Raw genomic sequence first — 230,686 nt, 5'->3', positions numbered from 1 at the left:
ACTCTTCATCTATTGAATATAAACCATCACCAGTTTTATAAGTATCTCCTCCAAAACCACTCCAGTTATATTCTAAAATTTCATTTCCATCTACATCAAACTTTACTCTATCAACTCTAATAGATAAATCAACTAAAGTTTTATTTGAAGGTTTAAAACTCTCTTGAAAATATACTCCATATAAAGTAGCTTTTGAATCTTCAACATTTGCTAAATCTCCTTTTTCTTCAGATAGAGTTTTAGAAATACTATTGTTACCCATTCCAACAATTGTATAATCTTTATATGTATACTTCTTAGAATCCTTACTTACATCTTGTTTTGCAGTAATTCCTGCAACTAAAGTAGCATCATTTGAAAAAAGTTTATGTTTATAGTTTAATTCTAAATCAGTACCATAGATATTATTATCAGTACTGTCATTTATCATTGCAGTTACAGGATGATAATGATCCCATGTGTTAAAATAAACTCTTGGTTTATAAGTGATGTCTCCAACTGTTTTCTCATATCTTGCATTTAAAAATAGTATTTCAGAGTTTCTTGCACTATTTTGCCAAGGTGAACTTGTATCTTTTTGTTCCCCTGTTTGTTTAAACACTTCAAACTCACTTTGGGTCATAGAAGCAGGTAATTGCATATTTGATTTAGTATAAGCTACTTCACTTTCAAATACAGAGTCATCATCAAATAAATATCCATACTTCAAACTTAATTGTTGTGAATCAATATCATTGTTATCTCTCCAACTATTATCATTTTTAGTTGTACTTGCATTTACTGAAATGTAGTTTTTATCATCAAGTGCAGTTGAATATCTAAAGTTTGACTGACTAGCCCCATAAGTTCCAAATCCAAACTTCAATCTATTTTCATCTTCATCAAAAACAGATTTTGTAATAAGTTGTATTACTCCTCCGGTTGCATTAGCTGCTTGAATAGAGCCAGGTCCTTTTTGAACCTCTATTGATTTTACATCTTGCATATCTATAAAATCAAATCTTGTAAAAGCATCAGGGTCAGTCATTGGAACCCCATCTTTTATAATCATGATTTCTCTAACCCCATATCGAGCTTTAAGTCCAGCTCCTCTTATGATAAGCCTAGGACTTGAACTATTTGTTGAGCTTTCTACATTTACCCCTGGAACTGTGTTTATTGCATCTGAAATGTTGATGATATTTTTATCATCTATTTCTTCTTTACTAACAACTGATATACTTTGAGTCACTTCTTTTGTAGCTCTTTGAACTTTTGTTGCTGTAACTGAAATAGAATCAAGCGTGATTGTGTCGTTTGAATATGCAAATGAGCTTAGATAAGCTATTGCAAAAAGTGAGTGTTTGATTTTCATATTATCCCCTAAATAAAGTCAAAGGGGATAATAAAATTGTTGTGTTAAAAAAAAATTAATTTTTTGTTAACTAAATGTTAAGTTTATAAAGTTTAACTTTTAAGGACTTGTATAATAAAGAAAAAAGCCAAAACCAACAAAACTAACTATAACTCCAAATCCTGAAATAACTGCAGAATCTGAAAATATCATTCCTGGATCATCTACTTCATCTTGCAAAAAGCCACTTAATGAAGGATATTTACCTAAAGTTATAATTTTTAAAATAATAAACCCTACAAAATAAAAAAATAAATGTGTTAATTTACTTCCCATTGTTTTTTTTCCTAATCTTCGCAAAATTCTTATATGTAGTAATTACTAAAATTTTTTCACCCTCTTCAAACTCTTTTTCATCAATATCACTATCGATTTCCCAGTATGTTCCTTTGAAGAAGACTTTTTGATTTTTGATTTGTCCTATTCCGCCTTCTTGTAAATAGTTATCATTTACTTTCTCAGTAGAATCTAAAAACTTTTCTAACACTTTTTTTCTAAGTACTAGTATAAATAAAAGTGAGATTATTGATACACTTGCAAGTTGCCAAACTCCATCATTGAAGTCATATGCCATACTTATAAATGCTGTGATTAAAAAGCCTAAACCAAACCAAATTAGTATAAATGAAGCTATTACAGCTTCTAAACCTATTAGAACAACCCCTATTCCTAAAAGAATATAAGGGTTAATTACATCAAGAAGCATTATTGTTTGTGTTTCCATTACTTACACCTTTGAAAAAAGCATCTCCTAAAACCGAAGTACTTCCTATCATTTGAGTTACATCATAAGGCAATATCATTTTGTCATTTGAAGGACTCTCAGCTAAAGCTTTAAATGCTTGAATTCTATCTTTTGCTAGTAAGAACTCTGCTGCTTTTTCATTTTGACTCATTGCTTCATTGATAAGTCTCATAGCCTCTTGTTGACCAGCAGCTATTCTTTCTTGCTCATATTTTTTTGCATCTGCCATTCTCTCTATTGCTTCTGCTTTTAAAACCTCTTCTTGCTTGAAAGCTTCAGCACTTCTAATAACAGCTTCTTTATCAGCTCTTGCTTTTGTTTCAATTGCTCTTTTTTCTCTCTCCGCTTCCATTTGCATATTCATTGCTCTTTGAATATCAGAAGGAACTTCAATATCTGAGATTTCAACTCTTGTAACTTTTATTCCCCAGTTAGCAGCGGCACTTCCTAATTCTGTTTGAAGTTTTGCATTTAGTGTTTCTCTATTTGATAAAGTATCATCTAAATCCATACCACCAATTTCAGCTCTTAAAGTTGTCATCGCAAGATTTGCAATTGCATTTTTAAAATCTACTACATTATAAGTAGCTTCTTTTGCATCATCAACCTTACAAAATACAATACCATCAATTGAAATATTAACATTATCTTTAGTAATAACTGATTGTTTTGCAATATCTACTAACTGTTCTCTTGAAGTAAGTTTTGCTCTTACTTGATCAACGATTGGAATAATTACATGAAATCCTCCATGTAAAATCTTATTAAACTTTCCTAATCTTTCAACAACATATAAATCTGATTGAGGAACAATTCTTACACCTTTTGCAATAATAATTAAAACAAAAACAATAATAGCAAGGGGAAACACTAGAGTTTCATCTATCATAACGAATCCTTTAAATAAATTTTATCTATAATATAATAATTTATTTAAAGAAGTGGTGAATCTATGAAAAAGATTATAAATATTAGTTATTTAAAAGATTTTTTAGATTTAGATTAAATCTATTTCCATCCTCTAAAGTATCGATAGTAATAGTAATTCTATTCTTATCACAAAACTCTTTTACTATATTTAGTCCTAAACCAAATCCATCATTTGATTTATTCTCTTGAAAGTATTTATCAAAAATGATAAATAAGTTTTTTGTGTCTATCTTATCTCCTGTATTAAATACAGATAAAACATCATCTTTAAAATCTATTTTTACTATAGGATTATCTACTCTATTATATTTAATAGCATTTGAGATTAGATTATCAAGTATTTTTTCAAACCCATTAATATCACTATTAATTTTTATATTTGGTATTGACACCTTTATAGTAGTCTGTTTTTTTATATCATCAAATTTACATACACTTTTATTTACAATCTCATCTAAATAAAACTCTTGCTTTTCAATTTTATCAATCTGTTTTTTTATATCATATTCCATATTTTCATATAACTTCAACAAATCATCACTTGCTTGCTTTATTCGGCCTAATCTTTTTAGACTCTTTTCATCTTCTATTTTTCTTTGAAGCATTTGCGTATTCATCTGAATAGTTGAAACTGGAATATTCAGTTCATGAATTGTCTCTTTTAAACTTTGTTGTAAAGCTTCATCACTTTTAAAAAGTGGTTTTAAAATATTATTTGCAAAACTTAAAAATATTATTAGCCCTAAAAGGACTAAAGGAATAATAATAAAAATAAAATTGTCCTGATTTAAACCAAAGATAGATACTAACATAAAATTAAAATACAAAATTAGCGTAATCGTAATAGTAAAAACAATAGATATAGATATTAAAAAGTCTCTTTTTTTAGAATTCAATTTTATACCCTACACCTTTGATATTTGATAAAGACTCTTTACCTAAAAGCTTTTTAACAGAATTAATATAAACCCTAATCGAGCCTTCACTATACTCTTCTTCTACACTCCAAAGCTTCGAAATAATCATTTGTTTTGTAACAATCTCTCCTCGATGCTCTATAAACAACTCTAATAGTTCAAGAACTTTAATAGGAAGATTTAAATCAACTCCATTTTCGTAAACTCTTTTTGAAATAGAATCAAACTCCAAAGTTTCAGTAAGTTTTATAGCATCAAAACTTTTTTTGTTTCTTTTAAACAAAGCCTTTATTCTAAGTATCAACTCATCTAAGTCAACAGGCTTTTTAAGGTAATCATCGCAACCTTTTAAAAATCCTTCATGAAGGGTTTCTTTATCTTTGTATGAAGTTAGAAAAATAGATGGAGTTTCATCACCTGCTTGTCTTAGTTGTTGCAATAAATCAAGGCCATTGATTTTAGGTACATTTATATCAAAAATATATAAATCATATTTATTTTCATAATTTAAATCAAGACACTCTTCACCATCATAAGCAATATCAATCTCAAAACCTTCATCTTCTAAAAAATCTTCTAATGTAGAAGCAAATAGCTTATCATCTTCCAATAATAATATTTTATACAATATCTTTCCTTATCAAAAAAATAATATTATATTCAACAATAGTTAATTTTTAGTTAAACTACATAATTTATACACTTTTGTACTAATTGTTAACCAAAATAAGATATAATAAAAATTAATGATAACTAACAATATAACACAAAGGATTTTATTATGGGTGCTAATATTTCCATAAAGTTAAAACTAATAGTTTTAGCTATCGTAATAACACTAAGTTTTATATTTATTTTAGTAAGTGAAAGAAGTGCTATGAATGAACTTCAAACTTTAGGAAAAATGGATCATCATACTGAACAATTAAATGTAAAACTTTTAGAACTAAGAAAACATGAAAAAGACTTTCTTGCAAGAAAAGACTTTAAATACATAGACAGTTTCAAAAAAACTTTAAATGATGTTTATGAAATAAAGAACCTTTTAAAATATGATTTAACATATTTTGATTTAGATACATCTTCTCTTGATGAATATGAAGTAACATTAAAAACTTATGCAAGAAAATTTTTAGAATTAGCCGAAGTTCAAAAAACTATTGGACTTACGCCAACTGATGGATTATATGGAGACTTAAGAGCTAAAGTACATCAAGTACAAGATTATGCAAAAAAACAAAATGATACATATCTTTTATCTACTGTCTATGATTTAAGAAAACAAGAAAAAGATTTTATGCTTAGATATAAACAAAAGTATATTGATAAGTTTAATAAAATCATTGACAAACTTCTTAATGATAATAGATATACGCAAATGCACTCTCTTTTACAACAATACCAAAAAAGCTTTTTATCTTTAACTAAACTTGAAGAACAAAAAGGTTTTGATCATAAAAGTGGTATTTTAGGTGAATTAAGAGCTACAGTTCATCAAACAGATATGCAACTTGATAAATTAACTAAAATAATTGGTGATGCATTTATTCAGAAGAAAGCTGACATAAGTCTATACTCACTTATCATAACATCTGCAATTGCAATATTTATTATTTTTGCACTAATTGTATTTAATAGACAAATTTCAAAATCTTTAAAAGAGTTTGAAAAAGGATTAAATAATTTCTTTGCATTCATAAATCACGAAACAAGCGATGTAAAACCTTTAAACGATAAAAACAATGATGAAATTGGAAACATGGCTAAAATCATCAATAGAAACATTGAAAATGCAAAAATAAACATACAAAAAGATAGAGAACTTATAGATGATGCTACAAGTGTAGCAAACAAGATTAAAGAAGGATATTTAACAAGTAGAATATCTCATAGTTCAAACTCAAAAGAATTAAATGAACTTAAAAATGTTATCAATGAAATGTTAGATACTTTAAATTTAAATATTGAAAACATAAACTCTGTGTTAAATGAATTTGCTAAATATGATTATACAAAAGAAGTAAATACATCAAATATAAATGGTGAGATATTACAACTTTGTACAAACATAAACACTGTTTCAAAGAGTATAAATGAGATGCTAAAAGAGAGTAAATCAATAGGACTTGGTTTACAGACAAGTGCAAATAGTTTAGTTTCAAATGTTGAAAACCTTACATCAAATGCAAACTCAACAGCAGCTTCACTTGAAGAAACAGCTGCAGCAATTGAAGAAATCACTTCAACTATTGTAAAAAATAATGAGAGTGTTCAACAAATGTCAACAAACTCTGAAAAAGTTAAAACAGCTGCGACAAATGGTGAAATGTTAGCAAATCAAACAACTAAAGCTATGGATGATATAAACGAACAAGTTTTAGCAATAAATGAATCTATTGGATTAATTGACCAAATTGCATTCCAGACAAATATCTTATCTTTAAATGCCGCTGTTGAAGCTGCTACTGCTGGTGAAGCTGGTAAAGGTTTTGCTGTTGTTGCGCAAGAAGTTAGAAACTTAGCTTCTAGAAGTGCAGAAGTTGCAAAAGAGATTAAACATCTTGTAGAGATTGCTACTTCAAAAGCAAACGATGGTAAAGAAATCTCAGATAAAATGATTCATGGATATAGTGATTTAAATGAGAATATTCATAGTACTATAAATCTAATAGCTGATATTTCTACTGCATCAAAAGAGCAGCAAATTGGTATGGAACAAATCAATGATTCAATCAATCAATTAGATAAACAAACTCAAGAGATTGCAAATATTTCTTCAAATACTCAACATATTTCAGAAGAAACAAACAAAATGGCTGTAGAGTTAGTAAAAAATAGTGATGAAAAAGAGTTTATAGGAAAAAATGAAGTAAAAGCAAAAAGTGTTGATTTTAAAACAACGGAAATAAATACTTCAATAATAACTTCTTCAAAACCTGTAAAAAAAGAAACTCCAACAGCTTCTAAAAAACAAACGACTGAAATAAAAGAAAATTTATCAAATGATGATGAATGGGAAAGTTTTTAAAAAAAGAAAGAAAGCTTCAAAGATTATTTAAAATCTTTGAAGTTTTGTCTTAATGCTTCATAAGCTACAATCGACACAGAGTTTGCAATATTTAAACTTCTTGCCTCATTTGTCATAGGAATAGTAATACATCCCTCTTTATGTTTATCCATAATTGATTCAGGTAAGCCAGCATCTTCTCTACCAAAGTAAAAAAAGTCACCAGTTTTAAATTGTGCATCAAAATAGATTTTATCAGTTTTAGTTGTAGCAAAAAAGTGTCTGTCATTTAAAGGATTCTTTTCCCAGAACTCTTCAATATTTTCATACTCATAAACTTCTAAGTCGTACCAGTAGTCAAGTCCAGCACGTCTTACTTCTTTTTCTGTAATCTCACCAAAGCCATAAGGTTTAATAAGATGAAGTTTACAGTTCATAGCAAAAGCTAATCTACCGATAGTTCCAACATTTCCTGGAATTCTTGGTTCATGTAATACTAAATTAAACATTATAAGATTACCGTTTTATTTCCGTATACAAATACTCTATCTTCTAGTAATAACTGGAAAGCATTTGATAATACGATTTTTTCTACATTTCTTCCTGCTTTTCTCATATCTTGCCAAGAGAAAGTATGGTCAACTGTTACTACATCTTGAGAGATAATAGGACCTTCATCTAAATCATCAGTAACATAGTGAGCCGTAGCTCCAATAATCTTAACACCTCTTTCATGAGCTTGTTTATATGGATTTGCTCCAATAAATGCTGGTAAGAATGAGTGGTGAATGTTTAACACTTTTTGTGGGTATGCTTGTACAAACTTAGGAGTTAAAATTCTCATATATTTTGCAAGAACAATTACTTCAGGCTCATATTTGTTAATCTCTTGAATCATTAAATCTTCATGAGCTTCTCTATCCATACCTTCTGCACTAATACAAGTAAATGGAATATCAAACTTTTCAACTAAATCTCTTAAATCTTCATGGTTAGCAATTACAGCTTTAATATTTGCATTTAGCTCACCATCAATATATCTAATAAGTAAATCACCTAATACATGAGACTCTTTAGTAGCTAAGATAACAACATCTTTTTTAGCTTTTTTGTTAAGTCTAATTCTTGAGCCTTGAGGTAAAACTTCTTTTAACTCTTTAAGTAAAATGTCTCTTGAGATATTTCCTGAGATTCTAGTTCTCATGAAAAATTTGTTAGTGTCTGGATCAACATATTCAGCATTTCGCTCTATGTTTAAGTTGTTTGCAAAAAGTACTTTTGAGATATTGTAAACTAAACCTTTTGCATCTTCAGTATCAATTAAAAGTATATACTCTTCCATTATCGTCCTATAATATTATTCTCATTTTAAATTAAATGAGAATAATACCTTTTTCTTAATTAATAGATAATTTAACCTATACCATATGAGAAAGTTTTTCTCTATATGCCTCTAAATCAAACTCTTTTACTCTTGCAACACCAGTTTCAACTGCTGCGTTTGCTACTGCTGCACTTACTTCAACCATAAGTCTTTTATCAAATGGTGTTGGGATAATATACTCAGGACCATAAGATAAGTCACCAAACATAACTTTTAGTTCAGGGTATAATGGCTCTTTAGCTAAATCTGCAATTGCATGAGCTGCTGCCATTTTCATAGTCATATTAATTTTTCTAGTTTGTACATCTAATGCACCTCTAAAAATAAATGGGAATCCAAGTACATTATTTACTTGATTTGGGAAGTCACTTCTTCCTGTTCCGATAATTGCATTTGGTCTTACTTCTCTAACTTCTTCAGGGAATAACTCTGGAGTTGGATTTGCAAGTGTAAATACAATTGGACTTTCACTCATAAGTGCAATATGCTCTTTTGTAAAAGTTCCTGGTCTTGATAAACCTAATACCATATCAGCATCTGTAAATGCTTCTTCCATAGTAAGTGCATCATCAATCATAAAATCTTTTTTGTATTTATTTAAATCAGTTCTACCTTTATGAATAACACCTTTTGAATCACACATAATTAAGTTTTTAACACCTAATTCTTTATACATGTTTGAACAAGAAATAGCTGAAGCTCCTGCACCCACAACTACTACTTTCATATCTTCTGGTTTTTTATTCATCATAGAAGAAGCGTTGATTAATCCTGCAGTTGTAATAATAGCCGTACCATGCTGGTCATCATGCATAACTGGAATATTTAACTCTTCAACTAATCTTTTTTCAATCTCAAAACACTCAGGTGCTTTAATATCTTCTAAATTAATTCCACCAAATGTTGGTGAAATTGCTTTTACTGTTTCACAAAATTTATCAATATCTTTCTCATCAACTTCAATATCAAAAGAATCTACCGCTGCAAATTTTTTGAATAATACAGCCTTCCCTTCCATAACTGGTTTTGAAGCTAACGCGCCAATATCTCCAAGACCAAGTACAGCTGTACCATTTGAAATAACTGCAACTAAATTTCTTTTTGAAGTATAAGTATATGCAGCTTCTGGGTTATCTTTGATTTCTTCACAAGGATATGCAACTCCTGGAGAGTATGCAAGAGATAAATCTCTTTGTGATTCTAATCTTGTAGTTGTAGCAATAGCAACCTTTCCAGGGTTTGGAACTTTATGATAATCTAATGCTTCGCTTTTTGTTACTTTAGTACTCATTCTAATCCTTAATATTTTCTACTTTCTTTAAAATGTGGTAGAATAGTAACAGAAGAAACCTTAAAAAAGATAAATTTTGAAACTAATTTAATTTCCAAGGTTCAATTAAGGTAATTATGTAAAAGTTATGTAAAAAAGAATATATAATTAATTTTTTTAATACAACTTTAATAATTAATTTATTTCTAATTTACATTTAAACATCTATTTTATGGTACTTTTTATATTATTTCATTTTTAAAACTTAAGGTTAAGATATCACAAAAAATAAATTTTTACACCTTAAGTTTTTTTAAGTTTAGAGCTATTTTTGAGTAATTTCGTAAAGATTGAATTTAAAGTTTTATAACACCTGCAAATCTACCGGTTTTTGGGTCTTTTCTATAGGAATAGTGTTCAGTTTTTGAACATTTTGTACAAATTTTTGAAATTTCTATATTTTTTACTTGATTTTGTTCTAAAATTGCACGGTTTATTCCTTGAAGATCTATATTTTTTTCAAATATAAACTCTTTTCCAAAGCTTTTTTCAACTATATTTAAAAGCTCCTCATTTACTTCATAACAGCACTTTTGAATACTAGGTCCCATCAAAGCTTCAATATTTTCACCTTTACATCCAAAATTGTCTTTCATAATATCAAGTGCAACTTGTACTATCTTTAGAAAAGTAGAGTTTCTTCCTGCATGAAGTGCTGCAATAACACCCTCTTTTTTATCATGTAAAAGGATAGGTATACAATCTGCAACCATCACCATCAAAGGTAAATTCTTTTCATTTGTAATTAACCCATCACAGTTATCTATACACCTTGGAGAGTTGTGATTTACAACAACTACATTATTTCCATGAACTTGATTCATATATCTTAAATCACTAAATCTATATCCATATTTTTTAGCTAAAGCTTTTTGATTTTTATCTACATTTTGTTTTAAGTCACCTACATGATAAGCTAAGTTTCCATCATTTTTATCTGTAAAAACTGCCAATATTTCATTCATAAAGTTTTGCCTTTTTACTGTTTTTCTTATTGTACTGAAAAAAGTTTGATTTTGATATAATGTTATTTTTAGATTAAAGGATAAAAATGAATAGATTTGATGAAGCAGCAAAAACATGGGATCAAAAACAATCAAGTATAGACAGTTCAAATGCCTGTGTAAACAACCTTTTAGAAAAAATAAAACTTAAAGATAATGCAAATATTTTAGACTATGGTTGTGGTACTGGTTTTATCGCTTTTGCTTTAAGTAATGAAACAAATAATATTTTAGGAATGGACTATTCTGATGGAATGGTTTCAAGATTCAATGAAAAAGCACAAGAGTTAAATTTTGATAATATCAAAGCAATTAAACATAATATGAATGAAGAAGAACTACCAAAAGAAGAGTTTGATTTAGTAATATCTTCTATGACAATGCACCATATAAAAGATACAAATATGTTTGCAAGAAAATGTTTTGAGGCTTTGAGAAAAGACGGTGTTGTTTGTATAAATGACCTTGAAAAAGAGGATGGAACTTTCCATAAAAAGCACAACAATGATGGTGTTGAACACTTTGGATATGAAAAAGAAGATGTATGCAAAATATTTGAAAACCAAGGTTTTGAAATAATCTCTTGTGATACAGTTTTCAAACACGAAAGAAATGATAAAGAGTATCCACTTTTTAATCTAATCGCTAAAAAAAGGTAATCCTACCTTTTTTTAATGCATTGCACTACAAGGACTCATTCCTGTTTTGAAAAAATTTGCAGTAACTGTATCCATAGTTTGAATATGATTTATAAGCCAATTTAGTAAATCCACTTCAAGATAAGCTAAAACTACTTCTATATCATTATCTGATTGAAAATTTTTAAGAATGTAATCCATATACTCCAAACATCTATCATGCTCACCTTTGTGCATCATATAAGGTGGAAATCTAAGCTGTAACATTATAGCCTCTTCACCTTTGAAATGCTTTACTGTATGATCAAACCATTTTTCATAGCAGGCTATAAGTTCTTGTTTGTTTTCTTCTGTTGTATTTTCTTTAAATATTACCGCTTTTGTATGTAACTCATTTATAATATCAACATCTTCATAATGTACATCATTCATAAAATCTTCTGCTACAAGAGGTAAGTTGTTTTTATCTATTAGCATATTTATTGCCTTTGAAATTTTTATTGAATTTTTACATAATTTACTTAAAAAAGCATTGATTATAATCAAGTATTATATTTTCAATAAGATTTTGATAAAATCACACTTTTAAACTAAGGGAATATATATGTCACAAACAAAAGAAAAATTCGTAATATTTGGAAATCCAGTAGCTCACTCAAAATCACCACAAATGCAAAATGCAGGTTTTGAAGCACTAAACTATGATGGAGTTTATGAAAAACACCATTTAGAAGATGGAGCAACTATAAAAACTGCTTTTTTAGAAAATTCATATGAAGGAGCAAACATCACAGTTCCTCATAAAGAGTTTGCGTACAAAAACGCCGATGAAGTAAGAGGATTAGCAAACAAAATCCAAGCAGTAAACACATATATAAATGAAAATGGAAAAATCATAGCATACAATACAGATGCACCAGGCTTTCTAAAAGCAATAGAGTCTTTTGGAGAGGTAAAAAATGTACTGCTTTTAGGAGCAGGAGGAACAGCAAAAGCAATCGCCCTAGCCTTACAAGAAAAAGGTATCAAAGTAACAGTACTAAACAGAAGTGCAGGAAAACTAGAGTTTTTTAAAAATGAAGGTATCATTTCATACTCATGGGATGATTTCAAAGCAGAAGAGTACGACCTAGTAGTAAACTCAACAAGTGCAGGACTAAAAGATGAATATCTTCCATGCGACAAAGAAATCCTAGAGCCAATTTTAGAAAAAGCCTCATTTGCTTTTGACTGTGTATATGGGAAAATCACACCATTTTTAGCACTAGCAAAAGAGAATGACTGTGAGATAAAAGATGGAGAAGACATGCTTCTTTTCCAAGGTGTTTTAGCTTTTGAATACTTTACAAAACAAAAAGTTGATGATGATGTGGTTGAAGCTATGAGAAAGGGTTTAAAAGGAGAGTAAAACTACTCTTCTTTTTCTAGTTCTTTTATTCTTTCTAATATTTTTTTTCGTGTTTCTTCAGGAAGTTTTGGAATTCTTCTTCACTTATTTTATGTACATGTTTAATTTCTTTTCTCATATTTTTTAAAAAAACTGATTCAAGTTTAGTATCAGTAATATAACAAATTCCATTATCAAAAGCAAATTGATAAAAATCATTTTTATTTATACCAATTAAAAATGAAGCGTTACATCTTGATGTAATTTTAGATATTTTATCTTCAACTTCTATATACAGTACACTTAAATAGTCTAAATAATCATCTCTTATAGAAATAGAAAATCTACCATCAACATCATCTGTATTTATAACATTTCCTTCAATTCCAACAAAACTATAGTTTGATTTATCATCTTTGTCAATTTTTATATCTGATATGACTTTTATATTATGCATATGAGACATACTACTAGTTCTAAATAAAATATTTCGCTTTTCTTTTATTTGGTTTTTTTATTAAATTCTTCTTTCTCTAAAATTTCAATATCTTTTTGTTCTTCAACTTTAGTTTTCTCTTCAATTTTTTCTTGAGGAACATAAACAAAAACCTCTTTAACTTTCTCAACTGTTACAGGAACTTCTTCTTTAACGATTTTGACTTTATATTTTTCTTATTGAAAGAATAAAAAATAAATATAAGAACAAATTATTATAAATAATAATAGTATTATTGTTTGTATTTTTTTATCACTTAGATCAATGTTATCCATAAAAAACTTCACTTTTAGAACTATTTACATAACTGTTATAAAAAGATAAGATATTCTCATATACTTTTGAGTATTTTGAAGCTTGCTCTATTCCTACAGTTTTTGATAATGACTCATGAGAATTTTTTAAAGTTGAAAATAGATATTTGAACTCTTCTAAGCTTATATTCTTATTAAAAACTGTAGATTATAAGAACTTACTTCAAGAGCCTTTGGGGTAATCTGATTTTTGTTTTAAACTTTAATTAAAAATATAATATATTATCCAAAACAAAATCAAAAAGGATTATAGATGTCTTTCTGTACAAACTCAAATACTATTGAAAAAAATGATATTCCAAAAACTCAAAAAGCACAAATTGCTGTATTAACTCCAAATGAAGATAAAGACTTCATTGTTAGAAAAATCAAACTAAGTTCGGGTGGTTCTATGCCAAATCACACAAACAAAATTCAACACCAACAGTATGTTTTAAAAGGTGAAGCAAAAGTTGTGATAGGAGAAGAAGAGTATCATGCAAAAGAAGGTGATTTTTTATATATTCCAGCTGGCATAAATCACTATTATGAAGCTTGCTATGGAAGTGATTATGAGTTCTTATGTATGATTACTACAAAAGAAGATGAAATCACTATGCTTTAAAATATTATAAAAAGATAGGAAACTCCTACCTTTTTATATCTAAACTAAACCTTGTTCTATCATTGCATCAGCTACTTTTTTAAACCCTGCTATATTTGCACCTAATACTAGATTTGTAGGCTCTCCAAATTCAGAAGCAGCCTTCGTTGCAGTATCAAAAATATCTTTCATAATCGTTGAAAGTTTTGCATCTACTTCTTCAAATGTCCAGTTAACCATTGAAGCATTTTGTGCCATTTCAAGTTGACTTGTAGCAACACCTCCAGCATTTGCTGCTTTTCCTGGCCCATAAGCAATTTTCTTTTCCACAAAAAGATTTACTGCATCTTTTGTTGAAGGCATATTTGCCCCTTCACTAACACAAACACAACCATTTTCTAAAAGATTTTTTGCATCATTTAAATTTAATTCATTTTGTGTAGCACTTGGGAATGCTGCATAACATGGCACTGAATATACAGCATTTGTATTCTCTTTATACTCTTCAACTGGAATATATTTAGCGTTTGGTCTTTGTTTTATATATTCAGTAAGTCTTTCTCTTCTTACTTCTTTTAGCTCTTTTAGAAGTTCTAAATCAATACCCTCTTCATCAAGAATCATTCCTTTTGAATCACTACATGTAACAGGAATCGCTCCTAAATGGTAAAGTTTTTCTATTGTATAAGTTGCTACATTTCCACTTCCAGAAACAACACATCTTTTACCTTCCAAAGACTCACCTCTTGCTTCAAGCATATATTTTGCAAAATATACAGAACCATATCCCGTTGCTTGTGTTCTTCCTAAAGAACCACCCCAGTTTAAAGACTTACCAGTAAATACACCTTCATATCTATTTACAAGTTTTTTATACATACCAAACATATATCCTATTTCTCTAGCACCTACTCCAATATCTCCTGCAGGTACATCTGTATTTGGTCCTATATGTCTATAAAGTTCTGTCATAAAAGCTTGACAGAATCTCATTATTTCATTGTCTGATTTTCCTTTAGGGTCAAAATCACTTCCACCTTTTCCACCACCAATTTGTAATCCAGTAAGCGCATTTTTAAAAATCTGCTCAAATCCTAAAAACTTAATAACACCTGCATTTACACTTGGATGAAACCTAATCCCACCTTTATATGGTCCTAAAGCAGAGTTAAATTCAACTCTAAAACCTTTGTTTACTTGTATTTCACCATTATCATCAACCCAGTTAATTCTAAAGAAGATTTGTCTTTCTGGTTCGACAATTCTTTCAATAATTTTATGATTTTTGTACTTTGGATCTTTTTGAATTAAAGGTCTAAGTGATTCAAGTACTTCCTCCGCAGCTTGATAAAACTCTGTTTGAGAGGGACTTGTTCTTTTTAAATAATTGAATACTTCTTTTACGTAAGGCATATTATTCCTTTGATTAAAATTCCAATAAAATTAACATACAAACAAATATTTAACATAATTTAATAATATTTTTAAAATGTTATTTGAAAATTGTAGTTAATAATATTTAACTCTTTCTGCATATCAATACTTTTCTATATATGAATTCTTAGTTTATCGTATGAGGTTTATTATGAGTGTGATTGCACATTATCAGATTCTTTTAAATTAAAACTAAATTTTGTAATCTAATATATTAATTTTTAATATTTTGATAATAAAAGTTACATTTATTTATGTTTTTAGAAAATATAACACATAATATAATAACAATATTAAACTAGTATTAAAGATATATTTGAAGTTTTAAATTTATTTGACATGAAAAATTTGATACACTTGCACTTAAATTTAAAACAAAAGAGAAACATTGAAAAAAACATTTAAACTTGAAGATGGTAGAAGACATCCAGATAGAATCATTGATGCTATTAAATATGAAGTAAGAAAATACATCAAAAGAGAAAAAAAGAAAAAGCTACCTGAAAATGTAGATTTTTGGAAGTTTGAGTGTAAAAGTTCTATAAATGGTGAAGAACCACAACACCTAGACTTTTTAGATATTACAAAAGCAATAGACAATGCAGCTTCATCTAAAGCTGAAACTTTATACTTAGAGATTCTAGCAACTCCTGGAATTAAAGAAAAAAAGAGTGAACAAGAAGACTCAGAATAAATATACATGAGTACTTTAGCACTTTATATAATAGGAACACTTTCAGTACTTTTACATGGTATTGGCACTGCTCAAACAAGTCCTGTTTTATCTAAGCTTTTTATAGGAAGTGCTGTTGTACTTATCATTCCTGATTTATATTATAGTGGTGGTTTACATGGTGCATACCAATCTATAATCATTGCTATTTTATTTTTTTTAGGGGCTTTACAACTTGAAAAAGTTGAAAAGCTTGTAAAACTATTTTTACCTTTTTTTACCCTTTTTTTATTATATAAACTTCAAGAACCAATAGGAATACTTTTAGTATTAGCAGGTATAACAACTACTTTAGCAACAATCGCTAAAGACAATATAAAAGTTAAAAAATTTCTTTTTATCTCCCTTTCATGCTGGGGAACTTATGCTTTTTTCAATCAAGCTTGGTTTACACTAGCCTTTGATATATTAGGAATATTAGGAATATTTTACTCATTAAATAAAGAAAGAAAAAAAGCTTTAATCAACTAAAACTTCACATTTTTAAATAAAAGTGCTAAAATATAACATATAGTATAACTTTTATAAAGTGAGGTTTTACAATGAAATATTTTTTTATAATTCTTACTTTACTTTTTACAATAAATCTATACTCTTCTAGTATCAAATTAGATATTATAATTGAAGAAAATGTACTAAAAGACTATAAAAAATTTATGCAAAACAAATCTCCTTTGGATATTCAAGAGTTTAAATATCACACTTCAAGAAGAAGTGTAGTGGAACTTGTTCTATTTCAACAAGCTTTATTTTTAGGTGGAGATTACAAAGTTGAGCTAAACTTCATCATCTCCCCCACATATTTAAGAGAACTTCAACAATTAAAACAAGCAAAAGGTATTAGTACAGGAACTTCTTTATGGTTATACGACCTAGAAAAATTAAAAGATTTTGTCTATATTAGTGATCCACTAATCAGAAATAATGAATTTGAAGCAGGTTTTTATACAATAGAATCAAATAAAAAAGCTTTAAATGCAAAATCACTTGAAGATATCCAACAATTAATAGCTATATCAAATAAATACTGGGTTCCTGATTGGAAAACTCTAGAAAGAATAAAACCTAAAAAGCTTATTCATGAAATAAAATGGAAATATATGACTAGAATGGTTAGTATAAAAAGAGGTGATTTTTTATTAGCTCCTTTTCAAGTAACTAATGACTTATCTTTTAAAACAGAGGATATAAAATTTATTCCAATAAATGGTTTAAAAGTTGGTCTTGAAGGCTCAAGACACTTTGCTATAGCTAAAAACTATCCTAATTCAAAAGAGATTTTTAAAGCCTTAAATAGAGGTATAAAAATACTTAGAAAAAGTGGTATAATTGAAAAGGCATATAAACAATCAGGCTTTTTCAATGAAAAAGTAAAAGATTGGAGAAAATTATGAAAAAGATATTTTTAATTTTATGTTTTTTTATTTCAATGCTTTTTTCAAATGCAAATGAACTAAAAGTAATTATTGAAAAAGATGTACTTGATGACTATTTAAAATTTATAGAAAATAAAGACCCTTTAAAAATGACAGACTTTAGAGGGGAACACTCAAGAAGAAGTACTGTAGAGTTAGTTCTTTTACAACAAGCCTTAGAAAGAGGTGGTTATAAAGTGCCTTCTTTAAAATTTATCTTAACTCCTTCATACACAAGAAAAATTGTACAACTAAAAAATGGTTCTGGTTTTTCAAGTGGAACATCATTATGGTTCTATGACTTAGACAAACTCAGAGATTTTGTATATATTACTGAACCTCTTATACTAAAAGCAGAGTATGAAGCTGGATTTTATACAGTTGAATCAAACAAAAAAGCTTTAAGTGCAAAATCACTAGAAGATATTCAACAACTAACAGCAATCTCAAATAAGTATTGGGTTCCTGATTGGAGAACATTAGAGTCTTTAAATTTAAAAAAACTTATCAACACAACAAAATGGAAATTTATAGTAAGAATGGTTAGTATTAATAGAGGTGATTTTTTACTAGCATCTTTTCAACCAACACCAGATTTATCATTTTTAACAGAAGGTGTAAAACTTGTGCCTATACAAGGTTTAAAAATAGGATTAAATGATAGTCGACATTTTGCCATTTCAAAAAAATATCCAAACTCTAAAGAACTTTTTGAAGCTCTAAATAAAGGTATTAAAATACTTCGAAAAGAAGGTGTTATCACTAAGGCATATAAACAATCAGGCTTTTTTAATGAAAAAGTACAACACTGGAAAAAACTAAACTAAGAATATCTACTTCATCTTTTTTATAGCAACAATTAAGTATTATATCCCAAAAATTTATTATTGAATAAAAGTATAAAAGGATTATTAGTTTGAAGAAAAGAAATCATATTAAAAAAATATCAGATTATGCTATGGTTGGTGGTCTTGGTGCCATCTTAGTTACAGGTCTAGTTGGATGTAGTGATAGTGGAAATAACAATCAACAACAGCAAGGTCAAAGTGATGCATTTTCTCAAGCTTCACAAAAGCAAGGTGCTTTTGTAATTATTGAAGAGTCAGCAGAAGGGAAATATGCAATTGCTGATGAATTCCCGGCTTCAAAAACAACTATTGTTTTAAGAAAACCTGATGGAACAGAAAGAATCTTAACACAAGAAGAGATTGATAAATTAGTAAAAGAAGAAGAAGCAAAAATTGATGCAGGGACATCTGCTCTTACAAACCCAGAGATGTCAAATGGTGGAATGGGACTTGCAGGAGTTTTATTATCTTCAATTGCTGGTGCGATGATTGGTTCATGGTTAGGGAACAAACTATTTAACAATCAAAACTACCAAAACCAAAGAAAAGCTCAATACAAATCTCCTCAAACATATAGTAGATCGCAAAGTTCATTTAGTAAAAGTCCTACTTCTTCTAGTACATCGAGTTCTAGTAAAAAAAGTGGATTCTTTGGAAGTAAATCTTCAACGTCTTCAACTTCAAGTTCAAAAAGTTCATTTAGTTCTTCTAAATCTTATGGTGGGTGATAAATGAAATTACAAAAATTACAACCTTTAACAGACGAATATTTAGAATCAATTGGTTTTGTTTGGCATACAGATGAAGATAATTCTTCATATGTAGCAGATGAAATAGTAGAGATTACTCCTGAAGAAGCTGATGCATACTATGAAGCAACAAATGAACTTTATGATATGTTCTGTGAAGCTGGAGAGTATGTAGTAGAGAATGATTTATTCCACGAATTAAATATACCTTTTAATCTTGTAGAAATCATCAAAGAATCATGGGAAAATGATGTACATTGGCATTTATATTCAAGATTTGATTTAGCAGGTGGAATTGATGGTAAGCCTATTAAACTTATAGAGTTTAACGCCGACACACCAACTTCACTATTTGAAACAGCTATTATTCAATGGGCAATGCTAAAGAAAAATGGACTTGATGAAGCAAGCCAATTTAACAACTTATATGATGCACTAAAAGATAATTTCAAAAGAATCATTACACTTGATAGTGATTTAGAAAAGTTTGATGAATACTATTCAAAACTTGGTTGGAAAATACTATTTACATCTATTTCAGGACTTCCTGAAGATGAAAATACAACTAAACTTTTACAACATATAGCAACTGAAGCTGGATTTAACACAGACTTTGAATATATTGACCAAGTTGGATTTAATGATGAAGGAATTTTCAAAGAAGATGAACTATTTGAATTTTGGTTTAAACTGATTCCTTGGGAAGATATTGCTATTGACGAAGGTGAGTTAGCACTTATTTTAACTGAAATTATAAAAGATAAAAAAGCAATCATTTTCAACCCAGCATATACTTTAATGTTCCAATCAAAAGGATTTATGAAAATTCTTTGGGATTTATATCCAAATCACCCACTTCTACTTGAAACTTCTTTTGAGCCACTAGAAGGTAAAAAACAAGTTGAGAAAAGATGTTTTGGTAGAGAAGGTGCTAATACAAAAATCATAAATGAAGATGGAAGTATTGATGTAGAAACACAAGGTGAATATGAAGGTCATAAAGCTATCTACCAAGAGTATGTTGAACTTCCAACTGATAGTGAAGGAAACTCTTATCAAGCAGGTGTATTCTATGCATATGAAGCATCTGGATTAGGATTTAGAAGAGGTGGAAAAATCCTAAATAATATGTCAAAATTTGTAGGACATGTTATCAACTAAATCAAAAAATAACTAAGGCAAAACCTTAGTTATTTTACTATTCCTCATAAAACTCAAGCTCTCCATAAGCATCAAAAATATTTCTTGAATTTAACTCATCATATAAAGCTTTATCTTTAAACTCTTCAAGTTTTACAACACTATTTACATTAGCTGCACCTATATCTTCTTCAACTGCTTCTAAAACTCTTTGCTTTAATAATGTAAAGTATTCTAAAGTTTCATCTATTGCTGTTTTTGAAGTATCAAATCCATGACCAGGAATTAAAGTATCCCATTTTTTACTCTGAATCATCTCTAAAGCTTTTAATGAACCAATAACAGAACCATCTCTATTTGAAGTAACTCTACCGTTCATAACTAAATCACCTGTAAATAATATTTTATCTTGAGGTACATATACAAATAAATCTTCAGATGTGTGAGCTTTTACTCCTACAGGTATCATCATAAACTCTTTTTGCCCTACTTTAATATTTGTAGCTTCTGTGATAACTTTATCAAGTTTAATCAATTTTGTATTTTTTATTTGTTCTTTTGATAAAACATTAAAAACTCTAGTTTTATATCCTAGTTCTACTTGCTCATTAATTGAACTAGTTCCTATAATTTCACTGTTAAAACTTTCTTTAAAAAAACTATTCCCTAACCAATGATCATCATGACCGTGAGTATTTAAAACTTTTACAACTGGTAGTTTTTCTATTTTTGCCATTCTTTCATATGATTGTTTTGCTAAATTGTAGTTTGAACCACTATCAATAACAACATAACCTTTTGTAGTTTTTACATAACAAAAATTTGACATAAATGCGCCATTTTCTTTTTTTGGCATATCTAAATTACCTAAAAAACACCATGTTTCTTCTGCAACTTTTTTTGGTTTTAGATTATAATCAAATGCAAGAGATAAACTAGCTGTAGCTATTAAAAGTAAAAAAAACTTTTTCATCCTCTATTTTCCTTAATAAAAATTTATAAATCTATTATAATAAATTTTTATATAAAAAAAGCTCAAATAACTACTTCTATAAAAATCATCAAAATTAAGATATAATGTAAAATAATTTTAATTAAGCTAGAAAAATGGAGTTTATATGAATAGTATCTTAGCTTTAGAAGAGTTGATAAAAGAAGAAGAAAAAAGAGTTGCTTTACTTCAAAAACAGTTATCAAATCATGAATCAGGAGAGAATAAACTATCACGACTAGCACTAGCCTCTACAGAATCTACACTTGAAGAAAATCAAGAAAAGCTTACAAAACATAAAGCAATGTATGAAGAACTTTTAAAACAAGATTTAAAAGAGCTTGAAGAAAAAGAGAAACTTGAAGAAGCAATAAGAAGAAAAAAATATTTTGAAAATCAGAATATTAGAATTAAAAATAATAATGAAAGAGCAGATGATCAAAAACTTGAAGCCATGATGATATTAGACGAACTTCCAGATGAAGTTCAATTTGAAGATGATGAACTATTTGAAATAGCAGAAAAATCCCTTGAATTAAATCTTAAAGATCATAAAGAGTTAAAAGACGAATTAGCAACAATCAGAAAAGATTTTGAATCTCATTTAAAAAACTGTAAAGATGAAAAACTATCAAAAATAGAACTCCTAAATTTTAGAATACCTATTTTAGTTCTTCATTTTAGTGTATTATTTAACAATATTCAAAATAATTTTGTTCCTAAAGAAGGTGAAGAAGAGAAAAAAGAAGAGACTAAGAAATTTACTGGCTTTCCAAGATATGAAGATTGGTGGATACAAGAACTATGGAGCAGCCATCAAGCATATTTTGCATTATTTAAATTCAAAGCAATTATCATGAATCTATGTAAAACAGGAGAACAAAAAAGATCATGGTCTAAAATATTTGATAGTTGGGTATTTGTAAAAAAGATTCTCACTGATAAAGGTGCCTTGGCATATGATTATCATTTTGCTTTAGATGCCTTGCTTCATAAATATGCAAGATTAGATGAAGAGCTTGAAAGTAAAAACTTAGAGTCAATGGAAACTATTATTAAAAGAATCACTAAAAAAGAAGACTTTACAAAAATATCAAGAAACCATAGATTAGTTACACCTTATCTAAAATTCAAAAAGGATAAATTAAATAGTATTAAGTAAAACCTTAAAACTATTTTCTATTCTTTTTAAATCCCTTAAAAGTAAAATTGGATTATGATTTAAATAACTATTTTTTTTCTTAAAATCTTTAATTCTAATATCAATTTTTCCATCTATTAATACAATACTATAAAATACTTTTCCATCACTAAAACTTATAGATAAAGGTAAATAATACTCTTCTTGGTCATCAGCTAAATACCACATTGATTCATTATTTATATCAATATATGGTAAAGATGATTCTATCTTGATTTGGGAAAAACCTTTTTTATTAAAAAGAATCTTCTTAATATTTTTAATATTTAAAATCTCTTTATTAACATTTTTTTGAACTCTTTTATACATTGTTCTCCACATAAAAGAGTTCAGTCTTCTTGTGCTATCTAAATGCTCTAAAGGCTCATCATTTACATAATGTATACTATTCATATGATTTTATATACTCATCCATAATGTTAAAGTCTAAATTCTCATCAAACTTAATATCTAAGTCCATTAAATATAAATCTTTTATATTAAACTTACTTAATTTTACTAAATCTTTACCTGTTGTTATAAAACTATAACCCTCATATTCTCTAAATACTGTTTCAATATCTTCTTTAGTAAAGTTATGGTGGTCAGGGAAACTAACTATTTTAGTATCTTTTGGTAAAAACTCTAGTAACCGTTTTGGTTTTGAGATTGCTGTAATTAACAAAAGTTTTGAAGGTAATTCAATCTCTTTCCCATTTTTCTTAAAAGTAATAACTCTGTCAAAGTCTTTACCCTCTTTTAGTTCAATATCAGCATTAAAATAAAAGCCTTTAGGTTCTCTGTAACAACCACTAGGTAAACAGAAGATATTTGTAGGCTCTTTTTTAGGTCTTAATAAAATATTGAATTTCTTGATATGGTATTTTGAAAAACCATCATCTAAAAAAACTATTTTACAACCTAGCTCTTTTGCTTTTTGTATAGCTTTAACTCTATTTTCACTAACAATAACAGTAGCTTTGGGTAAAGAATTAGCTAAAAGCATAGCTTCATCACCTGATGTTTTTACATCTTCTAAAACTTTTCCATTATGTGAAACTACATACAAACCTTTTGACTCTCTACCATAACCTCTTAAAACCACACAAGCTTTTTCATATCTTGAAGCAAGTTTTATAGCAACAGGTGTTTTACCACTTCCACCAACAATAATATTTCCAATAGAAATTACAGGTATTCCTAGATGTATCTCTTTTGCCATAGCTCTTTTTAGAAGAATAATAAGCATATAAATAAAAGTTAAAGGTAATAATAAAAAGGAAATTAGTTTTTGAAAAGCATTTGGATAGAAGAGATACTCTTCTACCCAAGTATATAGTTTTTGTTTCAAGTTATTTTATATCCACTCAGATGCAACTTCAATTACTTGGTCACATACATAGTTTACTTCCTCATCTGTAAGACCTGCATACATAGGAAGAGAAAGTATTTGTTGATAATTATTTAAAGCATTAGAGTATGCTGTAATTTTAATTGAATACTTTGTTTTATAGTAAGATAAAAGATGTAAAGGAATATAGTTAAGTCCTGTAGCAACACCTCTATCTTTTAAAGCTCTTGCAAAAGCATCTCTGTTTCTAGAAACTCTTACAATAAATTGTGTAAATATGTGTTCATCTTTATGAGGAGGAATAGAGATATGTTTTACCCCTGTTAATCTCTTCTCATATAAAGCTGCAATCTCTTTTCTTCTTTTGATAAAACTTTTTGTTTTATTTAACTGAGCTAGAGCATAAGCTGCATCTAATTCTGATAAATCATACTTGTGACCAATGTCTACAACATCATAAACATAGTCTAAGTTTCCGTAGTTATCATAAGTTGTCGTTAAGGCATGAGTTCTTAGTAATTTTGCTCTATTTGCAATCTCTTCATTATTTGTTACAATAATTCCTGATCTTGAAATAGCATATTTAGAGTTTGATGGGTTTGTAGAGAAGATAGTCATATCAGCTCTTAAATTTCCAACTGTTTTACCTTTGTATGTAGCACCTAAAGAAGATCTACAATCTTCAATTAAAATGATTCCATATTTTTGTGCAATATCATAAATTCTATCTAAATCAGGAGTTTGACCACCAACAAAAGTAATAATCGCACCTCTTAATTTCTTAGAATTATTCTCTTCTAATGCTTTCTCAAATTTATCAACATCAATATTCATATCTTCCATATTAATATCAATAAATACAGGTTCAGCATCAAAGTGTCTAACACATTCAGGTAAGTTAACAAAAGAGTTTACAGACATTAAAATCTTGTCACCTCTTTTTAGTTTTATTGCACTTAAAGCAAGGTGAATTGCTGCTGTAGAAGTAGCTGTTGCCACTGCATGTTTTGCTCCAATAAACTCTTTTATACTCTCTTCAAATTCAAGTACTTTAGATAAGTCATCCTTTGACTCTAAAACACTTCTAATTTGATTTAATTCCTCATTATCTAAAGATGCCTTATAGATTGCAACTTCTCTTTTCATAAATTTAACTCCACTTAATTTTTGCTATTGTAGGTAGTTTACCTTTAAAAGCATTTGCTTTTATTCTATAATCTAACATATCGATTAATTTCTCTTCAAAACCTAAAGCTAATAGTTCATCTTTTGATTTACCTTCATCAACCATAGGTTTTAATACATCATCCATCTGCTTATATGAATAACCTAACTCATTCTCATCACTTTGACCTTCCCAAAGATCTGCACTTGGAGCTTTATTTATGATTGCATCAGTAACACCTAAAATTCTTGCAAACTCAAATTCATCACTTTTATATATCTCACCAATTGGATTTATAGCACAAGCAATATCTCCAAAAATAGTTCCATATCCTAAAAGCAACTCACTTTTATTAGATGTACCAACAACTATTGATTTTTCTCTTGACGAAATATCATAAAGTACTGACATTCTCATTCTAGCACTAAAGTTTCCTATTCTTAAACTATCCTCATCCATTTTATCAATGAATGCTTCAACCATAGGAGCAATAGAAACTATTTCATATTTGATATCAAACTTTTCACAAAGTTCAACAGCATGATCAGTAGAACTCTGACTTGAAAACTGTGATGGCATTAAAACACAATTTAATTTATCACCAAAAGCCTCTTTACAAAGTACTGCTACAACAGCTGAATCTAATCCACCTGATAAACCAACAGTAACATTTTGTAAACCTGTCTTTTTTACTTCTTCTTTTAAAAAAGTAATAAGTTGTTCTTTTATTTCTTTCCAATTAATCAATTAATATCCTTTTGACGAAGATATATTATAGCTCATCTTTTTTTGTTTTTTCATAAAGCTCATCAAGATAACCATTGCTAAGCACATCTAAATTATTCTTTTTTTCAATAAGCTGATTTTTGATATCTTCTAATTCTTCTTCTTGAAAATATTCTAAATAGTTTGGATTGATTTCAATAGTATCTTCTTTTGAAGTTTTAATCAGCTCTTTTATCTCTTTTATTAACTCTTCTTTCATTCTACTTCTTTGTAAACTTGTCTAAAATTTCTACTAAGTAAAGTTCCATCTTTTCAGCACCGATATCATCAGCTGAACTTTTACATGATTTACAACAAGTACCAGCATCTGTAAATTCACCAATCTCTTCTAGTGTTGATGCTCCTCTTTCTTTAATAGAGTGTATAACCTCTCCTAATGTCACATGTTTACATTTACATACTTCATAAGAGTGAGGAAAATTTCTAGCCATATGTTTAATCCTTTTTTAACTCATTTAAAATTTGTTTACAATAAATCTTCTTTTTAACTTTTCCAAAGTCACCCTCTTCAAAAATACAATGCCTACACTCTGTTCCAGCTGTAGTTATGTCTTGTATATCTCTTAAGGTTTTAGCATTTTTATTATTTACTGCATTTTTAATGTCATTAATTGTAACATTTTTACAATTACATACTTCATAAGAGTCTTCAAATCCTAACATTTAAATACCTCTATTTTTTTTGATTATTTCATATGCTTCATTTATTTCTTGAAGTTTAGCTGTTGCTTCATCTATTATAGTTTGAGAAGCCCCTTGCCCAGCAATAATATCAGGGTGATGTTTTTTTACTAGTTTTCTATAATTCTTTTTGATAGTAGAATCATCATCATTAACATTAGATTCTAAAAGTTCATATGCCTTTTCTAAACTCAAAGCATCATTTTTAGCAGCATTTGCATAAAATGCTTTAAAATTACTAACTAAATTTTCAAAATCAATTGCTTTGATTTTTAAAGCATTTGCTATATCTTCTGTAATCATTTTTTCTGTATCTGAAAAATCTTTATCAATAAAGGCAAGATTTAACAAATACTCCATTATTTTAACACGCTTTGTATAATCAAACTTTGTTAGATTGTATAATTTTTCACAAACTTCTATAGTATTATCAAAACTCTTTTTCTGTTCAGTATAAAGTTCTTTAAGTCTATCTCTCATCTCTTCTTGATTTTCAAAATGTCTTGAGATATCATTTAATGTGTGCTTTAAAAGTTCTGCTTCAAGCTCACAAACCTTTCCATCAGCTTTTGCTACTTTAGCCATTAAAGCTACTAAAAGTCCTGCTTCATGTGTTAACAAATCTCCATCAAACTTTTCTTTTACTTTTAAATTAATATTTTTAAACTTTTCAGTTTTATAATTTCTTGCTATTAAAAACAGAATAAAACCAATCACTAGTAAAACTATTATTTTCATCATTATCCTTTTAATTAAATACGACTATTTTGCTAGATTTTATCAAATTTTAGTTAAAATCTTAACCTTTAAATATACACTGGAGTTATATTATGTTTGGAATGGGTTTTATGGAGATCATGCTTATTGCAGTAGTTGCAATTATAGCATTAGGGCCTGATAAGCTACCAACTGCGATGGTAGAAATAGCAAAATTTATTAAGAAGTTCAAGTCAGGTGTAGAAGAAGCAAAAACAACACTTGATAGTGAATTGAACCTTAAAGAAATGAAAGAAGAAGCGCAAATGTTCAAAGCGCAAATTGAAAATACAAAATCTTCTGTAAACTTAAACAATCATGTTGATTTAGGATTAAATAGTATTATTAATGATGATTTATCATCTACACCTAAAATAGATGAACAGAATCAAGACTCTTCAAAAGAAGAAAAAGTATCTTTCAAAAAAAAGAAGAAAAAGAACAAAGAGGAAGATGAGACGATAAGTCAAGAAAAATCTATTGAAGAATCAAATGAACAAATTATGCAAAATGCAGCAAATAAATTTAAAGTAAATTTTGAAGATAGTTCTTTCAAAAATGAAAAAAAAGAGGATAATGCTTAATGCTAGATGATTTAAAACCGCATATTGCGGATCTTAGAAAAAGATTAATGGTATCTGGGGCATGCTTAATTGCAATGTTCTTTATTTGTTTTTTCTTTTATGAGCCAATTCTTGGTTGGATGATGGTTCCAGTTGAGGCTGTATTACCACCTAATTCTCAAATGGTAGCAGTTGAAATTCAAGAGACTTTCTTTACAGCATTAAAAGTTGCATTCTTTTCAGGTTTCTTATTATCATTACCAGTAATATTTTGGCAAATGTGGTTATTTTTAGCTCCAGGTTTATATGACCATGAGAAAAAACTAGTAGTACCATTTGTATTTTTTGCCACTTTAATGTTCCTTGTTGGTGCATCATTTGCTTACTATGTAGTAGTACCATATGGATTTGAGTTCTTAGTTAACTTCGGTTCTGCTGTTGTTACAGTACTTCCTAGTATTGGTAAGTATGTAGGTTTCTTTACAAAACTACTATTTGGATTTGGTGTTGCATTTGAATTACCTGTAATTACATTCTTCCTAGCGAAAATTGGTCTTGTTGATGATAAGATGTTAAAAGACTTCTTTAAATATGCAGTTGTACTTATTTTTATTTTAGCATCATTATTAACACCACCTGATGTATTAACACAATTCTTAATGGCTGGACCATTAATTTTATTATATGGGGTATCAATTTATATTGCAAAAATATTTAACCCTGCACCAAAAGAAGAAGAGGAGGAAGAGTAAAATCTATGCTTGATCCATTAAAAACTTCAAGCTATGACTATAACCTACCAAATGAACTCATAGCAACAAAACCAGTAAGCCCAGCAGACTCTGCTAGGCTTTTAGTTTATAATAGAAAAACTGACACTATTACTCACACAACTTTTAAAAATCTCATGGACTTTTTACCTGATGATATTTCTGTATTTTTAAATGATACAAAAGTTATAAAAGCAAGAATATATGGGAAAAAAGAGTCTGGTGGAAAAATAGAATTACTTTTAAATAAACCTTTATTTATGGATAGATACCTTGTAATGACAAGAGGTAGAGTAAAAGTTGGAACAGAAATATTTTTTGACAAAGATTTACAAGCAAAAGTAATTGAATTAAATGAAGATGGAAGCAGAGTGGTACAATTTACTAAGAATGGTGAAAAGATTGACTTTTTAGAGTTAGTTGAAATACTTAATGAAATTGGCCATCTGCCTTTACCACCTTATATGAACAGAGATGATAATGAAGAAGATGAAAAAGATTATCAAACTCTATTTGCTAAAAATTATGGAGCAGTAGCAGCTCCTACAGCTTCACTTCACTTTACAGAAGAATTATTGGAAAAAATCAATAACAAATTTCCTGTAAACTATCTTACTTTACATGTAGGAGCAGGAACATTTAAACCTGTTGATGCTGATGATATTTTAGAACATCCTATGCACAGTGAATATTTTGAGATAGGAAGTGATGCTAAAAAAGCTTTAGATGAAGCAAAAAATGTTTTAGCAGTTGGAACTACTGTTACTAGAACTGTTGAGTATTATGCTAGAACAAATAAAATTCAAGGTGAATGTGATTTATTCTTAAATCCTGCAAATGAACCAATCAAAGTTAATCACTTACTTACAAATTTTCATCTACCTAAATCTACTCTTATAATGCTAATAGCATCTTTTTTAGGTTTAGAAAAAACACTTGAAATATATAATACAGCCATAAAAGAAAAATATAGATTTTACTCTTATGGTGATGGTATGTTAATCATATAACAAATAACTGTAGGCTCTTAAAGCCTACTCTTTAAAATACAAATCTATTTAAATACTATAAATTAAAGGAATAAAATTATGCCACACTATGTACTATTTGATACAGAAACTACAGGAAACCAAGAAGAAGATAGAGTAATTCAATTTGGAGCTATGATTGTTGACCAAACAGGAAAGATTGAAGCTTATGATGAGTTTTGTCATAGTGATGTAGAAATAAAACTTGAAGCAATGGAAGTTCATAATATTACTCCTAACCTAATAGTAGGTAAACCAAAAGCAACACAAACAACTTTTTATAAAAGACTAGAAGAGTTAAACTCTCACGAAAACTACCTAATTGCACATAATATTGCTTTTGATATGGGTATGATTGAAAAAGAAGGATTTGTAAATCAATATAAAATAATAGATACTTTAAGATGTGCAAAGCATTTATTCCCACAAATGCCATACCATAGATTACAATATTTAAGATATGCATTAGAACTTTATAAAACAGAAGAAGCAGAAGCAGCTAAACATAATATAACTATTAAAGCTCATGATGCAATTGGTGATGTATTAGTAATGAAGCTTTTCTTAACTAAGTTAGTTGGTAAATGTAGAGAAGTTTATCCTGATTACAACCCAATGGAAAAATTAGTAGAACTTACAAAAACACCTGTGTTTATCAAAACTTTTAAATTTGGAAAACATAAGGGTAAAGATATTGCAGAAGTAGCAAAAGAAGATGCTGGTTACCTAAACTGGATGAGAACAAATATGGATCTTGATGAAGATTTAAAATATACACTAGACAAAGTTTTAGGAAGTAATGAAACATACTAAAACTCCATAAAACCTAGATTTTTTATATATTTTGTGTTAATTTCATTTAAGTTTCATTTAATTTCACTATAATTACGGAAAATTTTTTTAAAGGTTTAGCTTGAACAAATTTTCTAGAATAGGATTTATTCTAGCAGCTGCGGGTTCAGCTGTTGGTCTTGGAAATATTTGGAAATTTCCATATGTAACAGGAGAGTATGGAGGTGGTGCTTTTGTACTAGTATACCTTCTAGCAATTCTTTTTATTGGTTTAACTGTATTCTTAGCAGAAGCAGTTATAGGACAAAATGCACAATCAGATGTAGCAACTTCTTTCGTAAAGACTTCTAAGTCAAAAAATGAAAATTGGAAATTTGCTGGATTTATGATTATCAGTGGTCTTTTAATCTTATCTTTTTACTCTGTTGTATTAGGATGGATTTTAGATTATGTATTCACATCTTTCTCTACCCTACCTACTGAAGCTAGTGTAGCTGGTGCAGCTTTTGAAAAGCTAATTAGTGATGATATTGGTAACCTTATAGTTTATCATACTTTAATTGCAGCAAGTGTAATTTTCATTGTATTAAAAGGTGTAAAAGCGGGAATTGAAAGAATCAATTTAATTTTAATGCCTCTTTTAGGATTAATCTTAGCTGGTTTATTAATCTATGCATTAACACTTGATTCATTTTCACAAGCAGTATCATTTATGTTTACTCCAGATTTTAGTAAAATCAATTCAGATGCACTGTTAGCAGCATTAGGACAAGCTTTCTTTACATTGTCACTTGGTGTTGGTACGATTATGACTTATTCTGCATCTTTACCTAAAGAAGCAAACTTTGTAAAATCTTCATTTTATGTTGCTGTTGTTGATACTACTATTGCAATTGTTGCAGGACTTATTATCTTCTCTTTCCTTTTTGAAGCTGGTGCTCCAAGTGCTGCTGGACCAGGACTTGTATTTATTTCATTACCAGTGATTTTCTCAGGATGGGGACTATTAGGTCAAGTTATTGCTATTTCTTTCTTTATTGCATTAATATTTGCAGGTATTACTTCTGCTGTATCAATGATAGAACCATCACTTAAATTCTTTATTGAAAGATTTGGTTACTCAAGAAAAAAAGCAACAATAATTTGTGGTTCAATTTTTTATGGATTAGGAATCGTTGCATTACTTTCTATGTCTAAAGCTTATGGTGCAGAACTTACATTCTTTGGTAAAAATGCCTTTGATTGGATGGACTTTATGACTTCATCTATTATGATGCCATTAGCAGCAATTATGACTTGTATTTTCTTAGGTTACTTTGTTGATAAACAAATGTTAAAAGAGAAGTTTACAAGACATACAAATGAGACTGTATTTAATATATGGTTCATCTTAATTAGATACATTGTACCTATTGCAATTATCATTCTTTTCCTAAACAAATTAGGAATACTTGCTTAAAAATTAAAGGCAGTTCTCTGCCTTTAATTAATTCATTTTTAAAACTTTTGCTATATTATAAGCTGTTTGTTCTAAATTATATTTGGCCTCTTTTTTAATAGTTTCAAAATCCATTGAAATTGGTGTTACATCAAAAACAGCATCTATTCCATACTCATATACAAGCTCATAGCCTTTTGAAGTACAGCCTGCTATTGCAATAACTTTTTTATCATATTTTTTTGCAAGTTTTGCCACACCAATAGGTGTTTTACCATAAATTGTTTGACTATCTATTTTGCCCTCACCTGTTATAACGAAAGTAGCATCTTTAATCTCTTTTTCTAGACCAACATTTTCAATAACAATATCGATTCCACTTTTTAACTTGGCATTAAAAAAAGTAACCAAAGCAAATCCTAAACCACCTGCGGCACCTGTTCCTTCTATCTCTTTTGTTTTAATACCAAATTTTAATTCACATAAATCTGCAAACTTTTCTAAACTTTTATCAAGAAATTTAATTGTTTCATCATCTGCACCTTTTTGTTTACCAAAAACAAAAGATGCACCATTTTGACCACATAAAGGGTTTTTTACATCACAAGCAACTTCGATACTTATATTCTTATACTTTTCTAAAGCTTTTATATCAAAAGAAACAATTTTATCTATATATTTTGCTTTAATTATTGGTAACTCTCGATTATCTTTATCAAAAAACTTTACACCTAAAGCTTGAAGCATTCCTATTCCACAATCATTTGTAGCACTTCCACCTAAACCTAAAATAAATTTTGATATACCATTTTCAAAAGCATCTTTGATTAATTGTCCTACTCCATAAGTAGTAGTTTCTAAAGGATTTTTCTCATCTTGTGATAATAGTTCTAATCCACTTGCTTTTGCCATTTCAATTACAGCAATATTACTATTTCCTAATTTCACATACGAAGTTTTTATCTTTCTTTCTAAAGGATCTAAAACCTCACATTTAAACTCTTGTCCATCTGTAGCATCTTTTAAAGCTTCTGCTGTTCCTTCTCCACCATCAGCCAATGGGACTTTGCAAAAACTTGCGTCTTTAAAAACCTTTTTAAAGCCACTTTCTATTATATCTGCAACTTCACTAGCCTTTAATGTTTCTTTATAAGAATCAGGTGCTATAACTATCTTCATTCTCTTCCTTTTGCTTATATACTACAACTTTATTTCTACCTTTTCTTTTTGCTTCATATAAGGCACAATCTGCTCTTTTTAAAACCGAACTTAGTTTCTTATCTTCATATTTATCAAAAATTGTAAGTCCAACACTTATAGTAAAGTTTATTGTAATATCTGCGATTTTAAACTCAGTATTATCTACTTTTTCCCTTAAAGCTTCACTTATTTTATATGCTGAATCAAGTTTTGTTTTAGGAAATAAGATTACAAACTCTTCACCACCTATTCTTGCAATAATGTCACTTTTTCTAAATTGAGAAACTAAAATATTTGATAATTGAACTAAAACTTCATCTCCAATATCATGTCCATATGTATCATTGATATTTTTAAATTTATCTATATCAATCAATATTAAACAAAAAGGTTCATTGTTTCTTATTGAAAGTTGCATTAAAGTCTCATAGGCAGAATTTAAATATCTTCTATTAAATAAATTAGTTAAAAAATCTTTTTGTGCCATTTGTTTTAATACTTCTTGTGAATCTTCTAGCTCTTTAGTTCTTTTTTTTACTTTTATTTCTAAGTTCTCATTTAAAAATTTTAAACTGTTTTTATATTTTTGAATTATGCTATTAGCTCTATTAATTAAAAAATATAAAATAGTTACCACTAGAAAAGTAATCGCAGCTGAAAAGATGATTACTTTATCAATCATCTCTTCTAACTCTTTTTCTAGTTCTTTTTGTTTTATTTCTATCTTCTTATCAATATAACTTGTATAAACACCTGTACCAATTGCCCAATCAAACTTATCAAAGCTTTTTACAAAAGATATTTTAGAAGCAGGATTATTTGTCATAGGATTGAAAGAAGCCACATATTCAATAAAAGAACCTTCATCATTTTTTGCAGCATTAACAATATCTTGAATTACATACTTCCCATCTAAGTTTAAATGCCATCTATTTTTTCCTAACAAACTTTTTTGTGCATGTGAAATAGTAACTCCTGTATAATCAAAAGCAAAAATATAACCTTGATTATCAAAGCTTATAATATTAAGCAGTTCCTGTAACTTTTTCATTGTTGAGAAGTATATATCCTCTTCGTATTTTGCACTACCAACAAAAACATCTAAAGGCTTAAATTTTTTAAGGTAACCGATTTTTTCTTTAGTTATTGATTCATTTGGTTTAAACCATTTCCATGATAAAAACCCTTCATCTTTATGTTTTAAAAAAGTTAAAAAACGATGTATTGTATCTTGAGCAGCTAAATCATCAAGAATTAAGAAGTTCTTACCTTCATATTTTCCATTATGAGGGTGCATAAGTGAAGTACCATTATAGTCAAACAAAAAATAGTAGCCAACTTTGTTTTTATAAAAAGTTATATATTCTAAATCCTCTTTTATTTTTTCTATTATTTTAGATTTCGATAAACCTTTATTTTCTAAATATACCTTTTCAATAATTTTATATGCTATATCAACAGTACTTTTAATCTCTTTTTTTTCATTTAAATTGATTTGTTCATAGGATTTTTCTAATAAATTAATTGTATTTAAAACTCTTGATTTTATTTGATTCTTTAGTTTAATCTTCTCTTCTTGAATTAACTTATTCTTCTCTTTTTCAAAATAGGTTTCAAGCTGATTAATTGATATGTTAGTTAAAAAAAAGGCTGTTAAAATAACACCAAAAATAGGAATAGATATTATTAATTTCTTGATATTATTTTCATTCATTATAAGAAACCTTTTTTATTTATAATCAATTATAACAGATTATAATTATATTATATGTCAAAAAGGTATCAAATTAAAATAGTTTTTGCATAAAAAAAGGGAAAAGAGTTCGCGAACCTCTTTTCCCTTTTTAAGTATCAAGTTTAAGAATAAACAGTCTTTGTTTATCTTAATCACTGTGTAGTGAATTTTTATTATTTTAAGTTTGTTACAACAATACTAAGAATGATAATCCTTCGTCATTAGCACCTCCATATTGCTTTGGATAAAGTAATTATAACATCTTTTTAACTTAAAAGTAACTTAAAAGTGGTTAGTTATTTTAAAGCATTTAATGTTTTATACTCATCTAGTGCAAAGTCATCTGTCATTCCAGAAATATAATCTATAAGCAGTCTAGCCCGTAAATACCACTCTTCTAGCTTATATTTAGTACTATTTTTATCACTTTTTATAGCATCTAAACTATTTTTATAGGCAACTATATGTTTTGATGATAACCGTTTTACTAACCGCTGTGAAATAAAACATGAAATATTTTTATCTGAAATCAACTCATAAAACTCTTCGCTTGATAGTTTAAGTATAGGTGTATATATATCAAGTAAGGAGCTTAGTATCTTATGTCCTTTTAGCTCTAAAGTTTGTTTATCTTTGTTACTATAAATATATTTGATTGATATTTCTTGTAAAATATTTATAGCTTTTGTATATTTACTATCTTTGTCAAACTCCAATAAAGCGTCATTAAACTCCCCATTAAATATCTTTTCATGGTTTTGCACATAAATATCTGATACATGCTCAACAAGTGCATGTGTTAATTTTGCTCTTGTTAGTGTTAAGAAAAGATTGAATTGATAAGGTTCATCTTCATTCTCTTTTGCTTTTTTATAAAAGCCTTCAACTAAATCATGTAAATATGTCTCCCCTATTTTCTCACAATGCTCTTTTATAAGTCTATAAATATCTTCAAATTTTAATATACCTTTATCAACTGCATCTTCCATATCTGCGTTTAAATAAGAAATATCGTCAGCTGCTTCCATGATATATGTTATAGGAAACCTACAACCTTTTTTAATATCTAAAGTATCACATATTTCACTTACAATATCTTTTTCAGAATAATAATATCCAGGCTTTTTCATAAGATAACTGTATTTGTGCTCTTTTACTGGTCTTTTTTCATAAGCTGCTCTTGAATATTTTAAAATTGCTGCTATTTGTGTATATGATAAGTTTAGTCTTTGAAGTTTTGTTACAACTCTAATAGCTTGGGCATTACCATCAAAATTACAGATATCTTCAACTAGCATCTCTTTAAACTCTTGGTCTTCCTCTACTGTATCTATTATCGTATCAAGGATTTTAACACCTTTATTTCTCATCCAATCATTTATAGCAACTTCTGCAAAATGTCCAAAAGGAGGATTTCCTATATCATGTAGAAGACTTGTCATTTCAGCAGTTGATACAAAAGCATCTCCAAGTTCATCTAAACCATGTTTTTTATCAAGTTTTTTGATAATAGTTTTTGCTATATATCTTGCTGTTTGAGAAACTTCAAGGGAGTGTGTAAGTCTACTTCTAACTGCTGCGTTTAACTCCAATGGAAAAACTTGTGTCTTTTTTTGAAGCCTTCTTAAAGCAGGTGCAGATAAAATTCTACCCCTATCACTTTCATATGAATTATTTATATCAGAGATTGGATACATTTGTCTATGAGTTGTAATTTTTTTATTATAATCAATCATTTTCTTCTCTTTGTTTTTTATATTTTTTTAATTTTTTTTCATTTATTTTTTCTAATAAAGCAGAAGTGAAAATACTGCCAGGAATTGCATAAAAAGCAATACCTAAAAAACTAACTATTGTAGTTAAAATTCTTCCCATAACTGTAATGGGATACATATCACCATAACCAACTGTTGTAAAAGTAATAACTGCCCACCACATGGTAGTAATCATACTAGTGAAAACCTCAGGCTGGGCATCTTTTTCAAAGTAATAAACTAAAGGAGTAATAGTTAAAAGAAGTACAAAAAGTACCACAGTAATAAATAAAAACTCTTCTTTTTTCTCTTTTATAATAGAGCTTATTAAATTATCAAATTCACCAAACTTAGCTAATCTAAAAAGTTTAAAAATTCTTAGTATTCTTAAAGCTCTTAAAAACCCAAAGTCAAGATTAAATAAAGATAAATAAAATGGCAAAATAGCGATTAAATCAATAATCATAAAAGGTCGTAAAACATACTTTATTCTTGTTAGTCGAGGCTTATAAGTAATACTGTAAACCCTTAATATATACTCAAGGGTAAATAGTAAAACATTAACTAAATTTATAGTGCTAAATATAGAAAAATAGTCTGATAAACTCTTTTCTGTTTGTAAGAATAAGACTGCAATACTGATGAAAATATTTAAAAATATGGCTACTTGTATAATTGTCCCATATTTATGTTTTCGAGGGTTTTCAAAAATAATATATAGTTCTTGTTTTAAATTCATTAAACTCTTTAATATTTTAAATTTTTAGTAATTATTTATCTTATCAACTTCCAACTTACACTTTGGTTTATTATTTTTTAAAAAAACTAATATATAATTGGATTTTTAAAGGATATTAAATGTTTGAAAAGATTAAAGAGTTTTTTAAAGAAGAAGAAAAATTTCCTTGTATAGTTTGGGATGGAAAAATGATGAAATATTTAGATTTAACTCAAAAAGAGATAGATGAAATAAACAATGACCCAAAATATGAGGGTTGGACAGCTACAAAAAAGGATGAGTGCTAAAATATATGGAATTACTTGATAGACATTATGGAATATACTTATTAGATTTAGATAACTACGAGTTTCCAACACTAAGTATGATGAAAGATGATTTGGTAGCTGTTGGAGGAGATTTTCATCCGCAAAGACTGATAAATGCTTACTCAAATGGAATTTTTCCTTGGTTTATAGATGAGTATAATCATATTCATTGGTATAGTCCAAATCAAAGAATGATACTTTATCCAAATGAAATGAAGGTATCAAAGAGTTTAAAAAAATCTATAAAAAACAGAGGCTTTGTTGTAAAAACAAATGAAAATTTTGAAGAGGTTATGAGAAACTGTGCCCAAGTTAAAAGAAAACATGAAAATGATACTTGGATAAATGATGACTTTATACAAGCCTATACAAATCTATATAAACTAGGTTATGCTTATTCTATTGAAACATATTTAGATGATGAACTCGTTGGTGGTTTATATGGTGTTTTAATAGATGATGTTTTTTGTGGAGAGAGTATGTTCGCTAAAGTTAGTGATGCTTCAAAAGTAGCATTTTATCACCTTTGTAAACAAGCTCAAGAAAATGACATAAGACTAATTGATTGTCAAGTACATAATGACCATCTAGCAAGTCTTGGTGCATATGAAATACCAAGAGAAGAGTACTTTAAGCTTTTAAAAGCTTAAAGTATTATACATCTTTAAAACTCTCTCTTATTTTATAAATCTCATCTAAATTATCAAAGAAAATATCTACTAATTTAGGATCAAAGTGTTCGCCCTTTTCTTCTCTAAAAAGATTAAATATTCGCTCATCATCCCAAGCTTTTTTATAAACTCTGTCACTTCCTAGGGCATCAAATACATCCGCAATTGCTGTGATTCTTCCATAAATATGAATATTTTCACCTTTTAATCCTCTTGGATAGCCTTTTCCATTATATTTTTCATGGTGATAATAAGCCACAATTGAAGCTGCTTTTAAAATAGGTTTTGAGGAGTACTTTAACATATCATACCCCAAAGTAGCATGGGTTTTCATAATCTCAAACTCATCAGCAGTTAATTTCCCTGGTTTATTTAAAATATTATCAGGAATACCAACTTTTCCTATATCATGCATTGGGGAAGCTAGTTTTAAAAGTTCTGCTTCTTGATTACTTAATCCATATTTTAAAGCAAGAAGTTTAGAGTATTCTGCAACTCTTTTTACATGGTTTCCTGTCTCTTTACTTCTAGTCTCTGCTATCTCACCCATTGTATATATAACTTCTTTTTGAGTATTAGTAATCTCATCATTTAAAGACTCAATTTGATTAATACCATTTTTAATAGAAGTTGACATATCTTTTATTGCATGTGAAATTTCTCCTAATTCATCTGGTCTGTTAATAATCTTAGTATTTGTATAACTTCCTTCTTGAACAGACTTTATATTATTTATAATAATATTTGTATCTTCTTTTAAAACTTTACCAAATACAATAGCTAAGATAACAGCCGATACTAACATCAAAGAACCTATATAAAATACTTCCAAAGTCACATGGTTGTCGACTACACCATCTAAATTAAATCTTCTTACAACTAATAAAAGAGTCAAAATAGGAGCAATTGTAAAGATTAAAAATGTCTCAATAATTCTTCTTGATAATTTTTCATTGAAGATTGTATACTCTACATCTTTACATATATTTTTATATCTTTTTTCAAAAATTATATACTCCAACTGAGCTAAAATAGCAGCACCTAAAGTAATATAACTAGATAAAATCTTCAAATGACTTGACATTGGAAAATCAGGATAAAGTATATTGTGCAAAGTAAAGGCTGTTATTCCTGCAAAAATCCATGAAATAACACTTAAATAATAAGCTTGTCTTGGTAAAGAAATATTTTTTCTTACATCTTTAAACTTGTAATATAAAAATTCTCTATAAACAATATGTAAAAGAAAGATAATAAATAAATTTCTAAATAGTTTTTCTGGTTGTAAACCATCAATAAAAGGACAAACACTTGTACAAAATGTTTGTAAAAAAACTAAAGAAGACAAAGAAAACAAGTATAAGATTATCCTTGTTTTCTTATCTAATAAGTCTTGAACTGTAAGCTTTGAAAGTGACAAAAAAGTACCTTTGTAAAGAAATATTTACAAATTATAATAAAACTTTGTTTATATTTAGTGTACTGTGTTTTATTGTTTAATCCCTTTTGTCCTTTTACAGTTCAATAATATTCTCAAACATCTCTTTTATCTCTATTTCATGACTTATTAAAAAGATTTGTCTATACTGTTCTTTTATAGTATGAAATGCTTCAAGTATTTCTATTCTTCTATTTTCATCTTGACTTCCAAATACCTCATCAAAGGCTAAAAATCCAATAGAAGTGTTTCCACTTAGTTCCGTTAGAGTTTTTGAAATAGCTATTCTTAAAACCAAGTTTGCTAAATCAACTTCCCCACCACTAAATCTCTCAATAGGATACTTTTTACCTTCATCATAAATATAAAAATCAAAATCATTTGACACTTCTATATGCTGATACTTTCCTTTTGTGATTTGAGAATACATTGTTGAAGCAATATCAGAGATTCTAGGTGCTACTTTTGCATTTAGTTTTGTTTTAAAACCTGCTAGACTTATTTTGATTTTGTCATAATCTCTTAAATCATCTTGTTTCGTTCCTAATTTTTCCAACTGTTTTTCATTATTATTTAGGGTTTGGTTTATTGTTTTTATTTGCCCTTGGATAGTTGCTACTTGAACTTTTATATCATTTAATTCATTTGAGATTTCATCTTTTGATTTTAGTATCTGCTCATACTCTTTTTTCTTCTCTTCATGCTCTTTTACATCATAAGCTACACTTTTGTATTCTAACTCTTTTTCATTGTATTCAAGTTCATATTTTTCTATGTTCTCATTTGTTTTATCCAAGTCTACTTTTACACTATCAACTCTTTTAAGCATAGCTTCTAAACTTAATACATACTCATACTTTTGTTTTAGCTGTTTTTGTTTTTCAAGTAAAGAGTTATGTTCTTCTTCTACATAGTTTATATTTTCTAGTTTTTCTAGTTGAGCTTTGTTTTTTAATCCCTGCTCTTTTACTTTCTCAAAATGCTCTTTTTCACTTAATAAATCTCTTTTTTGATTTTCCATAAGATTTATCTTTTTTGAAAGTTCTAAATTTTCCTCACTTAAACTTTTGTATGTTTCATCAAGCTCTTTTGACTCAACCTCTAATAACTCTTTTTTCTCTTTTAAAGAATCAATTTTTTCTTTTTCAGTTTTATTTACTATTTGCTCCAATGAATTTAAAACTAAATCATACTCCTCAAGTAAAGGTCTAGTACAAGTAGGACAAGCTGAGTCTTTTCCTAAAAGCTGAATATTTTCAATCTTTTTATTTATATCTTCTATTAGCTTTTGCTCACCTGCTATTTGTGAGCTTAACTTATTTGTTTCTAGTTGATTTTTCTTTATGTTTTGAGATAACTGTTCTAAAGTTGTTTCCATACTTTTTTGTTTCTCAACGGCTTGCTCATATGAAGATGTTTCATGCTCTAACCTTGAGATAGTATCTCTTGATTTTTTATAGTGCTCTCTTAAATTCTCTTGTTCTTGTAGTAAAGACTGTTTTTTAATGTTTGCAGATTTTAACTCTTCTTGTATTTTAATAGCCTCATGAAGTTGTGTATACTCTTGTTTTACAGACTCTAAACCTTTTAGTTCTTTTTGTTTTAAAGCCAAGTTTTCTAACTCTTGCTTTAGTTTATCGCTGTTTTGAATATGTGAGTTTATAGTTGATTTCAAAAGCTCACATTTAGAGAATAAATCTTGTTTTTTATCTTTTGTTTCTTGCAGTACTTCTAAAGCTTTTTTAATATCAAGGCTTTTTAAAGTTGTCTCATCAAGATTTTTTATTTTTATATCTTCCTTTTGTTTTAACTCTTTTTCTAAAAGCTCATACTCTTCTTTTTGCTTTTTCTTTTGCTCAATCTCATCTTGTGGCATCAAAACCTCAGCAAAAGCACTTATTTCTCTTTTTAACTCTCGGCTTTTCTCGATTAGTTCTTTTTCTACAAAATCTATCTTTTCTAAACCAAGAAGTTTTCTAATCATCTTTTTTCTATCTTCGTTTTTTAAACTACTTAAACTAGTAAGCTCTTTTTGCGAAGCAAATAGTGTATGTAAAAAAGCATCTTTACTCATCTTGATTAGATTTACTATAGAGGTAGTTACTTCTTTTGCTCCAGAAGTTATAAGCTCATCAGCTTTAAAAAACTTAGCATTAGCACTTAAGGTCTTTCCTCTAAACTCTCTTCTTACACTATAATCAACACTTTCATACTCAAACTCTAACTCAACTACAACTGGGTCTTTTGAAGTTGCGTTTGCATTTCTTACTACTTCTTTATAACCTTTTGTTTTAAGCTCTCCATATAAAGCAAAGAAGATAGCTTCAAAGATAGTAGATTTTCCACTACCATTTTTTCCTATTATTCCAACTAAACCTTGGTTAAACTCTAAAGTAAACTGCTCATATCTTTTAAAATTTTCTAGTTTTAGTTTAGTTAATATCATCACTTACCTCTTCTTCATACTTAGCAAATAACTCTTTTACTTTTAGTTTAAGTCTATCACTCTCAATCTCATCTAAACTATCCTCTTTTATATGCTCTATAAAAAAGTCTTCAAGGCTTATGGCTTCTATCTCTTCTAAATCTTGTGTATTTGTATCTTTTTTGAACTCTCTTTTTATAGTTACACTCATAGCTTCACTAAATAGCTCTTTTATTTCTTTATTTGATATATCAATAGATTGCATTGGTGTCAAATCTTTTAGTATTACTTCTACAATGGCGTCTTTTATATCACTTGTATCAAGCTCTTCTATACTTTGTTCATAGTTTGTACAATCTATTTGTTTTGATAAAATTGGTCTTATATTTATCTCTTTATACTCTACTTCAAGTTTCTCTTCTAAAGTAACTACTACAAAACCTTTTGAGTTTCTTTTGTCATTTAGACTGGTTCTTTCAGTACTTCCACTATAATATACATTTTCATGTTTTCCAACATTTCCAAAACCATGCCAATGACCAAGGGCAACATAATCCATCTTTTCAAAGATGTACTCTTTTGAAGTTGGATATACCCACTCTCCGAACTCTTGCATAAGATACCAAGCTCCCACACTACAGTGTAACATCATGATATTTTTTCTATTTTCATCTATGTTTTGCTCACATAGTTCTATTTGGTTTTCGGCTATTGTCTCATCGTTCATATGTGGCAAGGTATGAAATACAATATCATCAAACTCTATTTTCTTATACTTTTGATTATATGAAACATAGATGTTTTTATAGTTTTCAAATATCTTTAAAATAGGACTACTTAGATTTGTTCTAGGTGTTGAGTGATTTCCTGCTATTAAAACAAAAGGTATATCTAAAGAGCTTATCTCTCTTATCTTCTCTAATGCAAAAGTAATAGCTCTATTGCTAGGGCTTGCTCTATGAAACAAATCTCCTGTATGGATTATATAATCAGGTTTTATTTCTTTTATCTGCTCTACTACTTGTGTAAATGCATCATAAAAATCTGCTTCTCTTTGGTTTACATTGTTTTCATCTAATATATCTAAATCATTGTAACCTAAGTGAGTATCTGAGAAATGAACTATCTTCAAAGTTTCGCCTTTTTTTGATTTGTAAAATTATATCTTAGATATATAAATACACAGTAAAAGCAAATAATAAAATATTTAACAAATAAAAAGCCTTTTTACTAAATATAGAGTAAAAAGAAAAAAACATAAATAATACAAGAAACCAAAGGCTTGTAATCTTATCAAAGGGTTTAAACTCATAAGATAAAAACATCAAAATATACTCATCTAAAACCCCACCAAAAGAAAAGATGTGAGCAAAAAGTTCTAAAGGATAAAATAAAGTAAAAGCCATAGTTATAAAAGGTGAAAGTATTTGCTCATAAGTAGTCAAAGGAAAAAAATAATGAACCAAAGGATTCATAGCTAAATAAATCCAAAAGTTAAAAAGAAGCAGATGTAAAAGTTTGTTTTTTATGTCTTTGAAATACTGTATATATAAAAAGATATAAAAAACTCCAAAAATAGAAAACCATAAAGAAAGTGAAAATATATACTTAGGAAATAGTGAGAGAACAAAGGCTAAAACTACAAATAAAGTAGTAAAAGAAAAAAGCTTGATATTACATCGTAGAAGATAAATACCTAAAGACATCATCACAAAAGCTCTTGTCAAAGAAGCCACAAAACCTGTAAAGATGAGGTAAAAAAATAGTAAAACTAAAGTGATAAGCAGTATATCAAACTTTTTATTTCTATAAGGGAAATATCTTAGATGAAAAAAAGCATAAGGATAGTAAATAATACCATAGATTATGAAGCTTAAAACTGCAAGGTGGAAACCACTTAGGGCGATGAGATGACTAATGCCATAGTTGGTACAAACCTCTCTTAACTCTTTTGAAATTGGCTTTGCAAAAAACAAAGCAGAAAATAGCTCAGCTATCATTTCGTTATGATGTTGTGAAGCACTATACTTTATAAGCTTTGAGGAAAAGTTCTCTTGTTTTTCTAGATTATCAAAATAAATACTCTTTACATAAAAGCCTTTTAGAAAATCAAAAAAAGTAATATTTGTAGTAATAAAGGCTAAATTTAAAATATCATATTTTGAAACTTGTGTAGTTTTGTCAAAATTTGTAAAAATTGTAAAATTTACATTTTTCAATTTTAGTACATTGTAATTTTCTTTTTCATAGATATTTTGAACTTCAACTTTTGCTTCATAAATCTCTTCATCAATTAACTCTTGGTATTTTGAATACTCTATTGAAAGATTTATCAAAAAAACCAATAGTACAAAAGTTGTCAATACTATGTAATTATAGTGTTTATTTAAAGTATTTATAACCATAAATATTATTATACAAAAACAAACTTATATGTTATAATCTTAATCCTAGCTTTAACAAAACACAAAAAAGGAGCCCATATGAGTGAAAAACTAGTTTTAGGTCCTTTATTATCCCTAGAAAATGATAATAAATATGTTGTGTGTTTTTTAAGTAAAACAAACCAAGAATACTCTGTTTTTTTTGATGAAAAACAAGTAGAAGCCAAAAGACTTGGAAATCTAAAGTTTGGCTATTTGTACAGAGCAGAAATCACTATACCATTAAGTGAAGAAGCAAAAAATATCACTTACATCATAAAAACAAAAAAAGGTTTACTAAGTGATAACCATGAAAGAAAATGTTGGTCTTTTTATATACCCTCTTCGAAGAAAAAAGCAAGACTTGGATATGAGTCTTATGAAAACTTTCTAAATACAAATCTTTTAGAAGAGAAAGATATACCGTACTCAATGCTTATTTTAAATGAGTTTAACCTAATAGATGATGAGGTTTTATCTCAAATAAAAGAGATAAAAAACTGGTCAAAAGATAATCTTGATGACTTTTTTGAAAAACTATATATTGAAAAACTTGGTGATGAAAAAATGTCTTTAGCATTAGCAAGTATTCCTACTATGATAATGTGGCATGAAATACATAACGATGAGCTAAACGATAAAATACTTCATGAGTCAACTAAAAAATATTATGAAATATTTCAGCTTCGAACACTCAAAAACAATACCCTACTTACAAAAGATAGAAGTCACTTCTCTTTTGCCTTAGAGTTTGGAGGGAATGAAATACTAGCAATTGATAATAAAAATGAAAAAAACTCACAACTATTAAATAGTTACTTACAAAGTAAAAAAGATCATTCAAATTTAATGATTATTTATAATAACTAAAAAAAGGAAGAGAAATCTTCCTTTTTTATATACTACTAAACTTTCAAATGATAATATAATAAATAATTAATTCCAAGGATTATATTTTGCAAATAAATTTTGATAATAATAAAAATATTTCATATGACTCTACAGGTAGAGAAGTAGTCGAAGAGAAAAACCCTACAAACTCTGTCTTTGCAAATGATTTAGATGAAGCACAAAAATCAAGTGAACAAAAAAACAGTAATGAAGATGACAATCAACTATCAAAAAAAGAGAAACAAGAAATTACAGACAATCTTGTAAAAGATGTTATGTCTTTATTTAAAACAGGTCTTACTGTTGAAGAGTTAGAAATGATTCAAAAACTTCTTGATGCAATAAAAAAGAAAGTTTCAGAGTCTAAACCTCCACTTAGTTCTGATGAAATAAAAGAGATTGATTCTATGATCACAAGATTAGAACTTATGATAAAAGAGCTTCAAAAAAGAGCAAAAGGTGAAGCTGTAATAGACATGGAAGACTCTCATGTAAATAATATTTCAAAAGAGAACAAATCAGACACAAGAAAAAGTGTATCTTTAGATATATTAGGTTTCCAAAAAAGAATAGAAAAAGCCCAAAGTAACATCGATGAACTTAGTAAAACTATAAATGAAACACAAGTTAATGAGCTTAGAAAAAATCATGAAGAGCTTGAACTTTTACAAGCTTTGAAGCAGTAGAGTAAAAATAAACACTAATTTTTATGTCATATATTATAAAAAGACAGGAAAACTTCCTATCTTTTTTTCCAGATACTCATCTGAGATACTGTGTGTTGGTATTTTCTATTTGTTTCTTTTATCACAAAAGGAACATCTATAGTATCAAGTAGTTCGAACCTATCTTCTAAGTTTTCTTTTAGTGTATCAAGAGTTTTTACTTCTTTGTTGTCTTTGATATATCCACCTAGCCAGTTTTTCTTTGGTGTGTACTCTTCTAGCCATGTATATGGTGAAAGTAGTACTAAAAGTCCATTGTCATTTACTCTATTTGGTACATCATCTAAGAACTTTTGAGGATAGTATAATCTATCTATTAAGTTTGAACAGAAGATTAAATCATACCCTGTATATAAGTCTTTTAGATTACAAGCATCACCTTGCATAAATGTAACTCTTTCTTTTGTATCTTCTAAATCAAACTCTTTTAAAGATACGCTTTTTTCATCAAAAAGCTCACCCTCTGTTTTTACTTTAAATACAAGTGAATCATACTTTTTAAGCTTTACACCTACATTGATAAAGTTTGCACTAAAGTCAATACCTAAAACTTCATCAAAAGTTTTTGCTAATTCAAAAGTACTTCTACCTACACTACAACCTAAGTCCATAGCTCTTTTTGTATCTACACCATCTAAATAAGGCTTGATTAAGTCCACAGAGTTTTTAGGGAAGTTTTTAACTCCAAAGTTCTCACCACCATAGTGGAACTCACAATACTGAGAGATTAAATCATCTGTTTCATATACATTATCATTTAGTTTTGTTCTGTATTCATTGTCAGATTGTACATATCTAAATCCTGCATGTTGGAAGAAGTGCTTTCTAAAAGCATATCTTGCACTCTTTAAAGTTTCATTTCCTAAAGAGATAAAAGACCCACCTTTCATAAGTGCATGTCTATCATCAAAAGTAGGAGTAGTAAAGTCATCATAAATAGGATGTGTTTGGAAATCATCAAATGGATATGTAGGAGTTATGCTCCACTGCCAAACATTTCCTCTCACGTCATAAAACTCATCAAACTTATACTTATCTACAGGAGATTGATTAAACTGTTTAAGTCCGATATTTGCTTCTTTTTGTCCTGCATTTGTGTAGTCATAAAGTCTGTAGTATTCATCTTCACTTGGAAGTCTTACTTCATATCCAAGTTTAATACTTAGGTATTTACAGAAGGCTTCTGCTTCATAAACATTTACATCAACTGGATAGTTTAAAGGTAAAGGTATAACCCTATTTATTTCTCTAAGATAGTATCTACCCTCTTTTTTTACCCAAAAAGTAGGATGTTTAGCTTGAGAGAAGTCTAACCACTCTTTTCCTTCTTCACTAAATAGTTCAGGTTTATTATATCCACCCTCTTTTACAAACTCTAAAAACTCCCCATTTGATACTAAGTATTTTGAAGCTTTGAAGTCTTTGATGTTTGCTTTATGATATGAAAACTCATTGTCCCAACCATAATAAACAGGGTTTTGTCTATCTTTTTCAAGAACTACTTCCCCACCTTTTACTTCAACTAACTCATTTGTTGGATAGTCATGGCTTTCTTCATTTTTGTACTCAAAAAGTTCATCATCACTCATATGTTTGATTTTGAGTTCTCTTAAAAGTACAGATGAAGTTTCAATATGAATATTTTCATGTTCAATCCCCATCATAATAATCCACATAGGAGATTCCCAGTTGATAGGCATAGTAAACTCGATAGTATCTATTAAGTCTAAAACGATTTGTTTTACTTTATCTCTGTAAGCTTTTGTTTCTTCGAAAGTTGGCCATGTGTAGTGTTTTGATTCCAAGTCATCCCATGACATCTCATCAACACCAATAGCAAAGATAGATTCATACTCTTTGTTTACTCTATTAGGTAAGATATTTGCAAGAACTAGTTTGTTTACAAAAAATGTAGCAGTGTGTCCATAATAGAAAATCAGTGGATGTCTAAGTCTATTTGGTTGTTCATAAATACTTTTATCATCTTTTAGTAAGTCAAACAACTTCTCATCTAATTCATATGTTTGAAGAAAATAGTTTTTAATCTCTTCTCTTTTTTCTTCCACAGAACCCTGGGTTAAATCAATAGTATTCCTTATATAATCCATTCTTTTCCTTTGTTTTAATTATGTGTTATCTAAAAAATCAATTTTTGCTATTTTATTGGTTTTAATAAACTCTTTGTATAGATTTTGTATCTGTTTGGACTCATTTTCATCAACTAATAAATAGTGTTCTTTTAATCTTTGAAGATTTAAACTATTGTCTAAACCTAAAAGTTGTTTTGAAATAATATTTTCAATTAAAAGCATCCCTAATCTTTTTATTGATTTAGTCCTATCTAAAATATTTATAGCATCATCTGTAATAAATACAATCTCCTCTAAAGCTTTTTCATCAATTTGGCTGTAAATCATTTTATATAATACATTTAAAGCTTGATTATGAAGAACAACAGGCATTTCATCCCTATCTCCAACTGACTCTTTAAGCAGTACTCCAAGTTTTCCAAGTTCAATAGACTTATCTATATTATCAAATTTTTGTTTATCATTTGTTAGATACATAAACCTATATGCAATAGCCATATTTACAAATGTTGCTCCATATTCAAAAGCTCCTAATGCAGGTATTGATAAACATTTTTTATAGTTACTAATAGCACCTTCATAATCTTCATTCCACTCATCATAATTTGCTTTGATATTATAATAATGCCATAACCATAAAGGCTCATTATCGTCATTATGTGAGAAAATCAGCTCATGTAATGATGACAATGAGTCTAAACCTTCTTGTTTAATATCATTTTTTCTTTGACTTACAACTATCCAAGCTTTTCTTTGGAAATATCGCACTTCAATGTCACTTGGCTTTTTATTTTTTCCTACATTTAAGCTTTTAGGTAGTGAGTTATATGCTTTTTCAAATTGCCCTGTTCTTTCATATAATGAACAAATCGAAACAGAGTATTTATTTGGATTTATTTCATATAAATATTTTGCTAAAAGTAAGGCTTGTTCAAAATGACCATTTCTTTCAAATAAGAAAATAAGCTTATCTAAAGAATCAATTGAAAGTTTTCTATAATAAGAATTGCTTGACATTTCAAAAGAGTTTATATCCAAAGGATTAAACATCTGCCCTGCAATTTGAAACCAAAACTCATCGATTAACTCATACTGTTGTTTTTTATAAATAGATAAAATAAACTTCTCTAAAATAGCAATAGTTCTTTTCTCATCTAAAACCACATCTCTTACATAATAATATAAAATAAGTAGAGAAATTGGATTATCAAAATACTCAACACACTCTTCTATATGGTTTCTTAGATAATAAGAAAGTCTTCTTTGCTCATCATCAAGCTCTTTTATATTGGCATGATTTGTAAAATAAATCTGCATAGATTTTTCTTGGGCTAAAAATCTAAAATCATCAAAACTTCTATTTACAAAGTTCTGAAAACCAGAAATAAGTTGAGAAGTAGAACTCTTTTCATTTTCAAAAAAGTTTCTACCACAATACTCAAAAAGTTCTAAAGATACAAAAACTTTGCTATCTTTTCTTTTTATAATATTAGTTGAGCTTAACTGCATAAGTGAGTAAAGTTTTTGCTCTTTAGATGATAATAAAAACTCAATATCACAATTGTTATTTAGTCTTTTATCTTTAATAATCTCTAAATTTAAAATACCTAAACTTTTAACTCTTTTTTCAATTGATTTAATCTGGTCATTTCTAACATAAAGGTTTAAATTTGAAAATCTTTTAGCAAGTGTTTTTAATAAAATCCTAAAAACCCAATGATTTTTATCTACTAAATCTAAGTTATAGATATGAATAGGCATTTTCTTATCAAACTGAGAAAATGCTAATCTTACTCTTTTTAGTTTTTTAATATCTTTATTAAACCAAGAGGCTAAAATACTTTTAAATTCACTTCCCTCACCATCTAGAATAGATGGCATCATCATTAATCCAAGAAAGAAAATCACAACAAAAACAAAAGATATAGTATCTGCTATTTCCCAATCAAAAGGAAGTTCAAATATTACCTTTTTTAAAAGGTCTTCATAAATTGAAGCAGAGATTAAAGCAAACATAATAACAATAACAGAAACGATAGAAATAAGAGTATTAGAAACTCTTTTTTTTAAAAAGTAAATAAAAGAGTTTCCAGTAAGATTGTTTAAATCCTCTTCAAACTTCTCTAAAGTATCACCCTCACAGAAAGTTACATGAAGTTCATTACTATGTTCAATGATTATTTTATCTTCAATACTTTGTCTTTTTGTATCACAAAGCTTTGAAGTATAAATACTACAACAGTTTTGAGCCATCTATTTTTTCATTCCTTGTTTTGCAAATTTTTGCTGAATAGGATCACTAAAACTGTAAGTTCCTTCTTTTAAGTCAAAAGGTAAATCCTCTAAACATTTTTTATACTCTTGAACAAACTCATCATCATAGTGTTCAAATGCATTAGTTAATATATCAATATATTTTGCAGGAATAAAGCAATTCTCATCTCCTGCTTTTGCAATTTTTTCTTCATTTGTAGTCATAAAAGCAATTGCATCTTCATCAATATCCACGCCACTAATATCAGATGCTTTAATAATTACTTGAGAATAGTTTTTTTCTCTTAACTTTAAGATCTCAAACTCTTCATCTGTGATTTTTACAACTACTCCATTTGTTGATGCAGTTTCATCTTTTTGAAGATTTAAAAAAACACCATTTACATCTACACCATCAAACTCTATATGCTCAATACTATTCCAAACTTTTTTAAAACCCTTAATAGTTACAGGAATCAAATCATCATAGCTAAGCTCTCTTTTAAAAGATTTTTGAGCACTGTTTAAATTAATAAGTGAACCAAAACCAAAAAGATACATTAAACTAAACTCTCTTTTGAAACTACTATCCCATCATGGTCAGCATAAATATAATCACCTTCATTTATAGTAACACCATCAATTGTAACAGCTACATTCATTTGTGCATCTTGAGCTGGAATATATTTTCTTGGACAAGTTCCTTTTGCAAAAAGTCCTGTTTGGAAATCTTTAGTTGTAACAGTATCTCTTACATAACCGTTTACAATAATTCCTTCAAATTTATTGTCATTTGCAAATCTCATCAAGTTGTCTCCAACCACTGCAAAGTACTTCTCTTCAACATCTACAACAACAACTTTTCCTAAACCATCATTTTCTTTTAAAAACTGTGCTAAATCTTTATTATTTTTATCTAATTTAAAAGTAATTGCTGTACCTCTGAATTTTTTACTTCCCCCATATGATTTAAAGTTTGGTCCTAAAACCTCTGTTTTCTCACTATGCTCATCACATAAATCTGCTGTAAAAAATCCCATATTTCATCCTTATTTCTAAAATCAATTAATTAAGGCTTATATTATCTCATTTTACTATTAATTTATTCTTATTTATCACTTTTTTTACACTTTTAACTTATAATATAATTTTTTAAAAGGCTGTATCATGAATAAAATCTATAAAATAATCATCTTAGGATTATCTGTTTTAATATTTACTGGTTGTTCTACAAAAATTACTGTCAAGTCTTTACATCCATCGAAAATAGAAGATGAAAAGATTCATACTGTATTTGTTGATAGATTTTATAATGATAGAGTAAATCAAACTGCACTTATAGAATCTGAACTATCTTCTGCTTTTTTTAAGAGTAAAAAACTCTTTAAACTTAAAACAAATAGTTTTAATACAGATGCAATAATCGCAGGAGAAGTTTTAGAATCATCTTTGAACTATGAGATTTATTACAAAGAAGATTTTAATAAAAAAAGATGTTTAACTTATGAAGTTGATAAACAAACAAAAAAAAGAACTTGCATAAAGTATATAAAAAGAGTTACACCTTGTGAAAAAAGAGAGTATAAAGTTCAAACTAAAATCGATGTATTAAAAACAGACTCAAATGAACTGCTTTTTTCAAAAGTTTATTCAAAAACAAAACATGAAGATGAGTGTTTTGAAAATACAACTTATATAAGTTCAGGTTTCCATAGAAATAAAAAAACTATTAACACTAATCTTGCAAGACAAATTGCAAATGAGTTTTTATATGATATTTCTCCACACTATGAGTACCATACTATTGAAATAGTTGATGAGATCAAATCAATTGAGCTTTCAAAAGAGCAAGAAGAAGAGTTTGAAAAGAGTGTTGAGCTAATTGATGATGGGTATATTACACAAGCAAGAAAAAAACTCCAATCTTTAAATGAGACTCTTGATTTTAAAAGTTGGGAAATCTTATATAACTTAGCTTTAATAGAAGAGAAATTTGAAAACCTGAAAAATGCTCAAACTTTATATGAAGAAGCAGAACAAAATGCTGTTGAGAATGAAGATTTACAACTTATTCAAACAGCATTAAATAGAGTAAATAGAAATTTAAGTGAAAAAATTAAAGCAATTTCACAATTACCATAGATTTTTTCTTGCTTTATTTTTTGTTAACCCTACTTTGTTATGATTCGCACAAAGTAAAAAAAAGGTAAAAAATGCAAAATAAAAAAGTTGTACTTATTTTAGTTGTTGCACTACTAGCAATATTTTTTGTTTCTGGCTATGTTTATAAAAACATGCAAGAAAAAGAAGAACTTCAAAAAGTTCAAAACAATAACACATCTTTAGTTAGACCGTATTCATACATAGATGGTAAAAAAGATGCAAAAGTTGAGTTGGTTGAATTCTTTGACCCAGCTTGTGGTACTTGTGCGTTATTTCACCCTTATGTAAAAGAAATAATGAAACAAAATAAAGATGATATTAAGATTGTTTACAGATACGCACCTTTCCATAAAGGTTCTGATAAAGTTGTAAAACTACTTGAAGCAGCAAGAGAACAAGGAAAGTTTAAAGAGTTACTAGAACTACTATTTGTAACACAACAATACTGGGTTAAACATCATGTTGTTCAATACGACATAGTTGAGAAAATAGCAGAAAAATCAAACTTACTTGATATGAATAAAGCAAATGAGTTTATGAAAAATCCTAAACTTGATGAAATAATAAATCAAGACTTAGCAGATGCAAAAGCTTTAGGAGCGAATAAAACTCCATCATTTTTTGTAAATTCTAAACCATTAAAAGAGTTTGGATTAGAGCAACTAATTGAGCTAATTAACTCAGAACTATAATAATTTTATAAACAAAGGGCAAAGCAATTGCTCTTTGTTATATTAATACATAAAAAAATAAGTTTTATTAACTTGATTATAATCAAGTTTAGTATAAACTATCTCATGTTTGAATTTCTAAAAAACCTTAATTATAAAACTATATATCTTACTAGATTTTTTTCAGTCGTTTTTTTGATAGTAATATCAATAATAAACATATCACTAATAACTACAAAAAGTTACGACTACAACACCTTTATACAAGACAATTATAAACAATCAATTTTAATAGAAAAAACTATAAATCATTTCTATAAAAATGAAGAAAAAGAGTTATTGCAAAACTTAAAAGAAATTTCATTAAATAATACAAAACTAATAAGTAGTCCACTTTTTCAAAAAGTAGAAAATAATTATGTAGAAGAATTAAATAATTTTATAAACCTAAGTAAAGAAACGAATAAGGAAGAGTTTATAAAACTTTTAGATTCAAAACAAAAACTTCTTTACTTAATAAATGAAAATATCTCAATCATAGATAAAGAGAGTGCCGAGTTTATATCTTTTATCAAAACTTTAACTATTATTGTGCTTTTAGTAATCATCTCTTATTTAGTAATTGAGTCAAGGCTTATAATAACACCTCTTTTTGAAAGAGTAAAAACTGCACAATTAAGACAAATAAGATTTAAAAGAAAACTAAGTAAATCATTTAGAATAAAAACAAGAAGAATAAAAGAGTCTTTAGAGATTATAAATCATTATGTATATACAAGTCAAACTGATGCAAATGGTGTAATCACTTATGTATCTGATGCATTTTGTGAACTATCAGGATATAAAAAAGAAGAGCTTTTAGGAAAAACACACAATATAATAAAGCACCCCGATACAAAAGAAGAAGTATTTAAAGAGCTATGGAAAACAATAAAAAATGGCAATATTTATGTGGGAGAGCTTAAGAATCTAACTAAAAACAAAAAAGAGTTTTGGGTGAAGTCTTATATTAGGCCACAATTTGACCAAAAAGGAAATATTTGTGGATATATCGCGTATAGAAAAGATATAAGCCATGAAAAAGTATTAGAAAAAGTTAATAGTGAGTTAGAAGAAAAAATTGCTGAAAAAACAAAGATTTTACAAGAGCAAAATGAACTTTTAACTAAATTATCTATTACAGACCCTTTAACAAAACTTTATAATAGAAATAAACTAAAAGAAGAAATGAATATCTTTATTCAAAGAGCAAAAAGATATGATGAGATATTTAGTATTATTATTTTAGATATTGACCACTTTAAAAAAGTAAATGATGAGCATGGACATCTAAAAGGAGATAAAGTATTAATTGCTATTTCAAATATCCTAAAAGATAATCTAAGAAATGTTGACTTGGTTGCTAGATGGGGTGGTGAAGAGTTTATTATTTTAGTTGATAAACAAAAACTTGAAGAAGCAATATTTATAGCTCAAAAACTAAGAAAAGTTATAGAAAAACAGTTAGTTGAAGACTTGAGAGTTACTGCAAGTTTAGGTGTCTCACAATTTAATAAAGATGACACTAGTGAAACACTTTTTAAAAGAGCTGATGAAGCTTTATATGAAGCAAAACAAACAGGTAGAAACCGTGTTTGTTTTAAAAATTAATTATTATTTATCTTAAATTGTAATATCAATGTTGCAAGCATTGATATTATAATAGCTACAATAACAGGGAAAGATATTACCACAGCATCTACAAAATAAACAAATACTGCAATTACTGCTGGTGTTAAATATATATAAGACATAACACTTTTTGGTCCTAAAATTATTGTTGCTTTTTGATATAAATAAAGTGTAATTAATGTTGTTGCTACTACTAAATATGACATATATAAAAACATTTCATCTTTTATTAAATACCAGTTTAAAGGTTCAGCCATAAAAAGTAAAATCACAGCCATCCATAAAGCACCTCCAACTAAAGTACAAAAAACCAATAAAATTGGATCATCATCTTTATATAAAACTTTCATTGATATTGAATATAAAGCCATAAATAAAATACCAACTAGATAAATCAAATCTCCATTATTTAAACTAAATGATAAAAAAAGTGATAGATTTGCTTTAAAAACAACTCCTAAAGTTCCAATAATACCAATAAGATAAACAAACCACTGCGTAAAAGTAATCTTATCTTTGAATATGAAAATACATAAAATTGCAGTAACTAAAGGAACTAAAGTATATAAAGCACCCGTATTAAGTGCTGTTGTTGTTTCCAAAGCTAGAAACATCAAAACAAAATAACCTGCGTAAAAGAAGCTTATAGTTAAAGCCCTAGGCATTGTTTCAACAATTTTAGTTCTATATTTTCTTCTTATTAAAATTAAAGGAGATAAAATAACAGCTGCAGCTAAAAATCTTAAAAGAATTAATGAAAAAGGGCTTATTAGTCCAGCTAATTTTTGTGTTGCTATAAATGAGCCTGCAACTAATATTGTTGCAATTATTACTAAAATATGTGCTCTTAAATGTAAACTATTCAAAATATAACCTCTTTATTATTTTCAGAATAATAGTGAAAAAAACTACAAATAAGATTAATTTAAAAATAATTTTTACAACTTTACTGAAACTAATAAGAAATAAAAATGAAACTTATTAAATATATTCATTCAATAATTATTAAAAAGCACTTCCTAATGGAAATATAACAACTTTTTGGATAAAATATTTGCCTTTTTAAAGAGACAAAACTATAAAAAATTTAGGTACGAAAATATGAAAGTAGTAACTGGCGTAGTTGGAAATGACATCCACGTAGTAGCAAACAGACTAATTGACCTTTCACTTCAAGCAAGAGGCTTTGAAGTATTTAACCTTGGTGTTAATACTTACTTAGAAGAGTTTATTGATGCAGTAATTGAAACAAATGCAGATATATTATTAATCTCATCATTAAATGGTGAAGCTGAAGGTTGGTGTAGAGAAGTAAAAATTCTAAAATCAAAATATGGAAATCTATTAGATGATGTAGTATTTATGATTGGTGGTAACTTAGTAGTTGGAACAGGAAGTGCAGATGATATTGTTCCAAGATTCAAAAACTATGGTTTTGATTTAGTATTCCACCAAGTAGACTTAAATACTGGTTTAGATGAATTAGAAAAATTCATGGAAGGTAGAAAAAAGTAATGAGTTTATTGCAAGAAGAAAGAAACATTATATTAAGTAATGAGCATGTAGATAACTTTGATTTTGCAGAAGTTGAAGAGTTTGTAAAAAATGCTTCAAAAGATCTTTTTATCTCACATAATTTTAAAACAAAAAATAAAATGCTTGTTCAACCAAGAGGTGGTTTCCCTACTTATGACAAGATGTTTGCATTGTATGAATTCTTTGATAAAGCAAATGTAGATGTTCTTCCATGTACAATTGACTCAAATACGAGATTAAATGATTATGCAACAGCAAAAAAGATGCTAAGACTTTCTGAAGAGAATGAAGTTGATATGTTAAATGGTTATCCATTAGTAACACATGGATATAGAACATCAAGAAAAATGATGACACATTTTAATAAACCTATTTCTTTAAGACATGGAACTCCTGATGCAAGACTTCTTATTGAGACAGCAATTGCATCTGGTATTTTTGAAATTGAGGGAGGTCCTATTACTTATCTTCTTCCTTATTCTAAAAACTTCCCATTAGATAAAGCATTTTTATACTGGAAATATGTAGAGAGAGTTTGTGCTAAGTATTCTGTTTTAAATGAACCTATCAATAGAGAATCATTTGGACCATTAACAGCAACACTTGTACCTCCATGTATTACAATTGTAATTCAATTATTAGAGATGCTATTATCACTTGAAGAAGGAGTAAAATCTTTCTCAGTTTCATTCTCTCAAACTGGTTCTATGAATCAAGATATAGTTATGGGTGCAGTTATTAAGAAACTTGCTAAATACTATGCAAATGAGATTGGATGCGCTGATGCAGATATTCATTTAGTTTATCACCAGTGGATGGGAGCTTTCCCAATGGATCAAAACTATGCTTCAGAACTTATTTCTATGAGTACTGTTGTTGCTGCTATGGTTGGAGCTAATAAGATTATTACAAAAACAAATCAAGAAGCTTCAGGTATTCCAACAAAAGAAGCAAATGCTGAAACAGTTGCAAATACACAATACTTACTTAGAATCCTAAATGGTTTACCAAAGGTTGTTGACCAAGAAGAGGAAGAGAACTTAACAGCAGAAGTTATGGCTATTATGGAAGCTGTATTTAATGACCCTGCTGATACATTATGGAGAAAAGTATTTAACTCTATTAAAAACGGAACTATTGATGTTCCATTCTCTCCTCATATTATCAATAACAATGAAATGATTACAGTAAGAGATAAAAATAAAAATATTAGAATTATAAAAAGAGGAAAAGTTCCAATTCCAGATAAATGTTATGAGTATGAAAAAGCTCAATGTGACTTAAGTAAAGACACAACATCAATAGTAAATGATATTATCCATGATATAGGAATTATGCAATGAGTAAAATAAATGACAAACTATTAATCGATGTGGGAAGTACTTACTTTAAAGTAAGTACAGTTCACGGGGTAGAACAACACTTTAGAGATTTCAATAAAGATATTTTTGATGACTTAACATACAAATGTGGTGATACTATTCATAACTACAAAAAAGAAGATGTATATATTTGTTCTTCTGCAAATGGAGGTTTAAGTACATTAATTATCGGTGTTACTAACTCTTTTTCATTAAAATATGCTACAAATATTGCATTTAATTCAGGTATTAATATCATTGATACTGTTTTATATAAAGATATTGAAAATACATCTATTCCAAGTGAATTAATTGATGTTGTTATAGTTGTTGGTGGAATTGATTCTGTAAGTGGAATGTTTGATGAAAAACTATTTAAATTTTTAAATGATGTAAACTACTCAAATATTGTTTATGTTGGAAGTAGTAAAGATGCACCATATTTAAGTAAAAACATCGAAAACTTAGTTGTTTTACCAAATATTATTACTGATAAACTTCATGTTGAAGAAGAGAATTTAAAAGAGTATTTAACGAACCTTTATCAAGCAGATATTATGGGGAAAGAAGATATCAAACACCTATATGATATTACTTCAAACCAAATCTACTCAACACCTTATATTGTAAATAAAACTCTTCCACAAATTGGTAGTAAGTTTACAGTTGCTGATCCATATATCTTAATTGATATTGGTGGTGCTACAACTGATATTCACTACTCAAAAGATTTAGTGGATGAAAATATGGTTACCCAAAATGAGTATGACAGACTTGTATTTAAAAAACTTGGTGTTTACAAATCAAAAGAGTCTTTAATTTATGCAGCTAAGAACAATGAGTTCGTTTATGAATTACTTGCTCACTTAAAAGTTACAGAAAACATTTTTGAAGAGTCTTCTCCAAAAGCAACAGTTATTTTAATGCAACTAGCTATATTCTTAGTATTATGTAAAGTTTCAACTTATGTAAACTCTTATGTAAATATAAAACTTTTAGTTTTAAACTCTATTGTATTTACAGGTGGTATTACAAAAGTTTTAAAGCCAGAAGAAATTGAAGATATAGTATCATTTTTCTATAAAAAAATATTAAACTCTGAGCATAAACCAAATATTGTAATGGATTCAAACTATGATATTTGGACACTTGGTGTAAAATCGTAAAAGGAACATTATGTCAATTAATTGTATAAGAACTTTACTTGAAGACGCAGCAGTATCTCATCCAAGTAAAACAGCTGTAGTATTCAATGAAAAAAGTATTACATACGAAGATTTATTAAAAAAAGCAAATCAAGTTGCTTTTTATTTAAAAGAATTAGACTTACCTAAGGGAAGTAGAATTGGTCTTTACTCAAATAAAGGGATTGATCAAGTTATTGCAATCTTAGCTATTTTATCTACTGATTATGTTTTAGTTCCTTTAACAAAACTATTAAAATCAGAGCAAGTTGAATATATAATTCAAGATTGTGATATTAAATGTATTATTACAGATAAATTAAAACTTGAAAGTATAGAAGAGATTAAATTTAATGGGCATATTTTATCTTATGAAACTGCACATAAAGATATTCCTTCTTTTGAAGAAATTTACAAATACTATAATAAACCTTTTAGCAATAACGTAAATGGTCATGACAATGCAGTTATTACTTACTCATTTGGTCTTACAGGTAAACCAAAAGGTATTGTAATTTCTCATAGAAATTTAATTGATAGTGCAAGAGTTGTATCTCAATACTTAGATTTAAGAGAAGATGATGTAATTTCTGGTACTTTAATTTTCAACCTTGATTATGGTTTAAATCAGATTTTCTGCTCACTATATAAAAGAGCAACTTTAGCATTACATAGATTTATATTAGCAGGTGATTTCTTCAATCACTTGATAAATGACAATGTAACTGTTTTACCTTTAATGCCTGTAAATATAGCAAATATGTTTGATGAAGATGAACATAGACTTCCAAGTGTAGAGCTTTTATCTAAAGTTAGAGTTATTACATCTTCAGGTGGTAATGTAACAAATAAAATGCTTAAAGATTTAGATAAATACTTCCCTGATGCAAAGTTTTATTCTATGCATGGATTAACAGAAGCATTTAGATCAACATATTTAGAGCCTTCACAAATTTGGATTAGACCTGATTCTATTGGAAAAGCTATTCCGGATGTAGAACTTTATGTAATAAATGAAGAAGGTAAAGAGTGTAAACCAAGAGAAGTTGGTGAACTAATTCATAGAGGTGGATACATCTATAAAGGTTTCTGGAATGCACCTGTTGAAACAGCAGAAAGATTTAAATCTATTCAAATTCTAAAAGATGTAATTGATTTAGATGGACAATTAACTGATGAAATAGTTGTAGCTACAGGTGATTATGTATATAAAGATGAAGAAGGTTACTTCTACTTTGTATCAAGACATGATAATATGATTAAAACAAGAGGATTTAGAGTAAGTCCATATGAAATAGAATCAGTAGTAGAAAATAACTTACCTCAGATTGACCAATGTGCAATATTCTCAATTCCAAATGATGAAATTGAAGAAGAGATAGTTATGGTTTACTCAAGTAGAAGTGAAATAGCTCCAAAAGAGATTACTTTTGAGTTAAAAAAACACCTTGCATCTTATATGATTCCTTCAAAAATAATCTACAAAAAATCTTTACCACTAGTTCCTAGTGATAGAAATAAAATCAATAAAGAAGAATTAAAAAACGAACTTCTAGAAAAATAATAAAAATGTAGCCTTTAGGCTGCATTTTGCACTTTTTTTCCACAATCCTTAACTAATATCAATTACTTCTAATATAAAATCTATTAGAATATCATTTCATAAAAATTGTAGAAGGATTTAAATATGAAAAAATTAGTAGTAGCAGCAACATTATTAACTGCATGTGTAGCATTTGCTAACCCTTATGCTAAGTGTGTTGGTTGTCATGGTGCAAACGGGGAAAAAGCAGCAATGGGAAAATCTAAGATTATCAAAGATATGTCTAAAGCAGATTTCATTGCAGCAATGAAAGGTTACAAAGATGGTTCATACGGTGGACCTATGAAAGGTTTAATGAAAGGTCAAGTTTCTTCTTTATCTGACGCAGATATCGAAGCAATTGCTAATCAAATCGCTAAGTAATCTAAAAAAACTAGAGTTTTTTAAAACTCTAGTTTAAGCAAATACAATAGTATCCCTACCCTTATCTTTTGCCTTATAAACGGCTTCATCAGCTTTTTGAAGTAAAACTTCTTTATTTTTATACTCAGCATAAAAAGCAATACCAATACTAACTGTTAATGATATATCTTTATTTCTATGATAAACACTTTGAGATTTTATATCTACTCTTAAATCTTCAACTTTCTTTTGAATTTGTTCCTTTTGTAAAAAACAAAGTATTACAAACTCTTCACCACCATATCTATAAACCTCTCCATTCAAATAATTAGCATGAGTTTGAAGCTTAGAACCTAAATATTCTAAAACTCTATCACCTGCATCATGTCCAAAGTTATCATTTATACCTTTAAATTTATCAGCGTCAATAAAAACAGCACATAAAAGATTTGAATTATTTTGATTTACAAAATGCTCTAAATCTTCTTGCATTTTTTTTCTGTTGTAAACTTGAGTTAAATGGTCTCTATTCATTTTATCTTCAAGAAGCTCTTTTTCTTTTAAAAGCTGTTCTATTAAAGTATCTTTATAATCTTCTTGAACTTCTGTGTTTTTTTGTTCAATCACTTTTCCTAAAGAAAATTCAAACCTATCAAAAGAGCTTGAATAATCTACTTTTTTACATTCAAGTACAAGCTGTGGCTTATCCTCACCAAGGCCATTTGTAATAAGAAGTTTATCAAACTGTTTTATTGAATATACGATTTTATCATCTTGTATTTTAGGTTCTAAGAGCTCTTTTTTCCAGTATTTAGAACTTTCCTTTGTAAGTATAGAAGTTTTTTTTAACAGTATATCTTCAAATAAATCTTTAGAAACAGAAATTTTATACATAGCCTACCCTATTTTGATTAGGAAACTATATCAAGTATAGCCTTAGTATGCCATATTATCAGTATAATAAGTTTTACTTATATATTATTTATAAAAGTTTAATATAATATTTACTAATATTACAAACAATTTTATTATAAGGAAAACAAATGAAACTAAGAGAAAAATTCACACCAATGTGTTTTTTATCTGCACTAGGAGCAGGAGGATTATCTGTATCATTTTTTATGTATTTAATGTTTCTAGTACCCCATGAAGGTGTACCTATGGCAACTTTTGATTTTATCATGCCAAAGTTACTTGAAGGAACTTGGCTATCTTTTGTGATAGCTTTATCACTTATATTTATACTTGTTTTTGCATATTTTCACTTCAAACTTCTTATATGGAATACAAAGCAATTTAATCTTTTTAAGAAAAGTGATAAATATAAAGAGCTTGTAAACTCAAATGCTGAGATTACACTTATGACGATGCCCCTTACATACGCAATGACTATTAATGTATGTTTTGTTTTAGGAGCTGTTTTTGTTCCAAACTTATGGAGTATTGTTGAGTATATGTTTCCATTTGCCCTAATTGGATTTGCAGCAGCTGGGTATTTTGGTCTTAAAATATTTATGAACTATTTTTCAAGACTTCTAATCAAAGGTGATTTTGACTTTACAAAAAACAATAATCTTTCACAAATGATTTCAATCTTTGCCTTTGCTATGATAGCTGTAGGTTTTGCAGCACCAGGTGCAATGAGTCACAATATCACGGTAAATGCAATAGGTATTTTTGCAGCTATATTTTTTGCTTCTGTTAGTATCTTATTACTTATTATTAAACTTACTATGGGATTTAAAAATATGTTTGAACATGGTGTTTCACTAGAAGCTAGCCCATCTTTATGGATTATCTTACCTATTTTAACACTTTTAGGAATAACTGCTATTAGAGTTACTTTTGGACTACATCATAGTTTTGAAGCAACACTTGCTAAATCATCTTTATTTACTCTAACAGCTACAATAGTATCACTTCAAGTAATCTTTGGGCTATTAGGATATAAAGTTATGAAACAACTTGGATACTTTGAAAAGTACGTAAATGGAACTGATAAATCACCTGTATCTTTTGCACTTATTTGTCCGGGTGTTGCATTTTTTGTATTTGGAATGTTCTTTATTAATTTTGGACTTACATTTAACACAGTTATTGCAAAATACTCACTTGCATACTTTTTATTAATGATTCCATTTATTTATATTCAAATAAAAACAATCATCTATTTCTTCAAACTAAAAACAAAATTTGAATTCTAAAAAAGAAGACCTTTAAAATTTAAAGGTCTCTTGCATAGTTGCAATAGTTCCTGTATAAAAAAACTCTCCTAGACCAATAGTAAAAAGCATACAACCATACAAAGAGTGAGCTACAAAAAGCACAGCTAAAGAGTGTGTTTTATCATATAGTCTTGCAAATAAATACCCACCACCAATAGTTAGTATAACTGCTATATAATTGTGAAAGATTATATGCATATATCCAAATAAAAAAGCATTTATCAAAATCATATTGGCTTTACTTGAAAATAGTTTCTTATATCTATGAAAAAAATATGCCCTATAAACAACTTCTTGAGGATATACAGAAAGTAAAGGATATAAAATAATAACTGCTAACCAAAGATAAGGATTTTGTTTAAATAAAGAAAAAAATAGCTCTGGAAGAAAATAAAACATAAAAGAAACAATAAATAAAGAGATAATAAAAAACTCTAATATTAATGCTTTTATATTTTTACTAAGTAACTTTTGTCTAAAAAAATTCTCTTTATTAAACTTCTTATCTTTCAGAAGAATGAAGGTACAAAATCCTGCTATTATCCATAAATATGGCAAGATTGGAGTTGGCGTATACATAAAAAGTATAAAAGGAATTAGTAAAAACAAAACTGTGAACTCAAAAAGTAAATACTCTTTATTTTTTTTAAGTCTTATTAAAAGCATTTTTATCCTAGTAAATCAAATTTTTTGATATTATAATTTAAGTTATTTACAATTTAATTTCAATACAATCTGATTTTAAAATATAATAAAAGGATTATTAGTTGAGAACAACTATATTAAATATACTTTCTACTGTTTTAATAGCTACACTCTTTACAGCATGTGCAAGTAAAGACATAGAAAAAATAGAACTTACAGATATAAAAATAGAAGAAAAACTAGCAAATGATAATTTTATGAATCAAAATGAAGAGGCTTATAAACTTCTAAAAAACCATTTTTCACCTTGGAGTCAAGAACAAGTGTCTTACTCGCAAATTGAGGCAATGTGGGGATTAAACTATAAACTTAGAGAAATTTATTTAGAAAACTATAAAAAGGCTTCTTTATCTTGGTTTGAAAGGCAAGAAGAAAATGCAAACTTTGAGAAATACAATACTCTAAAGAAAAAAGCTATTACCCTTAAAAACACAAATGTAAGGGTTTTACCTACAAATCAACCTATGTTTTTTAAACCAACAAAACCAGGGGAAGGATTTCCTTTTGACTATAATCAAAATTCACTTCTTAAAATAAACTCACCTATTATAGTATCACACTTATCAAAAGATAAAGCATGGGCTTATGCTCAGGCTTCTAGCTTTGGAGGATGGATAAACATAAGTGATATTGCTTTTGTAGATGAAAAGTTTATAAGTGAATTTAAAACAAATGACTATTTTATAGCAACAAAAGAGAAGTTTCCTTTATATGAAAATGGTTTTAGAGAGTATATAAAAGTAGGTACAATTTTTCCAAAAAAAGATGATAAATATATTGTAGCTAAGAAAGTTCAAAACCAAGAAGCAAATATTTCACTAATTGATATAAAAGATGAAGAAGTATCAGCCTTCCCTATAAAATACAATGTAAAAAATAGAATCAAAATAGCAAAACAACTTCTAAATGAACCTTATGGATGGGGTGGATTACTAAACAACAGAGATTGCTCTTCTTTTACAAAAGATTTCTTTGCACCTTTTGGAAAGTATTTACAAAGAAACTCTAAAGGTCAAACAAAAAATGGTCTTTACAAAGATATGTCAAAACTTTCAAATAAACAAAAAAAGCTATTTCTTATGAAATATGGTGTACCTTTTTCAACTTTAGTATACCTAAAAGGACATATAATGCTTTATGTTGGTATCAAAGACAATGAACCACTTGTAATGCACAATGTATGGAGCGTAAAACTAAAAGATTCAAATGGCGATGAATACAGACACATCATCGGAAAAGCCACTATTACACCCCTTGATATGGGAAGAGAACTGAAAGATTTTGATGAGGATAAAAGTATCTTAAAAAAGATTCAAGGCTTAGTTATTTTATAATCTTAAAAAAACTTGTCACACTTTTAACTCCTATTTCGTCTTACATATACAAACCAACAAAAGGAATAGATATGTTAGACGAAAAAAAATCACTTAAAATGCTTGAAGGTTTTCAAGCACACTATAACTACAATACAACTTATATGAAAGATATGTTAAAAGCCAACCCAAATGCTTTTGAAACATTTCAAAACTTTTTGCCTATGGCTAGTTTTTGTGAGAAAACTCCAAAAGATGTTATGTATACAGTAAAGCTTACCACTATGAAAAATGAAGATTGTGGAGAATGTCTACAACTAAATGTAAATATGGCTTTAGAAGCAGGAGTTGATAAACAAATCATTAAAGAAATAGTTTTTAATGAGGGCAAAAACTTACCCCAATCATTAAAAGATATATATGATTTTACACTTGCTGTTTTAAATGAACAAACTATTGATGAAAATTTATATGATAAAATATATTTTAAATATAGTAAAGATATTATTACAGAAATTGCATTAGCAACTGCATCAGCAAAAGTATTTCCAACTATAAAAAAAGTACTAGACAACTTCCATAGTTGCTCTGTAATAAAACTAGAGGTATAAATATATCATGAATGAATTAGTAGCACAAACACAAGAGTATAGAAACTCTCTTATTTCATATGTATACAAAATAATAGGCTCACAAGAGGAGGCTAAAGATATTGTTCAAGAAACGATTATTCGCTTTATTGGTAAAAAACATGATGAAATAGAAAACACAAAAGCTTGGTTGTTTAAAGTTGCTACTAATTTAGCCTTGGATTTTTTAAGAAGTGCTAAAAGTAAAAGAGAAGTATATATAGGAACTTGGCTTCCAGAACCATTTATAGAAGAAAAAGCTCATCAAAACAATGAAATAGAACTTGATGAAAGCCTATCAATGGCACTTTTAGTTTTGATGGAAAAGCTATCTATAAAAGAGAGAATTGCCTATATTTTACATGATCTATTTGAATTCAAACATAAAGAAATAGCTGATATTCTAGATACTTCTATTCAAAATAGTAGACAGTTAAACTCAAGAGCAAATAAAAAACTACAAACTAAAAAGAAGAAGTATACTCCTACAAAACAAGAACATATAAAACTTACAAATTCATTTTTAAAAGCTTTGAAAGAAGGAGATTTTGAAGAGCTGAGAAATATGTTTAAAGAAGAAGTTAGCTTATATTCTGATGGTGGAGGAAAAGCAATAGCAGCAAGAAAAGTTTTATATGGTGATAATGACTATATTAGTAAGTTCTTAGTAAAAGTTACAAAACATCTATTTGAGGCTTCAAATAAAAATGATGTAGAAATTAGCACTATTTGGTTCAATGGTTCTTTAGGCGTAATTCTAAAAGAAAATGGAAAAGTTATTACATCTTACAGTTTTGAAATAAAAGATAATATGATTTTAAATATCTTCGCACTTAGAAATCCTGATAAATTAAAGTACTTTGATAGTATCAAATAACTTCCAATGAATACTAAAAGAGTTTTCAAACTCTTTTAGTCTCTTTTCAAGAAAACTTGCTACTTCATCGCAACTACATAAAAAGAAAAATACCCTTGGAGAGTACGGTTTATGTTTTATAGCAAACACTTTTTTATACTCTTTTTCAAATTTTGATTTTAAAATCTCTATTTGTTTATCATGACTCATGGTTCTGTTTAAATGATGGTATATTATTAAACACTTGCAGTTTTTGTATAAGTGTTTAATCTCTTCATCAAAGATATATTTTCCAGCTTTACTTTTTGTTTTAAAATCTTCAAAGCTTTGAATTTTTATATCTTTTGTTTCATCTTTTTTGATGAGTTTTGTAGCTACTCCATTATCTGGATCAACTGCAATAAAATCACTGTTTTCACTAAACTTTAAAGCTTTTTGAAACCAAGCTTTTCTATAAACTAAATCATCTTTTGCATTTTCATTTACATATAAAGAAAAGTATTTTGTATTTTTTACAAGCTTTGATTCTTCCAAAGCTTTTACACATCTATTTGTTTGAGTGATTTCTAAAAGTTTTTCTTCAAGTTCATAATCAAACTTTTTTACTTTTTCAAAATAGTTGATATATAAACCATCATTATTATGGGTTTCATCTGGATACATATACCAAATCTGCGATAGATTATACTCTTGATTATTTAGTAAAAATCTAAGTAGGTGAAATTTTCCAAAATCACCTACATCACCGCTATATCTATCTTGCATTTCTTAGATATATAAGCCTATAAAGCATAGGTACATAATAAAGATTAAGAACAGTAGCCCATAAAATACCAAAACCTAAAGCAACTGCCATTGGCTGAAGGATTAAAGCTTGTCCAGAAGCAAAGAAAATAAGACTACTTAATCCCAAGATTGTAGTAACAGAAGTTAATAAAATAGGTCTTAATCTCATTTTTGCATACTCTTCTAATTCAGGTAGAGTTTTAGCTTTTTTAATAAAGTCCATCATAATAATCCCATCATTTACTATAACCCCTGCAAGCCCTACCATACCAATCATACTTGGCATAGTAAGATTTATATCCATTACTACATGCCCTATTAAAACACCAAGCATTGATAAAGGAATAGTACTTATAATAATAAAAGGTTTTATAATTGAATCAAACATCCAAACTAAGGCTATAAAGATTAAAATCAAAGCTATTAAAGCAGCTTGCCCCATCTCTTTTTGAACCTTTTCATTTTCTTGCTGTTCACCTTTTATTTCAAGCTTTACGCTTTGAGATAAAAGTTTGATTTCGTCTTTTAGTTTTTCAAAAACTTCTGCTGATGTTATTTCATCTAAAGAGGCTGTTACGCTTATAATTTGAGCATTGTTTTCTTTAAAGATTTGAGAATATGCAGGTATTTTTATAAACTCTACAACTTCCTTTAAAAGTACTTTTTGATTACTTGAAGTTGTAACTGTAAAGCTATCTAAACTATTTAAAATATCTTTTGAATTGCTTTGAAATACAATCTCTACTATTCCCTTATCATCAAACATTTTTGAGTAACTACCTTTAAAGTAAAAAGGTCTTAACTCATTTAAAATAGTCTGTTCTGTAATTCCTAATTCATTTCCATAAGAGTTTACTTTTAGTTTTAGCTCATAGTTACCAGTAAGGGCATCATCAGCTATATTTGATACTCCTTTAATCTGTCCTAAACTCTTCTTTAGTGAAGCTACAGCTTCTAAAACCTTATCATTATCTCCAGAAAGTGCAATTTCTACATCATTTTTTACAATTCCAGCTTGAGGTACAAACACTTTTAATTCATCAAATCTATTTGAACTAATATCATCTTTTAAGACCTCTTTTAACTGCTTTACAACAGTTTGGGCATCAATAGTTCTAATCATATTAGTATCATCATATTTAGGTGAAAGATAAGGGTTTATATATGTTTCAAATACGTTTACAGGTGCTCTTTCATTTAAGTTTACAAATATATGAAAATAAAACTCTTCATTGTGAGGTTGGTTTTTCCCATCTAGTTTCATTCCCGTAACTGAAGTTACAGAACTCAAAGTTTTATCCATATCCATACTTTCAAGTATTTTTCTTTCTATTTTATAAACTTCTTCTTCTGTTTGCTCAACTTTTTTACCAACACCAACGGAACCTGTTATATAAACTTGTGTTGAATCAAAGGCTGGCATAAACTCAAACTTTTGTGTTTTAAAAACAAAAATTGTTCCAAAGATAATAGAGCCTACTAAAACAAATAAAGCTAAAAATCTCCCTTTTAATAAAAAGTCCAAGATATTTCCATAAAGTCTATAGTTAAAATCCCAAACCTTGTGAGATTTTCTTTCATCTTTACTTACTTTTAAAATCTCTTTTGCATGAAGTGGTAAAAAGAAAAAGGCTTCAACAAGGGAGCTTATAAGTAAAATAGTAATCATAATTGGAAGTATTTGCATAAACTTCCCTACTTCACCTGTCATTAGAAGTATTGGTAAAAATGCAAATACTGTAGTTGCTGTTGCTGTTAAAACAGCAGGATACATCTCAATAGCACCTTCTTTTGCTGCTGTAAACCTATCTTTACCCATTTCTAAGTGTCTGTAAATATTCTCACCAACTACAATAGCCTCATCCACAAGCATACCAAGGGCTATTAAAGCACCTAAAAGTGAAAGCATATTTAAACTATATCCTAAATAGTCAGCTGAGATAAGCCCTATCATAAATGAAGTTGGAATACCAATAGCAATAACCAAAGCAATTCTTACATTTATAAAAATAAACAGAGCAATAAACAGTAAACATAAACCAAATAAGATATTTGAAACAACAGTATTAAGTCTGTTTTTAATCCAAATAGAAGTATCAATGTAAGTGTCAAAATCAAGATTTTCATATCTTTGCTCGTAAGCTTTTGTAATCTCTTTGATTTGTTTTACTAGCTCTATTGAATCACCTTCAAAACCTTTGTTAATACTAATAGCAATATTTTCATTTGCATTAAAGTGAGAGATATTTGCAACATCTGCTAAAGTAAACTTAACAGTTGCAATATCTTTTAAATATAATCTTTTCCCATCAATTTTTAAAATGGTATTTCTAATGTTTTCAATATTTTTTGAACCATTAAAAGTTGATAAGTAGTAGTGCCTACTACTATCTTTGATGATACCTACGGGAAAAATTGTACTTATATTTTGAACGGCATTTATAACAGATAGTTTATTTAAACCATAAGCTTCTATTTTTTCATCATTAAAAGTAATCAAAAGCTCTTTATCACTTTTACCTAAGACATTTACCTCAGATAAATCTTTAAGCTTCATAATTTCAGATTTTACATCCTCAGCTACTTCTATTAGATACTCTTTTGAGGCTTTTTTATCTTTTGAATAAACAGCAACTGTAATCAATGGAAAAGCGTGTTCCATAGTTTTAACAGTTGGTTCATCCATATCACTTGGAAGATTTGGTTTTACTTTTGCAACTATATCTTTTACATCATTTACAACATCTTCTGGTTTTTCACCATCTTTTAAATCAACTTTGATAGTAAAAAAACCATTTTTAATTGTTGAAGAGATTTTACTTGCTGCACTTAATCCTAGAAGTTCATCTTCTATATCACTAACTGCTATTTTATCAAGTAGTTCAGAACTAGCTCCCACATAAGAGCCACTAATAGAAACTGCTTCCAAAGCTGAGGGAGGGAAAATCTCTTTTGGAATTTTAAAGTATGCAAAAAAAGCTAGTAAAAATACAAATAGTAATAATAGATGGTTTAGAATGGGTTTTCTTAAAGAAAAATCTATAATACTACTTATCATTTTCTAACTTTAAAGGGTTAAATAAAAGTGAATCTATAATTTGATTTTTAAATTTCATATCTTCAAGCTGTTGAGATAAGAATCTATTCTCTTCTTGAAGTGAAATATAGTGTGCATATAATTTATTTACATCCTTACTTACATAATATATATTATTTCTAAGATATATTTTTGGGAAATAAACCATCACTGCAAATATTAATATGGTAAATACAATAATTAAAGAATTAGTAGCATTTAACTTAATCAAATTTAAAAATCCTTAACTTTGAACTTCTACTTCTTGGGTTTTGTTTTATCTCTTCTTTAGTAGGTATTATTGGTTTTCTTGTAACTACTTTTCCTAAAGCATGGTCATTTCCACAAGTACATCTAAAAGCATCTGAAGGACAAATACAAGATTTACTCCACTTTTTAAAATAGTTTTTTACAATTCTATCTTCAAGTGAGTGAAAAGAGATAATAGCAACTGTACAATTTTTTGGTTTTGAAGCCTCTATTGAATCAAAAAGTCTAGTTAAAACTCCCAATTCATCATTTACTTCTATTCTAATTCCTTGAAAAGGTAGTGTTGCTGGATGAATTTTTCCTTTGTGCATTTTTTTTGATAAAAACTCTGCTAGCTCTTTTGAAGTTGAAAATGGTCTATTATTTACTATTAATGAAGCAACTTTTTTATACTCTCGAACTTCTCCATACTCTTTAAATACTCTTTCAAGTTCACTTTGAGAATATGTATTTACAACAGTTGAAGCATCTAATGCTTGTTCTTGATTCATTCTCATATCTAAAGTTTCACTCTCAAAACCAAAACCTCTATCAAGTTTATCAAGTTGTAGTGATGATACACCAATATCAGCTAAAATACCTCTAATATCATAATCTTTGAATTTTTCAAATACATGTTCAAAGTTACCTTTATTAAAAGTTACTCTTGAACTAAACTCTTCTAGTCTATTTTTACTAAAATTTAAAGCTTCATCATCTTGGTCATTACAAATTAAATTTACACTATCATTTTGTGATAATAAACCAAAACTATGTCCACCAAATCCAGTGGTACAATCTATTATAAAACCCTCTTTTATATCTTCGAAAGCTTGTAAAGTTTCCTTATATAAAACAGGAATATGTGGAATATGCATTAAAACAGTCCTTATTAAAATTAATATATAATATCCAAAAATATATTTAAGGCTTTTTAAAATGATTGATAAAAATACTGTTAAGTTACTGAAGAATCTATCTCTTACAATGTTTAGAAAAAACTTCTTTGGTATTTATCATGGAGCAATCTCAGCAAAACTTGACCAAGAAAACTTTCTAATCAACACTTCAGATGCTATTTTTGATGAAATGAATGATAAGTCTTTTTGTGAACTAAATTTAAATAAGCCTGATTATAGATGGAATATCGCAAGTATTGAGTCTCATATACATGCTTCTATTTATTCAAATATTCATGAAGCAAAATATATAGCTTTTGGAATGCCAATTTATACAACTGCCTATACTTTTGAACATGATACGATTATCTTTGATGACTTTTTTGGAAAAACAGAATTTGGAGAAATACCAATTTATAATCCAGGAGATTTTGATACATGGTATGATAGAAATGCATTAGAAATAACTAAGTATCTAAAAGAGAGTAATCATAACCTTATGGTAATAAAAGGAATAGGTACTTACGCCTACGATAGAGACATTAATGAACTTGTAAAAAAGATTGCCATACTAGAAAATTCTTGTCGTCTTTTAAGTATTAAAACATCTTTTGACTAAAAAATCATAAAATAGCTTTATATTTTGATTATTTTTATCCCTAAAGCCCCTAATTTTAGCTATTCTAAAGCTTAAATACTATAAAGTTTACTTAATTTAAATAAAAAAACAAGGAGTTCTTCTATGAACAAAGCAGAATTTATTGATGCAGTAGCAGCAAAAGCTGGTTTATCTAAAAAAGATGCAAAAGGTGCAGTTGACGCTGTATTAGATACAATTACTGAAACTTTAGTGAAAAAAGAATCTGTAAGTTTCATTGGGTTTGGTACATTTACAACTGCTGATAGAGCAGAGAGAACTGCTAAAGTTCCAGGTACTGACAAAACTGTTAAAGTACCAGCTACTACTGTTGCAAAATTCAAAGTAGGAAAAGCTTTAAAAGAAGCTGTAGCTAAGTAATCTATCACTTGATAACACCTTGGAAAAGGACTTGTTTTTTACAAGTCCTTTTTTAATGTCCTATTTTTTCAGAACTATTGTAAAAACTGCTTTATTTCCTCTATTTGAAGCTTTTATAACCCCGTGCATATTTTGCTCTATTATAATTTTTGACATATATAAACCTAATCCTGAACCATTAAGATTCTCTTTAGTTGTTATATAAGGTTTAAACAAAGACTCTAATATTTTACTATCTATACCACCCGCATTATCAATAAACTCTATTTTTATCTCTTTTGTTTTTCTATTATAAAAAATATCAACTTCTATTAACTTCTTTTCAATATCTTTTGAATCAAAAGCATCAATTGAGTTATTTAAAATATTTACAACTACATTTTTAAACTCATTCTCTAGATTTTTTACTTCTATATCGGTTTTATTTTTTATATTGTCAAGATTTACTTCACATGAAATAGAGTTTTTAGAAAGTCTTGGTTTTATTAAACCTATTGCTTCTTTTATGGCAATACCTATATCAAAGATAGTTTTTGTTTTATTTGGTTTAAAAAAGTCTCTAAAATCATTTATTGTTAAGGACATATGTCTTAATGTTGCTTTTATTTCATCAGCATTTGCAAGTAACTCTTTATCACTTAAAATATTCATCTCTTTTTTTATTTCTATTTCTTGGATTAAAGAACTAATAACATTTAAAGGCTGCCTCCATTGATGAGCCAACATAGAAATCATCTCACCCATAGCAGAATGTTTTGACTGTTGTATCAACAGTTTTTGCTGTAATTCAATCTCATCAAACAACTTTTTAGGAATATTTGAAAGCCATTTCCCTAATATAAATGCAATTACAATTATAAGAAACAATAGAAAGAAAAGTTCACTATTTAAATATTTGAAAAAGTCTGTTACATCCTCTTTAAAACTAAAAGAGATAAATATCTTTTCTTTCCCAATATTGTTAAACAACTCTTTTTGAATAACAATTTCATTTGTATTATCCAATTTATCTTTATTTAAATATCTTGTCCAACTTTGTTCATGAAAACTACTTAATAGTAAATGATTATCTTGATCAAATATATTTACATAAAATAGTGAAGATTCAAGTAGCTTTTTTAAAAACTCTTCCATAAAGAAATTTACAATCAAAATTCCTTTTTTTTCATTTTCTAAATAAACAGGGACTGCAAATCTCCATACAGGTTTATAAGGTATTTCAATTTCATTACGCTCTATATTTAAATCTATTTTTGACATATATAACTGATTTGGATTTAGATTGATTGTTTCTTTAAAGTAACTTCTGTGCGCTTTATTTTGTAAGCTATTTTCATCAATAACACTTATTATGTCATTTTTAATTCTTCTTTCAAGCCTTATAATCTCATTTCCACTTAAATCAATATATCTTAATTGAGTTGCACTATTTTCATGTAGCATTAAAATATTAAAAAGTGAGATAAGATTATTTTTATTTACTCTATTTGAGTTTTCAAGATAATTAGTAAAAATTAAATTACTCTCAAGGGAATTTAAAAAGCCTTTATACTGTTGATATTGTTGCTCAAAAAGTTTTATTTTTGCATTAATCTCAGTTTTTGCATTTTGTAAGTTTTCTTTCTTATTATATTTATCTAATTCAAAAAAAGTAACAGCCAAAATCAAAATAGATAAAGTCGTACCTATTAAAATAAAAAGATATACAAATCTCTTTAAATAATCAATTCTTTTACTCATTTACAATCTCTTCTAAAGGAAGTGCTTTTTCAAAGTAATAACCTTGAAATAAATCTACACCTAAATCAATCAATAAATTAAATATTTTTTCATTTTCAACAAACTCTGCAATAATCTGTATTTCTGATTTTTTACAAAACTTTATGATTGACTCTAAAAGAACATAACCCCTATATTCAGAGATTTTCTTAACTAAACTTCCATCAAGTTTTACAATATCAATAGGTAAAATAAAAAAGTATTCAAAGTTTGAATATCCAGAACCAAAATCATCTATTGCAATTTTTGCTCCAAAACTTTTCATCAAATTACAAAACTCTATAGTTTTTTCAATATCTTTTAAACCTTCACTCTCCAATAGTTCTATTGTAAGATTTATTGAGTATTCTTTCATAATATTTTCAATAAACTGAACAATCTCAGGGTTTATGATATCTTCAAAAGAAAGATTAATAGAAATTGCTTTATCTAAGATTTTTGCACTTTCAAAAGATTTTTTTATAATTCGTTTAGTAAATTTTGTATAATGCTTTGAGTTTTGAATATTTTCTAAAAACTCATAAGGTACTAATATCTTATCATCTTCTTTATCATAGACTCTTGCCAAACACTCATATTTTACAAGTTCCTTGTTTTTGTCAACTATTGGTTGAAAATATGGAATGATATTATCCGAAGCAAATGCATTTTTAATCTTTCTTTGAATAACAAGATTTTTATAAAAATTATCCCTAATATCTTTAACTTCATCAAAAAATATAAATGAAAGTTTTTTACTTATTGCTATATCTTTTGCAATAAGTGCTTCTACAAGTAAATCTTCTTTTGATTCAATACTAACTCCAATAGTAAAACTTAAATCTAAATATAAATGTTTTGAAACTTCAAAACTATAATTATCCAAAGAACTAACCAACTCTTTTATAAAAACCTTTAATTCTTCTCTATTAAGTTCATTTGTATCATTTATCAAAATAGCAAACTTATCTGAATCAAGTTTAAAAGTTTTATACTTACTATAACTATCTATTTTTAGAGCAACTTGCTTTAAAATATTATCAGCAACATCATATCCGTACATTTTGATATACTTCATATAATCATCAATATCGATAACCATTAAAGCTAATTTCTCATTTTGTAATTCATTTAAAGTTTTAAATAATGAATATTTATTCTTAAGTTGAGTAACAGTATCAATTGATAAATTTTTGATAATTTCATCTTTTTCTTTTAATATTGGACTTAAATCCTTTAATAAAATCTTTATTCTTTTAACTCTTTCATTCTCAAATTCTGAAGCAAAGGCTGTTAAATTTACTGTATATGACTTATCAAAAATATTTAGAACTAAATTTTTATTATATATATTATAAGAGGTTACTTTTTTTATTAAAGTTTCAATATTTCTAAGAGGTAAAATATCTTTTATATTTTTAAAATCAAAGCTTTCTAAATGTGATGTAAGATACTCTGATAATTTATTAGATATTTCTACAACATTCCCTTGTAAATCAATAGAAAAAACTAAATTTGTTACATCAATTGCTTTTTTATACTGTTCTAACTCTATTTTCTTTTTTTCTAATTCTTTAAATGATTGTATTTTCTCTGCTATTTTTATAATCTTAAATTGTAAATCTTTAAAGTTTATTGGTTTTTCTAAAAAAGACTCTATATGTAATTCAATTGCCTCTTGTAGATAATCAGTTTGTGTGTATGCAGAAGTGATAATAATTGGTATTTCAATATTGTTATCTTTTAATACTTTAGAAAACTCTAAACCATTCATTTCAGGCATTCTAATATCTGTGATTATAATATCTATTTCGTTTTGTTTTAATAAAGATAAAGCCTCATTTCCATTGCTTGCGGTATATACATTTGGAGTTGATAGTTTCAGAAGTCTTGTTATCGTATCCCTCGTAATTTCATCATCTTCAACATATAATAAACTTATTGTGTCTAAATTTGAATCTATCATCTTAATACCTTTTAAATTTATTTATTAGCCTATAATTTTATTATATCAGTTTTTTCATTGTTAGGTCAAAAATTATTTTATTATAAGAATATATAGTTTTTATTGTGAAAATTCTTAACATTTAAATAGCTATTTTTAAATATAATAATCTAATTTCAAAGCATTTATGCGTTATAATTATTTTTTATTGCCAAGGAAAACCTACTAATGTCTGAATTTAGAAAAAAAGATAGTATTTTAAAGATCATAAAATATGGACCTTTATTTTTTGTACTTACTTTATCAATAATTATAACAACTATTGTAATCACAGAAAAAAACAATTTTTTTAAACAAGAAATAAAAAAAGCTGAAAGAAACTATTTAGAACGAAATAAAAATAGAGTTCAAGAAGAAGTACAAAGAGTTTATGATTATATAAAAGATAAAAAACAAAATTCAGAAGAACTTTTAAAACAAAGAATTAAAAACAGAGTTTATGAAGCTCATCAAATTGCTACAAATATTTATAAAAATGAACTGATTGATTTAAAAGATGGACACAAGCATACTAAAGAACATATTTTCAATACAATCAAATATGCCCTTGAAGGGATTATTTATAATAATGGAAGAGGATATATCTTTATTGATGATATAAATGGTGTAAAAAGACTTCAACCTTTAAATAAAGAATTAGAAGGTAAAAACTTTTATAATTTTGAAGATCCTCAGGGTTATAAGTTTGTTAGAAAAATTATTGATACAATCAAAAATAAAACAGAAGCTTTTGACTCTTATCTTTGGTATAAAAATAAAGATGATGAAAAAGCATATCAAAAAATAAGTTTTTATAAGTATTTTGAACCTTTTAATATTGCAATTGGAACAGGTGAATATATTGATGAGTTTGAAAAAGAACTACAAAAAGAACTTATAGATTTTATACAAAAAATAAGATATGAAAACAACTCTTATATTTTTCTTTTTGATAAAAATGGTACGAGTTTAGCACACTATAACAAAGAGTATGTTGGAAAAAATAGAATAAATGAAAAGAATGAAGAAGGTGAGTATTTTGTAAAAAATATTTTAAGTCTTGCAAATGAAAAAAGCGAAGGCTTTTATGAATATAAAGCAACAATAAATCCATCTACAAATAATATGCAAAATAGTAATAAAATATCATTTGTAAAAAAGTTTGAAGAATGGGATTGGATTATAGGAACAGGTTTTTATCTTGATGAATTAGAAAAGAATACTGCTCAAATTAAAAAAGATCTTCTAGACTCAAACAATAATGCTATAAAACAGATTATTGTGTTTAGTTTATTATTAACTTTTATTTTTATTCTGCTGTCATTTTATATTAGTAAAAAAATATCTAAAATGTTTGAAAACTACGAACAAGATATAAGAGAACAAACAAGCAAACTAATTGAAAAAGAAAACCTTTTAATTCAACAATCAAAAATGGCTACTATGGGTGAAATGATTGGAAATATTGCTCATCAATGGAAACAACCTTTAAGTTTAATAAGTACATCAAATGGGATGCTAAAACTAAATAAAGAGTTTAATAATTTCTCTGTTGAGCAGCTAGATGAAGCAATTGAAAATATAGATAATTCTGTAAAAAACCTAAGTGATACAATTGATGACTTTAGAAACTTTTTTAATCCAAATAAAAATATTACTTACTTTAAAATAGAGCACTCTTTTGATAAAACATTTAAATTAATCAGTTCTCAATTTAAAAATAATAATATTCAAATTATAAAAAATATAGATGAAGTAGAACTTTACTCTTATGAAAATGAACTTTTACAAGTACTTATTAATATCATCAAAAACGCTAAAGAACAGTTAGATAAACTTGAAAATAGCGATACTAAACTTTTATATGTAAGTGCAAAAAAGATTGATGATAAACTTCAAATAAAAATAGAAGATAATGGTGGTGGAATCATTGAAGAAAATCTAAATAAAATCTTTGATAATCACTTTAGTACAAAAAAAGAAGAAGGTGGTTCTGGTATTGGTTTATATATGAGTAAACAAATAATTCAAAATAGTATGAATGGAGAAATCAAGGCTTACAATAATATCATAGAGCATGAAAATACTCCTTATAAAAGTGCTTGTTTTGAAATCCTTTTACCTTTAAGTATCAAAGAGAATGACTAATTCTCTAAATACTTAATAGTATTTCTTCCAGCCTCTTTAGCCTTATAAAGCATATCATCTGCTTTTTTATAAATATCATCAATCTTAATATCGTTTTTTTCATCTACAGAAATAATCACCACACCAAATGAAGCTGTTACTATATTTAAAGGTGGATTTTTTTCATGTTTAATTGCAAGTTTTTCTATATTTACTCTTGCATCTTCAACTAGATCCATAGCTGCTAATTTTGTTTTAGAACTTATTAAAATACCAAACTCTTCCCCTCCTAGCCTAAACACTTGATCTTCATCTCTTTTAAAACTATTTTTTAAGCTATTTGCAACTTCTATTAAAACATCATCTCCATCTTGATGACCATAAGTATCATTATATTTTTTGAAATTATCAATATCCAATAAAACAAATGCAAAAACTTTATTATTTCTAACACTTTGTAATACAAAATTATGTGCCGTATCATTAAAGTGTCTTCTATTGTATAAAGATGTTAAACCATCAGTAATAGAAAGCTCATAAATTCTTTTCTTATCAGTAATATCTTCTCTTATGGCAAAATATCCGATAATTTCACCACTTTTATTAAACTTTGGCTCAATTACGGCTTTTACCCAATAATAACCACCATCTTTTCGAAGATTTTTAATCTCACCTTTCCAAGTCTTACCTTGAGAAATAGTATCCCACAACTCTTTGTATATAGATTTTGGCATATCTGGATGCCTTACTATATTATGACTTTTTCCTATTAGTTCCTCTTTTTTATAACCAGATACTCTACAAAATGCTTCAGAAACACTTTGAATAGTTCCTTTTATATCAGTAGAAGAACTAATTATATTTTCATCAAAAATCTTGTTAAAACTTTGTATATCTTCAATTTTTTTAATTTTTGAGAAGGTATCTAAAACCTTCGCTTTTATCTCTTCTTCTAAAATAGGTTTTGTTAAATAATCATTTGCGCCATTTTTAAAAAGTTTTATTTTTTGCTGAGGATTAGAATCAGAACTAATTATAATAATTGGTAAAGAACCTGTATCTTTTTGCTTTCTAATAGCTTTTGTAAGTTCCAAACCATTCATTTGGGGCATACTATAATCAGTAATAACCATTTTTATATCTTTGTTTTCATTTAAACAGTTTAGTGCTTCATTACCATTTGAAACTGTCTTAACATTTAAAAAAAGTGTTTGTAATAGGGATTTAATTTGAGTAGCTACGACTTGAGAATCTTCAACAACTAAAACTTGGGTATCTTTAATATATAAAAGTAATTCCACAAGCTCATGAACACTTTCTAATCCGTGAATAGAATCTTTTGATACATAATCAATAATATTTAGATTATCAATCTTATTCATAAAGTTATCATCAATTTTTGAGCTTAATACTATAGTAGGTATATTTGCATTTTTAAAAGTTTCTAAAAGTTCACCATTTAAAGCATCTGGTAAAACTAAATTTGAGATAGCCAAAAAAAAGCTGTTTGAAAAGATTAGGTCTTCAACTTCAGCTAGACTCTTAGCCTTGTAAATCTCAAAGTTATTTTTAACTAAAAAAAGTTCCTCTAATACATTAACAATTAAATTAGAGTTATCTACTATTAATATTTTCTTCAAAGTTATTCCCTAGGTTAGTTTTAGTTATTATAACTAATAAAAATTTGAAAAAAATAAAATTATTGTTTTAAACTAGTATAAATATCCTCAATAGTTTTCATAAAATATGGATGATGATTAGGAGCTCTTGCAACTCTATAATCTTTTATTCCTAATTCATCTGCAACTTCTTTATATTCTACATCAAGCTCAAACTCGGTTTCTGAATTATCAACTGTAAAAGATATAGGATAGATAATAACTTTTGAATCTATCTCTTTTAGTTTATCTTCCATATAGGGTCTAAGCCATTCCATAGGACCTAGTCTTGATTGGTATGCCACATGTATTTTCTTAAACACTATTCCTTGTTTTTGAAGTTCTTTTTTAGCACATTCTACATTTGCTAAAATATGTTTTTGATATAAATCACCTTTATCTATTGTTCTTTGTGTAAGTCCATGAGCAGAAAAAATCAATTCAAACTCTTTTGAATCTTCTTTTTTTAATGTCTCTTTTATTCTTTCAACTATTGCTTTATTATAGTACTCATTATCGTAATAGCTATTTATTGTTCTAATTTTATTTTCCAATCCATATTTTTTAGCAACTTTTATTAAGTCTTCTATAGATGATTTTGTTGTAGTTGAAGAGTAATGTGGATACATAGGTATAGCATAAATTTCATCATAATCTTTTATTTTTTCAAGTACATCCTTTGCAAAAGGTGGAGTATATCTCATCTCATAAAATACATCTGCATCTAAAATATTATTAAGTCTTCTAACTAATCTTTTTGTATGCCCAACTATTGGTGACATCCCACCTAACTCTTTATAGTTACCTTGTGCTTCTTTTAATCTTTTAAAGATTATAAACTTTGCAATCATTGCTCTTATTGGTTGTGGAGCTGATATAATATATTTATCATTAAACATATTGTGTAAAAAAACTTTTACTTCACTCAAATTATTTGGTCCACCCATATTCATTAAGACTACGGCTCTTTTCAACTATCTTCCCTCTTTTCTAATATTTTTTTTGTTTGAGTATGACGATATTCAAACATATTTAATAAATCACTGTAAACAAATGGTTCTAAAATCTCACCTATTATTCCAAAAGGCATTTCATAAATAACAACATCTTTTAACTCTGTAAATTTCTCATGTTGTATAAATATATGCTGATGTTCCCAATACTTAAAAGGTGATTTTAATGCAATATCAACAATCTTTTTGGGTCTTTCATGTTTAGAGATTTTTACAGTCCAGTTTATAGGAACAAAATTTTTAATACTTTTTAGTTTTAAGATTTCACCTTCTTGGGCTTTGAAATCTGGTGTTAATAGTTTTACTTTTATATTAGGAGGTGTGATTTTAGTAAGGTTTGTAGTATTTGTATGAAAATCAAAAAGCTCTTCTGCACTACATTTGATTAGTGTACTTTTTTCAAACTTTTTCATAATACCCTCCTTTTTTGTTTTATTTTAACAATAAAGAAGGAGTATTAATATATAAAAAATGTCAACTTATAATAATCTTCGTTCTAAATACTCTCTAAACTCTTTTGCACCATCTTTTGAAGAAGTTACAACTTCATCAATTCCATCAAAAGAGATTTGTAATTTAGATTGTTCTACACTTTGCATAGATTTTATTTTATCCACATTTACGATATATGACCTGTGAATTCTAAAAAAGTTTTTATTAGATAAAAGTTTTTCTAAATCCCCTATTTTCTTCCTAACATAGGCATCTGTTTCTTTTATTTTTATGATTACTTCATCTAAATCAGCTCTTATATAATAAATATCATCTAAATCTATTAAATATATTTTATCCCCTCTTTTGGCGATAATTTTTTTATCTTCTGTTTTATTAACAGATGTTTCAACATAAGTTTCAATCTTTTTTATTATCTCTTTTAGGCTATCTGTATCTATTGGTTTAAGTAAATATCCCATTCCACCATTTTTAAAAGCCTCTAAGGCATATTCTGCATAAGCAGTTTGAAATACAACAAATGTTTTAGGTTCTAACTCTAAAATTTTATTTGCTAAATCTAAACCACTTATTTCAGGCATTGATATATCTAAGAAAACTGCATCAAATCTAGTTTTAGTACACTGCTTTAAAGCCTCTTGAGGATCTGTAAAAGTTGTAATATCTTCAATCCCCTCATCATTTAATAATCTCTTTAATCTACTTATTGCTAAATTTTCATCATCAACTATTAGTATTTTCATTTTTTAACCTTATTATAAACTTCATTTTATCTTTTATTTCATAATCCAAACTACCAATTTCAAGAAGTTGCAATCTTTTATCAAGGTTTTTTAACCCCGTCCCATAATTTACATTTTCACTTATACGACCATCATTTGAAACTTCTATCCTATCATTTTTTATCTCAATATTAATATTTAAATCTATTCCTCTATAACCATGTTTTATTGCATTTTCTACTAAAAGTTGAATAGAAAATTTTGGTACATACTTTTTCATACAAGAGTTATTAGAATTTATAAAAAGTTTTATTTTATCTTCAAATCTAGTATTTTCAATATTTACATAAGTTTTTACCATTTCAAGTTCATTTTCACAGCTAATTAAACTGTCTGTATAAATAGCATTTCTTAAAAACTTTGATACATTTATTACAGATTGCTCTGCCTTTTTCTTATCAATATAAATCAATTCACTAATAGAATTAAGTGCATTAAATAAAAAATGAGGATTTAACTCACTCTCTAAAGCTTTTAGTTTTGTCTCTAAAATTTCACTTTTTATTGATTCATTTTTATACTTCATTGAAATAAATTGATGCAAAATCAAGCCTATTAAAAAAGTCAAAAATCCTATAGTAATACCAATATAAGTAGCATAAGGTTCAATAAAATCAATTATTTTTATATCAAATTTTGAAAAGAAAAAATATGAAAAAAGAAAACCTAAAGCACCTGATAAAAATGAAAATGCAAAACTTATTAAATACCAAAATTGTTTACTTACTTTTGGAAGAATAAAGTTATTTGAAATAGTTATTAATACAGATGCAAAAATAGAAATTGTTATAGCACTTAATGTACTAAAAATAATTGTAGAAGTTCGTTGTAAGTCTTCATTTAAAAAATAGAAAACCAAAGAGATTAAAAAGCCAAAAAAAGCAGCTATTATAATTATATAAATCCAATCTTGAACAGATACTTTAAGCTCAAAACTCTTCATTTATTTCCTTATGTAAAACTTTGACACCAAGTGCAACTCCTGGCCACCCCTGCCCCGCAAAAACTGTATCACCCACATTATAAAGTCCTTTAAATGGTGTTTTACATGATGGCAAGCTCAAAGCATTTTTTATGCTAATAGCACTTCCTCCACAATTAAATCTATTTATATAGCTGTTAAAAGTTGTTGATGTTGCACTAAAAGCTGTTTTAATATTATCTTTATCTATAATATCAAAATTATTTAAAAATTCTTCTATAATATAATTCATTGTTTCAAGTTTTTTAGTTTCATACTCACTAGTTGTTAAATCTTTCCAAAAGTTTGCTTTGGTATGCGTAGAAATAGTAATACTTAAACCTTTTGAACTTAAAACTTCATCATTAATATCTGAAAAAGATACAAAAAAAGAGTTTGAAATAGAGTTTGGAATATTCTTATTTAAAATTATTTGATAATGATGAATAAGTTCAGGCTTGATGTCAAGTTTTAAATAAACAACAAATGCACTCTGGTCATTAAACTTAAAAGAGCTGTAATAGTTTTTTATTTTTTCATCTTCAAATAAAGAACTACTATCAAAAACTGTAGAGTTTAAAATAACTTTTTTACATAAATATTCATCCTTATTTGTTTTAACTAAATATTCATCTTCTTTTCTTATTATTTTTAAAACTTCTTCTTTATTATGGGTTTCTACATTCTTTAAAATACCATCAAAAATATGTCCCATTCCTTTATTTACATAATAAACATCATGAAAAGGATAAGAAAGTCCCAAAGCCATTGAAAGCAAAGGGATATTTTCTGAAGTTGTTTGAACTGTGATAAAAAGTTGTGCATCAATGAAACTTTGATACTCTTGACTTATATTTCCTAAAGTTGATGAGATAAACCCTTTTGCACTTTTAAAAATATCTAATTTAAACTCTTTTAAAAGTTCAGCTACAAAAACTGCACTTTTTATATAAGCTTTTAGGCTGTATTTTGCAAAATAAAGCTTTTTTAAATTCCAAAACTTTTCATCTATACCTTTTAATGTTCTCCAAAAAAGTTCATTGTTTTTATTTGGATAAACCTTATTTATTTCTTCTAAAAATTTATCAAAATCTTTTGTTCTATCTAAAACTTTTTTATTTTGGATTGTTCTGATTGCAACTTCACTTTTTAATAAATCAGGTTTAAAATCAATCTCATCAAAAATCTCTTTTATTGGATGTTTTTCTTCATAGCCTACAAAAGTTGTCGCTCCTGCATTAAAGTAACTTCCAAATCTTTTAAAAGTACTTGCACATCCACCAAGATTTTTATCCCTTTCAAATAAAACTAAATTTTTATTGCTATTTAAAGAAGATATTAAACTTCCTCCTATTCCTGAGCCAACTACAGCTATATCAAGCTTTTTCATTTTTAGCTCCTTTGAAAGCCTCCAGAGCTCTTTTTCTTGAAAGTTCAATTGAGACCATAGGTTTTACATAATCTACAAATAAACTATTTGCTAAAGCTCCTTCTTTATGGAAAAGTTTAGGATCTACATCTTTTAGTTTAGGAATTACACTTTTTATAAAAAGCCCTTCTTTATCAAACTTAGCACTTTGAGAATAAGGATTAAATATTCTAAAATAAGGAACACTATCAGCACCAGTACTTGCTGCCCACTGCCACGAACCAATATTTGCACTTGCATCATAATCTAAAAGTTTTGAAGCAAAATATCTTTCCCCTTTTCTCCAATCAATTAAAAGATTTTTTGTTAAAAAAGATGATACTATCATTCTTAATCTATTATGCATAGTTCCAGTTTGATTAAAGTGAATCATTGCTGCATCTATTAATGGAACTCCTGTTTTACCTTCACACCATCTTTGAAAATCTTCTTCATTTTTATTCCAAGGAACTTCTAGTGTATTAAAATTCTCAAACTCACTATTTGGAAAATGAAATAAAATATAGTTATAAAACTCTCTCCAAAAAAGCTCTCTTACAAAAAACTCACTATTTGCACCCTTTAACTTTTTGATTTTATTAAAAACTTCTACAGGAGATATAAGCCCAAATCTTAAATGAACTGCCAATGAAGAAGTTGCACTTTTATAAAATATGTCCCTATCTTCTTCATAATCTTCTATTTTTAATGAGAACTCATCTATTAATTCATTTGCTGTTTTATTTAGAAAAGAAGGAAGAGAAACTTCATCAAAACCCATTTGCTTTAAAGTAGGTATTTGTTTATAATCAAAAGCTATTAGTTTTAGTTTCTTGTTTATTTCAAACTCTTCCAAAGCATCACTTTGCCATAGAAAAGAAAGATTTTTATAAAAAGGTGTAAATACTTTATAAGGTGTTCCATCCTTTTTTAAAGCATTCCAAGGTTTTATGATATATGAATCACTATACCTTCTAAGAGGTATGATTTTTTCAACTTCTATATCTCTTTTTTTTGCATAAGAGTCAAAATCACAAGAGCATAAAATCTCATCAAAACCTAAAGTTTTAAGTTTTGAAAAAACTTCTACTGGCTTACCATAAAAAATCGCTAAATCTAAACCTAAACTTTTTAACTGTTTTTTTAACTCTATTACAGATTTATAAATAAAACTTACTCTTTTATCATCTTTTTGAAGTAAGTCTAAAATATTTGTATCAAAAATAAAAATAGGCAATACCTCATCTTTTGCTTTTGATAGTATTGCACTATTTGTAACCCTTAGGTCTCTTCTAAACCATAAAATCTGTTTCATTACTTATAAGCCTTTACATCAGATCTTAAAGCTAGCTCTTTTGGATATGGATTTAAAAACTTTTGTGATTTTAAATATGTAACATCAAATCTTTTTGTATAAACTTTTATGATTTTAATTACTGCAATTAAAGGTATAAGTTTAGCTCTATAATCTTCAATAGACTCTAAGATTTCTTCTTTCTCTTCTTTAGAAATAAGCTTTTTAAAGTATCCAAATATATGTAATAAAACATTGTAAGTTTTTTTAATGCTACCTTTTTCATTTATAGCTTTTAAGAAAGCTTCTTTATACTCTTCTAAAACCTCATCTACTTCTCTTTTGTCATGATTAGCTACAATATTTCCTAACTCTTTGTAAGCATTTGTTGATTTTGCATAAATTAAATATTTATATTGAGTATGAAACTCTACTAAATCATTGAAGCTAGGTTTAGTATCAATAAACTCATGTAAATCTCTATAAGCAAATATTTGCATCAAGAAGTTTTCTCTAAGCCAGGCATCTTTTAATCTACCCTCTTCTTCTATTGGTAAGTAAGGATACTTTTCTTTTATTTTAGCAGCGAATCTTCCAACACCTTTTTTCTCACTTGGTGCATTTATCTCTTTATAAACTTTTACTCTTTCTAAGCCACAAGTTGGTGAACTAGCTTTTAAAATAAATCCACATAAGTAATCATTTTTAATTCTATTAGCATTTTTCTCACAAGACTCATCTAAAACATCAGTTAAATCTTCTTTTTCATAAGTTGTAACTACTCTTATGTCATTATCTTTTTCAACTAATCTAATTGTTGGTCTTGGTGTTCCAAATACTTCTGCTTCAGGACAGTATGGTTCAAAATCAAAATAGTTTCCTAAAGTATTTACTATGAAACCATCTTTTGAATTTGTTCCATCATATCGACACATGCTCCCTAATAAACAAGCTGATACTCCAAGTTTCATAATAAATCCTTTTTTATTTTAATTTTATAATAAAAAAGAATTAATTAATAGGATTTTAATATCAGTTAATACTACATATTTTTCTTGGTTTTATTTGTAGGTACTGCTTCATAAGGATTTTCGGGCCAATAATGTTTTTTATATTTACCCCTTAACTCTTTTCTAACTTCTTCATAAGAGTTATCCCAAAAACTTTTTAAATCTTGTGTTATTTGAATAGGTCTATTTGCAGGATTTAGCAAATGAATAGTTAAAGGTATTTGATTATTTAATACTTTAGGAGAGCTTTGAAGTGAAAAAACCTCTTGTATTTTCACTGATAAGATAGGATTTTGATCTACTGAATAGTCTATATTTATTTTAGAGCCACTTGGTACACTTATAAAACTTGGTAAATCTTTTTCTAAAACTTTAAAGCTATCATAATCTATATTTGAAAAAAGAATTGAGTAAATATCTAGTTTTTCTAAATCCTCAAATCTTTCTATAGAGTTCAAATAAGGCTTTAACCAAGTATCAGCATTTTTTGTTAGATACTCATCAGAAAAATCCATTAGTTCTAAACTACAATCAAACCCACTTTGTTTTGCACTGTTATAAAAGTTTACTCTATTTTGTAAAGAGATTGCTTTTTTATCAAAAGTAAGAGTTTGTTTTACACCTTTTACTTTTACATAATCTAATATAGCCTCAATATAATCCTCTTTTGAAATATTTTTAGCTTTTTCATAACTAATAATAAGACTCTCAAACATTAAAACTTCATAAAGTTCAAAACTATCTTTATTCAATGTTTTAATAGTTTTATAAAAATGTTTTGAAAAATATTTCTCAACTAACTTAAAATCAATACTACATGCTTGATTTATATATGAATTAGTCTGTTTTGCACTTAAATTTAAAGCTACTAAATACTCACTTTTTTGTAATAACACATCATCAATTATGGCTGCTTTTTTATTACTTAGAGCATAGATATTTTCATTGCTTTGTCTTTTTTTTGCTAATCTATCAGGATAAGCAAAAAGAGTTAAAATAGATATATACTCATTTTTAAATTGAGTATTTATTTTGATCTCTTTTATTTTTTGAAGCCTTGTAAAAAACATTGAAGCTTGTTTTTTAACATTTGAAATCCTTTGAATATTTACATTATTTAAGTTGTTTTGTTCATAAACTACCTCAAATCTACATAAAAAATCTTTTGAACTAGTTTGTAAAATATCATTTTCACTTAATAAAGAAGCTATTAAACAAGCCTGCTTTGCAAAGCCTAACTCATTTGATTTTAAAATCATAAAACCTAATCTTGGATGAATACCTAAACTTAAAACATCTTCTCCAAAAGAAGTAATATTACCTTTTTCATCAAGCAATTCTAAACTTTGTAATAAAGCCTTTGAACTAGATTCATACTCTTTATTAGGTCTATTAAGTAAAGTTAATTCTTCTAAATCATCAACTCCCCATAAAGCAGTATCTAAAAGAAAAGAGCTTAAATCTACTCTTAATATTTCAGGTACTGAATTTTTGGTTAAAAGTCTTTTTTTATGCCAAAGTTTATAACAAACTCCTTTACTCAACCTTCCTGCTCTTCCTTGTCTTTGAATAGCACTATCTTCACAAATAAAAGAATACTCTAAATGATCCATTCCAGTTGTAAAATCATATCTTGAGATTTTTTCTAGTCCAGAGTCAATAACTATTTTAACACCCTCAATAGTAAGAGAAGTTTGAGCTATGTTTGTAGATAAAATTACTTTTCTTTTTTCATTTTTAAAAATAGCTAAGTTTTGTTCTTTCTTTGATAAGCTTGAGTGTAAAGGTGTTATTAAAATATCATCTTTTAAACTGCTTTCTAATAAGCTTTTTAAACTATTTATTTCTTTAAAACCTGCTAGAAATACTAATATATCTCCTTCATCATTTTTTAAAGCCTCTAAAACAGTTTTATGTAAGATATTATCTAACTCTTTAATATTTGGATGTTTTACATCTAAAGGAAGATATTTTTCTTCAACCTCAAACATTTTTCCTTTACTTGTTACTAATTCAAAATCTTTTAGACTACTTTGTAATTCATCTTCTTGTAGTGTAGCAGACATTAAAATAAGTTTTAAATCTTCTCTTAAAAGCTCTTGAGACTGTAGACACAAAGCAAGACCTAAATCACTATTTATACTTCTCTCATGAAATTCATCAAAAATAACACAAGCACACTCTTCTAAAGCTTGATTAGATTGTATCATACGAGTAAGGATTCCCTCAGTAACAACTAAAATTTTTGTTTTATTACTTTTTTTACTCTCTAGTTTTATTTGATAACCAACAGTATCTCCAACTTCTTCCCCTAATAAACTAGCCATTTGTGTTGCAATTGAAATAGCAGCAACTCTTCGTGGTTCTAAAACAATAATAATTTTATCTTCTAACCAAGGTTCATTAAGTAAACTAATAGGGACAACGGTACTTTTACCAGCACCAGCAGGAGCTTTTATAATAAGGTTTGATTTATTTTGTAATACCTCTTTAATTTGAGGTATTACTTCATTTATAGGAAAGTTTAACATTTAGCAATTATATATAAAAGTTTATACTACTTTACTTTCTTTTTTAGTTTTTTTAGTATTTCTAACTTTTTTTCTAATTTCTCTTTTTGTTTTTTAGAGTCTTCTTTTTTTATTTGCTTTTTTGTTTTTTCAATTTTAAGTTCAATACTTTTTATCAACTCTTTTCTTTTAACTTTGATTTTTTCTTCACTCTTAGTAGAATCATATAGACTCTTAATCTCATCAAAAAGTTTTTCTATTTTCATATTTCCTCTCCTAATTCTTGAATATCTTTACTATCAATTAATAAAATTGACATTGCGTTAATTAAATTTTTTGAAATATCATGGGCAAAAGTTGTATCATTGATTAAAGAAGTTGCCATTTTTTTATCAATTTTATCTTCTCTAATTAACTCATCAATTTTTTCATTTCTTAAACTATCCAACTCTTTTATATTCTCTTTTAAAACCTCTAAAGAAGATAGAACTTCTAAGTCATCTTTTTCATCTCTAATATCATCAATAGTTTTTAAAACCGTAACTAAACTTAATCTTATTTTATTATATTCCTCTTTAATAAAACTATTTTTTGATTTTAAATAAATAGTTAAATTTCTATGTAAATCTCTAATATCTTTTGTAGATTCTACAATATTTCTTGCTGCTAATTTAAGCTCATAAACTCTTTGTTTATCCTCTTCATCCATACTCTCTTGAGCAACGGCAGAAAACTTAACAATCTCGCCATATAAACTTTTAATTTTATTTGTATAAAAAAGATTTACATCAGTATTAATATCTAGATTTGAGTTTTTGACAACCTCGCTTAATGTTTGAGTATCCACATTTTTATAGTTATGTCTATGTAAATAAATACCATGAGAAACAACTTCTTGGGCATTGTCATATAAGTGAAAAATCTCTTTTTTAACAGCAATTAAAACAGCATCTGGGATTTTTACTAAACCATTATCTAAAAATCTTGGTTTTGATTTTGAAGTTTTTTCATTTTTAAATAAACCTTTTAAGAAGGTCTCTAATTTATAAGTGAAAGGTGAAACAACTATTACTCCGATTATATTAAATACTGTATGGAAAAGTGCTAGCTTCATAGTATAATCATCAGCAGCTATTGATATTAAACTTGCAATATAATCAACTAAATCTGCTAATTGATATAAGAATATAATTGCAATTATTCCGGTTGTTATATTAAAAATAAAGTGAGCAACAGCAAGCCTTTTACCATTTGAATTTGAAGCAAGAGCTGCAATAACAGCAGTAACTGTTGTACCAATATTTGCTCCAATTGCCAATTCTAAAGCATTTAGATATACAATTTGTCCTGTTGCTAAAGCTGTAATAATTAAAGCCATAGTTGCACTACTTGATTGAATAATAATAGTAGCAATCGCCCCAAGAGCAATATAAACAATAATCCCTAAAGCACCTTCCATAGCAAACTGAGATAAATCTAAACCAGCTTTTAAAGTTTCAAACCCGTCTTTCATATATGAAATACCTAAGAAAACAAACCCTAAACCAAGAAGTACATTTCCTAAACCTTTTAGACCATTTGAACTTGAAAATCTAAATAAAACACCAAATATAATCATAGGCATTGCATAAGCTGATATTTTTATCTTTACTCCAAAAGTTGAAACAATCCAAGCAGTTGTAGTTGTACCAATATTAGATCCAAATACAATTCCAATTGCACCACTTAAACTTATTAAACCTGCACTTAAAAAGGATATAACGATAATAGAAACCAAAGAAGAACTTTGAACTATTGAAGTTGATAAGAAACCTGTACCAATGGCTTTAGGAATACTACTTGTACTTTTTTGGATAATTCTTTCTAGAATTCCTCCACTAAAAAGTTTGAAGCCATCTTCCATAAAAACCATACCAATTAAAAATATTGCAATTCCTGCAATAATAACTTTTGCATCGTCATTTGAAAAAAGCAAATATGCTAAAAGTGCTAAAATCAATGGGTATAAAACTCTTTTTGCCATAATAACTCCTAAAATATAGGTAAATACCATATTTATACCCAAATAATAATAATATATTATTTAAGTTATGCTACTATATAATATTAGTTTATAAGAATAAGTTATAAAGGTTAATATGATTCCAAAAAAATTTAAAATAATTAGTACAATACTTTTTTTATTGCCACTTACAATTTTGGCAAAAGATTACACAATTGGCTTTGCACAAGATACTTTAAAAAATGATTGGAGATTAGCTCAGGTTGAAGAGTTAAAACAAGAGATTAGTAAACATCCTAATCTAAAACTTACAATCAAAAGTGCCAATACAAAGGTCTCTAAGCAAATTAGAGATATTGAACTTTTTATAGAACAAAATGTAGATTTTATAATCACAAGTCCAATTGAGCCAAATATTACAAGTTTAGTTTTAAAAAAGGCTATTGATAAAAATATAAAAGTTATTTTACTTAGTAGAACAATAAATAGTAAAGATTATACTACTTTTATTTCACCAAATAATGAAAAAATTGGAGAAGAAGCTGCAAAACTTTTAGCTACTTTGATAAATGGAAAAGGTGTGATTTTAGAAATACAGGGAATTAAAACAGCCACATCAACACTAAAAAGAACAAAAGGTTTTAACAATATTATTAAAAATTATCCAAATATAAAAGTAATTAAAAGAAATGCAAACTTTTTAAGAGCTGATGCTATAAAAACTATGGAAGAAATCTATAAAAAAGATATAAAATTTGATGCTATTTTTTCCCATAGTGATAGTATGCTTGTAGGGGTTAGAAAGGTTATGAAGAAATATAACAAAGAATTATCTATTCCAATGGTAGGAATAGATTATATAAAAGCTGCTCAAAATGCCATATTAAAAGGGGAACAAACAGCTAGTTTTGTATATCAAACTTCTGCAAAAGAAGGTGTTCAAGCAATAGTTGATATAATAAATAATAAAACTGTCGAAAAAAATATTAGCTTAAACACTCTAAAAGTTACAAAAAATAATGCAGATAAAATAAAACCAATTTTTTAAAGGATTTCATTGTTAAAGAATAAACTATTTATATTAATAATCTCAATTACTTCACTTAGTTTAATACTTAGTGGTATTGTGTATTATAAAAACATAAACTCTGTTTTTGAAGAACAAGCTATTTTAAACATAAATCATGATAAAAAGATTTTTAACTCTTTTTTACAAGATAAGAAAAATCAGATTAAAAAACTATCAGAAAATATAATAAATAATGAAAACACAAAACTATCTTTAAATCTTATCTCTAATTATCAAGATAAGAATAACTATTCAAAAGAAATTTTTGATTATGAAAAAGAGAGACTTTTAGAACTTTCATCTCAATGGGTTAGCTTAGAAGAAGGTATTTCAATAAGCCTTTTTGATAAAAATAAAAATCTTGTTTTAGTTAATTCTAAAGTAGAGAATATTAGAAACTTTGGATATACATCTTTTAAAGACAAAAAAGAAGTTTTTGTTAATAAAATAGATAAAAACAATACACAAGTTCCAAAAATAAAAAATATAAATGAGTTTAAACTTGAATCTTTCAACTTTATAGAAAGACAAAATATCATTGTAAGTATTTTCTTAAAAGAGATTTATTTAGGAGAAAACTTAGTTGGTTATATAAAAGTATGTTTTAATATAGACCAAGAGTTATTAGATAGTCTAAAAGATACATTTATGAATAAAATTGTACTTCAATTTGACAATCAAAAATATATTTTTGATAGAGAGTTAGATGCACAAAAATTTAAAATTATTGAAAAATCAAAAAACTACCTAATAAAAAAGTCAAAAATTGATGAAACTAATGACTCTATTTATTTAATAAATATTTTAGATAAGCAAATAATAAACAATAAAATAGGTAAAACTTTTGAAACAATTATTATTATATGGCTTGTAATTTTAAGTATTACTATATTCTTGTCATTTATGTTTACAAATAAATATATTTTAAGACCAATTGAGAACCTACAAGATATTATAAAAGATATAAAGAAAAAAACAAATGTAACAACAAGTATACAAACAAATAGTTCAAAAGATGAAATTAAAGTTATAAGAGATGACTTTAGAGAATTAGCTAAAGCATTAGATAAAAATATCGCTTTTTTAAATAGCTATCAAGCTATTATGGATGAAGCAGCAATTGTAAGTAAGTCTGATTTAACTGGTAAAATCACTTATGTAAATGATAATTTTGTAAAAATTTCCGGTTACTCAAGAAAAGAAGCAATTGGCTCTCCTCATAGTATCATAAGACATCCAGATACACCAAAAGAAGTTTTTGAAGATTTATGGAATACTATACAAAATAAAGGTATTTGGAAAGGGACTTTAAAAAATAAAAGAAAAGATGGAACTTTTTATTGGGTTAACTTACTTATTAGACCACTTTTAGATGAAAATAATAATATCGCTAAATATATTGCTTTTAGATATGATATTACTGAGTTAATTGAACAAAGAGAAACAATTAAAAAAGCTGCGAATACTGATAAGTTAACTGGTCTTTGTAATAGAGTAAAATTAATTAAAGATATAAAAAAGTTAGATTCTCCTGCTTTATCTTTTTTTAATGTTGATAGTTTTAGACAAATAAATGATTTTTATGGACACTTTTTTGGAGATATCCTAATAAAAGAATTAGCTGAATTTTTATCAAATAAGTTTATTCATAGCAAACATATAAAAGTATATAGAACGCAAGCAGATGAGTTTGCTTTACTTGCAAACTTAAGTAATGAATTTGAAAAAGAAGCCTTCTTTGGAGAAATTTATAGATTAAATAGAAAAATAAATAATAAACAATTTAAGATAGAAAATGAAGATTTAAATATAAATATTACATCTTCTATTTCTTATGAAGATAGTGAAAAGATTCTTTCTACTGCAAATATGGCACTAAAACATGCAAAAAAGAATTCTGTAGATTTACTAGTATATAAAGATGATTATAGTTTAGATAAAATCTATGAAAATAATATAAAATGGGCAAAAAACTTAAAAACTGCAATTAGAACTGACAAGATTGTTCCATTTTTTCAGCCAATTATCAATAATAAAACAGGTCAAATAGAAAAATATGAGTCTTTAGTTAGACTAATAGATGAAGATAATAAAGTTGTATCACCTTTCTTCTTTTTAAATATTGCTAAGAAAACAAAACACTATGAAACTATAACTAAAACTGTAATCAAAAAAAGTTTTGAAAAATTTAAAAATAGTACTTATGAGTTTTCAGTAAATCTTACAATTGAAGATATTTTAAATGCAAATATTCAGTCATATATTTTCTTAATGTTAGACAAATATCAAATTGGTTCTAAAGTTGTATTTGAAATAGTTGAATCTGAATCAATTGAGAATTTTAATGAAGTTTCAAAATTTATTTCAGAAGTAAAAAAGTATGGAGTAAAAATAGCTATTGATGACTTTGGAACAGGTTATTCAAACTTTGAATATCTTCTAAAATTAAAAGCTGATTACATTAAAATTGATGGTTCTATGATAAAAGATATTCATAAAAATGAAGATTCTAAGACTGTTGTTTCAGTAATCGTGGACTTTGCTAAGAAAATGAATATGAAAACAATTGCAGAATTTGTTGAAAATGAAGAGATTTTATATGTAATAAAAGAACTAGATATTGATTATTCACAAGGTTACTATTTTAGTGCACCTAAAAGAGATATAGATTAATGTTATCTATTTTTAGATATAATCGCGAATATAAAAGATTTAAAAGGAATTATCATCAAAGCATTTAATTCATTAGATTTAGAACCAAGCATTATTAAAGCCTTGGAAGATTTAAATTATGAACAACCAACACCTATACAAAAAAAGAGTATACCTCTTGCTTTAAAGAAAAAAGACATCTTAGCAACTGCACAAAGTGGTTCAGGGAAAACTGCTGCTTTTGTTTTACCAATCATAGATGAAATACATAATACAAATAATCAAGCACACCCTCTAAGAGCGTTAATATTAGCTCCAACAAGAGAACTTGTAAACCAAATCAATAAAGCAATTGAAGATTTTAGTAAATATATTGATATTAGAAAAACTGTAGTTTTTGGTGGAGTATCATCTAAAGACCAAGAAAGAAAAATAGCAAAAGGTGTTGATATTATTGTAGCGACACCAGGAAGATTATTAGAGCATATAAAAAATAAAACTGTAGATTTATCAACAGTAACAACTTTAGTTGTTGATGAAGTTGACACAATGCTTGATATGGGATTCTTAGAAGATATTGAAACAATCTTCTCTAATGCAAGTATGAGTAGACAAATTATGATGTTCTCTGCAACATTAAACCAAAATGTTAAAAAACTAGCAAAAGAGTTTTTAGAAACTCCTGCAGTTGTTGAGATTTCAAGCCAAAGATCAAGTGTTGATGTTATTGACCAACAAGTAATTCAAGTAGATGAAGCTAAAAAAAATGAACTTCTTTCTTTTATAATTGGTTCAAGAAACTATCCTCAAGCACTTGTATTTGTAAATACAAAAAAAGAGGCTGATGGGTTAGTTTCTCACCTTGAATTAGATGGATTAAAAGCTTCTTGTATTCATGGAGATATTAGACAAACAGCAAGAGCAAAAGCCCTAAGAAAGTTTAAAAGTGGAGATATTAGAGTTTTAGTTGCTACTGATATTGCGGCAAGAGGTATTGATATTCAACTTTTACCTGTTGTTATAAACTACTCTTTACCTGAAACTGTTGCAGACTATACACATAGAATAGGAAGAACAGGAAGAGCTGGTAATGCTGGTGTTGCTATTACTTTGTTAAGTGTAAAAGATTATAAAATGATGACAAAAATTGAAAAAGATTTAATCTTAGACTTAAAAAGAGATATTATTGAAGACTTTGAACCAACAGAGAAAAAACCAAGAGGTATCAAACCAAGACCTAAGCAAAAGCTTAGTCAAAAGAAAACTGTAAATAGAACAGCAAATACGCCAAGACCAACTAAACAGAAGAAAAGAAAAACTACTAAAAGAGATGCAAACAGAAGTTTTAGAAAGTAATTAATTACTTTCTAAAATATTCATTCTTTTTAAAATTTCAAAAGTTTTACTCACATCATATGTAGCACTATGATGTGAACTTTCATCAAATTCAATTCCATAAAAATCACAAACCTCATCCAAACTTGGATTTTTAATATTTCCTCTACTATTCAAAGACTTTACTAAATGTTTGTTTTCTTTCATTGTACATATATGATTTTCAAATCTTGCTAATTTATCAATATGTCTTAATTCAAAACTTATATTATGAGCAACTAAAGTTTTTGCACTATAACAAAACTCTTTAAACTCTTCATCTTCATTAAAATATGCAGGATACTCTTTATCTTTTCTATAATCCATTATTAAATCTGGCGTTAACCTATGAACTTTATAAGAATAGAAATTTACTGGAAACCTTGATAAATAGTATCTATGAAATTTATCAACTATCTTAAAACCATCATTTGATATATCTAATTTTACAGCTGCAACTTCTATTACATCACCAATATTATGTGTGTTTGTTTCAAAATCTAATATTATCACTTTATAAACTCTTCTCTTTTTTTATATATCAATTTTTGTATTTCTTTATATTTTGAACTATTAACTGTTTGTAATTTATCTATTAGATATTCATATTTTTTATAAGTATCCCAAACATTAAAACTATGCTGTTCTCTATTCATTTTATAAAGTTCTATACATACAACACCATTAACAAAAGCTTTTAAAATAAATGATTCTTCTCTAGTATCTTTTTCATTTTTATACTCTCTCCATAAATCTTCTAGCATATCATGAGCTTTTACAAAATCATTTTTATTAATAATATTAATTATTTCATCTAAATTGTTTACTAAATTCATTTTTACCTCAAAAGGATTATAGCAAAAGAAGCCTTTTTCTAGTAAATAAACATTTAACCTTAAATTAATATTAATGGCTATAAAATTATTGTATAAGAGTAAAGGAGTTTATCATGCAAGTAAATAACAACTCTCAACTAAATAATGATGTATATTTAAACGCCAATCAAGCACTAAATAGAATAGCTACTGGTGTAGAAATAAATAAAGCAAGTGATGACCCATCAGGATTATCAATACTTAATAATTTAAATGTACAAGCAAGTGGTTACTCTCAAGCAATTGAAAATAGTAATCAAGCAATTGCATTAACACAAATTGCAGATGGAGCTTTAACTGGTCAATCTACAATCTTAGATAATGTAAAAGAGAAACTCTTAGAAGCATCAAATGGTACAACAAGTCAAGAAGGCAGAGAAGCTTTACTAGATGATATTCAAGGTTTATTAACACAATTTGATGATATTGCTAGTCAAACAAACTACAATGGAAATACTCTTCTTCAAAAAAGTTCTGACGATCAAGGAGAAAGTGAAGTTCTCCAATTTCAAACATCAAATGAAGATGGCACACCAATTGAAACTACGTCAGTTCAATCAAATACTCAAGGTTTAAATTTAAATGATTTGTTAAATGAAGATCCTAATAGTTTTACAGCAGATGATGCAAGATCTTATTTAGATAGACTTGATACTGCTATTGATGATTTAAATACAATTAGAGGTGAGTTTGGTTCAGTTCAAAATCAACTTGAAAGTAATACAAGAAATCTTCTAAGTCAATCAAGTTCAACTCTTAGCGCAGCTGATGTTTTTAATACAGATTTTGCAGCTGAAGTTGCTAGTTTTTCAAAACAGAATATTTTAGCTCAAATTGGAGCTTTTGGTGCGGCTCAGTCAAATAACATAAATCAACAAACGGTTACAAGACTATTAAGTTAAAAACTTATAGTCTTTGTAACTCTTATTCTATTTTTAGGTCTTTTTGTAATTTTAGTATATTGTCTATTTTCAAAAGTAAAATAGTTTTTATATCCCGTTAAAACTCTTCTTTCTCTTTGTGTATAAAAGTTATCATCACAAGTTCTATACTCTTCTTTTTTATATCTATGAGATCTATAACCATTTCTTTCATCTCTTGAGTTATTAGCAATTGCAGCTCCCATTAAACCACCAACTACTCTTGCAACATCACGACCATTTCCTTTTCCAATTTGATTCCCAATAGCAACACCAATAGTAGCTCCTACTAACGTATCAACTCCTATTGAATTATTGTCATATGAATTATACTCTTCTTCATAATTACTTCTATAATAAGGCTCTTCTTCACACTGTTCATAAACTCTATCATATCTGTATTCGTAAACAGGCTCACTTTTATATACATGGGCATATGAGTAAACTCTATTCTCTTTTGCATACATAATACTTGATAAAATAAAAATTGAAATTAAAAACTTTTTCATAGGGATACTCCTTTTATATGTTCTAAAGAAGTATATTTCTAAATTGTAGACATATTGTGAAAAGCTATTTAAGCTTTCCAAAAACTTTATACTTTTCCCAATATATATTTAAAGCTTCTTCTAATTGCTTTGAAGTAAGTTTTGTTGGCTTTTTTACACCAAATCTTTTTATAAAAGCTTCAGGCATGATAGTTTTATCAAAACTAGGATTTCTAAGATATGAACTCATAGCACTTTTTACTTCCCGTTGGGAACTATATTTTAAAAGATATCTATAAAAGTATTTATCAATTGATACTGGTATTTTTTTATGACACTTTACACAATTTTGCTCATATATATTAAGTTCTTTTGATAAAAGAGAAATTGAAATAAAAACTAAAATTAAAAAAACTCTTACCATACTACCTCGATTCTTGTTCCTACTTTTAATTTTGAAGTTACATTTATTTTTAAATCATACTCTTTAGCAATTAAATAGACTATATTAAGACCTATTCCAAAACCACCTACACTCTTATCAAACCTACTATATCTTTCAAAAAGATTTTCTAGATTTTCTTGTGTCATTCCCTTTCCAGAATCTTTTACAACTAATCTATTTCCCTCAAGAGTAACTTCTATAGTACCATTGATTTTATTATACTTAATTGCATTTGATAAAAGGTTATCTATCAGTTTTGAGATTTTTTTCTCATCACAAACTAAATAGATATCTTCATTTATATTTAAAATAAAATCAATTTTTTTAATAGTTGCTAAACTTCTAAAGTACTCTACTCTTTGTTTTACTATTTTTGATAAATTTAAGTTCTCATTTTGAGATATGATTTTATTGTTAAGTGTTAGAAAAGTTAAATCCTCATAAATATTTGATATTGTCTTTGCTCCAATATCTATTCTATTTATCTTCTTTAGAGTCTTTTCATCAAGACTATTTCTATCTATCATCTCTATATTTGAAACTATTGCTGAAATAGGAGTGTTTAATTCATGTGTTGTATCTTTAATAAATCTATCTAACAAATGCAAAGAGTCTCGCATAGGTCTTAAAAATAGTTTTGCAATAAAATATCCAACAATTGACATAAAAATAAAAGCTAATAAACTAAAAGAAATCAACTCATTTTTTACTTTATTAAACCAAACTCTATCATCTTCAATCTCAACAATTATATATTTTGCTCCAAGATAGTATGATTCTGGTTTATCTACATAATGAATTTTTTTATTACTTATGTAAGATACTTCTTCAAAATTTATCTCATTTGAATTTAAAGTAGAAAATATCTCTATTTTATCACTGTCAAAAATAGCAGAATTAAACTTTTCATCTCGAGGATAAAACTTATACTTATCAAAGTTTACATGTAAATCTTTTAATCTAAATAGTAAATTATTAGAGTATTCTTGAAGTATTTGTCTTTTTTCTTGAAGCATTAAATCTTTTTGAAAGTTATAATATAGAAAAGATACAACACCAATAATTATTAAAATTAAAAAAGAGTATAAAAAACCAAAACCAAGAAGAGTTCTAGTTTCACTCTTGGTTAAATCTATATCCGAGCTTTTTGAGACTAACAATTTTATCTTTTCCTAATATTTTTCGTAAATTTTTAATATATGTTCTCAAAGAGTTATCACTATACTCTTCATCATATTCCCATACATTATCATATATTCTGTCATGAACTAAAAGCTCATTTGGATGCTGTAAGAAAAGTTTTAAAAGTTTTAACTCTTTTAAATTTAGTTTTACATCAACTCCATCTTTTTTTAGCTCATTTGATATTAAATCAAACTCAATATTTTGATCTATCTTTATTAAATCTGATTTATTTGAGTACTCTCTTTTTATTATAGTTTGAACTCTAAGTAAAAGCTCTTTTAATTCAAAAGGTTTTCTTATATAGTCGTCACAACCACTATTAAACCCCTCTTCTAAAGACTGCATAGAGTTTAATGATGTAATAAATATAGCTGGTACATTATTATCATCTTCTCTTAATCTTTTTAAAACCTCAAAACCATTAAGTTCAGGTACATTAACATCCAAAAGAAGTAAATCAAAAGAGTTTTCGTAAACTAGTTCTAAAGCTTCTTGTCCATCATAAGCAGGAAGAACTTCGAAACCTTGTTCTTCAAAATAATCAATAACTGTTTCACTTAAAGTTAAATCATCTTCTAATAATAATAATTTTGTTTTCATTTTAATTTACTTTTATTTTTTTCATATTGTTCTTTTTCTTTTGAACTCATAGTAGGTATTCTTTGTTTTAATTCTTTTTTAAAATCTTTCATATTTTGTTTTTCAACATAGCCCATTATGGCGATTAACTCTTGTGTACTCATTTCAGAATAATCAACTTTGGCAAAAGAAATTGTAACAATAAATGAAATTAATAATAAAATCTTTTTCATATATAGTCTCTTTAATTTTTAATTTATTGTATCATAACAAATGTATAATAATTGTAAAATAGTAAGAATAGCAAAAGTAGCAAAAGTTTTGATATTTTATAGCAAAGCTATAGCATATAATGATATTTTACAAAATAAATCACTTTTTTTAAGAAATCTTACTTAATCTATACTAAATTGAAGTATCTTTTTAACTTTGAGTCAATAATATAAGACATATTAAAAAATAATATTATTAGGATTTAAAATGACTAAAGTAGGTAAACTATTTAAAAAGACTCCATATTTTGTAAAAGATATAAATAGAATTCATAAAGATATAAAATTTGTTGAAGAGTTAATAAAAAATTTAATTAATGAAGAACAAATTGAAGAGAACAATTTAGTATATATCTTCTCAAATAATAGAGACAATACTTTACACTTCCACCTACTTTTAAAAAATAGTATAAACAAAGAACATTTAATATCAAAATTTAGAAATGAAAATGTAGAGTTTACTTTTCAATATTTTACTGAAACAAAAACTAAAACTTCTAAAGTTAATACATATTTATTTATAGAAACATTTAAACATCTTCAAGAGTATGAATTAGCAAATGCCTTCAATCATATGATTTCATGTGATGGAGAGAAATTATCTTTATGTATTCAAAAAGAAGATTTAAACCTATTTCAGCCTGACAATATTCAATACAGATATAGAAATATAATACTTGAAAAAGAAGAGTTTGTAAAAGATACATGTATAACTTTTGATATTTCTTATGAAAAACTATTTGAAGATTTAAATCCAAATTTAATTAAACAAGTATGTAAAGACTTAAACCTTACATATAAAAAACTATCTTTTGAATTAGGTTATAAACCTGACACAATTAATAAAGCAGCTTCAACAGGAAAAGTAAGTGAGCAATTAAAAAAAGCTATTCATTTGTACTTGGAAAACTTAAGATTACAAAATGAACTACAAAATTTAGAATTTTTTAAAGAAAAACTTAATGGGATTTTAGTTTAAGTCTTTATAAATATTATTTGACTAAAATCTCAATAAAAAAAGAGAGTTCATGGTTAAGAGTATATTATTAGTATTAGGTACAAGTTTAGTTTTAAGTGGTTGCCTTGGTGGATCAGATAGCGAAGAAGAGAAATGGCACTCATTTATTTACCCTGACAAACAAAACACAAAAAGAAATATGAAAAGCCCTATGAGTTTTTCATCACTACAACAATGTAAAGAAGAATCAATCAAACAACTTGAAACAATGGGGATTTCTAACAGTGGAACTTTCAAATGTGGACTTAATTGTGAATTCCACGATGGAATGAAGCTAGAAATCTGTGAAAAGATGTTAGCCCCTACAGAAAAGTAGCATTTTTGCTATTTTTCTAATATTTCGAACAATTTAAATAACTTTTTAAAAGACTTTTTAAAATTTTTATGTTATAAATCCTATAACAAATAATTTTAAAGGTAATTTATGCGAGTATTAAAACATTTAAACATACTTTATATCCTAAAAACAGAAGTGTCTGAAACTCTTCAAATCTTTCAAGAAAAATCAAACAATTTAATTATAAAAGAGAGTTATAATCAGATTCTAGAAGTTCTAGAACAAAATAGTATTGATATAATTTATAGTGAAGAAAAAATACCTATGAATATATTGAATTCTATTAGAGAAAACTTCCAAAATACTCATATTATTATTTGTACAAGTTTTATTTCCACTCAAGAATACTTCGATGCTATTACATTAAAGAACATTATGTATTTACAAGAAGTACCAACAAAAATAGATTTAAAAGATATCCTTTTAAATATTGTTAAAAACATTGACTCAAATAGTTCAAATATTATTAATTTAGAAGAGAATTTTATTTACGATAGTTATAATAATAGCTTATTAAAAAATAAAACTATTATTTCTCTATCAAAGAAAGAGAATATGTTTTTAAACTATATTATAGATAATAAAGACAGAGCTGTATCATATGATGAAATAAATGACAATTTATGGAATGGTGACATGACTCATAATGCTTTAAGATCTGTAGTAAAAGAAGTTAGAAGAAAAACTTACAAAGATTTAATAAAAAATATTTCTGGTGTAGGATACAGAGTCTCAATTTAACCAATACATTTAAGGTTTACCCTTAAATGTACTTTTTTTTCAATATCAATAATAACTATTAAAATAACAAATAAATTCTAATCAACTAGTTAAAAAATATACAAAGGCTATTATAAATAAGCATTTATAGCTTAAGTATAGCAAAAAAAATATACTCAATAATTATAATTTTTCCTCTCTTTTTTCAAAAACTATCTACAAAAACCTATTTATGGTATTTTTCTTTTTTAAAGAGTATAATTATCATATAGAAAAAATAGCATTATATGCTATAAATAAGGAAACCGATATGTTTAATAACTTATCAATAAAAATAAAATTACTTATTCTAGCAATAAGTTCTATCTTTATAGTATCTACAGTTATTATTGTTGATTCAATATCAAGAGTTAATGAAATAACTGAAAACAACATCACTGATTTCAGAGAAAAAGCTTATACTGCAAAAGAGCTTGAACTTAAAAACTATGTTGAGCTTGCATATAAAGTTATAGAGTCATTTTATAAAAAAGTTGATGGCTCAAATGAAGAAGAGATGAAAAAAGCTGCTTTATTTACTGTAGTTAATATGAGATTTGGCACAGATGGATACTATTGGGTTAATGACTCAAACCATGTTGTTGTAAGTCATGCCGTTAAACCAGCATTAAATGGTAAAAACCTAATTAATCTAAAAGATAAAAATGGTGTTTTTGTTTATCAAGAGATTGTAAAAGCTGCGAACAAAACATCTGAAGGTGGATTAGTTAGATATGTTTGGCCAAAACCAGGTAAAAGCGATGCTCAACCAAAATTCTCTTATGTAAAGAATTTTAAACCATGGGATTTTATTGTAGGAACTGGGGCTTATGTTGATAATGTAGAAAATGAAGTTCTTAAAATGCATGAAAAAGCAAATGATGAGATAAACAGTATTATTATTGAAAGTATTATTATAAGTATTATTATTTCTATTATTGTAGCCTTAGCATTTATTTTTATTTCTAATAAGTTAATTATTGCTCCTTTAAATAGATTTCAAGAGGGATTACTTGATTTCTTTAGTTTTTTAAACAAAGAAAAAAGTGATACTAAAGAGTTAGAGATTGAAGCAAATGATGAAATAGGTTCAATGTCTAAAATTGTAAATGACAATATTATAAAAACTAAAAAACTTATTGATGAAGACCATATTTTAATAAATGATGTAAAACAAATCGTAAAAGCTGTAAGTGAAGGATATTTAGATAAAAATGTAAATGCAACTACTTCAAACCAAGCTTTAAATGAATTAAAAGAACTATTAAATGATATGTTAAGCAATTTACAACAATTAATTGGGGTAAATATCAATAACTTAAGTAGTATATTAGATGCTTATGCAAATAGAGACTTTACAAAAACTTTAGATGAAAAAAATTCTGGAAAAATTGGTAAAGAAATCAATAATTTAAATAGTATGATTACTCAAATATTAAATGACAACTACAAAGATGGAACAATTCTAAATTCAAATGCACAAGAGTTAGCTTCAAATGTTTCAACACTATCTTCAAATGCAACAAGCCAAGCAGCCTCTTTAGAGCAAACAGCAGCATCAATTGAAGAGATAACTGGAAACATAAAACAAACAAGTCAAAAAGCTCAGACTATGCTTGATATTTCTTCTCAAACAAAAGATGCTTCATCAAAAGGTAAAGAGTTAGCTTCAAATACTGCAAAAGCAATGGATGACATTAATGAAAATGTTACAGCAATTACAGATGCGATTACAATGATTGACCAAATTGCATTCCAAACAAATATCTTATCACTTAATGCTGCTGTTGAAGCTGCTACTGCTGGTGAAGCTGGTAAAGGTTTTGCTGTTGTTGCTCAAGAAGTTAGAAACTTAGCAGCTAGATCTGCTGAAGCTGCTAAAGAGATTAAAGATTTAGTTGAAAGTGCATCTGAAAATGCTAATAAAGGTAAAAATATTAGTACAAATATGATTGATGGATTTACTGATTTAGAAGATAAAGTACTTCAAACAAATCAATTAATTGATGATGTTACAAATGCAGCAAGAGAACAAACAATAGGAATGTCTCAAATCTCAGATGCAATTAACCAATTAGACCAATTTACACAACAAAATGCACAAATCGCTGAAAAAGCAAATCAAGTTGCTTTAAAAACAGATGAAATTGCAAAACATGTAGTTGAAAACGTAGAAAAAAACAACTTCAATAAAAACTAAAAAACACCCTATTTTGGGTGTTTTCATAATTCACTAACTAACTTTAAACCTTAATTTATCCTATTTATTGTAAAACAATCTTTTAACAAAATTTGAAAGAGAGTTATGAAAGAAGAAATTTCAATAAAATATATATTTAAACTTCTACTTGAAAATAAAAAACACTTAATTTTAGGGCAAATTATTACTATCTTGGCAATTGCAATAAGTGTTCCTATTCCTTTAATGCTTCCTGTTCTTGTTGATGAAGTATTACTTGATAAACCTGATTTATTTATTGATAGTATAAATTGGGCTTTTGGAGAAGGAAATGCTTTTTATTATATTGCTATAGTTACATTTGCAGTAGTTTTCTTAAGACTTATTCATTTTATTTTTACTGTAGTTATTACTAAAATATTTACTAGAATATCAAAATATGTTACTTTTAAAATCAGAGAAAGACTTTTAAATCATCTTAAAAATGTAAGTATGAATGAATATGAAAGTCTAGGTTCAGGGGCTATTACATCAAATTTGATAACTGATATAAATACCCTAGATAATTTTATTATTTCAATTGCTAGTAAATTTGTAGCTTCAATTCTTACTTTAATAGCAGTAGCAATAGTTATAATTGCAATTGACCCTATTTTAGGTCTTATGATACTTTTTATTCAACCAATTGTTATGATTTTATCTAAAAAAATATCTAAAAAAACTGGTGTTTTAAAAAAAGAAGAAAACCAAACAATAGAGTCTTTTCAAGATAGTGTAGGAGAAACTTTAGAGCTTTTTGGTCAAATAAAAGCAAGTAACAAAGAAGCCTACTTTTTTGAAGAAGCTGTAAAAAAAGCAAAAGACATACAAAAAACGTCAAATGAATTTAACTATAAAAGTGTTGCTTTTGAAAGATTTTCATTTACTATTTTTTTAGTAGCTTTTGAGATTTTTAGAGCAACTGGTCTTATTTTGGTTGAATACAATTCATTATCAATTGGTATGATGTTCGCTATGTTTGGATATATCTGGTTTATCATGACACCCGTTCAAGATATTTTAACGATTCAATATTCATATGCAAGCGCAAGTACTGCGTTAACAAGATTAAATAAAATCTTAAATTTACAAACTGAAAAAACAGGAAAACAAGAACTTTGTGTAAAAGATAAGAAGATTGATATATCTTTACATGATTTATGTTTTTCATATAATGAAGAAAAAAATGTACTTGAAAATGTAGATTTAGAGATAAAAGCAGGTGAGAAAGTAGCTTTAATAGGTGCTAGTGGAAGTGGAAAAACAACCCTAGCTCAAATAATTTCAGGTTTTTATTCTAAAAAAAGTGGTGACTTAAGATTTAATGACTATAGTATAGATGTTTTAAATAGACAAAGTATTAGAGATAATATCTTTCTAGTTTTACAAATGCCTATACTTTTTAATAATACTCTTAGATTTAATATCACAATGGGAAATGAAAATATTAGTGATGATGAGATTTTTAAAGCTTTAAAAATTGCCCAGCTTTATGAAGCAGTTGAAAAAATGTCTCAAGGACTAGATACTATTGTAGGAAGACATGGAGTTAGATTAAGTGGTGGTCAAAGACAAAGACTTTCAATAGCAAGAATGATTATAGCAAATCCTGCTGTAGTGATTTTTGATGAGTCAACTTCTGCACTTGATGTATCAACAGAAGCTAAACTATTTAGTGCATTAACTCCTGTACTAAAAGATAAAACAGTTATTACTATTGCCCATAGACTAAGTACAGTTAAAAATGCTACAATGATTTATGTTTTAGATGATGGAAAGATTGTCCAAAGAGGAAATCATGAACAACTTGAAGAAGTTGAAGGTCATTATTTAGAATTTGTTAAAAATCAATTGATATAATTACAATAAAAAAGGAGAGAATTTGGACGCAGTAAATTTAAGAAATTACTTTTTTTATCTTGCAACATCAGTAGTAATAATAGCAGGGTTAAAAGTAGCAAGTGAAATAGTGGTATTACTATTTCTGTCCATTTTCATCTCATCTATTATTTCATCACTTTTAAAATTTTTACAAAAAGGGAAAGTTCCTAAACTAATCTCATATTTGATTGTTTTATCAATTATAATGATTTTTTCACTGTTGGTTTACTATATTATAAATATTTCATTGAAAGATTTTTTAAGCAATATCAATTCATATGAAAAAGGTTTCAATGACCTAATAGTAAGTACAATTAGTTTGATTGAGCAGTATGGATATACAGTTGATAAAGACCAGATTTTACAAACTTTAAATCTTAGTTCATTCTTTGGGTTTACAACAAATTTAATAGGAAATATAGGTAGTTTCTTATCAAAATTCCTACTTATTATAATTGGTATTGCATTTATTTTAGCAGAGAGTAAATCTTTTGAAACAAAACTAAAAATGATATTTAGATCAGATGCTCAAAAATTAAAACATTTTAATCTGTTTTCACATAATATTCAAAAATACTTTTTAGTAAAATCAACTACGAGTTTTTTAACTGGTTTTATTATTGCTATAACTTTAATCTATTTTGATGTTGACTACCCTATTTTATGGGGTGTTATTGCAATGCTTTTTAACTTTGTACCTGTTGTAGGATCTATTATTGCAGCAATTCCTGCTGTTTTATTATCATTACTAAACGCAGATATAAATACAACAATAATTTTAATCATATTATATATGACTATTAATATTTCTATTAGTAATATTATTGAGCCAAAACTTATGGGTAAAGAGTTAGGTCTTTCACCTTTAGTAATATTTTTCTCATTAATTTTATGGGGATGGGTATTAGGAATAGTTGGGATGTTCTTAGCAGTTCCAATAACTATGACATTAAAAATTGCATTTAATTCAAATAGTAGTACACATTGGATTGCTATACTTATGTCAGATTTATCAAAAAATAGAAAAGACAGAGAGAGTAAATTTTAACTCTCTTTATCTAAATCTTTATTCTTTTTATTTAAACTATTTTCATACTTTTTTTCTGCTATTACTTTTATCAAAATAAGTACCACAAGTACTGGTATAGCATACCATTCATTTAAATAGCCATTTTTTGTAAGTTCTTCAAAATCAAACAAGATTAACCCTAAACTTTTTGTTTCATTGTTAAGTCTAAATTACTTGTATAAGTTAATACATCAGAATTAAAAATAGCTACTTCTTCATCTTTGAACTGAGATATGATATCTTTTGCCCAATTACTAATATCAACATTGTAAGCATTTCCCATTCTTGAAGAGTTTGAGTTTGAAACCTTCTCTGCTCTTTGAACTTGTCTGTTAAAATCTGGTTGATTTGGTGATGATATAGTACTACTGTTTATTCTCATATATTAACTCTTTTTAGACTTTTAATAGTTTTGATTATATAAGATTTTTTATTAGAGCTTACTTTTGGAGTTTAAATAAGGTAAACCAATAAGCCGAGTTCTGTTTTTAAGACAATAATTTATCTAGTTAGCAAATTACTTAGCTAATCTTGCAAAGACCAAAAATGTGAAGCTTAATACCGGGTCTTCTTGCTGCTGGTTGGGTTTACAAAGCACTTAAGATTACTCAAAAGTCTGGTGAGCTCTTACCTCACCGTTTCACCATCACCGATAAATCGGCTGTCTACTCTCTGTTGCACTATCCCTTAGGTTACCCTAGCCATTCTCTAAATGGAACCATACTTCACTGCAGCCCGGACTTTCCTCTTGAACTTATTGTTCAAGCTATTGTCTGGTTTACCTTAAAGAGGCGAAATTATATCCAATTTTTCTTAAACTTTATTTTCTTATGATGTCATAATAATCAGGAGCTGTAAATTTAAAAATATCATCTTCTATTTTATCATTTATTACAGACTCGTCAAATTTTATTGTTACACTATTTTCTAACTTGTCATTATAAGAGATTGTATCTATTTTATTCTCTTCATCAGTAGTTTTTATAAGATAATCAACATTTTGATAGTTTGCTAAAAAACTATTTTTTTCTACTTCTTTTGCACTTTTTAAAAGTTTAATAATATTTACTTCTGTTTCTAAAGTTGTGTAAATAGCTTGTTCTAACTCTGGTTCATCTATTATTGCAAAACTATTTAAAACATATACATTTTTTATAATTGGTGTTTTATATTTCCATAAGATTTTTCCATCTTTTTTTATAAAAACAGCTCCTTTATACTCTATTGTTTTTCCCGTTGTTGATTTAATACTTTGAGTAAAATTAGACTTGAATGTATCTAACTTTTCAATATTAATTGAAGCATTTGAAATTAATGTGAAACCAATTAGAAACAATCCTATTTTATAAAACATACTTTAACCTTTTTTTCTATATAATCTTGGGGATTATAACAAAAAGGAATTAATTTTATGTTTAATGTTTTTTCAAAGATTTTTGGTACTCGAAATGATAGAGAAGTAAAACAATATAGAAAAAGAGCTGAAGCTATTAATGCCTTAGAAAGTAAATACGAAAGCTTAAGCGATGAAGAATTACAAGACAATTTCAACGAGTTAAAAAAACAAGTACAAGAAGAGAATAAGTCACTAGATGAAGTACTTCACGATGCCTTTGCAATTACAAGAGAGGCAAGTAAAAGAGTTCTTAACATGAGACCTTATGATGTGCAGCTTATTGGTGCTATGGTACTTCATGAAGGTAGAATTGCTGAAATGAAAACAGGTGAAGGTAAAACTTTAGTTGGTTCACTTGTAGTTTCATTAAATGCTTTAACTGGTAAAGGTGTGCATGTAGTAACAGTAAATGATTACCTTGCATCAAGGGATGCTTCTGAATTAGAACCATTATACAACTTCTTAGGATACAGCGTTGGTGCTATTACTGGCGATATTAGAGATGATGGATTAAGAAGAGAACAATATTCAGCTGATATTACATATGGAACAAATAATGAATTTGGATTTGATTATTTAAGAGATAATATGGTTTTAGATATCAATGAAAAAGTTCAAAGAGGACATAGCTTCGTAATCGTTGATGAAGTTGACTCTATTTTAATTGATGAAGCTAGAACACCACTTATTATTAGTGGACCTACAAACCATAAAAATTCTAACTATGTAAAAGCTAATCAAATTGCTTTATCTTTAGAAAGAGGTGAAGTTATTGAGCCAAAAGACCCAACTGAAAAAGTTAAAACTACTGGTGACTATACAGTAGATGAAAAAAACAGATCAGTTTCACTAACAGAACAAGGTATAGAAAAAGCAGAACAACTTTTTGAAGTAGATAATTTATACTCATTAGAAAATGCTATGTTATCACATAGTTTAGACCAAGCTTTAAAAGCTAACTACATTTTTGTAAAAGATGTAGATTATGTTGTAAAAGACAACCAAGTTATAATCGTAGATGAGTTTACTGGAAGATTAAGTGAAGGTAGAAGATTTAGTGAAGGATTACACCAAGCTTTAGAAGCTAAAGAGAATGTATCTATTCAAGAAGAGTCTCAAACATTAGCTGATATTACATTCCAAAATTACTTTAGAATGTATGATAAACTAGCTGGTATGACAGGTACAGCACAAACAGAAGCAACTGAATTTGCTGAAATTTATAACTTAGATGTTGTATCAATTCCTACAAATGTTCCTGTACAAAGAATTGACAGAAATGACTTAATCTACAAAAGTGAAAGAGAAAAATTTGAAGCAGTATGTAATAAAATCAAAGAGTTACATGAAAAAGGACAACCTGTTCTTGTTGGTACTGCCTCAATTGAAAAATCAGAAGCATTACATAAAATTTTAAAAGACAAAAAAATTCCACATACTGTTTTAAATGCAAAACAACACGAAAAAGAAGGTAAAATCATCTCTGATGCTGGACAAAAAGGTGCAGTAACTATTGCTACAAACATGGCAGGTAGAGGGGTTGATATTAAACTATCTCAAGAAATTTTAGACCTTGGTGGTTTAGCAATTATTGGTACTGAAAGACATGAGTCTAGAAGAATCGATAACCAGCTTAGAGGTAGATCAGGTAGACAAGGTGATGTGGGTGAATCTCAATTCTACTTATCACTTGAAGATAACCTACTTAGAATCTTTGGTTCAGATAAAATTGCTGGTATTATGGAAAGAGTTGGTATTGAAGAAGGTGAACATATTGAGTCAAGAATGGTTACAAGAGCCGTTGAAAATGCTCAGAAAAAAGTTGAAGCTATGCACTTTGAAAGTAGAAAGCACCTACTTGAATACGATGATGTAGCAAATGAGCAAAGAAAAGTAATCTATTCATTTAGAAATGACCTTTTAAGACCTGATTATGATATTGATTCTAAACTTGAAGAAAATAGAGCTGAGTATATTGCAAACATTTTAGCTGATGCTGAGATTATTGATGGTATGCCAACAGAAGATTATAACTATGATTACATTATTGCCAAGTTTAAAGAAGAGCTACACTTGTTAGTAAATAAAGAAGATATTGAATCTGAATCATTTGAAGAGTTAGAAGAAAAACTAATCTCTATTATAAAAGAAGTTTACGAGAAAAAAATGTCAATTGCAGCTCCTGAGCAAAAATCTGAAATAGAAAGAGTACTTTACTTACAAATTTTAGATAATGCTTGGAGAGAGCACTTATACTCAATGGATACATTAAAAACTGGTATTGGACTTAGAGGTTATAACCAAAAAGATCCACTTGTTGAGTACAAAAAAGAGTCTTATAATATGTTCATTGAATTAATTTCAAATATCAAAACAGAAATTATTAAGATTTTATTTACAGTACAACTTCAATCAAATGAAGATACACAAAAAGAACAAGAAGCATTAGCTAAAATGAAAGAGCAAATGGAAGAGGCAAATGAAGGTGCTATTACAAATGTAGAAGAAGAAAAAATCTTCGCAGGTGAAAAGAAAATAGCAAGAAATGACCCTTGTCCTTGTGGTTCTGGTAAAAAATATAAACAATGTCATGGAAAAAGCGGACCTAAAAGAGGTTTAGCAGCAGGTAACTAGTTTGAATAAAAAGTTAGTTAACTTTATTGTAAAAAAATACCTAAGATTTGACAAAAAAAACCCTTTCATTTCTATAAGTGCCATTTTGGCATTTATAGGGGTTTCTATTGGGGTTATGGTTCTTATTTTATCAATGGCAATTATGAATGGTACAGCAAAAGAGTTTGAAAAAAAACTTTTTACTATGAACTATCCTATTACTATCTATTCTAAGTTCTCAAATGGTTTAGATGAAAATATTTTAAATCAACTTCAAGAAAAATATCCAAACTTAATGTTTTCGCCATATATTTCTTCACAAGCTATTATTCAAAGTGGTGATGCTATGAGTGGAGGTATGATTTTTGGTGTAATCCCTCAAAAAGAAGCAAAAATAAACTCTATTTATAAAGAAGCTTTAGGAGATTTAGAACTTAGAAAGTATGATATTATAACAGGTCAAGGAATAAGCGATAAACTATATTTAAACAAAGGTTCAAAAGCTACTTTATATTTCACAGATTTAAATCCTACTGGTTTTTCTATGATTCCTAAAATGAAAAGATTTACTTTTCAAGAATCATTTAGATCAGGTCTAAATGCCTATGATAAAGCATATATGTACACATCAATTGGGGCTTTAAGAACTCTTCTAAAAAGAGAAGAAGGAAGTTTTGATGGGATTCATGTTTATTCTGATAATGCCTTTGAAGATATTAAACTTATTGCAAATGACTTAGAAGGAACAGGTGCTGGAGTTATTGGATGGTGGCAACAAAATGGAAACTTCTTTGCTGCTATGAAGATGGAAAAAACAGCATTATTTATAGTTTTAATGCTTATAATTTTAGTAGCTTCACTAAATATCATATCTTCACTTTTAATGACAGTTATGAGTAGAAGAAAAGAAATAGCCCTACTTTTATCTATGGGTGCAAGTGTAAAAGAGATAAAATCAATCTTTTTAAAACTAGGAACTATTATAGGTTTCTCAGGAATCTTATGTGGGATTGCTTTAGGTTTTATAGGTCTTTGGGTTTTAGATACATTTGATATTGTATCTCTTCCTGCTGATGTTTATGGAACAGCAAAACTTCCACTTGATTTAGCTACAAGTGATTTTGTTTCTATTGTAGTAGGTGCAGTTGTTATTGTACTTTTATCTTCATATTATCCTGCATCAAGAGCAACAAAAATTGATGTAATTGATGTATTAAGAAACGAATAATTCTTTCGTTTCTTAAACCTTTGGAAGAGTTAAAGTAAAAGTAGTACCTACTTTCTCTTCACTACTACAAGTTATTGTTCCATTTAATTTTGTAGTTACTAAATTATAAACTATACTTAATCCTAATCCACTTCCACCACTGTCTCTACTTGTAGTGTAAAAAGGATTAAAAATTTTAGAAATATTGTCTTTACTAATACCTTTTCCATAATCTTTAAACTCTATAACTATCTCATCTTCATTATTATGAACTAAAATATCAATTGAATTTTCGTCGTTTTTAGAGTATGCATGTCTGATTGTATTAAGTATTAGATTTGTAAAAATTTGAGAATATGCTCCTGGATGACTGTTTATTAAAATATTGTCAGAACACTCAATATTAATCTTTACTTTTGTTTTTTTAGTTATGTTATTTAAACTAACTAATATTTCTTCTAAATACTCTAAAAGATTAAACTCTCTTTTTTCATCGCTAGATTGATCAACAGCTACTTGTTTAAAACTTCTTACTAAGTGGGCTGTTTTTTCTAGATTGATATTTATTGTTTTTGATAACTCATTTGATGTTTGAATAAACTCTTCAAACTCTTCTTCACTTAAATTTCCTTCTTTATAATCTTTTTCAAGTTTACTAGTCATTGACATAAAGTGTGTGATACCTGTAAGAGATAACCCAACAGGAGTATTAATCTCATGAGCAACACCAGCCACAAGTTCTCCTAATCCTGCCATTTTTTCTGACTCAATTAAGTTTTCTTGTGTTCTTTTTAATTCATCCATTGAGTCTTTTAACTCTTTTGTTCTAAGTTCAACTTTTTGTTCCAAAGTTTCATTTAATACTTTGATCTCTTCTTGAGCTTGTTTTCTTGCTTCAATCTCTTGATCTCTTTGATGGATTTTTTCTTCTAATTGTGCATGATGTTCTGTTAACAACTTCTCTTTTTCTTTAAAGTAATTAATCTTTTCATTAAACTGTTCAGGAGTAATTTTCATATCTTTTAATATTTTTCCATAAACATTTGAAAGACTTAAACTCTCTTCTTCAGTAAAAATCTCACTATTTTTTAAAATACTATAAGCCCCCGCTGTTCCTAAAGTACCTGATAATATTTTTTCTATATAAGAGTATACTTTTGATAATTGTAAAATATTCATATTCTCTTTTTTATAAAGATTGAACTCTTTTTTTAATTTAAGCATAATCATATTAGTTTTTCTTGTTGGGAAATAATCATATAAAATAGACTCAAAAATCTTCATCTTCTTGTCAATAGAAATATTATCTTCTAATTGTTCTTTATAATAGTTCTCATTTGATTCTTCCAAAATATTGATAAAGTCTATAGCAACTTTTCTTTCAATTTGAGTTGATTTATTAAGTAATGAAAATATTATATAAGCACTAATATTAAACACCATTGTAAAAAATACTGCATGAGGAATAGAACTAAATGACTCTAAACCAAATAATGCAGTTGGCTTTAACATCTCTATAGAAAATAGTCCATTCTCTATAATAGTTTTTGCAAAATCAAATTGAGGAACAATGAGAGTATAAAACCAAACTAAAAATCCTGCTGTTAATCCTGCAATTGCACCTTTTTTATTGGCTCTTTCCCAAAATAAACCACCAATAATAATAGGAGCAAATTGTAAAATAGCAGTAAAAGAGACTAAGCCAACATTTACTATCAAGTTCGTTTTTGAAATATAGATATAAAAAATATAACTAAAGTAAATTACTAAAGCAACAATAACCCATCTAAGAATAAGTAATCTTTTCTTTAAAAATCTTAATCTTGGTGTTGATTGAATTAAAGGTAAAACAAAATAGTTACTAACCATAATAGACATGGCCATAGCTGTAACCATAATCATACTTGTAGAAGCAGAAAAACCTCCAATAAATGCAATGATTGCCAAAATAGGTTCATTCATATCAAGAGGAATTGTTAGAACATAAAAGTCATTTAGGTTATGATCAGTTGAGATAAACTCCCCTGCTAAAGCTATAGGAATAGTAAAAAAAGTTATCAGTAAAAGATATAAAGGGAAAACCCACATAGCTGTTTTGATATGACTAGCATCAGAGTTTTCAACTACACTAATATGAAACTGTCTTGGCAGAAACATCACAGCAAACATTGATAGTATTAAAATACTAATCCATGAAGAATAATCAACTCCAACACTTGAGTTAATATCTTTGAACATTCCACTTGTTCCTGCATTATTTAAAATAGTAGAAATATCTGGATAAACAAAATAAGAAACAAAAACACCAATAACTAAAATTGCTACTAGTTTTATAATTGACTCAATAGCAACAATAAAAACCATCCCAAAGTGTCTTTCAGAAGGGTCAAGTTTTCTTAAACCAAATATTATGGTAAAAAAAGTCATTAATAAAACTATAAACAGTCCTATTTCATCTGAACTTGATTTTGTATTTACATAGTTTGAATGATGACTTATTGTCAAAATATCAATTGATTGAATAATAGCCTTTAATTGAATAGAAATATAAGGTATTATTCCTATTAATGCCCCAAAACTAACTATTGCACCAACTAACATAGATTTGTCATATCTAACAGATATTAAATCGGCTAAACTTGTAACTTTATATCTATCTTTAATTTTTATTAATCTTTGAAGAATTATAGGCCATAAAAAAATAATTAATGTAGGTCCTAAATAAACTGCCAGAAAAATAAGCCCACTACTAGTAACTTTTCCAACACTTCCATAATAAGTCCATGCCGTACAATAAATAGCTAAAGATAAAGAGTATATATAAGCTCTTGATTTTGAAGAAAAAGTAAATCTTTTATTTTCTAAAGAATAAGCAAATATAAATAAAAAAAGCATATAAGCTGAAAAAATAGTAATTACTTCATATAATTCAAACATAATTTACTCTTTTATTTTTAATGAGTCTGCTATTAGTTTTAAAAGTATAATTATTGCAAACCATGAAATATAAACCATTAAAAAGCTTTCAAATAAGGCTTCTTTATTAAAAGTAAAAATTATATAAATATTAATAAAAAGAAATATTAAAACAAAGGCTAAGATTTGAAATACTTTTGACTGAAATAACTTTTTCATAAATAATGTACCAACTATTTAATATTTATATAACATAATACAATATTTAAAGAAATAATGTCAAAAATATGTTATCATAATTAAAAATAGATTTAAAAAAGGCTAATTAATGGCTACTTTAAAATTTGCAAAGAAAAAAAAAGAAGAAACACCTTTAAGTGATGAAAAATGGCGTATTTTAATCTGTGATGATGAAGTTGCTGTGCATACTATCACAAAAACTGTTTTAAGCGATTTTATATTTAAAAATAAAAAACTAGAGTTTATAAGTGCATACAATGCTAAAGAAGCAAAACAAATACTTGAAAATGAAAAAGATATTGCCGTAATCTTATTAGATGTTGTAATGGAAACTGACCATGCAGGGCTTGACTTAGTAAAAGTTATTAGAGAAGAGTTAGATAATAAATTAATTAGAATTATTTTAAGAACTGGTCAACCAGGTTATGCTCCTGAAAAAGAAGTTATTCAAAAGTATGATATAAATGACTATAAAGAGAAAACTGAACTAACTGATATTAAACTTTTTACGACAATGATTAGTGCAATAAGGTCATACAAAGACTTAACAGCTATTTACAAAAGTAAAAAAGGTTTAGAAAAAATCATAGATGCCACAAAAAATATTTATGAAACAAACTCATTAAAACTTTTTGCTAGTGGTGTTTTAAGTCAAATTATTTCTATTTTAAAACTAAATGGTCACTCATTTTTAATTAATGCAGATGGATTTTCTTTAGAAAAAGATGAATCAAATATAAATTTATTAGCTACTACAGGTAAGTTCAATGATAAGTCTTTAGATGAAATTTTAACTCCTGAAATTAAAGATTTAATTAATACTGCTATTGAAAAAAAAGAGTCAATTTTTTTAGAAGACAAATATATAGGATATATTCAAACAGAAAACAATAGACAAAATATAATTTATATAAATGGATTTAATAAGCTAAATAAGTTAGATAAAAACTTAATAAATATTTTCTCAAGTAATGTATCAACTGCTTTTAATAATTTATATTTAAATAAAGAGATTATTGATACACAAAAAGAACTAATTGAAACACTAGGTGAAACAGTTGAAAGACGTTCAAAAGAGGCTTCACATCATGTAAGAAGAGTTGCAAATATCTCATATGAATTAGCGATTAGATATGGATTAAGCGAAGAAGAAGCAAGTCTAATAAGAAATGCTTCACCAATGCACGATGTTGGGAAAATTGGTATTCCAGACTCAATTTTATTGAAACCTGGAAAACTAGATGACAATGAAATGAAAATCATGAAAGAACATGCAAAAATTGGAAGAGATATTTTAGCTCATTCTAAAAAAGATGTTTTAAAAGCTGCTTCAATTATAGCTTATGAACACCATGAAAAATGGGATGGAAGTGGATATCCAAATGCTCTAAAAGGTGAGCAAATCCATATTTATGGAAGAATTACAGCCTTAGCAGATGTATTTGATGCCCTACTTCACAAAAGATGTTATAAAGAACCATGGAGCTTAAAAGATACAATGGACTTAATAAAAGATCAGAAAGGTAAACATTTTGATCCAAAATTAGTTGAAATACTTTTTAATAATATTGAAGTATTTAAAGAAATAGAAGGAATAGATTAAAACTACTCCTTTTATTTATCTCCTAAATCCTTTATAAACTCAAAAAGTTTTACAGGTGATTCTAAAATTCTTTTACCTATATTTACAGGAACGAAGAAAGCATCTTTAGTTAGATTTGTAGAGATTTTTGGATTAGTTAAATCTCCAAAGATATTTACTTGAGTTGCTACTCTTTTGTTTTCTCCTAGCAATACATAATTTACAACAGGAATATTTCCTACAATAGATGAGTAGTCTTTAAAGAAAATTAGTTTAATTTTTGAATCTAATTGCATTGAATTTAAATCAACTTTTCCAACACCATCAAAATCAATACCATTTCCAACAGTGACAAGTTTATTTACATCAAGCTTCTTATTTTTATTATCATAAACAAACTCTAAAACTCCATCAATTATTTGATAACCAGTTAAATTAAACCCTTTATTTGAAGCCATAGAAACTACAGAAGGAACTGCTAGTAGAGGATTTATTAAAGCAGGAGAACTATGAATAAAAATAAGTAAGTTATTAATAATAGCTAAATCTTTTATTTTTACATTTGTTAATATTGTTTTACCTTTTAAATTATGTTCATAACCATTTGCTAAAAACATAAGTTTTCCGCCTTCAATTATCTCTTTATCAAAAATCGTATTTACAAATTTATCACTTATATCATTACCATAAATATCTATTTTCCCATCTTTAGTCTCTTTGTAAGTAATGTCTGTTTTATCATGCATTAGATGAAGATACTTACTTTTGTCTTCTTTTAATCTAAACTCATAAGTATTTGCTAAAAATTTAAAGTTTTCATTTATAATTAGATTAGAGTTTTTACCAGTAAGATTTATTATCTTAAATTTGCTTTCTTCTTGATTTTTTAAATCTACTAAAATATCATAACCATCTAAATTTAAATCAAGTCTATTATCATTTTTTATACTTAAGTCAAGTTTATTATCATGTGATTTTATACTAATTTCATTTTCAAGTATTTCACCTTTTAAACTTAAAGTATCAACTTTTTTATCATCTTTTGATAAAGGTATATTAAGTTTCTGCATTTCAGCTTCAAATAAAACTTTTTTATTTTTAATATTTGCTGTAACTTTTTTCAAAAAAACTTCTAAATCACTAGTTCTTAAAAGTAAATCTTCACCTTTAACTAAAAAATCAAAAGATGAACTACTTGAATCACTTTTTCTTAAATCAACTAAGTAATCTTTTAAAAAGATTTCTGTAGTTTCATCATCAATAAAAAGTTTTAAATTATTATCAAGTGAAGAGATATAAGTTTTTCCATCTTTTACCTCTGCTTTAATTTCTAAGCTTTCAACTTGCTTTTCATCTTTAAAGATAGGATAATCAAGTTTTGAAATCAAACCATTGAAACTTAAATTCTTTTCATCATTAATCTTTAGTTTTAAATTACCTTCTTTTATGGAATTATTTTTTAAAACTTCAGAGTAGTTATAGATTTTAGATAAATCTTTTAAAGTTACATTGATTGTATCATCAACAAAAATATTTAAACCAAACTCTGATAAAGAAATATCAACAGCTTTTGAAAAATCTAAATCAATACTACTTTTTTTATTTTTTATTTCAATAATATCTTGTTTTTTTGTGGCTATTTTAAAATTATCAATCAGCACATTTCCATTGGCTTTTAATGTATTAGTATCTAAATTCAAACTATTAATTGTAGCTTTCAACATCTCTTTATGAGCAAAATCAGAATTCTTAATTCTAATTATTGAACCATCCAAAACCACATTTGCTCTTTTCGTATAAAATTCAAAATTATTAGCTTTAATCTTTGCATTTTCTACCAAGAAAGTCCCTTTTGTACTCATACCTTTTTTTAATGAATATGGAACTTTGATAAGTAAAGAAGTTTTAGTCTTCCCTGATTCTTGAATTAATGGGATTTTTATCTTATATGTTTTTAATAAATCCAAAATAGTTTGATTTAGTTTTGATTGGGATTTTATATTAACTTCAACAACTCCATTATTTTGACTTGCCAAATTTCTTATTACTACAAAACTTCCATCGATATCAACATCTTCATATTTAGGTTTTAAAAGATTAATATGTAAATTTCCATTTTTGAACTCTAAATCAACTTCTTTAGAATCAACAGTACTAGCACCTTTTTGAAAATTTATTTTTGCATCAAATAGTTTTGCAGTTCCCTTTAAAGATTTTTCAATAACATTTTTTCTTTCTAAATCAACTTGTCCATAAAAATCTTCTAATTTAATATCAGCTTGAACATTATCATACATCCAATCTTCTGCATCAACTGAAAGTCTGAAAAACTTTTTTAAAAATGATAAACTTCTAAATCTATTAGAATTTATATAAAATTCTGCAATTTTTTGTGTCATTTCAAGTTTTAACTCACCATTAACATCTTCATAAAAATATTTACCAAAATAGTCTAATTTTTCATTAAAATAGTCGATTTTTACTTTTCCATCAAGTAATATTCCCAAATCTTTTAAATGCAATGAATACATATCAAATACCACTTGATGAGACAAAAAGTCTAGTTTTGAAGAGAAGTTTACAAATTTGTTATCTAAATATATTGACTCTTCATTTAATGAAATCGTAAATTCATTTCCATCAATTATCAATCTTTCAACATGAACTTTTTTAAAGATTTTTAAAATATTAGGAAGAAGTTCTATATTCTTTTTTAAATCATCATATGAGCTTTCTACTTGTGATTTTTTTGACTTATATTCGATATTTTCAATATCTACAATAAGCTTTTTATCTAGTTTTATATAAAATTGCGAAACATTTATATTATTAAAAGAGAAAGAGTCTATTTTTATGCCTGCTAATAACAGTGAAAACACCGAAACTATAGTCAAAAAAAGAAAAACTAATAAAAGTTTAGTTATCTTCAACATTATTGAATTATTCCTTATAAGTATAATAGTTATTTTATTTTATGTAACTATCCCTATGACATCTACAAAAGTTTTGTACATACCAAAAGGTAGTACTAATTCTATAATATCATACCTAAATAAAAGTGGCTTTGAGCTTAATATAATAGATAAAGTTATGCTAAGAGGTTTAGGTTTTATTCAAAGTGGTTGGATAGATATAAATCAAAATGAACTAACAAAAATGGATTTTTTATATAAGCTTACAAATTCAAAAGCTGCTTTAAAATCAGTAACATTAGTTCCAGGTGAGACAAATTATGTTTTAATAAAAAAGTTAGCATCTAAGTTTAATTTATCAGAAGAGAAACTTTGGGAAGTTTATAATAAACATGCATACAAAGAAGATGGAAATATTTTAGCAGATACTTACTCTTTACCTTATGGAATGAAAGAAGATCATCTAATTCTTTATTTATTATCTCAGACAAGTAAAAAATATGAAGAGTTTTCAAAAAAAATCTTTGGTATTTATGATAAGAAGAAGTGGTACTATTATATAAGTTTAGCTTCTATTGTTCAAAAAGAATCAGCAACAGTTGATGAAATGCCTATTGTTTCAAGTGTAATTCACAATAGACTAAAAAAAGGTATGAAACTTCAAATGGATGGAACTTTAAACTATGGAAAATATGCCCATCAAAAAGTTACTGCACAAAGAATTAGAGAAGATGAAACTTCATATAATACTTATAAATACGCAGGCCTTCCTAAAAATCCAGTTTCAGCTGTTGGCTTAAATGCAATTAAAGCTGCAATCTTTCCTGTAAAAAGTGATTATCTTTATTTTGTAAGAGATAATAGAACAGGTTTACATAAATTTGCTAATAGCTATAGAGAGCATGTAAATAACATTAATGCAAACAGAGGTGTTAAAAAAAGTTACACTAAAGTAAAAGAAGTAGAAACAAAAATAGATAAAGAAGCTAAAACTATTATGGAAACCGATGTTACGAAACAAAAGCCTACATCTATTAAAGATTTATGGATGAATATAAAATAATAATTGTGAAAATATGAAACAAACACATTTTTGACATATTTTTAATTATAAATTTAAATTATGATAAATTTAAGTAGTGATAAGATATTGACATCATAAAAATTTAAATTTAGGAAATAACATGTCAAAGATCATTTACACAAAAGTTGATGAAGCGCCAGCATTAGCGACGTACTCTTTCTTACCAATAATTAAAGCTTTCACAAAAAGCTCTGGTATTGAAATGGTTACAAAAGATATCTCTTTAGCAGGAAGAATTCTTGCTAACTTCCCAGAGAACTTAACAGAAGATCAAAAAATCGGTGATCACTTAGCAGAACTTGGAGAATTAACACAAGATCCAACAGCAAATATCGTAAAATTACCAAACATTTCTGCTTCAATTCCTCAATTAAAAGCAGCAATTAAAGAGTTACAAGAAAAAGGTTTCAATGTACCTAACTATGACGAGTCAGAAGAGATTACTGCAAGATATGCAAAAATCTTAGGTTCTGCAGTTAACCCTGTATTAAGAGAAGGTAACTCAGATAGAAGAGCTCCAGGTGCAGTTAAAAACTACGCTAAAAATAACCCTCATAGAATGGGTGAGTGGAAAAAAGACTCTAAAACTGATGTAGCTCATATGGACAGTGATGACTTCTACGGTGCAGAAGTTTCAACTACTATGGAAAGTGCAAATGACGTAAAAATTTCTTTCTTTGATGAAAATGGAAATGAGAAAGTATTAAAAGCTTCAACTCCACTAGAAGCTGGTGAAGTAATTGATGCAACAAGAATGAGTGCAGCAGCATTACAAGAATTCTACCAAAAAGCAATTGATGAAGCTAAAGAAAGAGATGTATTATTATCTTTACACTTAAAAGCTACAATGATGAAAGTTTCTGACCCAATTATGTTTGGATATGCTGTAAAAGTATACTTCAAAGATTTAATTGAAAAACACGGAGCTTTATTTGACGAAATTGGTGTAAACTTCAACAATGGTCTTGGAGACTTATACTCTAAATTAGATGATTTAGATGAAGCTAAAAAAGCTGAAATCTTAGCTGATATTGATGCAGTATACGCTAAACAACCAAGACTTGCTATGGTTAACTCTGCAAAAGGAATAACTAACTTACATGTACCATCTGACGTAATTATTGATGCTTCTATGCCTGCAATGATTAGAGGTGGTGGAAAAATGTGGAATACTGAAGATAAAGAAGAAGATACTTTAGCTATGATTCCAGATAGATGTTATGCAAAATCTTTCCAAGCAGTTATTGATGATTGTAAAGAAAATGGTGCATTAGACCCTAAAACAATGGGAACTGTTCCAAATGTTGGTCTTATGGCTAAAAAAGCTGAAGAGTATGGTTCTCATGATAAAACTTTCCAAGCTGAAGGTAAAGGAACTATCAAAGTTATCGATAAAGATGGTAACGATGTATTTACATTTGACGTTGAAGAAGGTGATATCTTCAGAATGTGTCAAGCAAAAGACGCTCCAATTAGAGACTGGGTTAAATTAGCAGTTACAAGAGCAAGATTATCGAATACTCCTGCAATTTTCTGGTTAGATGAAAATAGAGGTCACGATGCACAACTTATCAAAAAAGTAAATGAGTACTTAAAAGAGCACGATACTGAAGGTTTAGATATTTCTATCATGGCTCCTGTTGAAGCTACTAAAAAATCTTTAGAGAGAATGAGACAAGGTTTAGATACTATTTCTGTAACAGGAAACGTATTAAGAGACTACAACACAGACTTATTCCCAATCTTAGAGCTTGGAACTTCAGCTAAAATGTTATCAATCGTTCCATTAATGAAAGGTGGAGGATTATTTGAAACTGGTGCTGGTGGATCTGCTCCTAAACACGTACAACAATTTGTTGAAGAGTCTTACTTAAGATGGGATTCATTAGGTGAATTTATGGCATTAGCTGCTTCATTCGAGCACTTAGCAAATACTCAAGATAATGCAAAAGCACAAGTTTTAGCTGATACTTTAGATAAAGCTACAGGAACTTTCCTTTTAAATGACAAATCGCCTGCAAGAAAATTAGGTTCAATTGACAATAGAGGTTCTCACTTCTACTTAGCAATGTACTGGGCACAAGAATTAGCTGCACAAACTGCTGATGCAGATTTAGCTGCAGAATTTGCTCCAATTGCAGAAGCAATGACTTCAAATGAAGAGAAAATTCTTGCTGAATTAGTAGCTCCTCACGGAACTCCTGCTGATATCGGTGGATACTACTTACCAGATGATGCAAAAGCTAGTGCAGCGATGAGACCATCTGCTACATTAAACGCAATCATTGGATAATAAAATTATTTCCTAAAAAAGAGAAGTTTTAAACTTCTCTTTTTTATTCTTACTTTTAAACAATCTACAATCCATAAATAAGCCCCAACTTGCTATAATAAATAAAATTTTTATTATTAAAGGCTTCTATTTTGAATAAGAAAAAAGTTGGTATCATAGGTGTTGGAAATGTTGGTTCAACTCTAGCTTTTACCCTAGCTTCAAAAAATATCTGTTCGCAAATTTTATTAAAAGACATTAGACAAAATATTGTTCAAGCGATGGCATTAGACATTTCTCAAAGTGCAAATGCAGCAAAATCAAATACTATAATCAAAGCATGTATTAAAGATGAAGAGTTTAAAGATTGTGATGTTGTAGTTATTACAGCAGGAATTGCTCGACGACCTGGTATGAGTAGAGATGACCTACTTCTTACAAATGCTAGAATTATGACACAAGTAATTCAAAGTACAATTTCGTTTAATCCAAATGCAATAATTATCATTGTTTCAAATCCTTTAGATGCTATGGTTTACACAGCCTTAAAAGTTTCAAATTATCCAAGAAATAAAATAATTGGAATGGCTGGGATTTTAGATAGTGCTAGAATGTCTCACTTTATTTTAGAGAAACTAGGTTATGGAGCTGGTCAAATCGAAGCTTCTGTAATGGGTGGACATGGTGATGATATGGTCCCTCTTCCAAATTTCTCAACTGTAGCAGGTGTTCCATTATCAGAACTTTTAGAAAAAGAAGATATTGATGAGATTGTTGAAAAAACAAAAAATGGTGGTGCACAAATTGTTAAGTTATTAGAGACTGGTTCTGCTTATTATGCACCTGCTTATGCTACTTCTTTAATGGTAGAAGCAATACTTGAAGACAAAAAAGAGATTTATCCTTGTGCTATAAAATTAGAAGGTGAATATGGATATGAAAATATTGTCTCTGGTGTTCCTATTATGCTTGGAAAAGATGGAATGGAAAAAGTTATTGAATTAAATTTAAATGATTCTCAAAAAGATGAATTTGAAAAATCAATATCATCTGTTCAAGAACTAGTTGATACACTAGAAGATAAATTTTTTAAATAATAAGAAAAAGGTATATAATATGAAAGAAACATTTGAAGTTTATAATGTAAAATGTGGAGGATGTGCTAATACTTTAATCAATTCATTAAAAGAGGAATTTGGTGAAGTAAAAGTTGATTTAGAAGTAAATCCAAGAAAAATCACATTAGATATCCAAGAAGATAAAAAGGAAGCTTTAAAACTAAAATTAAGAAGTCTTGGTTATCCTTTAACAAGTGATGAATTATCAGGTTTTGATAAGGCAGCTACAACTGCGAAAAGTTTTGTTTCTTGCGCAGTTGGTAAATTTAATGTAGCAACAGGAAATAAATAGTTTACTTTATAAAAGGAGCATATTATGAAAATAGATAGACATGGTCTTAGCATTGGAATTGAAAGGATAAACAATAATCTTTTTATTTCATTTAAAGCTATTGGAACATTAACACACTCTGATTATGAAATAATAACTCCTATGTTAGAAAAAGCTTTAAATAGTATAGAAGAGCCTAAAATAAAAGCTTTTGTAGACTGTACAGAATTTAAAGGCTGGGAATTAGAGGCTGCATGGGATGATTTTAAATTAGGAATCAATCATGGAGACTTATTTGAAAAAATTGCAATTTTAGGTAATGATAATATTTTACTAGAGTATGGTTCAAAAATCACTTCGTGGTTTATACATGGTGAAGTTAAATATTATGAAGATTTAGATAATGCTATAGAATGGCTAAATAAATAGTAAGTAATAAATATAAAATTAAAGAGGGTATATACCTACCCTCTTTTTTAATTAAAATGAATCCCAATCATCATTGCTAGTAAAAGTTTTTCTAACCTCTTTTATTTTTTGTTCTGGAAGTCTTCTTTCTTCCCCTGAAAATGATAAATCAGTTGTATTTTCTCTTAATTTAATATCATTTTTTCCATTAAACTCTTTTGCATCAGCATGTTCAATAATCATATTTGAAATCTCTAATGTTTTATTTGCAATAGCATCTGCTTCACTTGCACTTTGTGCATTTTGTTGAGTAATTCTATCTAAGTTATTTACAGCATCATTTATTTGAACAATACCTGTTGATTGTTCTTTACTTGCTGTTGTTACATTATCAATTAATTCAATTGTTTTATTAATATTGTTATTTAATTCTTCATAACCATTAATCATCTCTAATGCAGCTTTTTTACCTACTTGTGTTTTTTGTTGAGCATTTTCAACAATATCTTTAATCTCTTTTGCAGCATCTGCAGATCTTGATGCAAGATTTCTCACTTCTTGAGCAACAACTGCAAAACCTTTACCAGCTTCACCTGCTGTTGCAGCTTCTACAGCAGCATTTAAAGATAAGATGTTAGTTTGGAATGCAATTTGGTCAATTACTATAATTGCTTCATTAATTGCTGTTGTTTGCTCATTTATTTCTTCCATAGCTTTTGTAGTATTATTAGCTAGTTCTTGACCTTTTTGAACAGAAACTTTTACTTGATTACCATAAGTTGCCATTTGCTGTGTAGTATCCGTATTATTTGTAATATTTGAAGTAATCTCTTCTAGTGATGCAGCTGTTTCTTCAAGTCTTGCTGCTTGGTCATTTGCTGCTGCTGATATTTTATCCATGTTTAAAGATAAAGTATTTGCATTTTGACTTAAAATCATTCCACTTCTTTTATTTTCAATTAAAGTTTCAGTAATAACTTTACCTAAAATATTTACATCATTTTCTAAATCTCTAATTATTCCTTCTAAATCATTATCTTTTAACTTAGGTCTGAAATCTAATTTAGAATAAGAGTTTAATACTTTCATTACATTACCAATATTATCATTTAAAGTATGAAGCATTTCATTAATAATCCCTTTTAACTCTTGCAGAGATGGATTATTAGAGTTTGCCGTAATCTTAGTATCTAAATGCCCTTTATTAATCTGATTTGCAACATCAATAGTATTTGCAATTAATTCTCTATCAGCTTGGATATTTGCTTTAGTTTTATTAATATTCTCATTGATTAGTTTAGACATCATACCTAATTCATCTTCTGATTCTACGATTTCTAAATGAATATCATCTTGTTCATAGTTAATAAATGCAAAAAATTCAGTTAAACCTTTTTTTACAGAATCAACATCTAAAAGAATAGTAAATGCAATAGTTCTTGCAAGAATTAGAGTAATAATAATCCCTAATAAACTTAAAATTCCAAAAATAAACATATCTTTTTCTGCTGTATTTGATTCGTTCTCAATTGTATCAATTAACTTTTGAGCTAAATAGTTTTCTACATCTTTTAACTTATTAATTTTTAATGTGATTTGCTCAAACCAATAAGAAGCATCTACATTAAAGTTTGAGTCTTTACCACTATATAATGCAATTTTTCTCATTTTAAGTACTTCATCAACAGCAGAACCTTGAACAATCTTTTTATAGAACTCTTTAGAATCACTATCAGTGATTTTCAAAAAAGAGTCCATATAAGAGTTTTGAGCAGCAATTAATGTGTAGAATTTAGCTTTCATCCCTGGTCCAAAATTATCTCTAGCAAAAGTGTTAGTTCCTACTGCTCTTTCAATCCCTGCTCTTTCTTTTGATAAAAGAAAATTCATATAAGAAACGATTTTTTGTGATACTTCCGAACTATTAGATAGTTTTGAAATAGAACCAATAAGATTTAACATAAGAGTATTTGTTTGAGTATAAAAACCAATAGCTTCACTTGTTGGGATAGCTAATGATGAAACTCTACTTCTAATATTAGATAGGTTATTTATGTTATTTATCCCTGCTTGTAAATTTGAAGAGAACTCTTTACCATAATCATTTTCATTAAAAGTAGCTAAAAATGTTTCTAACTCCTTTACTCTTTTATTTGTAAGTTCTCTTTGAGCAGGAAGTTTATCATGGAATTTTTTCCCCTTACTTCCAAGAAAACCTGCTGTCATTCCCCTTTCTTTTTGAGTTTCATGAACTAATGCACCAATTTTAGTAGATAAAATAACTACTTTATCTAAACTTTTTAACGAACTGTTATACTTATATGAATCATAAGTAAGTTTCCCCGCTAATAAAATAACAACAATTAAAGGAATTGACATTATTAAAATTAGCTTCTGCTTGATTGATAATTTTGAAAGCATTATCTTACTCCTACTATTTTAATTACTTTAGTATAATTAAAATTTCATTTAATAATCATAATTTAATCAACAAAAATACCATAAAAACTAAATTTCTATTTTTTATAACATAAGAAATAACAATTTGGATTTGACAAATAGTATTTTTTATTATACTATACCCCCCTATACTATATAAAAGGTTTAAAATGACAAGAGAAAAAAAGATTTTACTTATTATTATTGTAAATATTATTATCATTGTATCTGAGATTGTTTTTGGTATTTTATCAAATTCATTTGCCCTTATAGCAGATGCATTACATAACGCAGGAGATGTATTAGCTGTTGTTGTAACTTATATTGCTTTAGTTTTAGGAAGTAAAACAACTACCTTTAAACAAACATTTGGATATATAAGAGCTGAAATGATGGCTGCATTTGTTAATACACTATTTTTATATATAACTATGCTTTATATGATTTATGAGTCTATAAATAGATTTTTTAATCCAGAAGTAATTAATCCAATATATATGATTATTGTAGGGTTTGTTGCAGTTATTGCAAATGGAATTAGTGCATATATCTTAAATAATATTGGTGTTAACTCATGTTCTCATGGTCATGATCATGGACACTCACATACTCATAATCACTCTCATGATGAAGATGCAAATATCAAATCTGCATATTTACATATGTTAAGTGATGCCCTAATTTCAGTTGCTGTTGTAATTGCAGGTATCTTTATTTACTTTTTTGAGATTTATTATATAGACTCTATATTAACACTATTATTTAGTTTATATATATTATATCACTCATACCCTCTTCTTAAAAAAAGTTTTTTATCATTAATGGATATGAATATTGTAGATATACCTCAAAATGAACTAGATTTAATTATCAAAAAAAATGCAAATGTAATTGAATATCATGATTTACATATACATAAACCAAGTTCAAAGCATAATTTTATATCATTTCATTTAGTTTTAAAAAATAAAGAATTGACTTTAGAGAAAATAGAAGATCTAACATCTTCTGTAGAACATGAACTAAAACATATAGGATTTAATCATGTTCTAATACAAGTAGACTCTTCTAAAAATGTTAAAAATCAAACAAATTGCATTTTATAAAAGGATTAGAAATGTACCAATGTGATGTGGAAAATAAAAAACTTATAAATAGAATCAACAGAATTCAAGGACAAGTAAACTCTGTAAAGAAAAAACTTGAAAATGATATGGATTGTAAAGATGAACATTTAGACCCTTATGAAGTTATAAGACAACTAACTGCAATCAAAGGTGCTGTTAATGGAATGATAAACTCTTATGTAGAGCACTTTGCAAAAGGTCATTTAGTAAAAGAGATACAAGAAGCAAAAAATGAAGCCGAAGCAATGGCAAAAATGGACGAACTTGTAAATATTATGAAAAGCTATAGTAAATAGTCTAGTAAGAAGAGTTAAAAACTCTTCTTGCTTTCATATCTATTTTATATCAAACCTATCAGCATTCATTACTTTATTCCATGCTAATATGAAATCTTTTACAAACTTTTCTTTATTATCTTCTTGGGCATAAACTTCAGCTAAAGCTCGAAGTTGAGAATTAGAACCAAATACAAGATCAACTCTACTTGCAGTCCATTTTATTTCTGTAGATTTACTTGTTGTACATTCAAACTCTTCTTCATCTTCTGCAATATCATTCCATTTATTATCTAAATTTAAAAGATTTACAAAGAAATCATTTGTTAATGCCCCAACTCTATGAGTAAATACTCCTTTTTTACTATTATTATAATTTGCACCTAATACTCTCATTCCTCCAATTAGTACCGTCATTTCAGGTGCTGTTAAACCTAAAAGTTGGGCTTTATCTATTAGAAGTTCTTCAGAGGATACTGCATACTTTTTCTTTTGATAGTTTCTAAAACCATCAGCAATAGGTTCTAAATAGCTAAAAGAGTCCACATCTGTTTGTTCTTGTGTTGCATCTGTTCTTCCTTGAACAAAAGGAACTTCAATAATATATCCTGCATCTTCTGCAGCTTTTTCTATAGCTACATTTCCAGCTAAAACAATTAAATCGGCTAAAGAAATATATTTAACAGAAGAGATATTAAAACCTCTTTGAATCTCTTCAAGTGTTGAGATTACAACTTGTGTTCCTTTATTAACTTCCCAGTCTTTTTGAGGAGCTAATCTTATTCTTGCTCCATTTGCTCCACCTCTTTTATCAGAATCCCTATATGTTGAAGCAGAAGCCCATGCTGTATTTACAAGTTGAGATATAGATAATTGTGAATCTAAAATTCTTTGTTTTAAAACCTTAATATCATCACTACCAATACTACTATTAACATCAGGAACTACATCTTGCCATATTAAATCTTCTTGGGGAACTTCAGGTCCTAAATATCTGCTTTTTGGACCTAAATCTCTATGAGTTAATTTAAACCATGCTCTACCAAAAGCATCTGCAAACTCTTCTGGATTTTCATGAAATCTTTTTGAAATCTCTCCATAAATTGGATCCATTTTCATAGCCATATCAGCAGTTGTCATAATAGTTTTAACTTTTTTTGAAGAGTCATGTGCTGCTGGAGCTAAATGTTCTTCTTTTGGATTTACTGGTGTCCACTGCCAAGCACCTGCTGGAGATTTTTCCAAATTCCATTCATAGGCAAATAATATATCAAAATATCCATTATCCCATTGTATAGGATTTGCTGTCCAAGAGCCTTCAATACCACTTGTAATAGTATCATCTCCTTTACCACTTAAAAACTTGCTAAGCCATCCTAATCCTTGAGCTAAAATTCCTTCTGCTTCTGGTTCAGGTCCAACATTTGAAGTATCACCTGCTCCATGACATTTCCCAAAAGTATGACCACCTGCTACTAAAGCTACAGTCTCTTCATCATTCATTGCCATTCTTGCAAATGTTTCTCTAATATCTTTAGCAGATTCAAGTATATTTGGTTCCCCATTAGGACCTTCAGGATTTACATAAATAAGTCCCATTTGTACTGCGGCAAGTGGATTTTCTAAATCTTCACTATTATGTTTATCTTCATCATATCTTTCATCACCTAACCACTCTTTTTCATTACCCCAGTAAATATCCTCTTCTGGTTCCCAAACATCAACTCTTCCACCTGCAAAACCAAATGTCTTAAATCCCATTGACTCAAGAGCTACATTACCTGCAAGTATCATTAAATCTGCCCAAGAAATTTTATTTCCATATTTTTGTTTAATAGGCCATAAAAGTCTTCTTGCTTTATCTAAATTAGCATTATCAGGCCAAGAATTTAATGGGGCTAATCTTTGATTTCCTGTAGCAGACCCCCCTCTACCATCACCAACTCTATAAGTTCCTGCACTATGCCAAGCCATTCTTATAAATAGTGGACCATAATGACCATAATCAGCAGGCCACCAATCTTGTGAATCAGTCATAAGATTAGTTAAATCTTTTTTTAATGCATTAAAATCTAATTTACTAAACTCTTTAGCATAGTTAAATTCATCTCCCAATGGATTAACTTTATTGTTATGTAAAGATAAAATTTTTAAGTTTAACTGATTTGGCCACCAGTCTTTATTGTAAGTACCCTTATTAGAAACAGCTGGATTTACAACTGCATCATCACTTCCTAACCCTGTAATTGGACATCTAGCCATGATTTATCCTTTCTTTTTTTTAGTAATAGTCAAATTTTGACAAACATAATAGTTTAAAACATCATCTACTTAAATTCTACTACTTTAAGCTTAATTTTATTTTAATAAGTATTATTTAAAGAAAAAAATTTTCCAATATCTTTTGAAATTTTTATACTTCTTAAATAATAAAAAAAGAATAGTTTGGAACAAGGATAGTTTGGACAGTCTGTTTTTAGTTTTACTTGTACTAATATCAAGTACTAGTACAAGCTTTTAATGTTTTTATTTTAATTTATCAACTAAGGTTTTTAAAATAGCAGCTTTTTCTTCTACTGAAATTCCTTTTTGTAAAGCATCAAGTTTTACATCACCTTCAAAACTCTTATTTATTGAGCCATCAGTTTTTACCTGATACACAAAATATTTATTTTGAATTATATTATTTAAACCCAGCACTCTTACAACTGCACCACTTGAATCATTTATAAGTTTATTTTTAGTGTTAGAATATAACTCTTCAAGCTTTCCATCAACAGCAAGTTTTTTTATTAACCAAGGAGTACTAGATATATTTGCAACTAATAAAATATCTTTATTTGTATATTTATCAAGTTCATTAAATACAATTAGTGCATCATGATTTAATACAATAATTGTCTTTTCTTCAGCTTTTGGAAACAATACTTCTTTTCTAAAATAATTACCCTCTCCTATTAATTCAAAATGCGTAGGTAAATATGCAAGATTATTTAGAACTTGTCTTTTCTGTTCTTTTGAAACAACTCTATCTTCAGGTGCAGTCAAATAAACTAGACCTCCAAATCCAACAATTCCTAAAAATACAATTTTTAAAACATTTTTTATCATTAACCTTCCTATTTTTTCTTATTTTTTCTTATTTTTTCTTATTTTTTAATCTTTTTGCCCATCTTGAAAAAAGTCTAAATGTTTCTATATCTTCACTCAACTCTTTTTTATTTATTATATGTTCAACTAACTCTTTAGCTAAATATGGAGACAATACAAATCCTCTTCCACCAACGCCATTTAAAACATATAAATTATCAATCATTTCTAAATTTTGTTTTTTAATAAAACTACCATTTAAAATATGAGGATATTTTTCAATACTTTTTTTAGAATCAACTAATTTTCCAACCATTGGAAAATAATCTACACTAGAAGCTCTTGCCCCAATCTTAACATCTAAAAGTTCAACATCATCAAGCTTTTTTATGTCATTTGCTAATGCTAAAAGCTTTGTAGTATCACTATTCATAATATTCAAACTTTTATCATCTGGTTTTATATAATTAAAATCTGCTTTCTTTAAATCATATAAGGTTTCACTCATATCTTCTTCAAATCTATTATGTGTAGCACCTATACTTATTTGATTTTTTGCACTTGTATTATGTTTTTTTGACTTAGATAAGGAGCACTCTTTATGGTAGTTTATCTCTATTTTACTTGAAGATAAAATATTTATTCTTTGTCCCCATACTGCTCTTATATTAAAATACTCTTCATTGATTAAAGATATATCTGCACCTGTAGTTAAAATCAGGTTTTTTGTTTTAATTTCATCATTAATTATCCAGATATTATCAAGCTTAGTTACTTTAGATACATCATAAGATAAAAGTTTTTGGATATCTTTTGTTAATGCCTTACAAATTTCATAAGAGTCAACTTGTGAACCAATAGGAAAGAAGTAACCCTCTTCAAACTCTTCATACTCAAAATCCATTGAAGATTTATAACTATTAAACTTTAATCTATCTTCATCATTTTTAGGAATTCTACATGTACCACAATTAGTAATAAATAAAGGAAAATTATCCTTATAAAATTCAACTGAATAGTTTAAAGCATTTGAAATAAGTGTTTTAAACTTATTATCTTTACCTAATAAGGGAGATAAAAAAGCACCAGCAGCACCACTTGCCCCATAAGCAACATCAGAGTTTCTATCAACTAATAATAAATTTTTTGAATGTTTTGATAATTCATAAGAAACAAAAGAACCAGCTACTCCTGCACCTAAAACTACATAATCATATATTTTTTCAGACATTTTTATCTAACTCTTCTATTAATTGATAATTTGGTCTCCAATATCCTCTACCACCTCTTAAACTGATACATTTATAATCTGGGAATTTAGATTTATAAAATTTTAATCTCTCTTTTGTAGATTTTCCAGTATCACAGTAGAAAACAAAAACTGTTCCTTTAGGATACTCTTTCATCTCAAAGGGATTATATGTAATTGTTTCTATATTATCCAAAGGTTTTAAAACTGTATCAATTAATACAACTTTAACTCCTTGTTTTTCTAAATCTTTTGTATTTTTATATAACTCTTGTTGAGTCCATTCTTCTTTTTCAAACATTTTATAATCCATAAAATTTCTTAATACTATAGCTATATAGACTCAACATAATAACATATTAAAGGTTAATAGTGCTAATAACTATTTCAAACTTGATTGACTTAGACTCAACTTTATGGTATAATTTTAGTCTTAAAAATATCTTAACAACTATTATAGGAATGAACATGGCAAAAAGTTTATATGAAACACTTGAAGTTAGCGAAAGTGCTAGTGTAAGTGATATTAAAAAAGCATATAGAAAATTAGCAAGAAAATACCATCCTGATGTAAACAAAGATCCAGAAGCAGAAGAAAAATTCAAAGAAATAAATGCTGCTTATGAGGTTTTAAGCGACCCTGAAAAAAAACAACAATATGACCAATATGGTGATTCAATGTTTGGTGGGCAAAACTTCCACGACTTTGCAAGAGGTCAAGGTGGTAATGTAGATTTAGATGAAATCTTAAGACAAATGTTTGGTGGAGGAGGTGGTTTTGGTGCCTCTGGATTTGGACAAAGTGGTTTCTCTCAAGGAGGATTTGGTGGATTTGGAGGTTTTAATGAACCTGACTTAGATACAAATGCACAAGTTACTATTCCTTTTACAACTGCTATTTTAGGTGGGAAACAACATATTTCAATTAACAATGACTCATTTGATATTAAAATTCCCGAAGGAATTAAAGATGGTCAAAAGATTAGAGCTAAAGGAAAAGGGAAATCATATCATGGACAAAGAGGTGATTTAATCCTTAAGATTAATATTGCACCATCTGATGATTATGAAAGAGATGAATCAACATTAATTAAAACATTTGATGTACCATTAAAAACAGCTTTATTTGGTGGTAAAATTGAAATTGAAACAATTCACAAAACAATAACACTAAAAGTTCCTCAAAACACTAAACAAAATCAAAAGTTCAGAGTAAAAGAACTAGGAGTTTTAGACAGACAAACAAATACAAAAGGTGACTTACATCTAAAAGCAAATATAGTTTTACCAAAAGTTGAAGATTTAGATGAAAGTTTAGTAGAATTATTAAAAGAAAAACTTCCTGAATAATAAGGATTTAATATGGAAACAAATAGCTATATTGAACCAGTATATTTAATCTCAGCAGTTGCTGAGATTTTAAATATACACCCTCAAACGTTAAGGCAATATGAAAGAGAAGGTCTTATTAAACCATCTAGAACAAATGGTAAAATAAGACTATATTCTCAAAAAGACATAGATCATATAAAATATGTATTAACTCTTACTAGAGAACTTGGTGTAAATCTTGCAGGCGTTGATATAATACTTCAATTAAACAAGAAAATAAGTAAGCTTGAAAGTGAAGTTCAAGAGTATAAAACAAAAATGAAAAATATAAATAATCTTGCAGTAGTTCCTGATACTAAAGCTTTAGTAGTTCAAAAAACATCTTTTGATATAGTTATTGTAGAAAAAGAGGATTAAATCCTCTTTTATTAAAATTGATATTTAACTACGTAATCTCTCATAAGTGGTGGAATATCTAAATAGTTCTCATCATCAGATGATAAATTTTTATTAGCATCGCCCTCATCAGAGTCATCACTTTCAGGTTCATTGTCTTCTTTTGATTCAAAACCAGTAGCAACAATAGTAATTTTAACTTCATCTTTCTCTAAAGTTCTATCTGAAGTTGTACCGAAAATGATTTCAGCATTGTGATCCATTCTATCATTAATAGTTCCCATAACATTATTAATAGCAAATAATGATACTTGTGGGTGAATATTAAAGTGAATTAAAATACCTTTTGCACCATTTAATGACATTTTATCTAATAATGGAGACTCAATAGCATCTTCTAAAGCTCTTTGTGCAGCGTCTTCACCTTTTGCTTTACCAATACCCATTAAAGCCATACCTCTATGCTGCATAATTGTTTTAACATCAGCAAAGTCAGTATTAATATCAGAGTTACCTGGATTTAAAATAACTTCTGACATACCATTTACAGCTTGATAAAGAATATTATCAATAATTTTAAAGGCATCTTTCATACCTACATTCTCATCAATAATTTCTAATAATCTATCATTTGGTACAACAATTATAGAATCACTAACTTTTTTAAGCTCTTCCAAACCAAGACTAGCTAGACCTGCTCTTTTTTTACCTTCCCATGTAAATGGTTTAGTAACAACAGAAACAGTTAATGCTCCAACTTCTTTTGCAGCTTTAGCAACAATAGCAGCAGCACCAGTTCCAGTACCTCCACCAAGTCCAGCAGCAATAAATACAATATCAGCACCTTTAAGTGCAGATTTAATCTCTTCATAACTCTCAACAGCAGAATCTCTACCAATTTCTGGTTTCATTCCTGCACCAAGACCTTTAGTAAGCTTAACTCCTAATTGAATTTTTTTAGGAGCTTGAGAAATATGCAATACTTGTAAGTCAGTATTAGCAGCTATTAAATCAACTTTTTTACAGCCTTCTTTTATCATATGGTTGATCATATTACAACCACCACCACCAATTCCAATTACTGAAATTTTTGCTACATTGTCTGACAATACTTTGTTTGGCATTTCTTCTTTGATATCATCCACCTTAAATAAATTATCCATTTTAGAACCACTCCGATATTTTACTCCAGAACTTAGAAACACCTTTTTTCTTATCTTTTTCTAAAGGTGTTAATACAGCTGAAGTATCTCTAATTTCTTCATTTGGCTTATTAATCTCTCTATCAAATCCATTTCTTGATGGATCAGTAGAAGTTTGAGAACTCTCTATTATTTTATTTTCAATTCTAGGTTCTCTTTTTATAGGTTTTACAAGTTGTTTACTTGAATCTAATTCATAGTTTCTTGTTGCACCTAATGAATACTCTAGTAATCCAACAATAGTTGACATACTTGGGTCATCAAAATTTAGGTATCCGTTTTTAATATTTTTAGGATTAGAAACAGAAATTGGAATCCCTTCATAAATCTTTTCAGCTAAAGCTTTGATTCCTTCTAAACTTGACATCCCACCTGTAATTACTACACCCGAACCAACATTATCTAAAATTCCACTTTTCTTAAGTTGATTTTTTACAAGAACAAGTACTTCCTCAACTCTTGCATGAATAATAGTTTGAATGTAATCCAATGCAACTTCAGAATGAGTATCTTCATCACCTATTCTAGGAATTTTAACTTTTGTAACTCCTAATTCATTATTAGGTGTATAATCTTTTATTAAAGATCCATATTCAGTTTTAATTCTCTCTGCAGCAGCAGGAGGAGTATGAAGCATAACAGATAAATCATTTGTAATATGATTTGAACCTACAGGAATAAATCCATTATAAATCATAGAATTACCCTTGTAGCATACAAACTCAGTAGTAGTAGAACCTAAGTTAATTACAGTAGTTCCAAATCTTTTTTGCTGATTATCTAAAATAGACATAGCAGAGGCATAACCATCTAAAACAAAAGTAGTAATATCAACTCCAGAAACTTTTAGAGCAGATTTTATATTTGTTAAAGCTGTTCTTTTTGCAGTTACTATGTATACTGATACTTCAAGTCTTGATCCATTCATATTAAGAGGATTGTCAACATCAACTGAATCATCAACTTTGAAGAAAATTGGTATTACATGTACTACTTCATATTCTGGAACTATAGTAGCGTTATATAATGCCATTTGCATTACTTGGTTTATTTCTGTTTCTGTAATAAGTCCATTAGGTACATTTACAGAACCTGAACTTCTTATACTTTTAGTGTAACTTCCTGATACAGAAACAACTGAGTTCTCAATTGTTTCCGTAGTATTTCTTTTTGCTAATGTAACAGCATTTTTTATAGCTTTAGATGCTTCTTCAATGTTAATTATTAAACCTTTATTAACACCTTCGCTAGTTTGAATACCAGTACCTAAAATATTAATATTATATTCTAAATCATGTTTCGCAATAACTGCTGTTATACTAGATGAACCAATATCAATTGCTAAGATAGTATTATTCAATTATTATTCCTTTACTTCTATTGAAGATTGAATTTCATAGCTATTTTCTAATCTGTTAATTAAATTTGTCATTAACTCTTGTGCTTGAAGTTGAGTTAAAGTAGACTCTACTGCACTATTTCTTGTTTCATCATAAGTTCCAAATTTAGAGTTATTTACTCTATATAAAACAACTTTATCATTTAACTTAATATATCCCTCTTTTGTTGTAGAAGAGAAAAGTTGATTTAAGAACTGTGCTGCTTCTTGTGCTTGAAGTAAAGTAATTCTATCAATAGACTCTCTTGTAACACCTTTAATTTCAACACCATTGAAAGTAGAAACTTTTTGTTTTGCAGTCTCTTCTAACTTTTTTTGTTTTTCAACATAAATATAATCTTCTTTTGCCATATTTTTAGCTTCTTCATAAGCTAAAGGCTGTGCTTTTTCAACTTTAACTAATTGAGTAATAACAAACTCGTCATTTTCTAAAAATGGCTTGTTTAATGTTCCAACTTTAGACTCAACAATAAGTTGATTGTTTTCTGATGAATAAGGCATATTTGCAACTGTATAAGTAGCTACATCTTTTAACTGCTCATCACCTTTTTTAATTTTAAGGTATTTTTTAAGAGCTTCTTTTTTAGTAAACTTTTCATCTAATTGTTTAATAACTTCAGATCTAGCTTCTTCTAAAGTTTTAATTTTTCCATCTTCTTTTTTAAAGTCTAATCTAAATTTCTCATAATAGCTTTTAATCTCTTCATCATTTGCATTTGAAGATAATAAAGGCATTTTAGAAGACATTACTTGATATTTAACTTCAGACATATAAGCATTTTTATTCTCTTCCCAATACTTTTTAACATCATCTTCTTTTGCATCAACAGTGATGTTATCTAAACTTAAAATCTCAATTGAAATATCATCTTCTAAGAAAAGAAGTTTACTTAGATTTTTAACTTCATTTTTATTTGCTTCTAAATCAAATAACTTTTGAATTTTAGTTAATAAAATTCCTCTTTTTAAAGAGTCTTCAAACTCTGCAGGAGTTGTTCTGTTTTGAGATAAAACTTTTACATAAGTATCTTTATCAAACTTTCCATCTTTTAAAAATGCTTGATATTTTACTAATTCTTTTGCAATATCTTCATTTGTTACAGTTAACCCTAAGTCATCACCATATGATAAAATTAGATTTTTTTGTAATACTTGTTTATAGGCTACATCTTTTAAATTTAATTTGTCAGCCATTTCTTGATTAAAACTATCACCAAATAGTCTTGCATATTGTTCATATAAATTTGAGTACTCTTCTTGATACTCTTCAACAGATACTTCTCTGTCACCTACTACTGCTACTACTCCACCTTGTTTGCCATAATCATATGAACCCCAACCAACAAAGCCAGCTCCAACAAATGCTATTGTACTTATCCAGATAGTAATTACTAGCCATTTTTTGTGTCTTTGCATCCAACTTATCATAAAACATAATCCTCTTAAAAATTTTAGATATATTACACTAAATTTTCTTTTAAGTTAGTTAAAGTTTATTTATGTATCGCTGAATTTATAATTGAGGTAATATTTCGTTTTTTATTAAATCTTGCTTACTTAATAAGTCGTTAATTACAGACTCCCTTATAGTTATTTCTAGTTTTTTACAAGCACTTTTGAAAGCCTCTTCTTCCCCAACAATAAAACACATTTTCTTAGCTCTTGTAATTGCTGTATAAAGTAGTTTTGTATTATGCATAATATAGTGAGAAAAACTCATTGGAATTAAAGCATTATCATACTCCATACCTTGAGTTTTATGTATAGTTAAACAATAAGCTAAAGATAATAAAGAAGATATATTTTCAAAATCATAGAAAACAACCATATCATCATTTGGGTATAAAACAATACATTTCTCTTCTTCAAAATCAAGTTTGATAATAAGCCCTAATTGACCATTAAAAACCCTTTTTTCCATAAAATCAGTAGAGCCACTTTTATACATTTGCATTGTTTGGGCTCTCATATTTTCATTTTTTACATGGATTACTTTATCTGTAATTTTATATTCGTAAAGTTTTGTCTGAAAAGATTTACCTTTTGTATGATTAAAAAGCTTTTGAAGTTGCATATTTAGATTCTCAACCCCTAATATTCCATTTTTCATAGGTGTAATTACCTGAAATAAAATCAATGCTTTACTTATATCTTTTTGTTTTATCAAATCATAATACTTTTGAATATAAGAAGCTGATATATTTAAAATATTATTTAAAATAAGTGTAGAATTTTCACCTCTTATATTTGAGAATTCATTTGAAGAAACAGAGTTTTTCTGAGCATAATAGTTGGATATGGAAACATCAAGAAATTTAAAATCTTCATATTTTTCATTATATTTAGGAATCTCACCTTTTCTAATATCATTTGCAATGACTGCTATTGCTTGGTTTTCATTTTGTCTATAGATTTTTGTAAGCTTACAAATAGGTGCTAATTTATACTTTATTGCATCTGCTAAAATATTTCCAGCTCCAATTGCAGGTAACTGCCCATCATCCCCAACAATTATGAAAATAGTATCATCGGAAATCTTTGATATTATTTGATAAAAAGTCACAGAGTTTACCATAGATGCTTCATCTAAAAGTATAACTTTATGGGGAAAGAAATCTTTTTCTTTATGCTTCACTAATAATGACTGAATAGTAGAAGAGTTATAACCTGTAGTATCAGAAATTCTTTGACTAGCAATTCCACTTAATGCAATTGTTATAATATCATCATATGAAACGACCTCTTCTAATAGTTCTAAAATAGCCCTACTTGATGTAGATTTACCTGTTCCTGCATAACCTATTAGAAAAAGTGTCTTGTGACCTTCATTTATTAATTCAACAGCTTTTTTTTGTTCATCACTTAATTTAAAACCTAAAGTATTCTCTTTTCTTTCTAAATACTCATCAAAACCAGCTATTATTTTTCGATTTTTTTCATCTTCTCTTCTCTCAAAAAAATCTAAAATATTTTTTTCTGCATTATAAAGCATAGAAAGAGCATACCTATTCTCTTTGGTAACAAATATATCTTCATCTACAAGCATTTTAGATAAAGCTTCTTCATATAAAATATCTTCATTGGAGAAGTTTAAAGACTCATCAAGTAACTTATATAAATGAAATTTGTCTATGGAAGAGTTACCATTATTATCACAATACTCTCTTAAAGTATAGTTTAAACAAGCCATTATTCTAAACTCACTTCGTGGATCAATACCTATTGATTTTGCAATTTCATCAGCTCTTTTAAAACCAATACCTCTAATACTAATAAGCATATATGGATTCTTTTTAATTTTCTCAATTAAATTATCAACTTCTCCAAAAGCAGAATATATTTTAGTAATTAGATTTGAAGTAACACCAAATTTTGCTAAAAAAGAACCTAATTCCCGTAGGTGTTTAAATTTTTGCCATGAAGCTACAATTTTTTCAAGTTTCTTTTCTTTGATACCTTTAAAATTAAGAAGTTCATTTGGATTATTATTTAAAATCTCAACAATTTCATCTTCTGTATATTTTTCCAATAAATCATGTGCAAACTTATTTCCAATCCCTTTTACAATTTTTGTTAAGAAAAAGAAAATTTCAGCCTCTTTAAGTTCTAAAGTATCAAATTCAAATTGCACTCCATATTTTTTATGAGTTGTCCAATTTCCAATTAGAATGATTTCTTCACCAACCATCTTTTCTATATCTGTGTCAAAATATGTACCACAGATTTTTTGATTGTTTTCAAGTACAGCGATAATATACTTTGTCTCTTCATTTTTGTATAAAACCTTTTTTAAAGTTCCTGATAGTTTAAAGGTTTTATACTCTTCTTGATTATCTGCCATTAATACCCGTCATTAAATTTTTTATGTTTATGTTTATCTTTAGTATAAGTTTTTTTCTTTTTCTCTTTTTGAATTAGATTAGCTTGTTTTAAAAGTGTAGATCTTTCATCTTCAAAATCTTCTGTGTGAGTATCAATATATTGTAAAGTAGTATTTAAAAACTCTGTTAAAGAAGTAAGATATGCAGAGTGTAATGGCACAGCATCAACTCTTTTTAGGTCTTCATAATTTTTTTTAGTTCTTTGTTTAAAAAGTTCTACATCAAAATTATCTAGTTTTAGTAAAGAGACAGTTCTTGTAAAGAACTTCTCTAATACTCTAATATATCTTATTCTTTGTTGTTTTTCATGCATTATTTAAGTAACTCTTCTAAGTTTTCAATAGGTCTTGCAATAACTGCTTTTTCACCTTTAATAATAACAGGTCTTTCAATTAGTTTAGGATTTTCAATCATTGCATCAATTAGTTTATCTTCATTAGTTTCATCTTTTAAACCTAACTCTTTATAAACAGTTTCACCTTTTCTCATAAGCTCTTGTGCTGTCATATTAAGCTTATTTAAAATATCTTTTATCTCTTCTTTAGAAGGTGTTTCATCTAAATATTTAACAACTTGTGCATCAATATTTTTTTCTTCTAATAGATTTAATGCATTTCTTGACTTTGAACATCTTGGATTATGCCAAATTGTAATATCTTCCATACTTTTAGTACCTTAAATTATAATTTTTAGAAATTATATCAAAAAATATTTTACAAAGCTTGAAATATTACAATTTGTAAGTATTTGATAGATTTAGAATATAGTTTTTACTCCAATAAACGGCCCTTTATAAGACAAGTCAACACCATCAGATTTAAACTCTTTGCCCTTATATCCTAAAATATAAGATGATTCACTAAATTCATTATTTTGATAACCTAAAGTAAACTTATATTCAAAAGCATCAATATTATCACCTGTTCCGATTGAACCTTCAACATCAAACCATAAGTTATCAATATTTGAAATATTTGATGTATAGTTACCTTGAATACTTAGATAGTTTTCTCGTGCTTTAAGAGCATTAGCACTTATTTCATACCTGTTTATCCCTGCTCCAACTTTTAGTTTATCAAAGATTCTTTTATAATTAATTTTATACACTTTAGTCTCAAACTTTTTATCTGTCATAAAAAACTCAAAGCTAAACTTGTCATTATTATTTTGAAAAGAAATGATTGGAGAAAATGCATTTGCAGTTTCCGATAAAGAACCCCCACTACTTTTTATATCAATATCAATAGGAGAATATTCAAATTTTACTTCCACAAGAGTTTCATCTATAGAAAAACTATTTTTATTTTCCAAAATATCTTCTTGCTTTACCTCATCATTTAAAATACTTTTTCTTACTTCTATAACTTCAACTTCTTTCTTTATTGGTTTTTGTACTATTTCTTCTTTGTACTCTTTGATAGGTTCTAATACAATTTTTTCTTCTTTTACAGTTGGTTCAACTTTTTTTATTTCTTTTTTTTCTTGATTATCTACAAAATTGTACTCAATCTTTTTATCATTAGAAAATTCACTCAAAGGAAGATAATCATCCATTTGTGCAAAACATAAAAATGGTATAAAACTAGATAAAATAACTCTTTTCATTAAAACTCCAAAACAAATTTAAGATATTATTTTATCATAATGTTTTTTAATATAATCTGCAACCCTAAAAGAGTTTGCATAAATAGTAAAAGTATAAGGTACACTTCCACCTGTTGGCATAAAACTTCCATCACTTACAAAAAGATTTTTTACTTCATGAGCTTGACAATATTTATTTAAAACAGAAGTTTTAGGATCATCTGCAAACCTACATCCACCAGCGAGTAAATTTTGTGCAGGTAGTTCTGAAATATTTGAATTTATATTTTTAGCTTTCATTTTTTTAAATAAAGATATTGCTTTCTCTTCTAAAAATCTTGATACTTTAATATCCTCTTTAAAAGCACCTATTCTAATATTAGCAACAGGTATTCCATATTCATCTTTGTAATTATCATCCACACTAATAAAACTATTGTCATTGGGTGTCCAATCTACAAAAATCTCCATATTTAAAGTTCTTGTTTTTGTAAAAGTGTTAAATATTTTATCTTGTAACTCTTTACCTATTAAAAGATTATTACCATCCCATTTTAGACTATTTGCTCTTTTTATAGGGTTTGCATGTTCAAAAACTAGTTCTATCATACCACCTTTAAACTCTTTAGTATAATAAAAATCTTTTATTGCTCTATTGATAAAAAGCCCAGGTTTTAAAAGTTGTTTTAAAGGAAGGTTTGTATCATCAAAAGTTCCAGTTACAATACCGCCAGCTGTTGATAAAAAGTTTTTTCCAACATTTAAACTATTATTTGCAACTCCATTGGGAAACTCTTTTGATTTAGAATTTAATAAAAGCCTTGAAGACTCTACTGCTTGTGCAGCAATAACAAAAAGTTTAGCTTTTACTTCTTTACTTTGCTTATCTTTTGTATAGTAGTTTACTGATGTGACTTTTTTATCTTCATTACAGTTTAATCTATAAACAAAAGCATTAGCTATTATTTTTACATTATTTGTTTTCAAAGCAGGAATGATTAAAGCTTCCCTACTACTTCCTTTTGCACCACTTGAACAAGCATAAGAACCACAATAATTAGAATAATAACAACTCTTTCTATGCTTATCATTTTCACTTAAAATAGCCCTTGGAGTTTTTACAATTGAAAAGCCAAGTTTTTTTGAAGATGTATCTATAAGTTCAACTAAAGGGTGTTCATCTAAAGGTTTATAAGGAAAGTCCTTTGAACTTCTTGGTTCTTGAAACTTATAATTACTAACCTTTCCTGAAACGCCTATAACTTTTTCAACTTTGTCATAATAAGGTTCTAATTCTTCATATGTAATGGGCCAATCTTCAATATTTGAGCCTTCAGGTTTCCCATAGATAGTTTTTAGTTTAAAATCATTTGGTTTTAATCTATAAAAAAAACCACTCATAAAGTTTGATGAACCACCTAATATATTTCCATTCCAAAAACACCATTTAGTTTCATAAGTGGGAAACTTTGTCCATTTATCATCAATATTCTCTTCTATTGTATGATACTGTTTATTTAAATTAGGAGTGTATATATCTCTTCTTACAGTGGCTAATTCATCTTTAGAAAAATCTTTTCTTTTGTAAATATCTCCTTTTTCTAAAACACATACTTTATAACCAGCCTTACTTAATTCATATATTATAGGACCTGCTCCAGCACCACTTCCTACAACACATACATCATAAATCATAATTTTTGTCCATACTTTAATTTAGGTCTTGGATATCCAACGCTATGAGCTACACTTTTCCATGCAACTTGATTTTTATTTCCTCCATACATTGGGTCACTAAACATTGCTTCTAATCCATAATATACAAGTTTTGATAACCACGATTGGGCATAACTATTTGTATTTACAATAGTCTCAATCAAAATCTTTTTATCTAAATCACTTAAATTTATAAAGTTAGGAAAACTAGTTTTAAAATCCTCTAAACCTTGTAAAATAAATGTTTTCTCATCATTATAAAAACTCTCATGAGCAATATTCTTTACTAGAAAATTTAAAGCTGAAAACTCTTTAGCACTTGGCATATTTTTTGTTTTTGGGAATAAAATCTTAAATATTTCATCTAAGATTAACAGTGACTCTTTTTCAAATACCTTTGCAACTACAAAAGAGGTATTAAAAGTGATAAAAGTAAATGATGTAAATTTTATAAATTCTCTTCTTTTCATAACTATACTTTAGCCAAAAAGTAGTAAAAGTTAATATATTTTAAATTATGCTATACTTTTAAAATGTTAGTATCAAACAATTCACTTCTAAATATACTCATACCAAACAATAATAAAGCTTTAAAAGAGGTTTTAAAAGAAGCAGACTCTAAAACTTTACAAGATATGATAAAAAATAAATCTGTATCTGTAAATGATGTTTTAAAAAATCTTTTTGATGATATAAAAAATGGTACTAAAACAAATGCAAATATTGAAAATATATTAAAAAATAGTAATATTTTTAAAGACCTAGGCTCTTTCTCAAAGTCATTAGGCTCAATATTATCTCAAATTGATTCTAACTCTACACTTAATAAATATAAACCAAATTTAGAATCTTTTTTAAAAAATATTGCAAATGTAGATGAAAATAGTTTAAAAGAACAAATAAATAAATCAGGAGTTTTTTTAGAGTCTAAAATAGCTCAAAGCAGTTCGTCAAAACCTACACTTCCTGCTAATATTGAAAAACTTTTAACACAAATACAAAATATTATAAAAGATATAAATACTCCTATTGCAAAGCAAGTCTCACAATTAATAGCAAGTACTCTACAGCAAAGCACAAATCCTGTAATTACTAAAAATAGTGAAAACTTAAAAACTTTAGTTCCCTTATTGCAAAACCTAATAAGTTCGTTGCAAAATAGCAGTACTAAGGATTTATCAAACTTAACACAGCAACTAAAAAGTATTATATCTCAAGGCTCACTTCTTGAATCTAAACTAGATACTTTAGAAAATGTAGGAAATAAAAATATACAAACCCAAAATACTCAAAATCAACAAGTAACAAAAGAGCAGACAAATCTACTTGTAAATAATAAAGAGCAAATAAATGTACAAACAAAACAACTTTTAAGTGAAATAAAAAATCAATTCAACTTATCAACTACAAATAATCCTACTACAACAAAAATAGTAAATGAACAAATAGATAATCTTTTAAAATCAAATGACTTATTTGTAAAAAATGATAAATTTGTAGAACCAAAAGCTCTTTTAAATAATCTACTAAATTCAAAAGAAATCACACAAGCATCAAATCAAAACCAAAATATTTCGAATCTTGTTTTAAATCTAAAAAATATTAGTGAAAATATTGCAAATCTTGAAAGTAAAGTTCAAAACTTTGTAAATATAAGTGAACAGAAAAGCTCTTTATTATCAAATTTAAAAGAGAATTTAACAGCCTTAAAAACGCAATTGGCAAATGTAAATAATATAGATTTAAATCAGACAAATAAAATAGTTTCAAAACTTGAAACTATACAAAATCTATTTGCAAAAATAGAAAATCCTATTCAAACAGTAAATACGACTACAAATCTAAATAATATAACTAATACTCAAAATAGTTTCACTAGTAATTTTCCTAATAATTTTGCAAATAATTTAAACAGCTTAGTTTTACTTTTAAAAGAAAGTATTACAAATATAGCAACTAATCAAAATACTCCTAATACACCAGCTATTCAAAATCAAATATTAGAAGTTGTAGAAAAAATAGAATCAACTATCAAACAAGCTGTTACAAATAATCCTTTAAATACAAATCAAGCTTTTTCTCAAACAAAAGATAATAACCCTTTATCAAATGATATGAAAACAATTCTTCTTCAAATGCAAGATGAACTCTCAACAAAAACAGATGTAAAATCTCAAGAAATGTTTAAACAAGTAGATAAAATGCTAATGCAAATTGATTATCATCAGCTATTATCTGTTAGTTCAAACTCTAATTATGTTTATGTTCCATTTTTATGGGATATGTTAGAGGATGGAAGTATTGGTATAAAAAAGTCGAAAGAAGAAGAGAAGTTTTATTGTCAAATAAATCTAAGTCTTAAAGATTTTGGAAAAGTTGATTTAATGTTAGGACTGTATGATAAGAATAAACTTGACTTAACAATACATGCACAAAGAGAACACTTTAAAGAAAAGTTTAGAGACAACCTTCAAAAACTAAAACAAGCTCTAAATAGTGTAGATTTAATTCCTGTAAACATAAAAATACTAGACTTAAAAGAAGAGAATGAAAAAGAATCAAGACCAGAACAAACTTACACAAAAAACGCTTATGGAAACAGTTCTTTTAATTCTGGTATCGATATAAGGGTATAAAATGCAAAAAGAGATTAAACAAGAAAGTTATACTCCTAAAGCTGCTGCTTTAAAATATGATATTGATAATGATAGTGCACCAAAGGTTACAGCCAAAGGAAAAGGTGAAACTGCAAACAATATTATTAAAATTGCTAGAGAAAATAATATACCTATTAAAAAAGATGAAGATTTAGTAGAACTTTTATCTCAACTTGATTTAGATAAAGAAATACCAGGAAGTATGTACAAAGCTGTTGCTGAAATCTTTTCATTTATATATGATATGACAAATCAAGGCAAAAAAATCGATGAAAAACTTGAAGAGAAACAACAGCTTCAAGATTGATAAGTCTATAAGAGAGTTTATAATATAATCGCCACTTTAAATTAAATACAAAGTAATATAAATCAAATGAAATATAATAACTTAGACAGTCCTATTTTTCTATTTACACTAATAATTGTTGCAGTTGTTTTAAATCTTATTTCTTCTATATATTTTCTAATTATAATGTTAAGTGGAGTATTATTTATGGCTTTTTTTGTAAGCCTAAAAAACAGAAGAATGTACTCACTATTTTTTATAGTTATAGCATTTTTATTTATAGAAATAAATTCAGGATTAAAACCCTTATCTTTAACACTTCTATCTTTATTTTTATACATATTTGTAACTCCTTACATAAAAAGAACTCTATCTTTTAGTTCAGTAAATAGTTATATTTATGTAATTTTATTTTATTTAGGCGTTCTATTAATTTGGTCTTTATCTGCAAATATTGATGAGACTATTTTAAAAGCGATAGTTGCAAATATATTTATTGATTTACTATTTATTGGGGCATTTATATGAGTACACGTTTAAATATTATATTTATTTTTATTTTTGTAATTATGGTTACTTTACTTGTAAGAGTATATTTTTTAAGTATTAAATCAAATACATATTATGAAGAGCTATCAAAAAGAAACTATATTAGTAGAATAAATAAGGTGCCTGTAAGAGGTGTTATTGAAGATAGAAATGGCAAAAAATTAGCTATTAATCAAATGGGGTTCTCTATTTTAATAAAACCTCATCTTAGGTCATATAAAAATAAAGAGAAATTAAATAGTGCCATTGATTTTATTGAAAAGCATTTTCCTAAATATGAAAAAGATAAACTAATCAAAACATATAAGAGAAAAGACTCTGCTTATAATCATGATTATGTAAAGGTAGTTGATTATATACCTTATGATGAATTTTTCCCTAAATATACACTATTTGCTTCAAAAGAGAACATAAAAGTTGAATCAGCTGTAAAAAGATATTATCCGTATAAAACAGTAGCTTCTCATATTATTGGTTATGTTGGAAAAGCTTCTAGATTGGATATTGTAAAAAATGAACTTTCGGCATACAATGGAATTATTGGAAAAAATGGTTTAGAAAAATACTACAATGATATTCTTCAAGGTGAGATGGGATACAAAGATATAAAAGTAAATGCTTTAAATCAAGAAATAGAAGTATTAAAAGAAAAAGAACCATCATCTAATAATAATATAAAAATAACCCTAGATATTGACCTTCAAAAATATATTCAAGAGATATTTAACTATAAAGGTGGAGCTGTTATTGTAATGGACTCAACAAATGGAGAACTTTTAGCTGCTGCATCATTTCCTGAATTTGACAATAATATCTTTGCAAGAGGTATTTCTGTAAAAGAGTGGAATAAAATGAGAAATGATTTTAATCATCCTTTTACAAATAAACTAATCAATGGACTTTATCCTCCTGCTTCAATTATTAAAATGGGGGTTGCTTTATCCTTTTTAGAAAATGGTATAAAAGAAAATTATACAGTAAATGACTCAGGGTTTATTAAAATTGGTAATAGAAACTTTAGATGTTGGAAAAGGTTTGGACATGGTATAGTTGATTTTAACAAAGCAATTAGAGAGAGTTGTGATGACTTCTTTTACAAAGGAAGTTTAAGAGTTGGAATAAATAAAATCTCTAAAACTTTAGACAAACTAGGATTCGGACATCAAACAGGAGTTGATCAAGTAAATGAATTTTATGGTATTAATCCAAATAAAGAATGGAAGCAAAAAAAGTATGATAAACCTTGGTATGTAGGAGAAACAGTAATTACTTCTATTGGGCAAGGTAATATGCTAGTAACTCCAATGCAAATGGCAAGATATACAGCTTATATTGCAAATGGAAAACTTCCAACACCTCACTTCTACAAAGAAAACTATAAAGAACCAGTAAGTCTTGACTTCCCTGAAAGACACTTAGAAATTATGAGAAAAGGAATGTATGAAGTTATGTATCACAAAAAAGGTACTGCTTCAAGATATACAAAAACTAAAGTTACTATTGCAGGTAAAACAGGAACAGCTCAAGTTGTTTCTATTCCTCAATCAGAAAAAGTAAGAATGAAAGAGAGTGATTTAGAGTTTTATCAAAGATCTCATGCTTGGCTTACTACATATGGACCATATAAAAACCCTAAGTATGTTGTAACTGTACTTGTTGAACATGGTGGACATGGTGGAAGTGCTGCTGGAGATATGGTAAGTAAAATATTTGATAAACTAGTTGAGTTAGGATACTTAGAAGGAAAATAAAAGAAAAGCTTTATGCAAGCTTTTCTTTTTGAGTCATATCATAGGCTTTTAGTAAAACATATGAAAAAATAATTGCAAAGACTACTCTTGCAACAACTATTACTGTCAAGTTAGCATTAAAAATTACAAATAAAAGTGTATCCTCAATAATAGCATGACATATCATTAGAAATGTTCCTATATAAAAAATATCCCTTCTACTTAAAGATGAGTTTTGTGCTTCTTTTATTAAAAGCCCTGCTCCATAAGTAATACCTAAAAAAACACCAACAAGTAAAGAAAAACTTTTTGAAATATTCTTTTTTGATTCAACTATAAACTTTCTTGTTTTTACAAAATCCATAATAAATATAATAATAGAAATTAAAACAATAATTTTAACTGTTAACTCAATTGAGTTTATAAAAGAAGTTGATAAAACATCCCAAAGATTTGCATAAACCCTTGCTTCTACATTTGCATTTGAAACTACATTTGAAAAAATATCTTTTGGAAGTAAAGTTATTATATAAGCAACTATAAATCCACCAATAACTCGAAGTGAAATAGAGTAAATATTCGAAATACCAAGTTTTTTCATTACTGCTGTTTCAACAATTAAAGAGTGACATACACCTAAAAATACAGCTAATATAGTCCATTGTCTTGCAGTTAAATCTAATGGTGCTGCAAAAGCAATAGCAGCATATAGATTTAAAAACATACCACTTATGATACTTAGTGCTGCTTCTTTTGGTAAATCAAGTACAGCAGTTAAAGGCTCAACTAAAAATGATACATATGATAAAAGATTGTAATAGTATAAAACTTCTGCTAGGATATATATAGGGATTATTAATTTTATAATAATCCAAGCACTTTTCAATGCTGAAAATAAAGTTTGTTTATAATTCAAGATTTGCTCCTAAATTAAAACAAAATAGCATAAATATTATTACAACTTACTTATAATTTTATAAACATTTTATTACAACTTAAATATCATTTACAATTTAGTCATTTTTTAATGATTCTTTAGATATTATAATTTTTATTTTTTATAGGATTATATATTTGAAGGTACTTTTAACTCTACTTATTTTTAGCATTTCACTTTTCGCAGCAGATGACTTGCCAGTTGTTAATCTATCCGTAGCAGCACTTGAAGAACCCGCTCAATTTGTAAAAACTATAAACATTGCAATTATTCTTGCACTACTTGTATTAGCACCTTCCCTTTTGCTTATGGTTACTTCTTTTACAAGAATTATTATTGTATTCTCACTTCTTAGACAAGCAATGGGTTTACAACAAACTCCTCCAACTCAGATTATTATTTCACTTGGTTTAGTAATGACTATATTTATTATGGAACCTTATGCAAAAAAATCATGGGAAGAAGGTATAAAACCTTATATGGATGAGACTATAGGTTATGAAGAAGCTTTCCAAAAGGGAGTTCAACCCTTTAAAGAGTTTATGATAAAAAACACAAGAGAATCTGATTTAGCTTTATTTTATAGAATCAAAAAAGAGCCAAATCCTAAAAATATAGATGATGTTCCTTTAACACTTTTAATGCCTGCATTTATTGTAAGTGAACTTAGAACAGCCTTTGAAATAGGCTTTTTAATCTTCTTACCATTTTTAGTAATTGATATTATCGTAGCTTCTATTTTAATGAGTCTTGGTATGATGATGTTACCACCTGTAATGATATCCTTGCCTATTAAGATTATCTTCTTCATCGTAATTGATGGTTGGCAATTAATTATTGGTAACCTTGCCCAGTCCTTTAAGTGACAAGCAAGGTTTTAAAACTGTTTAATTTAATCTACTAAGCGTATCAGTAAACGGCATTTTCTTTTTTTCTTCCATTCTTTCTGTAACATAAAGATAACTTACAACCAGAACTATAGATATTAAAAAATATTCCATTTCTCACCTTATAAAATTGATAAGCTATTTATAACTATTCATTTCTTAATATTAGATTAAAATCTAGCTTTTTAGTCTAAATAAAGTATAATTCCCTAATTTCATAATATACAAACAAGGATTTTTATAAATGGCAATTGAAATAAATCAAAATGTGAAAATATTTTTTGAAGTGAAAATTGACGGAAAAGTAGTAGATGGAACTACTTCAAATAAAGCTTTTGAATTTACTTTTGGGGTAGGACAAGTAATTCCTGGACTTGAAGAAAGAATCAAAGATATGCAAGCAGGAGAAAGTGCTAACTTTATAGTTCCTGCAGCTGAAGCATATGGAGAATACAATCCTGATGCAAAACAAGTTTTACCGATAGAAGAAGTTGCTGAAATTCCTAACTTGAAAGTTGGGATGCAATTACAAGGTGAAGATGATGAAGGTCAACCAATACAAGTAATCATATCTGAGATTACTGATAAAGAAGTTACAATTGATTATAACCACCCCTTAGCAGGAAAAGATATGGAGTACTATGTAAAAATAGATTCATTATTATAAAAGCAGAGTTTCTGCTTTTATATTTACATAATTATATCTTATATCTAAAAACTATTAAAATCATAAGTATTAGATATTATTCTTTCATTAATATAACAATATTTTATCCATAACATAAGCCCTTAATATATAACTTTTATTTATGTTCTATTTCATATGTTTTAACAATTCTTTTTATATAAATTAAGTACAATAGACTATAAAACAATATATGGAGAACTTAATGAATAAACTTTATTTATGTTTATTAATTGGATCTTTAAGCTTTGCAAAAAGTGTCGATTTTCAAGAAGTGTTAGATTTAACACTAAATAATAATAAAGACTTACAAAATACAAAACTAGATATAGAACTATCAAAATTAAATAGTCAAAAAATAGATGCAGTAAACTTTGGAAAACTATCTTTTAAAAATGAAACAAGTAGAACAAATCACTCTGGATATGTTTTCAATTCAAAACTATCTTCGAGGGAAGCTAGTTTTAATGACTTTGGGGCAGGAGAATTTAATCCATCACAATTAGGAGTAGAACCTAATAATCTAAACTACCCTAAAGCTAGAACAAATATCACAAATAAACTTACTTATGATTTACCTTTGTTTACAGGTTTTAAACTTCAAAAACAAAAAGAGATTTTAAAACTACAGCAAAAAGCAAATGAAGTAAAATATAATCTTGATAAAAAAGAGTTAGCCTTTGAAGTTTTAAAAGCTTATAACAACGCAGTTGTAGCAAAAGAGTTTATTCAAGCAGCCAAAAAAGCAAAAGAGGCTATTTCATATGTAGTAAAATCAGCAAGTGCTTTTCATGATGAAGGACTTGTTACAAAAATAGATGTAAAACAAGCCCAAGTTTATGAGCTAAATACAAATAGTAAACTAATTGAAGCTAAAAACAATTTCGATTTATCTTTAGCATATCTTAGATTTTTAACATCAAGTGATTCTATTTCAGATGTAAAGAATTTAAAACATATATATTGTGATATTTCAACTATGAATGAGCTTTATAAAAAAGCTTTAGAAAATAGAGATGAATTAAAAATGCAAAACATCCAAAAACAAGCAATGAAAAAAAATATCGATATTGCAAAAAGTTCATACTACCCTACTGTATACTCTCATTTAGAGTATGGTTTCAACGATGACAGACTAACACTTGATGAAGACAAAGACTACTATACAGCAATGCTTGGATTAAACTATGATTTATATGATGGAACAAGAAGTATAGAAAAACAAAAAAGCAAAATAGCATATAAAAAAGCTGTTTTAAACTATAAAAAACTAGAAGATGCAGTAAAACTACAACTAGAAAAAGCCTTGCTAGATTTAAGTTCAAAAGAGAAAATACTAAAAGAAAAACAAGAAGCAAAGAAACTAGCACAAGAGGTTTTTGACCAATCAAATCTAATGTATAAAAACCAACTAATAGCAATGACAAATCTACTTGAACAAGAAGCAAACTTACGAAAAAATGAAGCTGAGCTTATTGTTGCTAAATATGAAAGAAGTTTAGCCTTAGCTAAAGTAGCAACTGTTTTAGGTATTGATTTTTCAACTACAAACTATAATAAAGGAAACTAAAGATGATAAAAAAACTTTTACTAATAATCTCAATATTTTTATATGCACAAGCAAACGATATAGAACTAACAGGAACAGTTATTTCAGATAATGAAAAAGTTATAACAAGTAGAAACATGGGTTTCATAAAAGAGGTTTATGTGGTTGAAGGCTCTTGGGTGAAAAAAGGAGATTTACTTTATGAAATTGACTCTTCAAGTATAGATTCAAAAAAACAAGAAGCTTTACTTAATTTAAAGATTCAACAAAATACTTACAACAATATCAAAACAAATTATGAAAGATACAAAAGATTATATGCAAAAGATTTAGTTGCTAAATATGATGTAGAAAAGTTAGAATTAAACCTTTTGAATGTGCAAAATATGATTTCAATTGCTAAGGCACAACTAAAAGAAGTAAATGCACAATATGACTATCTAAAAATCAAAGCTCCAAATGATGGGCTTATTATAAAAAAATCAATAAAAGCAGGAGAGATGGCAACACCTAGTATTCCCGCACTTATTTTATCTGATTTAAGTAGTCTAAAAATCAAAGCAGAAGTTAGTGAAAGTAATCTAAATAGTGTAAAACTTGGACAAGATGTAAGTATCTCAATTCCATCTATAAACTTTGAAAGTCTTGGAAAAATCTCAGCAATTATCCCAAGTGTAAATGCTATGACTCACTCTTTTACTTTAAAAATTGCTTTTGATAAAAAAGATCAAACTATCTATCCAGGTATGTATACAAAGCTTTTAATTAAGTCTTTAAATTAGGAAAAAGTATGAATGAAGAAAACTTTTCAAAACATATAAATAGCAATCTAAACATAGCAGGAAGATTATCTTTAGGTTTTATAAACCACCCTTTGACGGCTGTTGCTATATTTTTTATTCTGGCTTTAGGTTATATCTCTTTGATTATTATGCCAAGGGAAGAGAATCCACAAATCAAAGTAAGTGGAGGTGCTGTGATAGTTGCAATGCCAGGAGCAAAACCTAGTGAAATACAAAAAGTAATCATAGAGCCTTTAGAGAAAAAAATACGAGAGATAAAAGGAGTTGAGCATATTTACTCTTTTGCAAAAGACTCAGTTGGAATCGTACAAGTTCAATACTATATTGGGGAAGATAAGGAAGAATCAAACCTAAAACTATACGACCAAGTAATGAGAAATATGGACTTAATGCCTAAAGGTGCTATGCAACCCATCATCAAAACTATGGATATTGATACAGATATTCCAATAGCTACTATTGCTTTTTATGCAAAAAAGATAGATGGAAAAGACGCCATAAGACAAACTCAACTTTATAAAGAAGTAAATAAAATCACAAAAGAGATAAACAAAATAGAAAATGTAGCACTGATTGATTTAAAAGGTGAAAAAAAAGAGCAATATAATATCTTGGCAGATGCAAAAAAACTTGGCTCTTATAATCTATCTCTTGGACAAATAATGCAACAAGTTCAAGGTTTATCATATAAAACACCAAATATAGAAGGAAACACTACAAGTGGAAACTTAGTGCTTTTTTCTATAAAACAAGCAATTGAGTCAAAAGAAGATATTGAAAACATTATAGTTTCATATGTAAATGGTGTTGCTATTTATCTAAAAGATGTAGCAAAAGTTGAAAGAACTTTTGATATTCAAAACAAAAAAGAAGCCCTACTTTATCAAAAAAATCAAGCAGGAGAGTTTGAAGAACTTCAACAAGTAACTATGATGATTTCAAAACTAAAAGGTGCAAACTCTGTAATCATAAATGAAAAAGTTTTTGAGTATATGAATAGTATAAAAGATGACTTAGAGCAAAAACATATCGCATTTACTATCACAAGAGATGATGGATATACTGCAAACAATGCTGTAAATTCACTTGTTCAAAACCTACTTATTTCTATAGTTATTATTGCTATACTTCTTATTTTTACACTTGGCTTTAAAGAAGCTATGATTGTATCTTTAACTGTTCCTATGATTTTATCTCTTACTCTTTTTGTGGGACTTTTACTTGATGAGACAATAAATAGAATCACCCTTTTTGCTCTTATAGTAAGTCTTGGGATGTTAGTTGATGCTGCTATTATTGTAATTGAAAACATACATAGACATAGAAAGCACAACCCAAATGGGGATATAACAGTAGTTTCAATCAATGCAACAAATGAAATAGGAAATGCTACAAATATCGCAACAATTGCCATCATTCTTACATTTCTACCTATGTTTTTTGTGGGTGGTATGATGGGACAGTTTATGCACCCTCTTCCTGTATTTGTGCCTATTGCACTAATAGTTTCTTTAGTAATTGCTTATGCATTTACACCATATTTAATTAAAAAATTTTTATAGGAATTTAGATGATAAAATTAGAAAACTTTATACACAGTATACTTGAATCAAAGTCTAAATCAATCTTAGTTTATTTAATTACACTTATCCTTTTTGTTTTAAGTGTAGCTACTTTTCCAACACAGATTACAAAAGCTAAAATGCTTCCAAGTAAAGACTCAGATAGCTTTTCTGTATATGTAAACTTAAAAGATGGTTACAGCATAAACCATACAAAAGAAGTAACAAGATGTATCTCACAAGAACTTCAAAAAAATGAAAATATTACAAATATTTCAGTGTTTGTAAGTGAAGGTCAGCCTTTAGACTTTGCAGCACTTGTAAAACAAAGTGCCCTAAAAGACAAACAATGGCAAGCAGAAATGATGGTAAACATCAAAAAAGCTGATAATAGAGATATCACAAGCTACAACCTTGTATCAAATCTAAGAGAAGAAGTAAAAGCAAAGTGTTCACTATATGAAGCAAATATCAAGTTTATAGAACTTCCAGCTGGCCCTCCTGTATTGGCTTCTATTGTTGCTGAAATTTATGGAGGAGATAGCTTTGAAAATAGAAGGGATTTTTCTATAAAAATTGCAAAGATTTTAAAAGAGCAAGCAACTTTAGTTGATATTGATATTATGGCTAGTCGTGATTTTATAAAGTATGAGCTTGAACTAGATAACAACAAAATCATAAAAAGTGGTGTAAACCTAGAGCAAATAAAAAATGTACTTTATATAGCCTATGAAGGTATGCCAATCTCAGTTGTAAATGAAAACAAAGCTGAAAATCAAATACCAATATTTTTAAGACTTGATGATTCAAGATTACTTGATAGGAAAAGTAAAGAGTCATTAAATAGTAAACTTCAAAACCTAAAAGTTATGAATAAAAATGGTTTTATGATAAGTCTATCAGAGTTTGTAACACTAAAAGAAGTGATAAAAGAGCCAGAACTTACATCTAAAAATCTAAATCAAATGATAAATGTAATAGCTGAAACAAATAAAGATAGCCAAATCTATCCACTTTTAGATGCAAGAACGCAAATGCTTGAAGAGTTAAGTAATGATTATGAAGTAATCAAAACAAATATGCTAAACCTTGCATTTGTAGATAAAAAAACAAATGAAAGATTTGATTTAGTATTTGATGGAGAGCTTAAAGTAACACTTGATACTTTCAGAGATTTAGGAGGAGCTTTTATAATAGCTCTTGTTTTAATCTTCTTTTTGATGGTTATGTATTATAAAAGCTTTGCCCTATCAGGGGGAATAGTTTTAGCTAGTTTTGTGTCAATCATTGGTGTTATCTTCGCACATATAATAATGGATGCTTTTACAGCTGATACTTTCTATTTAACGGCTACCTCTTTGATAGGATTTATTGGGCTTATTGGTATTAACTCTAGAAACTCTACACTTATCATAGATTTCTCAAAACAGTTAGTAATAGAAGAAAAGATGGAAATAAACAAAGCCATAGCAAAAGCAACTGCAACAAGGTCAAAACCTATCATCCTTACAGTTTTAACAATGGTATTTGCTTCATCTTTACTTGCAACTGATGCTGTGTTTGGTGGTCTTGGGGTTGCACTTATTGGTGGTACTCTTATCTCTTATGTTGTATCTATGTTTTTTGTACCTGTTATTATCAAAAACCACTTACATAAAATCATCTAATAAACAATCCTTTTACAAAGAAAAGCTAAAATCATATCAAAGTTTCAAACTTTGATATGAAAGCAAATAAACAAGGTAATAAATGAATCCCAAACTAAAAAAATATCTAAAAGAATCAGTAAAATTTATAATAATTCTAGCAATAGCTTTAAATGTACTAAGTTATTACAAATCACAGGATTTAAACAAAGATGACTTAATCTACACAAGCTACAAACTACTTGATAATAGTGAATATGACATGCCAAAAGATAAACCCGTATTAGTTCACTTCTGGGCTACATGGTGTCCTATTTGTGAAGTAGAAGCAAGCAATATAGAAAAAATCTCAAAAGATTATGAAGTAATCACAATAGCAACTCAATCAGGCTCAACACAAGAGATACAAAACTATCTAAAAAAACATAATCTAAGTTTCAAAGTAGTAAATGATGAAGATGGCTTTTACTCAAGAACTTTCAATATCAAAGCCTTTCCTACAACACTAATCTATGATGAAAATAGAACCTTAAAATTTAGTGAAGTTGGATACACATCAACACTTGGGCTTTATGCAAGAATGTGGTGGGTTGATTAAATCTTGTAAAGATGATTTTTATGATAAAATACATTATTTTATTTAAAGGTTTAAAATGAGAATTGAATTATCAAATAATGGAAGTACACCCTTTGAAAAGTTAATAGGTCATAATAAAGATATATTAGAAAATTGGAATAATTTAGAAAATGCACTTTTTAATTCATCTTCTATTGATAAAAACATGTTAGAACAAATTAGAAGAGCTTTAGCTTTTGAAAATGAGTGTGAATATTGCAAAGTAAAAGCTGGAAATATAGATAAAAATTTAGATGAGAAAACTAATATAGCTATTGCTTTTGCACAATATTTTGCGATTGACCATAAAAGTATAAGTGATGAACATTTTAAAATATTAAAACAATATTTTACAGATAAAGAAATATCAGAATTATGCTCTTTTATTGCGTTTATAACTTCATGTCAGAAGCTTGGTAGAATTTATAATTTAAAGTAATCTTCCGAATAATAAAACCATTATATAGTTTTTACTATAATCTATACTCAAATAAAAAGTAGAAAGGTAAGATTCATGAGTTTTGAAGAACAAGGTTATTTTGATAAGGTTTACCATAGAAATGGAAGGCTTTACAAAAAGGTTACTAAAGAGAGTATTCAAGAGATGATTGATGTTGTTAATAGTAGTTCTTTTTCAAGTAAGGATTTACTAATAGTTGATATTACTGATGAAAAAATCAGAGACTTTAAAAAGATGTTAGTTAAACTTGAAGCAAAAGATATTGAAGAGTTATCAATCAAACTTGATAAGTTAAAATATAAAGTATATCTAAGATTAAAACTAAAAAATTAAAGCTTGTCACACCTAAAAGGTGTGAATAGTCTTAGACTATCATAATATTTATTGTATTTTATTTACAATACTATCCCAAAGCTTTATTCTAAGCTCTAAAGCCTTGATAGAAGTTTGCTCTGCCTCTTCCCATTTATTTTCATCTACTCCACACAGTTCATTCATCATAGTAAGAGACATAGGTCCATGTTCGTGTCCATCTATATCAATATGTCTATTTAAGTAGTACTCAAACTTACTTACTTTTTCTTTGTCTTTGCAATCAAAGTCATCAACAAAAGTGATAAACATATCAGGGATTAGATTTTCCCTTCCAAAAGTTAGAAGTGCTGCGATATTATGTATTCTTTTTGATTCTATAGTTTCAAAAGTAAAAATCAAAAACTCTTTTAGTTCATTTGACAACTCTAAACTATTTATAATCTCAAAAATATTTTCTTGATTTTCAAGTTTAGAAATAAGTGTTTCTATATCATTAGTAGAAGCTTGTGTTTGTTTCATACACTCTATATAAAATTCAAAATGACTTTTTACAATACCGTTTTCATCATAATCTGTTTCTTCAGATAAAACAATATCATTTATCAACCTTCTTGAAACTACTGTTTTTTTATTTGGAATCCATGGATAAGTTATAGATGTAAGTTCTAACTGTAAAGTTTTTACAATCGACATAAAGTCCCAAACTGCAAAAACATGACTTTGCATAAAAGTTTGTAAAGACTCTAAAGAGTTGATACTCTCATAAAGTTTATGATTTTTCAACTCTTCTTGTAAAGGTTTTAATTTATTTTGTATACTCTGTATTTGCAGATTCATTTTATAAGTCAAATACCATTGCTATTTCATCACAAACAGGGAAATGCTTACATCTTATACAATCTGCCCAAATCTTGTGTTCAGGGATATCTTCTTTTTCGATTCTTCTAAAACCTACACTTTCAAAAAAACCTTGCTCATAAGTAAGAGATAAAATCTGTTCTAATTTATATTTTCTTCCCTCTTCAATACAAGCTTGAACAAGCTTTTGCCCAAGTTTTAATCCTCTAAAATTTTTTGATACAACTAAACTTCTAACTTCAGCAAGTCTTGCAGAGTGTATATGTAAAGCTGTAAATCCAGCCATCACACCATCTACTTCAACTACTGTATATGATCTAATTGAATTAGCCATTTCATCTTCTGTTCGTAAAAGAATATTTCCTTTATCAACCTCTTCTTTTACTAACTCTTGCATAGTTGCTATGTGAGTTACATCAGGTTTAAAAAATTTGATTTCCAAATAAGTGTTCCGTTATTGCATTTTGGAGGTCCATCATACCTCTTTTCTTTAAGTTAGATACAAATATTCCATCAGGATATGCTCTTTTTAGTTTTTGTAAATCATTTTGCTTTAATTTATCAATCTTTGTGAAAGCATTAATGATGATTTGATCACCTCTCTTATGAGCTTTTAAAAACTCATCAACATTTTTATCAATCTCTAACTCTGGATGCCTTGCATCTATTAGATGTACAAATACCTGCAAGTTTGGTCTCTCTTCTAAATATCCTGTAAGATTTTTGTTCCATGCAGCTTTTAAACTTTTTGATACTCTTGCATATCCAAAACCTGGTAAATCCACAAATCTTGCATATAAATAAGGTATCTCTTCACTCTCTGTTTTAAACTTAATAGCAAAATAGTTAATCAACTGTGTCTTTCCTGGAGTTGATGAAGATTTTGCTAAACCTTTTCTATTCGTCAAAGTATTTAATAAAGATGATTTTCCAACATTACTTCTTCCTAAAAAGGCAACTTCTGCCATATCAGGACTTGGAGAATCAGCGATACTTTGTGCAGACTCCATGAATTTTGCTTCAACTATTTTCATTATTTATTTTCCCCGCCTTGTTCTATATTTATGATGAATCTTACAGGCTTATCTTCAGTTCCACTTACTTTTGCTTCTCCTGATAGTTGATTTACATAGATTTTATCTCCATAAATTTTTCTATCATCATTTTTTTCTTGTAAAAATCCATTTCCAAGAACTGTATACTCTTGTTTTGAAGGAGAATAGATTATCTTATTTCCTTTTCCAAGATAGTGTTTTTTTGAAGTTACTAACTCGAAATTTACATTTCCAGTTGCAATATATTTTGAAGGAGTTTTTGTGTTAGTTCCTTTTTTTGACTCAAAATATATTTCTACTTTATTCGCTTCTAATCTATCTTTTCCCATTTGAATTTTTACATCACCTGTAAATGTAGAAATTCCTTTAGAATCACTTGCCTCAAATTTTTGTGCATCTATAACAAGTTTTTGTGTTTGACCAAAAAGTAGAGTTGAACAAACTAATAAACCAGCTAAATATTTCATCATAAACCTTTACTTTAATTTTTCATATCTATTTCAAAATGTACATCTTTAGATTTCATTGAGCTATTCATTAAATCCAAATATAAATCAGTTCCCTTTACAGTACTTTTGTAATAGTTTCCTTCATAAGCCACATCATTGTAAGCTATTTTATCTTTTGTGTTGTAATATAATTTACTTGTATCAAGATTTATAAAATAATCCCTTTGATAGTTAACATTACCTTTAAATGTTAAAATATCTCCATGATTTATTATTAAATCTGATTTTACTTTTTCTACTAAAAAACCTTTTTGAGGCTTTTCATTTTTGATGATAATATCTGCATTAAACATTTCATCTCTGTTTTGATATTTTATAGCATGTTTTGCATTTACTACCCTACTTAGTGTCTCTTGAGAAAGAGTATACATTTTAGGTTCTTCAAACACAACTAAAGGAATATCTTTTATATCCTCTTTACTTTTTTTATTCTCAACAGGAATAAAATAAACCCCCAAGGCTAATAGAAGTAAAGAGTTTACAAATATTTTTACACCCATGCAGCTAAATATTCCTCTTCTAATCCATCTTGCTTGATGATATATTCAAGCATCTCTCTTACAGCACCTTCACCACCTTTGTTTTCACAAACAAAATCAACAAAACTCTTTAAATAGTGTGTCCCATTTGCAGGTGTTGCAGAGAAACCTGCTTTTTTAAGCATTTTATAGTCATTTAAATCATCACCAATTGCTGCTACTTGATCCCAAGTTAAGTTCTCTTCTTTTAAAATACCCTCTAATACTTCATCTTTGTTATGAACTTTTTGATGAAGATGTGTGATTTGTAAATCTTTAGCTCTTCTTTCAACTAATAAAGAAGTTCTACCTGTAATAATTGCAGCTTTTTTCCCAAGTTTTTTTGTCCAAGTTGCAATAGCTAAACCATCAGCAACATCAAAAGATTTTAACTCATCTCCATTATTTGTGTAAGTAATCTTTCCATCAGTTAAAGTACCATCAACATCTAAAACAATTAACTCAATCATAAAACACCTTTTGTACTAGGTACCCCTAGTCTTTCATTTTTAACTAAAGCACGTCTTAGGGCAACTGCAAAAGCTTTAAAGGCTGCTTCTAGAATATGGTGTTTGTTTCTTCCTCTATCTTCTATAATATGTACAGTTAAACCTGCATTTTTTGAAATAGCATGGAAAAACTCTTCAGCTAACTCAACATCAAACTCACCTACTTTTCCATCTACATTTACTTCATAAACTAAATAAGGTCTATTTGATAAATCTAAAGCACATGTAACTGCTGCTTCATCCATAACAACTGTTGCATTTCCATATCTTTCAACAGCTTCAATAGGAAAAATCTCTTTCTTTAATGCCTGACCTATCACAATCCCACAATCTTCAACTGTATGGTGAGCATCTACATGTAAATCTCCATCACAAGAAAGCTCTAAGTTCATTCCACTATGTTTTGATAAAGCTTCTAACATATGATCAAAAAAACCAACACCTGTTTTAATAACAGATTTTCCTTCACCATTTACTTCTAATTTACATTTAATATCTGTTTCTCTTGTTTTTCTATTAATCTCTACCATTTTCTTAACCTTACTTTTCTAAAATCATACCGTTTATACTGTTTGAATCTTTAAATAATTGAGCATGATTATATGAGTCAAATCCAGTGATATAAACCTTATGTAAATATCTATCACCAGAAAGAACTTTTTCTACTTTTACATTATAGTTTCCATTAGTTAATGCTTCGTATTTAGCTTTTGTTTGCATAGCACCTTCTAATCTTCCAAACGCTCCAACTTGAATATTATATTGTCCACCGCTAACAATAGTTTTCTCTTCAATCTTCATTGGCTCAAGTTTTTCTACAGCAGGTTTTGGCTGAATAACTGGTGTTCCAATATTTGTTTCTTCTTTCTTAGCTACATTTGTAAATACAGGTTCAGCTACAGGAGCATCATAATTTTCAATTTCACCGTTGTAACCTAAAACAGTAACTCTTACTTGTGCAGTACCTTTTCTAACCATATCAATTGCATGTGCCGCTTTATTTGATAAATCAATAATTCTTCCTGCTACAAAAGGCCCTCTATCGTTAATTCTTACAATTGCACTCTTACCATTTTCTAAGTTATCAACTCTAACCATAGTATTCATTGGTAAAGTTTTATGAGCTGCTGTCATTGCATACATATTGTAAATTTCGCCATTAGATGTTTTTTTAGCATGAAATTTTGGTCCATACCAAGAAGCAATACCCCTTAACTCTTCACCTACTTTTTCAACCTTTGGGTAGTACCTTACTCCAAAAACTGAATATGGTTTAAGTGTTGCTCTATGCATAGCTTTTGAATTTCTAATCTTAGTGTTAGTTGTTTCTTTATAAACACCACTAATATCAGCTGGAGTATATGTTCCACCAGAATAAGAGCTTTGTTTTGAAGAACAACCTGTTAAAATCATTGCACCAATTACAATACTACTATTTAATCCATACTTTATTGTTTTATTAAGAAAACTCAAGTCTTCTCCTATATTTTATTAAGACTCTTTATAAAAAATTCTATTGAAGTTTGTTTAAGATATATGACTATCTTATTTAAAGAGTTTACTATTGTTCAAATAGTAAATATTATATCTAAGATATACTAGAAAACTCTTTAAATAATTTTTTTGCATTGGTAGTTGTAAGCTCTTCTATTTCATCTCTTGAAATATCTAAAAGTTCTGCCATTTTATCTGCAACGAATACAGTATAGTATGGTTCATTTCTTTTTCCTCTGTGAGGATGAGGAGTTAAATATGGAGCATCAGTTTCTATTAGTAATTTACTTTTTGGAATTTTAGGAAGAACTTCTACTAATTTCTTCGCATTTTTAAAAGTTAAAACACCGCCAATTCCAAAATAGAAACCATCATTTGCTAAAGGAAGAAGATGTTCACTTGCGTTATAACAATGTAATACTCCACCTACTTCTTTTGCATTATACTCTTCTAAAATCTGCCTTGAATCATTTGAAGCTTCTCTTATATGAACAATAAGAGGTTTTTTAACTTTAACTGCAAATTTTACTTGCGAAATAAAAACCTCTTTTTGTTTTTTCTTGTAAGCTATTCTTTCTTCTTCGCCTTCAGGGAGTCTAAAATAGTCTAGACCACACTCTCCAACTGCAATACATTTAGGATGATTTATATATTCTTCTAATACTTTTTCATCATATTGATCCATATCATAAGGATGAATTCCTACAGAAAAGAATACTTCATCGTATTGCTCAGCAAGTTTTATTGCTTGTGGTAAATCTTTAAAATCTGCACCAGGAATTAAAAAACCTTTAACTCCATGAGAAAGTGCATTTTCTATTACTTCATGAACATCTTCATAAAACTTTTCATTGTCTAAGTGACAGTGTGTATCAAGTATAATTTCGAATCCTTTTTACGATAAAAATCTCTTTTGCACTAAGTTAATTAAATTTTTAATTTGAGAAATATCATCAGCTTTAATCCAAGCATCAATACCAAAGTTTTTAAAGGCATCATAATCACTATCATCTTCAACAACAGCAATTGATACATACTTCTTAGCACATACTTTAGCTTTATTTTCTTCAAACTCAAAAATAGAATTAATATCTAATACAACAACATCAGCTTCTCCAGATGAACCACTGTGAAAGTGTTCAACTGTATGCTCTGCACCAAATAAAGACTCATCTAATTCACAAAATGTAACTATTTTCATATTATTTCTCCCCGAAAAAATCAATTATTCTTTATTCTAACTAAAAAATTATTAATTTTTTTAATATTAAAGAATATATCTTGCAATATCCTCATCATCAACGATTTTATCAAGCTTTGTTTCTACAAGTTCTTTTGTTACAATTACTTTTTCGCCTTTCTTTTCATCTGCATCAAAAGAGATATCTTCAATTACTTTTTCAATTACAGTATGAAGTCTTCTTGCACCAATGTCTTCTGTCTTTTCATTAGCTGTTTCAGAATACTTAGCAAAAGCTCTAATAGCATCATCATCGAAATCTAACTCTACGCCTTCAACTTCTAATAAAGCTTTATATTGTCTAAGAAGAGAGTTTTTAGTATTTGTAAGAATTTTGTAAAGTGCTTCTTCATCTAATGATTCTAATTCAACTCTTAAAGGAAATCTTCCTTGTAACTCTGGTAATAAATCAGATGGTTTAGATACATGGAATGCACCAGCAGCAATAAATAAAATATGATCAGTTTTAATTTGACCAAATTTAGTTTGTACACTACTTCCTTCTACAATTGGTAATAAATCTCTTTGAACACCCTCTTTTGATGGGTCTTGATTTTGATTAGTCTTACCAGATGCAATTTTATCAATCTCATCTAAGAAAATAATTCCTCCAGATTCAGCTCTTTTAATTGCTTCAATCTTAATAGCTTCTTGATCAAGAAGTGATTCACTTGCTTCATCTTTTAAAAGAATTTTAGCATCTTTAATTGTAACTTCTTTTTTGATTTTCTCTTTATTTAGTCCACCTAACATTTTGTTTAAGCTTTCTTGCATTGAGCTCATATCCATAGGCATACTAGAATCAATAATTTCTACATGAGTTTTTTTAGGAACTTCAATCTCTATTTTCTTATCATCAAGTTCACCTTTTAAAAGTTTAGACTCCATAAGGTTATATGTTTTAATAAATGATTCTTTTGCACTTTCAGTTGCAGTATCTGGAAGTGGTGGAACTAATTTTTCAATGATTTTTTTATTTACTTCATCTTCAATTTTATCTTTGATTTTTTCTTCAAAATCTTTTGTAACGATATTAATTGATTCATAAACTAAATCTCTTACCATTGATTCAACATCTCTTCCTACAAAACCAACCTCAGTATATTTAGAAGCTTCAACTTTAACAAATGGTAAACCCATCATCTTTGCAAGTCTTCTAGCAATTTCAGTTTTACCTACACCCGTACTTCCTATCATAAGAATATTTTTAGGCATAATCTCTTCTTGAAGTGTTGGTTCAACCCTCATTCTTCTATATCTATTTCTTAAAGCTAAAGCAATAGTTTTTTTAGCATCATTTTGACCAATTACATAATCATCTAAATATGCAACAATCTGCTTTGGTGTTAAATCCATACTCTATTAATCCTCTATTTTTAATAATTTAATATTTTGGTTTGTGTAAATACAAAGTTCACCTGCAATCATTAAAGATTCTCTTACTAAATCCTCTTCATCCATATCTGCATGTTTTGCAAGTGCTCTTGCAGCTGAAATAGCAAAGTTTCCACCTGAACCAATTGAAGCAATAGCTCCATCTTCAGGCTCAACTACATCACCATTTCCTGAAAGTATAAAAATATGCTCTTTATTTAAAACAATCATCATTGCTTCAAGTCTTCTTAAAACTTTGTCTTTTCTCCACTCTTTAGAAAATCCAATAACAGCTTTTAATAAATCACCCTTATTATTTTCTAAATGAGCTTCAAACATATCAAAAAGATTAAAAGCATCTGCAGTACTTCCTGCAAAACCAGCTAATATTTGGTCTTTATATAGTCTTCTAATTTTAGTAGCATTACCTTTTAAAACAGCATTACCAAATGTAACTTGACCATCTCCACCAATTACAGCTTTGTTTTTCCCTTTGTATGCAAGTATCGTAGTAGCGTCAAACATCTATTCAACTCCAATTACATCTACTTTTAAAGTTGCGTGAATTCCATGACCTAATTTACAATCTGCTTCGAAAATTCCTGCAGCTTTAATTTTAGTTGCTAATGAGATATTTTTCTTATCAATTTCTATATCAAACTCTGCTTTTAAAGCTTCACTAATCTCTTTATTTGTTACAGAACCAATTAAATGACCATTAGCACCAATTTTATGTTTAATAGTTAATTTTGTAGAGTTTAATTTTTCAGCTAGTTCATTTGCTTCTTTAATCTCTTGTGCTTCAATTTCAGCTTTTTTTCTTTGTTCTGCTTTGTATCTGTTTAGAACTTCAGGAGTAGCTTGTTTTGCAAAACCTTTTCCAATTAAAAAGTTTTTACCGTAACCATCTTTAACTTCTTTTACTTCTCCAGTTTTTCCTAAACCTTTTACATCTTTAATTAATAAAACTTTCATATTATCTCCATATTAATAAATAGCAATTATTCTACAATAAGTTCAATGAAGTAACTATGAAAGATAGTTTAAATTTAATTGAAAGTTATCTCAAAAACATTTTTATTATTCTCAAACTTGTGAGAAAAGTGTAATTTATGTAAATCTAAAATTGTTTTTATGATATATAATCCTAAACCCATTCCATGATTTTTATTTTCTGTATTTGTATGAAAAGGCTTAAAATACTCTTCCAAATTTTGTTCTAATTTATTTCCTAAAGATTTAAATAAAATAGATTTTTCTAAAACTTCAATCTCTATTTTATTATCACTAGAATACTTCAAAGCATTGTCTATTAAATTTTTAAATACCATTGCCATTAATTCTAAATCAACTTTTACTGTTTTATCAACTTGAGATTTTATATTTATTCTATTATCATTTTTATCTATCATTAAAAACGTATATGACTTATTTATAATTTCACTTGTTTTATAAGAGCTAAGATTTAGGTTATAGTTTTTTGAAACAATTTTTTCTATTCTAGAAAAATCATTGATTAAAGAATCTAAATTCTCAAAAACTTTTACTATCCTATTTTTTTGTTTTTCATCATCAATTAACTCACTTACAATTCTACCTTTTGCTATAGGTGTTTTTAATTCATGCATGATTGTTCTTAGAAAAAGTTGTCTTGATTTTAAAAGTAATGAAACTTTTTTTGCAGTTTTATCAAACTCATTTGCAACTTGCGCTATTTCATCATGTCCGTCTATTTTACATGATATTTGAGGTTCACCATTTGCAAATTTATTTATTTCATTTTTTAAATGAGATAAAGGTTTTAAAGCTCTTAAAATCCAAAGGTAAATAAAAAGCAATAAGACCAAAACCACAAAAAAAACTATGTAAGGATAATAGTTTTTTTCATATTTATTTAAATCTTCAAAAAGCATTCTAAAATGAGGTGTTCTTAAATGAAAATAGAGTTTTCCTTCATATTTAAAACTTTCATAACCAGCAGTTGAGAATGATAGTTTTTTACTATCTAAGATTTCTCTTACATTAAATACTTTTGCAAAACCTAAAGAGCTCATATACTCTTGAAGCTCCATAGGCTCTAATCTATAAAAATGTATATAATTTGATATTGTTTCATATTTTTGTTGAGTATCTTTAGAAATAGCGTCTTCTTGGAATTTCAAAAAAGGTAAAAATGCAGCAAGAAAAAGAATAAATGCAATAAAGAAACCTAAAGAAATATTTGCTTTTATAGATTTAAAAATCATTGTGACAACTTATACCCAAGACCTCTAATAGAGTGTATATACTTACTATTTTTTGAATCATCTTCTAGCTTACTTCTTAATCTACCAATAATTACATCTAAACTTTTACTATAACTATCACTTAGACTACTACAAGAGTTAACTATTTGTTCCCTTGAAACGATTGAGTTTTTATGATTAAGTAAGGTTGTTAAAACTTCATATTCTGCTTGTGTTAAAAGTAGTTCTTTATTTTTAAAAACTATCTTTTGTTTACTCTTATCCCAATTAAAGTAATTACAAGAAAAAGATTGTTTATTTAACTTGCTTTTTTCTTTTCGTCTTAATAAACTTAATATCACAGCATACATTTCTTTTGGATTATAAGGCTTAGGAAGGTAGTAGTCAGCTCCCAATTGCAAGCCTAAAACTTTATCAGTTATATCAGACCTTGCACTTGAAATGATTATTGGAATATCGTAATTGGTAGATATTTGTTTACATACTTCTAAGCCATCAACACCTGGTAAAGTAAGGTCCAAAATTAAGATATCAAATAAATTTATATTACAAGAAAGACCTAAATATGGATCCTCATAATTGGTAATATACATATTGTACTTTTCAAGAAACTCTCCTAAAAAGATAGAAAACTCAGGATCATCTTCAATCATAAGAATCTTAATCATATTTAACCTAATTTTTAAGCATAGAACGATGTTGAATTATAGTTATCTTCATTACTTAAAATATTTTGTAAAGAGTTTTTAATAATACTACTTACATCAGAAGATGATAACTCTGTATTCTCTGGTTTATAGTTTTCAAATAAATCCATTACTTGGCTTTTAGCATCATCATTTAAACTCAAAATTCTACTTGTATAATCTAAAATACTATCAAAGCTTGTACTATTACTATTATATGCATTTGTACTACTTGAAGAATTATTGTTTTCTTCATCATCATCTCCATATAAAAGTTCAGATAAAATATCACTTATTTCATCTTCGCTCTCTTTTGGTGGAGGTGGCGGTGGAGGCATTCCTCCTTGAGGACCATTAGGACCTAAACCAGCTAAATCTCCAATTTCTTTTGCATCAAAACCTAAACTACTAAGTGCATTTTCAAAACTTCTTGAAGGTTGAATATTAGCTTCTTGAAATGCACTTACAATTTCAAGGGCATCACTACTTGTAAGATTATCAGAATCATAGTTAGATAATACATCTTGAATAGTTTCTTGCTGGTCTAAAGATAATGAAGAACCTGAAGAACTTTTAGAAGAAGAAGTATAATTATACGAACCCAAAGCAGATAGAGAATCAATCATTTTAAATCCTTTAATTTATTATAACAAGATTTTACATAAGTTATTTAAATAAAAATTAAATAGAAAGTAAATGAAAGTAAATATAAATATTTTCAAAAATAAATATTATACACAAATATACAAAATATATTATTTTTTATACCTTTAAAATTTTACACATTTAAAATAAAAAACTATAAAATACATGTAGTTAAAACTTTATTTGTATAAATATTAATATCCTATTTTTATTATCTTTATTTATCTAGAAATAGTTATTTTATGGGGTTTTTAGTAGTTTTAGTAGTTTTTTAATTTATCTTTATAAAAAAAGGGTTTACTAAAAAGTAAACCCTTTAAACCCTTGATATTTATTTTTTAGCTGGCAATATCAAGGGTGTTTGGCAAATTTTCTCTAATCTTTCTCTTTTTAACATAGTTATTTAATCCAATATGATTATTATAACCTAGTAATTTAGCTATTTTTCTAACTGAAAGACCAACAGATAATAACTCTTCAATTTTATCTCTTTGTTTATCAAATTTAGATTTTTGAATAGTACCTTTTGGTTTACCAAGACTTGCACCACTTAACTTCTTAGCTGTTAAAGCTTCTTTTGTTCTAAGGCTCATTAAATCTTTTTCAAGATTAACTGTCATTGAAATCACACCTAAAATCATTTGAGTTAACATATCTTTATCATCTACTAAATCTAAATTTTGATTAGCAATCAGAATTCTAATCTTATTAGAAAGTAAGAATTTTACTATTTCTAAGATATTTTCGACAGTTCTACCAAAAACATTTAAGTCAGCAACAATTATCGTTGAGTTTTTTTCACAACTTTTTAAAAGTTCTAAAATATTTTTCTCTTCACTTGAGCTATTTATTTCGATTTCAATACATTTATGAACATCTATTTTGTTCTTATTTATGTATGTATCTAAACTATCTTTTTGAGCCTGTGTATACTTTTCATTATTTTTATTAATTCTGATGTATGTGAAATTCTTAGACATATTTTAACCTTTACATTAAGTATATTATTTAAATTAATATGAAAACATAGTGTTTACTTATATACATTTAAAATTTATACAAAATGTTATTATATAGTATCTTAATTTTTACTTAAAACATTATTATAAACAAGTACTTTTTATTATTAAATTTCTTTGTTTGAATTCAAAGCTTTTTTTTGATATTATTTTTTTACTTTAAAACCAGCAGAAAGGTTTGATTTGAAAATTACAGTTGCTATATCTGGGGCTAGTGGGTCTAACCTTGGATTAAATTTCATAAAAAAAATCCCTGAAAATATTCAAGTGTTTTTAGTAGTTTCAAAAAGTGCAAAAACAGCATTGAAATTAGAAACAGGATTATCTTTAAGAAAAGAGTTTGAGCAAAGACCTAATGTAACTATTTTTGATGATTCAAATATAGCTGCACCTATAGCTTCTGGTTCTTTTCAAGTAGATAAAATGATTATTCTGCCTTGTTCTATGAATACTTTGGCAAAATGCTCAGTAGGAATATCAGATTCCTTAATCACTAGAGCTTTTACTGTTATGCTAAAAGAAAGAAGAGAAATCATACTCTGCCCAAGAGAAATGCCTTTTAATCCAATTGCTTTAGAGAATATGTTGAAACTCTCAAAATTAGGAGTAACTATTGCTCCCCCTGTTTTAGGATATTATTCGGAACAAAAAAGTTTAGAAGATATGGAAAACTTCTTAATTGGGAAATGGTTTGATTTATTAAAAATAGAACACAATTTATTTAAAAGATGGGAATAGTAAAATGTCTGAAACACAAGATAATACAACATATAGAAAAGCTATTTATAGTGGAACTTTTGATCCTATTACAAATGGTCATTTAGATATTATTAGAAGAGCTTCTAATATTTTTGATGAAGTAATTATTGCAGTTGCAAAAAGTGAAAGAAAAAAACCTATGTTCTCACATGAAGAAAGAGTTAAGTTTACTGAAGCTGCGACAGCACATATAAAAAACGTTAGAGTTGAAGGTTTTGATACTTTGTTAGTTGATTTTGCAACACAACAAGGAGTTAATACAATCATTAGAGGTCTTAGAGCCGTATCTGATTTTGAGTATGAATTACAAATGGGATATGCAAACTCTTCTATCAATAAAAAAATTGAAACACTATATCTAATGCCAACTCTAGAAAATGCCTTTGTATCTTCTACAATTGTTAGAGAGATTATTAGATTTAATGGAAAATTCCAACACCTTGTACCTAAAGAAGTTTTAGAATGTATGTAGTAATAGAAGGAATTGATACAGCAGGAAAGTCAACTCAACTTGCTTTATTACAAAAGAAATACCCTAACGCTGTTTTTACAAAAGAGCCAGGTGGAACACCAATTGGTTCAAAGTTAAGAACTATGGCATTAAATGGTGAAGCTCATTCTAATATTGCAGAGATGTTTTTATTTTTAGCTGATAGAGCTGAACATATGCAAGAAGTTGTTTTAAAAAATAAAGATAAAGTTGTTATTTCAGATAGATCAATGATTTCAGGAATTGCTTATGCTTCAATTTTTGAACTAGACAAAATGATTGAGTTAAATTTACTATCAACAAATAATACTTTACCAACTCATGCAATTTTACTTGAATTAACACCACATGAGTTAAAACATAGATTATCCCAAAAAGAGAATGATTCTATTGAACTTAGAGGAATAAACTATTTATTAAATATTCAAAATAGAATGAAAGAAACGATAAAAAAACTTGGAATCAATCATAGATTTATTGATGCAAGTTTAAGTATAGAAGAAATTGAAAAACAAATAGAGGAGTTCTTAAATGGCAAATAAACAAACCAATCAAACTATTCAAAGCTTAAGAGGAATGAAAGATATCGTAAATGATGAAAGTAAACTATTTACATACTTTGTTGATAACGCTTCTGCTATTGCTAAAAACTATGGATTTTCATATATTGAAACACCTATTCTTGAAGAGACTGCATTATTTAAAAGATCAGTTGGTGAAAGTTCAGATATTGTAAATAAAGAGATGTACAACTTTGTTGACAAAGGTGAAAACAATGTTTGTATGAGACCAGAAGGAACAGCTGGTGTTGTAAGACACTTTGTAGAGAAAAAACTAGATAGAGCTGGTGGTGTACAAAGATGGTACTACTATGGACCAATGTTTAGATATGAAAGACCTCAAAAAGGTAGATTAAGAGAATTCCACCAATTTGGATGTGAAGTTTTTGGAGTTGATTCTGTAATTGAAGATGCTAATATTATAATGATGATAAAAGATATATTAGACTTCTTTGGAATTGGTTTCAAACTTCAATTAAACTCTCTTGGTGATCAAAACTGTATGCCACAATACAAAGAGAACTTAGTTGAACACTTAAACTCATTTAAAGATGAGCTTTGTGAAGATTGTCAAAAAAGAATAGAAACTAATCCTATTAGAGTTTTAGATTGTAAAGTTGAGTCTTGTCAAGAAAAACTAGTTAATGCTCCAAAGATTACACATAACTTATGTGAGTCATGTAATACAGATTTTGAAAAATTAAAAGAGATTTTAGACTTTAATGGTGTAGAATACGAAATTGATACAAATTTAGTTAGAGGACTAGACTATTATTCAAAAACTGCTTTTGAGTTTGTAAGTGATGAGATTGGAGCTCAAAGTGCAATAGCTGGTGGTGGAAGATATGATAGACTAGTTGAATTCTTAGGTGGAAGACCAACAGCTGGTGTTGGATTTGCTATTGGAATTGAAAGACTATTAGAGCTTGTAAAGATGAAAGAAGAAAAAGAAGATGTAGTTTATATTGGAGCTTTAGATGAAGCTTCTTTAAATACAGCAATAAAACTTGCTATCAAAAAAAGAAAAACAACAAAGACTTTTGTTGAATATACACCAAGAGGTTTTGGAAAACACTTTAAATTAGCAGAGAAACAAGGCGCAAATGTTGTTGCTTTAATTGGTGAAAAAGAATTAAATGATCAAACAATTTTTGTAAAAAACATTGAAACACAAGAAGAAAATACAATTAAACAAGAGGAATTTTAATATTGAATAATTATGGAATTGATATATGGAGTGACAATAACTTCGTAGTAGAAGACGGTTTAGCAAAAGTTAATCACAAATGCAAACCGTCGTTAATCTCACTTGTAAAACAAATCAGGGAGCAAGATTTTAAAGGGCCATTACTTTTAAGATTTCCACATATTACAAAAAAGCAAATAAGTACACTTTATAATACATTTAATAAAAGTATTAAAGAGTATGATTATCAAGGTAGCTTTAATGCTGTTTTTCCATTAAAAGTAAACCAGTTACCTAACTTTATTCATCCACTAATAAAAAGTGGTGAAGAGTTTAATTATGGACTTGAAGCAGGTAGTAAAGCTGAACTTGTAATAGCAATGACATATAATAATACAAATTCACCTATTACAGTAAATGGTTTCAAAGATAAAGAGATGATTCATTTAGCTTTTATTGCAAGAAGCAAAGGTCATAATATAACTGTAATTATTGAAGGTTTAAATGAGCTTGAAACAATTATCCAAGTTCAAAATGAAACAAATCTTCCTTGTCCAAATGTAGGATTAAGAGTTAGGCTACATAGTGGAGGAAGTGGTTTATGGGCAAAAAGTGGTGGTATCAATTCTAAGTTTGGTTTATCATCAACTGAAATTATTGAAGCTTATGAGTTGTTAGAAGAGTGCAACTTATTACAATACCTTACAATGATTCATTTCCATATTGGTTCAGATATGAACTCTATTAAGCCATTAAAAAAAGCATTAAGAGAAGCTGGGCATATTTATGCAGAACTTAAAAACTTAGGTGCTACACATTTAAATAATATTAATATTGGTGGTGGTTTAGCAGTTGAATACTCTGCATATGAAAGAAGTAGGTTCTATTCTTTAAGAGAGTTTGCAAATGATGTTATCTTTACATTAAAAGATATTGCAAAACAAAAAAATGTTGCACAACCAAATATCTTTACTGAATCAGGAAGATTTATTTCAGCTGCTTCAACAGTATTAATTACACCTGTTTTAGAACTATTCTCATCAGAGTATGATTTAAAACATTTAAATTTAAAAGAGAATAATCCACCTTTAATTGAAGAATTAAATGCTTTATATTCAGATATGTTAAAAAGAACTGCTTATGAGTATATGCATGATGCTATGGATCATATGGAATCATTATTAACGCTATTTGATTTAGGTTATATTGATTTACAAGATAGATCAAATGCAGAAATTTTAACTCATCAAATTATAAAAAAAGCTATTGCTTTACTTGAAGTTGAAGATTATGAAGATTTAAAAAAGCTTGATGAAAATATTCAAGAAAAATATTTATTAAACTTCTCAATGTTCCAATCACTTCCTGATTACTGGGGAATAAATCAAGAGTTTCCTATCATGCCTTTAACGCATTTAGATAAGAAACCTACAAGAAGTGCAAGTTTATGGGATATTACTTGTGATAGTGATGGAGAGTTACCTTTTAATTCACAAAGACCACTATATTTACATGATGTAGATTTAGCTAAAGAAGACTATTTCTTAGGATTTTTTAATGTAGGTGCATATCAAGATACTTTAGGAATGAAACATAACCTATTCTCTCACCCAACAGAAGTAAATGTAGTTTTCCAAAATGATGAAGTATTACTTGAACAAATTATTGAAACTCAAAAAATTATTGATATATTAGAAGATATTGACTATGATACAAGAGAGATAAAAGATAAATTAAAAGAGAATTTAGATACTAATACATATCAAATTCTAAAAAAATATTTAAATGAGAACAGTTATTTAAAAACAACATGGAGTTAGTCATGAATGAAGAAAAAAACATACATGAACAAATAAAAGAGAAAATTTTAAATGAGCAAAGCAAGATTAGTCTTTGGAAACAGATAAAAGAAGATTTTTCTGTTCCAAAGCAAAATGACCCTGCGTTAAACTCTAGCTTTGAACTTTTTTTTAATTATCCTGGTGTTTGGGCTATTGCAAATCATAGAATTGCAAATAGATTATATAATAAAGGCTGGAGTAAACTTGCAAGAGTTCTTGTAGGTATTAGTTCACTTTTTACAAAAACAGATATTCACCCTGCAGCAACAATAGGTAGAAGAGTATTTATAGACCATGCTATTGGTGTAGTAATTGGTGCAACAGCTATTATAGAAGATGATGTACTAATTTATCAAGGAGTAACTCTTGGTGGAGTTAGTCTTGATAAGGGTAAAAGGCACCCTACTGTTAGAGCAAATGCAGTTATTGGTAGTGGAGCAAAAGTTTTAGGAAATATTGTAATTGGAAAAAACTCAAAGGTTGGAGCAAACTCTGTTGTAGTTTGCGATGTACCAAAAAATTCAACGGCAGTTGGAGTTCCTGCAAAAATTATCAAAAAAGATAATAAAAACTGCAAGCTTGCTCATGATGATTTACCAGATATCAATAAAGAGATGTTTAAATATCTTATTGAAAGAATTCATGTTCTAGAAGTTGCTTTAAAAGAGCAAGATGGAATTGATGTAAGTGATAAAGATAAAAAACTTGAAGAAGATTATAATAGATTCATTAATGCAATGAACTCAATAAAAAAGAAATAGTATGTTAGAACTAGCCTCTTTTGGAATAATGACTGGATTTATTTCTGGTTTCTTTGGTGTAGGTGGAGGAATGATTCTTATCCCTATGCTTTTAATGACTGGATTTGTAATGAAAGAAGCAATTGCTATATCTATTATGCAAATGGTTTTTTCATCTATTTATGGTTCATTTTTAAATACAAGAAAAGCTAAATCTATTCTAAAAGATGGTTTAATAATTGGTATTGGTGGTTTTGTAGGTGGTTTACAAAGTGGTTTTATCGTATCGAATGTTTCTAACCTTACCCTTCAATATCTATTCATTGCTATTTTAATTTTTTCTATTGTTAAAATTTTTATAACTCCTGCTGAACATAAAGGAGAGCCTCAAGTAAAAAATAAGTTTACTCTTTTTATGATTGGTTTCTTTACAGGAATTATTGCTATGAGTATTGGAGTTGGTGGTTCTGTAATTTTAACTCCAATTTTGATAGGCTTTCTAAGATATGATTTAAAAGCAGCTACAGCGTTAGGACTATTTTTTGTAATATTCTCTTCTGTTGCTGGATTTACTTCTTTATCTTTAAATGGACATATGCTTTTTACTGAAGGAGCTATTGTTGGACTTGCTTCACTTGTTGGTGTATATTTTGGAATTAAAGTAAAAAATATGGTTCACTCGAACTCATATAAAAAGTATATTCTTTTATTAAATACAATTATTTTAATTATAATGTTGTATAAAACTTTCTAAAAAATATAAAAAATTTGATTTGTAAACTACTTTTCAGTACTATTCGATATAAAAAACTATATAAGGTTTAATTTGAAAAATAACTTTTTAAAGTTCTTTATTGAGAATAGTAGCGACATAGCCTATGAAATCGACTTAAAGACTAAAAAAATAAAATGGTATAAAGATATAAATACTATATTAGAGTATGAAAAAACTATAAACCTAACAGATTTAGACTCTTTTATTAGCATTATTAAAAAAACTCACCAGAAATATTTTTTAGAAAAACTAGAAGCACCTGATAATATTGATTTAAAAGAAATCAAATACAAAATCAAGAAAAATAATAAAGACTATCAAGAATGGATAGATACATATACAAAAGAAGATGATAAAATATTTGGTATATGTAAAATCAACTACAAAAAATTATCTGTAGAATTAAAGAAAAGTAAAAAAAGATACCAAAAACTATTTGAAGCAAATAAAATTCCTGTACTTGTAACTTCTTTAAAGACGGGAAGAATTATTAAAGCTAATAAGGCTGCAAATAAATTTTATGGATATACAAATAAAGAGTTTAAAAAACTTCATATTACAGATATAAATACTCTGCCTTTTGATGAGATAAGAGAAGAAGTTTCAAAATCTTTAACAGATGAAAAAGATTGTTTTAACTTTAAACACAAAATAAAAAGTGGAAAGATTATAGATGTTGAAGTTTATACAGGCCCTATTTCATTAAAAAAAGAGGACTTACTTTATTCTATTGTTTTTGATATTACAAAAAGAAAACAAGCTCTAAAAAAACTAAAACTATCTGATACTATTTATGAGAATACAAAAGAAGGTATTTTTATTACAGATTTAGATACTAGAATTTTATCAGTAAATAAAGCCTTTGAAGATATAACAGGATATAAAGAAGAAGAAGTTTTAAATAAAAAAGTAAGTATTCTAAAGTCAAATAAACATTCAAAAGCTTTCTACAATAATCTGTGGAACTCTATTAATTCTAAAGGCTCTTGGGAAGGTGAGATAATAAATAAAACTAAAAGAGGTAGCTTTTTCCATCAATGGGTTACAATAAATAGTGTTTATGATGACAATAATCAACCTACAAATTATATCTCTGTATTTACTGATTTTACTAAACTAAAAGAACAAGAACAGCTTTTAAGAGAAAAAGACAAAATCATGTTCCAACAATCTAAAATGGCCTCTATGGGTGAGATGTTAAAAAACATTGCTCACCAATGGAGACAACCTTTATCAGTTATAACTTCTTCAGCTTCAGGTCTTAAACTAAAAAAAGAGTTTGACATGCTAAGTGATGAAGACTTTAATGAATTTGCAGAAGGTATTTTAAAATCAGCAACTTATCTTTCTCAAACTATTGATGATTTTTCTAACTACTTCAAAAATAGCTCAGATCAAGAAGTATTTTTAGTAAATGACATAATCGAAAAAGCAATTCAATTAACTGACTCATCTTTAAAAAGTTCTGATATTACTATCAATACAGAGTTTAAAGACAATTGTGAAATCTTTGGAATTAAAAATGAGTTAATTCAAGTTTTATTAAATATTGTACATAACTCAATTGATGCTTATAAAAATAACTCTGAAATAAAAAAAGCTTTATATATAGAATCAAATAAAGAGTTACTAAATGCAAGTATTTCTATAAAAGATTTTGCAGGAGGAATTGAAGAGTCTATTATAGATAAGATTTTTGAACCTTACTTTACAACAAAACATCAAAGTCAAGGAACAGGAATAGGACTTTATATGTCAAAACAAATTATTGAAGATAGATTAAATGGTTCAATCATCGTAAATAATATCGAAGAGAATGGAAAAAAAGGTGTAATGTTTAAAATCTTAATTCCATTAAATGAGAGTAAATAGTTTATTTATTTAATAAATAAGCTATAACTCCAAAGCTTTTAAAATACTCTACTTCTAAATCAGATAAAAGTTTTACTTGAACCTCAATAAATTCAACCTCATCATCTCTTTTTATTTTTATATTAATCTTACTATTTGAGTTTATGTTTGTACAATCAATACTAATCTTTTCAAAACCTTTTAGTTTTAAACTATCAATATCATCTTCTATAAACGATAAAGGAAGAACTCCCATTTTCACTAAGTCTGTTCTATGTTCTTCATCAAAAGATTTAGCAATTACACATCTAATTCCTAAAAGTTTTGTAGCCTTAGCAGCCCAATCAGTAGACTCCCCTTCCCCATAATTACTTCCAGCAATTAATACCAAAGGTGTATTTTGTTCCATCATTCTTTTACAAAATTCATATATAGGTAAAACTTCATAAGAATCGAAATCTTTTGTATATCCACCCTCTTTTGGTAAAACAATTCTATTTTTTACACCTATATCAGAAAAGGCACCTCTTTTTAATAATTCACTATTTGACCTTCTTTTAGAAAAAGTATTAAACTCATCAGGTCTTAAACCTTTATCTAATAAATAAAAAGCAGCAGGAGAATAAGGTGTAATATTTTGGCTAGGAGAAATTAGTTCACTAGAAATATTATCTCCTAGCAAGGCTACTATTTTTGCATCTTCAATATTTAAATCCTGACTATTTAAACTATAATAGTCTGATTTTTGTATATAGCTCGAGTTTTCATTCCAAGGATAATTATTGCTTTTAGTATACTCAATATTTTGCCAATAATCGTCACCATTAAAAATATCTTTATATACACTCTCATACATTTGGCTACTGATTTTTCCTAAATACTCATTTACCTCAGAGATACTAGGCCATAAATCACTTAAAAAAATATCAGTACTAATTGGCTCTTTAGTAACAGAGAAGTTCATATTTCCTTTTAGACAATATGCTACAACTAATGCAGGAGACATTGACCAATTTGATTTTATTAAATCATTTGATAAACTATCTAAATCTTTCCCTGAATTTACAGAAGATACATTTAAATTAAACTTTTGAATATCTAAGATTATACTCTCTCTTATTTGTTCTTTTAAAGTTATAGAGTCAAAACTATTTATATCTAAAATCTTAAAACCCAATTGTTCAAAATATTTTAATAAATCTAACTCTTCTAAATATTTCTTTATAACTACAGATCCAAGAGTTAAGACTCTACTAATATTTTTATTGATTGTAAGATTTAACATGCAAGCTTTTTTTGCAAGTAACCCCGCTTGTATTAATAAAGTTGGATTTGAAGTTAGGGTACAAGAAACAATATTTGCCAAAACTATATCGTTATCTTTTACAAAATTACCAACTTTAAAAGATTGAAGTTTTGAAGGTACATGTTCAACTGTTACTCTTTGTTCTTGGTTTTTAGGACCTGTTACTAAAGGTTTAATTTTTGATAGTTCAAAAATAAACTTTTTATCATAATCAAAATCCCAAACATCAAGAGAGTTATTAAATAGTCCTTGTTTTTGAAAATATGTTTTAATTAGTGTTGCATCAACACCTCTTGTTTTTTCTAAAAACTCAATAGTGTTATTATCAATACAAAAATATCCACAAGCTGCATTATAATCAGCAACAATTTGAGACAAATAAGCTCTATCTTCAATAGCAATATTTTTTAATCCTGGACCATAAAATTCAATTATTGAATCTTTTAAATCCTCTTTTTCTAAAAGATTTGACAAATTTAAAGTTGCATCTAAAATACTTACACCTTGAGCTAGTGAGCCTACTACCTCAACACCTATTACTTTTGGTATATGCATTTTTATTTTTGGTTCTAAAATAGCTGCTTGAGTTTCTAAAGTATTTAATTTCCAAGCTAATATCCCTAAAGAGTTTGTCATACTAGCATTGTAATCTGTTCCAATAACACTTTCAGCACTTAAAAATATTTTTTCATCATTTATAAAAACATCTAACATCGCAACTAAATACTCTAAATTAACTTGATGATAAACACCAAGTCCAGGAGGAACAACAGTTAGTTTCTCATATCTATTTTGACACCACTTTATAAAATGATGTCTTTGAGAATCTCTTTGAAAAGATTTTTCTTGATTATCATTTATACTATCTTTAACAACAATATCTAAAGGAATATTTGGATTTACAAAACTATCTTCATTTTCTTTTGATAATTCTTCATTAATAGAACTTAAATCTACTAAAATAGGTACACCATGATAATCATCTAAAATAGCTCTATTTGCATAAAAGCTTATCTTCCTAAAACTATTTCTTTTTATAAAAGCATCAAGAATATATCTAATATTCTCTTCTTTTTCATTTCTAATATTTGATTCTAAAAGTAATTTAAGGCTAATAGGTAGTCTTCTTAAAGATAAATCTGTATCTAAAATCTTTTTTAAATCGTAATAATAAAAAGTATTGCCATTAAAGTCAAAACTGCTTATGTATCTATTCAAAACCTTTCCTTAAATTATCATATATTATTTATAATAAGATAACTAAGTTATGGTTAATAACTATTTAAAAATATTTATTAAAGTTGTGTAAAAAAAGATTAAACTTAAAAAAGTGCTAAGAACAATAAAAATATCAATTAAGATTTTTTTATTTTCTTCTTTTCTTGTAGGTGAAATAAATAAAGATTTGAAAAAATTAGTATTTTGCTCTTCTTGTTGAATTTTTAGTTTATTAATTTTCCCAATAGAAGTATAAGATATGGTTTTAAGTAAAAGAATCCAAAATGATAAAACAATAGGAAGAACAAGCCAATCTTGTTTAAAAAAGGCCATTAAGAAAGAGCCTATAAAGCCAACTGCATAAAAAGATATTACTGTTTTATAAGTAAAAAAGTAGTCTCTTCTTAAGAAGAAAAACATACTAAAACATACAAATACTAAAATAGCACTAATTCCTAATGCCTTATAAGTATAGTAATCTAAAATTTGAAAAATTGCAATTGTTAATGGAATCATAGCTATTAGACAATAATACCATTGTACCTTAGTATTTAAATTCATTTTATGCCATTCTTTTATTATTTACTATTATATATTTAATTTAATAAAATTTCCTTTATCGATAATTATACATATCTATCATATAATACAAGTTTCAAAAATTCAAAGGTTATATTTATGCAAGATACTATTAAGATTTTTAACGCAAAAGAGAACAATTTAAAAAATATTAATTTAGAAATACCAAAAAATAAGTTAATTGTATTTACTGGACTTTCAGGTTCTGGTAAATCAACATTAGCTTTTGATACACTTTATGCAGAAGGTCAAAGAAGATATATTGAATCACTTTCTGCTTATGCAAGACAATTCCTAGATAAAGTTGGAAAACCAGATGTTGAAAGAATTGAAGGGCTTACACCAGCAATTGCAATTGATCAAAAAACAACATCTAAAAACCCAAGATCAACTGTTGGAACAATCACAGAAGTTTATGACTATTTTAGACTTTTATTTGCAAGAGTTGGAAAACAACACTGTCATCAATGTGGAGAACCAATCTCAGAAATGAGTGCTTCTGATATTATTGAGCAAGTACTAAAACTTCCTGACAATTCAAAAGTTGTAATTTTGGCTCCACTTATTAATAGAAAAAAAGGAACATTTGCTGACTTATTAGAAAGTCTTAGAGCAAAAGGTTATGTAAGAGCTATGATTGATGGAGTTATGGCAAGACTTGATGAAGATATAGAGCTTGAAAAAAACAAAATGCATACTATCAAAGTTGTAATTGATAGGGTTGTAATAAAAGAAGACAACAAAGATAGAATCGCACAAGATGTAGAAAAAGGTTTAAAAGAGAGTTTTGGAGAACTTGAAATAGAAGTTCTAAATCATGAAGAAGTTGGAGTTGAAAAACATATACACTATAGTGAACATATGGCTTGTTTTTCTTGTAAAATCTCTTTTGAACCACTAGAACCTTTATCATTCTCTTTTAACTCACCAAAAGGAGCTTGTACTTCTTGTGATGGTTTAGGTATTAGATATGCTTTAGATATGAAAAAAGTTGTAAATGATGATTTACCACTTGAAGATGGAGCTATTAGAATAATCTACGGATTTAATAAAGGTTTTTATTTCAAAATGCTTATGGCTTATTGTGAGGCAGCAAATATTGATATTACAATTCCTTTTAGAGAACTACCACAACATCAACAAAAAGCAGTGTTACATGGTGGAGTTGAAGAAGCAAAATTTACTTGGAAAAGACATAGTCTTACTAGAAAATGGGAAGGGATTGTAAAATTAGCCTATGACATGATAAAAGATGAAAAAGATATGGCTGAATATATGACTGAAAAAGTTTGTGATTCTTGTAATGGAAATAGATTAAAACCCTCTTCTCAAAGTGTTTTTGTTGCAAAACAAACAATTGGTGATGTTATAAATAAACCAATTGAAGAAGCACATGCTTTCTTCCAAGATGAAAAAAACTTTGAGTATTTTAATGACCAAGAAAAAATGATTTCAGCACCAATTCTTAAAGAGATTAGAGAAAGAATATTCTTTTTATATGATGTAGGACTTGGATATATAACTTTAGGAAGAGATGCAAGAACTATCTCAGGTGGTGAGGCTCAAAGAATTAGAGTTGCTTCTCAAATTGGTTCAGGTCTTACAGGAGTTATGTATGTACTTGATGAACCTTCAATTGGTCTACATGAAAGAGATACTTCAAAACTTATCAAAACTTTAAAAGCTTTACAAGAAAAAGGTAATACTGTAATTGTTGTTGAACATGATAAAGAGACTATTGAAGCCTCTGATTTTATAGTTGATATTGGACCTAATGCTGGTAAATATGGTGGAGAAGTTGTATTTGCAGGGACACTAAAACAAATGCAAAAAGCAAAAACTTTAACAGCACAATATATGACAGGTAAAAAGAAAATAGATTATGTTCATAATAGACCACAAGAAGAGTTTATAAAAATCAAAAATGTAACTATTAACAATATTAAAGATTTAGATGTTCAAATCCCACTTAAAAACCTTTGTGCAATTACAGGTGTTTCAGGAAGTGGTAAATCATCACTTATTTTACAAACTCTTCTTCCTGTTGCAAAAGAGCTTTTAAATCATGCTAAAAAAGTTAAAAAAGTTGATGGAGTTGAGATTGAAGGTTTAGAAAAACTTGATAAAGTAATCTACCTTGACCAAAGTCCTATTGGAAGAACACCAAGAAGTAATCCTGCAACATATACAGGTCTTATGGATGAAATAAGAACTCTATTTTCAAAAACAAAAGAGGCTCAACTTAGAGGTTATAAAATAGGAAGATTCTCATTTAATGTAAAAGGTGGGAGATGTGAGAAGTGTCAAGGTGAAGGTGAAATAAAAATCGAAATGCACTTCTTACCAGATATTATGGTTAAGTGTGATGATTGTCAAGGTCAAAGATATAACCCTCAAACATTAGAGATTTTATACAAAGGTAAAAATATTTCTGATGTATTAAATATGAGTGTTGAAGAGGCTTTAGAGTTCTTTATTAAAGTTCCTAAAATTCATGCAAAACTTAAAACTCTTACAGATGTAGGTCTTGGATATATTACATTAGGTCAAAATGCCGTAACACTATCTGGTGGTGAGGCTCAAAGAATCAAATTATCAAAAGAGTTATCTAAAAAAGATACAGGAAATACTTTATATGTATTAGATGAACCAACAACTGGTCTTCACTTTGCAGATGTTGATAGACTTACAAAAGTTTTACACCATTTAGTTGATTTAGGAAACTCTGTATTAGTAATTGAACACAATCTAGATGTAGTTAAAAACTCTGATTGGGTTATTGATATGGGACCTGAAGGTGGAAACAAAGGTGGAATGCTTGTAGATGAAGGAACACCTGAACAATTAGCTTCAAGACATAAGAAAACAGGTTCACATACTGGATACTATCTAGAAAAAGAGTTAGAAGAGTTAAAAAGAAAATGAAAATAGACTATTCAATCTTTAATCAAGAAACAGCAATTGATAGATTTATCTTTGCTGTGGAAGAAGGCTATTATAGAGAAGCTCATGAACTATTAGAAGATGATTGGAATGAGTATAAAAGAGTAGGAGAAAAGAAAAAAGCACTTGCTTTAAAAGGTCTAATAAATGGAGCAACAGCCCTAGCTTTGTATCACATAAAAAAAAGACCTCATGCATATGCTAAAGTTTGGCCTGTTTTTATAAAGTATAAACCTTTATTAGAAGAAGTTGAACTTGAAAATAAAAATAAATTCTATTATGCAAGAGACTTATTAATAGAACTTAACAACAAAATAGAAAAATAAAAGTCAAGTTTGACTTGACTTTTATGATGCACTCTCTTTTGCTTGATTCATCAAGAATGCTTTTAGTCTCATCATATCTTCAGTAGGGAATTGATTTTTTGCTTCTCCTCTTTGAGTTCTTACATAAAAATCTTGCGAAGAATTATTAAAACCAAAGTTTGTATTAGTTAACGTATATTCATAACTATTACTAGCAGATTCATTTTTAGCTTTTTCAATTTGAGCAGCTTCACCTGCTTTTAAAAACTCTTCCCTTCTTAGTTCAGTTAAGTTGTTTCTTTCACCAAGTTTTGAAGTTTCAGTTGAGGCATGTACTTGTTCTAATTCAATTGTTTTATTGTCCCTAAACTGGTCAATATTAGATATTAATCCATATTCCATAACATACTCCTTTTATTAAAACTCGCTTAATAAATTTATTATACACAATTTTGCTTATAATTGTCAAAAATTAAGTTTATTTTGATATGATTAGTTACTATTTTTTTTAATTTAAAGGAGTCTTTATTGGAAGATAATTCCCCGAGGTGCAGTTTAATACAAAGTGAGCCCCAATGGAAATTTTAGTCTTACTATTCTTAGTAGTTGTTGGAACATCTTTCTTATGTTCTATTCTAGAGTCAATTCTACTTTCGACTAATGTATCATACATTTCTGTTCTTGAAAACAAGAACCCAAGTGCAGGAAAACTTCTTAAAAAACTTAAAACTGATATTGACAGTTCTATTGCTTCTATTTTGATTTTAAATACTATTGCAAACACTTTAGGTGCAACTGCAATTGGTGTTCAAGCTCAAAATGTGTTTGGCGGTGATAAAACTTTAGTAATGGTAACGTCAATTGTTTTAACATTTTTAATTCTATTCTTCGCTGAGATAATTCCTAAAACAATAGGTGCAGTTTATTGGAAGCAGCTAGCACCATTTGCAGCAAGAATTATAAATATGTTTATTTTTGTAACATACCCAATTATTAAAATTACTCAATTTGTAACTAAAAAAATAGGGTCTGATACAAGTGATTCAATATCAAGAGAAGAGCTTATACACTCTACTTTACTGAGTGAAGAGGAAGGTGTGATTGGTGATTTAGAATCTGATATTATTGAAAATACTTTAACTTTAAACAATATGAAGATTAAAGAGATTTTAACACCTAGGTCTGTAGTATATGCAGTGGATAAAGAAACTTCGATAAAAGACATTATTGAAGATAAGAGAACATTTAAGTTCTCAAGAGTTCCTGTATATGATGAAAGTATTGATAATATTGTAGGTTTAGTTTTAACTAAAAAACTATTCAAACAAGCAATTATTGATAAGGATGTTACTGTTGAATCTATAATGAAACCGGTACTTTCATTAAATGAAAACATTCCTGTTTCAAAAGCATTAAATATGTTTATCCAAAAAAAGGAACATATGTTTATTGTTGCTGATTCTTATGATCAAACAGAAGGTATTGTTACATTAGAAGATTGTATTGAGACACTTCTAGGATTAGAAATAATGGATGAGTCTGATACTACAGCTGATATGAGAAGACTTGCTTTAAATAAAATGAAAGCAAAGAGAAAAGAGAAGGAGAGAGAGAAAAATGAGTTCTAAAAGCACAATTATTAGTATTTTTGTTGTATTTGTTATAGCATTGATGTTAGCCGAAGGTGAGCCTGAGCCACTAGCACCATGGTCATATTCTGAAGATGAAGGTCCAGCAAAATGGGCTGAACTTGATGAAAGATATGCAATGTGTGAAAATGGTTTAAACCAATCACCAATTAATATTACAAATGCAATTGATGCTACTTTAGCGCCATTAAAATTTGAAGGAAACTCTAAAGCTACAGAGTTTGCAAACACAGGTAATGGAGTAAAAGTTTCAATTTCTGGTGGAAATAAATTAACAGTAGACGGTGAAGAGTATACTTTAAGACAAATCCACTTCCATACACCAAGTGAAAACACTATTGATGGAAAATCTTTCCCAATGGAAGCGCACTTAGTTCATGCAAAAGGTTCAAGTTTAGCAGTTGTAGCTGTTATGTTTGAAGAAGGTTCAGATAATTTAGTTTTAAATAAATTATTAAGAAACTTACCTGAAAATGAAGGTGATAAAAATGAGTTAAAATCTGATGTTGAAGGATATGAGATTTTACCAGCAAATCAAGAATACTATAGATTTAATGGTTCATTAACAACTCCTCCTTGTTCTGAGGGTGTTAAATGGCTTGTATTAAAAACACCAGTACAACTATCAAAAAGTCAATTAGGAGACTTTGAGGCAGTTATGGGTCAAAACAATAGACCTGTTCAAGCTATTAACGCAAGAACTATTCTTAAATAATAAAACATAAGTATTAAAGGTTTTCCTTTAATACTTAACTCTTTTTTATGCCTTAATTAAAGATTTTCATGATATAAATACTTCAAATTTAAATATAAGAAGTAATTTATGAATAATCAAAAACTAAACCAATTTTTAGAATCATTTCAAAGTATTATCATCAACTCTTTAGATGAAAATAAAAATCCATTTTCTTCATATGCACCTTTTGTAAAATATGAAAACAGATATTATGTATATTTATCTAGTATGGCAAAACACTCACATAACTTAAAACAAAATCCTAAAGCAAGTATCTTCTTTTGTGAAGATGAAAGCTCTTGTGAAAATATATTTGCAAGAAAAAGAGTAGTTATGCAATGTGATGTTTTAACTTTAGAAAAAGATAGCAAAGATTATGAAAATATTCTTGATTTATTTGAAGAAAAGTTTGATAAAAACATGATTCAAACACTAAGAGGAATGAGTGATTTTAATCTTTATGAGTTTACAGCCTTTTATGGAGAAGCTGTATTTGGATTTGGGAAAGCCTATAACCTTGGTGGTAAAAACTTTGATGAACTAGTTCAAAGAGAGAATACTAAAGGACATGGGCATAAATAAAGTAGTTAATACTACTTTATTTTATACTAAAGACTTAAACTTTTTTATTAGGTATTGAATTTTTAAATCATATGCTAAACTCAATGCACTATTTCCTAGCATATCTTCATGTTTAATACAAGCATTATTTTCAACAAGATAATCAACACTTTGTATTTTATTATATAAAACTGCATAAATTAATGCTGTAGAATTTACATCATCAAGTTCGTTTAAATCTAAACCACAATTCTTTAGACATTTTAAGACTTTTACATCATTTTTATAAACAGCATAGTTTATAGCAGATAAAGAGTTCGTAACCTTTGTACTAACTCCTAATTGAAGTAGTTTTTTGATTATATTAATTTGTCTGTGATAAATAGCCCAAAAAAGAGCATTTCTACCTTTAGTATCTCTAAAGTTTATATCTACACCTAAATCTATTAAATCATCAATCTTTTCTTGATTACCTTTTGATATGGCTGTAAATAACTCATTGCATAAAATATTTGAAAAGTCTTTATTTATTAAGATATTATTTGACATCTTATTTCCTCTTTAATATTGATAATTGTTATCATATATAAGATAGGCTTAAAAAAAGATAAATTTTTAAAGATAAAAAGAGCCTACTTCTCTTTTTTATCTTTTTTATTTGGATTAAAAATTTTTCCATCTCCTGAAATAAGAATTGCTAAACCTTTTGTATTTTCAAATTGAGAAAGAATTATTAACAAAATCATCATTAAAGGAACTGATAAAAACATCCCTACTGTTCCCCACATAGCTCCCCAAAGTACAAGTGATAATATTACTACAAACTGAGATATATTTAATTTATTTCCCATTAGTCTTGGATAGATTATATTTCCTACAGTAAATTGTATTATGGCTAAACAAGTTAATAAGAAAACAACAGAAGATAGTTCACTAAACTGTACAAGGGCAAATAGTGTTGGAATTACTACAGCTATTATACTTCCTATTGTAGGAATAAAATTTAAGATAAATGCAATAAATCCCCATAATACAGCTCCTTGTAATGAGAAAAACTCACACACTAAATAAGTCAGAATACCTGTAAACAGACTGATTATTGTAGTTATAGAAATATACATTCTAATAGTTTTTGAAATTGATTCTAAAACCTCTTTTGCTTTTATTCTTGTATCATAATTCCTAAATAAAGCATTTATTTTTGCATTAAAAAATCTCTGGTCAATTAATAAAAATAATACATATAAAAGAATCTGCATAATATTACTAACAATTGAGCTAAAAGCTGAAATAACTTTATTTATTAAAGCGGCTAAACTAAATTGTTCAAAAAGCTTTTCAAACTTTTGAGATACATCAAAACCTGCCATAGTTGATAACTTCTCAATTATTGAAGTAAACTTACTATCTAATTGAGATATTGTTCCACTTAATTCAACCATATTTGAAGCAATAAAACTTCCTATTTCAAACATAAAATATACTATTATTATCAAAGATAATGGGATTGCAAGTGTATTCCCTATATTTGAATCAAAAAAAGGTAATCTTTTTAATTGATTTGCTAAAGCATTTATCAAAAACCAAATAAGTATTGCTATGGCAAGAGGTGTTAAGATATTATTTAAAGTAGAAAGTGTATAAACAACTAAAAACATAAAAGCCATAAAATAAAAGGCTGATGCAAAGTTTGTATTATAAATTTTTTCTTGTGATTTTGTATTTGTGACTATATTTTTATCTAAATGATCCAAAATATTTACCTTGTATTAGTTTAGCCTAATAATAACAAATTAAATATTTAAAAGATATTTTAATTATCTAAGTATTTTGATTCAACTTCTTTTTGAAAATCTGTTTTTAACATTTCTTCAATTTTTTTATCAATTACATCAAGAGTCTTAAATTCTGTTTCTTTAGCAACTTCTGGTAACTCTTCTTTAAAAAGTTTTTGTGCTTCAAAGAATCCGTCTTCGATTCCTTTTCTTGTATGTTTTAAAGCTTCTGGTTCATTTCCTGTTAAATCTTCAACAAACTTAACTAATCTTTTTGAAGTCTCTTCTGAACCAAAAAAACCTTCTTGCGAAAGTAACTCTTTTGCTTCTTCTTTTGTAAGTTGAGAAATTGGTTTACCTGTATATCCCATATCATCTAAAGTTATTGATTTATCAAACTTTTTACCTTCAAAAAAGTTTATATAATCATCATTACCAACTTTTAAATTCGATAAGATTTGTTGCGCATTTGTGTTTCCCTTAGAGAATTCAGCACTTTTTACATGTAAGAAATTTTGGATACTATGAGTAGAAATAGATATAGAAACAGCAGCATTATGTAATCTGCTTTCATTAACTTCATCTATATAGTTTGAGGCTGATAAATCTTTATTGTCAAGTAAAGTTGTATTTTTTTCGTTGAAATTATTTAGATTTAAACTTAGTTGATCTAGTCCTAAACCGTACATTATGTATCCTTTATGATACTATATTATACTTTTACAATTCTTATTTTTTTCTTAAAGTGCTTAAGAACTCGTCTATTTCCTCTTTCATAGTATTCATATAACCTTTTGTACTTGTATATAAATAGAAAATTGATTGAACCATGAAGAAATAAAATGCATTTACATAACCTATATAAACAAAAATTACATCTGCAATAAAAAAACAAATAAATGCAATTCCTCTTATTTTATGATTATGACTAGATAAAAGAAAACTTCCAAAAATTGCAATAAAAGAAGCAATAAAATCTATTGGAAGTATTGTAAAATCAATATTTGATACATTTGGTAGTACCATTTTATATAAAAGAAATAAATAAATACCGAGAATCAAAGTAATTAAAGATACATCTCTTTGACGTTGATTAGTTAATTTATAAATTCCTAATACTGCTGTCACAAAAAATAGTATCATTTGAATGATAACAGGTACTTTTCCACTTAGTGTAAAAAAAGTCAATAATGCTAAATTAGAAACAAAAAAACTAACAAAAGCCCAATAAATTGGTCTTGTATTACCTTTTGTACTTCTTGACATTAAATACGCACCCATGATTGAAAAAACAGCACCTATTGCTTCAAGTATTATCATATATTCACTTTTTAATAAATTTGTGCAATTATATTCAATTTAACAAAATTTTCAATAAATATAATATGTATTTAACTATAATTCTAAAAAAATTAAAGTGTACTATAAATGAATAAAGAATTAAAGAAATGTTATAACTGCTATAGACCTAAAACTTCTTGTAGCTGTGAGAATATAAAAGAGAAAATCAATACAAATACAAAGTTTATAATTTTGATGCATCCCAAAGAGTTTAAAAAAACTAAAAATGGTACAGGTTTTATGACAAGAAACTCTATTTATGATAGTGAAGTAATTATTGGTATTGATTTTACAAATAATAAAAGAGTTAATGAATTAATAAACAATAAAAACTACAATCCATATCTTTTATATCCCCATGAAAATAGTATTAAAGTAAATAAAGAACTAATATCCAACAATAAACAACTACTTATTTTTATTCTTGATTCAACATGGCCTTGTTCAAAAAAAATGTTAAAACTAAGTTCAAATCTTCAACAATTACCAAAACTTAGTTTTGAACATGATTTAAAATCAAACTTCCAATTTAAAACACAACCTCAAGACTATTGTTTATCAACAATTGAATCAACATTTTGCTTACTTCAAGAGTTAAATAAACAAAATATTGAGAATATTAAAGAAAATGACTTAAATAGCTTTCTTTCACCTTTTCATAAAATGGTAGAATATCAAGTAAATTGCAAAAAACTACATAACAATTAAAGATTAATTTGTATATAATTTAATAACTTTAAAGGATTTACAAATTTAATATGCTAAGAAAACTATTTATACCAATTTTTATACTACTTTTATCAAATACTTACGCAAGTAATATTCAAAAAGAAGAAATCATACTTGAAAACAAAGAAGAAGTAACATTTGAACAAAAAAGTCAAGAGACAATAAAAAGACTTTTAAAAGATAAAAAAACAAGAACTATGTTCTTATCAAGATACTCTTTAAAAAAGTATTATAAAGTTTTTGACTACCAAATGATATGGATTGATGAAAAAGGTGTAAAAAACACAGTTTCTGAACTTTTTACAACTATCAAAAGCGACCCTGTTTTAAAACCTCAAGTTGAAAAAATATTTAAATTTAGCACTATCCTTGATAAATTAAATAGCTTAGACAAAAATCCTGAAAACTATATTGAAAGCATGGCCAAAATCGACTTTATGTTAACAAGTATTTATAGTAAATATATGGGCTATTTAGGTAGTGGTTTTATAGACTGGAAAGAGTTTGAAAAAACTCTAAAAGAGCTTGAAGAAAAAGATGATATTCATGCTGGTTGGGAAAAATACAACATAAGAAAAAACAAAATAAAACTACTAAAAGAAGCATTAGATCAAAATGACTTAAATATTGCATTTAATGCTGTGAACTATACTTTCCCTCAAGCAAAAGAGCTTGAAAATAAAATAAAAGAGTTTGAAAAACTAGCAGAAGCTGGAGGGTATATTAAACTTCCAAAATTCAAAGTCTTAAAAGAAGGACATGTAAACGATAATGTAAAACTTTTAAGACAGAGACTTTTACAAAGTAATGATTTAGCAAAAAATGAATGTGATATTACAATAGAAACACAAAATTTAGTTACAAACACTATTGCAAAAGGTAACTATGAAGATATTCAAGATGATGATATCGTTACTCAAGGCTCAGACATTATTGAAAACAATTGCTATAAAGTATTTGATAAATATGTAAAAGAGGCTGTAATTTCATTTCAAAAGAATCATGGCTTAGTAGCTGATGGAATAGTTGGTTCGCAAACAAGAAGAATTCTAAATATGTCTGTCGAAGAAAAAATTTTAAAAATGAGACTAAATTTAGAAAGAATGAGATGGATGCCAAGAACACTTGGAGATAAATATTTGCTTGTAAATATTCCAGAATATAAGCTTAAAATGTATAAAGAGAACAAGGTTGAACTTGATATGGCAATTGTTGTAGGGAAAAGACAAAACCCTACTCCTATTTTTTCAAATAGAGTATCTTTTGTAGTTTTAAATCCTTATTGGAAAATCCCTGAAAGTATTGTAGAAAAAGAGATTGTTCCAAAAGTCTTAGAAAACCCTAACTATTTAAAAGAAAAAGGTATAAACATTCATGAAAATTGGGATTATAAATCTGATACATTTGATATAAGTGAAATCGATATAAACACAATCATACCAAAAGAAGAAGAAAAACTAGCACAAGAGGAGCAAAATGAAGAACTTCTTGTAAAAGAAGAAACAACTAAACAACCAACATATAGATTTATTCAAGTTCCAAGTGACACTAATCCTTTAGGAAGAATGAAATTTATGTTCCCAAATAAATACTCTGTTTATTTACATGACTCACCTGCTAAAAGATATTTTAAATATACAAAAAGAGCTTATTCTCATGGTTGTGTTAGATTAGAAGAGCCCAAAAAACTATTAGAGGCTATATCTAAAGAAGATGATAATTTTGATTTTAATGAAGCAAAAGAAGTGCTAACTCAAATTGAGAAAAAATCAATAGACTTAAAAAAACAAATTCCAGTACATATGGTTTATTTAACTTCTTGGGTTGATGAAAATGGTAAATTACAATTTAGAAATGATGTGTACAGATATGATAAAATTCAAAAAAAGCTTTTATATAAAATGTAAAAGCTTTTTTATTTTTTGATTAAAAAAAGTTTATCTTTTATAAAGTTAATATTTTTAACATAAAGCTTATGTTTCTCTTCTAAAATCTTCATAAAAAATCTAACTTCAGCATTTGTAAAACCATCTGGCTCTTTATCTTTTACTGAAATCTCATCATCTTCTAAAAGTCTTATTCTTTTTAAAACACCATTAGTAAGCTTTGCATAATAGACTAAATCTAATTGTGTTTGATTAACTTTTTCAATAGTTACAATAACTCTATTGTCTCTTACATCCATATTAAAAGTAGGACATAATACTCTAAAGTCTTCACTACTTATAAATCCAATATAAAGTTTTGTATAAATATCAAAATATAGCCCAAGTTTATAAGATGAAAAGAATTTCAAATCTACAATAAATTTTGGGTTTGATCTAGCTTTTGTTAAAATCCACTCTAATGTAGGAAAATATTGAAACTTTTTATATCTAACACTTAAAGCCTCAACAAACTTCTTATGTTGAGGAGGTCTTAAAGTTTTTATATTTTTTTTATTTCTTTTTGAGAAGATAATTTTTTTGATTAAGTCTTCATTTTCTAAATCTTTAGTAACCCAAACTGTAGCATAGTCTGGAAAGTTTCTAATCCCAATTGAACCTTGTGTTAAAACAATTAAAGCTCTGATTTGTAAAGTCGGGAAAATCATTTTTAAAAGAGCATATTTTTTAGCTAATCTTTTATTTAAACTTGAAGTTTTTTTAGAAGTACTCATTTCTACAAAATATACAGAATCTTTAGTGAAAAATAGTGCATCAAACTCACTAATATCCTTATATGCAGATTTATAAACTATTTGAGAACTTCTATCTATTAATAAACCACTTTTGATATATTTATTCTCTTTATCTTGATATGGACCTTTTACAACAAATCTAGTAATCAATTCTTCATCTATGGCAAATTCCATTAATAGTTCATAAACTATATTTTCATAAACCTCACCTCTAAAACTTCCATATGCTGATATATATGAAGGGTCCTCTTCTGATATATTACTTTTAAATAAAGCTCTTAAGCTTTTACTATCATAAGAGTAGTGAAAAAGATTGTTTTTTAAATTTGATATATCTAAGTTTTTTATTTTCTGTGTTATTTTAAATTGATGCAATTGTCTTTAAGTCTATAGATAAACTTGTTTCCTTTTTAAATTGAAAATATTATATCTAAATAGATTTTAATAAAGATTAACATAATATAATATACTAAATAATAAAGACAAAAGGTATTTAATGTCAAAAAATATTTTAATTACAGGATGCAGTTCAGGGCTAGGACTTGCTTTAACTAACTTATATTTAAATAAAGGATTTAAAGTTTATGGTATAAGCAGAACAAAACCTAATATTGAAAATAAAAACTTTATTTTTAAAGAGTTTGACCTATCAAAAATAGAAAATATAAAACCAACACTTAAAAGTTTTATAGAAGAGATAAAAAACATTGAAGTTGTATATTTAAATGCAGGTATGTTAGGAGAAATAAAATCCTCTTTTGATGTAAATGTTAGTGAGCTAAAAGAAGTTTATGAACTAAATGTTTATGCAAACAAAGAGTTACTTGATTTATTTGTAAATATTGAAGTTAAAAATATTATTGCAATTTCTTCGGGAGCTTCTGTAAATGGTTCTAAAGGTTGGGCATCTTATAGTTTATCTAAAGCTGGTGTTAATATGCTTATAAATCTTTACTCAAAAGAATTAACAAATACAACACTTTTAGCTGTAGCACCAGGAGTTATTGAAACTCCAATGACTGATTATATTAGATTTGATATAAACGATGAAGAGTTTCCTTCTGCCAAAAGGTTAAAAGAATCAAATATACAAAAACCAAATGAAGCCGCAGCAAGATTAGATAATGTAGTTACTAATATAAATAAATTTACAAGTGGTGATTTTATAGATGTAAGAAACATCTAGTAAAGTTATTTAAAAACTAAAATTACCTAAATTTCTTATTTTACAAGGTTATTATTAAATTTTGAAATAATATTTTAAATATTTATAGGATAGAATATTTAATCTTTGTAAAATAAGGTTTCTTATGCAAAAAACTTTTAAAAACTACATCTTTTCAAGTAAAATTCTTTTAGTTTCCATTATCTTCGTAATCTGTTTTATTTTTAGTACTTATCTTCATACAAGTATCACTAAAGAGGAAGCATTAAAGCATTCAGAAAGTATATCCAATCAAGTTTTTTCATCAATGTATCAAATTATGAGAAAAGGATGGAGTAGAGAAGATTTAAATCTATTTACTAAATCTTTGGAAGAAAACTTTAAAAATAGTAACTATGATATAAATGTTTATAGAGCAAATAGTGTAAAAGAGTTATTTGGAGAAATCAAAGAAAAACAAAAAGACCAAATTTTAATTGATATTTTAAATTCAGATAAAAATGAGTTTAAATCTTTTGAAAACAATATCGTAAGAAATATATTACCTCTTAAAGCAAATCAAGAGTGTATGAAATGTCATTCAAATGTAACAGAAGGAGACACTTTAGGTGTTGTTGAAGTAACTCAAGATTTGAATGATATTTTTAATGAATCAAAATTTCAATACATAATATTTTTCTTAATTATTATCCCAATATTTTATATTTCTGCTTTTATTTCATCTAGGTATACAAGTAAAAAGATTTCAAAAAGTTTAGAGCTATTTAAAGAAAAAGTTGAAAACATCAACTCTATTGATGATTTTAAGAAGTTTGATTCAAGAAATATTGATTTATATTTTAAAGAGTTTAATGAAATCATTGTAAATGTAGATGATATGGCTGATAAACTAAAAAATGTAGCTGTTGATAAAGAACTATTAGAATTTGAGATTAAATTACTTGATAAATTTATTATTACTTCTGATGTAGTAAAAGATTGGAGAGAGTATATAAGTGATTTATTATTAGAGATAAATAAAATCATGGAAACATATACTTTAATGACTATGTTTAGAGTTGGTGATGACCAGTTTGAAGTAGATATTTTTTGGTTAGCTATACCTCAAGAAGAAGTAAAAGAAGTTTTTGAAGAGTATGTTGAAAATATGCTAAAAACTTCTGAACATTTTAAAGGAATGAGTGACTTTAAAATAAAACATATTATTGCAAATAGACATGAAAAACTTGTAAACCTAAAAAAAGAAGATATTGAATATAGATCAAAATCCCTATTTTTAGAAAGTCCTAAGATTGGTGGAATTGTAGGAATTGGTCTTCAATCAGTAATAGCAATGGATCCAGTAAGATATATTGTAATTGACTCTATTTTAACTACTATGGCAAATTTAGTTGGTTCAGTTAAAGCTATTCATAAATATACTCAAGACTTAGAATATTACGCAGCAAGAGATCCTTTAACTGATTTATTTAACCAAAGAGTTTTCAACGATATGATGACTTATGAAATAAAAAGGGCAAATAGACATGAATACTCATTTGCTTTAATGATTATTGATTGTGATAACTTCAAACACATCAATGATAATTATGGTCATAGTTTTGGAGATAAGTTCTTACAAACAATTGCTGATGTTTTAGAAACACATAAAAGAGATGAGGATATTGTAGCAAGATATGGAGGAGATGAATTTACAATTATTCTTCCTGAATGTGATGAAAATGGAGCACAAACAGTTGCTAATAGAATCTCAAAAGAGATAAGTAATACAAAACTTGAAACTCCAGATGGGAATAAAATAGGACTTACTATTTCTATTGGTGTTTGTGTTTACCCTACTCATACCCTATCTCAAAAAGAGATGTTTATTATAGCTGATCATATGATGTATCAAGCAAAAGAAGAAGGTAAAAACCTAGTTAAACTTCCAACAAATGAAGATATTTCATATGTATTAAAACAAAATCAAGAGAAGTCATCTCTTTTAATAAATGCCATTGAAAACAATGAAATTTATCCTTATTTCCAACCAATAAAACCAAGTCCAAGTAATGAAAATGATGTAATCATTCATGAGCTTTTAATGAGAATAAAACATGAAGATAAAATTATATCTGCCTTTGAATTTATAGAAATAGCAGAAGCAAGGGGTCTTATAAATAAAATGGACTTGATTGTTATTGAAAAAGCATTTGAACAAATAAGAAATACAAACTATGATGGTTTATTATTTATAAACTTATCACCAAAATCTTTAATTGTAGGTGACTTTATCAATAAAATAAACAGTCTTGTAAAAGATTATGGTATTCAAAAAGACCATATTGTATTTGAAATAACAGAAAGAGAGACTGTAAAAAACTTCTCTTTACTTGAAAGGTTTGTACAAAACTTAAAATCAGAAGGTTACAAATTTGCTATTGATGATTTTGGTTCAGGTTTCTCATCTTTCCACTATATAAAGAAGTTTCCAATTGATTATCTTAAAATTGATGGTGATTTTATTATAAATATAAATAAAGACCCTAAAGATAGAGCTTTTGTAAATAGTATTTCTACTTTAGCACAAGAACTAAATGTAAAAACAATCGCTGAATTTGTAGAAAATGAAGAGATAGTTAAAACACTTGATTTACTAAATATTGATTATTGTCAAGGATACCATATGGGAAAACCATCTTTAGAATTTCATAAAAAATAAAAGAAGCACTACATTAGTGCTTCACTTAACATCCCTATAATAAACCCCAAATTAACTCCCATAGCTATAAATCTACTATTTTTAACTCTAATTGAAGGTGCAATATCTTGGAAAATTAAATACAAAATTCCACCTGCTGCAAATATCATTAATGCAGATGTAATCTCGTAAGTATCTTTTAAAAAGTAATAGCCAAGTAAAGAGAAAATCACACCTACAAAACTTAGACAAAAAAGAATTATCAAAGATTTGTATTTTGAAAAATGAGAGTCTCTAAGCTCAATATATGAGTTGAAAGCTTCTGGAAAGTTCTGAAATGCAATAAATATAGCAAGTAATATCCCTATATTATGGTCATATACAAAAAGTGCCCCTAAGGCAATTGATTCAGGTATAAAATCTAAAAGCATTGCTAAAACTTGAGGAATATTAGCACTATTTTTTTGAATAAAACTGTCAAGATAGTAAAAAGTAAAAGCCCCAGTTAAAAAAATAAATACACTTGAACCAACATTTAAACCTTCCATTCCTTTTGGTATCAAAACAAATGCCACGGCTGAGAGCATAATACCTGTAACAAAAGCTGTAAAAAAATGGACAATTTTTCTTTTTATTAATCTATTTGTAATAGTTTTTTCAAAAAAATATGAGCTTATACCACCTAAAAAAACAGTAATACCAGCAATAAATGAGAATATAATAACTTCAAAAAGCATAGTTTAACCCTATAAATATAATATTTCTATTATATCATAGAGTTAATTCAAGAGATTTAATTTATTTCTTTTTTCTTTTTTTCAATAGATTTGATATTAATTAACATCATTATTGAAACTACAAATGCTACTACAAAAAAACCAGCAAAAACATAAAGTGTTTGAGAATAAGATCCTGTTGAATCTTTAACAAGCGAGATAATTAGAGGCCCAACTAATCCTGCTGCTGCCCAAGCTGTTAAAATATAACCATGAATAGCACCAAGCTCTTTAGTACCAAAAATATCTCCAATATATGCAGGGATTGAAGCGAATCCTCCACCATAACAACTCATAATAAAGTAAATAACTACTTGGAAGATAATAATTTCTGAAATTGAAGGAAGCACATAAAATGCAATTGCTTGTGTTAAAAAGAAAATGATATAAACAACAGGTCTTGTTAAATAATCAGATAATGAAGCCCATACAATTCTTCCTGCTCCATTAAAAATTCCCATAAGTCCAACAGCTGCAGCTGCTGCTATTGCAGAAATACCAATAACTTCTTGTAAAAGAGGAGATGCTACACCAATTAATGCAATACCACAAGTTACATTTATAAATAACATTATCCAAAGACCATAAAATCTTGGTGTTTTAATAGCTTCGTTTAGCGTTAATAAAGCTAAATCTTCTTTTAGTTTTTTCTTCCCCTCTTTTATTTTCTTCTTAAACTTTTTAGGAAGATAGTTCTCTTCTGGCTTTTCTAAATATAGTGCAGAAGCAAACATAACAACAAAATAAATAGCACCTAAAATAAAGAATGTTCCAGAAATTCCAACTTTTTCTATTAATATTTTGATAGTAGGTCCCCATATAGCAGAAGCAAATCCAAACCCCATGATTGCTAAACCTGTTGCCATACCCCTTTTATCAGGAAACCATTTTACTAAAGTTGATACAGGTGAGATATATCCTATTCCTAATCCACATCCACCTAAAACTCCGTAAAAAAAGTATAAAAGCAATTTTGATTCCATCATAATTGCTAATCCAGAACCAGCTGTTCCTAAACCAAAAAGTGAAGCTGCAATTATTGCAGAAACTCTAGGACCATTTTTTTCAACAAACTTCCCCATAAGTGCTGCTGATAATCCTAAAAAGAAAATTGCAATACTAAATGCAATTGTAACATCAGTTAATGTCCAAGACATTTGTTTTTGAATTGGATTTACATATACACTCCAAGCATACACAGAACCAATACAAATATGAACACCTACAGCACTTAATGCCATAAGCCATCTATTTTTTTCAACCATAACTCTTCTTTCTTGTAAAATTTCTATGGAATTTTATAAAAAGATTGTATAAGAGTATATTAAGTATATATTTTTGACAAAAATCTTACTTTTTAAAAACAAGATTCTTTAAACTTCTATCCTCATTACTACTTGGGAAAGTATCAAGATTACTTAATCTTTTAACATATTTAAAATCTGGTGCATTATTTGCAAAAATATCTTTTAAAAATTGAACATCAAGTTCTGGAGCATTTAGACATGCAAGTACAATACACTCTTCATTTGCTAACTCATTAAGTTTTTTAATAATCTTTTCATAATCCTTTGTTGCAGCAAAACTTCCTTTTTGAAAGCTTGGTGGATCAATAACTATAATATCATAAGGCCCATGTTTTTTTATTCTACTCCAAGACTTCAAGATATTATATGGCATAAACTCGATATTTTTCGTGTCTAGCTCATTTATATGATGATTTTTTCTTCCTTGAGATAAAGCCCCTTTTGACATATCTACATTAACAACTTTTGATGCTTTTGCATTACTTGCTACTACAGAAAAAGCACAAGTATAAGAAAATAAGTTTAATACCTTTTTATCTTGGGCAACTGAAGCTATAAATTCTCTTCCTTTTTTCATATCAAAGAAAAGTCCAATATTTCTATTACTAAAGTTTAAAACATATTTCAAATCATTTTCAAGAGCAAAACACTCAACGGGAAGACTACCTTGTAAAACTTTTATTTCTGATTTATTTAAAAATCTTTTTTGAACCAAAAGAGTTTTAAACTTATACTCTTCAGATATTTCAAAATATAGTTTTTCTAACTCTTTTTCTAAACCTTCTGGAATATTTTCATATAAACTTACAAGTAAAATATCATCTATAGAGTCTATTGTTAAGAAATTATAGGCTTCATAAAAGTTCCCTCTTCCATGAAAAACTCTTTTTACTTCTTTTGTTTTACTATCAAGATTGTTTTTAATTGTCAATTTCAATTCATCTATATTCATACTATACCTTGTGATAAATCTGCTAGTTTTATATCTATAATTTCATATTCATAAACTTCTGAGTTAATTGTAAATTCGAACTCTTCATTTAACTCTTTTCCAAAAAGAGCTTTACCTAAAGGGGATTTTATTGAGATTTTATTTTCACTTGGATTAGTTTCGTAAGTTCCAACAATAATAAACTCTTTTTCATCTAAACTATTTAAATCTACAAGTTTTACTTGTGAACCAAAGTTTACTTTTGAATGATTTAGACTAAAAGTATCTATTACTTCTGAATTATTTATGATTTTATCTAAGAATCTTAATCTTTTATCAATATTTCTGATTTGCTCTTTAGCACTAATATATTCAGCATTTTCACTTCTGTCACCATGTTGTGCTGCTATTTGCTTCTCTTTTACCCAATAAGGTTTCTCTTTTTCAAGTAATCTTTTAAACTCTTCTACAATTTTGTTATAACCAAATGAACTAATTAACTCTTTTTTCATAAATGTATTATATTTAATTTTCTAAAAAATGAAATAAAATTTGTATTTGTAATCTTTTTATGATAAAATAATTTTAATATCAGGTTTTATATTTATAAAATATATTTAATGGCAAATAGATATTCTCTAAGGTAGACACTATGAAATCTACACTATTAAAGCTTACAATAATTATCTTATTAACTAATATACTATTTGCAAATTCAAGAATACGAGAAAATAATCAAGAAGTTGTTTTACAGTTACAATGGAAAAACCAATTTCAATTTGCAGGATACTATATAGCAAAAGAAAAAGGCTTCTATAAAGACTATCATATAGATGTTAAAATCAAACAAAGAGAGTATGGTCAAAATGTTATAGATGAAGTACTTGAAAAAAAAGCTGATTTTGGAATAAGTAGATCGTCTTTGATTATAGATAGAGCCCATAATAAAAAAGTTGTTATGCTAGCATCTATTTTTCAATCCTCTCCGGATATACTCCTCACTCTTAAGAAATCAAATATAAATACACTACAAGATTTCAAAAATAAAAGAATCATGATTACAGGAAATGCAAAAAATGATATTGTTTTAAGAAGTATGCTGTTTTCAAAAAAAGTTTCTGAAGATGATATGATTATTCAAAAACACTCTTTTAATTTATCAGATTTAGCCTATGGAAATACAGATATTATGGCTTCTTATATTTCAAATGAACCTTTTGTCTTAAAAAATAAATACAACTTAGAGAGTAAAATATTTGATCCAAAAGATTATGGTTTTGACTTTTATGCAGATATTTTATTTACCCATGAAGATTTGGTAAATAAAGACCCTATGTTAGTTAAAAAATTTAAAATTGCTTCTTTAAAAGGATGGGAATATGCCTTTGAAAATATAAATGAAGCTGTAAACATTATCTATGAAAAATATAATACACAAAATAAATCAAAAAAAGCCCTTCTTTATGAAGCAAAAGAGCTTAAAAAACTTGCTTTTTATGAAACAGATAAACTTGGTGATATAAATCAAGAAAAAGTTGAAAGGATATATAGTTTTTATAAACTTTTAGGAGAAGTTAATACTCCTATTGATTACGAGAAATTTATTTTTAAAACAAACTCTTTAATCTTATCAAAAGAAGAAAAAAACTACTTAAAAGATAAAAAGAGCTTAAATTTATGTATTGATCCAAACTGGTTACCCTTTGAAAAATTTGATAAAAACAAAAATCATATTGGTCTTACAAAAGATTATTATGAAGTATTTTCAAAAAAACTTGAAATCCCTATAAAACCAATCTATACTAAATCATGGAATGAAACTATTTCATATATGAAAAATAGAAATTGTGATATTTTGTCCCTTGCCATGGCAACACCTAAAAGAAAAGAGTTTTTAGATTTTACATCAGATTATGTGACACTACCTTTAGTTCTTGCTACAAAAATAAATATACCATTTATAAATGACCTAACTCAAATTAAAAATAAAAAAGTAGGTATCGTTTCAGGTTATGCTTTTGAGGAACCCTTAAGAGAAAAATATAAAAATATAGAGTTTGTAGCTGTTGAAAATATTGCTGATGGTTTAAAAAAAGTTACACAAGAAGAGATTTTTGGTGTTATTAGTAGTATTGCCGATATAAGTTATGAAATTAGAAATCAATATGCAAATGAAATTAAAATCACAGCAAAACTTGATGAAAAACTTCAAATGGCAATAGGACTTAGAAATGACGAACCCATACTAAAAGATATTTTTCAAAAACTACTAGATAATTTACCAAAAAGTTTTATGAATAATATTCAAAATAAATATTTTAGCTCGCAAGTTGAAAAATATAAAGACTACACTCTTTTTTGGCAAAGTACAATATTTTTCTTATTTATTATAACTGTTATTCTTTATTGGAGCTATAAACTCAAAATTGAGAAAAGTAGAAATGAAGAGATAATGAAAGAGTTAAAACTTGTTCAAAATGAATTAAAAATAAAAAACAAAAGATTAAAATTCTTAGCAAGAGTTGATAAATTAACTAGTGTTTTTAATAGAACAAAACTTGATGAAGTGTTAGAAAAAGAGATTAACCGTTCAAAAAGATTTAATAGGGACTTTTCAATTATCTTAATAGATATTGATGACTTTAAACTTGTAAATGATACTTATGGCCACTTAATTGGGGATCATGTGTTAATACAACTAGCAACAATTTTAAAAAAATATACTAGGAATGTAGATACAGTTGGAAGATGGGGAGGAGAAGAATTTCTTATTATTTGCCCTGAAACAGATAAAGATAGTGTAATTCAAGTTGCAAAGAACATTCAAAATAAAATAAATGAGTTTGATTTTGAAAAAGCAAAAAAGGTAACTGTAAGTATAGGACTTTCATCTTTTAAAGATGATACGAAAGACACTCTTATAAAAAAAGCTGATATAGCTTTATATTATGTAAAAAATCACGGTAAAAACTCAATATACTTTATGGATGACCTACCTACGAAATAGGTAAGTCAACATAAAAGCAAGCTCCTTCTTTACCATTAAATACTCCAATTTCTCCATTGAAATGTTTTTCAACAATAGTTTTACACATATAAAGCCCAAGACCTGTACCAGATTTTTCATCTTTTGTACTAAAATATGGTTCAAATAGTCTTCCTATAATATTTGTAGGAACACCACCTGCGTTATCACAAATTGTAGTTCTTAAAGTTTTATCATTTACTTTAAATATTTTAACTTCAATTAACCTATTATCAATTCTATTTTGAACTAAAGCCTCTTTAGCATTCTTAAGAATATTTAAATACACTTGTAGTAACTCTCGTGAGTAAACCATTACTTCAACATCAGAATTTTCAGCAACTTCTAAACTAATCTCATTATTTTCTAAAGCTTTCCCCATAATCTTTAAAGACTCATCTAAAACCTTTTTACAAGTTGTTTTCTCTTTCTCTTTATTTGGTCTAAAAAAGTCTCTAAAGTCTTCTATTGTTTGTGATAAATATTTCGTTTGTTCAAGCATTGATTCTGTATTATCTTTTAATTCATCATTATCAACCATGTCAAGAGCAATATCAGCTAAAGTATTGTTTGCAGCCATTGCAATAACAGAGATTGGTTGTCTCCATTGATGGGCAATCATTGAAATCATCTCTCCCATTGCAGCATGTCTAGACTGAGCAATCATCATTTCTTCTTTATTTTTTAATTCCTCTTTTAAATAAACTTCTTGAGTAATCTCTTGTTTAATTGCCAAATAGTTTACAATCTCATCATTGTTATCTAAAATTGGAGTGATTATAGCACTCTCCCAAAACTCTTTTTTATTTTTATTTATATTCTTAAAAGTACCTCGCCAAGTCTTTTTTGAAGTTAATACTTCCCAAAGTTTCTTATATTCAGCTTCTGTTGTTAATTCAGATTTTAATATTCGAGGGTTATTTCCTATTGCTTCTTCTAAGCTATAACCAGTAACTTGAGTAAAATGTGGATTTACATACTCAATTGAACCCTCTTTATTTGTAATAACTATAGAAATTGGAGAGTGTTCAATAGCTAGTTTCAATTTAGTTAATTCTTGTTTTAATTCTTGGATTTTTGTAATATCAGCATGAACTCCAAGCATTCTAATAGCATTTCCATTTTTATCAAAAACTGTTTTACCTTTATCTAAAATCCAAATCCATGAGCCATCTTTATGTTTTAACCTATGAATATTTTCATAAAATTCTGTTTTTCCTTCTTGATTAGCTTTTATATCATTTACAGCTTTTTGCTTATCATCAGGATGAACTCTATCATCCCAAGATTCAAGTAAGTTTGGAAGCTCATCATCTTCATAACCTAACATCTTTTTCCAAATTTTAGAGAAGTAAACCTCATTTGTTTTTAAGTTCCAATCCCAAAGACCAAGGTTTGAACCAGTAACTGCATAATCATATCTATCATAAAGAATTTTATATTTATTTTTTAACTCTTTTAAATTTACTTGATTTTTATAGATTCTATCAATAATAAAATATAAAATTAGAAAAATTACTGCTGCAAATAAAACAACAAAACTTCTTTGGTATTTATAGTTTTCATTTAAAATCTCTATATTCTCTTCATAAACTTTTAAAGGAATTGTAACCCTAATCCCTCCTCTTGTTTGACCAAGTTCATAACCTTGAGCCCCATGACATTGCAAACAACTCTCTTTTACTGTAAGCTTTCCCATAAAATTAAAAACTTCTTTATCTTTATCAAGTTTTGTATAAAAATCAACATCTGGATTTTTTTCAAAATGATTTAAAGCCTCAACTTCAAATCCAAAAGCTTTATTATCAGGGTTTACAGGTTTTAAACTTGTAATTTTGTAATTATAATTTGAAAGAGAATTCATCATTTCAGAAATTTGCTTAGTCATCCATGCTGGATTTATCTTAATAAGTCTTTCACCTTCACTTGTAAAAAGTTGATTATTTACCAAATACTTATTTGGCTGAAGTCCACCCTCTTCTTTAACAAAAACACCATTATATTTCGAGTTCCAAGCTCTAAATATTTTGAAATATTCAAAGTGAGTCTGAGCTTCTTGAAATATGGTTTTATTAAAATAGTTCTTATTAGTTTGATAAATCTTTTTTTGGTAAGTTAATATTTGGTACGTAAATACTGATATTAAAACAAAGACTGAAAAGATTACTAAATTTCTGATTTTTTTCATGTTTAAGCCTATGAATATTGTGATTTTTCTTTAAACTCTTCTATTAGTTCTGATTCTCTTTTAAAAATATATCTTTGTAGAGTTGACTCAATTTTTGAATCTTCTTCTTTAATTAAAAACCTCATATTAACACTGTTATTTTCTTGTTCTTCTATTTTAAAAAGTGTTGCATTTAAATTTAAATACTCAATAGGTTTTTGGTTTTCATCAATAGATAAAACGATAATTAAATTTAAAACATCATGTTTATCATAAATAAATTTATCTTTTTCTATATTTAAAAACAACTCTTTTTTAGAAATACCAAAAACTTTAACTTCAACTCTAGTTTTAGCATCTTTTAGAATATAAGCTTTCATAGATTCATGGGGTTGAACAATTATTTCATCCCTTTGTTTAGAATCAGGATAAAAAACTTTTTCTTTTTTTAATACAACTTCATAATCATCATTTTTTATCTCGACTAATGAACATTTTATATCTTCACTAACTAAAGAAGAGTCTAAAATCGCAAAGCCCTCTTCTTTTATAGCTAATAACTGAATATTAGTTGTTCTTAGAGTGATATTATCATCTTCAATTTTTATAATCTTCCCACTATTGATAATTGGTATTCCTTTATAGTGGTTGATAATGTCAAGTTTTGTTCCATTTTCATAAAGGAAATTTAGTATTTCTGAATCATCTTTACTTAGTTCACTAACTCCACCTGCTAACTCCAAAAACTGGTACTCTTTTCTTTTTAAATTTGATAATACTTTTAGAAAAACAGCAATCATTTTTGGAGCACTTACCGGTTTTGCAATAAAATCACTAACACCAATATGAAATGATTTCATTAATGTTTCACTATCAGAATGAGCAGATAAGATAATAATCTCTACATCAGGGTTTATTTTTTTAATCTCTCTTATCATTTCATGTCCTGTCATCTTAGGCATGGTTAAATCTGTCAAAACTAAATCAGGCTTTTTCTTTTCATACATAATCAAGCCTTCTTGTCCATCAGATGCAACATAAACTTCTTTAAAAAGCTTACTTAAAAACTTCATAATCTGTTTTTGTAAAGCTTTACTATCTTCAACAAATAAAATTGTGTGATCTTTTGCAATCTCTTTTAATTTAACAATATGCTCCATATTTTCCATACTATTTTCCTTTTAAAAGTTGTATTGTTTTTGTAAAATCAAAACTTTCTCTTTAAGTTTTGTTGTATTTAAACCATAGTTTTCACATAATATTAAAGCATTAGATATATTATCTTGTCCAAAAGGTTTTGTAAAATTTCCAACACTATTTATTACACTAAGTACTCTACTCTCTTTTGTAGTATTCTCTTTACTTAATAAATCAATCGTATCAACAAACGGTTCAGTAATTCCCCATTTTCTTAAAATCTTTGCAGTTAATTCATTTGATTTTATTCCCACTAAGCTCTCTTCTGTTTCATAAATATTTCTATGTTTTATAGATGATTGAAAAGCATTAGTTTTTCCGCTTTGTATCAAGTAATCAGAAATTAAAAACTTTCCTATATCTTTTAAAAACAAAGGAATAATCAAACTCTCTTTTAAAGATGCTTCCTTTTCTTCTAAAATAGAAAAAATAAGTTTTAATAAAAAATCATTTAACCTATTAAATTCACCAATTTGAATACCATAAGGCTTCAAATTAAATCTTAGTGAGTTTAATACTAATTCAGAAACACAAACCCCAATAGTAAAGTTCATACCAAATAAACTTGAAGCTTGAGTTGCACTATAAATTCTGTTTGGAAAACCAAAATGTTCAGAATTAGCCAATTGTAAAACTCTTGTTGAAAGTATTGAGTCATATTCAATTAATTGTGATAATTTTTTAGAATCATAGTTTTTGCTATTTTTTATATCTAAAAGGATATTTACTTTATCGGGTAAAATTGGTAGTTTTTCAAGTCTTTGTGAAATATCTAGCATGCTGTTATACTCTATTATTTTTATTTATAATAACATAATGTTTTTTACTTTAACGAAAAAAAAGTTAAGTTTAGTATGATAAGACAAATAAATGAAAAGGTATGTAATGAAATTTGAAAAACTTTATAAAGGTAAACTAATAAAAAGATATAAAAGATTTCTTGCTGATATTATTTTAGATAATGGAGAAGAAATAACTGCTCATGTTCCAAATAGTGGAGCTATGACATCATGTATAGAAGAGAATTGTTCTGTATGGGTTACACATCATGATAATCCAAAAAGAAAACTAAAATATACTTTAGAACTTACAAAAATGGGTGAGAATCTTATTTGTACGAATACAGGAGTAGCAAATAAGATTGCAATTGAAGCAATTGAAAATAAAACTATAAAAGAGCTTCAAGGATATGACACTTTAAAACCTGAACAAAAATATGGGCAAAATAGTAGAATAGATATTCTTTTAAGTAATGAAAATGGTGATAAGAAATGTTATGTAGAAATAAAAAGTGTAAGTTTAAAACTTGATAATACTCTAGCATTTCCTGATGCAGTAACAACAAGAGGAACAAAACACTTAAATGAATTAATAGATATGGTAAAAGAAGGTCATCGAGCTGTAATGCTTTATATAATTCAAAGAACAGATAATTTAGGTTTTGAAATAGCAAAACAAATTGACCCTAAATATTTTGAAGCATTTGAAAATGCTAGAAAACTAGGAGTTGAAGTTTTAGTATATCAATCTAATATCAATTTAGACGAAATTAATGTATCAAAAAAGATTGATTACTAAAGACTATAAAAACATAATATAAGTAAATCCTATTTTTATCATAAGTATAAATAAATCTTATTAAATTTAAACTAAGTTATATAAGTTATAATTATAGTATTAAAATAAAAAGGATTTATAATGAATAAGTTTGATAAATTCAGAGCATTTTGTAGACCATTTAGAATTATTATAGGATTAGTACTTATAGCAGTAGGTTTTTTTACAGGTATTGCTTGGTTTTATTTAGGAGTTATTCCTCTAATTGTTGGACTTGTAGATTTCTGTCCACTATGCATAATTTCTAAAAAATGTACACCAAAAAATTTAAATTAAGATATATAGATATAAAAAAAGCTAAGCTTTAAAGCTTAGCTTTTAGTTTAATTCAACTCCACAGTTTTGACAGTTCTTTCTAAACCATCCTCTTCCAGGATATTTACCACATTTGGGACATTTCCACATTAAAAATACAAAACCAAGATAGATTACAAATCCTGCTATTGATGCGTTTAACCAAATATCCTTTGATAATCCAAACATCTCAGTTTTCTCTTTTACAGTTATAACTAAACTAGGAGTAAATAAGATAAAAAATAGTGCAGCAGTTATTTTAGCATTTCTAATAACTTTGGCAAACTCTTTCTTTACGTCTTCGTCTTTCATTCATATCCTTTGAAAAATTTGGATATTGTATCTTTTTATATTTTTTTTGTCAAAATAGATATAAAAGATGATAAAATAACAAAAATTAAATAACAAGGTAATAATAAATGTTAATGTTGATATATTTCCTAGTAGCAGTAGGTATATCTTTTTTATGTTCTATTCTTGAAGCTGTTTTATTATCAATAACCCAAGCTCATATTGAAATAGTAAAAAACAAAAATGCTACCCTAGGTAGCCTTATGCAACATCAAAAAGATAATATTGATTTATCTATTGGTGCAATTTTAACTTTAAATACTTTTGCGCATACATTAGGTGCTGCAGGAGTGGGTGCTCAAGCTGTAAAAATTTTTGGTGAAGAGTATATGTTTTATATTTCTGCAATTTTAACTATACTTATTTTAGTTTTCTCAGAAATTATTCCTAAGACTTTAGGTGCTTATTATTGGAAATCATTAAGTGGAATTTGTAGTAGAATTATTAAAGTTTTAGTGGTTCTTACTTATCCTTTATTAATTATTATGAATAAAATTACTAACCTTATAACTCCAAAAGAAAAAAGAGATAAGATTACAAAAGAAGAAATAAATGCAGCAGCTAATATAGCTCAAGAAAATGGTATTATCAAAAATAAAGATAGTGATATTATTGAAAACCTTTTAAACTTAGAAGATATAAAAGTAAAAGATATTCATACGCCAAGAAGTGTTATGGTAGCTTTTGATGAAGATGAAGTTATTGAAAGTTTTCAAGATACAGAACAAAATCTTGATTTTGCTAAATTAAAAGAGTATTCAAGAATACCTGTATACTCATCAAATATAGACAATATTGTAGGTATGATTTTCTCAAAAGAGTATTTTCATGAGTATGTTGAAAATAATATGAAAGATAAAAGTAAAATCATCAAACCAATATTCAAAGTAAATGAAAACATTCCTATTTCAAAACTTTTAGACCTATTTTTATCTAGAAAAGAACAACTATTTTTAGTAGTTGATAACTATGGTCAAACTGAAGGTGTAGTAACACTTGAAGATGCTATTGAAACTCTATTAGGAATAGAAATTGTAGATGAGCATGATAAAAATATAGATATGAGAGAAGTAGCTAAAACGAGAATGAAACTTATTAGAAATAATCTTCTTAAAAAGAAACAATCTCTTTAGTCTAAACCTTTGGTAAAGAAATAGTAAAAATTGCTCCTTCTTTACCATTTCTTACAGTAAGTTCACCTTTAAAATGTTTTTCAACTATTGTTTTACTCATATATAAACCTAAACCTGTTCCTTTAAATTTATGTTTTGTTGTAAAATAAGGGTCAAATACTTTTACTATATTCTCAGGAGTAATTCCCCCTGCTCCATCTTCAATCATAATTTGAACAATATTCTCTTTTTCTACTAAATCGATTTTTATAAATCTCGTATTTTCAATTTTTCTTTGAACTATTGCGTCTTTTGCATTATTTAAGATATTGATAATAACCTGAGATAGTTCTTGCCCTACAATCTTTGAGTGAACTTCTTTGTCGTAATCTATATTTTTTATTATTTCAATATGATTATTTTTTAATGTAGCTGAGACAATTTTAATACTCTCATCAATTCTTTCTTGAATTAATACATTATCTTTAACTTTTTTCTCTTTTATAAAATCTTGGAAAGTATCTATTGTTTCTGATAAATATTTACAATTGTAAACGATTGTATCCATACTTTTAGGAATATCCTCATCTTTTAACATACCTAACTCTTGATTTAGTTTTATACCACTAGATACTGTAGAAATTGCACTTAAAGGTTGTCTCCATTGATGGGCAATATTTCCTATCATTTCACCCATTTGAGCCATTTTTGATTGTTCTAAAAGTTGTTTATCTTTTTCCATAATCTTCTTAAAACTCTCTTTTTGAATAACTCTTTTAAGGTTTTGTTGATAAAAAGTTAATACAGTAAGAGCAATCAATACTATAACCAGAATTTTTATAGTTTTATAGCTTTCATTTAATGCTCTTAATTCATGTCCTTGACTTATTATGGCAATAAAAGCTAACTGTTCTTTTTTTATATGATTAAATACAGGAATTGTAGTGATAATAACATCATCACTATCTAAAAACATTGTATTTGTCTTTTTACTATTAGCTTGTTCATATATAGTTTTTGATGTATTTTCAGAAGGTTTAATATCATAAATAGATCGTTTTGCTATCTCTTGAAGTTCAATCACAACTTCTTTATTATGTAAGAAGCCTTTATGATGGGCTTTTTTATAAACACTATTATTTTCTAAAAACTCTTTATCAAAGCTACTATCTTTTATGATTATATTACTTAAAACTCTGTAGTTGTGCATGATAAATGAAGTCATAAACTGCTCACTAAAAGTAATATCAATTAAACCTAAATATTTATTTTTTTTATCAAATATCGGAAATATAAAACTAAAACCTGAACTATTATTATCAATAACATAGGTATCTATAGGAACTCTATTTTTTTGGACATATTTATAAAGTTCAAACTCTTTGTTTACAAAAGAAGTACCTACAAAAAAATCTTTTTCATAAGAAATGATTTTAATACTTTTTAGAAAGTCTTTATTTAGTGTTTTTAAACGCTTATTTATTATTTGAGAAACTGAGTTTTGTATTTTAGTTTTTTCTTCTTGAGTGTTTTTATCAAAAGATTTAAGTCTATTATCTAAATTTGTTAATTCTAAAATCCCTGAAAATATAACATTTGCAAGTTGTTTTTGTTGATTATAGATGTTTTTGTATGCATTTGTATAAACTTGCTCTACATCTTTTAAGTATTTTTTATTATTCATACTCTCTTTATAACTTACAAAAACATAAGCTACCAAAGACAAAAATATAAAGATTATAAAAAATTTGATTTTCAATGCTGATTTTTTACTTTCTATAATTACACCCTCTTATAAAAATATAACGGCATTATAACATTAAATAGAAAATATTGAAAGTAAAATGATTGGTTGCGGGAACAGGATTTGAACCTGTGACCTTCGGGTTATGAGCCCGACGAGCTACCTAGCTGCTCTATCCCGCGAATTGAAGAGTCGAAGTATAGCCACTCAATCTTAAATGAAAATCAAATTTAACACTTTTATGTTAAAATTCTGAAACTATTTAAAAAAGGATAGAATAAATGTCAAAAGCTAGTGCAAGACATATTTTAGTAAACACAGATAAATTAGCTAAAAAATTAAAAAAAGAGATAATCTCAAATGATATTACATTTGAAAAAGCAGCAAAAAAATTCTCAAAATGTCCATCAGGAAAAAGAGGTGGTAATTTAGGTACGTTTAGTAAAGGCGAAATGGTAAGAGATTTTGATAATGTAATTTTTGCAAAAGATGCTCAAATAAATAGAATCCAAGGTCCTATAAAAACTCAGTTTGGATTCCATTTAATTGAAATATTAGCTAAATACTAAATCTAGTTAATAGCTTTTCCAGCTGCAACTAAAACTGCAACCATAGGTATTAAAATTAAAAATAGTAGTTGAACCCTTTGAAACATAATAATTTTCTTAGGAACAACAACTATTTCATCACTTGTATTTTTGTTTTTAAGATAATACATAGTTGGTACAATAGAAAATAAAGCCATCAGTACAAACATAGTAAGTTTTACATGAAAAAGTGGATTTGAACTATAAAAACTTGCTTCTTTACCAACTCCTAACCATAATAAAAGACCTGTTACTAAAACAACAACTGCACTTAATCCATAAAAAATATCTGTTCTACAAACATTTTTAAAATTAGCATTTGTAACATCTCCTCTTAAAAGTAAATGTTGATAAGTTAAAGTACCAGTTAAAAATATAATTCCAATAAAGTGAAAATATCTAACAATTAAATCTTCCAATAAAAATCCTTCTAAAATTTTGGTTTTAAAAGCAGTATTTTACCACTATCTGTGCAAATGTAGATTAAACCATCAGGAGATTGAACAATATTTCTTATTCTCTGTGCTAAATTTTCTAAAACTCTACTCTCTTTTACTATATTGTTATCTTGATTTAAAGTTAAAATATTTATATGTGTTAGCTTTAAAGAACCAGCTAAAAGTTTACCTTTTAGCTCTTTATACACATCTCCATCATAAACAATCAAAGAACTAGGAGCTATTGAAGGAACATAATATTTTTTTGGTTGAAGCATTCCTTTTTTATGTGTACCTTCGCCAACAGCCATTGGTGACCAATACTCTTTTCCATATGAAATCACAGGCCATCCATAATTTGCACCTTTTAAAATCATATTAACCTCATCACCACCTCTAGGACCATGTTCAATTGCCCATAAGATATCTTTTTTCTTATCATAGAAAATGCCTTGTGGATTTCTATGTCCATATGAATATATCTCTTTTAAAGCTTTTTTCTTATTTATAAAAGGATTATCTTCAGGTATCGTACCATCTAAATTTAGTCTAATTATGCTCCCAGCATGATTTAAAAGATTTTGAGCATTATCTCGCTCTCCTCTATCTCCAATAGAAAAGAATAGATGTCCTTTTTCATCAAAAGTTATTCTACTTCCAAAATGTCTTGTAGTTGATGTAGCTGATTTTGTTACAAGTAGTTCTTCATAGTCAAAAAAACTATTGCCATCTAATTTAACTCTTGCAAGTGTTGTAACTCCTTGGGATTTTACACTCTTTACAAAAGTTAAATAAATCCAAGAGTCTTCTTTATAATTTGGAGAGATTTTTATATCAAGCAAACCACCTTGCCCTCTATACATTACTTTTGGTGGATTTTTAACTTCTTCTAACTCTTTGTTTTTTAAATTTAAAATAAAAACTTTTCCATCTTTTTGAGTTAAAATAGCTGTTTTTTCATCTAAAAAGTCCATGCCCCAAATAACTCCTAAACCTGAAACTATCTCTTCAGTTTTATAAGAGCTATTTGCAAAAACTAATATATTTAATGAAATTAAAAGAAATAGAGTTTTAAATAAAACTTTCATAACAACTCCTTTATTTAGTTATTACTTGCTTTTCCTTGTTGTTCTCTTAATTTATCTTTTTTACTCTTTCTTTTACCTTTTACAGGTGCTTTTCCTTTTGGCTTTATAAACTCTCCTTCTAACTCAAATCCTTCTATAGTTTCAAGCCTTAAATCTATTTTTGAACGCTTTTGTATTAACTTAAAATGCTCATAATTATCCAAAGTCACAAAAGAAATAGCCACACCACTTTTACCGGCTCTTGCTGTTCTTCCTATTCTGTGTACATAATCAGCAGGTGATCTTGGTAAATCATAGTTTACAACACAATCAATATCATCTATATGTAAACCTCTTGAAGCAATATCTGATGAGAAAAGAATATTTATTTTTTTAGCTTTAAAATCTTCTAAAGTATAATTTCTCTCTTCTTGGTCTAAATGCCCATGAAAAGACTCTGCATTAAAACCATATTTTCTAAACTTATTTGCAATATTATCAGCAGCCTTATTATTTGCCATAAATACTAAAACTTTTTTATATTTATTTGTTTTAATCAACTCTCTTAATAAAGCCGACCTATTCTCTTTATTTACCTTAATAGCTCTTTGATTTATTAAATCAACAGTTTCATTCTCTTGTAAAATCACTTCTTTATAATCTTTACTGATTTTTGAGGCTATTTGTAAAATCTTTTTTGAGTATGTAGCTGAGAAAAGTAGGTTTTGTCTTAAAGGTGGAAGCTTTTCTAAAATTGATTCTAACTCTTCTGTAAATCCTAAATCAAGCATTTTATCTGCTTCGTCAAGTACAAACTTCTCTATTTTTTCAAAACTTATTTGATTTTTTCTAAAAATATCTAAAAGTCTTCCAGCTGTTGCTACAACAATATCACAACCTTTTTGTACATCCAAAAGCTGTTGTGAAATCTCTTCTCCTCCAATAATTGTAACTATCCTAGGTTTTTTATTAAAATACTTAGATAAATCATTTAAATTACTTGTAACTTGTAAAGCAAGTTCTCTTGTAGGAGCTAAAATAAGAACTCTTAATTTTGCTTTTCCTTCATATGGATTATTTACCCAATCATTTAAAATAGGTAGAGTAAAACTTGCTGTTTTACCTGTACCAGTTTGTGCTTTAGCTAAAACATCATGACCTTGTAAAACTAAAGGTATTACTTCTTTTTGAATTTGTGTAGGTTCTTTGTAGTTACTATCTTCTAATGCTTTATCAAATAAAGAAGATAAGTTAAATTGAGAAAATGCCATATATGATTATCCTTTTAAATCTATATGGCATTTTAGAGTTTTTTTCCTTTAATATACTCTTTTATCTATTTTTTCATCCATTTTTCAATAAGTTCGCATAAATCTTCTGGAACTTCTAAAGGAATATTATGACTTGTCCCTTCTCTACAGATAACTTTCATTTTATGCTCTACTGTATCTAATCTATGAATAGAGTTTTGATTTAATAGTCTGTCATCTTTACTGTAGAAAAACCAAATAGGAATATCTAAATGAGTTAAATCCTCAAATAAATCTTTTCTATAAAAAGTTGAAGTAAGCTGAGATACAAAAGTCTCTTTTCCTAAATCTAAAAACATATCTTGAATTATTTTTATAAGCTCTTCATCTTCTTGCTTTTCTACTAAAGATTTTGCTTTTTCATAAGTTAGTCCTTGAAAGCCTTCTTTTTCTATTACTACAAACTTCTCTTTTCTTCGCTCAATTTCTGCTTCTGTTGAAGCTCCTGGAGTTGCTGCTACTGTGAAAAGTTTATTTACTCTATTTGGATAAGTAATTGCAAAATATGAAGCTATATACCCTCCAAGAGAAAAGCCTAAAAGATTTACTTTTTCTTCTTTAAACTGCTCAAACAATATATCAATAATCTCATCAAAGTCTTCACTATGAGGAATAGGAGTATGTACTATTTCATATTTTTCTTCTAGTAAAGGTTTTATTCTACTCCATAACCTCTCATCAGTCATAAGACCAGGTATCATATAAATTTTTTCTTTCATAACTATCCTATACTTTTTAATATTTATAATGTTTTATCAAAATATTATTAAAAAAATTTTAATTTGATTTTTTTTGTTTATTTACATCTAATAATTCAAGTATATTTGGAGTATTTCTTTTTATTACTTGATTTACAGATGATGTATATTCTTCTTTTTGAGTTTCATGGTAATCTTTTAAAGTTTTAAAAGTTGATACTACTTTTTCATAAATCTTACGTTCACTTGTGCTTAATTCTTGTTCTAATTGGCCTTCAAAATATTTTATTTTATTTTCAATAAACTTTGTTAAATCTTTATCATAAATTCTTTGAAAATCAAAATTCTTATCATCAATATATTCATCCCATGCTACTACATCACTTACATTTGTAGAGCCCGTTAATAAACCTATTAGTTTAACAGCTTCTTTACCATCAGACATATCTTTTATCATATTAAACACTGATTTATTAAAAGTTTCATCTTCACTTATCATAGATGTAGTCATTAGAGAGTTGGCTTTTAAACTTGCACTTATCAAAGAGGCTTTGATATATTCTTCCCCCTCTTTATCTTTTTCAATAATTAGCTCTTTCATCTTTTTTACTTGATCATAAGATAAACTCATTATCTCTTCATCTGAGATGTATTTATTTTTTACAATGGAAAAAAACAAATCCTTTTCATTATCTGTTAAGTTAGTTACATCAAGCTCTTCAAGCATTTCAAGAAATTCTGATTTAGTTGTTTCTTCTCTATATGGTTTTAATATGTAGATATTTTTAGCATCAGTATCTTTTATATTTTGAACTTTAATTTTATCTATTATCATTATAAAACCTTTAAAAATATAATTTTATAACTATACTATTATTAAATTAAATTCTTACTGACAAGTATATCCACCATCAACAGAAACTAATGAACCAGTCATAAAACTATTTTCATCTGATAATAAATAACAAGCCATATTTGCTACTTCTTCTGGTTTTGCTATTCGCTGAATTGGTTGTGCTTCTTCTAAAAGTTTCATAACCTCATCATTTTGCATACTAGTTAAAGATTTAAATCTATCAACAGCTTTATGTAAAAGTGGAGTATCAATAGTTCCAGGGCATATACAATTTACTTTTATGTTGTAAGGTGCATAGTCTATTGCAGTACTTTTCGTAAGCTGAGCAATAGCACCTTTTGTAAGACCATAAACAGAACTTTTACCTTTTCCTACAAAAGATTGATCTGATCCCATAAGTAAAATCTTTCCTTCATTTTGCTCTTTCATCACAGGAATTACTTCTTTTAATATATAATAAACACCTTTGATATTTACATCAAGAACTTTTTCAAACTCTTCTATAGAAGTCTCTTCAATATTGGCAAAAAGATGAATACCTGCATTTGCAAAAAGTAAATCAACTCTTTTTTCTATTTCCATTACTTTAGCAACTGAATTTTTTACAGAACTATAATCACTTACATCACATTTAATAAAATTAATATTTTCATGTTGAGTTTCAAGAATATCAAGATTATAAACAATTGCATTTTGCAAAACTAACTTCTTAGCTGTAGCTTCACCAATACCAGTAGAAGCTCCTGTAATAATAACAACCTTATTAGAAAAATCCATTATATTTCCTATTAATATTTAATTAATTATAAAATTACATAGTGTAGCATTTTAACTTTTACAAACCTTTTAATTTATAACTAACTTTAATTACTTATATTTACTTTATTTAAATTTCATATAAGTAATCTATTTATTACATAAAAGTTGCTATATTACGATTATAAAAAAACTAGGAATACGATGAATAAACTTCTACAAAACAAAGAGCTTAAAGACTATTTATTAATTACTTTAGCTTCATTTATTTTGGCTATTGGTGTAGTTGGATTTTTTACTCCAAATATGATTATTACTGGTGGAACTGCTGGACTTTCACTTCTTTTACACTATATAACACCACTTAGTATTGGTACATTACTAGTTGCAGTTAATCTACCTTTATTAATTGTGGGATGGAAATATTTAGGAAAAGTTTTTGCATTCAAAACTATTTTTACAATTGCAATTATTTCTTTGTTTATTGATTTTCTTGATAAAATCATAAATTTGAAAGCTTTTGTAATAGACCCTGTATTAGGTTCAATATTTGGAGGAATCTTAATCGGTATAGGTCTTGCTTTAGTAATAAAAGCAAATGCTAGTGCCGGAGGTTCGACTATTATTGCTAGAATAGTTGCTTCAAAAAGTGAAATAAAACCTTCAACTGTTATTTTAGTAATTGACTCACTTATAATCTTTTCTTCTTTACTAATCTTTGATGATTCATCAAGAGTTCTTTATAGTATCGTAAGTATTTATGTTACTACAAAGATAATTGATACAATTTTAACAGGTAGATTAAATAAAAAGGTTGTATATCTAGTTACAAATGAGACGGAAAAGTTAAGAAAAATTATTACTGATGAATTAGGACCTGAAGGAACTATCATCTCAGGTGATGGGTTATATGAGGGCCAAGAAAAAAGAATGATTCTATTAGTTGTTGAAGTTGGTAAACTTCAAGCTTTAAGACAAATGGTAAAACAAAATGACCCTCAAGGTTTTTTGATTATTACAGAAGCAACTGAAATGCTTGGAAGAGGTCATTAAGACCTCTTTTAAAATTAATTTCTATTTAGATAAAATCCATTAAAAAATAGGAATCCTAACTTGAACAAACCAAAAATAATATTTCCAATAACACTTATTGCCATAATCTGCACATATCTATTTATATTTGGAGAAAGCAAAACCTTAGAAATAATCAAAAAAGAATATCTTTTTATATGTGCCATAATACCTTTAGTATTAGTTTATTTATTTTTCAAAATTAAACTAAAAACTTATGAGACAATTGATTTTAATAAAAATAGCAACTTATCTTTTAAATCAGCTGTTATATTTTTTCTAATATTTCAAGTGGTTGACTATATAAGTGAAGGTAGTTTTGAAGGAATGATTTCTTTATGGTTTTTATATTGGATTATGGGAATTATAGCCCTACTTTTAATAGAAAATATAAATCTATTTAGAAACTATAAATTAGTATACAAAAAATAAATTATTTTAGAAGCTATTTGATTTTAATAGGAAGCAAAGATAAAAAGCTCAAAGCTTCAGGAAGTGAAAATACTGCATTTTCTATATCATTTTGTTTTGGGTCAATCAAATAGTTTCTTGATGTTTCAAAGTTTGCTTTTTTTAAATTGTTTTTATAAAAAGTTGTAAGTTCTAAATCGCAATCATCAAATACAGCTCTTTCAAGATTACACTCTTCAAATCCACTATCTTTTATAAGAGTCTCTTTAAACTTCATACTTCTTAAATCTAACATATGAAAAGAGTTTTGAGAGATATTGCATGATTGAAAAGAAACATCAAAAGGCTCATCACATGAACTCCATGAGATACCAATAAGCTTTGATTTTTCAAAAATCACATCATTAAAAGTAGATGATTTTAAGGTACTTAAAGATAAATCACAATTTATAAATGAACACTCTGTAAACTTACATCCATAAATCATACTTTTAGTAAAATCACACTTTATAAAAGTACAATTATCAAAATATATTTTATGAAACTTATCTTCTTTTAATTCTAAAAACTCTTCTTCCCAGTAATCATTTGTTTTAAACATGCAAATCTTTTTAATTTGGATTTTAACATATTTTCAAAAAACTCTATTTAAAAAAGTTTCTAAACTCTTCTATTACTTGAGGAGATGACTCTTCTGCTAAGAAATGTCCACAATCTAAACTCTTGCCTTCAACATTTGAAGCATACTGTTTCCATACATCTAAAACATCATAAGTCTTTTCTATAAAGCCTTGCTCTCCCCATAAAACTAATAAAGGTACATCAATTTTAACAGATAAATCTTTTTCATCATCTTCTAAATCAATAGTTGCAGCAGCTCTATAATCTTCACAAGTTGCATGTATATCTTCATAAGTTTTAAAGCATCTTATATACTCATCAACTGCTTCTTTTTTGAAAGTTGAGTTATTTGAACTCCATCTGAAAAGTTTTTCCATTAAATAGTATTTAGGATTTCCACCTATCATATTTTCAGGTAAATCATTTGGTTGAATTAAGAAATACCAATGATAATACCCAGTAGCAAAACTTTGATTAGTATTTTTAAACATATGATAAGTTGGAACAATATCAAGAACACAAGCCTTTTCAATCATAGAAGGATAATCTTTTATCATTCTATGTAAAACCCTTGCACCTCTGTCATGTCCAGCAGCAAAGAACTTATCATATCCTAAGTGCTTCATCAATGTTATAATATCTTTACTCATGTTTTTTTTACTATAAAGTACATGTTTAACATCTTTAGAACTTGGTTTTGAACTATCGCCATAACCTCTTAAATCAGGACATACAATATGATAATTAAGATTAAGTTCATTTGCAATATGATGCCACATCACATGAGTTTGAGGAAAACCATGAAGTAAAATTAAAGGTTTTTTTCCATAATTATCATTGTGCCTAAAGTTTATAACTATATCTTTTTCTACTTCTAATTTTTCAAGTTTAAAATTTTTTTCAAATAACATGTGACTTTCTTTATAGTTTATTATTAATGATTAGAAGTTAAAACTTCACCTTTTATATAACACTTGAAAATTATATAAAAGGATTGTAGCAATAAAATAGTAATTAGTTATGTTTCTAATTTCTTAGTGTAGCGATCAACCTTTTTTCATCTTTTAAATAAGCAAAAACATCAAAAATTGACTTCACTAAAATATCTGAATGTAAGAGTGTTTGTGTACATAAGCCCTCATTTTGGAGAATAGCAATCCCCAAAATGCTATGTTTTAACATTAAAGTATCATTTCTTCCATTTCCTACACTTAAAGTATTTTTCTCACCAAGTTTTTTTATAAAATCTAGTTTACTTTTATCTTGTGTATCTTTTGGAATTTTTATAACTTCACATTTTGTACCTTCAAGTTCTCTTTGAACACTTCCATATGTATCAGCAGTTATAACATAAAAATTAAAGTCTTTTGAAAGTTCATTTATTGTCTCTTTTACATTTTCTATTACTTTTCCATCAATTGCAATTGTACCATTGTAATCAAAAACGATATTCTTTATTTCTATTTCACCTAAAGATGGAATATTAACTTTCATATATCTTCCTTAATATAAGACTTTTATTGTCCTATTTGTTTTTTTATTTAAAAAGAGTATACTTAATATTATGAAAAAGTTATATTTAATAATTTGCGTTTTATTTTTAAGTTGCAATTATATTTATGCTTTTACATGGGATGATTGTGTTGATAAATACAATAAAGCCAAACAGTTTAGTGATAATATCCGATTATCATATCTGTATTTAAAATCAACAAAAAGTTGTTTGATAAAATTTAAAACTATTTTGATACAAAATCCAGACCCAGATTTCACTGTAGAAGCAATGAATGATAATATTTCTATGCTTGATAGAAATATAAAAAACTTAATACCTAAATATATATACCCAAAAAATAGTTTAACTGATATTCCAAAATATATAAATCTAAATAGTGACAATCCCCTAAAAAACAAAGACTATAACTACTTTAAGAAGTTTAAAAACTGTAATGGTGTTCACGCAAACAACAAAATATATACTGCAAAACATTGCAATATAAAAGATTCAAAAAACTTACAATTTGATTTAAACTATTTAGAAACAAATAAAAATTCAGATTTAAAAATAGCTAGACTAAATTTAAATAAAAAAGGTATTTTTAAATACTACTCAATGTCTAAAGAAGGTATGTTTTATAATACTTTACTAAAAGAGAAAGAGTGTGCATTTTATGAAGCAAAAAATACTCCTGCTGGATTAAATATCACATTTGATTTAGCTGATATAGAAAAAAAAGTAGAAATAAGAAGTAATTGTTTGGCAATTCCATCAAATAGTGGTGGTGGGGTTTTTCAAGATGGAAAACTTGTAGCAATTATCTCAAAAACAGTATTTAATGAAAATAGATTTTTATATAGTGTTGTAGAACCTATTATTCCAAACAATGAAATAATAGCTTCTAAATAAAATTAATTCCAAGATTGAATTTCTATAATATTTCCTTCAATATCTCTTAGGTATGTAAACTTTAACATTCCAACACCTTCAATTTTGTTTTCAATAACTTCACCTAATTTTGTAGCTCCATTATCTAAAGCTTTTTGCATAGTTGCATCAACATCTTCTACTTCAAATGCAATATGCGTAAACCCAATATGATTTGCCATAATAGGGTTAGTATCAACAAACTCTTCATAACTAAAGATTTCTAATGTTGGGGCATTTTTCTCAAATCCAGGCAGAGTTAAATGCACTCCCATTTGTCTTGCATTTTTTATACCTATTGCTTTATCAAGCCATTCACCTCTTAAATCTCTTTGAGGTGGTTTAATTTTACATTCAAAAACATTTATATAAAAATCTGCTAAACTCTTCCAATCTCTAGCAGCTATATTTGTATGAGCGAATCTCATTTGTATCCTTTTTTTAAATTTATTCTATTTTTTACTTACTAATATTCCACCTATTACAATAAGTGAAATACCTATAAAAGTATATATATCAGGTAAAGAGTCTCCTAAAATAACCCCAAAGCCAATAGCGAAAGGGATATTTGAATAACTTACAACACCTATAATACTTGCTTTACTTAAACTATATGCTCTTGTCAAAAACCATTGAGAAGCAGTTGATATAATAGCCATAAATACAATCAAAGACCAAATTATCGGGTCTGTATGAATTTGAAAATGAACATATGGTGTAAAAAAGAAAAGTCCTAAAGGTATCAAAACCCCTATTCCCATAAAAGAAAGCATTATAAGTCTAGCATCATAAATCTCTTTTATTTTCTTTATTGTTGCATAAGCAGCTGCTGCAAAAAAACCACCTAGCACACCTAAAATATGTTCAAATGAAACTTCAATTCCAAAAGGCTTCATTATAAATACTATTCCTAAAAAACCAACAATTAATGCAAAAAAAGTTCTAAGATTAATTGTTTCTTTCATTAAATAATATGCAAGTATTGTTACAAAAAATGGTGAAGTTTTATTTAAAACGACTGCTTCTCCTAAAGGAATTGTTGCTATTGTATAAAAGAACAAAACCATAGCTAAAGCACCAAAGACACCTCTTAATATCAATAAATGAACCTTAGAAGTATCAAAAGCAACTCTAACTTTATTTAAACTATAAAGTATTATTAAAACCCCTAATAAGTTTCTATAAAAAACTATTTCAATGGGATCCATACTTTGAGATAAAAGCTTTGCAACAGCTCCATTAAGTGCTCCAATTAAAGCACTTAAAAGCATGAAAAGTACACCTTTATCTATATTTTTAAGAAAAGAAATATTATTCATATTTAGCTTTAAAAAACTCTGGCATAATTTCTAAAGTAAAAGGGTAATCCTTTAAAAGTCTTTCTAAAACATCAAAAATTACAGTTGCATCTTCTGCTGCATATTTGATTTGAGAGCTACTTAAATCTTTTATTTCCCAATTTGATTTAGAGATTTTTTTCGATTTTTGCAGATTTCTATCAAGTATTATCAAGGCCGCTTTTTTTGCACCTAATTGATTTTTTGAAGACAAGGCTTTAAATACATTTTCAAGATCAATTGTAGCTCTTAATTTTAGTCTAAATTGTCTAAAAAGTGCTTCTTTGTCACCTCTTAATCCACTTCCAACTTTTATAATATTTTCATTTTCCAAAATAGAAATAAGTGGTTTTAAATTCTTAATCTGTTTTGTTTGAATAATATAACATTTTGTTTTTGTTGCAAGTTGAATAATCGAAATACCATGAGAACTCTCACCCTTTCTAAAAGTAGGTCTTTGTTCACTATCAAAAGCCACTAAAGAAGCATCTTTTATATTCTCAACCGCTTCTTGTAAATGACTTGATGTATTTACAATCTCAACTGTTCTATCTCCTACACTATAAGCTTGAATATTTGAATCAATCTCAATATTATGTGCATTTTCTATTAAGCTAAAAAGCTTTATCATTGACTTTAAAGCAGGAGAGCAGTTTTCAATAATATTTTCTAAACTATTTTGTAACTCTATTTCAAAATTTTCATTTGCAACTTTTTTTATTAAATTTAATCTATCTTTATTAAATAAGGCATTTACTATTTCGATTTTAAACTCCTATTTAAAACTAGACAAATTTTGAAGAAAGTTCATTTAGAATCTTTGCTGCTTCAAAAGAGTCACCATTATATTTAACGATTTTAATACCTTCACTTGTAAATGACCTAGCAGTATTTTTACAAGCGGTTTTCACTACAATATAATCACACTCTTTTAAAACTCTACCCATTTTATTGTGTTGTTCTATATGATCAGCATCATCAGAAGAATGGTCACAAGCATGGTGTTCTTCTGGGTTTTCATGGTCTATATCATTTCTTGGGTTTTGTTTTATTTCTTCTAAGTTAAAAGACCTAAACATTCCAGCCCCTGCCATTGTATATACAGCAAACTTTGGAGTGTGTCCTGCATTTGTAAAAAAGTTTAAATTTTCATCTTTAACTGGAATTGCTATTTTCATTTCTAATCCTTTTTAGTTTTATTCACCATTTAAAACAGACATTACAGTAGCCCTGCTTGTCTTTAATTCAAATGTAATTTTTGATATATTTATATCACCGTTTTCAGTATAATACTCTTCATCATCTAGCATTTTTAAAATGGCATCTTTTTTTTCAAGAATATCTTGTGAAGTTGACCTTTTTTGAAAAGTAAAATCCTCTTCTGTCATACTTTCTAAAGCTTCTAAATCTCTTTTTATCGTAGGAACTGTAACTTTTAACTCTTTAGCTAATTCCTTTGGGTCATCAATACCATTTAAAAGTAAATCTCTTAAAGCTATTCTTCTTGTTTTGATTTTTCTTCTTCGATGATATGAGATTTTCATTATATAAATTTTCCGTAAGTTTTATTTCGTATTATATCATCAAAATAGAATGGTAAAGTTTAAAGAAATAAGCTAAAAAAGATATAATTTTACAAATTTAAAAACGGATGGATGAATGAACTTAAAAAAATGGATATTTATAGCAATACTTTTAGTAATATTTTACTATGCCTTTATTGTTAACTTTTTTATTACTCTTTCAATTATTGCTTCTTTATATATTGCTTTTAAAGTATATAAATTTTACGCTAGAAAAAAACTAAATAAACTATCAGCTTCTAAAGAACTGTTTAGACAGAGTGAATTAGGCCATTTTATAGCATTAGTTGCAAAAGTTGCAAAAGCTGATGGTAGAGTAGATGAACTTGAAGCACAACTAATAAGTATGATGTTTGATGATATTACAAAAGTTTTTGATGAAAAAGAAAAAACTAGAGCTATTATGAAAGAGATTTTCAATGAAGAAAAACAAAAAGATGATGATACTCAACAAATAGCACAATCACTAAATCAACTTTTAGGTCGTGGTTTACACAAAAGAAAACAGTTTGTAGGTTTTTTAATTCAACTAGCTTTTATAGATAATGGAATAAGCGAAGATGAAGATAAAGTTCTTAGAATTATCACAAAAGAACTTGGTATTTCAAGTGAAATATATGAATCAATCATAAGAAACTTTGAAAACAAAATGAAAAACAAGCAAGAGACTATGAGTGAAAAAGAGGCTTATAAGATTTTAGGTGTAAATGAAAATGACGATATGAATACTATAAAAAAAGCATATAGAAAATTAATAAGAGAATACCATCCAGATATCATAAGTTCACAAGATAAAGATGAAGCATACATAGAAGAAGCAACAGCTAAAACCCAAGAGATAAATCAAGCTTATCAAGTAATCAAAGATTTAAAAGGAAAATAGACTTTTCCTTTTAATACTTAAATTTATTTATACACTCTATTTTTATGTTTAATCCAACCTGTAACATGTCTACCTCTTGGGTCATGATGTGTCCAGTGAATTACCCCACCTTTTCTATTCCACTCATACTCACCAAAAAACTCAACTCTATCACCAATATTTAAGTTACTAACTCTAGGTGATAAATCAATATTATGAGCAACTAAAACAGTTAGAGAATTGTTTATTTTTAAAATAAACCTTTGATGTTTTATTCCTTTAGTATCATCTCTTAAAACCTTTACAACCTTACCATGTCCTTGAACTTGAAGGTCGCTTATTTTATTTGAATAAGCTTTCTGAATATCAAGATTACTTGCAAATAGAAATGTAAATGTTGACAGTAAAATAAATAATATCTTTTTCATATTTTTCCTTTTTTAATTTTGTATAAGATTTAAAAATACTATAAAAACTTCTCTCCTGCTGCAACAGTAAAAGTCATCTCTACTAATAAATCTGGGTCAACTAATTCAGCTTTTACGCAAGCTCTACTTGGAGCACAACCTTCTGGAAACCATTCATCCCAAACTTCATTTAAACCATCAAGATTTGAAAAATCAGTTATATATATAGTAACAGCTAAAACTCTAGACTTGTCACTATCTACAGTAGCTAAACTTGCTTCTGCTTGTTCAAATATTTGTTTTGTTTGACCTTTTATATCTGCTTTTGTATCACCC

Annotated in this window: 227 protein-coding genes, 1 tRNA gene, 1 other RNA gene and 2 pseudogenes (2 of these 231 only partly in view); 96 read left to right on the top strand and 135 right to left on the bottom strand. The window is 27.4% G+C overall.

From position 1 onward, the window contains the following. The 6 genes from ACH5BF_RS01730 to ACH5BF_RS01705 all read right to left on the bottom strand — a co-directional run. Positions 1 to 1,354, bottom strand: partial view of a TonB-dependent receptor gene (locus ACH5BF_RS01730; RefSeq protein WP_423272274.1) — the 5' portion only. It extends 743 nt beyond the left edge of the window; 1,354 of the gene's 2,097 nt are visible here — the first part of the coding sequence; the start codon lies at positions 1,352 to 1,354; its stop codon lies off the left edge, out of view. 99 nt (positions 1,355 to 1,453) lie between these two features. Further along, positions 1,454 to 1,669 (bottom strand): hypothetical protein, encoded by a 216-nt coding sequence (locus ACH5BF_RS01725; protein ID WP_423272273.1) that lies wholly within the window; start codon positions 1,667 to 1,669, stop codon positions 1,454 to 1,456. Further along, positions 1,659 to 2,117, bottom strand: coding sequence for an NfeD family protein (locus ACH5BF_RS01720; protein WP_423272272.1), 459 nt, complete (start codon positions 2,115 to 2,117; stop codon positions 1,659 to 1,661). Before ACH5BF_RS01720 ends, ACH5BF_RS01725 begins: the two co-directional genes overlap by 11 nt. Further along, positions 2,089 to 3,027, bottom strand: a complete 939-nt coding sequence (locus tag ACH5BF_RS01715) for an SPFH domain-containing protein (protein WP_423272271.1) — start codon at positions 3,025 to 3,027, stop codon at positions 2,089 to 2,091. The genes ACH5BF_RS01720 and ACH5BF_RS01715 overlap by 29 nt, the downstream gene beginning before the upstream one ends. A gap of 82 nt (positions 3,028 to 3,109) precedes the next feature. Continuing rightward, positions 3,110 to 3,964 (bottom strand): sensor histidine kinase, encoded by an 855-nt coding sequence (locus ACH5BF_RS01710; protein WP_423272270.1) that lies wholly within the window; start codon positions 3,962 to 3,964, stop codon positions 3,110 to 3,112. Then, complete coding sequence (locus ACH5BF_RS01705) at positions 3,954 to 4,613, bottom strand: response regulator transcription factor (RefSeq protein WP_423272269.1); 660 nt, start codon at positions 4,611 to 4,613, stop codon at positions 3,954 to 3,956. The genes ACH5BF_RS01710 and ACH5BF_RS01705 overlap by 11 nt, the downstream gene beginning before the upstream one ends. A 153-nt stretch (positions 4,614 to 4,766) precedes the next feature. On the opposite strand from ACH5BF_RS01705, the gene ACH5BF_RS01700 reads away from it, so the two are divergent. Continuing rightward, entirely contained in the window at positions 4,767 to 7,013 is a 2,247-nt protein-coding gene (locus ACH5BF_RS01700) for a methyl-accepting chemotaxis protein (protein WP_423272268.1), read from the top strand. Positions 7,014 to 7,036: 23 nt separating this feature from the next. Here the strand turns inward: ACH5BF_RS01700 and ACH5BF_RS01695 are convergent, their stop codons facing one another. The 4 genes from ACH5BF_RS01695 to pgeF form a co-directional block, all read right to left on the bottom strand. Then, positions 7,037 to 7,501 carry a tRNA (cytidine(34)-2'-O)-methyltransferase gene (locus tag ACH5BF_RS01695; protein WP_423272267.1) on the bottom strand — a complete coding sequence of 155 codons (465 nt, stop codon included), beginning with the start codon at positions 7,499 to 7,501 and terminating at the stop codon, positions 7,037 to 7,039. Then, positions 7,501 to 8,334, bottom strand: coding sequence for a formyltetrahydrofolate deformylase (purU, locus tag ACH5BF_RS01690; RefSeq protein WP_423272266.1), 834 nt, complete (start codon positions 8,332 to 8,334; stop codon positions 7,501 to 7,503). The genes ACH5BF_RS01695 and purU overlap by 1 nt, the downstream gene beginning before the upstream one ends. A 76-nt stretch (positions 8,335 to 8,410) precedes the next feature. Further along, the gene (locus tag ACH5BF_RS01685) at positions 8,411 to 9,667 is read right to left on the bottom strand and encodes a malic enzyme-like NAD(P)-binding protein (RefSeq protein ID WP_423272265.1); all 1,257 of its coding nucleotides are present in this window, start codon (positions 9,665 to 9,667) and stop codon (positions 8,411 to 8,413) included. A 335-nt stretch (positions 9,668 to 10,002) separates the two neighbouring features. Next, entirely contained in the window at positions 10,003 to 10,671 is a 669-nt protein-coding gene (pgeF, locus tag ACH5BF_RS01680) for a peptidoglycan editing factor PgeF (RefSeq protein ID WP_423272264.1), read from the bottom strand. 86 nt (positions 10,672 to 10,757) lie between these two features. Here pgeF and ACH5BF_RS01675 point away from each other — a divergent pair, with 86 nt between their 5' ends. Beyond that, positions 10,758 to 11,369, top strand: coding sequence for a class I SAM-dependent methyltransferase (locus tag ACH5BF_RS01675; protein ID WP_423272262.1), 612 nt, complete (start codon positions 10,758 to 10,760; stop codon positions 11,367 to 11,369). A gap of 12 nt (positions 11,370 to 11,381) precedes the next feature. Here ACH5BF_RS01675 and ACH5BF_RS01670 read toward each other — a convergent pair whose 3' ends face one another. Next, positions 11,382 to 11,825 carry a bacteriohemerythrin gene (locus ACH5BF_RS01670; protein WP_423272261.1) on the bottom strand — a complete coding sequence of 148 codons (444 nt, stop codon included), beginning with the start codon at positions 11,823 to 11,825 and terminating at the stop codon, positions 11,382 to 11,384. A gap of 127 nt (positions 11,826 to 11,952) precedes the next feature. Here ACH5BF_RS01670 and ACH5BF_RS01665 point away from each other — a divergent pair, with 127 nt between their 5' ends. Continuing rightward, positions 11,953 to 12,756, top strand: a complete 804-nt coding sequence (locus tag ACH5BF_RS01665) for a shikimate dehydrogenase (protein ID WP_423272260.1) — start codon at positions 11,953 to 11,955, stop codon at positions 12,754 to 12,756. A 34-nt stretch (positions 12,757 to 12,790) separates the two neighbouring features. Here the strand turns inward: ACH5BF_RS01665 and ACH5BF_RS01660 are convergent, their stop codons facing one another. Continuing rightward, positions 12,791 to 13,192, bottom strand: a complete 402-nt coding sequence (locus tag ACH5BF_RS01660; protein ID WP_423272259.1) for a hypothetical protein — start codon at positions 13,190 to 13,192, stop codon at positions 12,791 to 12,793. 606 nt (positions 13,193 to 13,798) lie between these two features. Between ACH5BF_RS01660 and ACH5BF_RS01655 the strand changes: the two genes are divergently transcribed. After that, a complete protein-coding gene (locus tag ACH5BF_RS01655; protein WP_423272258.1) occupies positions 13,799 to 14,149 on the top strand; it encodes a cupin domain-containing protein in 351 nt (116 codons plus the stop codon). 39 nt (positions 14,150 to 14,188) lie between these two features. Here ACH5BF_RS01655 and gdhA read toward each other — a convergent pair whose 3' ends face one another. Further along, positions 14,189 to 15,541: an NADP-specific glutamate dehydrogenase gene (gene gdhA / locus ACH5BF_RS01650; protein WP_423272256.1), complete on the bottom strand. Its 1,353-nt coding sequence runs from the start codon at positions 15,539 to 15,541 to the stop codon at positions 14,189 to 14,191. 409 nt (positions 15,542 to 15,950) lie between these two features. On the opposite strand from gdhA, the gene ACH5BF_RS01645 reads away from it, so the two are divergent. The 6 genes from ACH5BF_RS01645 to ACH5BF_RS01620 all read left to right on the top strand — a co-directional run bounded on the left by ACH5BF_RS01645 (position 15,951) and on the right by ACH5BF_RS01620 (position 20,468). Beyond that, positions 15,951 to 16,256 (top strand): DUF6172 family protein, encoded by a 306-nt coding sequence (locus ACH5BF_RS01645; RefSeq protein ID WP_423272255.1) that lies wholly within the window; start codon positions 15,951 to 15,953, stop codon positions 16,254 to 16,256. A gap of 6 nt (positions 16,257 to 16,262) precedes the next feature. Then, positions 16,263 to 16,766, top strand: a complete 504-nt coding sequence (locus ACH5BF_RS01640) for a YgjV family protein (RefSeq protein WP_423272254.1) — start codon at positions 16,263 to 16,265, stop codon at positions 16,764 to 16,766. A gap of 71 nt (positions 16,767 to 16,837) precedes the next feature. Then, positions 16,838 to 17,689 carry a hypothetical protein gene (locus ACH5BF_RS01635; protein ID WP_423272253.1) on the top strand — a complete coding sequence of 284 codons (852 nt, stop codon included), beginning with the start codon at positions 16,838 to 16,840 and terminating at the stop codon, positions 17,687 to 17,689. Beyond that, on the top strand, positions 17,686 to 18,537 hold the full coding sequence (locus tag ACH5BF_RS01630) for a hypothetical protein (protein ID WP_423272252.1): 852 nt from the start codon (positions 17,686 to 17,688) through the stop codon (positions 18,535 to 18,537). The genes ACH5BF_RS01635 and ACH5BF_RS01630 overlap by 4 nt, the downstream gene beginning before the upstream one ends. Positions 18,538 to 18,626: 89 nt before the next feature. Further along, on the top strand, positions 18,627 to 19,286 hold the full coding sequence (locus ACH5BF_RS01625) for a UPF0323 family lipoprotein (RefSeq protein ID WP_423272251.1): 660 nt from the start codon (positions 18,627 to 18,629) through the stop codon (positions 19,284 to 19,286). Between the two features lie 3 nt (positions 19,287 to 19,289). Next, positions 19,290 to 20,468: a glutathionylspermidine synthase family protein gene (locus ACH5BF_RS01620; protein ID WP_423272250.1), complete on the top strand. Its 1,179-nt coding sequence runs from the start codon at positions 19,290 to 19,292 to the stop codon at positions 20,466 to 20,468. 37 nt (positions 20,469 to 20,505) lie between these two features. Here the strand turns inward: ACH5BF_RS01620 and ACH5BF_RS01615 are convergent, their stop codons facing one another. Continuing rightward, positions 20,506 to 21,420 (bottom strand): MBL fold metallo-hydrolase, encoded by a 915-nt coding sequence (locus tag ACH5BF_RS01615; protein WP_423272248.1) that lies wholly within the window; start codon positions 21,418 to 21,420, stop codon positions 20,506 to 20,508. Positions 21,421 to 21,565: 145 nt separating this feature from the next. On the opposite strand from ACH5BF_RS01615, the gene ACH5BF_RS01610 reads away from it, so the two are divergent. Continuing rightward, positions 21,566 to 22,600, top strand: a complete 1,035-nt coding sequence (locus ACH5BF_RS01610) for a hypothetical protein (protein ID WP_423272246.1) — start codon at positions 21,566 to 21,568, stop codon at positions 22,598 to 22,600. Here the strand turns inward: ACH5BF_RS01610 and ACH5BF_RS01605 are convergent. The 8 genes from ACH5BF_RS01605 to ACH5BF_RS01570 are packed head-to-tail and all read right to left on the bottom strand — an operon-like array spanning position 22,583 to position 27,339. Further along, positions 22,583 to 23,032: a hypothetical protein gene (locus ACH5BF_RS01605; RefSeq protein ID WP_423272244.1), complete on the bottom strand. Its 450-nt coding sequence runs from the start codon at positions 23,030 to 23,032 to the stop codon at positions 22,583 to 22,585. The genes ACH5BF_RS01610 and ACH5BF_RS01605 overlap by 18 nt on opposite strands. Next, positions 23,025 to 23,969 carry a tetraacyldisaccharide 4'-kinase gene (locus tag ACH5BF_RS01600; protein WP_423272243.1) on the bottom strand — a complete coding sequence of 315 codons (945 nt, stop codon included), beginning with the start codon at positions 23,967 to 23,969 and terminating at the stop codon, positions 23,025 to 23,027. The genes ACH5BF_RS01605 and ACH5BF_RS01600 overlap by 8 nt, the downstream gene beginning before the upstream one ends. 6 nt (positions 23,970 to 23,975) lie before the next feature. Further along, positions 23,976 to 25,115: a DegT/DnrJ/EryC1/StrS family aminotransferase gene (locus tag ACH5BF_RS01595; RefSeq protein WP_423272242.1), complete on the bottom strand. Its 1,140-nt coding sequence runs from the start codon at positions 25,113 to 25,115 to the stop codon at positions 23,976 to 23,978. A 4-nt stretch (positions 25,116 to 25,119) separates the two neighbouring features. Further along, positions 25,120 to 25,881: an NAD+ synthase gene (locus ACH5BF_RS01590; protein ID WP_423272241.1), complete on the bottom strand. Its 762-nt coding sequence runs from the start codon at positions 25,879 to 25,881 to the stop codon at positions 25,120 to 25,122. A 25-nt stretch (positions 25,882 to 25,906) separates the two neighbouring features. Further along, positions 25,907 to 26,119 (bottom strand): hypothetical protein, encoded by a 213-nt coding sequence (locus tag ACH5BF_RS01585; RefSeq protein ID WP_423272240.1) that lies wholly within the window; start codon positions 26,117 to 26,119, stop codon positions 25,907 to 25,909. A gap of 1 nt (position 26,120) precedes the next feature. Continuing rightward, a complete protein-coding gene (locus ACH5BF_RS01580; protein WP_423272239.1) occupies positions 26,121 to 26,351 on the bottom strand; it encodes a (2Fe-2S)-binding protein in 231 nt (76 codons plus the stop codon). A 4-nt stretch (positions 26,352 to 26,355) separates the two neighbouring features. After that, the gene (locus ACH5BF_RS01575) at positions 26,356 to 26,583 is read right to left on the bottom strand and encodes a (2Fe-2S)-binding protein (protein WP_423272238.1); all 228 of its coding nucleotides are present in this window, start codon (positions 26,581 to 26,583) and stop codon (positions 26,356 to 26,358) included. Next, a complete protein-coding gene (locus ACH5BF_RS01570) occupies positions 26,584 to 27,339 on the bottom strand; it encodes a TerB family tellurite resistance protein (protein WP_423272237.1) in 756 nt (251 codons plus the stop codon). Between the two features lie 92 nt (positions 27,340 to 27,431). Here ACH5BF_RS01570 and tatB point away from each other — a divergent pair, with 92 nt between their 5' ends. From tatB to ACH5BF_RS01545, 5 genes are all read left to right on the top strand, one after another. After that, entirely contained in the window at positions 27,432 to 27,941 is a 510-nt protein-coding gene (tatB, locus tag ACH5BF_RS01565; protein WP_423272236.1) for a Sec-independent protein translocase protein TatB, read from the top strand. Beyond that, on the top strand, positions 27,941 to 28,672 hold the full coding sequence (gene tatC, locus ACH5BF_RS01560; protein WP_423272234.1) for a twin-arginine translocase subunit TatC: 732 nt from the start codon (positions 27,941 to 27,943) through the stop codon (positions 28,670 to 28,672). The genes tatB and tatC overlap by 1 nt, the downstream gene beginning before the upstream one ends. Positions 28,673 to 28,677: 5 nt before the next feature. Continuing rightward, complete coding sequence (gene queA, locus ACH5BF_RS01555; RefSeq protein WP_423272233.1) at positions 28,678 to 29,700, top strand: tRNA preQ1(34) S-adenosylmethionine ribosyltransferase-isomerase QueA; 1,023 nt, start codon at positions 28,678 to 28,680, stop codon at positions 29,698 to 29,700. Positions 29,701 to 29,778: 78 nt separating this feature from the next. After that, on the top strand, positions 29,779 to 30,531 hold the full coding sequence (locus ACH5BF_RS01550) for an exonuclease domain-containing protein (RefSeq protein WP_423272232.1): 753 nt from the start codon (positions 29,779 to 29,781) through the stop codon (positions 30,529 to 30,531). A gap of 100 nt (positions 30,532 to 30,631) precedes the next feature. Further along, a complete protein-coding gene (locus tag ACH5BF_RS01545; RefSeq protein WP_423272231.1) occupies positions 30,632 to 31,969 on the top strand; it encodes a sodium-dependent transporter in 1,338 nt (445 codons plus the stop codon). Between the two features lie 27 nt (positions 31,970 to 31,996). On the opposite strand, the gene ACH5BF_RS01540 is transcribed toward ACH5BF_RS01545, so the two are convergent. The 4 genes from ACH5BF_RS01540 to ACH5BF_RS01525 form a co-directional block, all read right to left on the bottom strand. After that, a complete protein-coding gene (locus ACH5BF_RS01540; protein WP_423272230.1) occupies positions 31,997 to 33,127 on the bottom strand; it encodes a glycerate kinase in 1,131 nt (376 codons plus the stop codon). After that, positions 33,105 to 34,862, bottom strand: coding sequence for a sensor domain-containing diguanylate cyclase (locus ACH5BF_RS01535; protein WP_423272229.1), 1,758 nt, complete (start codon positions 34,860 to 34,862; stop codon positions 33,105 to 33,107). The genes ACH5BF_RS01540 and ACH5BF_RS01535 overlap by 23 nt, the downstream gene beginning before the upstream one ends. Positions 34,863 to 35,179: 317 nt before the next feature. Continuing rightward, the gene (gene dgt / locus ACH5BF_RS01530; protein ID WP_423272227.1) at positions 35,180 to 36,619 is read right to left on the bottom strand and encodes a dGTPase; all 1,440 of its coding nucleotides are present in this window, start codon (positions 36,617 to 36,619) and stop codon (positions 35,180 to 35,182) included. Continuing rightward, a complete protein-coding gene (locus ACH5BF_RS01525) occupies positions 36,612 to 37,376 on the bottom strand; it encodes an ion transporter (protein ID WP_423272225.1) in 765 nt (254 codons plus the stop codon). Before ACH5BF_RS01525 ends, dgt begins: the two co-directional genes overlap by 8 nt. Positions 37,377 to 37,495: 119 nt before the next feature. Between ACH5BF_RS01525 and ACH5BF_RS01520 the strand changes: the two genes are divergently transcribed. Next, positions 37,496 to 37,663, top strand: coding sequence for a hypothetical protein (locus ACH5BF_RS01520; RefSeq protein WP_423272224.1), 168 nt, complete (start codon positions 37,496 to 37,498; stop codon positions 37,661 to 37,663). A 5-nt stretch (positions 37,664 to 37,668) separates the two neighbouring features. Then, the gene (aat, locus tag ACH5BF_RS01515; protein ID WP_423272223.1) at positions 37,669 to 38,334 is read left to right on the top strand and encodes a leucyl/phenylalanyl-tRNA--protein transferase; all 666 of its coding nucleotides are present in this window, start codon (positions 37,669 to 37,671) and stop codon (positions 38,332 to 38,334) included. Between the two features lie 4 nt (positions 38,335 to 38,338). On the opposite strand, the pseudogene ACH5BF_RS01510 reads toward aat, so the two are convergent. The 5 genes and pseudogenes from ACH5BF_RS01510 to ACH5BF_RS01490 form a co-directional block, all read right to left on the bottom strand. Beyond that, positions 38,339 to 38,968: pseudogene (locus ACH5BF_RS01510) on the bottom strand (HD-GYP domain-containing protein); the annotation flags it as partial. A gap of 228 nt (positions 38,969 to 39,196) precedes the next feature. Next, positions 39,197 to 39,703: pseudogene (locus ACH5BF_RS01505) on the bottom strand (hypothetical protein); the annotation flags it as partial. Positions 39,704 to 39,869: 166 nt separating this feature from the next. Next, entirely contained in the window at positions 39,870 to 42,239 is a 2,370-nt protein-coding gene (locus ACH5BF_RS01500; RefSeq protein WP_423272222.1) for an AAA family ATPase, read from the bottom strand. Next, on the bottom strand, positions 42,226 to 43,350 hold the full coding sequence (locus ACH5BF_RS01495) for a metallophosphoesterase family protein (protein WP_423272221.1): 1,125 nt from the start codon (positions 43,348 to 43,350) through the stop codon (positions 42,226 to 42,228). Before ACH5BF_RS01495 ends, ACH5BF_RS01500 begins: the two co-directional genes overlap by 14 nt. 34 nt (positions 43,351 to 43,384) lie before the next feature. Then, a complete protein-coding gene (locus tag ACH5BF_RS01490) occupies positions 43,385 to 44,554 on the bottom strand; it encodes a ComEC/Rec2 family competence protein (RefSeq protein WP_423272220.1) in 1,170 nt (389 codons plus the stop codon). Between the two features lie 147 nt (positions 44,555 to 44,701). Between ACH5BF_RS01490 and ACH5BF_RS01485 the strand changes: the two genes are divergently transcribed. Both ACH5BF_RS01485 and ACH5BF_RS01480 read left to right on the top strand, forming a co-directional pair. Then, positions 44,702 to 45,511, top strand: coding sequence for a hypothetical protein (locus ACH5BF_RS01485; RefSeq protein WP_423272218.1), 810 nt, complete (start codon positions 44,702 to 44,704; stop codon positions 45,509 to 45,511). Between the two features lie 86 nt (positions 45,512 to 45,597). Beyond that, the gene (locus tag ACH5BF_RS01480; protein WP_423272217.1) at positions 45,598 to 46,218 is read left to right on the top strand and encodes a hypothetical protein; all 621 of its coding nucleotides are present in this window, start codon (positions 45,598 to 45,600) and stop codon (positions 46,216 to 46,218) included. Between the two features lie 56 nt (positions 46,219 to 46,274). Here the strand turns inward: ACH5BF_RS01480 and ovoA are convergent, their stop codons facing one another. The 4 genes from ovoA to rraA are packed head-to-tail and all read right to left on the bottom strand — an operon-like array spanning position 46,275 to position 51,640. Beyond that, the gene (ovoA, locus tag ACH5BF_RS01475) at positions 46,275 to 48,365 is read right to left on the bottom strand and encodes a 5-histidylcysteine sulfoxide synthase (protein WP_423272216.1); all 2,091 of its coding nucleotides are present in this window, start codon (positions 48,363 to 48,365) and stop codon (positions 46,275 to 46,277) included. Between the two features lie 18 nt (positions 48,366 to 48,383). Next, positions 48,384 to 50,600, bottom strand: coding sequence for a hypothetical protein (locus ACH5BF_RS01470; RefSeq protein ID WP_423272215.1), 2,217 nt, complete (start codon positions 50,598 to 50,600; stop codon positions 48,384 to 48,386). Next, entirely contained in the window at positions 50,601 to 51,161 is a 561-nt protein-coding gene (locus tag ACH5BF_RS01465; RefSeq protein WP_423272214.1) for a gamma-glutamylcyclotransferase, read from the bottom strand. Next, positions 51,161 to 51,640 (bottom strand): ribonuclease E activity regulator RraA, encoded by a 480-nt coding sequence (gene rraA, locus ACH5BF_RS01460; RefSeq protein ID WP_423272213.1) that lies wholly within the window; start codon positions 51,638 to 51,640, stop codon positions 51,161 to 51,163. Before rraA ends, ACH5BF_RS01465 begins: the two co-directional genes overlap by 1 nt. Before the next feature lie 127 nt (positions 51,641 to 51,767). On the opposite strand from rraA, the gene ACH5BF_RS01455 reads away from it, so the two are divergent. The 3 genes from ACH5BF_RS01455 (at position 51,768) to ACH5BF_RS01445 (ending at position 55,084) form a co-directional block, all read left to right on the top strand. Continuing rightward, the gene (locus ACH5BF_RS01455) at positions 51,768 to 52,742 is read left to right on the top strand and encodes a hypothetical protein (protein ID WP_423272212.1); all 975 of its coding nucleotides are present in this window, start codon (positions 51,768 to 51,770) and stop codon (positions 52,740 to 52,742) included. A 71-nt stretch (positions 52,743 to 52,813) separates the two neighbouring features. After that, the gene (locus tag ACH5BF_RS01450; protein WP_423272211.1) at positions 52,814 to 53,455 is read left to right on the top strand and encodes a DsbA family protein; all 642 of its coding nucleotides are present in this window, start codon (positions 52,814 to 52,816) and stop codon (positions 53,453 to 53,455) included. A gap of 174 nt (positions 53,456 to 53,629) precedes the next feature. Continuing rightward, complete coding sequence (locus tag ACH5BF_RS01445; RefSeq protein WP_423272210.1) at positions 53,630 to 55,084, top strand: sensor domain-containing diguanylate cyclase; 1,455 nt, start codon at positions 53,630 to 53,632, stop codon at positions 55,082 to 55,084. On the opposite strand, the gene ACH5BF_RS01440 is transcribed toward ACH5BF_RS01445, so the two are convergent. Beyond that, complete coding sequence (locus ACH5BF_RS01440) at positions 55,081 to 55,971, bottom strand: DMT family transporter (protein WP_423272209.1); 891 nt, start codon at positions 55,969 to 55,971, stop codon at positions 55,081 to 55,083. The two genes, ACH5BF_RS01445 and ACH5BF_RS01440, sit on opposite strands and share 4 nt — an antisense overlap. Positions 55,972 to 56,206: 235 nt before the next feature. On the opposite strand from ACH5BF_RS01440, the gene glmS reads away from it, so the two are divergent. The 5 genes from glmS to ACH5BF_RS01415 all read left to right on the top strand — a co-directional run bounded on the left by glmS (position 56,207) and on the right by ACH5BF_RS01415 (position 61,152). Continuing rightward, a complete protein-coding gene (gene glmS, locus ACH5BF_RS01435; protein WP_423272208.1) occupies positions 56,207 to 56,620 on the top strand; it encodes a methylaspartate mutase subunit S in 414 nt (137 codons plus the stop codon). Then, positions 56,620 to 57,984, top strand: a complete 1,365-nt coding sequence (locus ACH5BF_RS01430) for a methylaspartate mutase (RefSeq protein ID WP_423272207.1) — start codon at positions 56,620 to 56,622, stop codon at positions 57,982 to 57,984. The genes glmS and ACH5BF_RS01430 overlap by 1 nt, the downstream gene beginning before the upstream one ends. Next, positions 57,981 to 59,168: a glutamate mutase L gene (locus tag ACH5BF_RS01425; RefSeq protein WP_423272206.1), complete on the top strand. Its 1,188-nt coding sequence runs from the start codon at positions 57,981 to 57,983 to the stop codon at positions 59,166 to 59,168. The genes ACH5BF_RS01430 and ACH5BF_RS01425 overlap by 4 nt, the downstream gene beginning before the upstream one ends. Positions 59,169 to 59,178: 10 nt before the next feature. Further along, a complete protein-coding gene (locus ACH5BF_RS01420) occupies positions 59,179 to 60,750 on the top strand; it encodes an AMP-binding protein (protein ID WP_423272205.1) in 1,572 nt (523 codons plus the stop codon). Positions 60,751 to 60,873: 123 nt separating this feature from the next. Next, complete coding sequence (locus ACH5BF_RS01415; protein WP_423272204.1) at positions 60,874 to 61,152, top strand: c-type cytochrome; 279 nt, start codon at positions 60,874 to 60,876, stop codon at positions 61,150 to 61,152. Between the two features lie 33 nt (positions 61,153 to 61,185). Here the strand turns inward: ACH5BF_RS01415 and ACH5BF_RS01410 are convergent, their stop codons facing one another. After that, complete coding sequence (locus ACH5BF_RS01410; protein ID WP_423272203.1) at positions 61,186 to 62,025, bottom strand: GGDEF domain-containing protein; 840 nt, start codon at positions 62,023 to 62,025, stop codon at positions 61,186 to 61,188. Positions 62,026 to 62,174: 149 nt separating this feature from the next. On the opposite strand from ACH5BF_RS01410, the gene ACH5BF_RS01405 reads away from it, so the two are divergent. Then, positions 62,175 to 63,335, top strand: coding sequence for a TsoY family (seleno)protein (locus ACH5BF_RS01405; RefSeq protein WP_423272202.1), 1,161 nt, complete (start codon positions 62,175 to 62,177; stop codon positions 63,333 to 63,335). A 12-nt stretch (positions 63,336 to 63,347) separates the two neighbouring features. Here the strand turns inward: ACH5BF_RS01405 and ACH5BF_RS01400 are convergent, their stop codons facing one another. Next, positions 63,348 to 64,022: a CPBP family intramembrane glutamic endopeptidase gene (locus ACH5BF_RS01400; RefSeq protein ID WP_423272200.1), complete on the bottom strand. Its 675-nt coding sequence runs from the start codon at positions 64,020 to 64,022 to the stop codon at positions 63,348 to 63,350. 101 nt (positions 64,023 to 64,123) lie between these two features. Between ACH5BF_RS01400 and ACH5BF_RS01395 the strand changes: the two genes are divergently transcribed. From ACH5BF_RS01395 to sigJ, 3 genes are all read left to right on the top strand, one after another. Further along, positions 64,124 to 65,395, top strand: a complete 1,272-nt coding sequence (locus ACH5BF_RS01395) for an SH3 domain-containing protein (protein WP_423272199.1) — start codon at positions 64,124 to 64,126, stop codon at positions 65,393 to 65,395. Positions 65,396 to 65,466: 71 nt separating this feature from the next. Then, positions 65,467 to 65,985, top strand: coding sequence for a hypothetical protein (locus ACH5BF_RS01390; RefSeq protein ID WP_423272198.1), 519 nt, complete (start codon positions 65,467 to 65,469; stop codon positions 65,983 to 65,985). 7 nt (positions 65,986 to 65,992) lie between these two features. Beyond that, positions 65,993 to 66,880 carry an RNA polymerase sigma factor SigJ gene (gene sigJ / locus ACH5BF_RS01385; RefSeq protein WP_423272197.1) on the top strand — a complete coding sequence of 296 codons (888 nt, stop codon included), beginning with the start codon at positions 65,993 to 65,995 and terminating at the stop codon, positions 66,878 to 66,880. On the opposite strand, the gene ACH5BF_RS01380 is transcribed toward sigJ, so the two are convergent. The 4 genes from ACH5BF_RS01380 to rsmH are packed head-to-tail and all read right to left on the bottom strand — an operon-like array spanning position 66,854 to position 71,848. Next, complete coding sequence (locus tag ACH5BF_RS01380; protein ID WP_423272196.1) at positions 66,854 to 67,624, bottom strand: hypothetical protein; 771 nt, start codon at positions 67,622 to 67,624, stop codon at positions 66,854 to 66,856. The two genes, sigJ and ACH5BF_RS01380, sit on opposite strands and share 27 nt — an antisense overlap. Then, complete coding sequence (locus tag ACH5BF_RS01375) at positions 67,614 to 70,703, bottom strand: efflux RND transporter permease subunit (protein ID WP_423272195.1); 3,090 nt, start codon at positions 70,701 to 70,703, stop codon at positions 67,614 to 67,616. Before ACH5BF_RS01375 ends, ACH5BF_RS01380 begins: the two co-directional genes overlap by 11 nt. Beyond that, a complete protein-coding gene (locus tag ACH5BF_RS01370; RefSeq protein ID WP_423272194.1) occupies positions 70,693 to 70,953 on the bottom strand; it encodes a hypothetical protein in 261 nt (86 codons plus the stop codon). The genes ACH5BF_RS01375 and ACH5BF_RS01370 overlap by 11 nt, the downstream gene beginning before the upstream one ends. Continuing rightward, positions 70,946 to 71,848, bottom strand: coding sequence for a 16S rRNA (cytosine(1402)-N(4))-methyltransferase RsmH (gene rsmH, locus ACH5BF_RS01365; RefSeq protein ID WP_423272192.1), 903 nt, complete (start codon positions 71,846 to 71,848; stop codon positions 70,946 to 70,948). Before rsmH ends, ACH5BF_RS01370 begins: the two co-directional genes overlap by 8 nt. Before the next feature lie 61 nt (positions 71,849 to 71,909). Here rsmH and ACH5BF_RS01360 point away from each other — a divergent pair, with 61 nt between their 5' ends. After that, positions 71,910 to 72,488, top strand: coding sequence for a class II aldolase and adducin N-terminal domain-containing protein (locus tag ACH5BF_RS01360; RefSeq protein ID WP_423272191.1), 579 nt, complete (start codon positions 71,910 to 71,912; stop codon positions 72,486 to 72,488). A 123-nt stretch (positions 72,489 to 72,611) separates the two neighbouring features. Continuing rightward, a complete protein-coding gene (locus tag ACH5BF_RS01355) occupies positions 72,612 to 72,887 on the top strand; it encodes an HU family DNA-binding protein (RefSeq protein WP_423272190.1) in 276 nt (91 codons plus the stop codon). A gap of 60 nt (positions 72,888 to 72,947) precedes the next feature. Here ACH5BF_RS01355 and ACH5BF_RS01350 read toward each other — a convergent pair whose 3' ends face one another. Then, on the bottom strand, positions 72,948 to 74,627 hold the full coding sequence (locus ACH5BF_RS01350; RefSeq protein WP_423272188.1) for a sensor histidine kinase: 1,680 nt from the start codon (positions 74,625 to 74,627) through the stop codon (positions 72,948 to 72,950). Beyond that, entirely contained in the window at positions 74,620 to 76,611 is a 1,992-nt protein-coding gene (locus ACH5BF_RS01345; RefSeq protein ID WP_423272187.1) for an EAL domain-containing protein, read from the bottom strand. Before ACH5BF_RS01345 ends, ACH5BF_RS01350 begins: the two co-directional genes overlap by 8 nt. Before the next feature lie 207 nt (positions 76,612 to 76,818). Here ACH5BF_RS01345 and ACH5BF_RS01340 point away from each other — a divergent pair, with 207 nt between their 5' ends. Then, a complete protein-coding gene (locus ACH5BF_RS01340) occupies positions 76,819 to 78,777 on the top strand; it encodes a sensor histidine kinase (RefSeq protein WP_423272185.1) in 1,959 nt (652 codons plus the stop codon). On the opposite strand, the gene ACH5BF_RS01335 is transcribed toward ACH5BF_RS01340, so the two are convergent. The 11 genes from ACH5BF_RS01335 to ACH5BF_RS01285 form a co-directional block, all read right to left on the bottom strand. Further along, positions 78,774 to 80,396 carry a GGDEF domain-containing response regulator gene (locus tag ACH5BF_RS01335; RefSeq protein WP_423272184.1) on the bottom strand — a complete coding sequence of 541 codons (1,623 nt, stop codon included), beginning with the start codon at positions 80,394 to 80,396 and terminating at the stop codon, positions 78,774 to 78,776. The genes ACH5BF_RS01340 and ACH5BF_RS01335 overlap by 4 nt on opposite strands. Positions 80,397 to 80,455: 59 nt before the next feature. Beyond that, positions 80,456 to 81,388: a ferrochelatase gene (hemH, locus tag ACH5BF_RS01330; RefSeq protein WP_423272183.1), complete on the bottom strand. Its 933-nt coding sequence runs from the start codon at positions 81,386 to 81,388 to the stop codon at positions 80,456 to 80,458. Next, positions 81,385 to 81,840: an SRPBCC family protein gene (locus tag ACH5BF_RS01325; protein ID WP_423272182.1), complete on the bottom strand. Its 456-nt coding sequence runs from the start codon at positions 81,838 to 81,840 to the stop codon at positions 81,385 to 81,387. The genes hemH and ACH5BF_RS01325 overlap by 4 nt, the downstream gene beginning before the upstream one ends. A 66-nt stretch (positions 81,841 to 81,906) precedes the next feature. Continuing rightward, complete coding sequence (locus ACH5BF_RS01320; RefSeq protein WP_423272181.1) at positions 81,907 to 82,623, bottom strand: LytR/AlgR family response regulator transcription factor; 717 nt, start codon at positions 82,621 to 82,623, stop codon at positions 81,907 to 81,909. Continuing rightward, positions 82,604 to 83,605: a sensor histidine kinase gene (locus ACH5BF_RS01315; RefSeq protein ID WP_423272180.1), complete on the bottom strand. Its 1,002-nt coding sequence runs from the start codon at positions 83,603 to 83,605 to the stop codon at positions 82,604 to 82,606. The genes ACH5BF_RS01320 and ACH5BF_RS01315 overlap by 20 nt, the downstream gene beginning before the upstream one ends. Continuing rightward, complete coding sequence (locus tag ACH5BF_RS01310) at positions 83,592 to 85,013, bottom strand: phytoene desaturase family protein (protein ID WP_423272179.1); 1,422 nt, start codon at positions 85,011 to 85,013, stop codon at positions 83,592 to 83,594. The genes ACH5BF_RS01315 and ACH5BF_RS01310 overlap by 14 nt, the downstream gene beginning before the upstream one ends. Next, positions 85,000 to 86,346: a cryptochrome/photolyase family protein gene (locus tag ACH5BF_RS01305; RefSeq protein WP_423272178.1), complete on the bottom strand. Its 1,347-nt coding sequence runs from the start codon at positions 86,344 to 86,346 to the stop codon at positions 85,000 to 85,002. Before ACH5BF_RS01305 ends, ACH5BF_RS01310 begins: the two co-directional genes overlap by 14 nt. Beyond that, positions 86,346 to 87,296, bottom strand: a complete 951-nt coding sequence (locus ACH5BF_RS01300; RefSeq protein WP_423272177.1) for a YbgA family protein — start codon at positions 87,294 to 87,296, stop codon at positions 86,346 to 86,348. The genes ACH5BF_RS01305 and ACH5BF_RS01300 overlap by 1 nt, the downstream gene beginning before the upstream one ends. A 71-nt stretch (positions 87,297 to 87,367) precedes the next feature. Further along, on the bottom strand, positions 87,368 to 89,866 hold the full coding sequence (hrpB, locus tag ACH5BF_RS01295) for an ATP-dependent helicase HrpB (protein ID WP_423272176.1): 2,499 nt from the start codon (positions 89,864 to 89,866) through the stop codon (positions 87,368 to 87,370). 26 nt (positions 89,867 to 89,892) lie between these two features. Next, positions 89,893 to 90,111: a hypothetical protein gene (locus ACH5BF_RS01290; protein WP_423272175.1), complete on the bottom strand. Its 219-nt coding sequence runs from the start codon at positions 90,109 to 90,111 to the stop codon at positions 89,893 to 89,895. Continuing rightward, the gene (locus tag ACH5BF_RS01285) at positions 90,108 to 91,868 is read right to left on the bottom strand and encodes a Na/Pi cotransporter family protein (RefSeq protein ID WP_423272174.1); all 1,761 of its coding nucleotides are present in this window, start codon (positions 91,866 to 91,868) and stop codon (positions 90,108 to 90,110) included. Before ACH5BF_RS01285 ends, ACH5BF_RS01290 begins: the two co-directional genes overlap by 4 nt. A gap of 115 nt (positions 91,869 to 91,983) precedes the next feature. On the opposite strand from ACH5BF_RS01285, the gene ACH5BF_RS01280 reads away from it, so the two are divergent. The 3 genes from ACH5BF_RS01280 to ACH5BF_RS01270 all read left to right on the top strand — a co-directional run bounded on the left by ACH5BF_RS01280 (position 91,984) and on the right by ACH5BF_RS01270 (position 96,924). Further along, positions 91,984 to 92,895 (top strand): substrate-binding domain-containing protein, encoded by a 912-nt coding sequence (locus ACH5BF_RS01280; protein WP_423272173.1) that lies wholly within the window; start codon positions 91,984 to 91,986, stop codon positions 92,893 to 92,895. A 9-nt stretch (positions 92,896 to 92,904) separates the two neighbouring features. Then, positions 92,905 to 95,589 carry an EAL domain-containing protein gene (locus ACH5BF_RS01275; RefSeq protein ID WP_423272172.1) on the top strand — a complete coding sequence of 895 codons (2,685 nt, stop codon included), beginning with the start codon at positions 92,905 to 92,907 and terminating at the stop codon, positions 95,587 to 95,589. A 102-nt stretch (positions 95,590 to 95,691) separates the two neighbouring features. Beyond that, positions 95,692 to 96,924 carry a DEAD/DEAH box helicase gene (locus ACH5BF_RS01270; RefSeq protein ID WP_423272171.1) on the top strand — a complete coding sequence of 411 codons (1,233 nt, stop codon included), beginning with the start codon at positions 95,692 to 95,694 and terminating at the stop codon, positions 96,922 to 96,924. Here ACH5BF_RS01270 and ACH5BF_RS01265 read toward each other — a convergent pair whose 3' ends face one another. Then, positions 96,925 to 97,455 (bottom strand): 3'-5' exonuclease, encoded by a 531-nt coding sequence (locus ACH5BF_RS01265; RefSeq protein ID WP_423272170.1) that lies wholly within the window; start codon positions 97,453 to 97,455, stop codon positions 96,925 to 96,927. Beyond that, on the bottom strand, positions 97,452 to 97,778 hold the full coding sequence (locus tag ACH5BF_RS01260; RefSeq protein ID WP_423272169.1) for a DUF309 domain-containing protein: 327 nt from the start codon (positions 97,776 to 97,778) through the stop codon (positions 97,452 to 97,454). Before ACH5BF_RS01260 ends, ACH5BF_RS01265 begins: the two co-directional genes overlap by 4 nt. A gap of 113 nt (positions 97,779 to 97,891) precedes the next feature. On the opposite strand from ACH5BF_RS01260, the gene ACH5BF_RS01255 reads away from it, so the two are divergent. Further along, on the top strand, positions 97,892 to 98,719 hold the full coding sequence (locus ACH5BF_RS01255; protein ID WP_423272168.1) for a flagellin: 828 nt from the start codon (positions 97,892 to 97,894) through the stop codon (positions 98,717 to 98,719). Here ACH5BF_RS01255 and ACH5BF_RS01250 read toward each other — a convergent pair. The 5 genes from ACH5BF_RS01250 to ACH5BF_RS01230 form a co-directional block, all read right to left on the bottom strand. Beyond that, on the bottom strand, positions 98,716 to 99,246 hold the full coding sequence (locus tag ACH5BF_RS01250) for a glycine zipper 2TM domain-containing protein (protein ID WP_423272167.1): 531 nt from the start codon (positions 99,244 to 99,246) through the stop codon (positions 98,716 to 98,718). The genes ACH5BF_RS01255 and ACH5BF_RS01250 overlap by 4 nt on opposite strands. A 64-nt stretch (positions 99,247 to 99,310) precedes the next feature. Then, entirely contained in the window at positions 99,311 to 99,649 is a 339-nt protein-coding gene (locus ACH5BF_RS01245) for a hypothetical protein (RefSeq protein ID WP_423272166.1), read from the bottom strand. Beyond that, entirely contained in the window at positions 99,643 to 100,830 is a 1,188-nt protein-coding gene (locus ACH5BF_RS01240; RefSeq protein ID WP_423272165.1) for a sensor histidine kinase, read from the bottom strand. Before ACH5BF_RS01240 ends, ACH5BF_RS01245 begins: the two co-directional genes overlap by 7 nt. Beyond that, positions 100,787 to 101,455 (bottom strand): response regulator transcription factor, encoded by a 669-nt coding sequence (locus ACH5BF_RS01235; protein WP_423272164.1) that lies wholly within the window; start codon positions 101,453 to 101,455, stop codon positions 100,787 to 100,789. The genes ACH5BF_RS01240 and ACH5BF_RS01235 overlap by 44 nt, the downstream gene beginning before the upstream one ends. Continuing rightward, a complete protein-coding gene (locus ACH5BF_RS01230) occupies positions 101,452 to 101,667 on the bottom strand; it encodes a DUF1104 domain-containing protein (RefSeq protein ID WP_423272163.1) in 216 nt (71 codons plus the stop codon). Before ACH5BF_RS01230 ends, ACH5BF_RS01235 begins: the two co-directional genes overlap by 4 nt. Before the next feature lie 247 nt (positions 101,668 to 101,914). On the opposite strand from ACH5BF_RS01230, the gene ACH5BF_RS01225 reads away from it, so the two are divergent. The 6 genes from ACH5BF_RS01225 (at position 101,915) to ACH5BF_RS01200 (ending at position 108,967) form a co-directional block, all read left to right on the top strand. Beyond that, positions 101,915 to 102,685, top strand: coding sequence for a hypothetical protein (locus ACH5BF_RS01225; protein WP_423272162.1), 771 nt, complete (start codon positions 101,915 to 101,917; stop codon positions 102,683 to 102,685). Positions 102,686 to 102,734: 49 nt separating this feature from the next. Beyond that, positions 102,735 to 103,040 carry a hypothetical protein gene (locus ACH5BF_RS01220; RefSeq protein WP_423272161.1) on the top strand — a complete coding sequence of 102 codons (306 nt, stop codon included), beginning with the start codon at positions 102,735 to 102,737 and terminating at the stop codon, positions 103,038 to 103,040. Between the two features lie 108 nt (positions 103,041 to 103,148). Beyond that, entirely contained in the window at positions 103,149 to 103,802 is a 654-nt protein-coding gene (locus tag ACH5BF_RS01215; protein ID WP_423272160.1) for a winged helix-turn-helix domain-containing protein, read from the top strand. A gap of 289 nt (positions 103,803 to 104,091) precedes the next feature. Beyond that, a complete protein-coding gene (locus ACH5BF_RS01210) occupies positions 104,092 to 106,020 on the top strand; it encodes a methyl-accepting chemotaxis protein (RefSeq protein WP_423272159.1) in 1,929 nt (642 codons plus the stop codon). A 105-nt stretch (positions 106,021 to 106,125) separates the two neighbouring features. Beyond that, positions 106,126 to 107,898, top strand: a complete 1,773-nt coding sequence (locus ACH5BF_RS01205) for an ABC transporter ATP-binding protein (RefSeq protein WP_423272158.1) — start codon at positions 106,126 to 106,128, stop codon at positions 107,896 to 107,898. Positions 107,899 to 107,920: 22 nt separating this feature from the next. Continuing rightward, entirely contained in the window at positions 107,921 to 108,967 is a 1,047-nt protein-coding gene (locus tag ACH5BF_RS01200) for an AI-2E family transporter (protein ID WP_423272157.1), read from the top strand. Here the strand turns inward: ACH5BF_RS01200 and ACH5BF_RS01195 are convergent. The 4 genes from ACH5BF_RS01195 to lolA form a co-directional block, all read right to left on the bottom strand. Continuing rightward, complete coding sequence (locus ACH5BF_RS01195) at positions 108,964 to 109,119, bottom strand: hypothetical protein (RefSeq protein ID WP_423272156.1); 156 nt, start codon at positions 109,117 to 109,119, stop codon at positions 108,964 to 108,966. The two genes, ACH5BF_RS01200 and ACH5BF_RS01195, sit on opposite strands and share 4 nt — an antisense overlap. Before the next feature lie 8 nt (positions 109,120 to 109,127). After that, complete coding sequence (locus tag ACH5BF_RS01190) at positions 109,128 to 109,370, bottom strand: hypothetical protein (RefSeq protein WP_423272155.1); 243 nt, start codon at positions 109,368 to 109,370, stop codon at positions 109,128 to 109,130. A gap of 73 nt (positions 109,371 to 109,443) precedes the next feature. Then, positions 109,444 to 109,773: RNase P RNA component class A (gene rnpB / locus ACH5BF_RS01185), an RNA gene on the bottom strand. 35 nt (positions 109,774 to 109,808) lie between these two features. Beyond that, positions 109,809 to 110,342, bottom strand: a complete 534-nt coding sequence (lolA, locus tag ACH5BF_RS01180; protein ID WP_423272154.1) for a LolA-like outer membrane lipoprotein chaperone — start codon at positions 110,340 to 110,342, stop codon at positions 109,809 to 109,811. A 57-nt stretch (positions 110,343 to 110,399) separates the two neighbouring features. Between lolA and secA the strand changes: the two genes are divergently transcribed. Together secA and ACH5BF_RS01170 are read left to right on the top strand one after the other, a co-directional pair. Then, positions 110,400 to 113,018 carry a preprotein translocase subunit SecA gene (gene secA, locus ACH5BF_RS01175; RefSeq protein ID WP_423272153.1) on the top strand — a complete coding sequence of 873 codons (2,619 nt, stop codon included), beginning with the start codon at positions 110,400 to 110,402 and terminating at the stop codon, positions 113,016 to 113,018. Position 113,019: 1 nt separating this feature from the next. Beyond that, entirely contained in the window at positions 113,020 to 114,225 is a 1,206-nt protein-coding gene (locus ACH5BF_RS01170) for an ABC transporter permease (RefSeq protein WP_423272152.1), read from the top strand. Between the two features lie 12 nt (positions 114,226 to 114,237). Here ACH5BF_RS01170 and ACH5BF_RS01165 read toward each other — a convergent pair whose 3' ends face one another. Continuing rightward, positions 114,238 to 117,141, bottom strand: coding sequence for a sodium:solute symporter family transporter (locus tag ACH5BF_RS01165; protein ID WP_423272151.1), 2,904 nt, complete (start codon positions 117,139 to 117,141; stop codon positions 114,238 to 114,240). Between the two features lie 3 nt (positions 117,142 to 117,144). After that, a complete protein-coding gene (locus tag ACH5BF_RS01160; protein WP_423272150.1) occupies positions 117,145 to 117,339 on the bottom strand; it encodes a hypothetical protein in 195 nt (64 codons plus the stop codon). Between the two features lie 109 nt (positions 117,340 to 117,448). Here ACH5BF_RS01160 and ACH5BF_RS01155 point away from each other — a divergent pair, with 109 nt between their 5' ends. Further along, positions 117,449 to 118,963, top strand: a complete 1,515-nt coding sequence (locus ACH5BF_RS01155; RefSeq protein WP_423272149.1) for a DUF3369 domain-containing protein — start codon at positions 117,449 to 117,451, stop codon at positions 118,961 to 118,963. 11 nt (positions 118,964 to 118,974) lie between these two features. Here the strand turns inward: ACH5BF_RS01155 and ACH5BF_RS01150 are convergent, their stop codons facing one another. Then, the gene (locus ACH5BF_RS01150) at positions 118,975 to 121,875 is read right to left on the bottom strand and encodes a YhdP family protein (protein ID WP_423272148.1); all 2,901 of its coding nucleotides are present in this window, start codon (positions 121,873 to 121,875) and stop codon (positions 118,975 to 118,977) included. A 55-nt stretch (positions 121,876 to 121,930) separates the two neighbouring features. On the opposite strand from ACH5BF_RS01150, the gene mltG reads away from it, so the two are divergent. The 5 genes from mltG (at position 121,931) to ACH5BF_RS01125 (ending at position 127,028) form a co-directional block, all read left to right on the top strand. Next, positions 121,931 to 122,917 carry an endolytic transglycosylase MltG gene (gene mltG / locus ACH5BF_RS01145; RefSeq protein ID WP_423272146.1) on the top strand — a complete coding sequence of 329 codons (987 nt, stop codon included), beginning with the start codon at positions 121,931 to 121,933 and terminating at the stop codon, positions 122,915 to 122,917. Positions 122,918 to 123,038: 121 nt separating this feature from the next. Further along, a complete protein-coding gene (locus tag ACH5BF_RS01140; protein WP_423272145.1) occupies positions 123,039 to 125,231 on the top strand; it encodes an NADP-dependent isocitrate dehydrogenase in 2,193 nt (730 codons plus the stop codon). Between the two features lie 131 nt (positions 125,232 to 125,362). Next, entirely contained in the window at positions 125,363 to 126,307 is a 945-nt protein-coding gene (gene mdh, locus ACH5BF_RS01135; protein WP_423272144.1) for a malate dehydrogenase, read from the top strand. A gap of 19 nt (positions 126,308 to 126,326) precedes the next feature. Beyond that, positions 126,327 to 126,620: a heavy-metal-associated domain-containing protein gene (locus tag ACH5BF_RS01130; protein ID WP_423272142.1), complete on the top strand. Its 294-nt coding sequence runs from the start codon at positions 126,327 to 126,329 to the stop codon at positions 126,618 to 126,620. A gap of 24 nt (positions 126,621 to 126,644) precedes the next feature. Continuing rightward, positions 126,645 to 127,028: a SpoIIAA family protein gene (locus tag ACH5BF_RS01125; protein ID WP_423272141.1), complete on the top strand. Its 384-nt coding sequence runs from the start codon at positions 126,645 to 126,647 to the stop codon at positions 127,026 to 127,028. Between the two features lie 51 nt (positions 127,029 to 127,079). Here ACH5BF_RS01125 and ACH5BF_RS01120 read toward each other — a convergent pair whose 3' ends face one another. Further along, positions 127,080 to 129,428 (bottom strand): methyl-accepting chemotaxis protein, encoded by a 2,349-nt coding sequence (locus ACH5BF_RS01120; RefSeq protein ID WP_490372045.1) that lies wholly within the window; start codon positions 129,426 to 129,428, stop codon positions 127,080 to 127,082. 188 nt (positions 129,429 to 129,616) lie between these two features. Between ACH5BF_RS01120 and ACH5BF_RS01115 the strand changes: the two genes are divergently transcribed. Both ACH5BF_RS01115 and ACH5BF_RS01110 read left to right on the top strand, forming a co-directional pair. Continuing rightward, positions 129,617 to 130,552: a cation diffusion facilitator family transporter gene (locus tag ACH5BF_RS01115; RefSeq protein ID WP_423272140.1), complete on the top strand. Its 936-nt coding sequence runs from the start codon at positions 129,617 to 129,619 to the stop codon at positions 130,550 to 130,552. Positions 130,553 to 130,563: 11 nt separating this feature from the next. Further along, positions 130,564 to 130,869 (top strand): metal/formaldehyde-sensitive transcriptional repressor, encoded by a 306-nt coding sequence (locus ACH5BF_RS01110; RefSeq protein ID WP_423272139.1) that lies wholly within the window; start codon positions 130,564 to 130,566, stop codon positions 130,867 to 130,869. 39 nt (positions 130,870 to 130,908) lie between these two features. Here ACH5BF_RS01110 and katG read toward each other — a convergent pair whose 3' ends face one another. From katG to ACH5BF_RS01090, 4 genes are all read right to left on the bottom strand, one after another. Next, positions 130,909 to 133,113 carry a catalase/peroxidase HPI gene (gene katG / locus ACH5BF_RS01105; RefSeq protein ID WP_423272446.1) on the bottom strand — a complete coding sequence of 735 codons (2,205 nt, stop codon included), beginning with the start codon at positions 133,111 to 133,113 and terminating at the stop codon, positions 130,909 to 130,911. Between the two features lie 261 nt (positions 133,114 to 133,374). Beyond that, a complete protein-coding gene (locus tag ACH5BF_RS01100) occupies positions 133,375 to 133,959 on the bottom strand; it encodes a hypothetical protein (RefSeq protein WP_423272138.1) in 585 nt (194 codons plus the stop codon). Positions 133,960 to 133,987: 28 nt separating this feature from the next. Then, positions 133,988 to 135,169, bottom strand: a complete 1,182-nt coding sequence (locus tag ACH5BF_RS01095) for an FAD-dependent oxidoreductase (RefSeq protein ID WP_423272137.1) — start codon at positions 135,167 to 135,169, stop codon at positions 133,988 to 133,990. Beyond that, on the bottom strand, positions 135,162 to 135,488 hold the full coding sequence (locus tag ACH5BF_RS01090; protein WP_423272136.1) for a type 1 periplasmic-binding domain-containing protein: 327 nt from the start codon (positions 135,486 to 135,488) through the stop codon (positions 135,162 to 135,164). The genes ACH5BF_RS01095 and ACH5BF_RS01090 overlap by 8 nt, the downstream gene beginning before the upstream one ends. 167 nt (positions 135,489 to 135,655) lie before the next feature. Between ACH5BF_RS01090 and ACH5BF_RS01085 the strand changes: the two genes are divergently transcribed. Both ACH5BF_RS01085 and ACH5BF_RS01080 read left to right on the top strand, forming a co-directional pair. Then, positions 135,656 to 136,537: a DnaJ C-terminal domain-containing protein gene (locus tag ACH5BF_RS01085; RefSeq protein ID WP_423272445.1), complete on the top strand. Its 882-nt coding sequence runs from the start codon at positions 135,656 to 135,658 to the stop codon at positions 136,535 to 136,537. Between the two features lie 12 nt (positions 136,538 to 136,549). Further along, positions 136,550 to 136,936: a heat shock protein transcriptional repressor HspR gene (locus ACH5BF_RS01080; RefSeq protein ID WP_423272135.1), complete on the top strand. Its 387-nt coding sequence runs from the start codon at positions 136,550 to 136,552 to the stop codon at positions 136,934 to 136,936. An 11-nt stretch (positions 136,937 to 136,947) separates the two neighbouring features. On the opposite strand, the gene ftsZ is transcribed toward ACH5BF_RS01080, so the two are convergent. From ftsZ to ACH5BF_RS01035, 9 genes are all read right to left on the bottom strand, one after another. Further along, positions 136,948 to 138,078, bottom strand: coding sequence for a cell division protein FtsZ (gene ftsZ, locus ACH5BF_RS01075; protein WP_423272133.1), 1,131 nt, complete (start codon positions 138,076 to 138,078; stop codon positions 136,948 to 136,950). Between the two features lies 1 nt (position 138,079). Continuing rightward, complete coding sequence (gene ftsA / locus ACH5BF_RS01070) at positions 138,080 to 139,477, bottom strand: cell division protein FtsA (RefSeq protein ID WP_423272132.1); 1,398 nt, start codon at positions 139,475 to 139,477, stop codon at positions 138,080 to 138,082. A 3-nt stretch (positions 139,478 to 139,480) separates the two neighbouring features. Next, positions 139,481 to 140,944 (bottom strand): peptidylprolyl isomerase, encoded by a 1,464-nt coding sequence (locus ACH5BF_RS01065; RefSeq protein WP_423272131.1) that lies wholly within the window; start codon positions 140,942 to 140,944, stop codon positions 139,481 to 139,483. An 85-nt stretch (positions 140,945 to 141,029) separates the two neighbouring features. Continuing rightward, positions 141,030 to 143,357 carry an SF1B family DNA helicase RecD2 gene (recD2, locus tag ACH5BF_RS01060; protein WP_423272130.1) on the bottom strand — a complete coding sequence of 776 codons (2,328 nt, stop codon included), beginning with the start codon at positions 143,355 to 143,357 and terminating at the stop codon, positions 141,030 to 141,032. Beyond that, the gene (locus ACH5BF_RS01055) at positions 143,357 to 143,710 is read right to left on the bottom strand and encodes a hypothetical protein (RefSeq protein ID WP_423272129.1); all 354 of its coding nucleotides are present in this window, start codon (positions 143,708 to 143,710) and stop codon (positions 143,357 to 143,359) included. The genes recD2 and ACH5BF_RS01055 overlap by 1 nt, the downstream gene beginning before the upstream one ends. Beyond that, positions 143,710 to 144,060, bottom strand: a complete 351-nt coding sequence (gene arsC / locus ACH5BF_RS01050) for an arsenate reductase (glutaredoxin) (RefSeq protein ID WP_423272128.1) — start codon at positions 144,058 to 144,060, stop codon at positions 143,710 to 143,712. The genes ACH5BF_RS01055 and arsC overlap by 1 nt, the downstream gene beginning before the upstream one ends. Before the next feature lie 93 nt (positions 144,061 to 144,153). After that, on the bottom strand, positions 144,154 to 145,002 hold the full coding sequence (locus ACH5BF_RS01045; RefSeq protein WP_423272127.1) for a hypothetical protein: 849 nt from the start codon (positions 145,000 to 145,002) through the stop codon (positions 144,154 to 144,156). Between the two features lie 18 nt (positions 145,003 to 145,020). After that, complete coding sequence (locus tag ACH5BF_RS01040) at positions 145,021 to 146,676, bottom strand: GMC family oxidoreductase (protein ID WP_423272125.1); 1,656 nt, start codon at positions 146,674 to 146,676, stop codon at positions 145,021 to 145,023. Beyond that, a complete protein-coding gene (locus ACH5BF_RS01035) occupies positions 146,673 to 147,167 on the bottom strand; it encodes a gluconate 2-dehydrogenase subunit 3 family protein (protein ID WP_423272123.1) in 495 nt (164 codons plus the stop codon). The genes ACH5BF_RS01040 and ACH5BF_RS01035 overlap by 4 nt, the downstream gene beginning before the upstream one ends. A 63-nt stretch (positions 147,168 to 147,230) precedes the next feature. Between ACH5BF_RS01035 and fliK the strand changes: the two genes are divergently transcribed. The 4 genes from fliK to mrdA all read left to right on the top strand — a co-directional run bounded on the left by fliK (position 147,231) and on the right by mrdA (position 151,940). Next, positions 147,231 to 149,333, top strand: coding sequence for a flagellar hook-length control protein FliK (gene fliK / locus ACH5BF_RS01030; protein ID WP_423272122.1), 2,103 nt, complete (start codon positions 147,231 to 147,233; stop codon positions 149,331 to 149,333). Position 149,334: 1 nt separating this feature from the next. Then, complete coding sequence (locus ACH5BF_RS01025) at positions 149,335 to 149,661, top strand: EscU/YscU/HrcU family type III secretion system export apparatus switch protein (protein ID WP_423272120.1); 327 nt, start codon at positions 149,335 to 149,337, stop codon at positions 149,659 to 149,661. Between the two features lie 66 nt (positions 149,662 to 149,727). Beyond that, entirely contained in the window at positions 149,728 to 150,168 is a 441-nt protein-coding gene (locus ACH5BF_RS01020) for a hypothetical protein (protein WP_423272119.1), read from the top strand. Then, positions 150,165 to 151,940 (top strand): penicillin-binding protein 2, encoded by a 1,776-nt coding sequence (mrdA, locus tag ACH5BF_RS01015; protein WP_423272118.1) that lies wholly within the window; start codon positions 150,165 to 150,167, stop codon positions 151,938 to 151,940. Before ACH5BF_RS01020 ends, mrdA begins: the two co-directional genes overlap by 4 nt. A gap of 10 nt (positions 151,941 to 151,950) precedes the next feature. Here the strand turns inward: mrdA and ACH5BF_RS01010 are convergent, their stop codons facing one another. Then, positions 151,951 to 152,835 carry a nucleoside recognition domain-containing protein gene (locus tag ACH5BF_RS01010; RefSeq protein WP_423272117.1) on the bottom strand — a complete coding sequence of 295 codons (885 nt, stop codon included), beginning with the start codon at positions 152,833 to 152,835 and terminating at the stop codon, positions 151,951 to 151,953. A 158-nt stretch (positions 152,836 to 152,993) separates the two neighbouring features. Between ACH5BF_RS01010 and fliP the strand changes: the two genes are divergently transcribed. From fliP to ACH5BF_RS00965, 9 genes are all read left to right on the top strand, one after another. Then, positions 152,994 to 153,722 (top strand): flagellar type III secretion system pore protein FliP, encoded by a 729-nt coding sequence (gene fliP / locus ACH5BF_RS01005; RefSeq protein ID WP_423272116.1) that lies wholly within the window; start codon positions 152,994 to 152,996, stop codon positions 153,720 to 153,722. Between the two features lie 265 nt (positions 153,723 to 153,987). Then, positions 153,988 to 154,410: an FKBP-type peptidyl-prolyl cis-trans isomerase gene (locus ACH5BF_RS01000; protein ID WP_423272114.1), complete on the top strand. Its 423-nt coding sequence runs from the start codon at positions 153,988 to 153,990 to the stop codon at positions 154,408 to 154,410. A gap of 223 nt (positions 154,411 to 154,633) precedes the next feature. Further along, entirely contained in the window at positions 154,634 to 155,998 is a 1,365-nt protein-coding gene (locus tag ACH5BF_RS00995; protein ID WP_423272113.1) for a TolC family protein, read from the top strand. Positions 155,999 to 156,003: 5 nt separating this feature from the next. Next, positions 156,004 to 156,759 (top strand): efflux RND transporter periplasmic adaptor subunit, encoded by a 756-nt coding sequence (locus ACH5BF_RS00990; protein ID WP_423272444.1) that lies wholly within the window; start codon positions 156,004 to 156,006, stop codon positions 156,757 to 156,759. Positions 156,760 to 156,767: 8 nt separating this feature from the next. Next, positions 156,768 to 158,342: an efflux RND transporter permease subunit gene (locus ACH5BF_RS00985; RefSeq protein ID WP_423272112.1), complete on the top strand. Its 1,575-nt coding sequence runs from the start codon at positions 156,768 to 156,770 to the stop codon at positions 158,340 to 158,342. Positions 158,343 to 158,350: 8 nt separating this feature from the next. Then, positions 158,351 to 160,009 carry an efflux RND transporter permease subunit gene (locus ACH5BF_RS00980; protein ID WP_423272110.1) on the top strand — a complete coding sequence of 553 codons (1,659 nt, stop codon included), beginning with the start codon at positions 158,351 to 158,353 and terminating at the stop codon, positions 160,007 to 160,009. An 82-nt stretch (positions 160,010 to 160,091) separates the two neighbouring features. Further along, positions 160,092 to 160,586, top strand: coding sequence for a redoxin domain-containing protein (locus ACH5BF_RS00975; protein WP_423272109.1), 495 nt, complete (start codon positions 160,092 to 160,094; stop codon positions 160,584 to 160,586). Positions 160,587 to 160,641: 55 nt separating this feature from the next. Next, on the top strand, positions 160,642 to 161,043 hold the full coding sequence (locus ACH5BF_RS00970) for a carboxymuconolactone decarboxylase family protein (RefSeq protein ID WP_423272108.1): 402 nt from the start codon (positions 160,642 to 160,644) through the stop codon (positions 161,041 to 161,043). A gap of 75 nt (positions 161,044 to 161,118) precedes the next feature. Continuing rightward, complete coding sequence (locus tag ACH5BF_RS00965) at positions 161,119 to 161,397, top strand: hypothetical protein (RefSeq protein WP_423272107.1); 279 nt, start codon at positions 161,119 to 161,121, stop codon at positions 161,395 to 161,397. 48 nt (positions 161,398 to 161,445) lie between these two features. On the opposite strand, the gene ACH5BF_RS00960 is transcribed toward ACH5BF_RS00965, so the two are convergent. The 17 genes from ACH5BF_RS00960 to ACH5BF_RS00880 all read right to left on the bottom strand — a co-directional run bounded on the left by ACH5BF_RS00960 (position 161,446) and on the right by ACH5BF_RS00880 (position 173,493). Continuing rightward, positions 161,446 to 162,216: a DUF3050 domain-containing protein gene (locus ACH5BF_RS00960; RefSeq protein ID WP_423272106.1), complete on the bottom strand. Its 771-nt coding sequence runs from the start codon at positions 162,214 to 162,216 to the stop codon at positions 161,446 to 161,448. 1 nt (position 162,217) lies between these two features. Beyond that, on the bottom strand, positions 162,218 to 162,679 hold the full coding sequence (locus ACH5BF_RS00955; RefSeq protein ID WP_423272104.1) for an N-acetyltransferase: 462 nt from the start codon (positions 162,677 to 162,679) through the stop codon (positions 162,218 to 162,220). Next, a complete protein-coding gene (gene yihA, locus ACH5BF_RS00950) occupies positions 162,660 to 163,271 on the bottom strand; it encodes a ribosome biogenesis GTP-binding protein YihA/YsxC (RefSeq protein WP_423272102.1) in 612 nt (203 codons plus the stop codon). The genes ACH5BF_RS00955 and yihA overlap by 20 nt, the downstream gene beginning before the upstream one ends. Next, a complete protein-coding gene (lptA, locus tag ACH5BF_RS00945; protein WP_423272101.1) occupies positions 163,271 to 163,759 on the bottom strand; it encodes a lipopolysaccharide transport periplasmic protein LptA in 489 nt (162 codons plus the stop codon). The genes yihA and lptA overlap by 1 nt, the downstream gene beginning before the upstream one ends. 14 nt (positions 163,760 to 163,773) lie before the next feature. Further along, positions 163,774 to 164,301, bottom strand: a complete 528-nt coding sequence (lptC, locus tag ACH5BF_RS00940; RefSeq protein WP_423272100.1) for an LPS export ABC transporter periplasmic protein LptC — start codon at positions 164,299 to 164,301, stop codon at positions 163,774 to 163,776. Continuing rightward, entirely contained in the window at positions 164,292 to 164,789 is a 498-nt protein-coding gene (locus ACH5BF_RS00935) for a KdsC family phosphatase (RefSeq protein WP_423272099.1), read from the bottom strand. Before ACH5BF_RS00935 ends, lptC begins: the two co-directional genes overlap by 10 nt. Next, positions 164,786 to 165,358 carry an imidazoleglycerol-phosphate dehydratase HisB gene (gene hisB, locus ACH5BF_RS00930; RefSeq protein WP_423272098.1) on the bottom strand — a complete coding sequence of 191 codons (573 nt, stop codon included), beginning with the start codon at positions 165,356 to 165,358 and terminating at the stop codon, positions 164,786 to 164,788. Before hisB ends, ACH5BF_RS00935 begins: the two co-directional genes overlap by 4 nt. Positions 165,359 to 165,368: 10 nt before the next feature. Then, on the bottom strand, positions 165,369 to 166,301 hold the full coding sequence (locus ACH5BF_RS00925) for a septal ring lytic transglycosylase RlpA family protein (RefSeq protein WP_423272097.1): 933 nt from the start codon (positions 166,299 to 166,301) through the stop codon (positions 165,369 to 165,371). Positions 166,302 to 166,416: 115 nt separating this feature from the next. Beyond that, positions 166,417 to 167,205: a TatD family hydrolase gene (locus ACH5BF_RS00920; protein ID WP_423272443.1), complete on the bottom strand. Its 789-nt coding sequence runs from the start codon at positions 167,203 to 167,205 to the stop codon at positions 166,417 to 166,419. A gap of 12 nt (positions 167,206 to 167,217) precedes the next feature. Then, positions 167,218 to 167,523, bottom strand: coding sequence for a hypothetical protein (locus tag ACH5BF_RS00915; RefSeq protein ID WP_423272095.1), 306 nt, complete (start codon positions 167,521 to 167,523; stop codon positions 167,218 to 167,220). A 66-nt stretch (positions 167,524 to 167,589) separates the two neighbouring features. Next, positions 167,590 to 168,918 (bottom strand): ATP-dependent protease ATPase subunit HslU, encoded by a 1,329-nt coding sequence (hslU, locus tag ACH5BF_RS00910; protein WP_423272094.1) that lies wholly within the window; start codon positions 168,916 to 168,918, stop codon positions 167,590 to 167,592. 6 nt (positions 168,919 to 168,924) lie between these two features. Beyond that, positions 168,925 to 169,461, bottom strand: a complete 537-nt coding sequence (gene hslV / locus ACH5BF_RS00905) for an ATP-dependent protease subunit HslV (RefSeq protein WP_423272093.1) — start codon at positions 169,459 to 169,461, stop codon at positions 168,925 to 168,927. Continuing rightward, complete coding sequence (gene rplI, locus ACH5BF_RS00900; RefSeq protein ID WP_423272092.1) at positions 169,462 to 169,911, bottom strand: 50S ribosomal protein L9; 450 nt, start codon at positions 169,909 to 169,911, stop codon at positions 169,462 to 169,464. Between the two features lie 74 nt (positions 169,912 to 169,985). Continuing rightward, positions 169,986 to 171,182: an ArsS family sensor histidine kinase gene (locus ACH5BF_RS00895; protein WP_423272091.1), complete on the bottom strand. Its 1,197-nt coding sequence runs from the start codon at positions 171,180 to 171,182 to the stop codon at positions 169,986 to 169,988. Next, a complete protein-coding gene (locus tag ACH5BF_RS00890) occupies positions 171,179 to 171,850 on the bottom strand; it encodes a response regulator transcription factor (protein WP_423272090.1) in 672 nt (223 codons plus the stop codon). Before ACH5BF_RS00890 ends, ACH5BF_RS00895 begins: the two co-directional genes overlap by 4 nt. A 14-nt stretch (positions 171,851 to 171,864) precedes the next feature. Further along, positions 171,865 to 172,494 carry a hypothetical protein gene (locus ACH5BF_RS00885; protein WP_423272089.1) on the bottom strand — a complete coding sequence of 210 codons (630 nt, stop codon included), beginning with the start codon at positions 172,492 to 172,494 and terminating at the stop codon, positions 171,865 to 171,867. A 357-nt stretch (positions 172,495 to 172,851) separates the two neighbouring features. Continuing rightward, positions 172,852 to 173,493 carry a recombinase family protein gene (locus tag ACH5BF_RS00880; RefSeq protein WP_423272088.1) on the bottom strand — a complete coding sequence of 214 codons (642 nt, stop codon included), beginning with the start codon at positions 173,491 to 173,493 and terminating at the stop codon, positions 172,852 to 172,854. A 222-nt stretch (positions 173,494 to 173,715) separates the two neighbouring features. On the opposite strand from ACH5BF_RS00880, the gene ACH5BF_RS00875 reads away from it, so the two are divergent. The 8 genes from ACH5BF_RS00875 to ACH5BF_RS00840 all read left to right on the top strand — a co-directional run bounded on the left by ACH5BF_RS00875 (position 173,716) and on the right by ACH5BF_RS00840 (position 181,755). After that, the gene (locus ACH5BF_RS00875) at positions 173,716 to 174,270 is read left to right on the top strand and encodes a UbiX family flavin prenyltransferase (protein ID WP_423272087.1); all 555 of its coding nucleotides are present in this window, start codon (positions 173,716 to 173,718) and stop codon (positions 174,268 to 174,270) included. 4 nt (positions 174,271 to 174,274) lie between these two features. After that, positions 174,275 to 174,763, top strand: a complete 489-nt coding sequence (gene coaD, locus ACH5BF_RS00870; RefSeq protein ID WP_423272086.1) for a pantetheine-phosphate adenylyltransferase — start codon at positions 174,275 to 174,277, stop codon at positions 174,761 to 174,763. Then, positions 174,754 to 175,323 carry a dTMP kinase gene (gene tmk / locus ACH5BF_RS00865; protein ID WP_423272085.1) on the top strand — a complete coding sequence of 190 codons (570 nt, stop codon included), beginning with the start codon at positions 174,754 to 174,756 and terminating at the stop codon, positions 175,321 to 175,323. Before coaD ends, tmk begins: the two co-directional genes overlap by 10 nt. After that, complete coding sequence (hisS, locus tag ACH5BF_RS00860; RefSeq protein WP_423272083.1) at positions 175,313 to 176,548, top strand: histidine--tRNA ligase; 1,236 nt, start codon at positions 175,313 to 175,315, stop codon at positions 176,546 to 176,548. The genes tmk and hisS overlap by 11 nt, the downstream gene beginning before the upstream one ends. Beyond that, complete coding sequence (speA, locus tag ACH5BF_RS00855; protein ID WP_423272442.1) at positions 176,548 to 178,347, top strand: biosynthetic arginine decarboxylase; 1,800 nt, start codon at positions 176,548 to 176,550, stop codon at positions 178,345 to 178,347. The genes hisS and speA overlap by 1 nt, the downstream gene beginning before the upstream one ends. A gap of 65 nt (positions 178,348 to 178,412) precedes the next feature. Beyond that, complete coding sequence (gene cysE, locus ACH5BF_RS00850) at positions 178,413 to 179,129, top strand: serine O-acetyltransferase (RefSeq protein WP_423272441.1); 717 nt, start codon at positions 178,413 to 178,415, stop codon at positions 179,127 to 179,129. Between the two features lies 1 nt (position 179,130). Further along, complete coding sequence (locus ACH5BF_RS00845) at positions 179,131 to 179,862, top strand: sulfite exporter TauE/SafE family protein (RefSeq protein ID WP_423272082.1); 732 nt, start codon at positions 179,131 to 179,133, stop codon at positions 179,860 to 179,862. Positions 179,863 to 179,934: 72 nt separating this feature from the next. Then, on the top strand, positions 179,935 to 181,755 hold the full coding sequence (locus tag ACH5BF_RS00840; RefSeq protein WP_423272081.1) for a PAS domain S-box protein: 1,821 nt from the start codon (positions 179,935 to 179,937) through the stop codon (positions 181,753 to 181,755). Between the two features lies 1 nt (position 181,756). Here the strand turns inward: ACH5BF_RS00840 and acnA are convergent, their stop codons facing one another. Both acnA and ACH5BF_RS00830 read right to left on the bottom strand, forming a co-directional pair. Next, a complete protein-coding gene (gene acnA, locus ACH5BF_RS00835; protein ID WP_423272079.1) occupies positions 181,757 to 184,258 on the bottom strand; it encodes an aconitate hydratase AcnA in 2,502 nt (833 codons plus the stop codon). 60 nt (positions 184,259 to 184,318) lie between these two features. Then, a complete protein-coding gene (locus ACH5BF_RS00830) occupies positions 184,319 to 184,819 on the bottom strand; it encodes a hypothetical protein (RefSeq protein ID WP_423272078.1) in 501 nt (166 codons plus the stop codon). 117 nt (positions 184,820 to 184,936) lie between these two features. Between ACH5BF_RS00830 and uvrA the strand changes: the two genes are divergently transcribed. Beyond that, positions 184,937 to 187,762: an excinuclease ABC subunit UvrA gene (uvrA, locus tag ACH5BF_RS00825; RefSeq protein ID WP_423272077.1), complete on the top strand. Its 2,826-nt coding sequence runs from the start codon at positions 184,937 to 184,939 to the stop codon at positions 187,760 to 187,762. Continuing rightward, on the top strand, positions 187,759 to 188,106 hold the full coding sequence (locus ACH5BF_RS00820; protein WP_423272076.1) for a DUF309 domain-containing protein: 348 nt from the start codon (positions 187,759 to 187,761) through the stop codon (positions 188,104 to 188,106). Before uvrA ends, ACH5BF_RS00820 begins: the two co-directional genes overlap by 4 nt. Before the next feature lie 21 nt (positions 188,107 to 188,127). Here ACH5BF_RS00820 and ACH5BF_RS00815 read toward each other — a convergent pair whose 3' ends face one another. Then, positions 188,128 to 188,487 carry a hypothetical protein gene (locus ACH5BF_RS00815; protein WP_423272075.1) on the bottom strand — a complete coding sequence of 120 codons (360 nt, stop codon included), beginning with the start codon at positions 188,485 to 188,487 and terminating at the stop codon, positions 188,128 to 188,130. 173 nt (positions 188,488 to 188,660) lie between these two features. Here ACH5BF_RS00815 and ACH5BF_RS00810 point away from each other — a divergent pair, with 173 nt between their 5' ends. The 3 genes from ACH5BF_RS00810 to ACH5BF_RS00800 all read left to right on the top strand — a co-directional run bounded on the left by ACH5BF_RS00810 (position 188,661) and on the right by ACH5BF_RS00800 (position 191,052). Next, positions 188,661 to 189,713 carry a hemolysin family protein gene (locus ACH5BF_RS00810; protein ID WP_423272073.1) on the top strand — a complete coding sequence of 351 codons (1,053 nt, stop codon included), beginning with the start codon at positions 188,661 to 188,663 and terminating at the stop codon, positions 189,711 to 189,713. Next, a complete protein-coding gene (locus ACH5BF_RS00805; protein ID WP_423272072.1) occupies positions 189,703 to 190,449 on the top strand; it encodes a carbonic anhydrase in 747 nt (248 codons plus the stop codon). The genes ACH5BF_RS00810 and ACH5BF_RS00805 overlap by 11 nt, the downstream gene beginning before the upstream one ends. 108 nt (positions 190,450 to 190,557) lie before the next feature. Next, the gene (locus ACH5BF_RS00800) at positions 190,558 to 191,052 is read left to right on the top strand and encodes a HugZ family pyridoxamine 5'-phosphate oxidase (protein WP_423272071.1); all 495 of its coding nucleotides are present in this window, start codon (positions 190,558 to 190,560) and stop codon (positions 191,050 to 191,052) included. 21 nt (positions 191,053 to 191,073) lie between these two features. Here ACH5BF_RS00800 and ACH5BF_RS00795 read toward each other — a convergent pair whose 3' ends face one another. The 4 genes from ACH5BF_RS00795 to ACH5BF_RS00780 all read right to left on the bottom strand — a co-directional run bounded on the left by ACH5BF_RS00795 (position 191,074) and on the right by ACH5BF_RS00780 (position 194,126). Further along, positions 191,074 to 191,580, bottom strand: a complete 507-nt coding sequence (locus tag ACH5BF_RS00795) for an ankyrin repeat domain-containing protein (protein ID WP_423272070.1) — start codon at positions 191,578 to 191,580, stop codon at positions 191,074 to 191,076. An 83-nt stretch (positions 191,581 to 191,663) separates the two neighbouring features. Next, positions 191,664 to 192,785, bottom strand: coding sequence for an AI-2E family transporter (locus ACH5BF_RS00790; protein WP_423272069.1), 1,122 nt, complete (start codon positions 192,783 to 192,785; stop codon positions 191,664 to 191,666). A gap of 59 nt (positions 192,786 to 192,844) precedes the next feature. Next, positions 192,845 to 193,495: a hypothetical protein gene (locus ACH5BF_RS00785; protein WP_423272068.1), complete on the bottom strand. Its 651-nt coding sequence runs from the start codon at positions 193,493 to 193,495 to the stop codon at positions 192,845 to 192,847. Between the two features lie 40 nt (positions 193,496 to 193,535). Next, the gene (locus tag ACH5BF_RS00780; protein WP_423272067.1) at positions 193,536 to 194,126 is read right to left on the bottom strand and encodes a hypothetical protein; all 591 of its coding nucleotides are present in this window, start codon (positions 194,124 to 194,126) and stop codon (positions 193,536 to 193,538) included. A 108-nt stretch (positions 194,127 to 194,234) separates the two neighbouring features. On the opposite strand from ACH5BF_RS00780, the gene ACH5BF_RS00775 reads away from it, so the two are divergent. Both ACH5BF_RS00775 and ACH5BF_RS00770 read left to right on the top strand, forming a co-directional pair. Further along, positions 194,235 to 194,855, top strand: coding sequence for a tRNA-uridine aminocarboxypropyltransferase (locus ACH5BF_RS00775; protein WP_423272065.1), 621 nt, complete (start codon positions 194,235 to 194,237; stop codon positions 194,853 to 194,855). A gap of 50 nt (positions 194,856 to 194,905) precedes the next feature. Continuing rightward, complete coding sequence (locus ACH5BF_RS00770) at positions 194,906 to 196,783, top strand: L,D-transpeptidase family protein (RefSeq protein ID WP_423272064.1); 1,878 nt, start codon at positions 194,906 to 194,908, stop codon at positions 196,781 to 196,783. A gap of 8 nt (positions 196,784 to 196,791) precedes the next feature. Here the strand turns inward: ACH5BF_RS00770 and ACH5BF_RS00765 are convergent, their stop codons facing one another. After that, positions 196,792 to 197,931, bottom strand: a complete 1,140-nt coding sequence (locus ACH5BF_RS00765; protein ID WP_423272063.1) for a hypothetical protein — start codon at positions 197,929 to 197,931, stop codon at positions 196,792 to 196,794. A 121-nt stretch (positions 197,932 to 198,052) separates the two neighbouring features. On the opposite strand from ACH5BF_RS00765, the gene ACH5BF_RS00760 reads away from it, so the two are divergent. Further along, the gene (locus tag ACH5BF_RS00760; RefSeq protein WP_423272062.1) at positions 198,053 to 198,742 is read left to right on the top strand and encodes an SDR family NAD(P)-dependent oxidoreductase; all 690 of its coding nucleotides are present in this window, start codon (positions 198,053 to 198,055) and stop codon (positions 198,740 to 198,742) included. Between the two features lie 124 nt (positions 198,743 to 198,866). Beyond that, a complete protein-coding gene (locus ACH5BF_RS00755; RefSeq protein ID WP_423272060.1) occupies positions 198,867 to 201,422 on the top strand; it encodes a putative bifunctional diguanylate cyclase/phosphodiesterase in 2,556 nt (851 codons plus the stop codon). Between the two features lie 8 nt (positions 201,423 to 201,430). Here the strand turns inward: ACH5BF_RS00755 and ACH5BF_RS00750 are convergent, their stop codons facing one another. The 4 genes from ACH5BF_RS00750 to ACH5BF_RS00735 all read right to left on the bottom strand — a co-directional run bounded on the left by ACH5BF_RS00750 (position 201,431) and on the right by ACH5BF_RS00735 (position 204,927). Continuing rightward, positions 201,431 to 202,138, bottom strand: a complete 708-nt coding sequence (locus ACH5BF_RS00750; RefSeq protein ID WP_423272059.1) for a ZIP family metal transporter — start codon at positions 202,136 to 202,138, stop codon at positions 201,431 to 201,433. A 56-nt stretch (positions 202,139 to 202,194) separates the two neighbouring features. After that, entirely contained in the window at positions 202,195 to 203,442 is a 1,248-nt protein-coding gene (locus ACH5BF_RS00745; RefSeq protein WP_423272058.1) for an L-lactate MFS transporter, read from the bottom strand. Positions 203,443 to 203,527: 85 nt separating this feature from the next. After that, on the bottom strand, positions 203,528 to 204,436 hold the full coding sequence (locus tag ACH5BF_RS00740) for a class I SAM-dependent methyltransferase (protein ID WP_423272056.1): 909 nt from the start codon (positions 204,434 to 204,436) through the stop codon (positions 203,528 to 203,530). Further along, positions 204,433 to 204,927 carry a GreA/GreB family elongation factor gene (locus tag ACH5BF_RS00735; RefSeq protein ID WP_423272055.1) on the bottom strand — a complete coding sequence of 165 codons (495 nt, stop codon included), beginning with the start codon at positions 204,925 to 204,927 and terminating at the stop codon, positions 204,433 to 204,435. Before ACH5BF_RS00735 ends, ACH5BF_RS00740 begins: the two co-directional genes overlap by 4 nt. 140 nt (positions 204,928 to 205,067) lie before the next feature. Between ACH5BF_RS00735 and ACH5BF_RS00730 the strand changes: the two genes are divergently transcribed. Further along, positions 205,068 to 207,422 carry a diguanylate cyclase gene (locus ACH5BF_RS00730; RefSeq protein WP_423272054.1) on the top strand — a complete coding sequence of 785 codons (2,355 nt, stop codon included), beginning with the start codon at positions 205,068 to 205,070 and terminating at the stop codon, positions 207,420 to 207,422. On the opposite strand, the gene ACH5BF_RS00725 is transcribed toward ACH5BF_RS00730, so the two are convergent. From ACH5BF_RS00725 to ACH5BF_RS00715, 3 genes are read right to left on the bottom strand one after another with little or no spacing between them, the layout of a single operon-like run. Continuing rightward, complete coding sequence (locus ACH5BF_RS00725; protein WP_423272053.1) at positions 207,412 to 209,628, bottom strand: PAS domain S-box protein; 2,217 nt, start codon at positions 209,626 to 209,628, stop codon at positions 207,412 to 207,414. The genes ACH5BF_RS00730 and ACH5BF_RS00725 overlap by 11 nt on opposite strands. Positions 209,629 to 209,636: 8 nt before the next feature. Next, positions 209,637 to 210,776 carry a response regulator transcription factor gene (locus tag ACH5BF_RS00720; protein WP_423272052.1) on the bottom strand — a complete coding sequence of 380 codons (1,140 nt, stop codon included), beginning with the start codon at positions 210,774 to 210,776 and terminating at the stop codon, positions 209,637 to 209,639. A 12-nt stretch (positions 210,777 to 210,788) separates the two neighbouring features. After that, positions 210,789 to 211,583, bottom strand: coding sequence for an HDOD domain-containing protein (locus ACH5BF_RS00715; protein WP_423272051.1), 795 nt, complete (start codon positions 211,581 to 211,583; stop codon positions 210,789 to 210,791). A gap of 106 nt (positions 211,584 to 211,689) precedes the next feature. Here ACH5BF_RS00715 and sfsA point away from each other — a divergent pair, with 106 nt between their 5' ends. Beyond that, positions 211,690 to 212,382 carry a DNA/RNA nuclease SfsA gene (gene sfsA, locus ACH5BF_RS00710; protein ID WP_423272050.1) on the top strand — a complete coding sequence of 231 codons (693 nt, stop codon included), beginning with the start codon at positions 211,690 to 211,692 and terminating at the stop codon, positions 212,380 to 212,382. 120 nt (positions 212,383 to 212,502) lie between these two features. Next, the gene (locus tag ACH5BF_RS00705) at positions 212,503 to 212,697 is read left to right on the top strand and encodes a YgaP family membrane protein (RefSeq protein WP_423272049.1); all 195 of its coding nucleotides are present in this window, start codon (positions 212,503 to 212,505) and stop codon (positions 212,695 to 212,697) included. 42 nt (positions 212,698 to 212,739) lie between these two features. Here ACH5BF_RS00705 and ACH5BF_RS00700 read toward each other — a convergent pair whose 3' ends face one another. Beyond that, the gene (locus ACH5BF_RS00700) at positions 212,740 to 213,027 is read right to left on the bottom strand and encodes a hypothetical protein (protein WP_423272048.1); all 288 of its coding nucleotides are present in this window, start codon (positions 213,025 to 213,027) and stop codon (positions 212,740 to 212,742) included. 107 nt (positions 213,028 to 213,134) lie between these two features. Between ACH5BF_RS00700 and ACH5BF_RS00695 the strand changes: the two genes are divergently transcribed. Next, entirely contained in the window at positions 213,135 to 214,199 is a 1,065-nt protein-coding gene (locus ACH5BF_RS00695; RefSeq protein ID WP_423272047.1) for a CNNM domain-containing protein, read from the top strand. 1 nt (position 214,200) lies between these two features. On the opposite strand, the gene ACH5BF_RS00690 is transcribed toward ACH5BF_RS00695, so the two are convergent. Together ACH5BF_RS00690 and ACH5BF_RS00685 are read right to left on the bottom strand one after the other, a co-directional pair. After that, complete coding sequence (locus ACH5BF_RS00690; protein WP_423272046.1) at positions 214,201 to 215,862, bottom strand: sensor histidine kinase; 1,662 nt, start codon at positions 215,860 to 215,862, stop codon at positions 214,201 to 214,203. A 165-nt stretch (positions 215,863 to 216,027) separates the two neighbouring features. Further along, positions 216,028 to 216,104: transfer RNA gene (locus ACH5BF_RS00685), tRNA-Met, on the bottom strand. Between the two features lie 99 nt (positions 216,105 to 216,203). On the opposite strand from ACH5BF_RS00685, the gene ACH5BF_RS00680 reads away from it, so the two are divergent. Further along, on the top strand, positions 216,204 to 216,491 hold the full coding sequence (locus tag ACH5BF_RS00680; protein ID WP_423272045.1) for a peptidylprolyl isomerase: 288 nt from the start codon (positions 216,204 to 216,206) through the stop codon (positions 216,489 to 216,491). A gap of 2 nt (positions 216,492 to 216,493) precedes the next feature. Here the strand turns inward: ACH5BF_RS00680 and ACH5BF_RS00675 are convergent, their stop codons facing one another. From ACH5BF_RS00675 to ACH5BF_RS00650, 6 genes are all read right to left on the bottom strand, one after another. Further along, the gene (locus ACH5BF_RS00675; protein ID WP_423272044.1) at positions 216,494 to 216,928 is read right to left on the bottom strand and encodes a DUF2214 family protein; all 435 of its coding nucleotides are present in this window, start codon (positions 216,926 to 216,928) and stop codon (positions 216,494 to 216,496) included. An 11-nt stretch (positions 216,929 to 216,939) separates the two neighbouring features. Then, the gene (locus tag ACH5BF_RS00670; protein WP_423272043.1) at positions 216,940 to 218,034 is read right to left on the bottom strand and encodes a PQQ-dependent sugar dehydrogenase; all 1,095 of its coding nucleotides are present in this window, start codon (positions 218,032 to 218,034) and stop codon (positions 216,940 to 216,942) included. 14 nt (positions 218,035 to 218,048) lie between these two features. Beyond that, a complete protein-coding gene (locus ACH5BF_RS00665) occupies positions 218,049 to 219,284 on the bottom strand; it encodes a DEAD/DEAH box helicase (protein ID WP_423272042.1) in 1,236 nt (411 codons plus the stop codon). A gap of 65 nt (positions 219,285 to 219,349) precedes the next feature. Then, a complete protein-coding gene (locus tag ACH5BF_RS00660; protein WP_423272041.1) occupies positions 219,350 to 220,042 on the bottom strand; it encodes an alpha/beta fold hydrolase in 693 nt (230 codons plus the stop codon). Between the two features lie 58 nt (positions 220,043 to 220,100). Continuing rightward, complete coding sequence (locus tag ACH5BF_RS00655; RefSeq protein WP_423272040.1) at positions 220,101 to 220,856, bottom strand: hypothetical protein; 756 nt, start codon at positions 220,854 to 220,856, stop codon at positions 220,101 to 220,103. Positions 220,857 to 220,910: 54 nt separating this feature from the next. After that, positions 220,911 to 221,654: an SDR family NAD(P)-dependent oxidoreductase gene (locus ACH5BF_RS00650; protein ID WP_423272039.1), complete on the bottom strand. Its 744-nt coding sequence runs from the start codon at positions 221,652 to 221,654 to the stop codon at positions 220,911 to 220,913. Between the two features lie 183 nt (positions 221,655 to 221,837). Here ACH5BF_RS00650 and ACH5BF_RS00645 point away from each other — a divergent pair, with 183 nt between their 5' ends. Both ACH5BF_RS00645 and ACH5BF_RS00640 read left to right on the top strand, forming a co-directional pair. Then, positions 221,838 to 222,686, top strand: a complete 849-nt coding sequence (locus ACH5BF_RS00645) for a YitT family protein (protein ID WP_423272038.1) — start codon at positions 221,838 to 221,840, stop codon at positions 222,684 to 222,686. A gap of 60 nt (positions 222,687 to 222,746) precedes the next feature. Continuing rightward, positions 222,747 to 223,136: a hypothetical protein gene (locus ACH5BF_RS00640; protein ID WP_423272037.1), complete on the top strand. Its 390-nt coding sequence runs from the start codon at positions 222,747 to 222,749 to the stop codon at positions 223,134 to 223,136. 13 nt (positions 223,137 to 223,149) lie between these two features. On the opposite strand, the gene ACH5BF_RS00635 is transcribed toward ACH5BF_RS00640, so the two are convergent. From ACH5BF_RS00635 to ACH5BF_RS00625, 3 genes are all read right to left on the bottom strand, one after another. After that, complete coding sequence (locus ACH5BF_RS00635) at positions 223,150 to 223,716, bottom strand: pentapeptide repeat-containing protein (protein ID WP_423272036.1); 567 nt, start codon at positions 223,714 to 223,716, stop codon at positions 223,150 to 223,152. Positions 223,717 to 223,759: 43 nt separating this feature from the next. Then, a complete protein-coding gene (locus ACH5BF_RS00630) occupies positions 223,760 to 224,647 on the bottom strand; it encodes an alpha/beta fold hydrolase (protein WP_423272035.1) in 888 nt (295 codons plus the stop codon). Positions 224,648 to 224,762: 115 nt separating this feature from the next. Further along, entirely contained in the window at positions 224,763 to 225,230 is a 468-nt protein-coding gene (locus ACH5BF_RS00625) for an HAD family hydrolase (RefSeq protein WP_423272034.1), read from the bottom strand. 70 nt (positions 225,231 to 225,300) lie between these two features. Here ACH5BF_RS00625 and ACH5BF_RS00620 point away from each other — a divergent pair, with 70 nt between their 5' ends. After that, positions 225,301 to 226,143: a hypothetical protein gene (locus tag ACH5BF_RS00620; protein WP_423272033.1), complete on the top strand. Its 843-nt coding sequence runs from the start codon at positions 225,301 to 225,303 to the stop codon at positions 226,141 to 226,143. 2 nt (positions 226,144 to 226,145) lie between these two features. Here the strand turns inward: ACH5BF_RS00620 and ACH5BF_RS00615 are convergent, their stop codons facing one another. The 5 genes from ACH5BF_RS00615 to ACH5BF_RS00595 form a co-directional block, all read right to left on the bottom strand. Continuing rightward, complete coding sequence (locus ACH5BF_RS00615) at positions 226,146 to 226,589, bottom strand: VOC family protein (RefSeq protein ID WP_423272032.1); 444 nt, start codon at positions 226,587 to 226,589, stop codon at positions 226,146 to 226,148. Between the two features lie 24 nt (positions 226,590 to 226,613). Then, positions 226,614 to 227,480: a DMT family transporter gene (locus ACH5BF_RS00610; protein WP_423272031.1), complete on the bottom strand. Its 867-nt coding sequence runs from the start codon at positions 227,478 to 227,480 to the stop codon at positions 226,614 to 226,616. After that, positions 227,473 to 228,129, bottom strand: coding sequence for a 3'-5' exonuclease (locus tag ACH5BF_RS00605; RefSeq protein ID WP_423272030.1), 657 nt, complete (start codon positions 228,127 to 228,129; stop codon positions 227,473 to 227,475). The genes ACH5BF_RS00610 and ACH5BF_RS00605 overlap by 8 nt, the downstream gene beginning before the upstream one ends. A 154-nt stretch (positions 228,130 to 228,283) precedes the next feature. Continuing rightward, on the bottom strand, positions 228,284 to 228,676 hold the full coding sequence (locus ACH5BF_RS00600) for a NifB/NifX family molybdenum-iron cluster-binding protein (protein ID WP_423272029.1): 393 nt from the start codon (positions 228,674 to 228,676) through the stop codon (positions 228,284 to 228,286). Between the two features lie 18 nt (positions 228,677 to 228,694). Further along, positions 228,695 to 229,042, bottom strand: a complete 348-nt coding sequence (locus ACH5BF_RS00595) for a hypothetical protein (protein ID WP_423272028.1) — start codon at positions 229,040 to 229,042, stop codon at positions 228,695 to 228,697. Between the two features lie 115 nt (positions 229,043 to 229,157). Between ACH5BF_RS00595 and ACH5BF_RS00590 the strand changes: the two genes are divergently transcribed. Further along, positions 229,158 to 229,964, top strand: a complete 807-nt coding sequence (locus tag ACH5BF_RS00590) for a DnaJ domain-containing protein (RefSeq protein WP_423272027.1) — start codon at positions 229,158 to 229,160, stop codon at positions 229,962 to 229,964. Between the two features lie 23 nt (positions 229,965 to 229,987). On the opposite strand, the gene ACH5BF_RS00585 is transcribed toward ACH5BF_RS00590, so the two are convergent. Together ACH5BF_RS00585 and ACH5BF_RS00580 are read right to left on the bottom strand one after the other, a co-directional pair. Beyond that, the gene (locus ACH5BF_RS00585; protein WP_423272026.1) at positions 229,988 to 230,371 is read right to left on the bottom strand and encodes a DUF3465 domain-containing protein; all 384 of its coding nucleotides are present in this window, start codon (positions 230,369 to 230,371) and stop codon (positions 229,988 to 229,990) included. 38 nt (positions 230,372 to 230,409) lie between these two features. Further along, positions 230,410 to 230,686, bottom strand: the 3' portion of a protein-coding gene (locus ACH5BF_RS00580) for a RidA family protein (RefSeq protein ID WP_423272025.1). Its footprint extends 86 nt past the window's final position; 277 of the gene's 363 nt are visible here — the last part of the coding sequence; its start codon lies beyond the right edge, outside the window; the stop codon is at positions 230,410 to 230,412.

The sequence above is a fragment of the Arcobacter pernae genome, from assembly GCF_049472135.1.
Lineage (GTDB): Bacteria > Campylobacterota > Campylobacteria > Campylobacterales > Arcobacteraceae > Arcobacter_B.
The sequence above is the reverse complement of the archived record's forward strand: the minus strand, read 5'-3'. Positions and strand labels throughout refer to the sequence as shown.

What these genes read in the sequence shown, in the direction of transcription:
- ACH5BF_RS01725 (WP_423272273.1), bottom strand. Translation starts at nt 1,669, where the DNA reads ATGGGAAGTAAATTAACACATTTATTTTTTTATTTTGTAGGGTTTATT.
- ACH5BF_RS01720 (WP_423272272.1), bottom strand. Translation starts at nt 2,117, where the DNA reads ATGGAAACACAAACAATAATGCTTCTTGATGTAATTAACCCTTATATT.
- ACH5BF_RS01715 (WP_423272271.1), bottom strand. Translation starts at nt 3,027, where the DNA reads ATGATAGATGAAACTCTAGTGTTTCCCCTTGCTATTATTGTTTTTGTT.
- ACH5BF_RS01700 (WP_423272268.1), top strand. Translation starts at nt 4,767, where the DNA reads ATGGGTGCTAATATTTCCATAAAGTTAAAACTAATAGTTTTAGCTATC.
- ACH5BF_RS01695 (WP_423272267.1), bottom strand. Translation starts at nt 7,501, where the DNA reads ATGTTTAATTTAGTATTACATGAACCAAGAATTCCAGGAAATGTTGGA.
- purU (WP_423272266.1), bottom strand. Translation starts at nt 8,334, where the DNA reads ATGGAAGAGTATATACTTTTAATTGATACTGAAGATGCAAAAGGTTTA.
- ACH5BF_RS01685 (WP_423272265.1), bottom strand. Translation starts at nt 9,667, where the DNA reads ATGAGTACTAAAGTAACAAAAAGCGAAGCATTAGATTATCATAAAGTT.
- pgeF (WP_423272264.1), bottom strand. Translation starts at nt 10,671, where the DNA reads ATGAATGAAATATTGGCAGTTTTTACAGATAAAAATGATGGAAACTTA.
- ACH5BF_RS01675 (WP_423272262.1), top strand. Translation starts at nt 10,758, where the DNA reads ATGAATAGATTTGATGAAGCAGCAAAAACATGGGATCAAAAACAATCA.
- ACH5BF_RS01670 (WP_423272261.1), bottom strand. Translation starts at nt 11,825, where the DNA reads ATGCTAATAGATAAAAACAACTTACCTCTTGTAGCAGAAGATTTTATG.
- ACH5BF_RS01665 (WP_423272260.1), top strand. Translation starts at nt 11,953, where the DNA reads ATGTCACAAACAAAAGAAAAATTCGTAATATTTGGAAATCCAGTAGCT.
- ACH5BF_RS01660 (WP_423272259.1), bottom strand. Translation starts at nt 13,192, where the DNA reads ATGCATAATATAAAAGTCATATCAGATATAAAAATTGACAAAGATGAT.
- ACH5BF_RS01655 (WP_423272258.1), top strand. Translation starts at nt 13,799, where the DNA reads ATGTCTTTCTGTACAAACTCAAATACTATTGAAAAAAATGATATTCCA.
- gdhA (WP_423272256.1), bottom strand. Translation starts at nt 15,541, where the DNA reads ATGCCTTACGTAAAAGAAGTATTCAATTATTTAAAAAGAACAAGTCCC.
- ACH5BF_RS01640 (WP_423272254.1), top strand. Translation starts at nt 16,263, where the DNA reads ATGAGTACTTTAGCACTTTATATAATAGGAACACTTTCAGTACTTTTA.
- ACH5BF_RS01635 (WP_423272253.1), top strand. Translation starts at nt 16,838, where the DNA reads ATGAAATATTTTTTTATAATTCTTACTTTACTTTTTACAATAAATCTA.
- ACH5BF_RS01630 (WP_423272252.1), top strand. Translation starts at nt 17,686, where the DNA reads ATGAAAAAGATATTTTTAATTTTATGTTTTTTTATTTCAATGCTTTTT.
- ACH5BF_RS01620 (WP_423272250.1), top strand. Translation starts at nt 19,290, where the DNA reads ATGAAATTACAAAAATTACAACCTTTAACAGACGAATATTTAGAATCA.
- ACH5BF_RS01615 (WP_423272248.1), bottom strand. Translation starts at nt 21,420, where the DNA reads ATGAAAAAGTTTTTTTTACTTTTAATAGCTACAGCTAGTTTATCTCTT.
- ACH5BF_RS01610 (WP_423272246.1), top strand. Translation starts at nt 21,566, where the DNA reads ATGAATAGTATCTTAGCTTTAGAAGAGTTGATAAAAGAAGAAGAAAAA.
- ACH5BF_RS01605 (WP_423272244.1), bottom strand. Translation starts at nt 23,032, where the DNA reads ATGAATAGTATACATTATGTAAATGATGAGCCTTTAGAGCATTTAGAT.
- ACH5BF_RS01595 (WP_423272242.1), bottom strand. Translation starts at nt 25,115, where the DNA reads ATGAAAAGAGAAGTTGCAATCTATAAGGCATCTTTAGATAATGAGGAA.
- ACH5BF_RS01585 (WP_423272240.1), bottom strand. Translation starts at nt 26,119, where the DNA reads ATGAAAGAAGAGTTAATAAAAGAGATAAAAGAGCTGATTAAAACTTCA.
- ACH5BF_RS01580 (WP_423272239.1), bottom strand. Translation starts at nt 26,351, where the DNA reads ATGGCTAGAAATTTTCCTCACTCTTATGAAGTATGTAAATGTAAACAT.
- ACH5BF_RS01575 (WP_423272238.1), bottom strand. Translation starts at nt 26,583, where the DNA reads ATGTTAGGATTTGAAGACTCTTATGAAGTATGTAATTGTAAAAATGTT.
- ACH5BF_RS01570 (WP_423272237.1), bottom strand. Translation starts at nt 27,339, where the DNA reads ATGAAAATAATAGTTTTACTAGTGATTGGTTTTATTCTGTTTTTAATA.
- tatB (WP_423272236.1), top strand. Translation starts at nt 27,432, where the DNA reads ATGTTTGGAATGGGTTTTATGGAGATCATGCTTATTGCAGTAGTTGCA.
- tatC (WP_423272234.1), top strand. Translation starts at nt 27,941, where the DNA reads ATGCTAGATGATTTAAAACCGCATATTGCGGATCTTAGAAAAAGATTA.
- queA (WP_423272233.1), top strand. Translation starts at nt 28,678, where the DNA reads ATGCTTGATCCATTAAAAACTTCAAGCTATGACTATAACCTACCAAAT.
- ACH5BF_RS01550 (WP_423272232.1), top strand. Translation starts at nt 29,779, where the DNA reads ATGCCACACTATGTACTATTTGATACAGAAACTACAGGAAACCAAGAA.
- ACH5BF_RS01540 (WP_423272230.1), bottom strand. Translation starts at nt 33,127, where the DNA reads ATGAAGATAGTTATAGCACCTGATTCTTATAAAGAAACATTAAAGGCT.
- ACH5BF_RS01535 (WP_423272229.1), bottom strand. Translation starts at nt 34,862, where the DNA reads ATGAATGAAAATAATATCAAGAAATTAATAATATCTATTCCTATTTTT.
- dgt (WP_423272227.1), bottom strand. Translation starts at nt 36,619, where the DNA reads ATGATTGATTATAATAAAAAAATTACAACTCATAGACAAATGTATCCA.
- ACH5BF_RS01525 (WP_423272225.1), bottom strand. Translation starts at nt 37,376, where the DNA reads ATGAATTTAAAACAAGAACTATATATTATTTTTGAAAACCCTCGAAAA.
- ACH5BF_RS01520 (WP_423272224.1), top strand. Translation starts at nt 37,496, where the DNA reads ATGTTTGAAAAGATTAAAGAGTTTTTTAAAGAAGAAGAAAAATTTCCT.
- aat (WP_423272223.1), top strand. Translation starts at nt 37,669, where the DNA reads ATGGAATTACTTGATAGACATTATGGAATATACTTATTAGATTTAGAT.
- ACH5BF_RS01500 (WP_423272222.1), bottom strand. Translation starts at nt 42,239, where the DNA reads ATGATATTAACTAAACTAAAACTAGAAAATTTTAAAAGATATGAGCAG.
- ACH5BF_RS01485 (WP_423272218.1), top strand. Translation starts at nt 44,702, where the DNA reads ATGAGTGAAAAACTAGTTTTAGGTCCTTTATTATCCCTAGAAAATGAT.
- ovoA (WP_423272216.1), bottom strand. Translation starts at nt 48,365, where the DNA reads ATGGATTATATAAGGAATACTATTGATTTAACCCAGGGTTCTGTGGAA.
- ACH5BF_RS01470 (WP_423272215.1), bottom strand. Translation starts at nt 50,600, where the DNA reads ATGGCTCAAAACTGTTGTAGTATTTATACTTCAAAGCTTTGTGATACA.
- ACH5BF_RS01465 (WP_423272214.1), bottom strand. Translation starts at nt 51,161, where the DNA reads ATGTATCTTTTTGGTTTTGGTTCACTTATTAATTTAAACAGTGCTCAA.
- rraA (WP_423272213.1), bottom strand. Translation starts at nt 51,640, where the DNA reads ATGGGATTTTTTACAGCAGATTTATGTGATGAGCATAGTGAGAAAACA.
- ACH5BF_RS01455 (WP_423272212.1), top strand. Translation starts at nt 51,768, where the DNA reads ATGAATAAAATCTATAAAATAATCATCTTAGGATTATCTGTTTTAATA.
- ACH5BF_RS01450 (WP_423272211.1), top strand. Translation starts at nt 52,814, where the DNA reads ATGCAAAATAAAAAAGTTGTACTTATTTTAGTTGTTGCACTACTAGCA.
- glmS (WP_423272208.1), top strand. Translation starts at nt 56,207, where the DNA reads ATGAAAGTAGTAACTGGCGTAGTTGGAAATGACATCCACGTAGTAGCA.
- ACH5BF_RS01430 (WP_423272207.1), top strand. Translation starts at nt 56,620, where the DNA reads ATGAGTTTATTGCAAGAAGAAAGAAACATTATATTAAGTAATGAGCAT.
- ACH5BF_RS01425 (WP_423272206.1), top strand. Translation starts at nt 57,981, where the DNA reads ATGAGTAAAATAAATGACAAACTATTAATCGATGTGGGAAGTACTTAC.
- ACH5BF_RS01420 (WP_423272205.1), top strand. Translation starts at nt 59,179, where the DNA reads ATGTCAATTAATTGTATAAGAACTTTACTTGAAGACGCAGCAGTATCT.
- ACH5BF_RS01415 (WP_423272204.1), top strand. Translation starts at nt 60,874, where the DNA reads ATGAAAAAATTAGTAGTAGCAGCAACATTATTAACTGCATGTGTAGCA.
- ACH5BF_RS01410 (WP_423272203.1), bottom strand. Translation starts at nt 62,025, where the DNA reads ATGTATAAAATTTCTGTTTCTAAAGATTTATTTGAAGATATACTGTTA.
- ACH5BF_RS01405 (WP_423272202.1), top strand. Translation starts at nt 62,175, where the DNA reads ATGAAACTAAGAGAAAAATTCACACCAATGTGTTTTTTATCTGCACTA.
- ACH5BF_RS01400 (WP_423272200.1), bottom strand. Translation starts at nt 64,022, where the DNA reads ATGCTTTTAATAAGACTTAAAAAAAATAAAGAGTATTTACTTTTTGAG.
- ACH5BF_RS01390 (WP_423272198.1), top strand. Translation starts at nt 65,467, where the DNA reads ATGTTAGACGAAAAAAAATCACTTAAAATGCTTGAAGGTTTTCAAGCA.
- sigJ (WP_423272197.1), top strand. Translation starts at nt 65,993, where the DNA reads ATGAATGAATTAGTAGCACAAACACAAGAGTATAGAAACTCTCTTATT.
- ACH5BF_RS01380 (WP_423272196.1), bottom strand. Translation starts at nt 67,624, where the DNA reads ATGCAAGATAGATATAGCGGTGATGTAGGTGATTTTGGAAAATTTCAC.
- ACH5BF_RS01375 (WP_423272195.1), bottom strand. Translation starts at nt 70,703, where the DNA reads ATGATAAGTAGTATTATAGATTTTTCTTTAAGAAAACCCATTCTAAAC.
- rsmH (WP_423272192.1), bottom strand. Translation starts at nt 71,848, where the DNA reads ATGCATATTCCACATATTCCTGTTTTATATAAGGAAACTTTACAAGCT.
- ACH5BF_RS01360 (WP_423272191.1), top strand. Translation starts at nt 71,910, where the DNA reads ATGATTGATAAAAATACTGTTAAGTTACTGAAGAATCTATCTCTTACA.
- ACH5BF_RS01355 (WP_423272190.1), top strand. Translation starts at nt 72,612, where the DNA reads ATGAACAAAGCAGAATTTATTGATGCAGTAGCAGCAAAAGCTGGTTTA.
- ACH5BF_RS01350 (WP_423272188.1), bottom strand. Translation starts at nt 74,627, where the DNA reads ATGAGTAAAAGAATTGATTATTTAAAGAGATTTGTATATCTTTTTATT.
- ACH5BF_RS01345 (WP_423272187.1), bottom strand. Translation starts at nt 76,611, where the DNA reads ATGATAGATTCAAATTTAGACACAATAAGTTTATTATATGTTGAAGAT.
- ACH5BF_RS01340 (WP_423272185.1), top strand. Translation starts at nt 76,819, where the DNA reads ATGTCTGAATTTAGAAAAAAAGATAGTATTTTAAAGATCATAAAATAT.
- ACH5BF_RS01325 (WP_423272182.1), bottom strand. Translation starts at nt 81,840, where the DNA reads ATGAAAAAGTTTGAAAAAAGTACACTAATCAAATGTAGTGCAGAAGAG.
- ACH5BF_RS01320 (WP_423272181.1), bottom strand. Translation starts at nt 82,623, where the DNA reads ATGAAAATACTAATAGTTGATGATGAAAATTTAGCAATAAGTAGATTA.
- ACH5BF_RS01315 (WP_423272180.1), bottom strand. Translation starts at nt 83,605, where the DNA reads ATGAAGAGTTTTGAGCTTAAAGTATCTGTTCAAGATTGGATTTATATA.
- ACH5BF_RS01310 (WP_423272179.1), bottom strand. Translation starts at nt 85,013, where the DNA reads ATGAAAAAGCTTGATATAGCTGTAGTTGGCTCAGGAATAGGAGGAAGT.
- ACH5BF_RS01305 (WP_423272178.1), bottom strand. Translation starts at nt 86,346, where the DNA reads ATGAAACAGATTTTATGGTTTAGAAGAGACCTAAGGGTTACAAATAGT.
- ACH5BF_RS01300 (WP_423272177.1), bottom strand. Translation starts at nt 87,296, where the DNA reads ATGAAACTTGGAGTATCAGCTTGTTTATTAGGGAGCATGTGTCGATAT.
- hrpB (WP_423272176.1), bottom strand. Translation starts at nt 89,866, where the DNA reads ATGTTAAACTTTCCTATAAATGAAGTAATACCTCAAATTAAAGAGGTA.
- ACH5BF_RS01290 (WP_423272175.1), bottom strand. Translation starts at nt 90,111, where the DNA reads ATGAAAATAGAAAAACTTTTTGATGAGATTAAGAGTCTATATGATTCT.
- ACH5BF_RS01285 (WP_423272174.1), bottom strand. Translation starts at nt 91,868, where the DNA reads ATGGCAAAAAGAGTTTTATACCCATTGATTTTAGCACTTTTAGCATAT.
- ACH5BF_RS01280 (WP_423272173.1), top strand. Translation starts at nt 91,984, where the DNA reads ATGATTCCAAAAAAATTTAAAATAATTAGTACAATACTTTTTTTATTG.
- ACH5BF_RS01260 (WP_423272169.1), bottom strand. Translation starts at nt 97,778, where the DNA reads ATGAATTTAGTAAACAATTTAGATGAAATAATTAATATTATTAATAAA.
- ACH5BF_RS01255 (WP_423272168.1), top strand. Translation starts at nt 97,892, where the DNA reads ATGCAAGTAAATAACAACTCTCAACTAAATAATGATGTATATTTAAAC.
- ACH5BF_RS01250 (WP_423272167.1), bottom strand. Translation starts at nt 99,246, where the DNA reads ATGAAAAAGTTTTTAATTTCAATTTTTATTTTATCAAGTATTATGTAT.
- ACH5BF_RS01245 (WP_423272166.1), bottom strand. Translation starts at nt 99,649, where the DNA reads ATGGTAAGAGTTTTTTTAATTTTAGTTTTTATTTCAATTTCTCTTTTA.
- ACH5BF_RS01235 (WP_423272164.1), bottom strand. Translation starts at nt 101,455, where the DNA reads ATGAAAACAAAATTATTATTATTAGAAGATGATTTAACTTTAAGTGAA.
- ACH5BF_RS01230 (WP_423272163.1), bottom strand. Translation starts at nt 101,667, where the DNA reads ATGAAAAAGATTTTATTATTAATTTCATTTATTGTTACAATTTCTTTT.
- ACH5BF_RS01225 (WP_423272162.1), top strand. Translation starts at nt 101,915, where the DNA reads ATGACTAAAGTAGGTAAACTATTTAAAAAGACTCCATATTTTGTAAAA.
- ACH5BF_RS01220 (WP_423272161.1), top strand. Translation starts at nt 102,735, where the DNA reads ATGGTTAAGAGTATATTATTAGTATTAGGTACAAGTTTAGTTTTAAGT.
- ACH5BF_RS01215 (WP_423272160.1), top strand. Translation starts at nt 103,149, where the DNA reads ATGCGAGTATTAAAACATTTAAACATACTTTATATCCTAAAAACAGAA.
- ACH5BF_RS01210 (WP_423272159.1), top strand. Translation starts at nt 104,092, where the DNA reads ATGTTTAATAACTTATCAATAAAAATAAAATTACTTATTCTAGCAATA.
- ACH5BF_RS01205 (WP_423272158.1), top strand. Translation starts at nt 106,126, where the DNA reads ATGAAAGAAGAAATTTCAATAAAATATATATTTAAACTTCTACTTGAA.
- ACH5BF_RS01190 (WP_423272155.1), bottom strand. Translation starts at nt 109,370, where the DNA reads ATGAGAATAAACAGTAGTACTATATCATCACCAAATCAACCAGATTTT.
- lolA (WP_423272154.1), bottom strand. Translation starts at nt 110,342, where the DNA reads ATGTTTTATAAAATAGGATTGTTTCTAATTGGTTTCACATTAATTTCA.
- secA (WP_423272153.1), top strand. Translation starts at nt 110,400, where the DNA reads ATGTTTAATGTTTTTTCAAAGATTTTTGGTACTCGAAATGATAGAGAA.
- ACH5BF_RS01165 (WP_423272151.1), bottom strand. Translation starts at nt 117,141, where the DNA reads ATGTTTGAATTATATGAAGTAATTACTATTTTTTCAGCTTATATGCTT.
- ACH5BF_RS01160 (WP_423272150.1), bottom strand. Translation starts at nt 117,339, where the DNA reads ATGAAAAAGTTATTTCAGTCAAAAGTATTTCAAATCTTAGCCTTTGTT.
- ACH5BF_RS01155 (WP_423272149.1), top strand. Translation starts at nt 117,449, where the DNA reads ATGGCTACTTTAAAATTTGCAAAGAAAAAAAAAGAAGAAACACCTTTA.
- ACH5BF_RS01150 (WP_423272148.1), bottom strand. Translation starts at nt 121,875, where the DNA reads ATGTTGAAGATAACTAAACTTTTATTAGTTTTTCTTTTTTTGACTATA.
- mltG (WP_423272146.1), top strand. Translation starts at nt 121,931, where the DNA reads ATGACATCTACAAAAGTTTTGTACATACCAAAAGGTAGTACTAATTCT.
- ACH5BF_RS01140 (WP_423272145.1), top strand. Translation starts at nt 123,039, where the DNA reads ATGTCAAAGATCATTTACACAAAAGTTGATGAAGCGCCAGCATTAGCG.
- ACH5BF_RS01130 (WP_423272142.1), top strand. Translation starts at nt 126,327, where the DNA reads ATGAAAGAAACATTTGAAGTTTATAATGTAAAATGTGGAGGATGTGCT.
- ACH5BF_RS01125 (WP_423272141.1), top strand. Translation starts at nt 126,645, where the DNA reads ATGAAAATAGATAGACATGGTCTTAGCATTGGAATTGAAAGGATAAAC.
- ACH5BF_RS01120 (WP_490372045.1), bottom strand. Translation starts at nt 129,428, where the DNA reads ATGCTTTCAAAATTATCAATCAAGCAGAAGCTAATTTTAATAATGTCA.
- ACH5BF_RS01115 (WP_423272140.1), top strand. Translation starts at nt 129,617, where the DNA reads ATGACAAGAGAAAAAAAGATTTTACTTATTATTATTGTAAATATTATT.
- ACH5BF_RS01110 (WP_423272139.1), top strand. Translation starts at nt 130,564, where the DNA reads ATGTACCAATGTGATGTGGAAAATAAAAAACTTATAAATAGAATCAAC.
- ACH5BF_RS01100 (WP_423272138.1), bottom strand. Translation starts at nt 133,959, where the DNA reads ATGATAAAAAATGTTTTAAAAATTGTATTTTTAGGAATTGTTGGATTT.
- ACH5BF_RS01095 (WP_423272137.1), bottom strand. Translation starts at nt 135,169, where the DNA reads ATGTCTGAAAAAATATATGATTATGTAGTTTTAGGTGCAGGAGTAGCT.
- ACH5BF_RS01090 (WP_423272136.1), bottom strand. Translation starts at nt 135,488, where the DNA reads ATGTTTGAAAAAGAAGAATGGACTCAACAAGAGTTATATAAAAATACA.
- ACH5BF_RS01085 (WP_423272445.1), top strand. Translation starts at nt 135,656, where the DNA reads ATGGCAAAAAGTTTATATGAAACACTTGAAGTTAGCGAAAGTGCTAGT.
- ACH5BF_RS01080 (WP_423272135.1), top strand. Translation starts at nt 136,550, where the DNA reads ATGGAAACAAATAGCTATATTGAACCAGTATATTTAATCTCAGCAGTT.
- ftsZ (WP_423272133.1), bottom strand. Translation starts at nt 138,078, where the DNA reads ATGGATAATTTATTTAAGGTGGATGATATCAAAGAAGAAATGCCAAAC.
- ACH5BF_RS01065 (WP_423272131.1), bottom strand. Translation starts at nt 140,944, where the DNA reads ATGATAAGTTGGATGCAAAGACACAAAAAATGGCTAGTAATTACTATC.
- recD2 (WP_423272130.1), bottom strand. Translation starts at nt 143,357, where the DNA reads ATGGCAGATAATCAAGAAGAGTATAAAACCTTTAAACTATCAGGAACT.
- ACH5BF_RS01055 (WP_423272129.1), bottom strand. Translation starts at nt 143,710, where the DNA reads ATGCATGAAAAACAACAAAGAATAAGATATATTAGAGTATTAGAGAAG.
- arsC (WP_423272128.1), bottom strand. Translation starts at nt 144,060, where the DNA reads ATGGAAGATATTACAATTTGGCATAATCCAAGATGTTCAAAGTCAAGA.
- ACH5BF_RS01045 (WP_423272127.1), bottom strand. Translation starts at nt 145,002, where the DNA reads ATGAAAAGAGTTATTTTATCTAGTTTTATACCATTTTTATGTTTTGCA.
- ACH5BF_RS01040 (WP_423272125.1), bottom strand. Translation starts at nt 146,676, where the DNA reads ATGATTTATGATGTATGTGTTGTAGGAAGTGGTGCTGGAGCAGGTCCT.
- ACH5BF_RS01035 (WP_423272123.1), bottom strand. Translation starts at nt 147,167, where the DNA reads ATGAAAAGAAGAGAATTTATAAAATTTACATCATTTACTTTTATCACT.
- fliK (WP_423272122.1), top strand. Translation starts at nt 147,231, where the DNA reads ATGTTAGTATCAAACAATTCACTTCTAAATATACTCATACCAAACAAT.
- ACH5BF_RS01025 (WP_423272120.1), top strand. Translation starts at nt 149,335, where the DNA reads ATGCAAAAAGAGATTAAACAAGAAAGTTATACTCCTAAAGCTGCTGCT.
- ACH5BF_RS01020 (WP_423272119.1), top strand. Translation starts at nt 149,728, where the DNA reads ATGAAATATAATAACTTAGACAGTCCTATTTTTCTATTTACACTAATA.
- mrdA (WP_423272118.1), top strand. Translation starts at nt 150,165, where the DNA reads ATGAGTACACGTTTAAATATTATATTTATTTTTATTTTTGTAATTATG.
- ACH5BF_RS01000 (WP_423272114.1), top strand. Translation starts at nt 153,988, where the DNA reads ATGGCAATTGAAATAAATCAAAATGTGAAAATATTTTTTGAAGTGAAA.
- ACH5BF_RS00995 (WP_423272113.1), top strand. Translation starts at nt 154,634, where the DNA reads ATGAATAAACTTTATTTATGTTTATTAATTGGATCTTTAAGCTTTGCA.
- ACH5BF_RS00985 (WP_423272112.1), top strand. Translation starts at nt 156,768, where the DNA reads ATGAATGAAGAAAACTTTTCAAAACATATAAATAGCAATCTAAACATA.
- ACH5BF_RS00980 (WP_423272110.1), top strand. Translation starts at nt 158,351, where the DNA reads ATGATAAAATTAGAAAACTTTATACACAGTATACTTGAATCAAAGTCT.
- ACH5BF_RS00975 (WP_423272109.1), top strand. Translation starts at nt 160,092, where the DNA reads ATGAATCCCAAACTAAAAAAATATCTAAAAGAATCAGTAAAATTTATA.
- ACH5BF_RS00970 (WP_423272108.1), top strand. Translation starts at nt 160,642, where the DNA reads ATGAGAATTGAATTATCAAATAATGGAAGTACACCCTTTGAAAAGTTA.
- ACH5BF_RS00965 (WP_423272107.1), top strand. Translation starts at nt 161,119, where the DNA reads ATGAGTTTTGAAGAACAAGGTTATTTTGATAAGGTTTACCATAGAAAT.
- ACH5BF_RS00960 (WP_423272106.1), bottom strand. Translation starts at nt 162,216, where the DNA reads ATGAATCTGCAAATACAGAGTATACAAAATAAATTAAAACCTTTACAA.
- yihA (WP_423272102.1), bottom strand. Translation starts at nt 163,271, where the DNA reads ATGAAAATAGTTGAAGCAAAATTCATGGAGTCTGCACAAAGTATCGCT.
- lptA (WP_423272101.1), bottom strand. Translation starts at nt 163,759, where the DNA reads ATGAAATATTTAGCTGGTTTATTAGTTTGTTCAACTCTACTTTTTGGT.
- lptC (WP_423272100.1), bottom strand. Translation starts at nt 164,301, where the DNA reads ATGGGTGTAAAAATATTTGTAAACTCTTTACTTCTATTAGCCTTGGGG.
- ACH5BF_RS00935 (WP_423272099.1), bottom strand. Translation starts at nt 164,789, where the DNA reads ATGATTGAGTTAATTGTTTTAGATGTTGATGGTACTTTAACTGATGGA.
- hisB (WP_423272098.1), bottom strand. Translation starts at nt 165,358, where the DNA reads ATGGTAGAGATTAATAGAAAAACAAGAGAAACAGATATTAAATGTAAA.
- ACH5BF_RS00915 (WP_423272095.1), bottom strand. Translation starts at nt 167,523, where the DNA reads ATGAAAATAGTTACATTTTGTGAATTAGATGAGTCTTTATTTGGTGCA.
- hslU (WP_423272094.1), bottom strand. Translation starts at nt 168,918, where the DNA reads ATGGATTTAACACCAAAGCAGATTGTTGCATATTTAGATGATTATGTA.
- hslV (WP_423272093.1), bottom strand. Translation starts at nt 169,461, where the DNA reads ATGTTTGACGCTACTACGATACTTGCATACAAAGGGAAAAACAAAGCT.
- rplI (WP_423272092.1), bottom strand. Translation starts at nt 169,911, where the DNA reads ATGAAAGTTTTATTAATTAAAGATGTAAAAGGTTTAGGAAAAACTGGA.
- ACH5BF_RS00895 (WP_423272091.1), bottom strand. Translation starts at nt 171,182, where the DNA reads ATGATTTTTAAATCTATAAAAGCAAATATTTCTTTAGGTTTCTTTATT.
- ACH5BF_RS00890 (WP_423272090.1), bottom strand. Translation starts at nt 171,850, where the DNA reads ATGATTAAGATTCTTATGATTGAAGATGATCCTGAGTTTTCTATCTTT.
- ACH5BF_RS00885 (WP_423272089.1), bottom strand. Translation starts at nt 172,494, where the DNA reads ATGATTGATTCTCTATCTGCTTTGGGTTCGTATAATTATACTTCTTCT.
- ACH5BF_RS00880 (WP_423272088.1), bottom strand. Translation starts at nt 173,493, where the DNA reads ATGTCTAAGAATTTCACATACATCAGAATTAATAAAAATAATGAAAAG.
- coaD (WP_423272086.1), top strand. Translation starts at nt 174,275, where the DNA reads ATGTCTGAAACACAAGATAATACAACATATAGAAAAGCTATTTATAGT.
- tmk (WP_423272085.1), top strand. Translation starts at nt 174,754, where the DNA reads ATGTATGTAGTAATAGAAGGAATTGATACAGCAGGAAAGTCAACTCAA.
- hisS (WP_423272083.1), top strand. Translation starts at nt 175,313, where the DNA reads ATGGCAAATAAACAAACCAATCAAACTATTCAAAGCTTAAGAGGAATG.
- ACH5BF_RS00845 (WP_423272082.1), top strand. Translation starts at nt 179,131, where the DNA reads ATGTTAGAACTAGCCTCTTTTGGAATAATGACTGGATTTATTTCTGGT.
- ACH5BF_RS00830 (WP_423272078.1), bottom strand. Translation starts at nt 184,819, where the DNA reads ATGAATTTAAATACTAAGGTACAATGGTATTATTGTCTAATAGCTATG.
- uvrA (WP_423272077.1), top strand. Translation starts at nt 184,937, where the DNA reads ATGCAAGATACTATTAAGATTTTTAACGCAAAAGAGAACAATTTAAAA.
- ACH5BF_RS00820 (WP_423272076.1), top strand. Translation starts at nt 187,759, where the DNA reads ATGAAAATAGACTATTCAATCTTTAATCAAGAAACAGCAATTGATAGA.
- ACH5BF_RS00815 (WP_423272075.1), bottom strand. Translation starts at nt 188,487, where the DNA reads ATGGAATATGGATTAATATCTAATATTGACCAGTTTAGGGACAATAAA.
- ACH5BF_RS00810 (WP_423272073.1), top strand. Translation starts at nt 188,661, where the DNA reads ATGGAAATTTTAGTCTTACTATTCTTAGTAGTTGTTGGAACATCTTTC.
- ACH5BF_RS00805 (WP_423272072.1), top strand. Translation starts at nt 189,703, where the DNA reads ATGAGTTCTAAAAGCACAATTATTAGTATTTTTGTTGTATTTGTTATA.
- ACH5BF_RS00800 (WP_423272071.1), top strand. Translation starts at nt 190,558, where the DNA reads ATGAATAATCAAAAACTAAACCAATTTTTAGAATCATTTCAAAGTATT.
- ACH5BF_RS00795 (WP_423272070.1), bottom strand. Translation starts at nt 191,580, where the DNA reads ATGTCAAATAATATCTTAATAAATAAAGACTTTTCAAATATTTTATGC.
- ACH5BF_RS00785 (WP_423272068.1), bottom strand. Translation starts at nt 193,495, where the DNA reads ATGTACGGTTTAGGACTAGATCAACTAAGTTTAAATCTAAATAATTTC.
- ACH5BF_RS00780 (WP_423272067.1), bottom strand. Translation starts at nt 194,126, where the DNA reads ATGATAATACTTGAAGCAATAGGTGCTGTTTTTTCAATCATGGGTGCG.
- ACH5BF_RS00775 (WP_423272065.1), top strand. Translation starts at nt 194,235, where the DNA reads ATGAATAAAGAATTAAAGAAATGTTATAACTGCTATAGACCTAAAACT.
- ACH5BF_RS00770 (WP_423272064.1), top strand. Translation starts at nt 194,906, where the DNA reads ATGCTAAGAAAACTATTTATACCAATTTTTATACTACTTTTATCAAAT.
- ACH5BF_RS00760 (WP_423272062.1), top strand. Translation starts at nt 198,053, where the DNA reads ATGTCAAAAAATATTTTAATTACAGGATGCAGTTCAGGGCTAGGACTT.
- ACH5BF_RS00755 (WP_423272060.1), top strand. Translation starts at nt 198,867, where the DNA reads ATGCAAAAAACTTTTAAAAACTACATCTTTTCAAGTAAAATTCTTTTA.
- ACH5BF_RS00750 (WP_423272059.1), bottom strand. Translation starts at nt 202,138, where the DNA reads ATGCTTTTTGAAGTTATTATATTCTCATTTATTGCTGGTATTACTGTT.
- ACH5BF_RS00745 (WP_423272058.1), bottom strand. Translation starts at nt 203,442, where the DNA reads ATGGTTGAAAAAAATAGATGGCTTATGGCATTAAGTGCTGTAGGTGTT.
- ACH5BF_RS00740 (WP_423272056.1), bottom strand. Translation starts at nt 204,436, where the DNA reads ATGAATATAGATGAATTGAAATTGACAATTAAAAACAATCTTGATAGT.
- ACH5BF_RS00735 (WP_423272055.1), bottom strand. Translation starts at nt 204,927, where the DNA reads ATGAAAAAAGAGTTAATTAGTTCATTTGGTTATAACAAAATTGTAGAA.
- ACH5BF_RS00730 (WP_423272054.1), top strand. Translation starts at nt 205,068, where the DNA reads ATGAAATCTACACTATTAAAGCTTACAATAATTATCTTATTAACTAAT.
- ACH5BF_RS00725 (WP_423272053.1), bottom strand. Translation starts at nt 209,628, where the DNA reads ATGAAAAAAATCAGAAATTTAGTAATCTTTTCAGTCTTTGTTTTAATA.
- ACH5BF_RS00720 (WP_423272052.1), bottom strand. Translation starts at nt 210,776, where the DNA reads ATGGAAAATATGGAGCATATTGTTAAATTAAAAGAGATTGCAAAAGAT.
- ACH5BF_RS00715 (WP_423272051.1), bottom strand. Translation starts at nt 211,583, where the DNA reads ATGCTAGATATTTCACAAAGACTTGAAAAACTACCAATTTTACCCGAT.
- sfsA (WP_423272050.1), top strand. Translation starts at nt 211,690, where the DNA reads ATGAAATTTGAAAAACTTTATAAAGGTAAACTAATAAAAAGATATAAA.
- ACH5BF_RS00705 (WP_423272049.1), top strand. Translation starts at nt 212,503, where the DNA reads ATGAATAAGTTTGATAAATTCAGAGCATTTTGTAGACCATTTAGAATT.
- ACH5BF_RS00700 (WP_423272048.1), bottom strand. Translation starts at nt 213,027, where the DNA reads ATGAAAGACGAAGACGTAAAGAAAGAGTTTGCCAAAGTTATTAGAAAT.
- ACH5BF_RS00695 (WP_423272047.1), top strand. Translation starts at nt 213,135, where the DNA reads ATGTTAATGTTGATATATTTCCTAGTAGCAGTAGGTATATCTTTTTTA.
- ACH5BF_RS00690 (WP_423272046.1), bottom strand. Translation starts at nt 215,862, where the DNA reads ATGAATAATAAAAAATACTTAAAAGATGTAGAGCAAGTTTATACAAAT.
- ACH5BF_RS00680 (WP_423272045.1), top strand. Translation starts at nt 216,204, where the DNA reads ATGTCAAAAGCTAGTGCAAGACATATTTTAGTAAACACAGATAAATTA.
- ACH5BF_RS00670 (WP_423272043.1), bottom strand. Translation starts at nt 218,034, where the DNA reads ATGAAAGTTTTATTTAAAACTCTATTTCTTTTAATTTCATTAAATATA.
- ACH5BF_RS00665 (WP_423272042.1), bottom strand. Translation starts at nt 219,284, where the DNA reads ATGGCATTTTCTCAATTTAACTTATCTTCTTTATTTGATAAAGCATTA.
- ACH5BF_RS00660 (WP_423272041.1), bottom strand. Translation starts at nt 220,042, where the DNA reads ATGAAAGAAAAAATTTATATGATACCTGGTCTTATGACTGATGAGAGG.
- ACH5BF_RS00655 (WP_423272040.1), bottom strand. Translation starts at nt 220,856, where the DNA reads ATGATAATAGATAAAATTAAAGTTCAAAATATAAAAGATACTGATGCT.
- ACH5BF_RS00650 (WP_423272039.1), bottom strand. Translation starts at nt 221,654, where the DNA reads ATGGATTTTTCTAATAAGGTTGTTATTATTACAGGAGCTTCTACTGGT.
- ACH5BF_RS00645 (WP_423272038.1), top strand. Translation starts at nt 221,838, where the DNA reads ATGAATAAACTTCTACAAAACAAAGAGCTTAAAGACTATTTATTAATT.
- ACH5BF_RS00635 (WP_423272036.1), bottom strand. Translation starts at nt 223,716, where the DNA reads ATGTTTAAAACAAATGATTACTGGGAAGAAGAGTTTTTAGAATTAAAA.
- ACH5BF_RS00630 (WP_423272035.1), bottom strand. Translation starts at nt 224,647, where the DNA reads ATGTTATTTGAAAAAAATTTTAAACTTGAAAAATTAGAAGTAGAAAAA.
- ACH5BF_RS00625 (WP_423272034.1), bottom strand. Translation starts at nt 225,230, where the DNA reads ATGAAAGTTAATATTCCATCTTTAGGTGAAATAGAAATAAAGAATATC.
- ACH5BF_RS00620 (WP_423272033.1), top strand. Translation starts at nt 225,301, where the DNA reads ATGAAAAAGTTATATTTAATAATTTGCGTTTTATTTTTAAGTTGCAAT.
- ACH5BF_RS00615 (WP_423272032.1), bottom strand. Translation starts at nt 226,589, where the DNA reads ATGAGATTCGCTCATACAAATATAGCTGCTAGAGATTGGAAGAGTTTA.
- ACH5BF_RS00610 (WP_423272031.1), bottom strand. Translation starts at nt 227,480, where the DNA reads ATGAATAATATTTCTTTTCTTAAAAATATAGATAAAGGTGTACTTTTC.
- ACH5BF_RS00605 (WP_423272030.1), bottom strand. Translation starts at nt 228,129, where the DNA reads ATGATAAAGCTTTTTAGCTTAATAGAAAATGCACATAATATTGAGATT.
- ACH5BF_RS00600 (WP_423272029.1), bottom strand. Translation starts at nt 228,676, where the DNA reads ATGAAAATAGCAATTCCAGTTAAAGATGAAAATTTAAACTTTTTTACA.
- ACH5BF_RS00595 (WP_423272028.1), bottom strand. Translation starts at nt 229,042, where the DNA reads ATGAAAATCTCATATCATCGAAGAAGAAAAATCAAAACAAGAAGAATA.
- ACH5BF_RS00590 (WP_423272027.1), top strand. Translation starts at nt 229,158, where the DNA reads ATGAACTTAAAAAAATGGATATTTATAGCAATACTTTTAGTAATATTT.
- ACH5BF_RS00585 (WP_423272026.1), bottom strand. Translation starts at nt 230,371, where the DNA reads ATGAAAAAGATATTATTTATTTTACTGTCAACATTTACATTTCTATTT.